This window comes from Shewanella chilikensis, assembly GCF_037953065.1.
GTDB lineage: Bacteria > Pseudomonadota > Gammaproteobacteria > Enterobacterales > Shewanellaceae > Shewanella > Shewanella chilikensis.
The window spans coordinates 2523517-2754202 of the sequence record NZ_CP149966.1; the positions used below are offsets into that span (position 1 = coordinate 2523517).

At 52.3% G+C, this 230686-nt stretch carries 197 protein-coding genes, 10 tRNA genes and 1 pseudogene (2 of these 208 running past the window's edge); 88 read left to right on the forward strand and 120 right to left on the reverse strand.

Features of this window, described 5'->3' with window-relative positions; genetic code table 11:
* From recD to WKR14_RS11535, 3 genes are all read left to right on the forward strand, one after another.
* Nucleotides 1–1521, forward strand: the 3' portion of a protein-coding gene (gene recD / locus WKR14_RS11525; RefSeq protein WP_335921634.1) for an exodeoxyribonuclease V subunit alpha. 483 nt of this gene lie to the left of the window's left edge; only the last 1521 of its 2004 coding nucleotides appear in the window; its start codon lies beyond the left edge, outside the window; the stop codon is at nucleotides 1519–1521.
* A 197-nt stretch (nucleotides 1522–1718) separates the two neighbouring features.
* Nucleotides 1719–2729, forward strand: a complete 1011-nt coding sequence (locus WKR14_RS11530) for a D-alanine--D-alanine ligase (protein ID WP_101096381.1) — start codon at nucleotides 1719–1721, stop codon at nucleotides 2727–2729.
* A gap of 123 nt (nucleotides 2730–2852) precedes the next feature.
* On the forward strand, nucleotides 2853–3245 hold the full coding sequence (locus tag WKR14_RS11535; protein WP_101055125.1) for a VOC family protein: 393 nt from the start codon (nucleotides 2853–2855) through the stop codon (nucleotides 3243–3245).
* 112 nt (nucleotides 3246–3357) lie between these two features.
* On the opposite strand, the gene WKR14_RS11540 is transcribed toward WKR14_RS11535, so the two are convergent.
* From WKR14_RS11540 to WKR14_RS11560, 5 genes are read right to left on the reverse strand one after another with little or no spacing between them, the layout of a single operon-like run.
* Nucleotides 3358–3945, reverse strand: coding sequence for a cytochrome c3 family protein (locus WKR14_RS11540; RefSeq protein ID WP_025009645.1), 588 nt, complete (start codon nucleotides 3943–3945; stop codon nucleotides 3358–3360).
* An 8-nt stretch (nucleotides 3946–3953) separates the two neighbouring features.
* The gene (locus tag WKR14_RS11545) at nucleotides 3954–4430 is read right to left on the reverse strand and encodes a nitrate reductase cytochrome c-type subunit (RefSeq protein WP_025888064.1); all 477 of its coding nucleotides are present in this window, start codon (nucleotides 4428–4430) and stop codon (nucleotides 3954–3956) included.
* A gap of 13 nt (nucleotides 4431–4443) precedes the next feature.
* Entirely contained in the window at nucleotides 4444–6933 is a 2490-nt protein-coding gene (gene napA / locus WKR14_RS11550) for a nitrate reductase catalytic subunit NapA (RefSeq protein WP_339087747.1), read from the reverse strand.
* A 2-nt stretch (nucleotides 6934–6935) separates the two neighbouring features.
* Nucleotides 6936–7193 (reverse strand): chaperone NapD, encoded by a 258-nt coding sequence (locus WKR14_RS11555; RefSeq protein WP_101055127.1) that lies wholly within the window; start codon nucleotides 7191–7193, stop codon nucleotides 6936–6938.
* Nucleotides 7194–7231: 38 nt separating this feature from the next.
* Nucleotides 7232–7393, reverse strand: a complete 162-nt coding sequence (locus tag WKR14_RS11560; protein WP_025009643.1) for a nitrate reductase — start codon at nucleotides 7391–7393, stop codon at nucleotides 7232–7234.
* Between the two features lie 621 nt (nucleotides 7394–8014).
* Here WKR14_RS11560 and WKR14_RS11565 point away from each other — a divergent pair.
* Complete coding sequence (locus tag WKR14_RS11565) at nucleotides 8015–9325, forward strand: ammonia-forming cytochrome c nitrite reductase subunit c552 (RefSeq protein ID WP_339087748.1); 1311 nt, start codon at nucleotides 8015–8017, stop codon at nucleotides 9323–9325.
* 213 nt (nucleotides 9326–9538) lie between these two features.
* Here WKR14_RS11565 and hrpA read toward each other — a convergent pair whose 3' ends face one another.
* The 3 genes from hrpA to WKR14_RS11580 form a co-directional block, all read right to left on the reverse strand.
* The gene (hrpA, locus tag WKR14_RS11570) at nucleotides 9539–13414 is read right to left on the reverse strand and encodes an ATP-dependent RNA helicase HrpA (RefSeq protein WP_339086206.1); all 3876 of its coding nucleotides are present in this window, start codon (nucleotides 13412–13414) and stop codon (nucleotides 9539–9541) included.
* Nucleotides 13415–13523: 109 nt separating this feature from the next.
* On the reverse strand, nucleotides 13524–13940 hold the full coding sequence (locus WKR14_RS11575) for a CBS domain-containing protein (protein ID WP_101055194.1): 417 nt from the start codon (nucleotides 13938–13940) through the stop codon (nucleotides 13524–13526).
* A gap of 95 nt (nucleotides 13941–14035) precedes the next feature.
* A complete protein-coding gene (locus WKR14_RS11580; protein ID WP_165564996.1) occupies nucleotides 14036–15070 on the reverse strand; it encodes an isoaspartyl peptidase/L-asparaginase family protein in 1035 nt (344 codons plus the stop codon).
* Nucleotides 15071–15253: 183 nt separating this feature from the next.
* Here WKR14_RS11580 and WKR14_RS11585 point away from each other — a divergent pair, with 183 nt between their 5' ends.
* Both WKR14_RS11585 and WKR14_RS11590 read left to right on the forward strand, forming a co-directional pair.
* Nucleotides 15254–17053 (forward strand): autotransporter assembly complex protein TamA, encoded by a 1800-nt coding sequence (locus WKR14_RS11585; RefSeq protein ID WP_101055196.1) that lies wholly within the window; start codon nucleotides 15254–15256, stop codon nucleotides 17051–17053.
* On the forward strand, nucleotides 17050–21048 hold the full coding sequence (locus WKR14_RS11590; protein ID WP_339086209.1) for a translocation/assembly module TamB domain-containing protein: 3999 nt from the start codon (nucleotides 17050–17052) through the stop codon (nucleotides 21046–21048). The genes WKR14_RS11585 and WKR14_RS11590 overlap by 4 nt, the downstream gene beginning before the upstream one ends.
* 164 nt (nucleotides 21049–21212) lie before the next feature.
* Here WKR14_RS11590 and rplY read toward each other — a convergent pair whose 3' ends face one another.
* Nucleotides 21213–21500, reverse strand: a complete 288-nt coding sequence (gene rplY / locus WKR14_RS11595; RefSeq protein WP_039033277.1) for a 50S ribosomal protein L25 — start codon at nucleotides 21498–21500, stop codon at nucleotides 21213–21215.
* Nucleotides 21501–21798: 298 nt separating this feature from the next.
* Between rplY and WKR14_RS11600 the strand changes: the two genes are divergently transcribed.
* On the forward strand, nucleotides 21799–22302 hold the full coding sequence (locus WKR14_RS11600; protein WP_165564994.1) for a hypothetical protein: 504 nt from the start codon (nucleotides 21799–21801) through the stop codon (nucleotides 22300–22302).
* On the opposite strand, the gene WKR14_RS11605 is transcribed toward WKR14_RS11600, so the two are convergent.
* Both WKR14_RS11605 and WKR14_RS11610 read right to left on the reverse strand, forming a co-directional pair.
* On the reverse strand, nucleotides 22190–22738 hold the full coding sequence (locus WKR14_RS11605) for a DUF882 domain-containing protein (protein ID WP_101055135.1): 549 nt from the start codon (nucleotides 22736–22738) through the stop codon (nucleotides 22190–22192). The two genes, WKR14_RS11600 and WKR14_RS11605, sit on opposite strands and share 113 nt — an antisense overlap.
* 213 nt (nucleotides 22739–22951) lie before the next feature.
* Nucleotides 22952–24406, reverse strand: coding sequence for a L,D-transpeptidase family protein (locus WKR14_RS11610; protein ID WP_226564036.1), 1455 nt, complete (start codon nucleotides 24404–24406; stop codon nucleotides 22952–22954).
* 215 nt (nucleotides 24407–24621) lie between these two features.
* Between WKR14_RS11610 and WKR14_RS11615 the strand changes: the two genes are divergently transcribed.
* Nucleotides 24622–24900 carry an HU family DNA-binding protein gene (locus WKR14_RS11615; protein ID WP_101055140.1) on the forward strand — a complete coding sequence of 93 codons (279 nt, stop codon included), beginning with the start codon at nucleotides 24622–24624 and terminating at the stop codon, nucleotides 24898–24900.
* Between the two features lie 215 nt (nucleotides 24901–25115).
* Here WKR14_RS11615 and WKR14_RS11620 read toward each other — a convergent pair.
* The 6 genes from WKR14_RS11620 to abiEi all read right to left on the reverse strand — a co-directional run bounded on the left by WKR14_RS11620 (nucleotide 25116) and on the right by abiEi (nucleotide 29392).
* Nucleotides 25116–25189: transfer RNA gene (locus tag WKR14_RS11620), tRNA-Cys, on the reverse strand.
* A 36-nt stretch (nucleotides 25190–25225) separates the two neighbouring features.
* Nucleotides 25226–25301, reverse strand: a tRNA-Gly gene (locus tag WKR14_RS11625).
* Between the two features lie 163 nt (nucleotides 25302–25464).
* Complete coding sequence (pgsA, locus tag WKR14_RS11630; protein WP_039033280.1) at nucleotides 25465–26013, reverse strand: CDP-diacylglycerol--glycerol-3-phosphate 3-phosphatidyltransferase; 549 nt, start codon at nucleotides 26011–26013, stop codon at nucleotides 25465–25467.
* A gap of 47 nt (nucleotides 26014–26060) precedes the next feature.
* Nucleotides 26061–27890: an excinuclease ABC subunit UvrC gene (gene uvrC, locus WKR14_RS11635; RefSeq protein ID WP_234554755.1), complete on the reverse strand. Its 1830-nt coding sequence runs from the start codon at nucleotides 27888–27890 to the stop codon at nucleotides 26061–26063.
* Nucleotides 27891–27981: 91 nt separating this feature from the next.
* The gene (gene uvrY / locus WKR14_RS11640; protein WP_025009635.1) at nucleotides 27982–28626 is read right to left on the reverse strand and encodes a UvrY/SirA/GacA family response regulator transcription factor; all 645 of its coding nucleotides are present in this window, start codon (nucleotides 28624–28626) and stop codon (nucleotides 27982–27984) included.
* A 241-nt stretch (nucleotides 28627–28867) separates the two neighbouring features.
* Nucleotides 28868–29392 (reverse strand): type IV toxin-antitoxin system AbiEi family antitoxin, encoded by a 525-nt coding sequence (gene abiEi / locus WKR14_RS11645; RefSeq protein WP_101055144.1) that lies wholly within the window; start codon nucleotides 29390–29392, stop codon nucleotides 28868–28870.
* Nucleotides 29393–29987: 595 nt separating this feature from the next.
* Between abiEi and WKR14_RS11650 the strand changes: the two genes are divergently transcribed.
* Nucleotides 29988–30374 (forward strand): VOC family protein, encoded by a 387-nt coding sequence (locus tag WKR14_RS11650; RefSeq protein WP_101055146.1) that lies wholly within the window; start codon nucleotides 29988–29990, stop codon nucleotides 30372–30374.
* Nucleotides 30375–30654: 280 nt separating this feature from the next.
* Nucleotides 30655–33954, forward strand: coding sequence for a DUF748 domain-containing protein (locus WKR14_RS11655; RefSeq protein WP_339086216.1), 3300 nt, complete (start codon nucleotides 30655–30657; stop codon nucleotides 33952–33954).
* Nucleotides 33955–34034: 80 nt separating this feature from the next.
* Here WKR14_RS11655 and WKR14_RS11660 read toward each other — a convergent pair whose 3' ends face one another.
* The 11 genes from WKR14_RS11660 to yceD form a co-directional block, all read right to left on the reverse strand.
* Nucleotides 34035–34913 (reverse strand): NAD(P)-dependent oxidoreductase, encoded by an 879-nt coding sequence (locus WKR14_RS11660; RefSeq protein ID WP_101055150.1) that lies wholly within the window; start codon nucleotides 34911–34913, stop codon nucleotides 34035–34037.
* Between the two features lie 254 nt (nucleotides 34914–35167).
* A complete protein-coding gene (locus WKR14_RS11665; RefSeq protein WP_165564990.1) occupies nucleotides 35168–35647 on the reverse strand; it encodes an acyl-CoA thioesterase in 480 nt (159 codons plus the stop codon).
* 70 nt (nucleotides 35648–35717) lie between these two features.
* Nucleotides 35718–36086 carry a hypothetical protein gene (locus WKR14_RS11670; RefSeq protein ID WP_101055154.1) on the reverse strand — a complete coding sequence of 123 codons (369 nt, stop codon included), beginning with the start codon at nucleotides 36084–36086 and terminating at the stop codon, nucleotides 35718–35720.
* A 160-nt stretch (nucleotides 36087–36246) separates the two neighbouring features.
* Entirely contained in the window at nucleotides 36247–37485 is a 1239-nt protein-coding gene (fabF, locus tag WKR14_RS11675) for a beta-ketoacyl-ACP synthase II (RefSeq protein WP_234556466.1), read from the reverse strand.
* A gap of 192 nt (nucleotides 37486–37677) precedes the next feature.
* On the reverse strand, nucleotides 37678–37911 hold the full coding sequence (gene acpP / locus WKR14_RS11680) for an acyl carrier protein (protein ID WP_006081231.1): 234 nt from the start codon (nucleotides 37909–37911) through the stop codon (nucleotides 37678–37680).
* 163 nt (nucleotides 37912–38074) lie between these two features.
* Nucleotides 38075–38821, reverse strand: coding sequence for a 3-oxoacyl-ACP reductase FabG (gene fabG, locus WKR14_RS11685; RefSeq protein ID WP_039033287.1), 747 nt, complete (start codon nucleotides 38819–38821; stop codon nucleotides 38075–38077).
* 10 nt (nucleotides 38822–38831) lie between these two features.
* On the reverse strand, nucleotides 38832–39758 hold the full coding sequence (gene fabD, locus WKR14_RS11690) for an ACP S-malonyltransferase (RefSeq protein ID WP_101055198.1): 927 nt from the start codon (nucleotides 39756–39758) through the stop codon (nucleotides 38832–38834).
* A gap of 129 nt (nucleotides 39759–39887) precedes the next feature.
* Nucleotides 39888–40847, reverse strand: coding sequence for a beta-ketoacyl-ACP synthase III (locus tag WKR14_RS11695; protein ID WP_039033288.1), 960 nt, complete (start codon nucleotides 40845–40847; stop codon nucleotides 39888–39890).
* 9 nt (nucleotides 40848–40856) lie between these two features.
* On the reverse strand, nucleotides 40857–41885 hold the full coding sequence (gene plsX / locus WKR14_RS11700) for a phosphate acyltransferase PlsX (protein ID WP_039033289.1): 1029 nt from the start codon (nucleotides 41883–41885) through the stop codon (nucleotides 40857–40859).
* A 15-nt stretch (nucleotides 41886–41900) separates the two neighbouring features.
* Nucleotides 41901–42071 carry a 50S ribosomal protein L32 gene (gene rpmF / locus WKR14_RS11705; RefSeq protein WP_025009546.1) on the reverse strand — a complete coding sequence of 57 codons (171 nt, stop codon included), beginning with the start codon at nucleotides 42069–42071 and terminating at the stop codon, nucleotides 41901–41903.
* A 16-nt stretch (nucleotides 42072–42087) separates the two neighbouring features.
* Nucleotides 42088–42612 carry a 23S rRNA accumulation protein YceD gene (gene yceD / locus WKR14_RS11710; protein WP_101055158.1) on the reverse strand — a complete coding sequence of 175 codons (525 nt, stop codon included), beginning with the start codon at nucleotides 42610–42612 and terminating at the stop codon, nucleotides 42088–42090.
* Between the two features lie 274 nt (nucleotides 42613–42886).
* Here yceD and WKR14_RS11715 point away from each other — a divergent pair, with 274 nt between their 5' ends.
* Both WKR14_RS11715 and WKR14_RS11720 read left to right on the forward strand, forming a co-directional pair.
* Nucleotides 42887–43534 (forward strand): nucleoside triphosphate pyrophosphatase, encoded by a 648-nt coding sequence (locus WKR14_RS11715; protein WP_339086225.1) that lies wholly within the window; start codon nucleotides 42887–42889, stop codon nucleotides 43532–43534.
* Nucleotides 43535–43749: 215 nt separating this feature from the next.
* A complete protein-coding gene (locus tag WKR14_RS11720; RefSeq protein WP_339086227.1) occupies nucleotides 43750–44718 on the forward strand; it encodes a PAS domain-containing protein in 969 nt (322 codons plus the stop codon).
* A gap of 95 nt (nucleotides 44719–44813) precedes the next feature.
* Here WKR14_RS11720 and WKR14_RS11725 read toward each other — a convergent pair whose 3' ends face one another.
* Both WKR14_RS11725 and rluC read right to left on the reverse strand, forming a co-directional pair.
* A complete protein-coding gene (locus tag WKR14_RS11725) occupies nucleotides 44814–45458 on the reverse strand; it encodes an HAD-IA family hydrolase (protein ID WP_339086229.1) in 645 nt (214 codons plus the stop codon).
* Between the two features lie 21 nt (nucleotides 45459–45479).
* Nucleotides 45480–46445, reverse strand: a complete 966-nt coding sequence (rluC, locus tag WKR14_RS11730; protein ID WP_165565169.1) for a 23S rRNA pseudouridine(955/2504/2580) synthase RluC — start codon at nucleotides 46443–46445, stop codon at nucleotides 45480–45482.
* A gap of 587 nt (nucleotides 46446–47032) precedes the next feature.
* Here rluC and rne point away from each other — a divergent pair.
* Together rne and WKR14_RS11740 are read left to right on the forward strand one after the other, a co-directional pair.
* A complete protein-coding gene (gene rne, locus WKR14_RS11735) occupies nucleotides 47033–50485 on the forward strand; it encodes a ribonuclease E (protein ID WP_339086231.1) in 3453 nt (1150 codons plus the stop codon).
* Nucleotides 50486–50624: 139 nt separating this feature from the next.
* Nucleotides 50625–52184 (forward strand): SulP family inorganic anion transporter, encoded by a 1560-nt coding sequence (locus tag WKR14_RS11740; protein ID WP_039033294.1) that lies wholly within the window; start codon nucleotides 50625–50627, stop codon nucleotides 52182–52184.
* 57 nt (nucleotides 52185–52241) lie between these two features.
* On the opposite strand, the gene WKR14_RS11745 is transcribed toward WKR14_RS11740, so the two are convergent.
* Nucleotides 52242–53159, reverse strand: a complete 918-nt coding sequence (locus WKR14_RS11745) for a bifunctional methionine sulfoxide reductase B/A protein (RefSeq protein ID WP_339086234.1) — start codon at nucleotides 53157–53159, stop codon at nucleotides 52242–52244.
* Between the two features lie 218 nt (nucleotides 53160–53377).
* Here WKR14_RS11745 and WKR14_RS11750 point away from each other — a divergent pair, with 218 nt between their 5' ends.
* Together WKR14_RS11750 and ylqF are read left to right on the forward strand one after the other, a co-directional pair.
* A complete protein-coding gene (locus WKR14_RS11750) occupies nucleotides 53378–54217 on the forward strand; it encodes an isopenicillin N synthase family dioxygenase (RefSeq protein ID WP_039033333.1) in 840 nt (279 codons plus the stop codon).
* A gap of 76 nt (nucleotides 54218–54293) precedes the next feature.
* On the forward strand, nucleotides 54294–55235 hold the full coding sequence (gene ylqF / locus WKR14_RS11755; RefSeq protein ID WP_093983046.1) for a ribosome biogenesis GTPase YlqF: 942 nt from the start codon (nucleotides 54294–54296) through the stop codon (nucleotides 55233–55235).
* A gap of 127 nt (nucleotides 55236–55362) precedes the next feature.
* On the opposite strand, the gene WKR14_RS11760 is transcribed toward ylqF, so the two are convergent.
* Together WKR14_RS11760 and WKR14_RS11765 are read right to left on the reverse strand one after the other, a co-directional pair.
* Entirely contained in the window at nucleotides 55363–55833 is a 471-nt protein-coding gene (locus WKR14_RS11760; RefSeq protein WP_339087749.1) for a low molecular weight protein-tyrosine-phosphatase, read from the reverse strand.
* A gap of 55 nt (nucleotides 55834–55888) precedes the next feature.
* On the reverse strand, nucleotides 55889–56878 hold the full coding sequence (locus WKR14_RS11765) for a DNA ligase (RefSeq protein WP_339086237.1): 990 nt from the start codon (nucleotides 56876–56878) through the stop codon (nucleotides 55889–55891).
* 394 nt (nucleotides 56879–57272) lie between these two features.
* On the opposite strand from WKR14_RS11765, the gene WKR14_RS11770 reads away from it, so the two are divergent.
* Nucleotides 57273–57644 carry a diacylglycerol kinase gene (locus WKR14_RS11770; RefSeq protein WP_101055174.1) on the forward strand — a complete coding sequence of 124 codons (372 nt, stop codon included), beginning with the start codon at nucleotides 57273–57275 and terminating at the stop codon, nucleotides 57642–57644.
* Nucleotides 57645–57740: 96 nt separating this feature from the next.
* Here WKR14_RS11770 and hdfR read toward each other — a convergent pair whose 3' ends face one another.
* The gene (gene hdfR, locus WKR14_RS11775) at nucleotides 57741–58586 is read right to left on the reverse strand and encodes an HTH-type transcriptional regulator HdfR (protein ID WP_101055176.1); all 846 of its coding nucleotides are present in this window, start codon (nucleotides 58584–58586) and stop codon (nucleotides 57741–57743) included.
* A 110-nt stretch (nucleotides 58587–58696) separates the two neighbouring features.
* Here hdfR and WKR14_RS11780 point away from each other — a divergent pair, with 110 nt between their 5' ends.
* From WKR14_RS11780 to WKR14_RS11790, 3 genes are all read left to right on the forward strand, one after another.
* The gene (locus tag WKR14_RS11780) at nucleotides 58697–59131 is read left to right on the forward strand and encodes a DUF413 domain-containing protein (RefSeq protein ID WP_039033298.1); all 435 of its coding nucleotides are present in this window, start codon (nucleotides 58697–58699) and stop codon (nucleotides 59129–59131) included.
* 20 nt (nucleotides 59132–59151) lie between these two features.
* Nucleotides 59152–60099 (forward strand): ATP-grasp domain-containing protein, encoded by a 948-nt coding sequence (locus tag WKR14_RS11785; RefSeq protein WP_101055178.1) that lies wholly within the window; start codon nucleotides 59152–59154, stop codon nucleotides 60097–60099.
* Nucleotides 60100–60426: 327 nt separating this feature from the next.
* Nucleotides 60427–61278 carry a hypothetical protein gene (locus WKR14_RS11790; RefSeq protein WP_339086240.1) on the forward strand — a complete coding sequence of 284 codons (852 nt, stop codon included), beginning with the start codon at nucleotides 60427–60429 and terminating at the stop codon, nucleotides 61276–61278.
* A 54-nt stretch (nucleotides 61279–61332) separates the two neighbouring features.
* Here the strand turns inward: WKR14_RS11790 and WKR14_RS11795 are convergent, their stop codons facing one another.
* A complete protein-coding gene (locus tag WKR14_RS11795; protein ID WP_101055180.1) occupies nucleotides 61333–62922 on the reverse strand; it encodes a M28 family metallopeptidase in 1590 nt (529 codons plus the stop codon).
* Between the two features lie 163 nt (nucleotides 62923–63085).
* Between WKR14_RS11795 and WKR14_RS11800 the strand changes: the two genes are divergently transcribed.
* Entirely contained in the window at nucleotides 63086–64111 is a 1026-nt protein-coding gene (locus WKR14_RS11800; RefSeq protein ID WP_339086242.1) for a diguanylate cyclase domain-containing protein, read from the forward strand.
* Here the strand turns inward: WKR14_RS11800 and WKR14_RS11805 are convergent.
* The 3 genes from WKR14_RS11805 to pdsO are packed head-to-tail and all read right to left on the reverse strand — an operon-like array spanning nucleotide 64103 to nucleotide 67835.
* Nucleotides 64103–64711 carry a class GN sortase gene (locus WKR14_RS11805; protein WP_286996698.1) on the reverse strand — a complete coding sequence of 203 codons (609 nt, stop codon included), beginning with the start codon at nucleotides 64709–64711 and terminating at the stop codon, nucleotides 64103–64105. The genes WKR14_RS11800 and WKR14_RS11805 overlap by 9 nt on opposite strands.
* 32 nt (nucleotides 64712–64743) lie before the next feature.
* Nucleotides 64744–67056, reverse strand: a complete 2313-nt coding sequence (locus tag WKR14_RS11810) for a marine proteobacterial sortase target protein (protein WP_339086244.1) — start codon at nucleotides 67054–67056, stop codon at nucleotides 64744–64746.
* Nucleotides 67057–67070: 14 nt separating this feature from the next.
* Nucleotides 67071–67835: a sortase-associated OmpA-like protein PdsO gene (gene pdsO, locus WKR14_RS11815; RefSeq protein ID WP_189577787.1), complete on the reverse strand. Its 765-nt coding sequence runs from the start codon at nucleotides 67833–67835 to the stop codon at nucleotides 67071–67073.
* A gap of 221 nt (nucleotides 67836–68056) precedes the next feature.
* Here pdsO and pdsR point away from each other — a divergent pair, with 221 nt between their 5' ends.
* From pdsR to WKR14_RS11830, 3 genes are all read left to right on the forward strand, one after another.
* Nucleotides 68057–68749, forward strand: coding sequence for a proteobacterial dedicated sortase system response regulator (gene pdsR / locus WKR14_RS11820; protein ID WP_025009526.1), 693 nt, complete (start codon nucleotides 68057–68059; stop codon nucleotides 68747–68749).
* Nucleotides 68750–68751: 2 nt separating this feature from the next.
* The gene (gene pdsS / locus WKR14_RS11825; RefSeq protein WP_224866613.1) at nucleotides 68752–70917 is read left to right on the forward strand and encodes a proteobacterial dedicated sortase system histidine kinase; all 2166 of its coding nucleotides are present in this window, start codon (nucleotides 68752–68754) and stop codon (nucleotides 70915–70917) included.
* Nucleotides 70918–71030: 113 nt separating this feature from the next.
* On the forward strand, nucleotides 71031–72209 hold the full coding sequence (locus tag WKR14_RS11830) for a cystathionine beta-lyase (RefSeq protein WP_039033343.1): 1179 nt from the start codon (nucleotides 71031–71033) through the stop codon (nucleotides 72207–72209).
* A 32-nt stretch (nucleotides 72210–72241) separates the two neighbouring features.
* On the opposite strand, the gene WKR14_RS11835 is transcribed toward WKR14_RS11830, so the two are convergent.
* Together WKR14_RS11835 and WKR14_RS11840 are read right to left on the reverse strand one after the other, a co-directional pair.
* A complete protein-coding gene (locus tag WKR14_RS11835) occupies nucleotides 72242–73579 on the reverse strand; it encodes an IS4 family transposase (protein ID WP_339086247.1) in 1338 nt (445 codons plus the stop codon).
* 124 nt (nucleotides 73580–73703) lie between these two features.
* Entirely contained in the window at nucleotides 73704–73901 is a 198-nt protein-coding gene (locus tag WKR14_RS11840; RefSeq protein WP_165565177.1) for a PA3496 family putative envelope integrity protein, read from the reverse strand.
* 569 nt (nucleotides 73902–74470) lie between these two features.
* On the opposite strand from WKR14_RS11840, the gene WKR14_RS11845 reads away from it, so the two are divergent.
* The 3 genes from WKR14_RS11845 (at nucleotide 74471) to WKR14_RS11855 (ending at nucleotide 82116) form a co-directional block, all read left to right on the forward strand.
* Nucleotides 74471–77305: a TonB-dependent receptor domain-containing protein gene (locus WKR14_RS11845; RefSeq protein ID WP_248990069.1), complete on the forward strand. Its 2835-nt coding sequence runs from the start codon at nucleotides 74471–74473 to the stop codon at nucleotides 77303–77305.
* Between the two features lie 660 nt (nucleotides 77306–77965).
* Nucleotides 77966–80803: a TonB-dependent receptor domain-containing protein gene (locus WKR14_RS11850; RefSeq protein ID WP_224868156.1), complete on the forward strand. Its 2838-nt coding sequence runs from the start codon at nucleotides 77966–77968 to the stop codon at nucleotides 80801–80803.
* A 227-nt stretch (nucleotides 80804–81030) separates the two neighbouring features.
* Nucleotides 81031–82116: an AI-2E family transporter gene (locus WKR14_RS11855; protein ID WP_101056820.1), complete on the forward strand. Its 1086-nt coding sequence runs from the start codon at nucleotides 81031–81033 to the stop codon at nucleotides 82114–82116.
* 120 nt (nucleotides 82117–82236) lie between these two features.
* Here WKR14_RS11855 and WKR14_RS11860 read toward each other — a convergent pair whose 3' ends face one another.
* On the reverse strand, nucleotides 82237–83544 hold the full coding sequence (locus WKR14_RS11860) for a hypothetical protein (protein ID WP_339086252.1): 1308 nt from the start codon (nucleotides 83542–83544) through the stop codon (nucleotides 82237–82239).
* A gap of 345 nt (nucleotides 83545–83889) precedes the next feature.
* Here WKR14_RS11860 and WKR14_RS11865 point away from each other — a divergent pair, with 345 nt between their 5' ends.
* From WKR14_RS11865 to WKR14_RS11875, 3 genes are all read left to right on the forward strand, one after another.
* Nucleotides 83890–85164 (forward strand): serine dehydratase subunit alpha family protein, encoded by a 1275-nt coding sequence (locus WKR14_RS11865; protein WP_339086253.1) that lies wholly within the window; start codon nucleotides 83890–83892, stop codon nucleotides 85162–85164.
* Between the two features lie 44 nt (nucleotides 85165–85208).
* On the forward strand, nucleotides 85209–85868 hold the full coding sequence (locus WKR14_RS11870) for a helix-turn-helix transcriptional regulator (RefSeq protein ID WP_101056822.1): 660 nt from the start codon (nucleotides 85209–85211) through the stop codon (nucleotides 85866–85868).
* A gap of 66 nt (nucleotides 85869–85934) precedes the next feature.
* On the forward strand, nucleotides 85935–86669 hold the full coding sequence (locus WKR14_RS11875) for a DUF4336 domain-containing protein (protein ID WP_165565182.1): 735 nt from the start codon (nucleotides 85935–85937) through the stop codon (nucleotides 86667–86669).
* Nucleotides 86670–86798: 129 nt separating this feature from the next.
* Here WKR14_RS11875 and WKR14_RS11880 read toward each other — a convergent pair.
* From WKR14_RS11880 to WKR14_RS11890, 3 genes are all read right to left on the reverse strand, one after another.
* Nucleotides 86799–86875 (reverse strand) — tRNA-Pro (locus tag WKR14_RS11880).
* 158 nt (nucleotides 86876–87033) lie between these two features.
* A complete protein-coding gene (locus WKR14_RS11885; protein WP_165565183.1) occupies nucleotides 87034–88815 on the reverse strand; it encodes a DUF3413 domain-containing protein in 1782 nt (593 codons plus the stop codon).
* A 105-nt stretch (nucleotides 88816–88920) separates the two neighbouring features.
* Complete coding sequence (locus WKR14_RS11890) at nucleotides 88921–89133, reverse strand: YejL family protein (RefSeq protein ID WP_025011457.1); 213 nt, start codon at nucleotides 89131–89133, stop codon at nucleotides 88921–88923.
* Between the two features lie 79 nt (nucleotides 89134–89212).
* On the opposite strand from WKR14_RS11890, the gene yejK reads away from it, so the two are divergent.
* On the forward strand, nucleotides 89213–90241 hold the full coding sequence (gene yejK, locus WKR14_RS11895; protein WP_039034005.1) for a nucleoid-associated protein YejK: 1029 nt from the start codon (nucleotides 89213–89215) through the stop codon (nucleotides 90239–90241).
* Nucleotides 90242–90522: 281 nt separating this feature from the next.
* Nucleotides 90523–92691 (forward strand): diguanylate cyclase, encoded by a 2169-nt coding sequence (locus WKR14_RS11900; protein WP_335917612.1) that lies wholly within the window; start codon nucleotides 90523–90525, stop codon nucleotides 92689–92691.
* On the opposite strand, the gene WKR14_RS11905 is transcribed toward WKR14_RS11900, so the two are convergent.
* Nucleotides 92657–94117, reverse strand: coding sequence for an alpha/beta hydrolase (locus WKR14_RS11905; RefSeq protein WP_101056826.1), 1461 nt, complete (start codon nucleotides 94115–94117; stop codon nucleotides 92657–92659). The two genes, WKR14_RS11900 and WKR14_RS11905, sit on opposite strands and share 35 nt — an antisense overlap.
* 90 nt (nucleotides 94118–94207) lie before the next feature.
* Here WKR14_RS11905 and WKR14_RS11910 point away from each other — a divergent pair, with 90 nt between their 5' ends.
* Nucleotides 94208–94687 carry a DUF6942 family protein gene (locus tag WKR14_RS11910; protein ID WP_165565185.1) on the forward strand — a complete coding sequence of 160 codons (480 nt, stop codon included), beginning with the start codon at nucleotides 94208–94210 and terminating at the stop codon, nucleotides 94685–94687.
* 45 nt (nucleotides 94688–94732) lie between these two features.
* On the opposite strand, the gene nadE is transcribed toward WKR14_RS11910, so the two are convergent.
* Complete coding sequence (nadE, locus tag WKR14_RS11915) at nucleotides 94733–95563, reverse strand: ammonia-dependent NAD(+) synthetase (RefSeq protein ID WP_101056846.1); 831 nt, start codon at nucleotides 95561–95563, stop codon at nucleotides 94733–94735.
* A gap of 124 nt (nucleotides 95564–95687) precedes the next feature.
* On the opposite strand from nadE, the gene WKR14_RS11920 reads away from it, so the two are divergent.
* The 5 genes from WKR14_RS11920 to WKR14_RS11940 all read left to right on the forward strand — a co-directional run bounded on the left by WKR14_RS11920 (nucleotide 95688) and on the right by WKR14_RS11940 (nucleotide 100108).
* Nucleotides 95688–96512: an AraC family transcriptional regulator gene (locus tag WKR14_RS11920; RefSeq protein ID WP_101056828.1), complete on the forward strand. Its 825-nt coding sequence runs from the start codon at nucleotides 95688–95690 to the stop codon at nucleotides 96510–96512.
* A 96-nt stretch (nucleotides 96513–96608) separates the two neighbouring features.
* Entirely contained in the window at nucleotides 96609–97361 is a 753-nt protein-coding gene (locus WKR14_RS11925; protein WP_226565457.1) for a LysE family translocator, read from the forward strand.
* 152 nt (nucleotides 97362–97513) lie between these two features.
* On the forward strand, nucleotides 97514–97849 hold the full coding sequence (locus tag WKR14_RS11930) for a hypothetical protein (protein WP_101056830.1): 336 nt from the start codon (nucleotides 97514–97516) through the stop codon (nucleotides 97847–97849).
* Nucleotides 97850–98093: 244 nt separating this feature from the next.
* Nucleotides 98094–98768: a response regulator gene (locus WKR14_RS11935; RefSeq protein ID WP_101056831.1), complete on the forward strand. Its 675-nt coding sequence runs from the start codon at nucleotides 98094–98096 to the stop codon at nucleotides 98766–98768.
* Complete coding sequence (locus WKR14_RS11940; protein WP_101056832.1) at nucleotides 98759–100108, forward strand: sensor histidine kinase; 1350 nt, start codon at nucleotides 98759–98761, stop codon at nucleotides 100106–100108. The genes WKR14_RS11935 and WKR14_RS11940 overlap by 10 nt, the downstream gene beginning before the upstream one ends.
* A gap of 3 nt (nucleotides 100109–100111) precedes the next feature.
* On the opposite strand, the gene WKR14_RS11945 is transcribed toward WKR14_RS11940, so the two are convergent.
* Nucleotides 100112–100810 carry a 2OG-Fe(II) oxygenase gene (locus tag WKR14_RS11945; protein ID WP_165565189.1) on the reverse strand — a complete coding sequence of 233 codons (699 nt, stop codon included), beginning with the start codon at nucleotides 100808–100810 and terminating at the stop codon, nucleotides 100112–100114.
* Between the two features lie 114 nt (nucleotides 100811–100924).
* Between WKR14_RS11945 and WKR14_RS11950 the strand changes: the two genes are divergently transcribed.
* Nucleotides 100925–102184, forward strand: a complete 1260-nt coding sequence (locus tag WKR14_RS11950; RefSeq protein WP_101056834.1) for an HD-GYP domain-containing protein — start codon at nucleotides 100925–100927, stop codon at nucleotides 102182–102184.
* A 137-nt stretch (nucleotides 102185–102321) separates the two neighbouring features.
* Complete coding sequence (locus tag WKR14_RS11955) at nucleotides 102322–102633, forward strand: DUF3135 domain-containing protein (RefSeq protein WP_101056835.1); 312 nt, start codon at nucleotides 102322–102324, stop codon at nucleotides 102631–102633.
* Between the two features lie 27 nt (nucleotides 102634–102660).
* On the opposite strand, the gene corA is transcribed toward WKR14_RS11955, so the two are convergent.
* From corA to WKR14_RS11985, 6 genes are all read right to left on the reverse strand, one after another.
* A complete protein-coding gene (gene corA, locus WKR14_RS11960; RefSeq protein ID WP_339086266.1) occupies nucleotides 102661–103608 on the reverse strand; it encodes a magnesium/cobalt transporter CorA in 948 nt (315 codons plus the stop codon).
* Between the two features lie 99 nt (nucleotides 103609–103707).
* The gene (locus WKR14_RS11965) at nucleotides 103708–104073 is read right to left on the reverse strand and encodes a hypothetical protein (RefSeq protein WP_101056837.1); all 366 of its coding nucleotides are present in this window, start codon (nucleotides 104071–104073) and stop codon (nucleotides 103708–103710) included.
* 518 nt (nucleotides 104074–104591) lie between these two features.
* Entirely contained in the window at nucleotides 104592–105473 is an 882-nt protein-coding gene (locus WKR14_RS11970) for a RimK/LysX family protein (RefSeq protein ID WP_101056838.1), read from the reverse strand.
* 83 nt (nucleotides 105474–105556) lie between these two features.
* Complete coding sequence (locus WKR14_RS11975) at nucleotides 105557–105922, reverse strand: STAS/SEC14 domain-containing protein (RefSeq protein WP_101056839.1); 366 nt, start codon at nucleotides 105920–105922, stop codon at nucleotides 105557–105559.
* A gap of 21 nt (nucleotides 105923–105943) precedes the next feature.
* Nucleotides 105944–106297, reverse strand: coding sequence for a DUF3802 family protein (locus WKR14_RS11980; RefSeq protein WP_101056840.1), 354 nt, complete (start codon nucleotides 106295–106297; stop codon nucleotides 105944–105946).
* Nucleotides 106298–106440: 143 nt separating this feature from the next.
* Entirely contained in the window at nucleotides 106441–107016 is a 576-nt protein-coding gene (locus tag WKR14_RS11985) for a YceI family protein (protein ID WP_101056841.1), read from the reverse strand.
* A 523-nt stretch (nucleotides 107017–107539) separates the two neighbouring features.
* On the opposite strand from WKR14_RS11985, the gene WKR14_RS11990 reads away from it, so the two are divergent.
* Nucleotides 107540–108019 carry a YchJ family protein gene (locus WKR14_RS11990; RefSeq protein WP_339086270.1) on the forward strand — a complete coding sequence of 160 codons (480 nt, stop codon included), beginning with the start codon at nucleotides 107540–107542 and terminating at the stop codon, nucleotides 108017–108019.
* Between the two features lie 63 nt (nucleotides 108020–108082).
* Here the strand turns inward: WKR14_RS11990 and WKR14_RS11995 are convergent, their stop codons facing one another.
* The 3 genes from WKR14_RS11995 to WKR14_RS12005 all read right to left on the reverse strand — a co-directional run bounded on the left by WKR14_RS11995 (nucleotide 108083) and on the right by WKR14_RS12005 (nucleotide 111304).
* Nucleotides 108083–110251: a putative bifunctional diguanylate cyclase/phosphodiesterase gene (locus WKR14_RS11995; RefSeq protein ID WP_101056842.1), complete on the reverse strand. Its 2169-nt coding sequence runs from the start codon at nucleotides 110249–110251 to the stop codon at nucleotides 108083–108085.
* A 204-nt stretch (nucleotides 110252–110455) separates the two neighbouring features.
* On the reverse strand, nucleotides 110456–110746 hold the full coding sequence (locus WKR14_RS12000) for a DUF406 family protein (protein ID WP_339086272.1): 291 nt from the start codon (nucleotides 110744–110746) through the stop codon (nucleotides 110456–110458).
* A gap of 69 nt (nucleotides 110747–110815) precedes the next feature.
* A complete protein-coding gene (locus WKR14_RS12005) occupies nucleotides 110816–111304 on the reverse strand; it encodes a VC2046/SO_2500 family protein (protein WP_101056844.1) in 489 nt (162 codons plus the stop codon).
* Between the two features lie 124 nt (nucleotides 111305–111428).
* Here WKR14_RS12005 and WKR14_RS12010 point away from each other — a divergent pair.
* From WKR14_RS12010 to WKR14_RS12025, 4 genes are all read left to right on the forward strand, one after another.
* Nucleotides 111429–111513, forward strand: a tRNA-Tyr gene (locus WKR14_RS12010).
* Between the two features lie 38 nt (nucleotides 111514–111551).
* A tRNA-Tyr gene (locus WKR14_RS12015) sits at nucleotides 111552–111636 on the forward strand.
* A 32-nt stretch (nucleotides 111637–111668) separates the two neighbouring features.
* Nucleotides 111669–111753 (forward strand) — tRNA-Tyr (locus WKR14_RS12020).
* A gap of 179 nt (nucleotides 111754–111932) precedes the next feature.
* A complete protein-coding gene (locus WKR14_RS12025; RefSeq protein WP_208137087.1) occupies nucleotides 111933–112997 on the forward strand; it encodes a PLP-dependent cysteine synthase family protein in 1065 nt (354 codons plus the stop codon).
* A 62-nt stretch (nucleotides 112998–113059) separates the two neighbouring features.
* Here the strand turns inward: WKR14_RS12025 and queE are convergent, their stop codons facing one another.
* Nucleotides 113060–113728 (reverse strand): 7-carboxy-7-deazaguanine synthase QueE, encoded by a 669-nt coding sequence (gene queE, locus WKR14_RS12030; protein ID WP_208137088.1) that lies wholly within the window; start codon nucleotides 113726–113728, stop codon nucleotides 113060–113062.
* 180 nt (nucleotides 113729–113908) lie between these two features.
* On the opposite strand from queE, the gene queC reads away from it, so the two are divergent.
* Nucleotides 113909–114655 carry a 7-cyano-7-deazaguanine synthase QueC gene (queC, locus tag WKR14_RS12035; protein ID WP_226565466.1) on the forward strand — a complete coding sequence of 249 codons (747 nt, stop codon included), beginning with the start codon at nucleotides 113909–113911 and terminating at the stop codon, nucleotides 114653–114655.
* A gap of 29 nt (nucleotides 114656–114684) precedes the next feature.
* A complete protein-coding gene (gene rrtA / locus WKR14_RS12040; protein WP_226565468.1) occupies nucleotides 114685–115227 on the forward strand; it encodes a rhombosortase in 543 nt (180 codons plus the stop codon).
* A gap of 146 nt (nucleotides 115228–115373) precedes the next feature.
* Here rrtA and uvrB read toward each other — a convergent pair whose 3' ends face one another.
* On the reverse strand, nucleotides 115374–117386 hold the full coding sequence (gene uvrB / locus WKR14_RS12045) for an excinuclease ABC subunit UvrB (protein WP_100143550.1): 2013 nt from the start codon (nucleotides 117384–117386) through the stop codon (nucleotides 115374–115376).
* Nucleotides 117387–118277: 891 nt separating this feature from the next.
* On the opposite strand from uvrB, the gene WKR14_RS12050 reads away from it, so the two are divergent.
* From WKR14_RS12050 to gloA, 13 genes are all read left to right on the forward strand, one after another.
* Nucleotides 118278–118353, forward strand: a tRNA-Asn gene (locus WKR14_RS12050).
* A 52-nt stretch (nucleotides 118354–118405) separates the two neighbouring features.
* A tRNA-Asn gene (locus WKR14_RS12055) sits at nucleotides 118406–118481 on the forward strand.
* Between the two features lie 21 nt (nucleotides 118482–118502).
* Nucleotides 118503–118578, forward strand: a tRNA-Asn gene (locus tag WKR14_RS12060).
* 26 nt (nucleotides 118579–118604) lie between these two features.
* Nucleotides 118605–118680, forward strand: a tRNA-Asn gene (locus WKR14_RS12065).
* A 105-nt stretch (nucleotides 118681–118785) separates the two neighbouring features.
* The gene (locus WKR14_RS12070) at nucleotides 118786–120690 is read left to right on the forward strand and encodes a GGDEF domain-containing protein (protein ID WP_339086277.1); all 1905 of its coding nucleotides are present in this window, start codon (nucleotides 118786–118788) and stop codon (nucleotides 120688–120690) included.
* Between the two features lie 115 nt (nucleotides 120691–120805).
* A complete protein-coding gene (gene rsxA, locus WKR14_RS12075) occupies nucleotides 120806–121384 on the forward strand; it encodes an electron transport complex subunit RsxA (protein WP_165565200.1) in 579 nt (192 codons plus the stop codon).
* A 4-nt stretch (nucleotides 121385–121388) separates the two neighbouring features.
* Nucleotides 121389–121958, forward strand: coding sequence for an electron transport complex subunit RsxB (gene rsxB / locus WKR14_RS12080; RefSeq protein ID WP_165565201.1), 570 nt, complete (start codon nucleotides 121389–121391; stop codon nucleotides 121956–121958).
* A complete protein-coding gene (rsxC, locus tag WKR14_RS12085) occupies nucleotides 121952–124663 on the forward strand; it encodes an electron transport complex subunit RsxC (protein WP_339086280.1) in 2712 nt (903 codons plus the stop codon). The genes rsxB and rsxC overlap by 7 nt, the downstream gene beginning before the upstream one ends.
* Before the next feature lies 1 nt (nucleotide 124664).
* Entirely contained in the window at nucleotides 124665–125717 is a 1053-nt protein-coding gene (gene rsxD / locus WKR14_RS12090) for an electron transport complex subunit RsxD (RefSeq protein WP_101055938.1), read from the forward strand.
* 18 nt (nucleotides 125718–125735) lie between these two features.
* Nucleotides 125736–126371: an electron transport complex subunit RsxG gene (rsxG, locus tag WKR14_RS12095; RefSeq protein WP_189577783.1), complete on the forward strand. Its 636-nt coding sequence runs from the start codon at nucleotides 125736–125738 to the stop codon at nucleotides 126369–126371.
* On the forward strand, nucleotides 126368–127063 hold the full coding sequence (locus WKR14_RS12100) for an electron transport complex subunit E (protein ID WP_101055936.1): 696 nt from the start codon (nucleotides 126368–126370) through the stop codon (nucleotides 127061–127063). Before rsxG ends, WKR14_RS12100 begins: the two co-directional genes overlap by 4 nt.
* Nucleotides 127064–127072: 9 nt before the next feature.
* The gene (gene nth / locus WKR14_RS12105) at nucleotides 127073–127714 is read left to right on the forward strand and encodes an endonuclease III (protein WP_025011616.1); all 642 of its coding nucleotides are present in this window, start codon (nucleotides 127073–127075) and stop codon (nucleotides 127712–127714) included.
* A gap of 364 nt (nucleotides 127715–128078) precedes the next feature.
* Nucleotides 128079–128489 carry a lactoylglutathione lyase gene (gene gloA, locus WKR14_RS12110; RefSeq protein ID WP_039033974.1) on the forward strand — a complete coding sequence of 137 codons (411 nt, stop codon included), beginning with the start codon at nucleotides 128079–128081 and terminating at the stop codon, nucleotides 128487–128489.
* A gap of 122 nt (nucleotides 128490–128611) precedes the next feature.
* On the opposite strand, the gene WKR14_RS12115 is transcribed toward gloA, so the two are convergent.
* The gene (locus tag WKR14_RS12115; RefSeq protein WP_165565203.1) at nucleotides 128612–128947 is read right to left on the reverse strand and encodes a Grx4 family monothiol glutaredoxin; all 336 of its coding nucleotides are present in this window, start codon (nucleotides 128945–128947) and stop codon (nucleotides 128612–128614) included.
* A gap of 221 nt (nucleotides 128948–129168) precedes the next feature.
* Here WKR14_RS12115 and sodB point away from each other — a divergent pair, with 221 nt between their 5' ends.
* The 4 genes from sodB to WKR14_RS12135 all read left to right on the forward strand — a co-directional run bounded on the left by sodB (nucleotide 129169) and on the right by WKR14_RS12135 (nucleotide 134807).
* Complete coding sequence (gene sodB / locus WKR14_RS12120) at nucleotides 129169–129753, forward strand: superoxide dismutase [Fe] (RefSeq protein WP_025011619.1); 585 nt, start codon at nucleotides 129169–129171, stop codon at nucleotides 129751–129753.
* 266 nt (nucleotides 129754–130019) lie between these two features.
* A complete protein-coding gene (locus WKR14_RS12125) occupies nucleotides 130020–131954 on the forward strand; it encodes a PrkA family serine protein kinase (RefSeq protein WP_101055933.1) in 1935 nt (644 codons plus the stop codon).
* A gap of 51 nt (nucleotides 131955–132005) precedes the next feature.
* The gene (locus tag WKR14_RS12130) at nucleotides 132006–133274 is read left to right on the forward strand and encodes a YeaH/YhbH family protein (protein ID WP_101096629.1); all 1269 of its coding nucleotides are present in this window, start codon (nucleotides 132006–132008) and stop codon (nucleotides 133272–133274) included.
* Nucleotides 133275–133286: 12 nt separating this feature from the next.
* The gene (locus WKR14_RS12135; protein ID WP_224867289.1) at nucleotides 133287–134807 is read left to right on the forward strand and encodes a SpoVR family protein; all 1521 of its coding nucleotides are present in this window, start codon (nucleotides 133287–133289) and stop codon (nucleotides 134805–134807) included.
* 103 nt (nucleotides 134808–134910) lie between these two features.
* On the opposite strand, the gene WKR14_RS12140 is transcribed toward WKR14_RS12135, so the two are convergent.
* Genes WKR14_RS12140 through apbC form a run of 9 tightly spaced genes read right to left on the reverse strand, consistent with a single transcriptional unit; the run spans nucleotide 134911 to nucleotide 141883 of the window.
* Nucleotides 134911–135702 (reverse strand): TatD family hydrolase, encoded by a 792-nt coding sequence (locus WKR14_RS12140; RefSeq protein ID WP_101055949.1) that lies wholly within the window; start codon nucleotides 135700–135702, stop codon nucleotides 134911–134913.
* Between the two features lie 44 nt (nucleotides 135703–135746).
* Nucleotides 135747–136073 (reverse strand): PilZ domain-containing protein, encoded by a 327-nt coding sequence (locus WKR14_RS12145; RefSeq protein ID WP_025011164.1) that lies wholly within the window; start codon nucleotides 136071–136073, stop codon nucleotides 135747–135749.
* A 10-nt stretch (nucleotides 136074–136083) separates the two neighbouring features.
* Entirely contained in the window at nucleotides 136084–136995 is a 912-nt protein-coding gene (gene holB / locus WKR14_RS12150; RefSeq protein WP_335923123.1) for a DNA polymerase III subunit delta', read from the reverse strand.
* A 25-nt stretch (nucleotides 136996–137020) separates the two neighbouring features.
* Nucleotides 137021–137653, reverse strand: coding sequence for a dTMP kinase (gene tmk / locus WKR14_RS12155; RefSeq protein ID WP_339086288.1), 633 nt, complete (start codon nucleotides 137651–137653; stop codon nucleotides 137021–137023).
* A complete protein-coding gene (mltG, locus tag WKR14_RS12160; RefSeq protein WP_101055929.1) occupies nucleotides 137653–138660 on the reverse strand; it encodes an endolytic transglycosylase MltG in 1008 nt (335 codons plus the stop codon). The genes tmk and mltG overlap by 1 nt, the downstream gene beginning before the upstream one ends.
* Nucleotides 138657–139490: an aminodeoxychorismate lyase gene (gene pabC, locus WKR14_RS12165; RefSeq protein WP_234556429.1), complete on the reverse strand. Its 834-nt coding sequence runs from the start codon at nucleotides 139488–139490 to the stop codon at nucleotides 138657–138659. Before pabC ends, mltG begins: the two co-directional genes overlap by 4 nt.
* Before the next feature lie 14 nt (nucleotides 139491–139504).
* Nucleotides 139505–140086, reverse strand: coding sequence for a dCTP deaminase (gene dcd, locus WKR14_RS12170; protein ID WP_101055927.1), 582 nt, complete (start codon nucleotides 140084–140086; stop codon nucleotides 139505–139507).
* Nucleotides 140087–140116: 30 nt separating this feature from the next.
* Nucleotides 140117–140755, reverse strand: a complete 639-nt coding sequence (gene udk, locus WKR14_RS12175) for a uridine kinase (RefSeq protein WP_339086293.1) — start codon at nucleotides 140753–140755, stop codon at nucleotides 140117–140119.
* Between the two features lie 12 nt (nucleotides 140756–140767).
* Nucleotides 140768–141883, reverse strand: coding sequence for an iron-sulfur cluster carrier protein ApbC (gene apbC / locus WKR14_RS12180; protein WP_339086295.1), 1116 nt, complete (start codon nucleotides 141881–141883; stop codon nucleotides 140768–140770).
* A 159-nt stretch (nucleotides 141884–142042) separates the two neighbouring features.
* Here apbC and metG point away from each other — a divergent pair, with 159 nt between their 5' ends.
* The 7 genes from metG to WKR14_RS12215 all read left to right on the forward strand — a co-directional run bounded on the left by metG (nucleotide 142043) and on the right by WKR14_RS12215 (nucleotide 152998).
* Nucleotides 142043–144073, forward strand: a complete 2031-nt coding sequence (metG, locus tag WKR14_RS12185; RefSeq protein ID WP_234556430.1) for a methionine--tRNA ligase — start codon at nucleotides 142043–142045, stop codon at nucleotides 144071–144073.
* A 150-nt stretch (nucleotides 144074–144223) separates the two neighbouring features.
* Nucleotides 144224–144649: a DUF7079 family protein gene (locus tag WKR14_RS12190; protein WP_339086298.1), complete on the forward strand. Its 426-nt coding sequence runs from the start codon at nucleotides 144224–144226 to the stop codon at nucleotides 144647–144649.
* 159 nt (nucleotides 144650–144808) lie between these two features.
* Nucleotides 144809–145831, forward strand: coding sequence for a hypothetical protein (locus tag WKR14_RS12195; protein ID WP_339086300.1), 1023 nt, complete (start codon nucleotides 144809–144811; stop codon nucleotides 145829–145831).
* A complete protein-coding gene (locus WKR14_RS12200; RefSeq protein WP_101055922.1) occupies nucleotides 145828–146361 on the forward strand; it encodes a hypothetical protein in 534 nt (177 codons plus the stop codon). Before WKR14_RS12195 ends, WKR14_RS12200 begins: the two co-directional genes overlap by 4 nt.
* An 88-nt stretch (nucleotides 146362–146449) precedes the next feature.
* Entirely contained in the window at nucleotides 146450–146884 is a 435-nt protein-coding gene (locus tag WKR14_RS12205; protein WP_101055921.1) for a hypothetical protein, read from the forward strand.
* Between the two features lie 16 nt (nucleotides 146885–146900).
* Nucleotides 146901–150500 (forward strand): DEAD/DEAH box helicase, encoded by a 3600-nt coding sequence (locus tag WKR14_RS12210; RefSeq protein ID WP_339086303.1) that lies wholly within the window; start codon nucleotides 146901–146903, stop codon nucleotides 150498–150500.
* A 443-nt stretch (nucleotides 150501–150943) separates the two neighbouring features.
* Nucleotides 150944–152998 carry a TonB-dependent receptor gene (locus WKR14_RS12215; RefSeq protein WP_339086305.1) on the forward strand — a complete coding sequence of 685 codons (2055 nt, stop codon included), beginning with the start codon at nucleotides 150944–150946 and terminating at the stop codon, nucleotides 152996–152998.
* A 254-nt stretch (nucleotides 152999–153252) separates the two neighbouring features.
* Here the strand turns inward: WKR14_RS12215 and WKR14_RS12220 are convergent, their stop codons facing one another.
* The 15 genes from WKR14_RS12220 to WKR14_RS12290 form a co-directional block, all read right to left on the reverse strand.
* Nucleotides 153253–153660, reverse strand: coding sequence for a PaaI family thioesterase (locus WKR14_RS12220; protein ID WP_226565354.1), 408 nt, complete (start codon nucleotides 153658–153660; stop codon nucleotides 153253–153255).
* Between the two features lie 98 nt (nucleotides 153661–153758).
* Nucleotides 153759–154100: a hypothetical protein gene (locus WKR14_RS12225; protein WP_101055917.1), complete on the reverse strand. Its 342-nt coding sequence runs from the start codon at nucleotides 154098–154100 to the stop codon at nucleotides 153759–153761.
* Nucleotides 154101–154207: 107 nt separating this feature from the next.
* On the reverse strand, nucleotides 154208–154633 hold the full coding sequence (locus tag WKR14_RS12230) for a DUF6559 family protein (RefSeq protein WP_101055916.1): 426 nt from the start codon (nucleotides 154631–154633) through the stop codon (nucleotides 154208–154210).
* 277 nt (nucleotides 154634–154910) lie between these two features.
* A complete protein-coding gene (locus WKR14_RS12235) occupies nucleotides 154911–155492 on the reverse strand; it encodes a GAD-like domain-containing protein (protein WP_165565212.1) in 582 nt (193 codons plus the stop codon).
* Between the two features lie 396 nt (nucleotides 155493–155888).
* On the reverse strand, nucleotides 155889–156194 hold the full coding sequence (locus tag WKR14_RS12240) for a hypothetical protein (RefSeq protein WP_226565356.1): 306 nt from the start codon (nucleotides 156192–156194) through the stop codon (nucleotides 155889–155891).
* A gap of 44 nt (nucleotides 156195–156238) precedes the next feature.
* Nucleotides 156239–156532, reverse strand: a complete 294-nt coding sequence (locus WKR14_RS12245) for a hypothetical protein (RefSeq protein WP_339086310.1) — start codon at nucleotides 156530–156532, stop codon at nucleotides 156239–156241.
* Nucleotides 156533–156661: 129 nt separating this feature from the next.
* Nucleotides 156662–157330: a Type 1 glutamine amidotransferase-like domain-containing protein gene (locus tag WKR14_RS12250; RefSeq protein WP_165565214.1), complete on the reverse strand. Its 669-nt coding sequence runs from the start codon at nucleotides 157328–157330 to the stop codon at nucleotides 156662–156664.
* Nucleotides 157331–157440: 110 nt separating this feature from the next.
* Entirely contained in the window at nucleotides 157441–157689 is a 249-nt protein-coding gene (locus WKR14_RS12255; protein ID WP_339086314.1) for a hypothetical protein, read from the reverse strand.
* Between the two features lie 147 nt (nucleotides 157690–157836).
* A complete protein-coding gene (locus tag WKR14_RS12260) occupies nucleotides 157837–158118 on the reverse strand; it encodes a DUF6150 family protein (RefSeq protein ID WP_101055910.1) in 282 nt (93 codons plus the stop codon).
* A gap of 326 nt (nucleotides 158119–158444) precedes the next feature.
* On the reverse strand, nucleotides 158445–160406 hold the full coding sequence (locus WKR14_RS12265; RefSeq protein ID WP_101055909.1) for an NERD domain-containing protein kinase family protein: 1962 nt from the start codon (nucleotides 160404–160406) through the stop codon (nucleotides 158445–158447).
* Between the two features lie 100 nt (nucleotides 160407–160506).
* Nucleotides 160507–160908, reverse strand: coding sequence for a ribonuclease E inhibitor RraB (locus WKR14_RS12270; protein WP_287590349.1), 402 nt, complete (start codon nucleotides 160906–160908; stop codon nucleotides 160507–160509).
* Between the two features lie 16 nt (nucleotides 160909–160924).
* Complete coding sequence (locus WKR14_RS12275; protein ID WP_037475159.1) at nucleotides 160925–161146, reverse strand: RNA-binding S4 domain-containing protein; 222 nt, start codon at nucleotides 161144–161146, stop codon at nucleotides 160925–160927.
* A gap of 87 nt (nucleotides 161147–161233) precedes the next feature.
* Nucleotides 161234–161767 carry a GNAT family N-acetyltransferase gene (locus WKR14_RS12280; protein WP_224867314.1) on the reverse strand — a complete coding sequence of 178 codons (534 nt, stop codon included), beginning with the start codon at nucleotides 161765–161767 and terminating at the stop codon, nucleotides 161234–161236.
* A gap of 19 nt (nucleotides 161768–161786) precedes the next feature.
* Nucleotides 161787–162065, reverse strand: coding sequence for a peptidylprolyl isomerase (locus tag WKR14_RS12285; protein ID WP_100145813.1), 279 nt, complete (start codon nucleotides 162063–162065; stop codon nucleotides 161787–161789).
* 195 nt (nucleotides 162066–162260) lie between these two features.
* A complete protein-coding gene (locus WKR14_RS12290) occupies nucleotides 162261–164096 on the reverse strand; it encodes a DUF885 domain-containing protein (protein ID WP_339086319.1) in 1836 nt (611 codons plus the stop codon).
* Nucleotides 164097–164175: 79 nt separating this feature from the next.
* Between WKR14_RS12290 and WKR14_RS12295 the strand changes: the two genes are divergently transcribed.
* Nucleotides 164176–164685 carry a diguanylate cyclase domain-containing protein gene (locus tag WKR14_RS12295; protein WP_165565220.1) on the forward strand — a complete coding sequence of 170 codons (510 nt, stop codon included), beginning with the start codon at nucleotides 164176–164178 and terminating at the stop codon, nucleotides 164683–164685.
* Nucleotides 164686–164778: 93 nt separating this feature from the next.
* On the opposite strand, the gene WKR14_RS12300 is transcribed toward WKR14_RS12295, so the two are convergent.
* The 11 genes from WKR14_RS12300 to WKR14_RS12350 form a co-directional block, all read right to left on the reverse strand.
* Entirely contained in the window at nucleotides 164779–165795 is a 1017-nt protein-coding gene (locus WKR14_RS12300; RefSeq protein WP_101096651.1) for an AraC family transcriptional regulator, read from the reverse strand.
* 123 nt (nucleotides 165796–165918) lie between these two features.
* Entirely contained in the window at nucleotides 165919–166941 is a 1023-nt protein-coding gene (sohB, locus tag WKR14_RS12305) for a protease SohB (RefSeq protein ID WP_101055904.1), read from the reverse strand.
* A 333-nt stretch (nucleotides 166942–167274) separates the two neighbouring features.
* Nucleotides 167275–168996, reverse strand: coding sequence for a phospho-sugar mutase (locus WKR14_RS12310; protein WP_339086323.1), 1722 nt, complete (start codon nucleotides 168994–168996; stop codon nucleotides 167275–167277).
* 234 nt (nucleotides 168997–169230) lie between these two features.
* A complete protein-coding gene (locus WKR14_RS12315) occupies nucleotides 169231–169536 on the reverse strand; it encodes a hypothetical protein (protein WP_025009827.1) in 306 nt (101 codons plus the stop codon).
* A 280-nt stretch (nucleotides 169537–169816) separates the two neighbouring features.
* Complete coding sequence (locus WKR14_RS12320; protein ID WP_339086325.1) at nucleotides 169817–173374, reverse strand: ABC transporter permease/M1 family aminopeptidase; 3558 nt, start codon at nucleotides 173372–173374, stop codon at nucleotides 169817–169819.
* A 10-nt stretch (nucleotides 173375–173384) separates the two neighbouring features.
* Nucleotides 173385–174275, reverse strand: coding sequence for an ABC transporter ATP-binding protein (locus WKR14_RS12325; protein WP_287590364.1), 891 nt, complete (start codon nucleotides 174273–174275; stop codon nucleotides 173385–173387).
* A gap of 568 nt (nucleotides 174276–174843) precedes the next feature.
* Nucleotides 174844–176004: a 2-alkyl-3-oxoalkanoate reductase gene (gene oleD / locus WKR14_RS12330; RefSeq protein WP_339086328.1), complete on the reverse strand. Its 1161-nt coding sequence runs from the start codon at nucleotides 176002–176004 to the stop codon at nucleotides 174844–174846.
* An 18-nt stretch (nucleotides 176005–176022) separates the two neighbouring features.
* Complete coding sequence (locus tag WKR14_RS12335; protein WP_339086330.1) at nucleotides 176023–177888, reverse strand: fatty acid CoA ligase family protein; 1866 nt, start codon at nucleotides 177886–177888, stop codon at nucleotides 176023–176025.
* Nucleotide 177889: 1 nt separating this feature from the next.
* Complete coding sequence (locus WKR14_RS12340) at nucleotides 177890–178876, reverse strand: alpha/beta fold hydrolase (protein ID WP_101055898.1); 987 nt, start codon at nucleotides 178874–178876, stop codon at nucleotides 177890–177892.
* Nucleotides 178877–178977: 101 nt separating this feature from the next.
* Entirely contained in the window at nucleotides 178978–180027 is a 1050-nt protein-coding gene (locus tag WKR14_RS12345; RefSeq protein WP_101055897.1) for a 3-oxoacyl-ACP synthase III, read from the reverse strand.
* A 201-nt stretch (nucleotides 180028–180228) separates the two neighbouring features.
* The gene (locus WKR14_RS12350; RefSeq protein WP_339086333.1) at nucleotides 180229–181476 is read right to left on the reverse strand and encodes an SAM-dependent methyltransferase; all 1248 of its coding nucleotides are present in this window, start codon (nucleotides 181474–181476) and stop codon (nucleotides 180229–180231) included.
* A 570-nt stretch (nucleotides 181477–182046) separates the two neighbouring features.
* Between WKR14_RS12350 and WKR14_RS12355 the strand changes: the two genes are divergently transcribed.
* Nucleotides 182047–182307 (forward strand): DUF1289 domain-containing protein, encoded by a 261-nt coding sequence (locus WKR14_RS12355; protein ID WP_263619455.1) that lies wholly within the window; start codon nucleotides 182047–182049, stop codon nucleotides 182305–182307.
* 89 nt (nucleotides 182308–182396) lie between these two features.
* Here the strand turns inward: WKR14_RS12355 and WKR14_RS12360 are convergent, their stop codons facing one another.
* From WKR14_RS12360 to WKR14_RS12375, 4 genes are all read right to left on the reverse strand, one after another.
* A complete protein-coding gene (locus WKR14_RS12360) occupies nucleotides 182397–183923 on the reverse strand; it encodes a peptide MFS transporter (RefSeq protein WP_101055895.1) in 1527 nt (508 codons plus the stop codon).
* A 348-nt stretch (nucleotides 183924–184271) separates the two neighbouring features.
* Nucleotides 184272–184631: a YajD family HNH nuclease gene (locus WKR14_RS12365; RefSeq protein WP_025009816.1), complete on the reverse strand. Its 360-nt coding sequence runs from the start codon at nucleotides 184629–184631 to the stop codon at nucleotides 184272–184274.
* A 24-nt stretch (nucleotides 184632–184655) separates the two neighbouring features.
* On the reverse strand, nucleotides 184656–186641 hold the full coding sequence (locus tag WKR14_RS12370; RefSeq protein WP_101056430.1) for a BCCT family transporter: 1986 nt from the start codon (nucleotides 186639–186641) through the stop codon (nucleotides 184656–184658).
* Between the two features lie 351 nt (nucleotides 186642–186992).
* The gene (locus WKR14_RS12375; RefSeq protein WP_101056429.1) at nucleotides 186993–187586 is read right to left on the reverse strand and encodes a DUF502 domain-containing protein; all 594 of its coding nucleotides are present in this window, start codon (nucleotides 187584–187586) and stop codon (nucleotides 186993–186995) included.
* Between the two features lie 189 nt (nucleotides 187587–187775).
* Here WKR14_RS12375 and WKR14_RS12380 point away from each other — a divergent pair, with 189 nt between their 5' ends.
* Nucleotides 187776–188159: a VOC family protein gene (locus WKR14_RS12380; RefSeq protein ID WP_101056428.1), complete on the forward strand. Its 384-nt coding sequence runs from the start codon at nucleotides 187776–187778 to the stop codon at nucleotides 188157–188159.
* Between the two features lie 265 nt (nucleotides 188160–188424).
* Here WKR14_RS12380 and phoU read toward each other — a convergent pair whose 3' ends face one another.
* The 4 genes from phoU to WKR14_RS12400 all read right to left on the reverse strand — a co-directional run bounded on the left by phoU (nucleotide 188425) and on the right by WKR14_RS12400 (nucleotide 193987).
* Entirely contained in the window at nucleotides 188425–189129 is a 705-nt protein-coding gene (gene phoU, locus WKR14_RS12385) for a phosphate signaling complex protein PhoU (protein WP_101056427.1), read from the reverse strand.
* A gap of 30 nt (nucleotides 189130–189159) precedes the next feature.
* Complete coding sequence (pstB, locus tag WKR14_RS12390) at nucleotides 189160–189978, reverse strand: phosphate ABC transporter ATP-binding protein PstB (RefSeq protein ID WP_101056426.1); 819 nt, start codon at nucleotides 189976–189978, stop codon at nucleotides 189160–189162.
* A gap of 32 nt (nucleotides 189979–190010) precedes the next feature.
* A complete protein-coding gene (pstA, locus tag WKR14_RS12395; protein WP_101059108.1) occupies nucleotides 190011–191666 on the reverse strand; it encodes a phosphate ABC transporter permease PstA in 1656 nt (551 codons plus the stop codon).
* 62 nt (nucleotides 191667–191728) lie between these two features.
* The gene (locus WKR14_RS12400) at nucleotides 191729–193987 is read right to left on the reverse strand and encodes an ABC transporter permease subunit (RefSeq protein WP_224867332.1); all 2259 of its coding nucleotides are present in this window, start codon (nucleotides 193985–193987) and stop codon (nucleotides 191729–191731) included.
* Between the two features lie 174 nt (nucleotides 193988–194161).
* On the opposite strand from WKR14_RS12400, the gene WKR14_RS12405 reads away from it, so the two are divergent.
* The 3 genes from WKR14_RS12405 to WKR14_RS12415 all read left to right on the forward strand — a co-directional run bounded on the left by WKR14_RS12405 (nucleotide 194162) and on the right by WKR14_RS12415 (nucleotide 196322).
* Nucleotides 194162–194665, forward strand: coding sequence for a glycine cleavage system protein R (locus WKR14_RS12405; RefSeq protein WP_025009810.1), 504 nt, complete (start codon nucleotides 194162–194164; stop codon nucleotides 194663–194665).
* A gap of 130 nt (nucleotides 194666–194795) precedes the next feature.
* Entirely contained in the window at nucleotides 194796–195614 is an 819-nt protein-coding gene (locus tag WKR14_RS12410) for a DUF2797 domain-containing protein (RefSeq protein ID WP_101096668.1), read from the forward strand.
* Nucleotides 195615–195752: 138 nt separating this feature from the next.
* A complete protein-coding gene (locus WKR14_RS12415; RefSeq protein WP_115390582.1) occupies nucleotides 195753–196322 on the forward strand; it encodes a DUF1415 domain-containing protein in 570 nt (189 codons plus the stop codon).
* A 55-nt stretch (nucleotides 196323–196377) separates the two neighbouring features.
* Here WKR14_RS12415 and WKR14_RS12420 read toward each other — a convergent pair whose 3' ends face one another.
* The 6 genes from WKR14_RS12420 to WKR14_RS12445 all read right to left on the reverse strand — a co-directional run bounded on the left by WKR14_RS12420 (nucleotide 196378) and on the right by WKR14_RS12445 (nucleotide 203932).
* A complete protein-coding gene (locus WKR14_RS12420; protein ID WP_101056432.1) occupies nucleotides 196378–197082 on the reverse strand; it encodes a TorF family putative porin in 705 nt (234 codons plus the stop codon).
* 53 nt (nucleotides 197083–197135) lie between these two features.
* Entirely contained in the window at nucleotides 197136–198353 is a 1218-nt protein-coding gene (locus WKR14_RS12425) for a choline transporter (protein ID WP_101056424.1), read from the reverse strand.
* 161 nt (nucleotides 198354–198514) lie between these two features.
* On the reverse strand, nucleotides 198515–200200 hold the full coding sequence (gene betA, locus WKR14_RS12430; RefSeq protein ID WP_101056423.1) for a choline dehydrogenase: 1686 nt from the start codon (nucleotides 200198–200200) through the stop codon (nucleotides 198515–198517).
* Nucleotides 200201–200209: 9 nt separating this feature from the next.
* Complete coding sequence (gene betB, locus WKR14_RS12435) at nucleotides 200210–201670, reverse strand: betaine-aldehyde dehydrogenase (protein WP_224867336.1); 1461 nt, start codon at nucleotides 201668–201670, stop codon at nucleotides 200210–200212.
* Nucleotides 201670–202266, reverse strand: coding sequence for a transcriptional regulator BetI (gene betI / locus WKR14_RS12440; protein ID WP_101056421.1), 597 nt, complete (start codon nucleotides 202264–202266; stop codon nucleotides 201670–201672). Before betI ends, betB begins: the two co-directional genes overlap by 1 nt.
* A gap of 691 nt (nucleotides 202267–202957) precedes the next feature.
* Entirely contained in the window at nucleotides 202958–203932 is a 975-nt protein-coding gene (locus tag WKR14_RS12445) for a nucleoside hydrolase (protein WP_101056420.1), read from the reverse strand.
* Between the two features lie 404 nt (nucleotides 203933–204336).
* Here WKR14_RS12445 and WKR14_RS12450 point away from each other — a divergent pair, with 404 nt between their 5' ends.
* Genes WKR14_RS12450 through WKR14_RS12460 form a run of 3 tightly spaced genes read left to right on the forward strand, consistent with a single transcriptional unit; the run spans nucleotide 204337 to nucleotide 207322 of the window.
* A complete protein-coding gene (locus WKR14_RS12450; RefSeq protein ID WP_335917699.1) occupies nucleotides 204337–206016 on the forward strand; it encodes a carbon starvation protein A in 1680 nt (559 codons plus the stop codon).
* On the forward strand, nucleotides 206016–206288 hold the full coding sequence (locus WKR14_RS12455) for a cory-CC-star protein (protein ID WP_025009799.1): 273 nt from the start codon (nucleotides 206016–206018) through the stop codon (nucleotides 206286–206288). Before WKR14_RS12450 ends, WKR14_RS12455 begins: the two co-directional genes overlap by 1 nt.
* Before the next feature lie 26 nt (nucleotides 206289–206314).
* On the forward strand, nucleotides 206315–207322 hold the full coding sequence (locus WKR14_RS12460; protein WP_101056418.1) for an ArsA family ATPase: 1008 nt from the start codon (nucleotides 206315–206317) through the stop codon (nucleotides 207320–207322).
* Nucleotides 207323–207720: 398 nt separating this feature from the next.
* On the opposite strand, the gene fadJ is transcribed toward WKR14_RS12460, so the two are convergent.
* Nucleotides 207721–209859 (reverse strand): fatty acid oxidation complex subunit alpha FadJ, encoded by a 2139-nt coding sequence (fadJ, locus tag WKR14_RS12465; RefSeq protein WP_165565231.1) that lies wholly within the window; start codon nucleotides 209857–209859, stop codon nucleotides 207721–207723.
* A 6-nt stretch (nucleotides 209860–209865) separates the two neighbouring features.
* A complete protein-coding gene (gene fadI, locus WKR14_RS12470) occupies nucleotides 209866–211176 on the reverse strand; it encodes an acetyl-CoA C-acyltransferase FadI (RefSeq protein ID WP_123116491.1) in 1311 nt (436 codons plus the stop codon).
* A 244-nt stretch (nucleotides 211177–211420) separates the two neighbouring features.
* Between fadI and WKR14_RS12475 the strand changes: the two genes are divergently transcribed.
* The 8 genes from WKR14_RS12475 (at nucleotide 211421) to WKR14_RS12510 (ending at nucleotide 220031) form a co-directional block, all read left to right on the forward strand.
* Nucleotides 211421–212377: an AAA family ATPase gene (locus WKR14_RS12475; RefSeq protein ID WP_100145617.1), complete on the forward strand. Its 957-nt coding sequence runs from the start codon at nucleotides 211421–211423 to the stop codon at nucleotides 212375–212377.
* On the forward strand, nucleotides 212377–213321 hold the full coding sequence (locus WKR14_RS12480; RefSeq protein WP_101056416.1) for a DUF58 domain-containing protein: 945 nt from the start codon (nucleotides 212377–212379) through the stop codon (nucleotides 213319–213321). Before WKR14_RS12475 ends, WKR14_RS12480 begins: the two co-directional genes overlap by 1 nt.
* On the forward strand, nucleotides 213318–213821 hold the full coding sequence (locus tag WKR14_RS12485) for a DUF4381 domain-containing protein (protein ID WP_339086348.1): 504 nt from the start codon (nucleotides 213318–213320) through the stop codon (nucleotides 213819–213821). The genes WKR14_RS12480 and WKR14_RS12485 overlap by 4 nt, the downstream gene beginning before the upstream one ends.
* Complete coding sequence (locus WKR14_RS12490) at nucleotides 213815–214804, forward strand: VWA domain-containing protein (protein WP_339086349.1); 990 nt, start codon at nucleotides 213815–213817, stop codon at nucleotides 214802–214804. Before WKR14_RS12485 ends, WKR14_RS12490 begins: the two co-directional genes overlap by 7 nt.
* Complete coding sequence (locus WKR14_RS12495) at nucleotides 214801–216861, forward strand: vWA domain-containing protein (protein ID WP_339086351.1); 2061 nt, start codon at nucleotides 214801–214803, stop codon at nucleotides 216859–216861. The genes WKR14_RS12490 and WKR14_RS12495 overlap by 4 nt, the downstream gene beginning before the upstream one ends.
* The gene (locus WKR14_RS12500) at nucleotides 216855–218474 is read left to right on the forward strand and encodes a BatD family protein (RefSeq protein WP_226565386.1); all 1620 of its coding nucleotides are present in this window, start codon (nucleotides 216855–216857) and stop codon (nucleotides 218472–218474) included. The genes WKR14_RS12495 and WKR14_RS12500 overlap by 7 nt, the downstream gene beginning before the upstream one ends.
* A gap of 296 nt (nucleotides 218475–218770) precedes the next feature.
* Nucleotides 218771–219334 (forward strand): sigma-70 family RNA polymerase sigma factor, encoded by a 564-nt coding sequence (locus WKR14_RS12505; RefSeq protein ID WP_101056411.1) that lies wholly within the window; start codon nucleotides 218771–218773, stop codon nucleotides 219332–219334.
* Entirely contained in the window at nucleotides 219327–220031 is a 705-nt protein-coding gene (locus WKR14_RS12510) for a DUF3379 domain-containing protein (protein WP_101056410.1), read from the forward strand. The genes WKR14_RS12505 and WKR14_RS12510 overlap by 8 nt, the downstream gene beginning before the upstream one ends.
* Nucleotides 220032–220198: 167 nt before the next feature.
* Here WKR14_RS12510 and WKR14_RS12515 read toward each other — a convergent pair whose 3' ends face one another.
* The 10 genes and pseudogenes from WKR14_RS12515 to ligA form a co-directional block, all read right to left on the reverse strand.
* Nucleotides 220199–220870, reverse strand: coding sequence for an exonuclease domain-containing protein (locus WKR14_RS12515; protein WP_339086355.1), 672 nt, complete (start codon nucleotides 220868–220870; stop codon nucleotides 220199–220201).
* 1 nt (nucleotide 220871) lies between these two features.
* Entirely contained in the window at nucleotides 220872–222719 is a 1848-nt protein-coding gene (locus WKR14_RS12520) for a DUF294 nucleotidyltransferase-like domain-containing protein (RefSeq protein WP_165565238.1), read from the reverse strand.
* A gap of 260 nt (nucleotides 222720–222979) precedes the next feature.
* Nucleotides 222980–224713 (reverse strand): sodium:solute symporter family protein, encoded by a 1734-nt coding sequence (locus WKR14_RS12525; RefSeq protein WP_101056407.1) that lies wholly within the window; start codon nucleotides 224711–224713, stop codon nucleotides 222980–222982.
* 11 nt (nucleotides 224714–224724) lie between these two features.
* Nucleotides 224725–224991, reverse strand: a complete 267-nt coding sequence (locus WKR14_RS12530; RefSeq protein ID WP_039032820.1) for a DUF4212 domain-containing protein — start codon at nucleotides 224989–224991, stop codon at nucleotides 224725–224727.
* Nucleotides 224992–225367: 376 nt separating this feature from the next.
* Complete coding sequence (locus tag WKR14_RS12535; RefSeq protein ID WP_101056406.1) at nucleotides 225368–225988, reverse strand: thiol:disulfide interchange protein DsbA/DsbL; 621 nt, start codon at nucleotides 225986–225988, stop codon at nucleotides 225368–225370.
* Nucleotides 225989–226022: 34 nt separating this feature from the next.
* A complete protein-coding gene (locus WKR14_RS12540) occupies nucleotides 226023–226844 on the reverse strand; it encodes an SDR family oxidoreductase (protein ID WP_339086358.1) in 822 nt (273 codons plus the stop codon).
* A 117-nt stretch (nucleotides 226845–226961) separates the two neighbouring features.
* Complete coding sequence (locus WKR14_RS12545) at nucleotides 226962–228170, reverse strand: HD-GYP domain-containing protein (RefSeq protein ID WP_101056404.1); 1209 nt, start codon at nucleotides 228168–228170, stop codon at nucleotides 226962–226964.
* A 279-nt stretch (nucleotides 228171–228449) separates the two neighbouring features.
* Nucleotides 228450–228935 (reverse strand): DUF2919 domain-containing protein, encoded by a 486-nt coding sequence (locus tag WKR14_RS12550; RefSeq protein WP_234556021.1) that lies wholly within the window; start codon nucleotides 228933–228935, stop codon nucleotides 228450–228452.
* 344 nt (nucleotides 228936–229279) lie between these two features.
* Nucleotides 229280–229567 (reverse strand): annotated as a pseudogene (locus tag WKR14_RS12555) (IS4 family transposase); the annotation flags it as partial.
* Nucleotides 229568–229738: 171 nt separating this feature from the next.
* A protein-coding gene (ligA, locus tag WKR14_RS12560) for an NAD-dependent DNA ligase LigA (RefSeq protein ID WP_101056106.1) crosses the window boundary here: on the reverse strand, nucleotides 229739–230686 show its end. Its footprint extends 1059 nt past the window's final position; the window shows 948 of its 2007 coding nt (coding positions 1060–2007); the start codon falls outside the window, past its right edge; it ends in the stop codon at nucleotides 229739–229741.

Genomic DNA, 230686 nt, shown 5'->3' on the forward strand with positions numbered 1-230686 from the left:
GCCAGCCATACTGGCCAAGCGACTATTGATGCATCTCAAGCCGATAGTGAAGCTCAAACTGATGGTGAAACTCTAACTAATAGAGAAAATTCCGGCAAACGCGATTGGCAAAAAGTCGCCACCGCCACCGCCTATTGTCGCCAGTTGGCGGTGATCACCGGCGGCCCGGGCACAGGCAAGACCACCACAGTCACCAAGCTGCTGATGCTCCTGTGTCTCGGCAGTGAGATGAACATACGTCTGGTGGCCCCCACGGGTAAGGCGGCTGCGCGCCTGACCGAATCGATAAAGGCCTCCAAACAGCGCCTGGCCAAAGAACTTCTTCCCTTTGCCGCCGAGCTTGACCTTGGCGCCATAGACAAGATCCCCGAAGAAGCCGCCACTGTGCATCGTCTGCTGGGGGTGATCCCCGGCTCGCACAAATTCCGTCATCACCAGGACAACCCGCTGCATCTGGATCTGCTGATTGTCGATGAAGCCTCCATGGTGGACTTGCCTATGATGGACCGGCTGCTCGATGCCCTGCCCGCCAATGCCAGGTTGATACTGCTCGGGGATCAGGATCAGCTGGCCTCTGTGGAAGCCGGCGCCGTGCTCGCCGATATCTGCGCCGGTCTGCGCCACCAGCAGGACTGGCGCATGCGTTACAGCGCCGAGTTTGCCGCAACACTGACAAGGCTCACCGGCTTTGACCTCAGCGATTGCGTCAATCTCGCCCCCGGCATAGGCAATAATCTTTGTATGCTGCGTCACAGCCACAGATTCCGCGGCGATGCCGGCATAGGCGTGCTGGCCAAGGCGGTCAACCTCAGTGATGGCACCGCGATAACTGATGCCTGGAATGGCGGCTATCAGGAGCTTGAGTGGCTGGAAATCGGTAAACAGCAGCAGGGGCTGGCTCAGCTTCTCAGCCAAGCCTGTGAGCACTACCGCGACTATCTGGAAGTGGTGCACAGGCCGGACATCAGCGCCGAGGAGATCATCGCCCGTTACAACCGCTTTCGACTGCTGTGCGCCACCCGTGGCGGCGATTTCGGTGTCGAGGGGATCAATCGGCAACTGACACAAGTGTTGAAACAGGCCGGACTGATCGCTCCGCAGCAGGAGTTTTATCCGGGCCGGCCGCTGATCATCCAAAGCAACGATTACAACCTGGGGCTGTTTAACGGCGATATCGGCGTTATTCTGCCCGATCGTGACAGCAACAGGCTGCTGGCACACTTTATTCAGGCCGACGGCAGTGTGCTCAAGGTGTTGCCGGCGCGTCTTCCCGGCCACGAGACCTGTTTTGCCATGACAGTGCACAAGTCCCAGGGCAGTGAATTTGATTCTGTGGCCTTGGTGTTGCCGCCGAGCCCGAGCCCGGCGCAGCTGCAACTGCTCACCAAGGAGCTGATCTACACCGCCATTACCCGCGCCAAACAGCATTTTTGCTGCCTGGGCAACAGCTCAGTGTTTGACGGCGCCTGTCGTCGCCTCACTCGCCGGGCCTCGGGGCTGGCCGATAGGCTGTGGCAGTGATTGTGGCAGAGATTATAGCTGTAGCCGGGACGATAACGAAAACAGCAACCGGGCCAGATGCCATACGGCCCCGTTTCGCTCTGGCGGCAAAATAACCAGATGAGAGCCTGCGTCAGCTGCCGTTATACTCAAGGCCTGTCTAAGCAGGCATAATATCGGCCAAGGTTATTTATCAGGCCGCTCAGTCAGGAGAATTCATGAGCAAAACCCATATCTTGTTACTCTGTGGCGGCGGGGCCGCCGAGCACAGTATCTCTTTGATGTCGGCTGACTATATCGAAAGTTGCCTGGCAAATATTCCCGACATGGAAGTGCTCAGGTTGGAGCTGGACGCCGCCGGCCACTACCACACCAAGCAGGGCCAGGTTTGCGAGCTGACCAATCGCCGTGAAGTGCGCTTCGATGAGGCCGAGCCCAGCTGGCCGGTGGACTATGTGATCCCCTGCATTCACGGCTATCCGGGTGAGACCGGCGATATTCAGTCCTATTTCAATCTGATCAACCTGCCCTATTTCGGCTGCGGCTCCGAACCCAGCAGCAACTGCTTCAACAAGGTCACGGCCAAGATGTGGTTCAGTGCGCTCGGCATCCCCAATACCCCTTATCTGTTTCTCAGTGAAGCCGGTGAAGCGGCCAACAGCCGCTGCCGTGAGGCCTTGAATGAATGGGGCTCACTGTTTATCAAGGCGGCATCCCAAGGGTCATCCGTCGGCTGCTACCGGGTGGACAACGGCGATGATATCCCCTCGGTGCTGGAGCAGGCCTTCAGTTACTCCCCCTACGTGGTAGTGGAAAAGACCATCAAAGCCAGGGAGCTGGAAGTGGCCGTATATGAATACCAGGGTGAAGTGATTGCCACAGTGCCGGGTGAAATCATCTGCGCCAACAACACCTTTTACAGCTTCGATGAGAAGTATGATGCCAAGAGCAAGGCGGTAACCAAGGTCGAGGCCGAACTTAGCCAAGCGCAAATCGATACCATACGCGATTATGCCATTCGCGCCTTTAAGGGCATGAAGCTGTCCCACCTGTCGCGTATCGACTTCTTCCTTACCGATGAAGGCGAGATACTGCTCAACGAGATCAATACCTTCCCGGGCATGACGCCCATCTCCATGTTCCCCAAGATGCTCAGCAACAATGGCCATGATGTCAGCGAGTGGTTGGTGAGTAACATAAGACGCCAGCTGAGCGAACCGCTCAAGTAAAGCCCCCGTCCTGAGCCAAGCACCAACCGGACTGAAACAAACGCAAAACCACACCCGCCACTCGCGCGGGTGTTCTTTATCCTGCTAAGCTGACAATAGTTGTGACGGCATGCAGGAGAGCTTATGTTCAGTGCGATAGATATAGATCATCTGGTGTTGATCTGCAGCAGTCTGGAAACCAGCCAAGCATTCTATACCCAAGTACTGGGGGCTCATCCCGAGCGGCGGCTCGACTCCCCTCGCCTGTTGCAACTGAGATTCGGCAGCGCCCTTATCGATCTGGTGCCAAGAAGCGATCAACCTTTAGGCCTCAATATGGCGCACTTCTGCCTCAATATTGCCGCCAAGGATGAAGCCTCAGTGCTACAACACCTTGAGCAACACGGCGTGCACCATGAAGGATTTTCGGAAAAATATGGCGCCCGGGGTTACAGCCGCTCTATCTATATTTACGATCCTGACGGCAATCAAGTAGAGCTTAAACTCCTGAGTCGGCAACAGCAGAGCGGCCAATAAGGCGTTGCTTAATCATGGTTTTTGACTGGCGATTTAACAGATAAAAAAGCGCGCCGGGAAAGTTCGGCGCGCTTTTTCCATGAAGCAATAGGCTCTGCCCAGAGCTTTGGGCTCAGAAGCCTTCCACTCCCTGCATATCCGGCAGGTGGTGGGCTATCCCCTTGTGGCAGTCGATACAGGTCTTCTCACCGCTTGCCAGCGAGGTGGAGTGCATATTGGCCGCCCGCTGTGACTGACGGGTGAAGTCCATATACTGGAAGTTATGGCAGTTTCGACACTCCAGCGAGTCGTTGGCCTTGAGTCTGGCCCACTCATGCTCGGCCAGTTCACGCCGCTTGGACTCGAACTTCTCCCGGGTATTGATGGTGCCGAACACCTTGCCCCAAACCTCTTTGGAAGCCTGCATCTTACGGGCTATCTTGTCGGTCCAATTATGGGGAACGTGGCAGTCCGGACAGGTCGCCCGCACCCCGCTGCGGTTAGTGAAATGTATGGTGGTCTTCAACTCCTGATAGACGTTGTTCTCCATTTCGTGGCAACCGATACAAAAGGCCTCCTGGTTGGTGGCTTCCAGGGCAGTGTTGAAACCACCCCAGAAGATGATCCCGGCGACAAAGCCTCCCAGGGTCAAAAAACCCAGACTGAAGTGAACACTGGGCCGGTTCAGCACCCGCCATATCTGTTTCAGTTTCTCAAACATAGCGACTCCTAATGGCTGGATGGGTTCTCAGCCCCGGACTTGAGCAAGTGATCCATATCGACAAAGTCATTCTCCACCATCAATCTGGCGTCCAGTTGCGGCACATGGCACTGGGTACAGAAATAACGTCTGGGTGACAGCTCGGCCAGGAAGTTATTGTCTCTGTCCATATAGTGAGTCACGCTCACCATAGGCGCCTGCGATTCACCGGTGCGACTGCGGGCATGACAGGACATGCACTTGTTGACCTTAAGATCCAGCTGGTAGCCGTCTATCTTGTGCGGTATAACCGGCGGCTGCATCGGGTAGTTACGGGTCTGTTTGATATCCGTATTTCTCACCTTCTGCATCACAGGTGGCGTCGGCTGGCTATTGAGCGGCGCCTGGCGCAAAGTCGCCACCTTATCCTCGGGAATGCCGGCAGCATTGACAGACAGCGCGGTCATCAGTGCAGCAAAGGCCAACAGGGTATGATTCGATTTCATCTTCTTATCCTCCTCAGGCCTTCATCACTTTCACGGCACACTTCTTGAAATCTGTCTGCTTGGACAGCGGATCCGTGGCATCCAGAGTCACCTTATTGATCAACTGACTGGCGTCGAACCAGGGGACAAACACCAAACCCACCGGCGGCTTGTTGCGGCCGCGGGTTTCCACTCGGGTCAGTATCTCGCCGCGGCGGGACACTACCTTGACCTCATCCCCTCGGCGCAGGCCGCGTTTTTTGGCATCATCCGGATGCATAAAGCACACGGCATCCGGGAAGGCGCGATACAGCTCGGGTACCCTCTGGGTCATGGAGCCTGAGTGCCAATGTTCCAGCACCCGCCCGGTAGAGAGCCAGAGATCATATTCGGCATCCGGGGATTCTGCCGCCGGCTCGTATGGCAGCGCGAAGATAACCGCCTTGCCGTCTTTTTTGCCGTAAAACTCAAAACCCTTGCCGGGTTTAACGTAGGGATCCGCACCCTCACGGTAGCGCCAGAGGGTTTCTTTGCCGTCAACCACAGGCCAGCGTAAACCATGGGCCTGGTGGTACATTTCAAAGGGAGCCAAGTCGTGACCATGACCACGGCCAAAGGTGGCGTATTCTTCAAAAAGCCCCTTTTGTATATAGAAACCAAAGTGCTTGGCCTCGTCGTTCAGATACTTGTTGTCGCTTTCACTGAGAGGAAACTTATTGACATTGCCGTTCTGGTACAGCACTTCATACAAGGTCTTGCCCTTGTATTCGGGATTGGCCGCCAACACAGCCTCGGACCAGACTTCGTCTGTGGTAAAGCGCTTGGAGAACTCCAGCAACTGCCAGAGATCCGAGCGCGACTGTCCGGGCGCTGACACCAACTGATGCCAGAACTGGGTACGGCGCTCGGCGTTACCATAGGCGCCCTCCTTCTCCACCCACATGGCGGTAGGTAGAATGAGATCCGCGGCCTGGGTGGTAACCGTTGGGTAAGCATCGGACACCACAATAAAGTTTTCCGGATTACGGTATCCTGGCAAGCCCTCTTCGTTGATATTGGGGCCGGCCTGCATATTGTTATTCACCTGCACCCAGTAGCAGTTGAGATCGCCATCTTTCAGGCGCCGGTTCTGCTCTACCGCGTGGTAGCCGGGCTTGGGCGGAATGATCCCGGAAGGGATTTTCCAGATGGTCTCGGCAATCTTGCGGTGCTCTGGATTATTCACCACCAGATCCGCCGGTAAGCGATGGGAGAAGGTGCCCACTTCCCGCGCAGTACCGCAGGCTGAAGGTTGACCTGTGAGTGAAAACGGACTGTTGCCCGGGGTGGCTATTTTGCCGGTCAGCAAATGGATATTGTAGATAAGGTTGTTACACCAAACCCCTCGGGTATGCTGGTTAAAGCCCATGGTCCAGAATGAGGTCACCTTCACCTCGGGATCGGCGTAGAGTTTCGCCAGCTCCAGCAATTTATGCTCGGGTACGCCCGAGAGCTTGCTGACCTTCTCCAAGCTGTAATCGGCGACAAAGGCCTTGAACTGATCAAAGTCCATCGGGGTAGATTCACCGGCGGTGGCCACGTTCTTGGCTTTTTGTTGCAACGGATGTGAGGGCCGCAGGCCATAGCCAATATCGGTTGTGCCTCTGCGGAAGTTCACATGCTTGTTGACGAAGTCCCAATTAACCTTGTCATTACTGATGATGTAGTTGGCGATATAGTTGAGTATGGCCAGGTCGGTTTGCGGCGTGAAGACAATCGGCAAGTCGGCCAAATCAAAGCTTCTGTGCTCGAAGGTGGACATCACAGAGACTTTTACATGGGGCGCGCTAAGGCGTCTGTCTGTGACCCGGCTCCAGAGGATTGGGTGCATCTCGGCCATGTTGGAGCCCCAAAGCACAAAGGCGTCGGCAGCTTCAATATCGTTGTAGCAGCCCATGGGCTCGTCCATGCCAAAGGTACGCATAAAACCGCCCACGGCCGAGGCCATACAGTGACGGGCGTTGGGATCGATATTGTTGGAGCCGAAACCCGCCTTCATCAGCTTGGAAGCGGCATAACCTTCCCAAACCGTCCACTGACCTGAACCAAACATGCCCACCGCCGTCGGCCCTTTGGTCTTGATGGTGTGCTTCCACTTCTCGGCCATAATGTCAAAGGCCTGATCCCAACTGATGGGGGTAAATTCACCGTGCTTGTCGTATTTGCCGTCTGTCATCCGCAGCATGGGAGTCTGCAGCCTGTCATGGCCATACATGATCTTCGACAGGAAGTAGCCTTTAATGCAGTTGAGGCCGCGGTTGACCTCACTGTTGGCATCACCGTGAGTCGCCACGACCCGGCCTTCGCGGGTGGCCACCATCACAGAGCAGCCAGTACCGCAAAAGCGGCACGGCGCCTTGTTCCAATCAAGCTTGGTGTGTTCTGAACTGGTGATCAGGTTGCTGGCTGTGGCAGGTAAAGCCAATCCTGCGACCCCGGCTGCCGCCATGGCGGCATTGGCCTTCATGAATTCGCGTCTGTTCATTTTCATTGCTCTTCCTCTTCGAGCTGTTCACACTGGTGATACACCATAGCGGTGGAGATCACGCCCTTGAGGGCATTGATTCTGTCCATGGTGGCGAGGATCGCCTGTTCGGTCGGGCCTTCCAGCACCACAACCAGCTTACTTTCATCGTTAACCGACAACTCGGCATTGCCGAACGACAGAATTTGTTGACGAACGCCGGCCATCTTGGGTGGCATCACCTGAAGGATCAGGCTGCTGACATGCAATTCCCTACTCATCTGGTTCCCCTGTTTTAAGGACTCTCGTTATATTTGCGTTAACCGGCTCCCGGTGGACCGGTTAAAATTTGGCTAAACCAGATGGCAAAGCCCAAACCGCTGACCAGCAAAACCGACAACAGCGGCGCCAAAAAAACCGTCAGGAAGATAAATATCTTCAGTTCCAGACGTTTTTCATCAGTACTCGGTGTCTCGCTCATGGCTCCTCCTAGGCGCTATGAAGATGGCTTGCTGCTGTGCTATTCCAGGGCAACGGCCGCCAAGCCCGGCAGATTAAAGCCGCCTTTTAAATGCAACTTGTTTTCGGTTTTGATCATAAAGCCAAAGTGTTAACAAACTGTATACCCCCAAGTTGGTAAACACCTGATACTGTTGATCTGGATCATATAAATAGCCGGTAAAAGACGGATATCACTTATTTCAACCGCCTCAATCGATTGTAATTTCGACATTTTCCGCTTTTAGCTATTCAGGCTCACATGAAATACAGCAAAGAAGTGGCTATTTCGCCAATAACTAACGGTTAAAAAACCAACGAAATAAGCAAAATATCCCTTAGGGAGTAGTGTCCAGGCTGGGCGGGCTTTAAAGCGATAAAACGGCTATATAAGGAGAAACTGAATCCTGTTTCAGGTCACAGAATTCAGTAAAAACAATATCTTGCGGTTGCAACTACAGACAGAGCTCCTTAGCATTATCATGCATTTTAGTTGTATCTTTTTTGATTTCAGGGACCAAATTTCAAACGCCTGTTTGTGCGTCGTCCCAACCAAGGAGAGCCTGTCGTGAACCCCTTTACCCACCCTACTACACTGCCCTTAGTGCTCGGTTTGAGTCTGTCATTTTCCGTTGTCGCAGCAGATAAAACATCGAGCCTGCAATATCAGACCTGGGCGCAAACCTCTGAGGAGATGCAACGGGAAGATATGCTTGAGAAAAACCCCGCCAGCGTGATCCTCTGGGCCGGCTCGGCTTATGCCAAGGAGTACCATAGCCCCAGAGGGCACCACTTTGCCGTCGCCGATGTCAGTCACAGTCTACGCAGTGGTGTTAGCCCCAAGGCTGGTGAAACAGGCCTATCGGCCAGCTGTTGGACCTGCAAAACGCCGGATGCGCCCAGGCTGATGAAAGAGCTGGGTGTAGAAGGCTTCTCTGCCAAGAGCTTTGCCGAGCTGGGTCCGGAAATCCAAAATCCTGTGTACTGCTCCGATTGCCATACCCAAGGCTCAGCTGAACTGACACTGCCAAGACCTCATGCCCAGGATGCCATGGCCAAAGTGCACAAACCCTTTGGCAAACAAAATCAGTCTATGCAGCAATCACAGGTTTGCGGCCAGTGCCATGTCACTTACTACTTCCAGCCTGAGCGCCAGGACAAGGTCAATATCCCTTGGATCTTCGGCAACAGCGCCGATGAGATAGAAAAGTACTATGATGCCCGGCAGTTTTTCGAGTGGGTACACCCGATATCGAGAACGCCGCTGGTGAAGGCGCGCCATCCCGAGTTTGAGCACTGGAACCGCAGCGTCCACGCCGAGGCTGGAATCAGTTGTGTCACCTGTCATATGACCCAGGAAACCAGCGCCGACGGCAAATCTTTCACCAACCACAAGATAACCAACCATCTGCCGGACTTTGAAGCGGCCAATTGCAGCAGTTGTCACCAGAGTCAGCAACACATTACCCAACTGATTGCCGACAACAAGGCGCTACTGGAGACCAAGGCGCAACAGTTACAGGAACTGCTTATCAAGGCCCACTATGAAGCCGGTGCCGCCTGGAAGGCCGGTGCCCAATGGCAACAGATAGGAGAGGCCATTATGGGGATACGCCATGCGCAGTGGCGCTGGGACTTTGCCATGTCATCCCACGGTATTCACGCCCACAACGCCAAAGAGGGTGAAGCCCTGCTGAACAAGGGCTTAGAGCAGATCCGCGCTGCCAGAGAGATATTGAGCAAGCTGAATGCCGACCTTGGCGTAACCCGAGTCGATTATCCGGACTACAGCACCAAGGCCAAGGCGCAGGCAGCCATAGGCGTGGAGCTGGAGAAACTGACCGAGGAGAAGCAGGCCTTTATCAAGACTGAAGTGAAAAAACATTGGCCCAAGGCTGCAAACTTCGGCTATTGAGCGGCAAGGTGAACAATAGCCGGAATGAGAGCCAAGCCTTAATCAAAACATGCAAATTTGATTGGGAATAAGCGGCGTTCGACAATAGCCGCGGTGGGAAATATGGCCGTTTACCAGGCGGGCACCAGCAGGCACTGTGTGTGCTCTGGGCCCGCCTGTTTTTTTATCGCGTCCACTTTAGGAGCCAAACGCGGCTGTCAGCTGGATTTTCAGTTAAAACTGCTGCAACTGGTTGAGGATGCGCTTTTCCGATATCGGATAAGCAGTGCCCAGACTCTGGGCAAAACAGCTGACCCTGTACTCTTCCAGCATCCAGCGCACCTCGGCCAGCGCCTCCGGTACCGCCTGGCTACGCGGCACCTTGGCAAGCGCGGCCTTGAACTCTATCTCGGCGTTGTGAATGCTGTGCAGGTGCAAACGGTCACGGTTAGGATCCACCGGCAGTTTGTCCAGGCGCAGCTCAATCGCCTTGAGATAGCGGATCAGATCCCCAAGGCGGCGCCAACCGGAAGCTTCAACAAATCCCTTGAACACCAGAGCATCCAATTGGCTTTGAATATCACTCATGGCAAAGGCGATATCCAGGCTGATTTTGCCCTTGAGACGCTTACGGATCTTCTGGTGCAAGGTCAAAATCTGCTCCACCTTAAGGGCGATGGCCGCTGCGGTTTCATTGAGCTCGGCCCTGACGTTCTCCTTGGCTTTGGCAAAGTCATCGGCACTGCGGACATTCAACTGCTGCTCATCCAAAAGCTGCTGAATTGCCGCGGCAATAATGTCATCTATCAGTATCTGCACCTGGCCGAACGGATTGAAATACATCGCCAGTTTGGCCTTGTTGGGCAAGGCCTGCTGTAGATGTTTCACCGGCGATGGAATATTGATAAGCAGCAGCCTTCTCAGCCCTTGTCTGTGGTTGGAAAGTGCCTGCTGTTCGTCATCAAATAATTTGATAGAAACTGTATCACCGGCATCCACCAAGGCGGGGAACGCCTTCACCTCATAGCTGCCTTTGCGGCTTTGATATTCCTTCGGCAGGTCGCCAAAGCTCCATTCGGTCAGGGCGTTTTGCTCTATGCCCTTGTCGGCAACCTTGCGTATCGCCTGGTTTACCTGCCCCTGCAATGATGCCTTGAGGCTGTCGAGATCCCGGCTCTGGGCCAAGAGCTTGCCTTTGTCGTCTTCCACCTTGAAGTTCATCTTCAGATGGTCGGCAATGGCGTTGAGATCGAAATCCTCCGGATTGACGCGGGTGCCACTCATTCTCAACAGCTGTTTGCACAGGGAGGGCAACAAAGGCTGGGCAAAAGGTTCCATCGCCTGCACACAGGCGCGGGCATAATCCGGCGCAGGCACAAAATTGCGCCGCAGCGGTTTGGGCAAGGACTTGATCATAGCAACACACTTCTCCTCCCTAAGCCCCGGCACCTGCCAGTCAAAATCGGTATCATCCAACTGATTGAGCAGCGCCACCGGAATAAGCACAGAGACGCCGTCATCCTCGGCCGCCGGTTCAAAATGGTAACTCAGCTTGAGGCTGAGATTGCCCTGCTGCCAGCTGTCGGGGAAGTCCAATGCCGATACATGGGTGTCATCCCTTTGCATCAAGAGTTCGCGGCTGAAATTGAGCAGCTCAGGGGTCTCTTTCCTGGCCTGTTTCCACCAGGTGTTGAATTTGGGCTGGTTGTATATCCCTTGTGGAATGCGCTCATCGTAGAAGGCGAACAAGGCATCTGTATCCACCAGAATGTCGCGCCGCCGCGACTTATGTTCGAGATCTTCCACCTCTTCGAGCAACGCCTGGTTGGCCTTGAAGAAGGCTTCATTGCAGCGTAGCTCACCCTCGGCCAGAGCCGAGCGAATAAAGATTTCCCGAGCCTTAACCGGCTCCAGCGGGCCAAACTGTACCCGGCGGCGGTTGACTATGGTGAGGCCATAGAGCACCTGATTTTCCAGGGCGATCACACTGCCCTGTTTGGCTTCGAAATGGGGCTCGTTGTGCTGCTTCTTGACCAGATGCGCCGCCAGAGACTCGAGCCATACAGGATCGATACGGGCGCAGGTACGGGCGAACAGGCGTGATGTTTCGGTAAGCTCGGCCGCCATAATCCACTTGGGGCCCTTCTTGGCCAGCGGCGAGCCGGGAAACACAAAGAAGCGCCGGTTGCGGGCCCCCAGATACTCGTTGTCTTTATCCTTGAAGCCGATATGGCTCAGCAGCCCCGAGAGCAGCGCCTGGTGCAGTGGCTCATATTCGGCGGCCTGACTGTTGAGGCGCCACTTGAGGTCGTGCACACTCTGACGCAGCTGGGCATAGAGATCCTGCCATTCGCGAATACGCAAATAGGCCAAATACTCGGCCTTCACCTGCTTGCGGAACTGGCTGGATGACAGGCTCTTCTGCTGCTCTTTGAGGTACTGCCACAGATTGAGCCAGGCAACAAAGTCGGAGTCTTTGTCGGCAAAACGGCGATGGGCCTCATCGGCGGCCTGTTTCTTCTCATGTGGCCGCTCACGGGGATCCTGAATCGATAACCCGGCGACAATCACCATCACCTCATGCAGACAGCCAAGCTTATTGGCCTCAAGCACCATGCGGGCCAGGCGGGGATCGACCGGGATCTTCGCCAGATCGCGCCCGAGCGGGGTCAGTTTCAGCGCCCCTTTGTGCTTGCTCACCGCCTGCAACTCTTCGAGCAGCAAGAAACCGTCGCGTATGTGGCGCGGATCCGGAGGCTGAATAAAAGGGAAACCCTCAATGTCACCCAGGCCTATGGCCAGCATCTGCAGGATCACGGACGCCAGGTTGGTACGCAGAATTTCAGGATCGGTAAACTCTGGCCGATTGATAAAGTCCTGTTCGTCATAAAGGCGAATACAGATCCCCGGCCCAACCCGACCGCAACGTCCCTGGCGTTGATTGGCACTGGCCTGGGAGATGGGCTCAATCGGCAAACGCTGCACCTTGGTGCGATAGCTGTAGCGGCTTATCCTGGCAGTACCAGGGTCAATAACATAGCGGATCCCTGGCACAGTCAGCGAGGTTTCGGCCACGTTGGTGGCCAATACAATACGCCGTCCTGGATGCGGCTTGAATACCTTGGACTGCTCGCCGTATGACAAACGGGCATAAAGCGGCAAGATCTCGGTATCGCGCAGGTTACGCTTTTTCAGCTGCTCGGCGGTATCGCGGATTTCGCGCTCGCCGTTCATGAAAATCAGAATGTCCCCCGGGCCTTCGCGACAGAGTTCATCGACGGCGGCAAAGATGCCGTCCATCAGATCCAAGTCGGCGTCGTCATCCTGCAACAGGGGGCGATAGCGGGTTTCCACCGGATAGGTGCGGCCGGACACTTCCACCACGGGCGCATTGTCAAAATGCCTGGAAAAACGCTCCACATCTATGGTGGCCGAGGTGATGATCAACTTGAGATCCGGGCGCTTTTGCAAAATTTGCTTCAGATAACCCAGAATAAAGTCGATGTTGAGACTGCGCTCATGGGCCTCGTCTATGATGAGGCAATCATACTGACTGAGCCATTTATCCGATGCCAGTTCTGCCAGCAGGATACCGTCTGTCATCAGCTTGATATAGGAGTCCTGGGAAACCGCATCGGCGAAACGAACCTTAAAACCCACTGCCTGACCCAGCTCTGTCTTGAGTTCATCGGCAACCCGGCTGGCCACGCTGCGGGCCGCCAGCCGCCTTGGCTGAGTGTGACCAATCAGACCACGACTGCCAAGCCCCAAGTCGAGACAGATTTTGGGCAGCTGAGTGGTCTTGCCCGAACCTGTCTCACCGGCCACTATCACCACCTGATGATTGATGATGGCCGAGGCGATTTCATCGCGCTTTTGTGACACCGGCAGCTCATCCGGATACTCGATGACAGGCCTGTCTGCCAGCCTTTGCTGCGCCCTTTCATAAGCCTGCACCGCGGCTTCACTGAGCTCGGCGAGTTTTTGCTGTTTGGCTTCTGTATCGGGGCTTTTTTTCAAGCGGAATAAGCTGCGGCGAATGCGCGCCGCATCGGCTTGAAAGCAGAGATCCAGATATTCGCGGGAGAGTGGGTGCAGCTTAGCGTTCAAAACCTGTGTCCATTGGGGATCAAAAACGGCGATCCTAACAAGGATACGCCGTCTTGGGTATGCTTACTGACTGATAATGCCCAAATTTCAGTCAAATCAAGCGCAGTTGTCAGGCCGGGGTCAAATAACACTGCTGCATATAGCTGTTCATGGCCTTGAGCACATTGGTACGGTTGATGGTGCCCACCACCCGGCCATCTTCCACCACTGGGTATATTTTCGGCTTCTGCCCCAGCATCTGCTCGGCCAGCTGCAACATGCTGTCATCCGGTCTGACCCAAAGGACATCGGCGCGCATGCAGTCGCGCACCACGGCGGTCAAATCGCAGTGATAGCTGCTCTTGAGCATGGCAGCCATACAGTCTTGCTGTGACAAAAAACCCACCAGGCTTCCTGCTGCATCCACCACGGGCGCCCCGCCCTTGTTGGCCTCAAGCAGTTTTTCCACCGCGGTGGCTATCGACATATCCGCCTTCAGCAGCACGGGCTGACGGTCCATATGATCACGTATTTTTATCGAATCCATAGTTTTCCCCAAGTTCAAAACGGCTTCATTGTTCAGTGTAGCCAATATTTTGCCCTTGGGGTTCAAGCCAACAGCGATTGCCTCAATCCAAAATTTTAGTTATCCCGCCAGATCATCACTTCCGCCGCTTGATTGCTCTTGCGCCAGGCACGGTACATCCCTTCCGTGTTGAACGGCGTTGCCACATTGCCCCTTTGGTCAATGGCGATCACTCCGCCACTGCCGCCGGCAGAGATCAGCCGCTGGTTGATCACTTCATCGGCAGCCTGCAAAATCGACTTTTGCTGATACTTGGCCCTGGCGCAGATATCGCCGGCCACATGGAAACGGATGAAGTACTCACCGTGGCCGGTCGCCGAAACGGCGCAGACACCGTTCTCGGCATAAGTGCCGGCACCTATCACAGGTGAATCACCGATTCGGCCATAACGTTTGGCTGTCATGCCGCCGGTCGAGGTCCCGGCCGCCAGGTTGCCCTGCTTATCCAATGCCACTGCGCCAACTGTGCCGAACTTGTAATCGAGATCCAAAGGACTCAGACGCGCCTGAAAGTCTTTATTGGCTTCGGCGGCGTTGATTTTGGCCCTGGCATCGAGAAGCTGCTGATAGCGCGCTTCGCTGTCAAAGCGATTGCCAGGCACCAGCTCCATTCCCAACGTCAGGGCGAACTCCTCGGCGCCCGCCCCCGAGAGCATCACATGTTCTGACTTGTCCATCACGGCTCTGGCGAGATCGATTGGATGACGTATATGTTTAACCCCGGCAACGGCACCGGCATTCATACTCTTGCCATCCATGATGGAGGCGTCCAGTTCATGACTGCCATCAAAGGTATACACGGCACCGATACCGGCATTGAATAATGGACTGTCTTCCAGCACTCTGATGGCGGCCTGTACCGCTTCCATACTGGCGCCGCCCTTATCCAGTACCTTATAACCGGCATTGACGGCTTCGGTCAGCTTGTCACGATAGGCTTTTTGCTGCTCTTCAGTCAAAGCCGCCTTGGATATGGTGCCGGCGCCGCCGTGAATGGCAATCGCAAAGGGCGCCTCTGCAGCCTGGACCGACATCATACCTCCCAGCAGAAGTCCCAGGCTCAGACTTAAATTTTTTATATTTGTTTTCATTGTATTGCTTCCACATTAACGACTGCTGCCTTTGTAACCATTTTAGGTCCGGATGGCAATCTGTTACTTGCCTGAGCCGAGATCAGAGGCGACAATGCAACAATGTTACATTAAACAAAAGTTCTGATTTCCTTGACCAAAAACAGTCGCTTTACCGCGTATATCCTGAGTTTTGCGTCGATCATGCTGGCCAGCCCCCGAGCAAATAGCGCCGATGATCCTCTGCTTAATCTCCGCATCGAAGGGGTATCGGGTGAGCTTGAAAAAAATATCCGCGCACACTTGGGCAACTTTCCTGAATCCGAGGTGCAACGCCGTGCCTATCTGTTTAATGTCAGCGACAGTGTCGAGGCCGCGCTGGAATCCATGGGCTATTACCATGGCGAACTGGAACAGGAACTCAAGGAAAACGAACAAGGGCCGTGGGAGCTCAAGCTTACAATTACCCCAGGGGAAGTCACCCGTTTGCAATGGATCGATATCCGCCTCGAAGGCGAAGTGCTAAACGATCCCTGGATCAATCGCTGGCTCAGCCAAATCAAGATCAAACCAGGCGATCCTCTCAACCACGGTGATTATGAGCGGATAAAATCGCAGCTAATCTCGCTGGCGCTGGCTCGAGGCTATTTTGACGGCCATTATCAGAAATCGGAGATCCGCGTGAATCGCGATCTCAACCTGGCACAACTCAACCTGTATTTTGACTCGGGCAAGCGCTACAAGTTTGGCGATGTGAGCTTTGAGGGCCACAGCCTACAACCGCAATTGCTCGAAGATTTACTGCCATTCCAACCCGGCGCCCCCTACAGTACCCGCAAAGTCACACAGCTTAATCAAGAGTTGTTGGATACCGGCTATTTTTCCAATATCAAGGTGTTACCTCAAATTGACAAGTTGACGGAAGACAGCATACCTGTGCGGGTCGAACTGAGCCCAAGACCGGATCATTCTATAGAGCTGGGTCTGGGGGCTGATATCGGCTCCAGTACAGACAGTAATCTGGATCCCAGAGTCAGAGTGACTTGGCGTACTCCGCAGCTCAACAGTTACGGCCACTCTCAGGAAACCAGCATAGAATGGTCGAGAGACAGACCTAAATTCCTCTCGACTTATACCATACCCCTGACTCACCCTTTGGATGATCAGCTCAAGATCCGTGTCGGCCTGCTAAGGGACAAATACGGTGTTACTCAAGACTATGTGCCAGAGGATAGGGACTTTAGCAATACAGGTCAGTTGGAATCGACCAAGAAGCTTTTCGGGGTTGGCCGCAGCAAGCGGCTCAATAACGGTTGGCTTCTCAATTACTCGCTGGAGGCAATTCAGGAAAGCTATACCCAGTCAGGCGTTGATTATGACCCACAATTCCTGCTGTTTGGCACCACCCTCTCCAAGACCAGCCGCGGCGATAACAGTCTGGATCCCAAGTCGGGTTTCAGGCAACTTTATAGCGTTGAATATGCCGACCCTTCACTGGGTTCAGATGTTCGCCTGACCCGGATGCAGGCCAAGTTCAAATGGATTGAGACTTTCTTTGACAAGCACAGATTTGTCTCCCGTCTCGATCTCGGGATCAATCTGGCGGCCGAAGGCGATCTGGCGATCATTCCTCCCTCACTGCGTTATTTTGCCGGCGGTGATCAGAGTATTCGCGGTTACAGCTATCAAGAACTAGGCCCCCACCTGGATTACACCAATGACAAGGGCGGCCTGTCTCGGGAAGTTGTCGGTGGCCGCTATCTGGCTGTCGGTAGCCTGGAGTATCAATATTACCTGACCCCAAGCTGGCGTGTGGGTACCTTTGTCGATGCCGGTAACGCCTTTGATGTCAATCAATTTGATCCTGTGGTTTCCGTAGGCGGTGGTATTCACTGGATATCCCCCATAGGTCCCATCAAACTGGATGTGGGCTTTGGCCTGCACGAATCCGATGCCGAAGACAGGCCCTGGCGTATTCACCTGACCATGGGGACAGAATTATGAGCCAAACCCCAATGCAGCAGGAACCCAACTCAAGCAACAAACAAAGGGCAAAGAAACCGTCTCCCCGCTGGCTCAAGCGGCTGAAGTGGTCTACCCGTACCCTCTTGTACATTCCGCTCGGCTTGTTGGTACTGTTGGCACTCTTGCTGGGCACGGCGCCCGGTAGCCATCTGGCGGTATTTATTGCCAGTGCTTTAGTACCGGATCTGGAGCTGGAATATGCTTCCGGCACCCTGAACCGGGAGCTGCAACTCAAACAGCTTCATTGGCAGATGGACGGTATCAGTGTCGATGTAGATGCCGTTACCCTTGCCTGGCAACCTGCGTGCCTTTTGCAAAAACAGGTATGTGTCGACACCCTGGAATTAACAACAACCCAGGTCGACATAGACACTCAGGCCTTCGCCTCAGATTCAACTGCAGAGGAAGATACGCCCAACTCGGAAGAACTGGTATTACCCTTTGGCATCAGCCTGAAACAAGCAAGCCTCACGGATATTCAAGTGCGGGTCGATGAGATGCACTTTGATGCTGCGGCATTGAATACCGCAGCCAATTGGCAGGAAAGTGGGTTACAAGTCATCCAGCTTGAGAGCCGCGGGCTCAGCGTGCTGCTCCCCGAGGCTAATGCGGCAGAAGCGCAAGCGGCAGACAAAGACAAATCAGCCGCCGCGGCTAAGCAACAAAAAGCGGCGCAAAAAACCGAGACTGAACAATGGGTGCTGGCAAACATGCCAAAGGTTGCCATGCCCTTCCCCATCTATTTAAAACATGCCGAATTGCAGAACTCGCGTCTGCAGATTTTGGGCAGGGATGACAGCTTCCAGGAACTGCGTCTCAGTGCCAGCTACATAGGCACCGAGCTGCGGGTCAACGAGTTTTATGCCAAACACACAGATGCCAGTCTGTCACTGGAAGGTGAACTGACTCTGGATAAGCACTGGCCCATGGCACTGACGGCGCAACTGGAGTTACAGCGTTTATCTGAACTGCCGGGGCTCGAGCAGCAACAACTGGATCTCGCCCTCAAAGGCGATTTCAGCGACTTGCAGCTCAAGGCCAAACTCAGTGGCAAGCAGAGCCTGGCACTCAATGCCAGCATCAACCTTGCCAAGCCGGAACTGCCCTATTCGCTGAATGTCTCGGAAGGAGAGCTTTACTGGCCCTTTGACCAGGCTCAGTACAGTGTCAACGGACTAGAACTTGAAAGCAGCGGCGATCTCAAGCAACAAACCGCCAATCTGGTTGCACAATTAAGTACCCCCTTCTACCCCGAACTACTCCTCAATACCCGCCTGGCACATCAGGACCAAAAGCTCAAGATTGAAGAGTTCAGCAGTGACAGCAGCGCCGGTAAAGTAATGCTTCAGGGGACGCTGGATTATGCCCAAGCCATAGCCTGGGATGCAAAGCTTGAACTATCTCATTTCAACAGCGGCGCGATCAATCTGCCGCCTGCGGAGCAAACTGCCAAAGAAAAAGAAGCAAATAGCCAAGTAGCCAAAAATAAAAGCACCAGCGACGTCGAGGCTGGCAGCGCACAAAGCCAAGCTAACGGGAGCAAATCCGATGAAAGCCAGGTTGAAGATAAGCCAGTGATCCCATCCAGCGATATTAGCGGCCAGCTTGCCACTCGTGGCAGCTGGCAGGAAGGCAAATGGCGAGTAAGTCTCAAGCAAGCCCAACTTCAAGGCTTACTGGACCGCCTGCCATTTGCACTGACAGGCGATTTGGAAATAGATGATTCGCTGCAGCTCAGCAGCCAAGGATTATCGCTGCGGGCACTCAATACCCGCCTGGACCTTTCCGGCAGCGCCAAAGAGCAATGGGATCTCAGCGCCACGTTGGACGTGCCCGACTTCAATCTCTGGCATCCCGAGGCGTTTGGTGCTTTAACTGCCGATATCCAAGTAGTGGGCGATGCCAAACACCCGCAGGTACAGCTCAATGCCGAGACCCAGAGTATCAAATTTGGCGATTTTAATCTCAGCGGCAGTCGCCTCAAGGCGCTCTATGCACCACTGGATCTGCATGAGTTTGCCTTATCGCTGAAAACAGGTGAGTTTGACGGTGCAGGTATTCATCTTGATAGTATCACTCTCAGAGCCAAGGGCAATGAACAGCAGCAGAAGTTGGGGCTGGAAACCGAGGGCGATCTGCAACTGGATACTGCCATCCACAGTAAACTGGATCTCGCCAAACAAAAGGCCAAGGTAGAACTTAGCAGATTCAACGTGGGATCCATTCTGGGACTATGGCAGCTTGAACAAACTGCGTCACTGGACTGGGATCTAAAGCAAAACCGAGGCGAGCTCAGCGCCTTTTGTTTAAGTCATCCATCCAGCCAACTCTGCTTAACCGATAATGTCATCCTCACCGACAAAGGTGAAGCCAAGTTGCACTATCAGGGGCAACCCGGGCAACTGCTGGCCAAGCTGTTACCCGAGCGATTCACTTGGCAGGGTGAAGCCTCAATGGATGCCGCCGTCGCCTGGCAACCCGGCGCGCGTCCACAGGGCAATCTCAGCTTCCAGTTGGCCCCCGGAACGGTAAGCCTTAAACGCAAACAGCAAGCCAGCGCCAGCATCGACTATCAGGCACTGACACTCAAGGCCACCTTGGACGATGATGCGTTAAGAAGCCATATTCTGTTCAATTCTGATGCTCTGGCCCGCTGGGAAAGCCAGTTGGATATCAAGGTAACCCCGGATCGCAGCCTCAGTGGTTACGTCAATATTGACAAGGTCAACCTGCAACTGCTTGGTCAGTTTATGCCGCAGCTCGAAACCGTTGAGGGTCTACTTGCAGCCAACTTGAAGTTGGCTGGTAGCCTCAATAACCCGGAGCTCAGTGGTCAACTCAGCCTACGAGATGGTGAACTGGCCAGTACAGCCAACCCGACTAAACTGGAGCAAATCTCCCTGGATCTGGCTTTTGCCGGCCAAATGGCCGAGCTCCGGGGCCAATGGATGATGGGCAGCGGCCAAGCCAATCTCAGCGGTCAACTGCGCTGGCCACAGGGTCAATTCAGTGGCGATATCCAGCTCAAGGGGCAAGAACTCGGTGTTATTCAACCGCCGCTGGCAATTGTCAATATCAGTCCGGATATTCAACTGCATTTCAGCCCGGACGCACTCGATATTTCGGGCGAGATCAAGGTGCCTTCCGGCAACATCAAGGTGGTGCAACTGCCGGCCGGCGGAGTGAGTGTATCATCCGATGTGGTGTTCAGTGACTCCATTTCCGAGCAGGAAGTCAAAGCATCGCCCATGGCCCTGAGTGCCAATCTGAACATAGATGTCGGTGATAAACTGGCTATCGATGGTATGGGCCTCAAAGGGATGTTGGTGGGTACCTTGCGGATGCAACAAGCGCCCCAGAAACCGCCGCAACTCTTTGGTGATATCAAGGTGGTTAACGGCAGCTATAAATTCATGGGTCAGACGCTGAAAATTGCCACAGGTGCGGTACAGTTTGTAGGGCCTATGCAGATCCCCAACCTCAATATCGAAGCCGTTCGGGAGATCCGCGATGAAGATATTACCGCTGGGGTACGTATTACAGGCACTCCCAAAAAACCGATAGTGACGTTATTCTCCAACCCGGCCAAGGAGCAGGCAGAGATCATTTCCTATATCGTTCAGGGGAAAGGTTTTGGCGCAGGTAACGAGCAAAATAACTCATTGATGATGGGCGCCGCGTTATCGCTGAGCTCTCAGGTTGATGGTGGCGCCATTTCTACCTTGGGTGACACAGCCGCTGGGCTGGTGGAGATGTTTGGTTTCTCCAATGTGCAGTTGGATACCAATGATGATGGTAAAGTCGCCATCAGTGGCTATATTGGCAAAGACTTGATGATCAAATACGGTGTCGGTGTATTCAATCCGGGTTATGAAATGACGGTACGCTACTATCTGTTATCGCAGCTCTACCTGGAAAGTGTATCCGGTACTCTGGGCCAATCATTGGATATCTACTACAGCTTTGATCTTTAAGCTGTAAACTCTCATGGTAGCGGATGCCCGCCTTGCGGGTATCCGCTGCTTATCCCTGCTGGCCGGGATATAAAATGCGACTTAAACTGTCCCTGCAGCTCAAAATCCCAAATACAGACATAAAAAAAGCGCCCTGAGGGCGCTTTTCAACATCCAATTATAAATTAAGCGTAAACGAAGTCTACGTGCTCAATCATTGGCTTAAATACGTGACGCTGCATAGCCTGGGCACGTACTTTAACTTCTTTACCGTCCAGAACTATGGTCAGATCGCTGGTATAAAAGTCTTCGTTGGTTTGGATGTTAATGATATCTTTGTGTTCAAACACGATGGCAACGGCTTCTTTGCCGGCGCCATAGATAACACCTGGAACTTTCCCGTCACGACGCAGGCGGCGGCTCGAACCTTTCCCAATCTCAGTGCGGGTTTGTGCTGGAATAGTGTAAGACATAATAATACTCTTTAGATAGTCAATAACTGGCAACTATTTTCGACCAATAGCTGCCTTCATATAAAGCGGGCGAATACTAGCACAAAGGCAGCAAACCAAACAAGTTGATTTGGCCTTTAAAGGTAAAAGAAAAGCCTACTTTTCCCCCTATCATGCTGTTGCTCATCTGTAACATCTGTAATCATTAAGAAAAGCCATTGCTTAGCAGAGGTTTTACCCTGATCGAGATCACAATTTTTCCATCGAGCTGCTGCTACCCTGCTTTCAGTAATCTGGTTTTATTACATGAAGCAGGCCGATGAACGCCAATCTGCAGCAACTGATACGGGATGATAGCCTGTGCTATAAACTAGCAGCGGAACTCCATTACCTGATCGAACATGCTCCCTTTCAACAGGAGAAGCTCGACCTGATTTTATTGGAGTTTCTTGCCTGTAATCAGCAGAAAAGCGGCCATCTGTTACACCTGATGCGTGCCTGCAGCTGCCCGGATCTTATCGAGCAATTGAGCTCAGATGCCCTCTTTTATGACAGACTCAACACCTTGGTCGCCGACTGGCAGCAAACCCGTGAGCTGTTACGTCTCAGATTCCAGTTCAGCGAGTTGATGGTACTGCTGGAAGACAGAAAACCCCGCGAACAGAGCTTTATCCGCAGGGCAGAAACCAACTTTTCTGTGGTAGAAAAACCTACCAACTGCGCACCGGTCCGCAGTCAATGTGGACAAATCCCGACTTCGGATAATAACCGACTCCCCCTAGTTTTAATGACAGGGCAGCCTCACGCAAAGTCTGAAGGTTAACACCGGGGATCGCGATATCCATCGCCATACCCCGCATATGGTAACTCTTCTTGGCGACACCGTTACTCTTACCGGCCAACATGGCATTGGTTTTAGGCGAACGATAACCTGAAATCACGTGGATCTCTTCAGAAATCGACAACGTCTGCTGCAGATTGAACAGGAGATCAAACAAACGTTTATCCATGGGAGCTGCGAGGTTCTGCCGATGATCCCTAAGCAGATGGCTAAACTGAGACAGAGTGCTACTCTGATAATGACCGTCTTTCCAATAAGTCCCATCGCCACGCTCCCCTGTATGGCGATTATAAAAACTCAGGTATCGACTACCTTTGGTAGACCGACTCGCCATCGCTTTTGAAGGAAGCATAGAAACCATTGCCGCGCCACCAAGACCCATCAACAACTGCCTACGGGCAGGACATACTACTGACACTTATTCACCTTGCACAAAAAACAACCACAAGGCGGCAAATTATACGGGATTAACGCCAAGGTCAAGCGCCGATTTGGACCCAGCGCAGGTAAACTTTTCCCGGAGAATAGGTGAAAAATGGGATAATCCCTTGTGCCATATTAAGTTAGTGCAACAGGCTTAACGCTCCGTCAAAACGGCAAAAAAATCCGTTGAAGATAATGTCGGTAAACCTCAAGGGCCTAACAAATGCGCTTCCCCGCCCGACCGCGGCTCAGGCTTGTTAGCCCATTCAGTATCCAATCTCATCTGTGCCTGAGTAGCCACCTTAACCCCGGGACTCAACTGATAGATGTCGCTGCGAAATTGCGTTCTTTCCCACTCATCTATCCAGGCTGTCCAATAAACCAGATGAACTGGCAGGCGCTGTTCGAAGGCAAACCATTGAGTGGTTTGATAATCACTCTGCATCCGCTGCCAGCTTCTCTTATCCCGCACCAGATTATTGGCCATCCAAGACGCCAACTCTTCCACCTTGTCGACTCGAATACAACCGGATGACAAGGCGCGATTAGCCTTGGCAAACAGATGCTTGTCCGGTGTGTCATGCAGATAAACATTAAAGCCATTGCTGAAGTGAAATTTGTAACGCCCCAGGGCATTATCGGCACCCGGTTGCTGCACCAACCGATAGGGGAAACGGCCACTCGCCTCTTTTTGCCAGGCTTCGGCACTCTCTTCAACTTTATTGCCCTGATAATCATAGACATTGAAATGCCGCTGCTGCAGATATTCACCGTCTTTACGGATCTGCGGCAGTAAGTCGCGCCTCAATATGCCCCTTGGCACAGTCCAGGTTGGATTCAAAACTATGTTGGTTATCTCACTGCTGAGCAGTGGGGTTTGCCGATAGGGTTTACCGACTATGACCCGGGAGCGCAACTGCACCTGGTTGTCATCCACCAGAGTCAACTCAAACGCCGGGATATTAACCAACAAGTAACGCTTCCCCAGTTGCTGTTTGTAAACGGTGCGAGCGACAAAGTTGCCGGCCAGCATGCGGGCACGTTGCAATGGTTCAGTATTGAGCCAACGCAGTGTATCTGGACCAATGATGGCATCGGTTTTAAGCCCGTGGCGGGACTGAAACGCTTCTACCGCCGAAACCAACTGCGGTGAATAAAGCTTGTCATTTCCCGGAGTCTCTCCAAGATCACCAAGCCAATATAAACGCCTGGCAATCGTCGGGATCAGCAGATGGCTGTCACCTGGGCGCAGCCAACCACCTGGGTCCAACCTGGGCCATTGATGCCGCTCAGCGAGCCAGATCAAATAGCGTATCCGGCTGCTGGTGGCCAGATAGTCATCCCCCTGAGGTTCCAGCGCCAGCGCTCGGCTGAGCGAATCCGCATCAGGAGGTAGCGTGTTGAAGGTCAAAGGAACGCCGTGGCGCTTCCAGAAATAGGCAATATCCTGCTCTATCCCCTCACGCAATTCCAGCTGTAAATTGAGATCTCCACGGCTCATAGAACGTAAATCTTCGGCAAACTCCTGCCCTTCAGGCAGCAGCGCCAGCAACTGCAACTGATTATTCAGGATCCTGAGCGCGGCATCATCGGCTTTCACTGTAAAGACCGCGCTGCAGAGGAGCAGAATGATCAGTAAAGGCATTAACACGCACTTTGTCATATCGGCCTCCCGGGACATAAATTCAATTATGGCAAATATGCGCTGTGATTCGATGATATTTTGCAGACAACTGGCTGAATAGCCGTAGATTAATATAGGACTTTAACTGACAACTTATCATTAGCGATTGATAATTAACCAGTTATCAGCGTAAGACTGTGATTATAGAGATTATTTTGATATAAAATCCTGCCAAAGTAGCAACAGGCAATATAATGAACAGAAAAATGCTCATTCGGCAGATGGCCGAAAGACAACAGATCTCAATGTCTCAGGCCAAAGTACAACTGCAATATATTCTCGCCAGCCTTACCCAGGCTCTCAGAGAAGGCGAAAAGGTTTATCTGCCACAATTCGGCACTTTCGAGCTCAGATACCACCTTCCCCGCAACGGTCGTAACCCACAAACAGGCGAACCCTTGGAGATTGCCGGCGGCAATCAGCCAAGCTTTAAGGCTTCCCCATCACTGAAACAAGCGCTGCTGCAAGATTAATCCGTTCTCGGGGCAGGCTCTCTGCCCCTTCACAAAGGCGATGTTTATTTTCAACGATACTGACGCTTGTATCTGACTTTGGGGCTGGGATTGGATCTGATATAAATCAGCCGCTATTACGGACATAAACTGGTACAGACGTATGCTTGGCATGAGAACAGAGGCTAAGTTTGCTTGGAGTGACTTTAAGGGAATTCAATGAGGAGAATTAAATTTGGAGGCGCGACCCGGAGTCGAACCGAGATCGACGGATTTGCAATCCGCAGCATAGCCATTCTGCCATCGCGCCTTTTTGAGGTCACAGCATCTGAGTGCCGTGTAAGATTGGAGCGACATATCGGGTTCGAACCGATGACCTGTACCTTGGCAAGGTACCGCTCTACCAACTGAGCTAATGTCGCGTCACTTTTCTTGCTTCGTATTCAGAGCCTGCCCTGACTACGGATTGGCATTCTACGCTTTTAACCCTGACTGTCAACGAAGAATTAGTGCTTAACTGTTTGCTTGGACACTAAATAATCTTATCGAAACATTATTGTGCAACCAGGTACAAATTAGCTCCTTTTAACCGGCTATCAGATCCTTCCAGGCCGCTTTGATATAGCTGATCATCGACCAGAAGGTTAAGAAAGCTGCCACATAGAGTAAGGCGTAAGCGGCATATATCATCCAATCACCTTGCTTCCAGATAAGGCCGATAATTGCCACCATCTGGGCAGCAGTCTTGTATTTACCGATCCAGGATACCGCCACAGCACCGCGTTTACCTATCTCTGCCATCCACTCACGCAGTGCTGATATTACCAACTCACGTCCTATCATGAACATCGCCGGCAAGGTCAGCCAGATAGTGTTGTAATCTTCGACCAACAGCACTAAAGCCGTGGTCACCATCAACTTATCGGCTACTGGGTCAAGGAAGGCACCGAAACGAGTGGACTGCTCCAATTTACGGGCCGCATACCCATCCAAGGCGTCGGTAATAGCTGCAAGCCAGAAAACAAATGCAGCAACAAACGGCGCCCAAGTGTACGGAAAGTAAAATACCAGAACAAAAACAGGCAGTAAGAACAACCTAAACCAGGTAAGGGCGATGGGTATATTAAACGGCATGATAAAACCAAATAATCAAAAGCAGCGCCAATCTTGCCTGATTTTTACTACCCCCGCAATGCATCGTGTATCGTTTGAGCCATTTCTGGACTGATCCCTGGCACTTTTGCCAATTCTGCCACACTTGCCCCCTTCACTTGTTGTAATCCGCCCAGATATTGCAGCAAAGCCTTGCGTCTTTTGGGACCAATCCCCGGGATAGACTCCAAGCTTGAGGTGTTGCGGGTCTTTTGACGTTTATTTCTATGACCGGTAATCGCAAACCTGTGGGATTCATCACGAATATGTTGAATAAGATGCAGCGCCGGCGAATCATCCGGCAGTGAAAAGCTCTCTTCGGTATCACCGAAGATAAGGGTTTCCAAGCCGGGTTTGCGGCTTTCGCCTTTGGCGACCCCAATAAGCGTAGGTACGGCCTCTATGCCGACAAACTTCTCGTTAACCACTTCCTGAGCCATTCTGAGTTGCCCAAGGCCGCCATCGATAAAAACGATATCCGGGATCTTGCCTTGGGCACTGACCTTATCAAACCTGCGAGTTAAGGCCTGCTTCATCGCCGCATAATCATCTCCGGGGGTAATACCCTTGATGTTGTAACGCCGATACTCGCTCTTGTCCGGCCCTTCGCGATTGAACACCACGCAGGAAGCCACAGTGCTCTCCCCCATGGTATGACTGATATCGAAGCACTCCATACGTTTAATCGGGGTGCTTTGTTCAAGCGCCTCTTCAAGCAGCAGAAATCTTTGCTCCACCGTATTGCGGTGGGCCAGCTTGGTATTGACCGCATTGGTAGCATTGGTCTTGGCCAGGCGCAAATAACCGGCTCTGTCACCCCTGACTCGGGTGCGGATGGCCACTTTCTTGTTCAGCGCTTCCATCAGCACCTGTTCCAACTCTTCCAACTCCTCGTAGCCGTCACTCAGGAGAATTTCCCGCGGGATAGTACGCTGAATATCAACATTGAGATAAAACTGCAGCATAAAGGCTCTGAGTACTTCAGCCATTTCGGTCTGCGCCGGCACGCTGGGGTAATAACTGCGACTGCCAAAAATCTTACCCTCGCGAATGAACAACAGATGGAAACAGGCCACCCCTGAGGCGTAGTGCACCCCAATCACGTCAAGATCACCATGGCTGGATGACACTTCCTGCTGCTCAGCCACCCGCCTGAGCGCCATGATCTGATCCCGATAGCGTGCCGCCTGTTCATAAGCCATGGACTCGGCCGCCTGTTCCATTTTCTTGACCAAGGCGCTGAGCACCTGCTGATCCTTGCCCTTGAGAAACAGAGTTGCCAGCTTGACCTGCTCCTGATATTCCTCGTCTGAGACCTTGCCGACACAAGGAGCGCTACAACGCTTGAGCTGGTATTGCAAACAGGGACGCGAGCGCGCCTTGTAGTAGAGATCGTCACATTGACGAATAGGAAACAGCTTCTGCATCAAATGCAGGCTTTCACGCACCGCACCACCATTGGGATAAGGCCCAAAATACTGCCCCTTCTCCCGCTGCGGTCCCCTGTGGTAGGCGAGCCTGGGGTGCCTGTGCTGGCTCAGCAAAATAAAGGGGTAAGACTTATCATCCCTGAGCAGCACATTGTATTTCGGCAAGTACTGCTTGATGTAATCATTTTCCAGGATCAGCGCTTCGGTTTCACTGTGAGTCAGTGTTACATCGATATTGGCGATATGAGACACCAGCGCCTGAGTCTTCACATTAGGAAGATTCTTGCGAAAATAAGACGATAGCCGTTTCTTGAGATCTTTGGCCTTGCCCACATAAATCACACTACCGGCACTGTCGTACATACGATAGACGCCCGGTGCCGAGGTCAGATTTTTAAGAAAAAACTTGGGATTGAATTCCTGCGGCATGAACCCACTCTATGAATAACGGCTGAGGAGATAAAGATTTCAGGGACAGAAAACAACAAAAGAAAGAGGGAGCCATGGCTCCCTGTGTAAATCAGAACTGCCCGGTATCGAGCATTTTATAACGAATCGCCAACCGGGTCAGCTCCACATCACCGCTGATCCCCAGTTTAGCAAACAAGCGATAGCGGTAGCTGTTAACTGTCTTGGGACTGAGGTTCAGCTGCTCGGAGATATCATTGACCTTCTCACCATTGGTGATCATCATCATGATCTGCAGTTCCCGCTCAGACAGAGATTTGAAAGGGTTTTCATCCGTCTGATCAAACTGGCTCAAGGCCATCTGCTGGGCAATTTCCGGTGACAGATATCGCTGACCGTGAGCTACCTGTCGAATAGCTTGGATCACCTCCGGCGGCTTGGCTCCCTTGGTCAAATAACCGGAAGCTCCGGCCTGCATCACCTTGGTCGGGAAGGGATCCTCTGAGTGGATTGTCAATACTATGATTCTGGCATGAGGCTGATAACGCAGAATTTTCCGGGTTGCTTCAAGCCCCCCTATTCCGGGCATATTCATATCCATCAAAATCACATCGGCTTCATTCTGCCGGCTCCACTGCACAGCAGCTTCACCATCACCAGCTTCTCCTACAACTTTAATGCCTTTTTCATCTTCAAGGATCCGGCGGATCCCGGTTCTGACCAACTCATGGTCATCCACCAAATATACGGATATCAACTTCAACCCACCTTAATTATTGTCGGCCTTTTTGTGTAGCCCTGTTTCTTCGAAGCCTTTGGGATAATTTAGCCCATCTGCCAACAATAGAAAAGCGCAAGTTAACTTTATGATTATAAAAGAAACTCATTCGTATATCGGTACCATTTGTCATCAGTGTGCAACAATCTTGTTTTTTGTTGCCGAGGAATTTGCTTGCAAATGCAATGAAATACCATCCAAAACAGCGTCATAGCCAGCTTCAATCCTCTTCTATCAACATATGTAAGTTTCGACCAACCCGCTTCAGGTCTCTCAAGGCAGCCGCTTCTGTAGCAATACGCAGCGGTCTTTGCGGAATTTTGATGGTATTGTGCAAAATATCCATGTCATCGCGCTTGGTATGGGTAAATTCGATAGTGCCATAGGGAGTCTTGAATACCCCCTTTCGACCTGTGGTCATCACAGTAAGGTAGCTGATAGGGATCTGCGAAATCGCACCATATTCAGACAGGGCCGATTCCAGCGAAACATAGTTATACTCACCACGCCGCAGCGCACAGGCGATATGCTCCACCGCAAAACAATCTCGTCGGCTCAGCGCAAACAGGTATACACCGCGGCAGGGTCTTTCCAGGATCCCCTGCTTTATCAACCTAGGCAGGCTTTGTTTAAATGCTTCCTGGGTATCATCGAAAAACACCCGCCTAAGATTCCCTTTGGTGTAAACATAGATACCTTGACGGTCAAAACGATGTAGCCGTTGCAAAGCAGTACTGATATCCATAACGCCATCAAGTCAACTTAAAAGTTAATGATAGAATACCTAACCGTCCACTTAAGATCTATTGGTAGCTGACCTTGCCTGACTAAACAGCCCTCTTTATAACGCTGAACGCTGCAATCCTTTGCCCGGAGCAGTCTAAATCAGCCTTTGAATAATGGTGCAGGAATCCCCCAGCGTATACGCGCAGCAAAAACGATAGATATCCCAGCCGACACCCGAAAACAAACAGCTATTTGCTGATCAAGGCTCAGTTGATGATCCTCAAAGCAAGAAAAGGCCAAGGGCTGCACTTGATCAATTCCAAAGATACTGGCTCAGTCATTGGTCCACAGATGTTTTGATGCCAAGTCTCAAATATCGTCCCAGGCAGGAAAACCAACACGTTCAAATCTGCTTTCAGGACTCATATCACGACCACTATTACACGCCTTAAAGACACTGATGCCTTGTACATTTACGACTTCAATTCGAAGAAAACCGCAAAACACGGTTGATTCGGCTAAACTCAAAACTGAACTCACCACGGGTTTGATAAACCAGACCAAATCGCTAAAAAAGCGCGATTTCAACCTCCCTGCTTCAGGAGAACCTATCTATGAACTCCCCTTTTACCACCCATGGAGCCTTGAGCTGGCATGAACTAACCGCCAGTGACTCCGAACGGGCAATGCGGTTTTACGGTGAGATTTTTGGATGGAGTTTCAAAAAAATGCAGTTACCACAAGGCCCCTACCACATTATAGAAAATGACGGCATCAGCATAGGCGGTATTACTGACAGTCCGGCGCCAGCCATGCCTAGCAACTGGACCGGCTATATTACCGTGAAGGATATCGACGCCGTCGCTATCAAGGCCAAAGAGTTAGGAGGCGATATTCTTTTTGGTCCGGAAGATATTCCCCAAGTAGGCCGATTTTGCTGGATAAAGGATCCCTGCGGAGCCATTATCGCTGCCATCACTTACAGCAGCCCCAAAGCATAAGTAACGAACAGCAGCTATGGTTTGGGTTTGCTATGTTGACCCGGAACATACCGGACTTTTCCGGCCTGGGGTATCGCCCTCTTACAGATGAAATGTTCAGCAAAAAATTGTTAATTATTGCAACTTGAATTAGCAATATTTTCTTTTTTGTATGACACATGTATCAGGGGCGGATAACAAAGATTATAGGTTCAGAAGTGACTTACAAAGCATGCCGAATACGCGTTAGAATAACGCCAAATTTTTGCTGCAAACCTGCTTCAAGGGATCTCACACCGCTATGCCCAATGTGCTGACTCAGCTCTTTTCCCGCTTTCGCCAGGCGCCGCTCGCCATCAAGACAAGCATCTATCTTCTCCTCGGGTATAGCCTCTACGCCCTGCTGCTTGGTGGGCTTGCTCCATGGGTGATAAAGTCGCAAACCCCCAAGCAACTGCAACAACTGCTCGGCCGTCAGGCCAGCCTGAAGGATATCAGCATCAACCCCTTCCTTCTCAGAGTCCGCCTGGATAATTTCGTCCTGCAGGAGAGCAACCCACAGCAAGTCTTTATGTCTTTCACACAGCTTGAGTTGGAACTGGCATTTTGGCGCTCACTGACCCAAGGGGCCATCGCCATAGATCATATTTATCTCGTTGAACCACAAGTGAATGTGCAAAGGCTTGCGTCAGAGGATGACCAAGCTCAATTCAACTTCAGCGATATGCTTGCCCACCTTGAAGTCAATCAAGCACCGCAAGCCGAGGCAACAGAAGACGCCACCGAACCGCCCAGAGTTATTGCCCGGGACATCCGGGTAACAGAGGGTAAGTTCGCTTATATGGATAAGGTCGCCAATACAGAGCTTAGTTACGACGAGCTTAATTTCAGCCTGCAAGCTTTGGATACCAAGGCTTATAGCCTCAGTTTGCCGGAAGACGAGAACAAACCTGTACTGGCGAAAGATGCCAACCGCTATGCCCTATCCTTGACCGGCAGCGACAACGGACAATTGCAGACTCAGGGACAATTTCAACTGCAGCCACTTGAAATCACCGGCGAGCTGCAACTGGCCAAAATTTCCCTGCTACCCTTCTGGCCGTTTGCCGATGGGCTTATCGCTGCCAAACTCAGTGACGGCGAACTCAGCTTCCAAAGTCAGTACCAGTTGAAACAGCAACAAGAGCAACTGCATTACAGTACCCACAAGGGTCGGTTTATTCTGGAAAATCTGCTGTTCTCCGACCAACAGCAAGCCAGAGTCAAGTTACCGCTGTTGGCGCTGGATAACATTCGGGTGGACGGCGACAACCAAAGTGTCGATATCGACGAACTGGCGCTGCAAGGCCTATGGGCCGATGCCCGCCTGGATAAGCAAGGGCTGGATCTACAGCAGCTCTTTATGCCAGCCACAAATGCCAAGCCAGATAACACCGCGGCCAAGGCTCAAGTGGAACCAGCGGTAGCCCAACCAAAGGCGGCAACTGAAACCGAGGCGCAAAATAAGGCCACAGCGAAAGAAAAAGTCACAGCGAAAGAAAAAGTCACAGCGAAAGAAAAAGCCACAGTAGAAGATAATGCTACAGCGCGAGAGAAAGCCACAGCGCATAAAGCCTCAGAGACAAACAAAGCCCTGGAGCAAGACAAGCAATGGCTGCTGACTATTGGCAAAATCAGTCTCAAAGATACAGATCTCAATCTGTTTGAGCAGCAGCAAAGCAATGGTGTCCACTGGCGTGTCTATCCATTGGATATCACCACAGGTCCAGTGCGTTCCAATTTCGAAGGAAACATAAACTACCAGTTGCAGCTGGCGCTGAGTTCTGATGCCCAAAACCCACCGGAAACCAGCCAAGGCCAGTTCAGCTCCACAGGCGCGATAGATGCCAAGGCATTCACTGTCAATGGCGAGCTGGCGCTGACTGAGTTGGAGCTGCAGCAGTTCCAACCCTATCTGGCACCCTATCTCAATATGCAGCTTGAAAGCGGCAAGTTGAGCACTCAGGGCAAGTTCATTGCCAACGCTGAGGGTAAGGCCCATTTTCAGGGACAAGCCGCAATTGGCAAACTGCTTATCAAGGATGGATTGGCATTTGAGCCTCTGCTGAAATGGCAGAATATGGCCATAGATGAGATGAGCTTTGATTCCGAAGCAAACAGCCTCAAAATCAGTAATATATTGCTGGATAAGCCATATGCCAAGGTGATGATCACCGAAGATAAGCGCACTAATATCGGCGAGCTGATCCGCGCCGAACCTCTTGGTGAAAACTCAGTGGCTCAGTCGCAGACAAAGCAAAGCCAAACAATCGAAGCGCCGCAGCAAACGGCCGCCAAGACAAAAACCAACGCCAAAGCCTCGGCTGATAAGGCATTTAAACTGGATATCGGCAGCATTGCCATCAACAACGGCTCGGCCTATTTCGCCGATAACTCCCTCACTCCTAACTTTGCTTCAGGTATCGAGGCGCTGGAAGGCAAGATAAGCCAACTGTCCTCTACCCCGGGAACCAAGGCCAGTGTCGATATCAAGGGCAAGATAGACAAGTATGCTCCAGTCACCTTAAGGGGGGAAGTGAACCCGCTGCTGGAAAAACCTTATCTGGATCTGGATTTGGTATTCAAGAGTGTCGAATTGACCTCGGTGAATCCCTATTCGGGCACCTATGCCGGTTACTATATAGACAAGGGGCAGCTGTCTTTGGCACTCAACTATCAACTGGAAGACAACCAGCTGAAGGGAGACAATCATCTGGTGATAGATCAACTTAAGCTGGGTAAACCCAGTGATTCCGATCTGGCCACCAGTTTGCCGATTACCTTGGCTATCGCCCTTTTGCAGGACAGACATGGGGTGATAGATCTTGGCTTACAGGTTTCAGGCGATCTCGACAGTCCAAGTTTCAGCTTCGGCAGTATAGTGATGACCGCCATCACCAATGTCATCACCAAGGCGGTCACCGCCCCCTTCTCTTTATTGGCCGGTCTGGTTGGCAGTGATGAAGAGCTGAACCTGGTCGCTTTCCAACCCGGTATAGCCACGCTGGACGCTGACGCCGAAGATAAGCTGAGCAAGCTGGCCAAGGCGCTGGATGACAGGCCCAAGCTGCAATTGAGCATTGAAGGCAGCGTGGCGCTGCGGGAAGACAGTGAGGCGCTGGCAGAGCAAAAACTGCAGCTGCAACTGCTCAAGACCAGCAAGCTTACAGCCCTGCCGGATGAACTGAGCGCCAGTCGATTCCCTACCCAGGGTAAGCTGGCAGATGCTCTGGTGGAATTGTTCGAGCAACAGCTCAAACTGGATGCCGATGCGGAAAAAGACAAAGTGAAGCAAAGACTTGCCGAAAAGGCCAACGGTGAAAGAGTCGATGAAGATACCCTGCTCACCGTCTGGCATATGGGCCTTTACAACCAACTGCTCAGCGCTCAGGAGATCAGCAATAACGAGCTGGCTAATCTGGCTCAGGCCAGGGCCCAGGCCATTAAAGCCTTCCTGGTGGACAGCGCAGCCGTCGCCCCGGAAAGAGTCTTCCTGCTGGACAGTAAAACAGAGATGAAACAGGATGCTTCTCAGGCAATTTTGTCGCTGAATGCCGAGTAATCAATATCGATATCCCCGGAACCAGGCGCGCATGCGCGCCTTTTTATCCAGATCTGAGATCAGACTTTCTTATCAGGGGATTACTTGTTGCGACACTTTTCCTGACGCGCCATCAAACTGGAAGTATCCCAGCGATTGCCGCCCATTGCCTGCACTTCTGCGTAAAACTGATCAACCATGGCAGTCAGCGGCAGATGCGAACCATTACGTCTGGCTTCATTGAGGGCTATACCTAAATCTTTGCGCATCCAGTCCACCGCAAATCCAAAATCATACTCCCCCTTCAGCATGGTCTTGTGACGATTTTCCATCTGCCAGCTCTGGGCCGCGCCTTTGCTGATCACCTCAACCACCTTTTCGCCATCGAGCCCGGCGCTCTTGGCAAAATGCATGGCTTCGGCCAAACCTTGTACCACCCCAGCGATACAGATTTGATTGACCATCTTGGTCAACTGCCCGGCGCCAACATCTCCCAATAGTTCGGCGCAGCGGGCATAAGCAGCCATCACAGGTTTTACCCGCGCAAATACCGCTTCAGAGCCGCCGGCCATAATGGTCAATACCCCATTCTCGGCACCGGCCTGACCGCCGGAGACAGGTGCGTCCATAAAAGCAATTTCCTTCTCGGCCAGCAAAGCGGCCAACTCCCGCGCCACATCGCATGAGGCTGTAGTGTGATCGACAAAGATACTGCCCGGAGCCATACCATGCACAGCGCCCTCTTCTCCCAGCACAACCTGGCGTAAGTCATCATCATTGCCGACGCAGGCAAAAACAATGTCCTGCCCCTCGGCAGCTTGGGCCGGAGTTGCGCAGCAGCGCCCACCAAACTCTACCGCCCAGGCCTCAGCCTTGGAGAAAGTACGGTTGTAAACAGTGACCTGGTGTCCCTGTTTTTGCAGATGCCCAGCCATGGGATACCCCATAACACCTAGACCGAGAAATGCGACATTCGCCATGATATTTCCTTGATTGTTTTAAGTGCGGGAACAGGCTGGCCCGATTGCCGGCCATGCTTCAAAACCTTTGGCGTAAAGCCAAGGTTTTGGTTTAAAGCAAAATTCTTAGTTTAAACCAAAGCCGAGAGTGACAATTCGAGCCGATGTTTAAGCCGCATTTTGCCATGGGGCAGCGTAAAGGAGAAGTTGATACAGGCAAACTCAGCATCCCGCATACAGAAAAGAGCCACGAATGTGGCTCTTGAAATCAAAACTTAAGGATGAACGTGTGCTTCCATTTCCGCACCGATTTTCTTACGCATCTCCATCAACTTGATTGCCGAATCCCTAAGCTCTATGTCTCTTGCCGATATCGGCTGCCATTCAGGCACAGGCGTTGGTTTACCTTCATCGTCTACCGCCACCATGATGACGATACAGTGAGTGGTTAACTGGCGCTCTGAATCCTTGGGATCGCCGGCTTTGACATCTAAACCTATATGCATGGAGGTACTGCCGGTATAGATCACCTTGGCACTCACCTCCACTATATTGCCCACATGAATAGGTTTGACAAACCTGATCCCACCGGCGTAAACCGTGATGCAGTATTTACCGCTCCAACCGGCCGCACAGGCATAGGCTGCTAAGTCAATCCACTTCATTACTGCGCCGCCGTGTACCTTGCCACCAAAGTTGACGTCTGCGGGCTCGGCCAAAAACCTCAGGGTTATCTGTCTCTCTGTTCCTGCCATAGGATCCTCTCATCAGGCTTGGCGGTCTGCTGACCGCACTTGGCTGAGAGTGTACGCGAAAATTTCGCGATCACCCAAACTTAGATACCAGGAAACTTCCGCCAATCACCAGAAGTAAGGCCAGCCGATAGATCCACAGCTGCACTTTGCTATTGATAAAACGGGACAGATGAAACAGTGAGTAAATTCCCATCGCCAGCAGGAAGATACCCAGCACCTCTACCCCGGCCATCACATCGGCATCACCACCGGCATAAACCGCCGCTGTCAGTAAGGCAAACCAGAGCACTGTATAGGCGGCGATGGCCAAACTGAAAGTGCGAACACCAATCTCCATCGCCGGTTGCCAGCGGCTGTTTTCTCCCCGTACCAACTCAGTCAAATTGGCAGCAATCGCCCCGAGCATAGCCATAACAGGAAACATTGCAGGATTGAGCATAGTGAAAACTCCAGAATCATTTGGCGGGATTCTGGCGCTATATTCAAAGAATGCCAATAGAGATGAACAAAGGTTAATTCTGGGTTTACCTTGAGCATATGACTAACTGATTTTAAAGCTAAAAAAAGCGCCATCAGGCGCTTTTTCAAGACGTTGAATCTTAAACTCGCTTCAGCAACAAGGAACCATTGGTGCCACCAAACCCGAAAGAGTTACATAGCACATGCTCTACCTTGGTCTGACGTGCGGTATAGGCAACAAAGTCCAGATCGCAACCTTCATCCGGATTGTCCAGGTTGATGGTAGGCGGAACTACCTGATCTTTAAGGGCCAATACAGAAAAAATGGTTTCCACTGCCCCGGCAGCACCGAGCAAATGACCCGTCATCGACTTGGTGGAGCTCACCATCAGCTTGTAGGCATGATCGCCAAAGATGGACTTCACTGCCGCCGCTTCGGCCTTATCGCCCGCCGGCGTAGAAGTACCGTGAGCGTTAATATAATCTATGCTTTCGGGTGCCAGGCTTGCATCTCTCAGCGCATTTTTCATGGCTGCCGCAGCGCCGGCGCCATCGGCTGGAGGTGAGGTCATATGGAAGGCATCGCCGCTCATACCGAAACCAACCAGCTCGGCATAAATCTTGGCACCGCGAGCCTTGGCGCGCTCATACTCTTCCAGTACCAGTACCCCGGCGCCGTCGCCGATAACAAAACCGTCTCTGTCTTTATCCCATGGGCGGCTGGCCGCTTGAGGGTCATCATTACGGGTAGACAAAGCCTTGGCTGCAGCAAAGCCCCCAACGCCCAGTGGACAGGTGACATCTTCTGCGCCACCGGCCACCATCACATCGGCATCGCCATAAGCTATGGTTCGGGCTGCAAAACCTATGTTGTGAACCCCTGTGGTACAGGCGGTTGTCACCGCAAAGTTAGGGCCTGTCATGCCGTACATAATCGACAGATGACCAGCAATCATATTGATAATGGTGCTGGGCACAAAGAAGGGGGAAATTTTACGTGGGCCACCGGCCATTAAGGCGCTGTGGTTTTGCTCAATCAACCACATGCCGCCCATACCGGCGCCGATAGCGGTTCCGACTCGACTGGGATCTTCTTTATCCATCTCCAATCCGGAGTCGCGCATGGCCTGAATGCCGGCAGCCATACCATACTGAATAAAGAGATCCATCTTGCGGGCGTCTTTACGGGACAGATACTGCTCTACGTCAAAATCTTTGACTGAGCCTGAAAAACGGGTGCTGAATTCGCTGGCATCAAACTTGGTGATAGGTGCGATACCGCTCTGACCTGCCAGCAAGGCTTGCCAGGTGCTGTCCACTGTGTTGCCGACCGGGGTCACCAGACCCAGGCCAGTGATAACAACTCGACGTTTAGTCACTGTGTCCACCTTTGATTAACGGGTGAATTACCATGATAGGCCAAACTGTTGCAGCCTACCATTGCCTCCGGCCAGCAGCCGAATGGTCACAAGACACGATAATGCATCGGCTGATACTGGTACAACCAGAAACTGACGGGGCGAAAACAAAAACAGGCGGCAATTATGCCGCCTGTTTTCTGGAATTCTGGATTACTGATTCTTGGAAACGTAATCGATCGCTGCCTGAACGGTAGTGATTTTCTCAGCTTCCTCATCAGGGATCTCGGTATCAAACTCTTCTTCCAGAGCCATAACCAACTCAACAGTGTCCAGAGAATCTGCACCCAGATCGTCTACGAAAGAAGCTGCTGGCTTAACGTCTTCTTCTTTAACGCCCAGTTGCTCTACGATGATTTTCTTTACACGTTCTTCGATGTTGCTCATTAGTTTTCTTTCCTATTCAAATTACGCACTTGCGTAAGATTGCGAGTAGTTTATTAGATTTGACCAACATTGCAAGCCTAGAATTTGTGGTCTAACCACGATTTTAAGCCCTCAATTGCTGCAGATCACCACCCAATTGCGACAGTATCCCTGCCATTCGCCCTTAAACCATATACATCCCGCCATTTACATGCAAGGTTTCCCCAGTGATGTAAGCAGCAGCATCCGAGGCCAAAAAGAGCACGGCGTTGGCAATTTCCTGTGCCTGACCCAAGCGCTCCATTGGAACCTGGGACATGATGGCCTGTTGCTGATCTTCTGTCAGCTCATCCGTCATATCTGTCTGGATAAAACCAGGAGCAATAGCATTAACTGTAATTTGACGAGATGCAACCTCTCTGGCGAGAGATTTTGTAAATCCGATCAAACCCGCTTTGGCCGCAGAGTAATTTACTTGGCCTGCATTGCCCATGGTACCTACCACAGAACCAATATTGATGATACGGCCATGACGTTTCTTCATCATTGAGCGCATCACTGGCTTGGATAACCTGAAAAGAGACGTCAGGTTGGTGTCCAGGATATCCTGCCACTCATCCTCTTTCATCCGCATCAATAAATTGTCACGGGTGATGCCAGCGTTGTTCACCAGAATATCAACATCGCCGGCTTTTTCTTTGATCGAGGCAAATAAATTTTCAACAGATTGTGGATCTGTGACATTCAGCACCAAACCCTGGCCCTTATCGCCCAAATAAGCCGAGATGGCTTCGGCGCCGCGCTCACTGGTTGCAGTACCGAATACTGTAGCACCGGCTTCGGCCAGAGTCGTTGCAATCGACTTGCCAATACCACGGCTGGCGCCGGTAACCAGGGCAATCTTGCCGGTTAAGTCTAATGTTACGCTCATGAAAAGCTCCTTATTCGATCAATGCAGCCAAAGAAGCGGCATCGTTGACTGCCTTGGCAGTAAGGGATTTGTTAATGCGTTTGCAAAGCCCGGTCAAGACTTTACCCGGCCCCACCTCATAGAGCTCGGTGACGCCCATGGCAGCCATGGCTTCCACGGTTTCGGTCCAGCGCACAGGGCTGTATAGCTGACGAACCAAGGCATCACGGATATCAGCAGCATCTTGAGGCTGGGCGACATCCGCATTGTTGATCACTGGGATTTGCGGCAGACTAAATTCGATATCACCCAGAGCAGTGGCCAATTTATCGGCAGCGGGCTTCATTAAAGCGCAATGGGAAGGCACGCTCACAGGCAAGGCAACCGCCATTTTGGCGCCTGCAGCCTTGCAGGCTGCGGCGGCGCGCTCAACTGCGTTTTTTTCACCGGCAATCACCACCTGGCCTGGGCTATTGTAGTTAACCGGGCTAACCACAGCGCCTTCAGCACTGTCTTCACAGGCCTTGGCAATAGCGTCGTTATCCAGGCCTATGATGGCAAACATGGCGCCGGTTCCGGCAGGAACGGCTTGTTGCATCAACTGACCACGCAGCTCAACCAACTTAACGGCATCGGTAAACTTGAGCACCCCGGCACATACCAGCGCCGAGTATTCACCTAGGCTATGACCCGCCATCACGCAGGGCGCGGCTTTGCCGGCTGCTTGCCAGGCGCGATACAGAGCGACACTGGCACTCAGCAAGGCAGGCTGGGTCTTGTCAGTCTCGTTAAGAGTTTCGGCCGGACCTTGCTGGACAAGCTGCCACAAGTCGTAACCCAGCACTTCACTGGCTTCACGAAAAGTCTCGGTCACGACCGGATAGCCTTCGGCAAGATCAGCAAGCATGCCTACAGCCTGAGAACCTTGTCCCGGGAACACGAAAGCGAAATTTTCCATATTCATTTACCTATGATTGCAGGCAGCAAAGCTGATGCCGCTGCCCGAGTCTACTGATCTGCCCGGCAGATCAACTAGTATGCATTGAGACGTCCTACTCACTTGTGCGAAGCAAGTAGGCACTGAGTATCAGAAGCGAACCAAAGCGCTACCCCAGGCAAAACCGGCACCAAAGGCCTCAAGCAGCAGGAGTTGCCCGCGCTTGATGCGGCCATCGCGCACCGCTTCATCCAGTGCAATAGGTACAGAGGCAGCTGAAGTATTGCCATGTTTGGCCAGCGTCAGCACCACTTTATCAAGACTCATGTCCAATTTCTTGGCTGTAGCATTAATAATGCGGAAATTGGCCTGATGTGGCACCAACCAATCTATTTCTGACTTGTCGACGTTATTCAATCTCAGGGTTTCTGTCACCACATGGGACAACTGAGTGACGGCGACCTTGAAGACATCGTTGCCCTTCATGGTCATAAAGCCCACGGCTTCAGAGGTTTCTCCGGCTCTGGGCGGAAAGGCGCATTTGAGCAGTTCACCATGACGACCATCAGCATAGATGTGGGTAGAGATGATCCCCGGTTCTTCACTGGCGCCCACCACGGCGGCACCGGCACCATCACCAAAGAGAATAATGGTGGTTCTATCTTCCGGCTCACAGAGCCTGGAAAGCACATCGGCGCCTATTACCAGCACTTTCTTGGCCGCACCGGTTTTCACGAACTGATCGGCAACCGACAGCGCATAGACAAAGCCGGAACAAGCGGCCGCGACATCAAATGCGGGGATGGTATGAACCCCCAACATGGCCTGCACTTCACAGGCAGCAGCCGGAAAAGCGTTTGCCGCACTTGTGGTGCCGCAGATAATCATATCGAGTTCGCCGGCTTCGATGCCTGCCATTTCAATGGCCTTCAACGCCGCCTGATAACCCATAGTGGCAACCGTTTCACTGGCATCAGCGATCCGACGCTCAGAAATACCCGTGCGCTCAACAATCCACTGGTCACTGGTTTCCACCATTTTTTCCAGATCCTGATTGCTACGCACCTGCGCCGGCAGATAACTGCCAGTTCCAAGAATTTTTGTATGCATAAGGAGAAATCAGCTGTTTATATCTAAAAGTATCGACTCGAGACGCTGCTTGATCATCTCTGGGAGTCGACGTCTTGCTTCAGTGACTGCCAAGCTAATCGCTTGTAAATAGGCAGTTTCATCCGCATTCCCATGGCTCTTGACGACTATTCCGCGCAATCCTATCAGACTTGCTCCGTTATAGTGGTCGGGGTTCATCTGTTTCAGCACGCTTTGAATACTGGGAGCCAATAATTTGGCCAACATGCGTACAAAAAAGCCTCGGGTCAGCCCTTCCTTAAGCTGATGGATCAACAGTCTGGCAATGCCTTCTGAAGTTTTCAGGGTAATATTACCGACAAAACCGTCGCAGACAATCACATCGACTTTGCCGCGGTAAATCTCATCCCCTTCGATAAAACCTTGATAATTGATTTGAGGAGTATGTTGCAACAACTGGGCAGCCTGCTGCACCTGGTCGTTGCCTTTGATCTCTTCGCTGCCGACATTGAGCAGCGCGACCTTGGGTCTGGGTTGTTTGGTCACGGCTTCGCAGAGTACTGAACCCATGACGGAAAACTGGAACAAAGTATCTGAATCACAAGACACATTGGCCCCGAGATCCAGCAGATAGACTGGCTTATGGTTGATGGTGGGAAGACAACTGACCAACGCGGGTCTGTCTATGCCCGGCAGCGTCTTTAGCACCACCTTGGCCATGGCCATCAAGGCACCGGTATTACCCGCGCTGACACACGCCTGAGCCTCACCTTTATGCACAGCATCCAGCGCCCGACGCATGGAGCTGTCACGCCGACAACGCAAAGCATGCACTGGCCTGTCAGACATACTGACCACTTCAGTGGTATGTCTAAGTTCAATTCTATCGGTAATGTCTTGCCCGCATTGGGCCAGGTATGGTTGTATCTGGTCTTGATCACCAACCAGAATAAACCTGAGATCCGGATATAATTTAAGTGCCTGCAGGGCTGCAGGCACAGTCACGTGGGGGCCATGGTCGCCACCCATCGCATCTAACGCAAGCGTCAGACTCGTCATAAGACAATCAACAACTTACTTGTTGATTACCTTTTTGCCACGGTAGAAACCGTCAGCAGTCACATTGTGACGACGATGCAGTTCACCGCTGGTAGCGTCTACAGACAGCTGAGCAGTGCTCAGTGCATCGTGTGAACGGCGCATACCGCGCTTTGAACGAGATTTTTTATTCTGTTGTACAGCCATTGATCTGTCTCCTGGATTACTTGCTCTTCAGTTTTTCTAACACTGCAAACGGATTTGGACGCTCCTCTTGAGCGGCTTCAATCTCGCCTATGGCCACATCCTTGGAACCTGTATGACATTCATCTTCGTCATGGGTCGGTATCAAGGGCATAGCCAGTATCAATTCATCTTCAATCAATTGATGCAGACGAACTTCGCCAATTTCATTGCACTCAATAGGGTCATACGCATCCGGGAGCTCATCGATTTCAGCTTCATTCCGGCAAGGACTGAAACTAAACTCGACCGTAACCTCTGTGGTAAATAGTGTCATGCAGCGTTGACATAGCAGAGTGAGCTCCGTCACAGCCTTCCCTTTCAGGTAGACTATCCCCTGTAAATCCACACCACACTCAATTGACACTGTCACATCGGAACAGTCGCCGGCACATAATTCATTCAATCGCTTCAGTTGCGTACCAGGAACAACACCTTGATAGCTAAGGCGACTGGTCGCAGCACGAATGGGATCAATTGAAACCGGTATCTTTACTGTTTGCATAAGGCGCGCATATTATAGTTTGAAACCGCCGGAGTCAAAGGAAAAATGATGATGTGGCTCGCAAAGGAAATAAAACCTGTGCAGTCCTCGCCATCATAGGCCTGTTCCAACGGGTTCGAAATTGACGGACGCCGAATTCTACCCAAGCACAGGACTCTTCACAAGCCGTTGCCGCGCAAAATAAAGCCAGTCATCTCATCTCAAAGCCACTCTTGCCAGGCATTGGCAAATTTGGCGACAATATCCGCCCTCACATCGCTTTGGAACCCAAGATATGACCCACCAAGATGACAGCACCAAGGCCGCGGTTTCCCCCACAGAACCTCAGTTGATTTTAGCCTCAACCTCCAGCTATCGAAAGGCACTATTGGCAAAATTGGATTTGGCGTTTGAGTGTGTGGCTCCTGAAGTGGATGAAACGCCCCTGCCTGGAGAAGCCGCCTTTGATTTGGTCAAGCGTCTGGCAGCAGCCAAAGCGCAGGCCGGGGCAAAGCAGCTAAGCAACGCACTGGTGATAGGTTCAGATCAGGTTGCCGTGATTGATGGTCAAATCGTCGGCAAGCCACTGACTGAAGAGAAAGCCTGCCAGCAATTGCAGGCCGCCTCGGGGAAAAGTATTACCTTTTATACCGGGCTGGCACTCTATGACAGCCGCAGCGACCGAACTCAAGTGGAAGTCGAACCTTTCACTGTGCATTTCAGAAACCTGAGCCAAGATGAAATCGTCGATTATGTTCGCCGCGAGCAACCACTCTGGTGTGCCGGCAGCTTTAAGTGTGAAGGCTTGGGCATCGCCCTGTTCCGAGCCCTCGAAGGACGGGATCCCAATACACTAATAGGTTTACCCTTAATCCTGCTTATCGAAATGCTCTCCCGTCAGGGGATTAAAGTATTGGGAGATACTGCATCGTCCGGAAGCTAAAGCATTCAAACACTGAATTGCACTCTTGCTTCTCTTTGCTTGTAGCTCGCTCGCCAAGATACATGCGCCATATTGAAACAATATGATATAGATGTCGGATGGGTCTGAATCTTATCTCAACAAGGTAAATTTACGTGCGACCACTAGGCTTTCACTCTACTATAATAACAATTAATCAACATATTTCTTTTGATGACCCCCTGTAGAGTGAAAAGATGACAGATACCGAAGAAGCCTTGGCTCTACTGGCTGCTCCCTGTACAGATAAGCGTTTTTTTCAACGGGCACTGCGCGCACTCGCCTTGGTGACCCAATGTCGCTGGGCAGGTTTTGGCCGACTTAAAAACGCCGCACTAGGTGAGGTCATTGCCTTTTGTGACAACAAACAGTCCCTGCCTGCTTTTGATTTTGAATTGGCCGGCTCTCCCTGTGAGTCCCTCTATCAACAACAGGAAACCAGCACCCACATACTCCACGCCCGTGATCTGCAAAAACGTTTTCCCCACTTTAGCCTGTTCCGCGAGATAGGCGCCCAGAGTTATCAGGCCGAGCTGATCCTCGGCATCGATGGCAAACCGGTTGGCCATATTTTTGTGCTAGATACCCTGCCCCAGGCCGAAAGCGCCAAATCAAAAGAGTTTTTCCGGATCTTGGCCCAACGTATCGGGCTCGAATATCACAGAATGTTAGTCAATCGCGAGCTCGCCATGCACAAGCAGATGATAGCCACCACAGATCATCTGCTGGCATTTATCGGTACCGACTATTGCTACCGTATGGTCTCCAAAGGGTATGAGCAGCTTTTCAACCGCGCCAAAGAGGAGATAATAGGTAAGCATATAGCTGAGCTGCACGGTGGAAAGACATTTGAGAAGAAGATCCGGCCGCTACTTGAACGGGCCTTTAACGGCGAAACACCTGAAGCCAATCATTGGTTACATCCACCGCATCTGGCAGCGCCGTTGCTGATGAGTGTAAGACACTCCCCCTGCATCAATGATGCCGGCGAAATTTGCGGCGTCATAGTCTCGTCCCACGACATCACCCGCCTGTCGGCGCTGGCATTATCCAGCCTGGGCACTGAAGCATTGAACCTTAACACCGGGAGCCTTGGTACAAAGAACCTGAGCGCAGAAAACCTGAGTCCAGAATTGGGTCCGGAGTTAAAAACCGCCAACTCCTGAAATTGCACACCACTTTTTTTAGCGAAATAGGTAAGCAAAAGGCCTGCAAATGCAGGCCTTTAAAGGATGTGCTTAGGTAAAGGTTCCAATGAAGATCACAGATGGTGCAACAACCCCAATGGACTATCGATAATGGCCTTTGGCGCCGCTTCATGTAAGCGTTCGCGGCTATGGGCGCCATAACTGACCCCAATGGCATCCATACCGGCACCGGTAGCCATATTGAGATCGTGTACCGAATCACCCACCATCAAGGCCCTTTCAGGCGCTATCTTTAATTCAACCAATAACTGTTGCAGCATGTCCGGGTGGGGTTTACTTCTCGCCTCATCGGCGCTGCGACTGGCGTGAAAGAAGTCTCCAAGCCCGGTTTCCCGCAGTACACGTTCAAGACCTGTCCTTGCCTTACCTGTCGCCACCGCCAGCAGATACTTCTCACTGCGAAGCTGTGACAGCAGTGCCGGAGTTTCACTGAAAAGTGGGCTAGGCGTGGTATCAAGCAGCAGAAACTGCTGTTTATATTCCTCTCTGAGCGCCTGATATTCGTCAACACTTCCTGCTGGGTAGAGGCATTGCAGAGCCTCTGTCATCGATAGGCCAATAATGTCACGTACGGCCTGCTCCGAGGGGATAGGCAATGCCATAGCCCTTGCCGTATTTTCCATACAGCGGACAATCTTGCCTATCGAATCCATCAGGGTGCCGTCCCAATCGAATATCAGTAGCTCATATGCCTTCATGGCCTGTTTCCTTATTTCTTTCTATACCCGAGTGAGTTTGTCCAACAACTCAAGCAGTACAGGATCCAGGGGGGCCTGCACTGTCATTTCAGTCTCTGTGTCAGGATGAGTGAACTTAAGTTGCGCCGCATGCAGAAACAGGCGATTCAACCCAAGTGCCCGCATACTGTCATCAAACTTTTGCTCACTGTACTTTTCGTCACAGGCGATGGGGTGACCGGCATACTGGCAGTGCACCCGGATCTGATGAGTACGGCCGGTTACCGGACTCGCCTGCACCAGCGTGGCACCGTCATAACGCTGCAAAATTTTGAAACGGGTTTCCGAGGCCTTGCCTTCGGTATTCACCCGTACAATGCGTTCACCCGACTTAAGTGTCAACTTCAGCAATGGTGCCTTAACCACCTTGTCGTGCTTTTGCCACTCACCGCGAACCAGCGCCTGATAGTCTTTTTGCATCTGCTTATGTCTGAGTTGGTCATGCAGGTGCTTTAACGCGCTGCGCTTCTTGGCAACCAAAAGCACTCCTGAGGTGTCTTTATCCAAACGGTGCACCAACTCGAGAAACTTTTGCTGCGGTCGCAGGGACCTCAGCGCTTCAATCACGCCGTAATCCACACCACTGCCACCGTGTACGGCGATGCCGGCAGGTTTGTTCAGTACCAGAATATGCTTGTCTTCAAAAAGAATTCTGTCTTCTAGGCGCGATACCCGCTCAAGATTCGCGGATGGCGCAGTGCGATAGTTTTCTTCACTGACCCGAACCGGCGGAATACGTACCAGGTCCCCTTCGGCCAACTTGTATTCAGGCTTTATCCGTTTCTTGTTGACCCTGACTTCGCCCTTACGCACTATGCGATAGATCATGCTCTTGGGTACACCCTTGAGCTTGCTGAGCAGAAAATTGTCAATGCGCTGGCCAACATTGTCTTCGTCAATGGTCACCAGGCGAACTTGCAGATTGGGTGATGGCGTCTCGGTTTTCATAACACTTATGTTGCGGTTCGGGGCGCGCTATTGTACAACATGTTGAGGCTTTTGATTGCCGATTTTTTTGAATTCAGCTATATTTCAGCGGCGAACCCTGCGTATTGATGAGCCTTTGCTCAATCTATGAACGGTTCGAACAGTGGAAAGCGCTTGAGCGATGTCTGACCTCCGAGGTCGCAAATAATTGATTTGCAAACTGTATATAAAAGAACACTACTGAAAAAATTGTTTTTACGGTTAAACCTGGACGGAAACACGAAATTCAGACCACTTTCAAGCCGCCACTATGCTGTTTTCGAAAGTTAATGTTAACTCGTCATCAAACGACAAGGCTCGACTTCGGCATTACCGGATTATTATTGAAGAATTTATGGGGTTGGTTGATGTTTTACAACGAATTCCTTGTTTTTGTAATCATTGAAAAATAAGCCATAAATAGGATGCGACACGCAGCGAATGCGTCTAACAGCAATGCGCACCTCCCAGCCTGGAGGAACGCCGAGAGGCGTGCCCGAATGAGACCAGGCCCGTAATGCAGCGACCTGTACGTTTGATGACCTCTTATTAAGAAGAATGACGTCATCATGAAACGGATGTTAATCAATGCGACTCAATCCGAGGAGTTGCGCGTTGCCCTGGTTGATGGGCAACAGCTTTATGATCTGGATATCGAAAGCCCAGGCCATGAGCAGAAAAAAGCCAATATTTATAAAGGTAAAATCACCCGCGTAGAACCCTCTCTGGAAGCGGCATTTGTTGACTATGGCGCCGAGCGTCATGGCTTTCTGCCACTGAAAGAGATCGCTCGCGAATACTTCCCCAAAGGATACTCCTTCCAGGGTCGTCCCAGCATCAAAGAAGTGGTCAGTGAAGGCCAGGAAGTCATAGTTCAGATAGATAAAGAAGAACGTGGCAACAAGGGCGCCGCCCTGACCACCTTTATTAGTCTGGCTGGCTCTTACCTGGTACTCATGCCCAACAACCCTCGCGCCGGTGGTATCTCCCGTCGGATTGAAGGTGATGAGCGCACTGAGCTGAAAGCGGCCATGGAGCACCTGGAAGTGCCCAACGGCATGGGGCTGATTGTTCGCACCGCGGGTGTTGGCAAGGCTGCCGCCGATCTGCAGTGGGACTTGAAGGTATTGCTGCACCATTGGACAGCGATTCAGGAAGCGGCCGAGAGTCGCCCTGCTCCTTTCCTGATTCATCAGGAAAGCAATGTTATCGTCCGCGCCATCCGCGATTACCTGCGCCGTGATGTAGGCGAAATTCTAATCGATCACCCACAAATTTATGCTGATGCCAAACAGCATATCGCCTTGGTACGCCCTGATTTTGTCGACAGAGTCAAACCTTACTCTTCTGAAGTGCCACTTTTTACCCACTATCAGATTGAGTCACAGATAGAATCCGCATTCCAGCGCGAAGTTAGACTGCCTTCCGGCGGCTCCATCGTTATCGATCCCACAGAAGCGCTGACCTCTATCGATATCAACTCCGCCAGAGCCACCAAGGGCGGCGATATCGAAGAAACCGCACTGAACACCAACCTCGAAGCCGCCGACGAGATTGCCCGTCAGTTGCGTCTGCGCGACTTGGGCGGCCTGGTGGTTATCGACTTCATCGATATGACTCCGGTCAGACACCAACGCGAAGTGGAAAACCGTCTGCGTGATGCAGTTCACCATGACCGTGCCCGTGTGCAATTGGGCCGTATTTCCCGCTTCGGTCTGATGGAAATGTCCCGTCAGCGTCTGCGTCCGTCTCTGGAAGAGTCCGCCGCTCACATCTGCCCACGCTGTAACGGCCAGGGCACCATTCGTGGTACCGAGTCACTGGCACTGTCGATTCTGCGCCTGATGGAAGAAGAAGCCATCAAGGAAAACACCTCTCAGATTGAGGCCATAGTGCCCGTGGATGTTGCGGCTTACCTGCTGAACGAAAAGCGCAAGGCCATACGCATCACTGAGCAGCGCCATGATGTTGAAGTCTATGTGATCCCTGATCCACACATGATGACCCCGAACTACCGTGTGGTGCGTCATCGCAAGGACGACCAGATCTCTGAAGTCAGCTACCAGCGTGTGGAAGATCCGGAAAACAAACTGTATGAACCACGTAAACTGGAACGTGCAGCCGCACCTAAGCCAGCACTGAGTGGTTTCGCTACACCTCTCAAGCAGGAAACTGCCGAAGCACCGCAGACAGCCAAACCGGCGGCCAAAGCCGCAACGACTGAAGCGGCCAAGCCCGGAATAATTTCCCGTTTATTCGCCGCCCTGGGTGCCATCTTCTCCTCTTCCGAGCCACAAGCCGACAAGAAGCAGGAAAAGAGCACTAAAGACAATCAAGAAGGCAGCGGCCAGAACAACCGCCGTAACCGTCGCAATGACCGCAACGACAGACGTCGCAAGAGTGGTGATGACAAAGACGGTAACCGCGATTCACGCAGCCGCAACCGTAAATCGTCCGCCAATGAGCGCCCTGCCCGTGATAAAGACGAGCAAAGCAACAAGCGTCAGGCAAACGACACCGGCAAGCCAACCCGTGGTGACCGTAACGACAAGGCTCCCAAGTCTGAAGCTGTGGATGAACGCAAGAGCCGCAGCAAGGCCCGTGACGAAAGCGAGCAGGAACCAAAACAGGAAGCCGCCCGTGAGCGTCGCCAACGTCGCAACCTGCGCCGTAAGGTGCGCATTGAGGCCAGCGATGCACAGGAAGCCGTTGACAATACAGCAGAGACAGCCAGCGCCGAAGTGAAAGCCAGCGCCCAGGCCAAATCTGAAGTAAAGGTTGAGGCAAAAACCGAGGCCAAGCCAGCTCGCGCCAAAGAGAGCGATGCCAAGGATAACGCCGAGCAAGCTGACAAGCCGCGTCGCAGCCGTCGTAAGCCTGCCGCAGCTCAGGCTGAGTCCAAGGAAATGGAAGTTCAGACCGAAGTTGAAGCCAAGTCAGAAGCCAAGAGCGAAACGGCTACCGAGCAGAAGGGTGAAGAGTCAACTCAGGTTGCCACTAAAGCCCAAGGTGCAGAGATGTCACCAGACATTCAGGCAAGCGCCGAAGCCAGCCCTGTTGCCAATGCCGAGCAAATCGCTGAAACCAGTGTTCAAGCTAGTGGTGTTCAAAGTGATGCCGAAGCCATTGAGGGTGCTGAAGAAGACGATAAGCCCAAGCGCGAAGGCCAACGCCGTAGCCGCCGCAGCCCTCGTCATCTGCGCGCAGCCGGTCAGCGTCGCCGCCGTACTGAACAGGAAGGCGAAGAGTCTGAAAGTACTGAAAAAGCAAGCACTGAAGTAGCAAATAACGCTAAAGAAGCAGTTGTCGCCGAGGCATCAGCGTCAGCCGCTGCCGTTGAAGTCGCCGCTGAGCAAGCAAAGCCTGCCGACAAAGCTCAAGAGCAAGCGCAAGCTGAACCTCAAGTTGTTGCCAAGCCGGCTCCTCAGGTTGAAGCCAAAGCGGAAACCAAAGCCGAAGCTCAGGTTGAGACAAAGCCTCAAGCCGAGGTCGCTGCCAAGGTAGAAGCCGTTGCCGATGCAAAAGCCGCCGAAGTAGAGGTAAAGGCTGAGCCCAAAACAGCAGAAGCCGAACCAGCGCCTGAAGCCAAAGCTGAAAAAGCTGAAGTTGCAAAAGCTGAGCCCGTCGAAGCTGCGCCATCAAAGGCGGTAGAGAAAGCGAGCGAAGCACCCAAGGCTAAAACTGTTGAAGTCGCAGCAGCCAAGCCCAAGGCAGAAACTGCATCGGCAAGCGTCGCCGCCTCAGCCCCTATGGCCAAGCCGGCTGCTATCAGCCGCCCTGCGCGTCAGTCAAGCAATGAAGCCAAGGAAAGCTCGGCAGCAACACCTGCAACAACCCAGGCAAGCGCCGCAGCAAGAGTCAGTCGCTTCAGCACTATGGTTGGCTCAGATACAACCAAGCCACAGGTGGATCAACGTGCTCAAGTTGAAGTGCCCAAAGGCCGTGAGTATCAGGCCAATGGCGAAACCGCGCCACGCAAGAGCCATGGTAACAGCGCCGAGTCAGATATGGCCCGTCCCTGAACCTAAGTGTTGCTGAGAAAAAACCATGCCCTCGGGCATGGTTTTTTTATTTTGATCTGCTTCACACTTCTGTCACAACAGAAATTTTGCTAGTATGCGCAACTTTGTTTTTAACCCTCAAGATGGGATCCCAAGCTGAATGTTTGAACTGATACGCCATAAAACCAGCAGTCACAAGGCGGATATACTCTCCGGCCTAACGGTTGCTATGGCGCTGGTGCCCGAAGCGGTAGCCTTTGCCTTCGTTGCTAAAGTAGAACCTATGGTGGGCCTTTATGCCGCCTTTATTATGGGACTGATCACGGCCCTCATCGGCGGCCGTCCCGGCATGATCTCAGGCGCCACCGGCGCGATGGCCGTGGTCATGACCAGCCTGGTGGTGTCTCACGGCGTCAGCTATCTGTTTGCTGCCGTGGTGCTGGCCGGGGTAATTCAAATTACCGCCGGAGCACTGCGTCTTGGCAAGTTCATCCGCATAGTGCCTTATCCTGTGATGATAGGCTTCGTCAACGGCCTAGCCATAGTGATATTCCTGGCGCAACTGGGGCAATTTCAAGTCAAAGTCGGCGAAGAGGAGATGGCCTGGTTGCCCGGTGCAGATATCTGGCTGATGCTGGCGCTGATAGCCATGACGATGGCCATCATACATTTTCTGCCTAAACTGACCACAGCCGTGCCTTCATCCCTGGTGGCCATACTGGCAGTAACCGCTCTGGTGGTAGGCCTGGATTTGGATACCCGCAACGTGCTCGATTATTTGCGCAATATGAGCGGTAATCCTGAGGCAACTATCGCCGGCACACTGCCAAGCTTTGCCATTCCGGCCGTGCCCTTCAACCTGGAAACCCTTTATATCATAGCGCCCTATGCCGTTATCCTGGCTGCTGTTGGCCTGATTGAGTCTCTGCTGACTCTGACTGTGGTCGATGAGATGACCCAGACCCGCGGCCGTGGCAACAAGGAATGTGTCGGCCAAGGCGTGGGTAACGTCACCAGTGGCTTTTTCGGTGCCATGGGTGGCTGCGCCATGATTGGTCAGTCGATGATTAACATCAACTCAGGGGGCCGCGGTCGTCTTTCCGGGATCACCGCCGCTCTCACCTTGCTGTGCTTTATTCTGTTTGCCGCCGCCTTTATCGAGATGATCCCGCTGGCCGCCTTGGTCGGGGTCATGTTTATGGTGGTGCTGGGAACCTTTGAGTGGGCCAGCTTTAAAGTGATGCGTAAGGTGCCCAAGCACGATGCCTTTGTTATTGTGCTGGTGACTGTGGTGACGGTATTTACCGATCTGGCGATTGCGGTATTTGTCGGGGTGATAGTATCTGCGCTGGTATTTGCCTGGGAGCATGCCAAACAAATCAGTGCTCAAAAGAGCATAGATGCCAACGGTTGGGCGGTTTACCGTCTCAATGGCCCACTGTTTTTCGGCTCGGCGGCTTCGTTCCTTGAGTTGTTCGATGCCAACAATGACCCCAAGGATGTCGTGGTCGACTTCCAGTCATCCCGGGTCTGTGACCACTCGGCTCTGGATGCCATAGACACCTTGGCCGAGCGCTATGTGAATCAAGGCAAACGCCTGCATCTTCGTCATCTTTCCAACGACTGCAAACAGTTGCTGCACAAGGCCGGCGATCTGGTGGAAGTCAATCTGATTGAAGATCCCAGATACAAGATTGCCGACGACAAGTTGGACTCGTAAATTAACACTGTCCAGACCATATAAAAACGGCAAGCTGAGGCTTGCCGTTTTTATATTCTACTTCAGCTTGGCACTGAAACGCCGTCGCACCTTATCCAGCTTGGGTTTGATCACCAAGGCACAATAGGGCTGCTCACCATGGAGCGCAAAATAGTCGTTATGATAGTCCTCCGCCGGATAGAAACCATCAAAGGCGGTCAACTCTGTCACTATCGGTGCGCCGAATAAGCCTTCCTCATCCAGCGCCTTAATCATGGAGGACGCCACCTCAAGCTGCTTATCCGAGTGCGCGAAAATCACCGAACGATACTGAGGCCCCACGTCGTTACCCTGGCGATTCAAGGTGGTGGGATCATGGCTGGCAAAGAACACCTCCAACAGCTCGGCATAGCTGATGACAGTGGGGTCAAAAACTATCTGCACCACTTCGGCATGGCCGGTTGCGCCGCTGCATACCGCCTTGTAGTTGGCATCTTTTGCCGCGCCGCCGGCATAGCCGGAAGTCACTTGCGTAACCCCGGCCAAGCTTAAAAATACCGCTTCTGAACACCAAAAACAGCCGCCGCCCAGGGTGGCCGTCTCCAAACACTTTTCAGTTGCCGGCTGCTGAGCCTCGGCATCATCTATGGCCTCAAATACCATGGAGACAGAATTGACGCAATGTCGCAAGTTCTTGGGCGTTAACCCCTCTCCTTCAAACACATGTCCCAAATGACCACCACATTGACTGCAGACGATTTCGGTTCTGCGACCATCGGCGTCGGGTATCCGGTTGACGGCACCAAAGATTTCATCGTCAAAGGCGGGCCAGCCACAATGGGCGTTGAATTTATGCTCGGACAAATACAAGGGGGCACCGCATTTACGGCACAGATATCGCCCCTTGGCATTGTGTTGATACAGCTCTCCACTGAAAGGGCGCTCTGTGCCTTTTTCCTCTATGACATAACGCTCAAACTCGTTCAGGGGTTTCATTTAACGCTCCTCGATTGCTCTGCGTAACCCATAAAACCCGAACTGCAACAGTTACCGTTCACTCAAGTTACTCAGTGCCATAAAAGTGACTTGGATCACTTTACGTTGCCCCTATAAAGACATCAAGGTAGACTTGCGCCCGGGTCACCCGACTGCCAACAAAATGTCCATAGAGACACAAGTATCGGGTCAATAAAAAATAACCAAGAAAGATGATGATGAAACTGGAAACCATAGACTATCGCGCCGCAGATGCTGCCGAGCGCTTTGTAGAATCCCTGCGCAGCACAGGCTTTGGCGTGTTGAGCAACCACCCTATTTCACAACACTTGGTGCAGGATATCTACCGCGACTGGCAGGAGTTCTTCAACAGTGAAGAGAAGCAGGCCTTCATGTTCAAGCCGGAAACCCAGGATGGTTTCTTTCCGGCGAGCATTTCAGAAACCGCCAAAGGCCATACGGTCAAAGACATCAAAGAGTACTTTCACGTCTACCCCTGGGGCCGCATTCCTGAGCAATTGCAGGACAATATCCTCACCTACTACCAAGAAGCCAATGCGCTGGCCGCCGAGCTTCTGGACTGGGTCGAGGTGCACTCGCCTGCCGAGGTGGCAGCCAACTACCGCACAGCGCTGTCGCAAATGATAGCCAATAGCCACAAGACGCTGCTGCGGGTACTGCATTATCCGCCGATGACTGGCGATGAGACCCCAGGCGCCATTCGTGCCGCTGCCCATGAGGATATCAACCTGCTCACCGTATTGCCCGCCGCCAACGAGCCCGGGCTGCAGGTGAAGAGCCTCGACGGAGAATGGTTGGATGTTCCCAGCGATTTTGGCAACCTTATCATAAACATAGGCGATATGCTCCAGGAGGCTTCCGCCGGTTACTTCCCATCGACCACTCATAGGGTGATCAACCCGGAAGGCGCCGATATGAGCAAGTCGCGGATCTCACTGCCGCTGTTCCTGCATCCTCGTCCCGACGTTGTGCTGTCAGAGCGCTATACCGCCGACAGCTACCTGATGGAGCGCCTGCGCGAACTTGGGGTTATCTAGCGCCTGCGGGCGCTTTTTTCAGTTCGGAATGCTACAATAGCGCTCTTTTTTCAGTTTTCAGCAGGATAAGCAATAGATGGCGATTCAATGGTATCCGGGACACATGCACAAGGCCCGCAAAGAGATAGAAGAGGTGATGCCTCAGATAGATCTGGTGATCGAAGTGCTGGACGCCCGAATACCTTACAGCAGTGAAAACCCCATGGTGGCCAAGCTGCGCCAGGACAAGCCTTGTATCAAGTTGCTGAACAAGTCTGATCTGGCCGATCCCGAGATAACCAATCGTTGGATTGAGTACCTGGAGCAGGAACAAGGAGTACGGGCACAAGCCATCACTACCCTGCAACCTGCCATGGTCAGAAAGATCCCCGAGCTATGCCGCAAACTGGTCCCCGTGAGCGAAGGTGCGCTCAAGGATATTCGCACCATGATCATGGGCATCCCCAATGTGGGCAAGTCCACCATCATCAACACCCTGGCCGGCCGGGTGATTGCCAAAACAGGTAATGAACCTGCGGTGACCAAGGCGCAGCAAAGGATCAACCTCAAAAACGGCATAGTGCTGTCCGACACGCCGGGGATCCTTTGGCCCAAGGTGGACAATGAAGCCTCGGGTTATCGTCTTGCGGTCACAGGTGCCATCAAGGACACCGCCATGGAATATGAGGATGTGGCCCTGTTTGCTGCAGCTTATTTCCTGCATGCTTACCCGGAGGCGATGATGGAGCGTTATAAGCTCACCTCCCTGCCCGCCACCGATATCGAATTACTCGAAGAGATAGGCCGCAGGCGCGGCGCCCTCAGAAGCGGCGGTCATATCGATCTGCACAAGGCCTCGGAACTGCTGCTGCATGAATTCCGCTCTGGGAAAATCGGCCAGCTGTCACTGGAAACGCCGGAAATGGCCCAGGCAGAAGAGGCGGAAGTGGCCAAGCTGCTGGCAGAGAAAGAAGCCCTGAAGCAGGCAAAGAAAGAAGCCGACAGGCTGAAGCGCTCCGGCAAACGCCATCAGGGTTAAGCTTCCCTCAAGAAGCAAGCTTAGCGAAAACAGGCCGCCATTGTGGTCTGTTTTTGTATGTCACTTATCCGACCAATTATCCAACTAAATTCCGCATAAGCTTAATGTTAGTCCTTTGCAGAACCGCTCACCGCGTGGGCGGGATAATCTTCTGTCTGGCGGCCTGGATCCGGGCAAACAGTCCGGCAATGCTCAACTCCAACAGATCCAAAACCTGCTCAAATCCGCTGTCGCCACCATAGTAAGGATCCGGGACTTCCCTGATGGGGGTATCGGCAAAGTCCAGCATCAAGGCCAGCTTGTGTTTGTAAATCTGCGGACAAGCCTCATATAGGGCCTGAAGGTTCTCACGATCGGCCGCCAGAATAAGATCGAAATGAGCAAAGTCCTGTGCGCACACCTGCCTGGCTTTGAGCCCTGAAAAGTCCAGTCCACGCCGCTCTCCGGCGGCGCGGGCGCGCCTGTCCGGCGACTCCCCTGAGTGGTAACCTATGGTGCCGGCAGAATCCAACTCCAGTGCCAGTCCCATGGCCTGAGCCTTGGCCCGGGCCACAGCTTCAGCACTTGGTGAGCGGCAGATATTGCCCATACAAACCATCAAGATACGGTTAATTTCGCCCTCGCTGACACTTGGCACACTTTGAAATTCCACCTTAAGGTTCCTTATTGGCTGACTCGGCAGGATTGCGTTCCGCAGCCGGGTCGGCGACAGAGACTTTTGCCTCAATAACCTCTGCCGGGAAACTGAGTTGATAGTCGGATCTTACCCTAAGGAAGCGGGCAAACCTAGGCTTGCCGCCCGAGGTCCGCCCGGAGAAAGCAAAGGTTACCCAGGTTCCGGGAAGCGGCGGTGAAGCCCTCTCGGCATCGGTGAAACCTGTCCCCAGGCGAAAGCTTACCCCAGCCTCGGTTTCCACCAGCAAGGCGCCCATCATGCCTTGATACTTGCCTTTTCCCGGAAGTATCGCCAGCACTCGCGCCTCGGCATCTTCCACAGGTTTGAGTTTTAACAAGGCATCACTGCGCCCCGCCAGATACATGGCATCGATGCGGTGCGCCATCAGGCCTTCGCCCCCTTTGGCCACCACCTGTTGTAACCACAGATGTAACTCTTGCGTGCTGCTCAGACGCCGCTGCTCGATGACATAGAGATAAGGGGTCAGTTGGTGATACTGCTTGAACGCCTGATAACGTTCGGCAAAAGCCATTTTAAGCCCGGGGGCATCGAACAGATAAAAACCCAGCTGGCGCCAGGAGTCTGCTTCGCCTAAACCTCTGGCCAGCAGCGATGCAGTATCAAAGCTGTGATAGCCACCCCAAAGCTCTCCTTCGAGTGCCACGTCAGGAAAGTCCTTCACAAACCAAATTGGTGCAGGAATGACTCTGCCCGAGCGGCTCAACAAACGCCTGCCGTCCCATCTGGCGCGGACACCATCAAGTTTTTCACTGACAAGGAAATCCTTGATATCTACCTTATGTTGTTGCCAACGTCCGGCCAGCTCAGGGGCCGGTAATTCTCTATCGCCGGCAGCCGGAAACGAGAGCAAAAAAGACAAAGCCAGCAGAAAAGTTTGCAGCAGTAACAATATGGCAGGAAAACATTTAAGGTATGCTGTTGTCGTTAAAGATTGCGGATATTGCATAAGCCCTCCCTGGCTGTCGGCCAATTGCCTGCTACATCCTATAGCAGAGACCAAAACTATAAAGAGTATAGAAAGTCGTGGCGATTATGGTGACAACAAGTGTAACGATTATCGAAACGGCCCTCCCCCCTTTGCCAAACCTTCCACCATGGCATAATAACGGCCAAACACCCTTGGTGGGTGAAGTAACAGCTATATCAGCGGCAAGATGAGCTGCTATAATACCGCCGCACCTTCCCTAAGCGTCACCAATACTCAATGAGTGGCTCGTGACCAACGCAAGGTCAATAAAGGCAGCGACCTGTTTCAACCCCATTAACCCAGGAACCTTTCACGGTTCAGCGGGTCTTTATACAGCAACCCGCCATAGCCACAGATCAAGAATTGAGAAAATATGAAACCCGCCAACAATCACGGACTGAAACGCATTTTTCGCGCCACCGGCTTTTCCATGAAAGGACTGAACTCAGCCTGGAAACATGAAGCCGCCTTTCGTCAGGAAGCCGTACTGGCATTGTTAATGATCCCGCTGGCGTTATATCTGGATGTGGCCAAGACAGAAAAATTACTGCTGATAACGACAGTATTTATCGTCATTATTACCGAACTATTGAATTCAGCCATTGAAGCCGTGGTCGACAGAGTGGGCGATGAAATTCATCCCTTGAGCGGCCAGGCCAAAGATATTGCCTCGGCGGCAGTCTTTATCAGCCTGTGTTTATGCGGCCTGACCTGGGCCGTGGTTATCTGGCCTTTGGTGTTCTAAAGCGCTTTGGTATGTTGAATGCATGCTTTGGAATATTGAATGCATAAGTAAGGAAACCGGGGCTTCAAGCCAAAGCGCTCAATGCCCCGGAGAGGCTTAGAACTGACTTCTGAGATAGTTGACCGCTTGCAGTATCTGCTCCAGGCGGTCGTTGCCCGGCAAGTAGGCTACATAGACATTGCGCCTGAGCGGTGTTTTATCATCAATCACAAACAGCTCACCTTTCGCCAGATAAGGTTCAATCATGTTTTGCGGCAAAAATGCACTGCCGCCATTATTGAGCAGAAAGTCCAGCGCAATGCGGGCAGAGCCGGTGTGCAGTACAGGAATGGGCAACTCGGCATAGTCTCTGGCATGTTGAATATTAAACGCCGTGCCCCAATCGACCTTGATATAATGCCTGTCCGTCAGTTCATCGACTGAGGTAGCCGCCTCTGTGCTCACCAGATGCAGAGACACCTCTCCTATCTGCAATAGCTCAAACTCTTCCAACTTAGGGGGATCGAAGGCAATGGCCAGATCCAGCGTTCGGTCCATCAACTGTTTGGTCATCGCCGCCGGCGCCAGAATTTCGGTGCGTAGCGCCACTCCGGCAAGCCCCTGATGTAAGCCCTGCATATATCCCTGCAGATAAGCGTCCCAGATATTGGGCGCCGCACCGATAACCAATTGTACCGACTGGTGCTCACTCAAGGAGATATCCTGTTTGGCCCGCTCCCAGGCGGTCAGTACCGCTTCGGCATGCGCCAGCATCCGCACCCCGGCCGGGGTCGGTTGTATGTTGTTTCGCTGCCGCTCAAACAACTCGACGCCGAGAATACTCTCCAGCTGCTTCACCCTGAAAGATACTGCGCTGCGGGTCAGATAGAGGTTCTCGGCGGCCTTCCCAAAATGGCGGGTATGGGAAACTTCCAGAAATGTCTTGAGTAAATCCGTGTCCATAAAAAATTCTTTATCGTCATAGACAAATTTTTTTGATTTATAAATCAATCATACTAGCCAATACTCTGCTTGCAAATCTCCTCAAGAACCATTTTGTAAGGAATATCGCCATGTTGACCACGACTCCTTCACCATCGGCACTGCAAAGTGCATCTATGCAACAAGCCGCCAATGAGAGTTTTGTCAGCGAACGCCGTTTCTATGACGACAAAAACTTCCCCAAGGGCTTTCGCCGCAGCGGGGATTTTACATACAACGAAGCAGAATTACTCGAAAAACATGGCGTTGCCATGCAGGCTCTGGCGGAAGGACGCCAAGCCCCCCGAAATCCGGAGGAGAGTCATTTTGTTGAAGTTGTCCGCGGAAATTCCGCTCCCGGTAGCTTGTTGGAAAAGATCTGGGTAAAGTATGTCAAGTTGGCTTCTGGGAAGCCTTTCTACGCAGTTGTCGGCACCAATTTGGTGAAAAAGGCCGATGCTGAGTATCTTGACGATATGATAGATGACGATGTTCAGGATGAGCCTGAACTAGAGGATGACCAATGAAAATTAGGGTTTGCGACTAAATGCGTGGTTGGATTTTATATAAAGAGACCGCGACTCAGCTAAAACCTGAATTGTATGAAATTAACCGATTGTTGGAGGCTGCCAAGGCCGACAATATCGAACTTGAGGTCTATGCTCCCGATGAGTTTGACCTCACTGTGACCCGAGAGGACAACAAGAGTATTTTACTGAACGGGCAACCAGTAGAGTTGCCCGATTTTATTATTCCCCGTATGGGCTCGGGTACCACCTATTTTGCCTTGGCGATTATCCGCCACCTGGAGCGTCTTGGCGTTTATTGCCTTAACTCTTCCAAGGCGATAGAAACCGTTAAGGACAAGCTATTTTCCCAGCAACTGTTGGCTGAAAAGAATCTGCCAACGCCCAAGACCATGCTGGTGAAATTCCCGGTTGATGTTGACTTGGTTGAACGTCATTTGGGTTTCCCTGTGGTGATCAAGACACTGTCCGGCTCGCAAGGCAGCGGCGTGTTTCTGTCACACAAGGCGCGGGAGTTCGATGATCTGATGCAGCTTATCGAAGCCACCAATAAAAATGCCAACATCATTTTGCAGGAGTTTATCTCCAACAGCCATGGCCGGGACTTACGAGTCTTTACCATAGGTGGCCGGGTAGCGGGTTGCTACGAAAGACGCGGTCAAGAGGACAGTTTCAAAGCCAATGTCAGCGCCGGTGGCTCAGCCAGCCCCTTTACGGTCACACCTGAAATCGAGTGGCTGGCAACCCAGACCGCCAATATTTTGGATCTGGATGTCGCCGGAATCGATCTGCTGTTCGATAATGGTCACTACAAGATTTGCGAGGCCAACTCCTCGCCGGGCTTTGAAGGACTGGAGTCCTGCCTCAATCTAGATATTGCAGCACAAATACTGCACTTTATCCGTATCCGTTTGGGCATGTTCAACAAGGACTCCAAGAAAAGCGATAGCAGCAAGTCCGAGGGCTGATCCGAACACGATCTTTAATATAAGACTGAAGCGCTCCATTACGGAGTGCTTTTTTGTTATGGATCATAAAAAACCATAACTTTCCAAACATTTTATTCACACAACACACTATTCTGGTTTAGACTCTCTGCAACCGCGCGGATTTTCAGCATCCGAAAATACAAGAAGTGTCGCCCCAAGAGCGAACCCAAAAGCACTCAAACCGCACATGTGCCGAATTACCCCGGAAAAGGAATCTCTGAGAAGGCACTTGGATTATCTGAGTAATAAAAAGAGATCACCCCATTGTTGACAACACATTTAATTAACATTCCGGGTTCGAAACTGGTGTTGACACTACTCCTGTTGTGCTGCGCGGCCAACTCTGTTCAGGCCGACGAGTGGAGTCTGAATATAGGTGGTTTCTATTCCCAGTCCGACACCAATATGCAAGTCACAGATCCCTTGTTAGGCAACGATTTCGAATTGGATTTCGAATCGGATCTGCAGTTGGCGGAAAATGAGTTTCTGCCATTGGTTGAAGTAGGATATCGCTTCAACGACAGACACCATATCTATATCGATTGGAAACAACTGCATCGCAGCGCCGAAACTCAAGCAGTCAGCAGGCCATTTCAAATCCAGATTGATGATACTGTTTATGACGTCAAGGCCGGAGGCCAGTTAGGCACAAGCCTTAATATTGATATCGTTCGTATTGGCTATGGCTATGATCTGTTTCAAGGCAACGGTTATAACATAGGGGTCAGTGTAGGGCTGCACACTATGTTGATTGACAGCAGCTTTGAGGGTTCCATTGGCGCCTGTGCCACTTCAGAACTCAGCGGCAATATCTGCAGTGCTCAACCTATTCCCAGAGTGGTAGATGAGAGTGTGACTGCACCTTTGCCGAATGTTGGCCTCTTTGGTGACTATGAGCTGGCACCCGGTTGGCAACTTAATCTACATGCCCAATATTTTTCCGTGCGTCTGGATGACCTCAAAGGCTCATTGGTCGATATCAGAGCAGGCATGAAAACGGCGCTGAGTGACAACTGGGACATTAGTGTGGCGTACAACTATTACAAGGTAGATGTGGATGTGCGTCAGAGTACGTCCAATGCCGAAGTAAAAGTAGCCGACTACAATATTTACTATAGTTTTATCGGCCCCATGTTATCTGTCAGCTATCGCTTCTGAGGCCAATATAAAAACCGGGGACAGATCCCCGGTTTGCGCTTAAAAGTGTCCTTCTCAGCGCAGATCCTGCGCCCGACGTTTCTTAAAGTCCGAGTCTTCAAGCCATTTGGGCCAATCATTGTTATTGGCCAACCGCGCCAGAATATCGCTTATCAAGGCCAAGTCCTGCTGAACCCCATCCAGACTCCAGCTTGGGTCATAATCATCGGCTGCCTTATGATATTTATGGGCGATATAATCCGGGTCTGTATCCCCCAAACTCATAAACAGCAAGCCGGGTACCCCTTCCTTGGCCAGAGCGAAATGATCCGAGCGGAACATCAAGCCATTTTGCGGCCGGGGATCGGCCTTGACGCTGCGTCCCTGTCCTTTGGCGGCATCATTCAAATACTGCTCCAGCTCTGACACACCCTCACCATAACGCAGGATGTAATCCACGCCTTTGCCCATATTCATGCCGTCTATATTAAGAAATGCCACCAGCTGCTTGGTGGGAACCGGGGGATTTTCGGCAAAGTACTGGGCACCAATGAGTCCGGTTTCCTCGGCAGTAAAGGCGCTGAACAGAATCGAGCGTTTCGGGGCATCAATGCCCTTTTGCTGTTTGAAATGCTTTGCCAATGCCAGAACACCGGCCACACCGGAGGCGTTGTCCACAGCGCCGTTGAGCACCACTTCCTTGCCATCTTCAATGGTCTTTCCCAGGTGATCCCAGTGAGCGTGCATCACCAAGTATTCATTTTTGTGTTCACTTCCAGGCAACAAGGCCGCCACATTGTGGGATTGCGCCAGTTCTATCTTGTTGTTCAAAGTTAGATTGGCCTTGAGTTTTAACGGCACCGCCTTGAAGCCTTTATTGACCGCCTGTTGCTTCAAGGTATCAAAATCCAGACCCGCCTGGCTGAACAGCTTCTTGGCGCTATCATGCTGGATCCACCCCATCACGCCCACCGATGATGCGTTGTTGTCTTTATCCACCAGGGTGTACTTGGTATTGGTGTTACTGTTACGCACCACCCCCCAACCGTAAGCGGCGGGCGCAGTTTCATGCACAATAAACACGGCTTCGGCGCCCTGACGGGCCGCTTCTTCATATTTATAGGTCCAGCGACCATAATAGGTCATGGCATTGCCCTTGAATACCTGGGGATCCTGAGTGGCAAAGCCGGGATCATTGACCAGCACAATCAGCGTCTTACCACGAACATCCAGGCCTTCAAAGTCATTCCAGCCGTATTCCGGGGCATTGATACCGTAGCCGACAAATACCACCTCGCTGTCTTGCAGCTCCACCTTGGGTGTCACTCTTTGAGTGCGGGCGGTAAACTCCTCGCCGTTACTGAAACTCATTGAGCCCAACTTAAGCTGCATATTCTGATCTGCGCTGATCCTGGCCATGGGCACGGCTTGCAGATAACTGTTGCCAAACCCGGGCTCAAGCCCCATCTCCTTGAAGGCTTTGGTAAGGTAATCCAAGGTCAGCTGTTCACCGGCCGACAGAGGCGCACGGCCTCCAAAAGCATCGCTGGCAAGGGTTTTCACATCCTGGCGATAGCTGGATTCATCCAGTTCAAAGGGGGCGGCCAACGCCAGAGCAGGCGTTAACAATGTGGCCAACAGGCCACACACAGAGGTAAATTTCACGACTTCATTCCTTACTATTATCTATTTTGTTCAGCCATTGTAACAGCGGGGCAGCATTCGGCAATCGGCGCAACAAGGTGACATTCCGTGAGCCTATGGATCCACAAGCGGCTTAATTTATGTCAAGCTGAATAGGTTTTTTACATCGACAATGAGCTCCCCTATGGCCATGACTCTGCTTCAGCAAGCCGCTCAATACCTGAAAAAAGCCTTACCCCTGATGTTGAAATATCGGATACCGACAACGCCGGTCAACTATGCGCTCTGGTATGCCTATGTCAGCGAGCGCAACCCGGTACTCAATGCCGGCCTGGATCAAGCAATCAGCCAGTTCAACACCTGCCCCCCCTCCACGGCAGAACTTCTGTACCGCCACCATCTGGCTCCGGAAGAGGAACTGGATGTCAGAGATATGCGCCAGAGTATGGAGGCGATAGCGACCGAGCTGTCTCAGTCACTCAAGGATACCAGCTGTGATGCCGACAGTTTTCGCGCCAAAATAGAGCGTAACTTTGGCCGTATCAGCCGCTTGGATCAGGACGCCATGGATCTTGAGCAGGTGATGGGCATGGTCCGAGCCCTGGTGAAAGACTCGGATGATATTCGCAACAGCACGGATTATTTGAGCTCGCAACTGAGCAAAGCCCAACAAGAGATAGACAATCTGCGACTACAGCTGCAAAACACCGAAAAAGACATATTGTTTGATGCCCTCACCGGCTGCCTTAATCGCCGTGCCTTCGATGCCGACTTCGAGAGCTTGTTGAGTCAGTCACCCAAGGGCTGCTGCCTTATTCTGGTGGATGTGGATCACTTCAAGCGTTTCAACGATGAATATGGGCATCTTTTGGGGGACCAGGTGCTCAAGGCGGTGGCCAAGCGTCTGCAGGATAGTTGCCGTGACGGCACCAAGTTGTATCGTTTCGGTGGTGAAGAGTTCGCTATTCTGGTGCCGACCAGTCAGCTGAGAGTGGCCCGCCAACTGGCCGAAGCCATGAGGCGGGCACTGGAGAAAGTCAGCGTCAGAGACAGGCGCAAGAGCCAGCTCATCAGCAATATCAGCGCCTCCTTCGGGGTTGCCGAATGGCAGCAAATGGATACCCGTCAATCCCTTACCGAACGCGCCGACACCTTGCTCTATGAAGCCAAGCGTTTGGGCCGCAATCGGGTGATGCCGATATCAGGCTGAAACCGCCAGCGTCTGCAAGGCTTCTGCCTGCACCACGAATCTGAGCTCGGCGCCGCCGCTCAGGCTGTCGAAGGGATAACAGGTAATCAGCGTCAATAGCCGCTCATCACTGCCCATCAACCAACGTGTCTCAGATTCATGCACTACTGCGGTAGCCCGTATTCGATAAAAATGGATCTGACCATCCATGCCCTGCAAGCGGATCTCCTGCCCGGCCCTGGCCCCGGCCAGAATCGCGAAATGGGTATCCCTGTGACCGGCAATCACTGTATTACCTGTCTCTCCGGCGCCGGCTCCCGAGAGCATCTGCGCCGGTCCAAAGGCCAGGTTACGGCCACTGGCCCCGGCCAGCACATAGAGTGGCTCATGCTTGCCTATCCACAATTTGGCCGTAGGGTGAGTATCGGCCCAGGACCAGGGTTTGTGTGCCTGGCCATCAGTCAGACTCTTGGCCCAGGCCTTTTCAATCAAAAACTGGGCGAACATGGCTTTGGCTTGCATATATCCTCCTTTAAACAGCATGGCCGAACCCGCCACGACCAGAACAACTATCACTATTGAGCCGATATCGCCAAAGCGCCCCCTATTGACCGAGGACATAGTGCCTGCTGTCAGGGCCTGGGGTGCCTGGCTCATTGCCCCGCCTCCTCACAAGCACGGCGGCCAAAGGCCCTGGGGAAAGCCGCCAGCATCAACGCCGCCAGCAAACTTGCCAACCCCAGCAGCAACATCAGCCGGCTGTCGGTGGCAGTTTGCGGCAACTGCCCCTGCCAGCCCTTGGGCGCATGACTGGCCACTTGCCCTTCCCGGGTCGCCGCGGCGTCCGGATTGACCGGGGTGACATCCACTGCCACCAGGCTGGTGTACGGACTGACCAAGTGGTACTTAAGCGACAGCGCTGTGACCTGGCGTTCAATGCGTTCACTGTTGGCAGCATCTTTGGCCAGCTCCAGCGCGGCTATCTGTTTTCCGGCCCAGATGAGATCCAGCCCTTTGGGCTCAGCCTTGGCATTGAGCGCCAGCTCCTGCTGCCAGAATTGGCCATCGATAAAACCGGATACGATAACTGCCTTGTGGGCATTGCTACGCTGTTTGATGCTCACCAATACCGGCTCACCTTGATAGAGATCCGGAATTTGTGCCGGCCAGTAATCCGGCACTGTGCCGTCAGGGTAGCGCAGCGACACATCTGTGATCCTGGGAGCGGAGATTTTTTCCAGCAAGGCAACCACCTTTTGCTCCACCTCCTGCATCTTGCCAATATAGGTAAAGCTGCCACGCCCCAGCTCGGCGGCACGCTGCATAAAGTGGGAGTTGGGCGCACTGCCTATGCCTACGGTAAACAGTCGGTTGTCGCCGAGCCTGTCTTTAATCAGTTCAAACAGCGCCTGTTCATTGCCTACGGCGCCATCTGTCATGAAAATCACTTGCCTGAGCGCCTTAATCTCACCTTGCGTGCCGACTTTATTTTGAGCGGCAAAATCATTGTTCAATGCCAGCTCCAGCGCCTTGGCCATCTCGGTACCACCGTTGGCTTCCAGGGCGCGAATAAACTGCTGCGCCCGACCTATATTGTGGGCCGTCGCCGGCAAAGAGTTGGCTGCCATGGTTTGCACTGCAGAGTTGAATTCAACGACATTAAAACTGTCCTCCGGTTTGAGACTGCTCAATGCATACAGCAGTGCCTGTTTGGCCTGAACTATTGCATCTCCCCCCATGGAGCCGGAAGTATCTATCACCAGAATAAGCTCCCTGGGCAAGGGCTTGGCCACCTCTTTGCTCTGTGGAGGCATCAACATCAATAGACTGTATTCATCCCTGGCAGCTTGGCCTTCGGCCTGCGCTAAAGAAGGTGCTGGGGTATGGGTCTGGCCTTGCTGGCTGAACAGCGCCGCTGCGGGCTTGGCGCCCGGATCCGCTTGCCATTGCAACACAAAGTCGCTGTCGGCCTTGGTATTGTCTTGTTGCAGCTGCACCCGGATACGGCCATCACTCAGGGTTTGTTGGGAAATAGCATGATAAGGGGACTCCAGCGACAGCAAGGGAAAACCAGCATCCAGGATAATATCCAAACTGAGGCGATTATCCTGGCCACTGCTTGACGTATGGGGCCCTATAGACTCAGAGCTTTCGCTATCAGCGCCGGTGAACATCTTTTCAAGGCCCGCGGCTTCAATCACAGGGCTCAGCAACCGCGCCGCCTCTTCCACGCCCTTGAAGCTTTGCAGCATGCTTTGAGGCAGATAACGGGGCGTGTGGGTCATGGGAAAGCGCAGGCTGAACTGACCATCGCGGTAATCCAATGCCTGCTGGTAGCTGAAGCTGACTTTAAGAGTTTCCCCCGGAGCCAGATTGGCCACCTGAGTGGTGAACAGGTTGGGCCGCTCCTGACTCAATAGACTGGCGCGCTTTCCCTGAGCCTTGGCCTGCTCAAAAGTGCGCTTGGCCTCTTCCTTTGGTTGAATGACCCCCTCGATGATCCGCTCACCTATTCTCAACTGCATGCTGTCCACTGCCGCCTCATTGGGCAGCGGGAACAGGTAACGGCCGTGTATCCACTCCTGGGTATCATTGGTGAATGACTGGGTGACGCTGACTCTGTTACTCCAGCCACTGATGCTCATACTGACTTCGGTTGCCAGTGCCGGGGCCTGAGTGTCGCCAAAAGCAAGCACCCCGGCCCCGGGCCACTGCGGATTATCAATCAGTTGAACTGTACCTTCCTGAGCCTGGGTACTTGCAGGCTCTTCGGCAAATTGGGGGCTATTCTCGGCCCAAGCTTCAACCGAGCTAACCAGGTTGAACACCAGCAGGGCCAACAGGGCAAAGCCTGAAAATTGCAGGGCGTTGACGGCCCTGCGTAAATAAGTATCCGAATCGCTGTGACTGGCGGCGGGCATGCTCTGAAACTGCTCGTTTTCCTGCCGAGGGATATCCATATTCATTTCGTCGCTCCCTCTCAATTAGCGCTTTGTTGATTGGCTGCCAGGGCAGCGCCCTGAGTCTGTAATTTCAGCGTGACCCGACGGTCAAAGAAATCGCTCTCGCGGCTCTGTTTGGCACTGAGGGGAGAGCTGGCACCAAAAGCCTGGGTTTGCAAGCGCTCTTGGGCAACGCCTTGACTAACCAAATAACTTTTCACCGCCTCGACCCGCTGCTCGGAAAGCGCCTGATTGTAATCAGAATTACCGCGGCGATCGGCATAACCCGTCAGATCCAACATCAGCTCAGGCGACAGGCTCATGGCAAAAGCCAAATCGTCCAGCTGGCGGGCAAAGTGGGGTTCGATTTCGGCGGTGCCGGTACGAAACTGCACATTCATACCCACGATTAACTCTTCAAGCTGAGCAGCCCGGTCGCGGGAAAGCGCATTGAGGCGGCTCTGGGCATCGGCGTATTGCAACGATAACTCCTTCAGCGCTCGCTGCTTCTCACTGAGACTCGCCAGTTGTTCGGTTTGCTCGGCCAACTGTTGCTGCTGACTCTTGAGCTGCTCGTCATCGCCCACTGACTTACCCACTATGCCGCCGGTGAAGGCACCGATAACGGCCCCCACAGGTCCCCCAACCACGGCGCCCAGCAGTGCGCCTGTGCCAAAGCCGACCAATTCTTCGTTGTGATCTCTCTCCTGAGTCGGTAAGTTTGGCTGGCTGTCGGCGTGCGCCAGAGAAGAAGTCAGCAACAGTGATGCCATGATCAGGGAGGCTATGGGGGTCGTTTTCATCATCTCGATTCCTTTTGTCTTGTAGAACTTGCTGCCAAGTTGGCAGCGTTCCTCGTCGTTGAGATGATTAAACCCCATTGAAATGGCAAGTCTGGGGAGCAAAAATGGCACTTTGGCTATCAATTGTGGCAACAAAATGGCAATCGGAAGCAACCGCTTTTTTCACGGCTAAAATCCTGTATAGTCACGGCTATTCACGGCTCGGCAGGAACAAGAGGCAGATGAAACGCATTGCCATAGTGGAAGATGAAGCTGCAATAAGAGAAAACTACAAAGATGTGCTGCAATCACAGGGTTACTCTGTGCAAACTTACGCCAACCGCCCCGAGGCCATGCAGGCCTTCAACACCCGCTTACCGGATCTGGCCATTATTGACATAGGTCTGGAGCATGAAATCGATGGTGGCTTTACCTTGTGCCAGTCGCTGCGGGCGATGTCGGGCACCCTGCCGATTATTTTTCTCACCGCCAGAGACAGCGACTTCGATACGGTTTGTGGCCTGCGTCTGGGTGCCGATGACTACCTGAGCAAAGATGTCAGTTTTCCCCATTTACTGGCGCGGTTGGCGGCGCTGTTTCGCCGCTGCGAACTCGCCGGCAGCAGTGCTCCGGCCGACACCCTGATGGAGCGCGGCGCCCTCACCATAGATGCCAACCGAATTCAGGTATATTGGCAACAGCAGCCGATTGAATTGACAGTGACCGAATTCTGGATGGTGTACGCCCTGGCCAAACATCCCGGCCATGTGCGCAGCCGCACCGAATTGATGCAGGAAGCCAAGATTTATGTCGATGACAGCACCATTACTTCCCATGTAAAACGGATCCGGCGTAAGTTTATCGCTGCCGATCCGGCCTTTGACTGCATAGATACCGTCTACGGCATGGGTTATCGCTGGGATCCCGAATCTTGAAATTGCCCTCCTATCACCCGCCAATAGGCCTCAGAACCAAGACCCTGGTACTGTCGCTGTTTTTGCTGTGCCTGCCCTGGCTTGGTTATCAGTATGTGTGGGAGATGGAGAAATATCTGCGGCACGGCCAGGAGAAAACCCTGGAAGGAACCACTCAGGCCCTGGCTACGGCGCTGCATGAAAGACCCAGGCTGTTCGACAGCCAGGCCAGTTTCCTCAATCAAGTGGAAAAGGGCCGCGATCTCTACGCCTACCCGCTCAACGGCCCCATTCAGCTGGATGGCCGCCTCAATGATTGGGAAGCTTACCGCCATCGCGCCATGACCTATGGCGAAGAACACACCCTGATGCGCTTGAGTGACAGCCAGTCAACGCTGAGCTTTACCCATATGGTCGGTAAATATGGCGGCTACCTTTACGGCTTTTTCGAGGTAACGGATCCAAAGGTGATTTACCGCGGCCGCAACAGCCTGAGTGTGGATCGCAACGACTATCTGGCCATCGCCACCCTGGCCCCGGATGACCGTTTTCGCCGTTATACCATAGCCAACAAGCGCGATGGCTGGCTCAGCGCCTTCGAGTTGCCTGAAAATCCGGCGTTCAGCGCCCCGGTGACACCAGAGGTCCGCATTCAGGGCCAGTGGTTGAAAACCGATAAGGGTTACAATATTGAGCTCAGAATGCCGCTGGAGATGGTGGGCAGTAAACTCAGTTTTGCCATTCATGATGTCAACGACAAGAAGGGCCGCAGGCTGGAAGCCATAGTCGGTACCTCGGCCACAGACCGCGCCGACAAGCTGGGGACGGTTCTTGTACCATCACCGGAAATTGAAAGTATTATCAAAGGTATGGGGCATAACAGCTCGCGGATCTGGGTGGTGGATGTCCATGGCCGGGTGCTGGCCAAGTCGGGCGATATTCGCGCCGATTCCAGTGTCTGGACCCGCTCGGTCGAGGAGGAGCGGCAACCGGAAAGCTTCTTCGGCAAACTGGAACACGACTATCTACACCCCATCTACTACACAGTGCTGACCAAGCCGCCTATGGATTTTATCGACTCACTGCAGGATTCGACCGAACTCGGCGGCAGCCATATTCGCCGGGCGCTGAATGGCCAGATGGCCTCCACCTGGCGCCTGACACCGGATAACAAGGCGGTGGTGTTGGCAGCGGCCAGCCCCATCTGGATTGACGATAAGGTGATGGGCGCCGTGGTTGCCGAGGAAACCACCCATGGTATCCGTACCCTGCGTAACCGGGCACTGGAGAAGTTGTTCAATGTGATCCTGACCGTGATGGCCATGGGTACCCTGGCACTGTTTGTGTTTGCCTCCGGGATCTCCAGCCGCATTCGCAAACTCAGGGATCAGGCCGAGCGCGCCATCGACAGCCAGGGGCGGGTTCGCGACACCATTCCACCTTCAAAAGTGCGCGATGAAATTGGCGATCTGTCGCGCAGTTTTGCCAATATCGTCAGCCGGCTGGGTCAATATACCCACTATCTGGAAAACATGTCCTCGCGGCTATCCCACGAATTGAGAACCCCGGTGGCCGTGGTGCGCAGCTCATTGGAGCACTTGAGTCTGCAGCAACTGGACAAGGACACGGCCAAGTATGTCGACCGCGCCCAGGAAGGGGTCAACCGCTTGTGGCTGATCCTCGCCAACATGAGCGAAGCCACCCGGCTCGAGGAGTCCCTGTCCCAGGCCGAGATAGATGAATTCCCGCTGACCAAGGTTGTGGCAGGCTGCGTCGCCGGGTATCAGATGACTTACAAGGAACAAGGTTTCGTGCTGGTGTTGCCGGATGAACCTTTGACCATGCGCGGCGTGCCTGAATATATCGCCCAGCTGATGGATAAGCTGGTCAGCAACGCCATTGAGTTCAGCAAAGCCGATACCGATATCCGCATCAGCCTCAAGGTGCAGGGCAAACAGGCCCTGCTCAGGGTGGAAAACCAAGGGCCACTGTTGCCGGAAAACATGACCGAGCAGATCTTCGAGTCCATGGTCTCAGTGCGGCCACAAACGATGCAGTCCAAACCTCATCTGGGACTGGGACTTTATATCGCCAGGCTTATCACCGCCTTCCATGGCGGCCATATCAGTGCCAGCAACCTGAGCGACGGCTCAGGTGTCGAAATTCGGGTCAGCCTGCCGCTGCTTTAAGCCGCAGGCAACTTGAACAAGTCTCAAGCCCGCCGCACTGGCAATGATAAGATTCAATGTTAATATGCCTCAAAGGGGCGCTCGCCCCGCCATCACAGACAAGAGTTGCATCCATGAAGAAAGCCACCAAGCTGGTCTCACTCGGCCGGGACAAAAAGTGGAGCAAGGGAGTGATCAATCCTCCCGTGTTTCGAGCATCAACCGTTGTATTTGACAGCATGGAACAGATGCGCCACGCCACGGCCAATCGTGCCAAAGGGGAGATGTTCTATGGCCGCCGCGGCACCCCGACTCACTTTGCCTTTCAGGCTGCTATTGCCGAACTCGAAGGTGGTGTTGGCACAGCACTCTACCCTTCAGGCTCTGCGGCCATCAGTGGCGCCCTGCTGTCTTTTCTGAAGGCCGGTGATCACTTGCTGATGGTAGACAGTGTCTACGAGCCTACCCGGGATCTGTGCGACAAGCTGCTCAAGGGGCTGGGGATTGAAACCAGTTACTATGACCCCTTGATTGGCGCCGGTATCCGCGAGCTTATCCGCCCCAATACCAAAGTGCTGTTTCTGGAGTCTCCCGGCTCCATCACCATGGAAGTCCAGGATGTGCCGACCCTGTGCCGTATCGCCCATGAGCATCAATTGGTCACCATGCTGGACAACACCTGGGCCTCCCCCATCAATTGTCGCCCGTTTGAGATGGGCGTCGATATCTCGATTCAGGCCGCCACCAAGTACATAGTGGGTCACTCGGATGTGATGCTGGGTACGGCGACCGCCAATGAAGCGCACTGGGATACCCTGAGGGAGAACAGCTATCTCATGGGCCAGTGCACCTCTGCAGACGATATCTTTCTGGCGGCAAGGGGGCTGAGAACCCTGGGGGTGAGAATGGCGCAACATGAAAAAAATGCCCTCAAAGTGGCCAATTTCCTGGCCCAGCGCCCGGAAGTGGATCACCTGCGCCACCCGGCGTTTGCCAGTTGCCCGGGTCACGAGTTTTTCCAGCGTGACTTCAGCGCCGCCAACGGCTTATTTTCCTTCGTGCTCAAAGAGGGTAACCGCCAGGCGATGACCGCCTTCGTCGAAGGGATGGAGCACTTCAAGATGGGATTTTCATGGGGTGGCTTCGAGAGCCTTATTCTGGCGATATCCGGCATAGAGAAATTGCGCACGGCAACCCAATGGGACAGCAGCAAGCCCCTGGTGAGACTGCATATAGGTTTGGAAGATCCAGACGACTTGATTGCCGACCTCGAACGAGCCTTCGAGCGTTATCACGCCGCGATGCAGGCTTGAAGCAAAAAGCCCGCTTGAATGCGCAACGTAGTTCACTTAAGCGGAGCTGCCTTGTGATTAACAGGGTATCGGGTCTTTGATATTTTTACCGCCCTAGGCCGATTTGGCTTAGGGCGTTTGTCTATAAAGAGGATGGACAAGTCTCCTCGTAGACTGTTTAGACGCTTCGGCGTATTACCTGGTGACACCGCTTTGCTCATGACTTTGAGCTGACTTGCGATGAACTGACAAGCGTACTTAAAGCTGATTTCATTGGGCATTCGACCATGCTCTACTGCCGCTTGGCTCGCTTCTCGTCTCACCAAGTTATAACCAAGCAGCAGCCCCCATAACTCTTGATAGACAAGTTCGACTGTCTTACTCCTCAGCACTAACGCATTGTGTTGCATCGAACTTTTTATGTCTCGATACCCTAATTCAATTTCCCATCGCTCGTGGTAAAGCGCCGCGACTGCTCCCGCATCGTACTGCTCTCTGGGAAGAGACGTAAATACGGTTTTTGGCTTACCTTGTACATGATAAGTCACGGCTCTCACTTGCCATGTTTCAGGTAGGTTAGGATTTTTCTTGCGTGCTTGTGGAGAGACTTTCATTTCGACTCGCATGTCGTCACTCTCTTCATCGTCCAGAAGGGTGTATTTCACCCCTTTCTTCGCAGGTAACAACCAATGTCTGTTAGCACCACTATTTTGGAGAGAAAGAAGTAAGCCTGCTCCATAAAAACCCTTATCCAATAAAGTCACAGAGTTATCCGGTAAGGAGTCAATAAAGGGCATAGCAAGAGGAATTTCGCCTCGACGATAAGGGCTTATAGCGGCATCGAAAATGACATGAGAGCGAACATTCATCATGGTCACCACCCTTAATACTGGATGAGGCGTCTGTCTGTCGCTGGATGTATTACCCGACCCAAAATGGTCTCTTAACTCCGGTGTGTCAACGGTTCGAAAAAGCGCGCCATCCACAGCAAAGACTTGCAAACCTTGCCATGTATCCTCAGGGTAACGCTCTAACCCCCACCTATGGCTGCATTGCCTAAACAACCATTCTGGGGCTGCTTTGCCGAGGCGTTGCCTTGCTTGCGTTAAAGCACTTTTTGCTAACAGCTCCTCATTAGCCAACCCCTCGGCACAGACATTCATTCGCCGTGCGACTTCGGCAATCGGTTCGTTGCGGAAAAACGCCATTCCAACAATAAGCCAAAGAACCATATCACTCGGTAAGCGACGTCGACGAATCGTCGCTTTATCGGAAAGTGTTACCGCTTTAGCAATCCACTCGTCAGGAATATGCTCGGAGAAGGTGGTTAGCTGAGCGACATCAACAGGACTCTCTTCAAGAAAGTCGGCAAAGCAGTTTTGAATAGACATAAAAAATCGGAAACCTACAAACAGGTTTCCGATTGTCTCTCATCAGAAGGATCGGTCAACCGATCCTTATCTGATCTACATTGCGCTTGAATGCGGGCTTTCCAAATATTTATTCACCTGGCTGTCAGTCAAAGTCCAGCTCATCTGCCGACACTCCCACTCCCAGTTCACGGGACAGGGCCATCTGCTCTCGAATATCCTCTATTCGCCTGCGAGCGGCGCTTATCCGCATATCTTTTTTACTGACCCGGTTATTGGATGTCAGAGTTCCCTCTTGGGCCGCTTCGCTCTTGCCTCTACTCAAAGATTGATTAAATGACATGGTCTTCCCTTAACCTCACGCCGGTTCTTTACCGCCTCCTCAAGAGCACTTCCCGCACACTTGGAGCAGAGCCGGTAATCCGGAATTTAAACGATACATCCGGTGTTAAATATACCGGAGCCCCTCACATCATGCCTTATTAAAGAGCCTGTTCCTATCGGAAAGTTCCCATATTTTAATTCCGTTAAGCAAAAACTCAGGCGTATAGAAAATAAACAAAATGCAAACTCTCAATTAATTAACGCACGACACACCTTACTAAAGGCATAGAAACATTTGCTTACTATTATCATTGATGCAAATTTGTTTAAATTGAAACATATATTCAACAAAATATTTTATAGATCAATAACATTTAAAATAACTAATTGATTTTAATCAATTAACCATTCACCCTCACCTTGTTCCGTAAGTGTTAAAAATAAATTAATCTTAAATTAATAAATATAGCAGAGTGTTGCCAAATTTAGGTTTAAATTGAATTATATCTTTGTCAATGAAACATTTGACAAACAAAATAAAAACATAGCCAAGCATGGCAGTTTACAATAATAATCAAGGAGAGAGATATGACATCCATATCTACAACAGCCAAAGCCGTTCGCTTCGGCCTTATGGCTGCTGCAACCAGTATCGCTTGTACAGGTTTCAGTTATGCTGAAGATAAACCTGAAACATTTGAGCGTATTGAAGTCACAGGTTCAAAAATCAAGCGTATCGGAGAGATAGCACCAACACCGGTCACAGTGATCACAGGCGATGGCCTTATTGAAGCAGGTGTTACCAACGTAGCAGATCTGCTGCACAAGATGCCTAATACCCTGGTTGGTCTGTCACCGGAAACCACCAACAACACTGTTTTTGCCAGTGGTCTGAATAACACTGACCTGAGAGGACTGGGTTCCAACCGCACTCTGGTGCTGGTTAACGGCCGCCGCTTTGTAGCCGGTTCGCCAGGCTCAGGCGCCGTGGATTTAAACAACATCCCTACCGCCATGGTTGAGCGCATCGAAATCACTACAGGTGGCGCGTCTGCTGTTTATGGCTCTGACGCCATTGCCGGGGTGGTCAACATAGTGACCAAAACCAGTTTTGATGGCTTGGCTATCGATGCTTCTACCACCCGCCCCACCGAAGATGGGGGTGAAGAAGAATATGCCTCGCTGACTTTTGGCTCTGACTTGGGTAAAGCCAACTTTGTGACCAACATCAGTTGGTCACGTCAGGGGCAGATTTCATACATGGACAGAGAATTCCTGCGTGAAGCGCCGATTGTGGTGCGAAATCCCAATGCCAATGGCCCGAATGATCCGCAAGCAATAATGTGGGGCCATGGTCAACAGGTACTGGCTTCATACAGCAAGACAGGCACTTTTGAATCCAATGGCACCCGCTATACCTTCAGCGATGACGGTCAAATTCGGCCAATGGATCTGGGTCAGCCACTGCCGCCGCTAACCAGCGGCCGGGTGGACTATCTCGGTGGTGAAGGCTACAACTTTGCCGAGAACTCTTTCATCAAGACGCCACTGGACAGGATCAATTTCTTTACTGTGATGAACTATGACATCAATGATGATCATAAATTTACCATGGAGGCCAGCTACACCAAGTCCGAAGCCTATGGTGAAAGCTCTCCTGCCTTCCTCAGTTTCAAGCTCTATGATGATAACGCCCTACTCTCTCCTGAAGCGGCGGCTTTGGTGACGGCCGGTGAAGAAAAACCAGGTGAAGGGGTAAACTTAGGCTATCTGGCATCTGATTTCGGCAACCGTAAATACAGTCAGGACAGAACTACAGCAAGATTGGCACTAGGTGTTGACGGTGCACTGTCCGATACCTGGTCCTATGATGTTTACGCCACTGTAGGCCATGTTCAAGCCGACACCGAATGGTACGGTGAAATATTCGAGCAGCGCTTCTATGACTCTGTCGATGTGATCAAAGATGCCGACGGTAATCTGGTATGTCGTGACGAATACGCCAGAGCCAATGGCTGTAAGCCACTGAACGTATTTGGCCGCGGCCAATATGATGAAGCTGCCTATAACTGGGTCAGCACAGATGCGATTCGTCGCTCATCAATCGATCAATACGTTGCCGGCGCCTCTGTCAGCGGCGATCTATTTGAACTGCCTGCCGGCTTTATCGCTGCTGCATTCAGCGTTGAATATCGTAAGGAAACGGCTGAAACTCTGCCGGATCCGGCAATGCGCGACGGTTTATTATTTGGAAACCAGTCTCAACCACTTTATGGTGAGTTCGATGTGACCGAGGCATCAGCCGAATTGTCCGTCCCGCTGCTGCAAGATGTGATCTTGGTTCAGGATCTGACACTGGAAACCGCGTTCCGTTATATGGACTACTCCTCCTCCGGCTCTGATACTGCCTGGAAAGTCGGCATCAACTGGGCGCTGAATGACGATCTGCGCATCCGGGCCAACCGCTCCAAATCTGTACGGGCACCTAACATTGCCGAACTGTACAACCCATCCAGCCAAACCTTCCGCACCATCAACGATTATTGTGCTACCAGCTTCAGGAACAGGATCAACCCGGACTATCTGGACAATGTGTTGGCCAACTGTGCCGCTCAAGGGATCCCGACTGACTTTGAACCTTCCCAGGACTGGTACGGTTCAACTCGTCCAGGCTTTATTGTAGGTAATCCGGACCTGCAGAACGAAGTTGCAGATGACATCACTCTGGGCTTTGTATACACCCCATCTTACCTGGAAAACTTCAGCCTGACAGTGGATTACTGGAAGTTTGACATGGAGAACGTGATCAACAGCTTCAGCGGTGCCGAAGTAGTTAAGTACTGCTATCAGTCAAGCAGCACAGATAACGACTTCTGTCCTTTGCTGGAACGTGATCCCGATACCCATGAGATAGTGAACTACTACGAGAAACCTGTTAACTCGGCATCCAGTGTTACTTCAGGTTTCGATATTGAAGCCAACTATCGCCTTGAAACCGGTTTCGGTGACTGGGGCTTCCGCCTATTCAGTACTTATCTGGAAGAGCGTTCATTCAACCCGACCGGATTCGCCGATGATGAAGTTAAATCGGCAGGTGAGCAGTCCCGTCCACGCTGGCGTCATCGATTGACCACAGACTACACCTACAATGACTTCTCGGCCGTGTTGACAGCCAACTATCGCAGCGACACAGTGCGGGATAACGAATGGTCACCCAATCAAAACAACTATAACGACATCCCGTCTTATACCACTTTTGATTTGACCAGCCGTTACAACATCACAGATGCCTTGCAGGTTCGCGCCGGGATACTCAACATGTTTGACCGCACCCCACCTCGCCAGCCAGGCGTGTATAACCAAGGTGCTTACTACGACATGCTGGGTCAACGATTCACTGTGGGGGTAAACTACAAGTTCTAATTCTCTTGCTACCGAAAAGCCACTTGCATAACAGCAAGTGGCTTTAAGTAATCGGCACTTCCCTAATTAACTAAAACCCTATTAGATAAATATGGATTGGATATCAGGGTTTCCTCTTGAGCCACTTCGCTTTTGTCTATATGCAAAGTTTGATTAATGCCGGTTATTCCTGTTTACACAAGAGCGCTTTCTATCAAATTGAATCAAAATCGGTACCCTAAAGTTAACAATGAAACATCCGGTAAACCCTCTCCAATATCACATCCTATTAAAGAGCCCTATCCTACCAAGAAATTCTCTCATTTCTTCTCAAGCTATAAAAACAATGTTAAAACCATCAACAAAAATAACGAACAACACACTGTAAAATAAGTAAAAATATTTTCTTACAATTTAGCCAAGCAATAAAAACCATCAATAACACAACGAAATCATAACGCATGAAAAACCATTTAATAAAAATACAAACAAAACTTAAGTAGTTGCGAATTTTCTAATCCAAACACATATGTTGCCATTTAGTTAAAACCAAAAACCTTTAAAACCAACGAAGATTAACCCATTGCTAACATACGTATTAACTTGAATCATTAGTTGGTCATTTCCACATCTGACAAACAAGAAGAAATATGAAAGCTATAATTTCTCAAGGAGATAGTCATGACCTCTGTATCTACAACCGCAAAAGCAATTCGCTTCTGTCTTTTGGCTACTGCCGGCTGTGCTGTTTATTCTGGAACCAGCTACGCTAAAGATAAAGATGAAACCATAGAACGTATCGAAGTCACAGGTTCAAAAATTAAACGCATAGGAGAGTTGGCCCCAACCCCTGTTACCGTAATCACTGGCGATGGTCTTATTGATGCCGGTGTTACCAACGTCGCAGATCTATTGCATAAGATGCCTAATACCCTGGTTGGTCTGTCTCCGGAAACCACCAACAACACTGTTTTCGCCAGCGGTTTGAATAACACCGACCTGAGAGGATTGGGTTCCAATCGAACTCTGATATTAGTGAATGGCCGACGCTTTGTGGCCGGCTCACCAGGCTCAGGTGCCGTCGATTTGAATAATATCCCCACAGCCATGGTTGAGCGCATCGAAATCACCACTGGCGGCGCATCGGCAGTATATGGTTCTGATGCCATTGCCGGTGTAGTTAACATAGTGACCAAGACCAGTTTTGATGGGTTGGCGCTGGATGCCTCTACCACCAGGCCAACACAATCTGGAGGTGAAGAGGAATACGCCTCACTGACCTTCGGCTCCGATATTGGCAAAGCCAATTTCGTGACCAACTTAAGTTGGTCACGTCAGGGGCAGATTGCACATATGGACAGGGACTTTTTGCGCGAAGCGCCGATTGTGGTGCGAAATCCCAATGCCAGCGGCCCGAATGACCCCCAAGCAATAATGTGGGGACATGGTCAACAGGTACTGGCCGCCTACACCAAGACCGGAGCGTTCACCACCCGAGCCGGAGAAAAGTACACTTTCAGTGATGACGGTAAAATTCGCCCAATGAAGCTGGGACAACCTCTGCCCAAACTCACCAATGGCCGAATAGATTATCTTGGAGGCGAAGGCTACAACTTTGCCGAAAACGCTTTTATCAAGACTCCGCTGGATAGGATTAACTTCTTTACTTTCATGAACTATGACATTAATGATGATCATAAATTTACCATGGAAGCCAGCTATGCCAAATCTGAAGCCTATGGTGAAAGCTCTCCGGCATTCCTCTCCATACCGCTTCATGTAGATAATGCTTTTCTTTCACCCGAAGCTGCAAATTTGGTCAGAGCTTCCGAAAGGCGGCCAGGTGACGGCGCCAGAGTTGGTTACTTGGCGTCCGACTTTGGTAACCGAAAATACAGTCAAGAAAGAACCACAGCCCGCTTAGCTTTGGGGCTTGAAGGCGCACTCTCCGACACCTGGTCTTACGATTTTTATGCCTCAGTAGGTCATGTCCAAGCCGATACCGAATGGTACGGTGAGATGTTCAAGCAGCGCTTTCAGGATGCTGTTGATGTTATCCGGGATAGAAGTGGTGCCTTGGTATGTCGTAGTGAACATGCCAGAGCCAATGGCTGTAAGCCGCTGAATGTGTTTGGTCGCGGCCTCTATGATAAAGCCGCTTACGATTGGGTCAGCACTGATGCGATTCGCCGCTCATCAATAGCCCAGTACACTACCGGCGCATCTGTCAACGGTGATCTGTTTGAGCTGCCTGCGGGTTTCATTGCTGCCGCCTTCAGTTTGGAGTATCGAAAAGAGACTGCCGACACCCTGCCGGATCCGGCAATGCGAGAAGGTCTTCTGTTTAACAACAGATCTCAACCTCTCTCCGGTGAATTTGATGTGACTGAAGCATCGGCTGAATTGTCCGTTCCATTGCTAAAAGATGTTATGTTAGTTCAGGATCTAACTCTTGAAACTGCATTTCGTTACATGGACTACTCCACCTCCGGCTCAGATAACGCCTGGAAAGTAGGGTTCAACTGGGCACTGAATGACGATTTGCGCATCCGGGCCAACCGCTCCAAGTCAGTGCGAGCCCCCAACATAGCCGAATTATTTAACCCAGCCAGCCAAACATTCAGAGGGATCAGTGACTATTGCGCGGCCAGTTATCGCAATAGAATTAACCCTACATATCTAAGTAATGTGCTGGCTAACTGTGCAGCCCAAGGGATCCCAACCACCTTTGAACCATCCCAGGAATGGTATGGTTCAACCCGTCCAGGCTTTATCGTCGGGAACCCTGAGTTAAAAAACGAAGTGGCGAATGATTTCACTCTGGGCTTTATATACACGCCTTCTTATCTGGAAAACTTCAGCTTGACTGTGGACTACTGGAAGTTCGATATGGAGAATGTGATCAATAATTTCAGCGGTGCCGCAGTCGTTAAGTACTGTTACCAATCCAGTTCAACCAATAATCAATTCTGCCCTTTACTCAGGCGAGATCCCACCACTCATGAAATCGTCAATTATTTCGAGAAACCCTTTAACTCGGCATCCAGTGTCACTTCGGGTGTTGATTTTGAGGTCAACTATCGTCTTGAAACCGGTTTCGGTGACTGGGGCTTCCGCCTATTCAGTACTTATCTGGAAGAGCGTTCATTCAACCCTACCGGATTTGCTGATGACAACGTTAAATCGGCAGGTGAGCAGGCTCGTCCACGCTGGCGTCACCGACTGACCACAGACTACACCTACAATGACTTCTCTGCCGTGCTGACCGCCAATCATCGCAGTAGCACAGTGTTGGATAACGAATGGTCACCCAATCAAAACAACTATAACGACATCCCGTCTTATACCACTTTTGATTTGACCAGCCGTTACAACATCACAGATGCCTTGCAGGTTCGCGCCGGGATACTCAACATGTTTGACCGCACCCCACCTCGCCAGCCAGGCGTGTATAACCAAGGTGCTTACTACGACATGCTGGGTCAACGATTCACTGTGGGGGTAAACTACAAGTTCTAATGCTATTGCTACTGAAAAAGCCACCTGTATCACAACAGGTGGCTTTCAAGAGTGACATACCACTGACGCTTGGCGATTAAGCGAGTATATGGTCCAAGCAGTTCTTCTCTTGCGCTGCCGCTCCGTGGTTTAATAACTGCCGTCATCTCGAGCCCGGGTCCAAACATGTAGCCCCAGCCACACAGATGGCAAACTCAACATACTTTTTGAATTAACAAGGAATTCCCGTGTCCGTACGTTTTCGGGTCGAACCCCGCCATTGGTTAATCCTCGCCGCTTTGGCCATTGCGGCTTATGCCTGTTATCTATTGGTCGCTCCCTATCTGGGCGCTATTCTGCTGGGATTTATCGTTTCCTTACTGTTTTTACCCGTGCACAAGCGCATCGAAGCGAAACTCCCCAATCACCCCAATCTGAGCGCGCTGCTTTCCTGTGTTTTGTTGACGGTAATCATACTTATCCCGCTACTGTTTATGCTGATTTCCGTGATTGAGCAGGGGATCAGCTCCGCCACCCAGGCTTATCAATGGCTGACCCATGGTGGCGCCAAAGAGTTGCTTGAGCATCCCTGGGTACAATCGTCGCTGGAGCTGACCAATAAATGGTTGCCGTTCGATAGCATAGATCCGCAGGAAATATTGCAAAAAGCCACCGCAACCCTGACAGAGCTCAGTACTCGTCTGGTCGGCCTGAGCACGGCATTACTTGGCAATATCACCGGCTTCTTTGTCAATTTCTCCCTGATGCTGTTCGTGCTGTTTTTCTTCCTCAGAGATAACGAACAGATAATTACCAGCCTCAGACATGTGATCCCCTTGTCCCGCAGCCAGGAGGATAAAATTCTCGATGAAGTGGAAAAAGTGGCTAAATCGGCAGTACTAGGTTCCTTCCTCACCGCCCTGGCCCAAGGCCTTGCCGGTGGTATCGCCATGGCCATAGTCGGCCTGCCCGGATTATTCCTCGGCTGCATGATGGCGTTCGCCTCTTTTATCCCTGTGGTGGGTACTGCACTTATCTGGGTACCGGCCGCGCTTTATCTGGCCTTGACCGGCGATTGGGGCTGGGGCCTGTTCCTCTGTGCCTGGGGGATATTGGTGGTTGGTTCTATCGATAACTTCCTGAGGCCGATTCTGATGCAAGGCTCCGCCGGCATGAGTACCTTACTGATCTTCTTCTCTTTGCTGGGAGGACTGCAGCTCTTCGGGCTTATCGGCCTGATCTACGGCCCTATCATTTTTGCCGTTACCCTAGTGCTGTTTCATCTCTATGAAGAAGAGTTTCACGACTTTCTGCAGCAGCAGGACAAGGCCTGAGCTCTTCACATAAGTTTTTGGCCCAACCCCTTGGCGTAAATTTGCTACCGCGCCATTGACAACGCCCCGCAATCCGGGGCGTTCTTCACTCGACTCTTTCAAATCCAAACTTCAAGTCAATCAACTGAATGCCAGGAAGGGCGAGATACACAGTAAGATCCCAGTGGCGATAATCACGTACAGGCCAACGCCCTTGTATTTGTGCAGCGCCGGCACCCGATAAACCAGATAGGCCGGGATCAAACAGCCGACCAAGCCGAATATTGGGCTACAGATAGAGGTGAAACTCAGCACTGGGGCGTTCAACACAATGGCACTCCAGGATAGCAATATGGTAAATACCATAATGCCGTAACCCACCAGCTTGGTGTTGATCTTCTCCTTGGGCATAACGCGCTGCAATAGGTTCATGATGATCCCCTGACACGCTTCCCGAAACCCCAAATAGACCCCAAAATAGGCCGTCATCACCGCAAAAATATTCAGTGTCAGGCTCAAGAGCTTCAGCGTTTGACCTGGCATGCCTTGCGCCACTATCGCCAGGGCGGAAATATTTTCCTGCTCGGCTTTTACCGCCTGCTCATGCCCCAGCGCCAGCGTAAAGGACACAGCATAAAAGAACACTGTAACAAACAGGATCCCGAAAGCTATGTTCATCGCCCGCATCGCTTTAAAGCGCGCCACCTCGATGGATTTCTCTCTGGCACGGTATGAGATCACCATGGGACTGAGGCTTTGAATAAACAGGATCGAAGTCAAGGTAAAGGGCAGCATCACCACCGCATCGCGGAGCCAATCGGTGCTATTGGGCACTGCGCCGATATTATTGATATCCCACTTGTCGACCATCATCAGCCCAAGCAGTGCGACCACCCCAAGCTTGGTGAGCACCATGAGGGTCGAAATCTTGAACAGCAGGCTTTCGCCGCGGGAAGCCAGTGCAACCAGAAGACAAATAAGCCCCAGACCATAGAAGGGGTTTTCAGACAACAGGCTCTTGGTGGCTCCAAAGCTTTGCAGGAAAGAGGCGCTGTCATTGGTGATCGCCGTCGAGTAGACAAACACCCAAATCACCAACATGACAAAATAGAGGGCACCAAGAAATATGCCCCAGTTTTTCCCAAGATAATCACCAATCACACTGGGGTAATCCCGACACTCACGGGACTCGGCCAAGGTATTGATAAACAACCTTTGAAACATATACATGGCCGGATAACCGACAAGGGCAGACAAGAGAAACACCCACAGCCCCATTAAACCCACCTGCACAGGTAAGAAGACGATACCTGCACCTATGGCCATGCCGATGGACATGATGATCCAACCCCAATCAGTACTGTCAAACCGGGTCGCCTCCTTCCATGCCTGCGTATCATTACGAGTAATGACCGCGCCCCACTCTGGTACCAAAGTGTCAGTTTTCATATAACGACCCTAAATATTATTGGATACTGCTTGTTATTTTTTGCAAAAAAAGTTGCACCACCTTAACTGGCTAGCCATTCTTTTTTGCAATTTTGTTGATATCAAAGGATTAAATGAAAAATGCCGTCAATTACAAGATGTGGGTCACACTAGCAACAATTACCGTCTCTTTAACGGCAAAATAAATTTGCACAACAGCCTTGGTATGCAAATAATTGCATCGTTAAGCCGAAACGCATTCAAAAATAGTTGCAAGTTGTCTCAAGGGATTATGGGCAATATTGGTACAGTGACCGCAAGCCAAGCCCTTGCCTATCCCCCACTCAGACGCGCCGGAACCCAGTAATGAAACCACAGTGGCAACAATATATAGCTATCCTCAATCAAGTTGTGCGCCCTGCACTGGGCTGCACCGAGCCCATTGCCGCAGCCTATGCCGCCGCTGTTGCCACTGAAACGCTGGGCGCCAAGCCTTTAAACCTGGAGGTTCAGGTTTCGGATAACCTCTACAAAAACGCCATGGGCGTATTTGTCCCCGGTACAGGCAAGATAGGCCTGGCCATTGCCGCAGCAGCAGGAGCCCTTGGCGGTGATGCCGGTGCCGGTCTTGAAGTGCTGGCGAATATCAACTCGGCGCAAGTGGCCGAGGCCCAGGCGCTTATTGATGCCGGCATGGTCAAGATATCCCGTATTCAAGCAGACGAGTTCATTTATTGTTCGGTAACCGCTACCAACGACAAACACCAGGTTAAAATCGTTATCAGTGGCAGCCATACCCGGATTACCGAGAAATGGTTCGATGGCCAGTTGCTGTATCAGGCCGAAGCGTCAACCCAAGGCAGTACTGCTTCGGTATGCAACGGCGTCGATATCAGCATCGCCGCAATCTATGAGTTTGCCACCGGGGTAGATGTTAACCGAATAAGATTTATTCTGGCGGCGTCCGATCTTAACTCCCGCTTGTCCGACGAAGGCATGAATTCGGCCTATGGTCTGGAAGTGGGCCGAACGCTGAAGAAAAATATCGATATCGGCTTGCTGAGTGACGATCTACTCAACTCGATAGTCATGTACACGGCGGCCGCCTCGGATGCGCGCATGGGTGGCGCTACCCTACCGGCCATGAGCAATTTTGGCAGTGGCAATCAGGGCATAGCCGCGACTGTACCCGTAGTGGTCACCGCCAAGAAGTTCAGCTGCAGTGAAGAACAACTGACCCGGGCACTTATCATGAGCCACCTGGGTGCCATTTATATCAAGTCCCACTACCCGCCACTGTCGGCTTTTTGCGGCAACACAGTGACCAGTGCCGCGGCGGCCATGGCCATGGTGTATCTTGCCGGGGGCAGCTTTGAACAAAGCTGTTACGCCATTCAGAATGTCATCAGTGACAGCACTGGCATGGTCTGTGACGGCGCCAAAGCTTCCTGTGCTATGAAGGTCAGCACCTCGTCCAGCGCGGCTGTACGGGCATTTTTGATGGCACTCAACCAACATGCCGTATCGACGCAGGGCATAGTCGCCGCCGATGTCGAACAAACAATCAAGAATCTGGGACAGATGATCTGTGATGGCATGGTGTCGACCGACAATACCATTATCAGTATCATGTCTGCCTAAGCTCCAGTGCCCGCCAATAACCGGGCTTTCACACAAGGATAGCGGTGAAACTTCACAAGTTAACTCCCAAAGATATGGAGATACTCAACGCCATCAAAAATGTGGTCGACGGTATCGCCACCATGTATGGGTCACACACAGAAGTGGTTTTACACAGCCTGGATAGAGAGAACCCCTCGGTCATCAAAATAGCCAACGGCCATATTACCGGCCGCAGTGTCGGCGCACCTATTACCAACCTGGCATTGGAAAAACTCAAGCGCGGCCAGGATATCTCCGAGACTTATCTGAGCCAAAGCGGTAATGGCAAGACTCTGAAATCCATCACTACGGTTATTCGCAACGAAAAGCAGATGGCCATAGGCCTTTTGTGTATCAACACAGATATGGATGCGCCTTTGATGTCTGTGTTGCACTCCATGCTGCCGCAACAATCCCCGCTCACAGAACACAGCGGTACGTCAGAAGTATTCGCCGTCAATATTGAGGAAACGCTGCACAGCACCATAGACAAGGTCAATCAAGCAGTACGCCACTGTGAACAGATCCCGCCATCGAAAAAAAACCGTGAAATCGTGACGCGTCTGTTCGATGCCGGCATTTTTGAACTCAAGGATAGCGCCCAGGTGGCCGCCAAGCGCCTGGATATTTCGGTGCACACCATTTACCGCTACTTGAGGGAGTTAAAAGCCCCGCAGGAGTGACATTGACAACTAGCGGGATCATCGGCGTTAGATGACAATGCCAATAAGTGATACCAAGGAGCCGCAATGCCCAATCACAGACTCAAACCCTTCGGTGATAACATATGGATAGTGACAGGCAAGACAGTGCCTTTCTTTGGTCTGCCATACACTACCCGGATGACAGTGGTCAGGCTTGATGATGGCACGCTTTGGTTGCACTCCCCCATAGCACTCAGCCGCGAGCTGCTCGAGGAGGTCAAGGCCCTCGGTGAAGTCAGGTATCTGCTGGCGCCCAACTCATTGCACCATCTGTTTGTCAAAGACTGGCAGCAAGCCTTTCCCAATGCCCTAAGCTACGCGACCGAAGAACTGGCAAAAAAACGCAGCGATCTGCATTTCGACCAACTGCTGCTCAGCGAATTGGCAGACTCGCAACACAATGCCAAAGACCCTTGGCTTGACGAGCTGGACTTCTGCCTGTTTCAGGGCAGCCCTGTGATGCAGGAGGCAGTATTCTTTCATCGCCACAGCCGCACGCTGATCCTGACCGATTTGATTGAAAACTTTCAGCCCGAGTGCTTCAAAGCCTGGCAAAGACCGCTGGCGCACATCAGTGGCATACTGGCCCCCAACGGCAAGACACCGCTGGATTGGCGCCTGAGCTTCTGCTTTGGCAAGCCTCAGGCCCGAAAGGCCCTGGCCACTATACTTGGCTGGCAAGCGGAGAAACTCATCATAGCCCACGGCGAATGTCAGTCCCGGGATGCCGACCGCTTTATCCGCCATTCATTCTCCTGGCTTGGGACTCTTGACCACTAACAGGCACAGCAACATAAACCAGCAAGACTACTGACTTCGCGGCTTACCAAACATAGATAAAAAGACTGATACAAAAAAGACAGGCACAAAAAAGCCCAATCAACAGATTGGGCTTTTTTGTTTTTAATGTGGTCGGTATGAGAGGATTCGAACCTCCGACCCCTGACACCCCATGACAGTGCGCTACCAGGCTGCGCTACATACCGATATTTGTCTTGAGCGGCTGGCGCAGTGTGCCGTCTCAACGAGGCAGAACTTTACCAACAGTCGTGAAGCTGTGCAAGCTCCATCTGTGGTTTTTTAGTTTAACTGCCTAGTTTGTGGTCTGTTTTTCCTTTGTCGTTCAGTCTTTAATCCGCGGCGCTTAATGGTTGTACAAACGCCGCCCTTCGCGCATCACTTCGATAAGCTCCGGGGCACTCATCTTTTTATCCAAATGCTTCTGATAAGCCTTGTCATAGATACGATATTGGCCATGACGGTCAATCACAGTGATCTCCGATTGCTGATAGATAGCAAACACCCGAGCATCACCGACATACACCCAGGTGAGGCTGTCGGGCTGCAGCAGGTGGCGGCCGGCACTGTAATCTGTGGCCGGATTGCTGCAACCCAACACCTGGCTCATCAAGGTGGGCACCAAACCATAGTGGCTGGTGCGGTATTTGGCCTGGGCGTGGCCGCCGACGGGCCAATGGATCACCAAAGGCACGCTCACATTGGCCGGTGACAAATCTCGTCTGGCCTCATCGGCGTTACTGGTGAACACCTTGCCATTGACGCCGGTAATGATCACCAGGGTGTTTTCCGGCATAGCAGACAAGAGTTGCTCCAGCTGTTTGTCGATAAAGTTCAGCGATTGCCGATATTGATTGAACAACACCTTCTGCGCCGGTTTGAGAGCGCTGTCGGGTTTGACCGTCTGCACGCCGAGGAAACCCACTGGCGTATCATAGTCTTCCGGCGATTTGAGGTTCAAAAGCGCAAACCAAGGGGCTTGTTGCTGGGCCCGCCACTGCTGGAAACTATCGATATTCTGAATATCGGCCATGGCACTGCCACCCTCATCTTCGGCAATATGAGCGTCAAAATCACGGAATATCGCCTGGGGACGCGCATCGGAATAATTGCTTCTGCTGATAAATAAACCAAGATTGTAGCCCTGCTGCTTGAGGCTCTGCCCCAGCAAGGGACTGGTGTAATTCAGCTCCACCGCATCTGTATAGCTGCCCTGAAGGCCGTAAAGCAGGGAAAACATGCCGCTGCGGTAGGTGTTGCCACCGCTTAAGTGATTCATAAACGCATGGTTTTGTTTGCTGTAACCACTGAAAAACGGCATGGTCTGTTCATCGGTCATATCGGCCCTGAGGCTATCGATGGCAATAAGCAGTACATTGGGATGTTCTTCGGCGCTGCAGGTCAGCGGTACTCTTGGGTATTTAAAACTGGTTTCGGTATCCACCTGCAAGCTGCTGGAGCCGTCGATACCATGATTTTCCATGAAAGTGCGCGCCGTCGCCGGATAGGATAACGGATAGGCATCATCAAAACGGGTAATTTCGGTAACATCGGCAGCATCGGCCCAGATATGAATGAGATGGCTACTGACAAAGCATACCCCAATAAAGGCCACCACCTTGTTGCCGTAATTACGCTTTTGAATTTTCTCGATCCGCTTCCAGATAAAGTTGGCGGCGGTCAACTCCAGCGCCAAGATCCCAAGGGGAGTGACGATATAAGAGGTGCCATGCAGCAAACTGTTGAGGTCGGCCCAGGCCAGATCAACAGCGAATGGACTCAAATGCATACCATAGTCGTCATAGACTATGGTGTCATACAGCATGATACACAGGCCAAGGGTGGCCACCACAGCCGCGTATCCCCGAAGGATACGCGAGTAAGGCAACAGCAGAGTGACGGGAAACAGCAACACCAGATAGACAATAAACGCCAGAAAGCTGAAATGACCTATGGTACTGACACCAAGGTAACCCCAACCAATCCAGGTTTCCGGGTAGCCGACACTTTCCAGATATCGACTGCCGATTATCATGGCCAAAAAGCCATTGAAGAAGGCAAACCAATGCCCCCAATTGATAAGGCGTGAAACCCTGTCCTTGCCCAACTGCTTTGTTCGCTCGACCATATGGATCCGCTTTTTTGTAAGTTGCCTGTGTATCTTACATTGTTTGCTATTATCTGCTTTTTGACTTACAACGCCACTATGTTAGCGCATTTCAATCGTTACAAGTCAACGCAGTGATTGTGTCAATGCCTTGGCAAATTGCTCCGCCACTTGCTGACGAGCTTCCTTGGGCACCTTGGTCGATAGCAGATGCGAAGCCGCATTTCCCAACGCCATCAGGCCAAGATCGGTTGGAGCCTGGTGTTTTTCCAGCACAGCCAGCAATTCGGCGATCAGGGATTCAACTTGAGCATTGGTATATTTTGATTGGATAGCCATAAATAAAAAATGATTCACTCAGATAAGGATTAGCGGCATATAATAGCGGATTTACAACAGAGTATCACTATCGGGGCTTATGAGTATTCACGTCGAACAAGCGATTATTCACGCAATCACCCAAAATGGCGAAGGCCAGCTCAGCTGCCGTCTGCGCCCTCAACCACTGCTGAACAGCCAAGCCGTAGAGACCATGCTTGATGAGCTGCACCAGAGCTATTCCAGTAAAGCGGGAAAAGGCTTTGGCTATTTTGGTGTCCCCGGTGATGATGGCGAAGCCAACCCCGCCTTCAAGGAGGCGCTCAAGTCCTATCGCGACGGGCAACAAGGCTTTGTAGAGTTCTCAGCTACCGCGGGCAAACTGCTGCAGGAAGAACTCTCCAAGTATGACTTCAGCCAGGGCGGCTTTTTGTTGCTTGCCTGCTACACCTTTATGGCCAGCGACTATCTGTTTGTGGCACTGCTGAACGCCAAGTCGTCAATGACAGTGTTGGATGATATGGAGCTGTCGCAAAACGACCATCTGGATCTGAATAACATCCAACTGGCGGCCCGAATCGATCTCACCGAGTGGCAAGCCGACAGTGAGTCACGCAAATATATCTCCTTTATCCGCGGCAGAGCGGGACGCAAGGTGGCCGACTTCTTCCTCGACTTTATGGGCTGCGTCGAAGGGGTTAACCCCAAGCAGCAGAGCAAGACCTTGATGCAGGCGGTGGAAGACTTTGTCGGTGGCGGTGAACTGACCAAAGAAGAGCGTCAAACCTGCCGCGACCGGGTGTTTGAATACTGTACGTCCCAGGTCGACAGCGGCAGTGAAGTCATGCTCAAGGACTTGGCCGATGAACTGGCCGAATCCGGCATGGATTCCTTCTATGACTTTGCCGTTGGCGGTGATTACGGTTTGGAAGAGGAGTTTCCGGCCGATAAATCTACCCTGAGGCAGTTGAAGAAATTCTCCGGCACCGGCGGCGGCCTGACCCTGAGCTTTGACAGCTCACATCTGGGCGAGCGGGTCATTTACGATCCGGTATCGGATACCATTTTGATCAAAGGCGTGCCCGCCAACTTAAAAGATCAACTGGACCGACGCCTCAAGGGCGAATAAGGCTGACAACCACATCAAGGCGCTTTCATTGATATCAGGGGCGCCTTGATGCTTTTTCCTTTATCTCACCAGACTCTTTCCTAACTATTTGCCCGGGTTAACCACTAAGCCCCCGTTTTTGTGCAAAAGCACCACTGCCTTCAACCATGACGGGTATGAATTCGAAACAGGCATTGGATGCCACTCAAGACAAATATTCAAAAATTATTGTTAAATAAACCATTTAGCTCTAGCATTTATCATTAACTATTCATAAACTCCAGACAGGAGTTGGAACTGATTTGACCCACTTGCCCTGGTATCGACAACCACTGTTGCTGAGTCTGATGGCCGGCCTGATAGGCTTTGCCTGCAACAGTTTCCCCATCCCTTTGTTTGCCAATGTGCAGCTGGTGTTGGGTAATACCTTCTATGTGCTCGTCGCCATCTTACTGGGGCCTTGGTATGCGCTGCTCGCAGCTGCCACCAGCGTAACCTCGCTGATGCTGCAATGGGACAGTCCCCATGTTTATCTCCTCTTCTGCCTCGAGGCGCTGGCGCTGGGATTTGCCAGACAAAGACGCTGGCCGGCATTTTACGCCGGGGTCTGCTTCTGGTTGTTGCTGGGCATGCCACTTATTTATGTATACCTCTTATTTTTCAGTGACTTACCTTCAGAATATATTCCCTTTGTCGTCATCAAGCAGTCAGTCAATGCCATGGTCTATATCACCCTGGCCTGCTTGATTGTGTTGGTAACCCCTGCGCTCAAACGCCTGACCGGTCGTCAGCTACCTGCCAAGCGTAGCGGCTTTGGCGAGCAGCTCTTTTACAGCTTTTTGCTGCTGCTCAACTTGAGCCTGATGCTCTCTACCCTGGTATTTAATTATTACTGGGTCAACAAGCAGCAACAGATCCTGGGTAAACACTTACATGAAACCGGCAAAAATATCGGCCTTGCGGTAGAGCATTACCTGGAGCGGCATCAGTCGGTTATTGCGACCGCCGCCGAACTTATTAAGCATAGCGCCCCCAGTCCTGATGAGTTGCAGCGAATGCTGTCGCGGCTGCACAAACTCAACCCCGGTTTTTTAACCATGCTGATTGCCAACGGCGAAGGCAACATAGTGCAGGCAAGCCCTGTCAGTGGGCTAAAAGCGCTTAAAGGGGGCGATAAGAGGATCAATGACAGAGACTATTTTCAGCAGGCATTTTTCAATGAACGCCTGTTTATTTCCCCTGTATTTCTCGGCCGGGGCTTCGGCTCAGATGCCATAGTCGCCATCAGCAGCCCGCTGTATCTCGCCACAGGCCCACAAGTTATCGGCGTATTGGAAGGCTCACTCAACCTCAATCGTTTCAGCGAATTGGATAATGACTTTCTGGAACAAACCAATCAGTCGATGTTTATTGTCGATGAAAATATGCGTCTTATTTACGCTTCCAAGACGTTGGCCTTACCCAAACTCGAGCGGCTCAACTATCGCCAAAGTGGCAAGCACTATAGCTCTTTATTGCCCATGCTTAATCTAAAAGCATTGGATAACGACAGTCCGGAATATGTTTACAGCCAGTATCGCCTGCCAAACAACTGGCAAATTTTTGTGCTCGATCCCTACGCCCCATTGCTGCATGAAGTGGAGCGCCAGTTTATTTTCACCTTCGCATTATTGTTGCTGTTCCTGTTACTGTCGCTATTGGTTGCAAGGGTTGTTGGGCAGCGCCTGACCAAACCGCTGGAGTTGATTTCAGAGCAACTCAACAAGGGGAAACGCCTTACTGAGGATAAGTTACTCAATGACCATAATGCGCCCGTAGAAGTGACTCACCTCTACACTGAACTCAAGGAAAACCAACGCCAACTGATGGCCCACCAGCTGGATCTGGAAGAAAAAGTCATCATTCGAACTCTGGAGCTCGAGCAAGCCAACCGCAAACTCAAACAGTTGGCCCAGACAGATCCCCTCACTGGACTTGCCAACAGGCGCCATGCCGAAGCGAGTTTCACCACTTTGCAGGGCCTTTGTCAGCGCAATCACGAAGCCATGGCTGTGGTATTAATGGATCTGGACTTCTTCAAGCGGATCAATGATGAATTTGGTCATCTGGGCGGTGATGAAACCTTGAAACGAGTCGCCGATTTGCTTAAGACAAAGTTCAAGCGCGACGCGGATCTTATCAGCCGCTACGGCGGTGAAGAGCTATTGTTGCTGCTGCCCATGTGCAACCCGTTCAAGATAGAGCCGTATCTGAATGAAATACGTCAGGCCATTGCCGAACTAGAGATCATCAACCCCGAAGATCAACGCCGGATCAGTGTCACTGCGAGTATCGGCGCCCTAATTGCCAATGCCTCCTACAGTCCGTCTCTGGAGGTTTGGTTGAAAAAAGCCGATGCTAACCTGTACCAAGCCAAAAGCGAGGGACGCAACCGGGTCATCTGTACTCTGTCGGCTCAGGATCTAGGTTGAAAAAGGCCTCGATCCGCTGCATCTGATAATCAAAGAAAGGGTTCCAGCGCTGGCGCAGCATATCGGCAGCGGGAATGCTGATGACACCGCGCTCCCCTCGGGACGCTGCGGCGCCAATTTGAATGCGATCCATGCTGGTCGGCATCTGATTGCCATACAGACTATCGTTGGCAGAAAACGGCAAGGCTACATGAGACAGGGAATAAACTGACACGGGCCATTTGAAGTCGAGTTTCTCCACCCCGGAATGAGTACCAAACTCCCGAGCCTGCACCAGATGACTGAAGCCCACCTGGTTTTCAATCAAAGTTCCCCGGAAAGCCAGATTGGTTCGTGCCAGTATGCGGCTGATCTCCGCCAAAGGATCCACAGGTGTCATACTGAGATTCACCTGATTACGGTTGATATCATAAATCACCAGCTCGTTGTATCCTTTGGGCAGTCGCAAGAACAGGTTCTCCAGTACAGCCTTAGTTGATACCGAATCATCCACCAGTGACTGGAACGCCAAAATCGGCGGCAGCAGATGTTTCTTTTCTTCAGGCAAAGCCAACAAACGCTGACTATTGTGCTGCGCCAGACGATATACCACATCACCGGCATTAACGGCAAAAGAGCTGTATTTAAAGGGATCATACTCGGGTGAGATAGTATTCCAGCTGAGTTTCTCCAGCCCCAAAATATAACCCAGCTGCGACTGCCACTGCGCGCCGACCGCCATGGGGGCCAAACCTATGGCCGGCGACAGCATCACCACCTTCTCATAGTCAGCAGGCCGGCCCTGGTGAAGGTTTTCCAACTCATGGTTGAGCGCCAGACTGGCGCCAGTGGAATAACCTATCACATAGAGAGGTTTACCATTGAGCACCTGGGTCAGATGGCGACTAGCCAGCTTAACGGCCGCGGCAAGATCCTGCCATTCCAAGCGCACCAGGCCGGATGGCAAAGTGCCGTGTCCCGGTAGCCTCAGCGCCAACACATGAGCGCGCCCCTTGAACTGCTGGGCAAATTGATGCATGGCGTAGGGTGAATCTGACATACCATGAAGCAGCAAGAGCCCGAACTGCGCATCGGCATTGGCCCACTCGAAACTTTGATTCCAGGGAAAATCCCAGCGCTTGGGATCTGCTATGCTGCCGCTGTGATAACGATTGATAGGTGAACTTATGGCGGGAGAAAATTTACCAAGCTCCTGATCAAGCTCGGCAAACAGTTGCTGCTCCAACTTGAGATAATCGTTAAAGTCGTCCACTCCCTTGTGACGATCAAACTCATGACTCAGAAAGTGAGTATGCCAGGGACTCAAATCAACACGATCATTGAGTAACCAGATCCCGGTTACAGTCAGCGCCAGCCCTATACCGAAACAAGCATAAAAAAGCGCAATAGTAAGCTGTTTCCCCGAGCTGATAAGCAGAGTTTTCATTGACCTTTACCTCGAACTGCCCCAAAGTGGCGGCGCTGAAACGGCATTTCACTGACATCTATTGGCATAAAAGTCTAACAGAGAGAAACTGTGCACGCACACTCAACACCTTCATTTCCTTTGCGTATTGGTAACGATCTGGCCAAAGCGCGGGTTTACTTACCCAACCCGCCAACACTGCCGCTTGACTGGCACTGGCAACAGAGCGGCGCCGCCGCAGCCTTGATAGCCGCCAACTCAAACCACTGGCGCAAAATCCTGGTGATCTGCGCCAAGATATTTACCCCCGATGATGACTGGCGTAGCTTTCTGCAGCGCGGGCTCTTTTCCCAGGTTGCACTTGAGATAGGCGCGACCGAGCTAGTAACCGATAGCGGCATAGCACTTATCGCCGGCAATGAAGCCGCCGGCAAACTCAATATCGCCAGTGATGCCGGGCAGAGACTTAACGGTGCGCCCGGAATACAGCGGCTGGATCAGTGGCGCTGGAAAGTCCCTTACCTGGATTACCGCCAGTTTCCCAACGCCAGTATTTTGCTGCTGCGCCAGGCACTACACTGCTACCCATAAAAAACGCCGCGATTAACGCGGCGTTTTACGATTCAATTTGAGCAGTTAATCGTAAATGGTCGGTATTGGCCTGCGCTTATGCTGCGTCGCCTTGTAAATGGCTATGATCCTGCTTTCCACCTCAGCGGAAACCGGCTTGCCCTCAAGGAAGTCGTCAATCTGATCGTAACTCAACCCCAAGGCAGCCTCGTCTTCAAGACCCGGGTTGTCACACTCAAGATCCGCCGTTGGCGCTTTGTATACCAAGGTTTCCGAGGCGCCGAGGAAGGCGGCCAATTGCCGTACCTGACGCTTATTCAAGCCGAAAAGTGGCGCCAAGTCGCAGGCTCCATCGCCCCACTTGGTATAGAAACCTGTGACATTTTCGGCGCTGTGATCTGTTCCAACCACCAGGCCACCGAGTAAACCCGCCACTTCGTATTGGGCCGCCATCCGCATTCTGGCCTTGACATTGCCTTTCACAAAATCAACCTTTTTGGCATCCGGTAGCGCCAGTTCGGCACGGTCAAAGCCACTGAGTACATGCTGATGAATGCCACTCACCCCCTCATGAATATTCACAGTCACCAGTTTGCTGGGGCGGATAAATGCCAGCGCCTGCTGCGCCTCGTGTTCATCACGCTGCTCAAGATAAGGTAGACGCATGGCCACAAAACGGTACTCAGCCTCGGCTTTACCTTGATTGAGTGAATCTACCGCCAACTGACATAAGCGCCCGGCCAGGGAGGAATCGACCCCGCCACTGATCCCCAGTACCAGAGTCTTGCTGCGAGCTTCCTGCAATTTGGCCTTAAGAAATGCGACCCGCCTTTCCACCTCATATTCAGGTTCAATAGCACTCAGCACTTTCATTTCTCTTAAGATCTGTCCTTTCACAGTGGGCTCCAATCTGTTATCGGTGTTTATAAGTCTGACTTTGATACCGGCCGTGCAATAATTTACTAGGCGGCCTGGATCACCGACCGCTAAGATAACATAAATTCTTACCCAGGATAGCAAGATGCACGAGGAGAAAATCCATTACTGGCGCGCCCCATCCCATCCCGAACTGGAGATCAGTCGGGCCAGTTTTCAACATTTTCACTTCGAGCCCCATGTTCATCTGGACTTTCATATCGGTGTGGTCAGTCACGGCGGCCAGGACTTTCATTACCGTGGCCAAACCTGGCACCTGAGACCCCATTGGCTGTCGACCCTGGATCCCGACAGCAGCCATGATGGCCAGAGCAGCGAACAACAGGGCTATTGTGCCCTGGTAATGTCCCTGCCCCATGACTGGTTGCAACAACTGGCGCGGGATCTCGGCCTGGGATATTTCAGTTTTGCCGCGCCTATGTTGCACCATCCGGCGCTGTATCGGGAATTTTGCCAGCTGCACCATTTGCTGACCCAACCCATAGCGGCCAATGATCTCCTGGTTCCTGAAGCCGCGGTTATCGCCTTTTTGGAAAAGTTGCTGCGCCTGCATGGCCGCCAGCTCAATACCGAGAGACAGCCCCACACCTTGAGTCAGAGTCAGCTCGATAGGTTAAGAGAAGCCTTTCATGCCGATCCTGGTGCGCCATTTAGATTGCCGCAGCTTGCCAAGGAGCTGGATCTCAGCCAATACCAACTGCTTAGGCAGTTTCGCCAGAGAACCGGCATGACGCCACATGCCTATTTAAAGCGGATCCGCCTGGAATATGCCAAGAAAGCCCTGCTCAGGGGAGACAGTGTGATTTCGGTGGCGCAGCAAGTCGGCTTCTTCGATCAGAGCCATCTGAACAAGGCTTTCAAACGTGCCTTCCTGCTTTCTCCGCAGGCGTTTCAGCGGCGCATGCTGTGAACGCCACACGCCCCCTCTGGTGGCTGAGCATCTTTCCCCCTATACCCAAACACTTTCAGCCTCGGCTTAGTGAGGCACTACAGGATAGAGTTGACTATGACAGATCTGCATCTTTTGCTGACCCTGGGCACCATTCACCTGCTGGCATTGGCAAGCCCGGGGCCGGATTTTGCATTGATCCTGAAAATCGCCAGCCGCGAGCAACGCAGCACCGCATTGGCGGCCGCTGTCGGCATCTCTCTGGCGATATTGGTGCACACTGTCCTGAGCCTCACGGGTGTCAGCCTGGCCATTCAAAGCTCGCATACCCTTTTTGTGCTGGTGCAGCTCTTTGGCGCCCTTTATCTGGGCTGGATGGGACTGGGAGCTTTTGGTGTTCAGGCCTGGTTTAAACGCGCCTTGGCGACAAGGCCACTCGTTGAAGCTCAAGCCAATGAATTGCCAACCAGCCAGTCAGCAATCAATGATACAAATGCTAAGCAGTACGAGGAGTTAAACAACAGGCTAGACAATGACCTTGGTAAAAGTGCGAGCGATAACACAATGTCGGCTACTGCCGGGTTGCTGCTTGGATTATCGACCAACCTGTTCAACCCCAAGGCGTTGGTGTTTTTTTTAACGCTGTTTTCCAGCCTCATCACTCCGGCTGTCAGCAATCAAACCAAGCTGTTGGCCGCCATATTATTGCCGTTGCTCTCGGTTATCTGGTTTGCCATGTTGGCCATGCTGCTGTCTCATGCCCAAGTGCAACAACGTCTACTAAGATTTGGCCGCTATATAGATTACCTTTGCGGCGCTATTTTCCTGACTGTCTCGGTTGCCATACTGCTGCGATTATTAACGGCTTAACCCCAGGAAATTAAACAATAAGCGGCATATCAAACCTTAAGCCAGACGGGCTAAAACCTTTTAAGCACTGGGACAAATTGTGAAGCAGTAAATAGAATGCATCTTAAATTCAGACTAGAATAACCCAAATTCAATCGATTCAAGGTGTCTCTATGTGGTGGCGTGTTGTTTTACTCTGTCTTGCTTATTGGCTGCTGGGCGCCCACTTTCTCAGATACTCACACACAGTCGCCGCCGCTATCTGCCTGCTGGCACCGGCATTGCTGTTTGTTAAAAGCGCCGTTGGCGTTCGGGTTCTGCAAATCGGTCTATTGGTCGGCGCCGTGCTGGTATGGGCCAAGAGTGGCTTTGAATATGTCGCCATGCGCCAGGCCATGGATGCCCCTTGGCTAAGGCTGGCATTTATAATGGGCGGCGTCACCCTGTTTACTCTGCTGAGCGCCTGGAGCGGTAATAAACTGGCGAGCAATCGTAACCGAGGCTCATAGTCGTCACACTCGCCAACATTTCCATCTTGGGCCAATGACTCGACAATCCACATCAAAGGTCAGCATAGGTTAAGTAATAGGGCTATACACTCGAGCCAGTATGTAGCCCTATTTTTTAACGAGTTGGGTCTTAGGTTTAGATCTCTGGTCTAGCGTATGACTGATACCCTTGCTTTAGCCTCGGCTTGAGCTGCTCCTGGGAACTGCGTACACTGTTCTGATTTCAGTTAAAGGCGTAAAGAATATGAGAATTTTGGTTGTTGAAGATGATCCCTTACTCTCCCATCACCTCAAGGTACAACTGGGAGAACTGGGGAATCAGGTTCAGGTGGCGGGAACCGCCAAAGAGGGTTTTTTTCAGGCAACCAACTACCCCATTGACGTCGCCATTGTGGACTTGGGCTTGCCGGATCAAGACGGTATTGCACTTATCCAACAGTTACGGGATGAAGACGTCAAAGCCCCGATTCTGATCCTAACCGCCCGAGTTAACTGGCAAGATAAAGTTGAAGGGCTCAACGCCGGTGCCGACGACTACCTGGTCAAACCTTTTCAAAAAGAGGAACTTGTGGCCCGCCTCGATGCCTTGGTACGCCGCAGTGCCGGCTTCGTCAAGCCGGTGATCAACAGCGGCGACCTGTCGTTGGATCTCGCCGCCAAGCAGGTCACCATGAATGGTGAACCGATGGAAATCACCGCCTTCGAATATCAAATTCTCGAATACCTGATGCGCCACAATCATGAAGTGGTCGCCAAGCAACGCCTGCTGGACGTTATTTATGGCGACAAGGAAGGCGATCCCAACACCATTGAGGTGATGGTGAGCCGACTGCGAAAGAAGTTGACCCGTGACGGCATCGAAAATCCAATAGTGACCATCAGAGGCCAAGGGTACAAATTCAACCTGCCATGCAATTGAAAATAAAACCCAAGAAACGCCTACTGACGCGGATGTTTCTCACTTCGTTGTCTATCATAGCCGTGGTCGGTTTTGGCTTGGCCTGGATGGTCAACATATTGCATGCGCAAAACAGCTATAACGAAGAGACGGCGCAGCTAATCGCCGAAATCCCTCAGGTGGCAGCCGAGCTCAGGGAGCATGACCTGATCCCGGACACCAGCTCCTGGCTTGAGGAGAACAACAAACAGGAGCGCTATGTTATCGCCTCCTGTGACGAGAAATTCAAGCAGGTGTGGACCTCGTCGCTAGCAGTGGACAGAGGTCTGTTTGATACCTGTGAACGTTTCAATGAAATCCGCAACGAAGCGCCCCCCTACTACCTGAACATGGCCGACAATCGTGCCTATTTTGCCTATCTGCTGTCGGTCGATATCGCCGGTATTCACTACAACCTGTTGGTACTCAAGGATGCGGCCAAACTGGAGCAGGAATACAGCCAATTTGCCAAACGCACCTATATTCGCCTGGCGCTGGTGTTGGCACTGGCACTGGTACTGCTGATCAGCGCCGCTTATTGGGGCATGCGGCCATTGGTACAGATGCGAAATGAGTTGAGATCCATCATCAACGGCAAATCCAAGTCGCTCTCCGGCGGTTATCCGGTGGAGCTGGAAGGTGTCACCCAGGCGCTCAACCAATTGCTGCAGCAATCCAGCGCCCAGCAACAGCGCTATCAAAATGCCATGAATGATCTGGCCCACAGCCTTAAGACCCGTCTTGCCGCCGTACATGCCATCACGGATGATGCCAGCCTGGACAAACAGGCCAGCAGCGAAAAAATCATGGAACAGGTGAGCCAGATGGACCAGTTGGTGAAATATCAGCTCAAGCGCGCCATGCTGGGACGCAAGGGCCTCAAGCAGGAACAAACTCCGATTGCTCCTCTGGTGGATCAATTGGCACAGATGCTGTTTAAGGTATACCGTGACAAACAAGTGAAGTTCAGCGCCGAAATAGAGGAAGAGCTGCAGTTTCCCGGCAATCAGGGCGACTTGATGGAGCTGTTCGGCAACCTGATGGAAAATGCATTCCGCCTGTGTATCTCAACCGTTCGCGTCACGGCCGGTTATCAGGGCAACATACTGCAGATACTGGTGGAAGATGACGGCCCAGGTGTTGATGAAAGCCTTAAACAGAAGATTATCCAGCGCGGTGTGCGCGCCGATACCCAGTCACCAGGACAGGGAATTGGTCTGGCGGTATGTAATGAAATCGTCAGCAGTTACGGCGGCACCCTCAGCATTGAGGATTCAGCTCTGGAAGGCGCCTGCTTCCGCATTCAAATTCCCATGCAGTGAGCCTCAGCGCCGGGTTGGCCCATAAAGCTGCTCGGCGCGATTAAACATGATCCAAGAAGTGGCAATATACTTGTCATCACTCTTGGGACGATTGCCCCTGTGACTATGGGTAAATCCCGCGGGCGCTATCACCATGGTGCCCTTCTTCGGCGCAATTTTACGCTGCTGATAGAAGAATTCCGTCTCCCCGCCTTCGGCCACATCATTGAGATAGAACATATAAAGCACCACTCTGTGCAAGGCGTCGTTGTGACCGGCCTGGGGAAACTGCTCTGAATGCCAATGGGGATATCCCCCTATATCGCGCTGATACCTTTGCAGATTGATGGTACCACTACGATAAAGGTATTGTACCAGCGCCTCCGCTCTGGGCGCTCCCAAACGAGCATAGTTATCCGGTGTCAGGGTTACTGCATGGCCGGACTCATCTGCCACTTGCACGGCAACGGCTCCCATCAACGCCATTGCGTACTTATCAAAGTATCGTCCGGCATGCTTTAGTGTGTGGCCGAGCAGCTCATTCCGCAGTGGCTGCAACTCTGGGTACTGATCCAAGGTAAGATCGCGGCTAATTTTCTTTTCCTTGTCGACACCATGGCCTGTACGGCCCTCGGTAACACCAGGATGAGCTTCAAAGGCGGCAATCAGACGATCGCATAACTCATCAGGGATGGCATTGGGATATACTTCGATAAAGTCCATAAAAATCTCGATTTACTTATATTTTTATCCGAACATGCTTACATGTGAGCTAACTAATTGTAAAGCGTACTCTTTGCGATAAAATGATTCGATTGCTTAAAAAAGATGATTTGAATGAACAAGAGCTGTAGAGTCAGTGTCCAACAACTGCAAGTGGGTAACTTCGTCCGTCTTCCTCTGGCATGGAAAGATCATCCTTTTCTTTTCAGTAGCTTCCGTATCAAACAACAGGCGCAAATTGAGCTAATCCGTAAGCTGGGCATTGACAGTGTGTTTGTCGTGCCGGACCGCAGTGACACTCCGCCGCTTCCTGCCGATCAACAACCTGACCCGGTAGAAAATCCACAGGAAGTCGACTCTCTGCAACAACAGATGGAAAGCGACAAACAACAACGGATCGAAATTCTCAAGAAAATGCGCCGCGAGCTGCATAAGACAGAGGAGCATTTCGACCGTTCACTGGCAAGGATGCGCAACCTGGTTAACAAACTACGCAGCCGCCCTCTCAATGCTGTTACCGAAGCGCAGGACTTGGTCCGTGACATAGCCGAGCAACTGTTGTCCTCCGACAACCTTATTCTGCATCTGATGGCCGATTCGGATAAAGACGAAGGCATCTATTTTCACTCGCTCAACGTAGCCATTCTTGCCATGTTGGTAGCCAAAGAGCTGCAATGGCCCAGAGAAGATATTGAGGCCGTGGGCCTGGGTTCGCTATTCCACGACATAGGTAAACTCAAACTGCCAAGCCAGATACTGCGCAAGCAGGCTCCCTTGACTAAACCCGAGCAAAACCTGCTGAACCAACACCCGTTAATGGGCGCTGAGTTCATCAAGCTGGCCGCCGACTTTCCGGAAAATGCCAGGGACGTTATCACCCATCACCATGAACTGCTCGATGGCAGTGGTTTCCCCAAAGGCTTGAAAGCCGATGAACTGAGTCAAGCTTCCCAGTTGGTGGCTGTGGTGAACCAATATGACTCTCTTTGCCACCCTGGAGTGCAATCCAAGGCCAAGACGCCTTATGCTGCTCTGGGCTATCTATATAAATACTCCAAGGGAAAGCTGAATCAGGAATATGTCGGCAAAATGATTAAGATGCTCGGGGTCTATCCTCCCGGCAGCGTGGTTGAGCTTTCTTCCGGCCAATATGGGCTGGTAATGTCGGTCAACCTGGATAAGCTGCTGCTGCCGCGAATTCTGGTATATGACGCTCTGGTGCCCAAAGATCAAGCGCCGATTATCGATCTGGAAGCCGAAGGACTTTCTATCGTGCGCTGCCTGCCACCGGCGGCTCTGCCGGAGAAAATCTTCAAGTACCTCAACCCCAGAGAACGGGTCAGCTACTACTTTGGCAGCGAAAGCAAAGGCTGAACCCTTTAGCCTACCCCTTTGGCCTATATAACCAAAGTCATTATCGCCATCATAGTTAGACTGAACTAATCTTGTTGTTGCAACCTGGATTTGGGTAGCCTGAAACCAGGCTCACCCCTCACAGGCGGAGGCCGGCAATGACAGAACTACCGGATTTTGACACCTTGATGTGGCTGGCTCAAAACCAGCCGGAAGAATTGGACAAGCTACAGGAGCGTTTGAGTGACGAGTTAATCAACAGTTCCGATTCCAACCAGGACCAGCTCAGAACCATTAAACACCACCTGCAGCAGAGTCTGGCACGCTGCAATAACCCCTATCACAGATGCCTGGTCAGCATCCGCATTATGCGCCACAAGTTCGCCGCGTTAGCGAGCGTGTTGGAAGCCCCGGACCAGTACAGAGATCACAAGGCTCAGGTGATACCATTAAGGCGCAAGCCCCTGTAACCAAGGTGCTAAAGCCCTTAACCGGATTTACAGCCAACCTTTGCGGCGGAAAAACAGGTAAGTGCCTGCCGCACTGGCTAACATCATCACCACCGCCATAGGGTAGCCGAAGTACCACTCAAGCTCAGGCATCTCTCTGAAGTTCATCCCGTAACTACTGGCGATCAGGGTTGGCGGCAGAAAGACCACGGCCGCAACCGAGAAAATCTTAATGATCTTGTTTTGCTGCAAGCCACTGAAACCCATGGCCGCATCCAGCAAGAAGTTGAGTTTATCGAAGATAAACTGACTGTGAGGCATCAGGGATTCAATGTCCGACAACATCTCGCGAATTTCCTTGAGCTCATCTTCGGCCAATTCTTTACGGTAATACTTCTGTATGTAACGCAGAGACCTCTGGGTATCGAGCAGACTCAAACGTATCTTACCGTTGGAATCTTCCTGCAAGGTGATCAGCTTAAACACATCATCGAGTTCATTACTCTCAAACACCTGCTCACCAACGTTTTCCAGCACAGTGTAAACATCTTCAATCAAGTCAGAGAGGTACTCTACCTTGAGGTTAAAGAGCTCGATAAACAGTGCCTGAGGCGTGGCCACCATGATGCGCCCAAGACGCAAATAGTTGCGCAGCAAACGAATAAGGCCAACATCCTCTTCACGTATGGTGACCAAAAACCGGCTACGCAGGTTGAATGAAACGTTAACCCCACGAACATCCTGACCAACCCGCTGCGGAAACAGAGAGTTGATATGCAGGCCGTCTTTGTTTTGATAGAAACGTGCCGAAGCCTCAATCTCATTGATATCTTCTTCGTCGGGTACATCTTCCACCGAATAATGGCTCAACCAATCCCGCTCATCGTCATCCGGCTTGTAGAGATCCAGCCACAGAGTTTGTTCCGGAAGACTGTCTTCTATGGTCAGCTCAATAATTTTAAGCTGCTGATCCTGATAGGTGTATGCAGTAATCATGGGTCCTCCTGAAGATAACAATGCCGTAGAAAGAAATGCCCGGCAAAAAAATGTGCCTAGTTTACCTGATAAGCCATCAATGAAAAGCGCTCAGTGGCGTCAGGGGACACTTTTCTCGGCTATCATCAAACGCTCCTCGGTGGAGAGACGGATCCTGAGTCCATCCACGGTAACCAGTTCATTGGCCGAGATATCTTTCTTACGCACCTGATAGACTTCCCGTCGTTCTTCCTTGGGTGAAACCAAGGTCACGGAAACCACCTGATAACCGTCAAACCATTGCCAGGCAAAAAAGCCACAGGCCAGTATCAAGGTAACGCCCACGGCTCCAGGAACCAAAAAGCGTTTGAATAAAGGCAAAGGTTCGGCGACCTCTTGCTTTCTTACCTCAGGACTTGACCTTCGTTTGAGCATGGCCCATGCCAGTGCCAACACCAGGGCTGTCAGCAGGATTTTGGTCAGCAAGCTCAACTCCTCATTCTTAACCAAGAATCTATCAAAGCATCAAATTGTTAATTATAAAGGAAAAGCACATCCTTGACAGTTAGCTGTATCATAAAGCTGCCTGCCAAACCCTAAAGTATTTGAATTAATACTTTATGACGTACCTTACATATCGTCTCGACGCCATTCACCATCAGCTTCAGCTGCCTTTACAGTACTAATACCTGACGCCAGCACATGCAAAGCAATGCTGGGTATATTGTAAACGGCTCTTGGTAACTCGAGGAAAGGCACACTTTTGATAGGTTCGAGAGCAATCTCTGTTCAAAAACGGGGCTAAGATGTACTAGCTAAGACGGCAAGAAGACGCTCCCGCCGACCGCCCTTTCTGTAGCTGTGCCCCATTGATGACCTGAATCAGTAATCAACGGCTTTTTAGGCAAGCACTACAGATACAACTGCCGTTACGATCTCTCGGTATCTGTCTTATGCATCGACATTAAATAACATCAAATAATGCTAAAGGTTGAAAACGCATATCAGTCGTTTTCTTTGAGGCTGACATCTACCAGGTAGTGACCTTGCAGCCAGTTTCGACCAATCAACAGTTTGTGGGTCATCTTGCTTCTGTCTTTAAGGTTAACCTTGACCGGATACTCCCTTCCCGGCTCACCAATATTGAGTTCCACCATATACCGGATTTCACTGCCCTGAGCATTACGAATCAACGAGGTATTAGTGATCATCGCGTGCAGCCGCTGTTTTTCACCCTTTTCATTTTCCGTCGTAAAACTCAGCTGCTTGCCGATATTATTTTCCATATCCTCGTCACCATTCTCCACTTTCAGATCCGTGGCATGCAACGAGTTTTCTACCGCGCCGGTATCAATACGGGTTTGGAAAATCAGCCCGGATTCCCGCACACTGATAGCAGCGACTGGCCCTATGATACGTTTCTCTGCCACATCGACCAGAAAGTCATCAGCCAGCCAGTTACGGCCGATAAGCAGTTTATAATCCATATGGCTGCGGTCTCTGAGATTGACCTTGACTTTACGCTTGTGTTTGCCAAACGCGACATTCAACTCCACCATGTAGCGCGTCTCCCGCCCTTGAGAGTTGCTGACGGTAGATGTCTTGACAATTTTTGCCTTGAGCTGTTTTTTCTCGCCACGTTCGTTCTCTGTGGTAAAACTGAGCATTTTACCCACATTATCCTGCATCTTTTTGGCACTGCCGCCTATGACCTTGAGATCGACCGCATGCATAGAAGTATTGGCAGCCCCGGTATCGATTCGGGCCTCAAAACTGAGGCCGGCTTCGGCGACCGTCATAATTTCAGTCTGACCTATAACCATTTTTTCCTGGGCAAACACGGATGTCGAAAGCAACATAAAACAAAGACCAAGTTTTTTAAGCATGGGACTATTCCATTCATTTCAACTAACAAGATGAAAATCCGGCAGAAATACCGGAACTTACAGATAAGACAGATGTTAACGCTTCAGGTTCCCGAGAGCCAGGCTCGAGCCTGGGGCAATTCCGCCTTGGAAAACACCACTACCGGGCAAGGGATCATCAACGCCAAGGTCTGCGCCATCCCTTCGATAACAGAGCTGTCAGTAATAACAGCTATACGGGAAAAGTCTTGCAAATGAAACAGCCCAAAACAGGCATCATCCCACACGGCCTGCAAAGAGATACCCTCGAAGTCAGCGCCGTATTCATACCAGAGTTTAATGAGCACATGTTCTCTGAGTTTGGACTCTAGCGCCGGCAGCAAGACAGCATCATAATCTTCACTGCTGACAACACCACTGGCACGAACCGCTACTGTATTGCCTTCAAACCCGGAAAGCAGTGTCAGCATCCTAAGCCTCCAGTTTGTGCATTATTGAGACTGGAGTTTGGCAATTTCCTGATCGAACAGATTCTTGATCAAACCGGCAAACTCACTAATAAATAAGGTTTGTTTTGCCGTAGCCTTATGGTTGGCCACCTTGGCCAAGATCTCTTCCAGATCATACACTATGGCATCGATTTCACGGATAACTGTGTTGCGTTGGACGAAAGACAGTTGTGGGTTTTGGCCACAGACCATAATAATCTGTGCCGACAGCTGCTCTTCGAACTCCTCCATAACGCTGCTGTCGCTCAAAGATCCCCCTTCTGGGGTCTCAAACAATCCAAGGTGTTCAGTCAGGAATTGAATGAGGTGCATATAGCCGTCTTTGTCTGTAACCATCTTTCTTCCCGCGTGCAACGTCTCAGGCCAACCCATATAAGGGGCACACTCTCCGGTCTAATTGCCTATCAAGCCGCGACCGGAAAGTCACATTATGAAACAAATTCCACCTTGAGTCTTGCCTCAAATCAAGCTGTCGTTCGTTACTTGTTTAATCTTAGAACAAAAGAAACAGGAACAGCCTTACTGATGCTGGATAGACCGGCAATTTCACGTAATTTTTCAACCCCATCGGTCAAACCAAACTCTTCGGCGTTCACTATGACGGCTTTCTGTGAAGTGACCAAAAGGCTCGACGGCCCAAGCCTGGCCACAACCACATCAAAACGTTTGTTCTGGGTCTTACCATGCAGTGACAATACGCCATCTATCTCAGTACTCAACAACTCACCCGGCTTGAGCTTTTCCACCAACTCAGCGGGTACTTGAGCAGTCAGCGTAAGGGTCGGGAAATTAGCCACTTCAAACAACATGGTTTGCATCCGTTTATCCCGTATTTCTATGCCGGTATTAACCCCGTTTAACGGAATTTCCAGCTTGAATTCGCCATTATCGGCAAGCATGCCACTTAGCTGGTTAAACTCATGTACCTCGGCAATGTCACCTTTTTTAACCGATATAAAACTAACCTTGGAATCGGCATTATCCAACTGCCAGTCAGCCGCCAGTGCCAGGTTACTGAAGGCGCCAAGCGCCAATAAAGGGATCCATTTCTGCATATTCTTTTCCTTGTAGGGCATAAAGTGAACTGAGCCTGGATTTAAGATGGTTAAAAACAGACCCTTTGCCAGGGGAAGGTGCAAACAAGTTCCATGTGTGCTCAGCGTTGACTTACAAACCTGTACGCTACGCCCTTCGGGGCTTTCACAGCAATAGTGCCACGAGAACTTACTCGCACCTTCCCTAGATTAATCATTACTAAAGCATATTGTTCAATTCAATAAAACAGGTTCGCTATTTTTTAACCCAAATGACTGTCGTTTTATCCTGAAGTAGCCTGTACGTTCATTCACCCAGGCGCACTTCTGCAAGCCATTCGAGCCCCAAATATCGATATATGGCCCCCGTTTACCCTATCCTTCAAATAAAGTTGCTGCGCTCCTGTCGGCACTTGCGGAAAACTGCGAAATTCACCCGAATAAATTGATTGTTTCAATGCAAGCCAGGCCTCAAAGCGCTATGATCTCCGACAATGCAAACCCAGGCCGTTTAACCGGCCCTCAATTGAAGCTAAAAACCTCGATGACAACGAACCTCCTTTGCCCCTGCAACTCCAAGCTCCCTTATAGTGAATGTTGTCAGCTGCTTCACACCAAGCAGCACAGCGCCGCCACACCAGAGCAATTGATGCGCTCCCGCTATGCCGCCTTTGTTAAAGCAGAGTTTGATTATCTTATCGACACCCATCACCGGGATTATCGCCAGGGACTGAGCGCACAAACCCTGGCCCAGATGCCAAAGACCCAATGGTTGGGCCTACAAATTGTCGAGCGGGAACCTTTGACAGCTGGGCAAAACCAGGCCAGAGTCACTTTCAAGGCCTGGTATCTGGCGGATGGCCAGTTAGACACCATATTTGAACAATCTGAGTTTATATTTGAGGACGGCTGCTGGTTTTACACCGAGGGTAAGCAGTTTGCGGTCAGCTATCCCAAACGCAATGACCCTTGCATTTGCAATAGCGGCAACAAGTTCAAACACTGCTGCCTGAAACGGATTTAACTTAGGCCGGATTTAACTTGGGCCGAAATCAAGTGTGGAACCAAGAGAGCTTAAACTGGTTAATCAATGCAGCAATGCAGGTTGACTCTGTTGCAAAAAAGCACTGAATTCGGCCTCTCTGAGCGCCGGGCTGTACAGGAATCCCTGGGCCTGATGACACATGCATGAAGTAAGGAAGCGTTCCTGCTCGGCGGTTTCAACCCCTTCTGCTGTCAGGGAGATATTCAGCGCCTTGGCCATGGCAATAATTGCGCTGACGATTTCGCGGCTCTCGCGGCTAATACTGAGATCCGAGATAAAAGACCTGTCTATCTTGAGCTTGCTGATGGGAAACTGTTTCAAATAGCGCATTGAACTGTAACCCGTACCGAAATCATCAATAGCAAGCCCTACCCCCAAGTCAGCCAGTTCCTGGCATAAATTGGTGGCATAGCGTATATCTTCCATCAACTCGGTTTCGGTGATCTCCAAAATAAGCGTGCCGGGTTTCAAGCGGTAACGATTGAGCAACTGCCAAACCTGTTCATAAAGATTACTGCCGAAAAACTGCCGCGCCGACACGTTCACATGCATAGCGATATTGATATTGTGATGCTGCCACAAATTCAGCTGGCGACAGGCGGCCTCCAGTACCCAGGTACCTATGGCATTGATAAGCCCAGACTGTTCGGCAATATCGATAAAGGCGCCTGGATACAGCACTCCCCGCTTGGGATGGTGCCAGCGGATCAGCGCTTCTGCACCTATGTAACTGCAGCTTTGCAAATCTTTAAGCGGCTGATAATAAAGTTCAAACTGTCTGCCCCGAATGGCGGCATGCAGATCTCTTTCTATCTGGGCATCATCCTTGAACGCCTTGAGCAACGCGCTGTTGAAAAACTGGATTGCCGTACCCTGCTTCTTCTTGGCGTATTGCAGCGCAATATCGGCGCAAGTCAGCGGCGCTACCAACTCGGCGACTTCGGCAATGTCCACCGCCGCCAGTGCCGGCTTGGGATCCACTTGCTCACGGCCAATATTGATAGGGTTACGCAGTTGTTGATAGAGGCGATGACAACAAACATCGATATCGCCGCTATCATCAAGCAACAATGCAAATTCATCGCTGCCCACCCTGGCAATACTGCAGTCGGCATAAAGAGAAGCAAAATGTTTCAGACGGCGGGCAACTTCAATCAGCAGGGCATCACCCTGTTCATGTCCATAGGTATCATTGAAGCGTTTAAAACCAATCAAATCGACCAGCAGCAACTGCCCGCTATAGGTTCTATCGAGCAAACGATTGAAATGGGTACGGTTGTATAGTCCGGTCAGGCTGCAACGCCAGGCCAAGCGTTCAAGTTCGGCCTGATAATTATGCTGCTCGGTACAATCTTCACTGGAGACCAAGACATAATGGTTACCGCGCTGGGTAATAAATTGACTGGCATGGTATCTGAGCCAATATTCCTGGCCAGACTCCCGATTGAGCATCACTTCACCCGTCGCTGCTTCGCCACGCAACACCTTGGCCAGGGTCATTTCAGCCTGTTTGGGTTGCTGTTTAAAAAAAGACAACTGCTTTAGACTGGCGCCCAGCATTTTCTCTTTTGGGATACCTGTGATCTGTTCATGGGCGCTGTTGATATATTCAATCGCTTCTGTGTGCAGATTGATCAGCATACTGACTTGGGCCGATTGTTCTGCGGCCGACTGAAACAGAGTCAGCAACTCGTCTTTGCGGTAGGCGTCGTGGGTCGCCAAAGTCAGCGCAAGTTGGTCAGCCACTTGCGAGGCCAAATGGATCTCCAAATCACTCCAGTGATGCCCGGCAGAGGTTCGCTCCAAGCTCAAAACACCTTCAATATGTCCATTGATCCTGATAGCGATATCCAGGGCACTGGCAATACCGTTGACGCTAAAATAAACCTCGGCAAGCTCGCTCATACGCCAATCAGCCACCGCATCATTGGCGTCAATATGGCGTTTTTGCTTAAGTTGGTCGATATAAGATGGAATTTGATTGAGGTGTAGTGGACGCGGCGTTTTAAGAGGCTTTCCCGAGCCAAAGCGGGCAACTTCAAACTGCACATGCTGATCCCTGGACCAGGACCAGACACTGGCGTGTTGCACATCGAGATATTGACACAGAAGTTCTGTAGCCAGTTCAGCCGTCTTGGCGAAATCGCCCTGCTGCTTGGCAACCGAGTTGGTCAACAACTCCAGCAATCGCTGATACCTACGTCGCTTCACACATATCCTCAGGTTCCCTTTCGGGCTCAAAGAAACCCGCGCCGAATGCGCGGGCCTGCCATCATATCTCTGCGCGAGATTACACTTTTACATAATACCCAGCAAGATAACTCATACTTTCTTACATTTACCTTGTTGTGTCTTGCTTTGCAGCTTTGGTTTAACAACCAGAACTCTACTGACCATTTGGCTAAATGGTGCAGCTTATGCCAAAGCGTTTTCCAACTGAAAAATCATTTTCTCGGCACTGCAGGAAAAAGTCAGCGCCAAGGTCACTGTCTGCTCTGAACTACTGAGTTCTGCCTTGACATCAGCGAAGCGGCCTTGGGCCAATTGCTTGAGCGCCTCGGCATCAACCATTGCCGACTTACCTTGAAAAGTCAACGAAAGCAAGGTGTCTCCTTCTTCGACGACTGTCCCTATATCCACATAGCTGCCACATTCGGCACAAGTGTCCTGCACATTGGCGGCCTGAGCCTGTTCAATACTCTTCATCTCTTGTCTCCGATACTGAGAGTCACCCATCAGTATAAGCCATGGACGACACCTGGACTGAGGCAAGACTCACGCCGTTTGATATAAACCGGCCAGTTTGCGTTGTTCCGACAGTTGATCAACAAACTCCATCAATACCGCCTTGGGCTGGTTTAAGGTGCCATCAGTACGTAGTCTTGTGTGCCAATCACAATTATTCAGTGCTTCCTGCATCCCGCTGTCTCTCTTCCCCCGAATAACCAAAGGTTCGGGCACCAGGGCCTGGGCCAACTGAAAGCTACGTTCACCGTCACTGAGAAAATGATAACTGTTGTCTACCGGGGAAGGTTCCTGACTCAAGTCCCCAAGCAAAGGTTGAGGCTCAGGCAAGTCAAATTGCTGCCGCAGGACAGCATCCTGTGCAATATCGTCGTGCAGGTGAAACTGAGGCCAATCGCGCACATCCTGAGACAGCAACGCCAAAAGCAGGGCAAACTCACCCCGGCGATGGGACTCAACAGCCAGATTAAGCCGTTCGCCCAATTGCAGTTCATTGATTAAGGAAACATCAGTACGCATAAAAAAACATCAACAAACAACTCGTTGTTAGTTAATCGACCAAATGATCAGGAACTTTAGCCCTTTTTTTAAAATCGGGCTTTACATGAAAAAGGTTTCTGACTACTATGGCGGCCGCAATTGAGGAGGGGTTCCCGAGTGGCCAAAGGGATCAGACTGTAAATCTGACGGCTCCGCCTTCGAAGGTTCGAATCCTTCTCCCTCCACCATTTGCCTACAATTTAAAAAGACACGAAAGTGAAATCGTGGAGGGGTTCCCGAGTGGCCAAAGGGATCAGACTGTAAATCTGACGGCTCCGCCTTCGAAGGTTCGAATCCTTCTCCCTCCACCATCTTTCACTCCAATGTCTGGCTCCAAATATGTGGAGGGGTTCCCGAGTGGCCAAAGGGATCAGACTGTAAATCTGACGGCTCCGCCTTCGAAGGTTCGAATCCTTCTCCCTCCACCATTTCTTTTTATTCTTTAGTAAAACCTCAAAGCGTTTTATCTACGCCTATACTAATCAACTCCACAGTAATCAATAACCTAACCTGTATCTGTGCCTAAATGCGCCTGAGTTTTCGCTATCCATTGTCATTACCTTTGGTTATGATTAAGACCATCCTGTTATAAGAAAGAACAACAACAATGGCCGATCTCTGGGTAAACGAAGCAATTGCCAAAATCGAAGCCGATTTTCAGCGCAGTGCCGACACGCATTTGATTAAACTGGAACTGCCGGCGGTCGCCGGAGTGGATATCTATCTTAAAGATGAAAGCACCCATCCTACCGGAAGCCTCAAGCACCGTTTGGCAAGATCACTGTTTCTGTACGCCTTGTGTAACGGCTGGATCAAACAGGATACTCCTGTCATAGAGTCCTCATCCGGCAGCACAGCTGTCTCCGAGGCCTACTTTGCCCGCCTATTGGGGCTACCCTTTATTGCCGTTATGCCAGCGTCCACCGCCCGCAAGAAGATACAGCAGATAGAGTTTTACGGCGGCCGTTGTCACTTTGTCAATCACTCCAGCGAAATCTACGCCGAGTCTGAACGGCTGGCGCGGGAGCTGAATGGCCATTATATGGATCAGTTCACCTATGCCGAGCGGGCCACCGACTGGCGCGGCAACAATAATATTGCCAATGCCATTTTCGATCAGATGCAGCGCGAGCCCTTCCCTATTCCCGAGTGGATTGTGATGAGCCCGGGTACCGGCGGCACTTCGGCCACCATTGGCCGCTATATCCGCTATCAACGGCTTTGCACCAAGCTGTGTGTGGTCGACCCGGATAACTCAGTGTTCTATGACTATTTTCAACAAAGAGATGCGGCCATCACCTGTGAGCAAGGCAGTAAGATTGAAGGTATAGGCCGCCCCAGAGTTGAGCCCTCCTTTATCCCGGGGGTTGTCGACTCCATGTTGAAGATCCCCGATGCTGCCTCTGTGGCGACAATCCATTGGCTGGAACAGATCATCGGCCGCAAGACCGGGGCCTCAACCGGCACCAACCTCTATGGTGCCCTGATACTGGCGGCCGAAATGAAACGCGACAACCGCCAGGGCTCAATAGTGACCCTGATCTGCGATCCCGGTGAGCGCTATCTGGACACTTATTACAACCCCGAGTGGATAGCCGCCAACATAGGGGATATCAGCCAGTATCAAAACAAACTGAAACTGTTTGAAACCACGGGTGAGCTCTGCTGCTAACAACGCGCTTCAGATAACAAAAAGCCGCATCAATGCGGCTTTTTGTCGATTACCACTACGGATTAATCGATATCCAGATACTTGTGAGTCTGGATAGACAAACGCCAGTTGCGTTCGATACAGACTTTCATCGCCAGCGCCGTCGCCCGGCTCTTCTGGCTGATGGGCTGCAGGCAGATAGTCTTGTCTTTGAGATCCAATCCCTGCAGCAGTTGATCCAGCTCCTCAATATGAGCCTCGGTCGCCACCGGATGCTTAATCTCATTTGCCCGCTCCAGCGCCTGACGCAGTACCGGCATCCCACCCTTCATACCGACCTTGGGCGAGACTGTGACCCAGGTATCTGCGCTGCAATTCACCTCAAAGGTGCCACTGGTTTCAATTTGAGTGCGAAAGCCTGCGGCATTAAATGCTTCTGTCATTTCAGTGAGTGAATAGAGACAAGGCTCACCCCCTGTGATCACTATATGCCTGGCATTGAATCCCTGCTGTTTGAACGCCTCCAGTAACGACTTGGCATCATGCTCTGCCCAGCGACCGATACTGCCATCGGTGCGGATCACATCGGCAGGTTTCACCTGATTATGCTCAAGCTTGTCCCAGGTCTGGCGAGTATCACACCAGGGACACCCCACAGGGCAACCCTGCAAACGCACAAAAATAGCCGGAACGCCGGTAAACACACCTTCCCCCTGCAGGGTTTCAAAGACTTCGTTGACGGGGTAGTACATCGGGGTTCCTCATATTTGCCGGGGCGGCATTTATAGAGGAATTTAGCCCCAAGCGCAAGGATGAGCGAATTTTCCGTTTTTTACCAAGCCAGCGCTGACAGCCGGCCAAATTAGGGTAAACTGTGACGATTGAGTCATCCCTTTGAATAGACGCTTATGTCTTCATCCAATCAATCACTTATGTCATCAGAATCAAACCCATCGCAAACCACAGAGCCAACCCAAAGCACTAAGCCAACGATTTCCAAGGCGATAGTCGTTTTCAGCGGCGGTCAGGACTCCACCACCTGCCTTATTCAGGCCTTAGCCCAGTATGATGAAGTACATGCCATCACCTTCGACTATGGCCAGCGCCACAGCCAGGAGATTGAAGTTGCCAAACAACTGGCGCAAAAACTCGGCGCCGCCAGTCACAAGGTGCTGGATGTTACTCTACTCAATGAGTTAGCCATCTCGGCCCTGACCCGCGACAATATTCCGGTATCAAACGACTTGATGGACAATGGTCTGCCCAATACTTTTGTTCCCGGACGCAATATTCTGTTTCTGACCCTGGCGGGGATCTACGCCTATCAGATAGGCGCCGATGCCGTGATCACAGGTGTCTGCGAGACCGACTTCTCCGGCTACCCAGACTGCCGTAATGACTTTATCAAGGCGATGGAGTCTGCGCTGGTACAAGGCATGGACAGACAGCTGCGTTTGGTTACGCCACTCATGTGGCTCAACAAGGCCGAAACCTGGGCACTGGCAGATAAATACCAGCAACTGCCACTGGTAAGGGATGAAACCCTTACCTGCTATAACGGCATTCTTGGCAAAGGCTGTGGCACCTGCCCCGCCTGTTTATTGCGTCAAAAAGGATTGGATGAGTATCTGGCGAGCCCGGATAGCATCCAGGCAATACTGGCGGCCAAGACAGCGTGAAGCCGAGCTCCGCTTATTTTTCAGGTGTTGTGTTAACAGCCCTGGCGCTGCTGCTGTATTCTCTGCCGCTCACTGAGCTGTTGGCATTTCGCCGCAGCGCTATAGAACAAGGTGAGCTGTGGCGGCTTGTCAGCGGCAATCTGCTGCACACCAACTTCTGGCATCTGCTGATGAACCTCGCCGGGTTTTGGGTGATCCTTTATCTGCACAAGGAACACTATAACGCCCTGGGCGTATTGATATTGACCCTGGCCCTGTGTCTGCTTGAAGGTGTAGGGCTTTATCTTTGCTACCCGCAGCTTATGGGTTATGTGGGGCTAAGTGGCATACTGCACGGCTTGTTCGCCTTCGGCGCCCTGGCCGATATTCGCAGTGGTCGAAACTCAGGTTACCTGCTGCTTGCTGGCGTTATCGCCAAGGTCGCCTGGGAGCAATGGCAAGGGGCGGCCGCTGAAGTCAGCGCCCTGATTGGCGCCAGAGTCGCGGTTGAAGCGCATCTTGTTGGCCTGATTGGCGGTATCGCACTGTTTGGCTTGTGGCGACTGAGTGCTTATAAAGCGCCGAAACTTTGATACCAAGCCTAAGCATTTAAATAGGTTTTTTTAAATTAGGCTTTTAAATCAAGCTCTTTAAAGTCGTTGACAGATGAACAGCATAAAGAACCCGGCTTTTGCCGGGTTCTTTGTCAATGGGTCAATTTTAGGGAAGGTGCGAACATTTAGGCCTTGATAAGCTCCTCTCTGAGCCTTGCCACTTCATCACGCAGTGCAGCAGCCTGCTCAAACTCCAGATCCCTGGCATGCTGGTGCATCTGTTTTTCCAGCCTGTCGATTTCATGCGCCAAATTGGCGGCGTCCACCTGATAAGCCGACTTGCGCTCCGCCACCTTGCGGGCACCCGGCTGCGGCGCTGCCGATGAGGGGGAATCTCCCACATCCATGACATCTGTTATCTTCTTCACTAAGCCCTTGGGCACTATGCCATTGGCCAGGTTGAAAGCGTGCTGCTTCTCGCGGCGACGATTGGTTTCATCCATGGCCTTGGCCATTGAAGGGGTCACCTTATCGGCGTAAAGGATCACCTTGCCGTTAATGTTACGAGCTGCGCGGCCTATGGTCTGGATAAGCGAGCGCTCGGAGCGCAGGAAACCCTCTTTATCGGCGTCGAGTATGCACACCAGAGACACTTCCGGCATGTCCAGCCCTTCCCTGAGCAAGTTGATGCCGACCAGCACGTCGAAGACACCCTTACGTAAATCGCGAATGATCTCTACCCGCTCCACGGTATCCACGTCCGAGTGCAAGTAACGCACCTTAACGCCGTGTTCATCGAGATATTCGGTGAGATCTTCCGCCATCCGCTTGGTCAGCGTAGTCACCAACACACGTTCATTGACGGCAATGCGCTTGTTGGCCTCAGAGAGCAGATCATCCACCTGAATCGCCACCGGCCGCACTTCCAGCTCGGGATCCAACAAACCCGTGGGCCTGACCACTTGCTCGGCCACATCGCCGCCGCTGCGTTCAAGTTCATAACTGCCCGGTGTGGCCGACACATAAATCGTCTGCGGCATCAAGGACTCGAACTCTTCAAACTTGAGCGGTCTGTTATCCAGTGCCGATGGCAGGCGGAAACCGTACTCCACCAGGGTGGTTTTCCTCGAACGGTCACCCTTGTACATGGCACCTATCTGCGGCACTGTTACATGGGACTCGTCGATGATCAGCAGACCATCCGGCGGCAGATAATCCAGCAAAGTCGGCGGCCCTTCTCCCGGTGCACGCCCGGAGAGATAACGGGAGTAGTTTTCGATACCGGAGCAATAACCCAACTCTGTCATCATCTCCACATCGTACTGCACCCGCTCGCTGATCCTTTGTGCCTCAATCAGCTTATTGGCATCCAGCAACTGCTGACGGCGCTCCCTGAGCTCGGCCTTTATCTGCTCTGTGGCCGCCAATATTTTTTCTCTCGGGGTCACGTAGTGAGTCTTGGGGTAAACCGTGGCCCGGGCAATGCGTTTACGTACCTGGCCGGTCAATGGATCAAACAGCGACAGCTGCTCTATCTCATCATCGAATAGCTCGACCCGAATGGCATCTCGGTCCGATTCGGCCGGGAAGATATCTATTACCTCACCGCGCACCCTGAAGGTACCGCGCTGCAGTTCAATATCGTTGCGGCTGTATTGCAACTCACTGAGCCGCTGCAGTATATCCCGCTGGCCAATGATGTCGCCCTGGCGCAGGTGCAGCAGCATCTTCATGTAAGAGTCGGGATCGCCAAGACCATAGATGGCTGAGACCGAGGCCACCAACACCACATCACGCCGCTCCAGCAAGGCCTTGGTGGCAGAGAGTCGCATCTGCTCAATATGAGCGTTGACCGAAGCGTCCTTCTCAATAAAGGTGTTGGTCGAAGGGACATAGGCTTCCGGTTGGTAGTAGTCATAGTAGGAAACAAAGTATTCCACCGCATTATGGGGGAAAAACTCTTTCATCTCGCCGTAGAGTTGCGCCGCCAACGTCTTGTTGGGCGCCATAATGATAGTTGGCCGCCCCTGATTGGCAATCACATTGGCAATAGTGAAAGTTTTTCCTGAACCGGTTACCCCCAGCAAAGTCTGATTAGCGAGCCCGGATTCCAGTCCATCAATCAATTTGGCAATGGCGGTGGGCTGATCTCCTGCTGGGGAATACTGAGACTCCAAGCGAAACGGCGTAGCTGACACTTTAATGCTCCTTCGGTTAAGCCGTTTATTTTACCCATTGAGCCAGATAAGGCCAAGCCAAAAGCCACAAGACTCCTGCCAACATGATGTCAGTAGCAGCTTGTGCTGAAACTCAGCAACAAGACGACAGATGTGGCGGTCGAAGGCGGGAATTCCACCCAAATAAGTCAAACAGGTAGATTTAATGCACAAGGATCGGCAGATACTTCCTTACAGCTTTGTTACAAAAAACACCAAGCAAACCAAAGCGGCTTGACTTTCACATCCAATTGTTTTTATTGAATTTATTTTTTAACCATTCAAACTGACCAATTTAAGTTCAATGCAGATGCCACAAGGGTTTGCAGCCCATAAAGTCGGGAAGCTCACAGGTTTATCCACAGATTTAGTGGATAAGTCAGTCTAACCCTGTAACCATGGGGGATTGCGGCAAGCAGTGCAAGCCAACGCATCTTGATGGGTGTTTTGTAATAAAAGAACATATGAAAGTGTGGCACTCACCTTACAAGCTAAGATGCACCCAAATGAACTCAAAGCAGCTGAATCGCACCTTTTTTACGCGCCTCTCATGACGAGTTAGACGCCGGGTAACTTGAGCAAAAACATCTCCCTTGTAAGATTTCAGCCCAGTGGACAGACAAAAGCCGCCGAAATACACGCACTTTGGCCTTCCAATGAAATCAGCTTTGATTGAAATGACACGAAATATCAGTGTTTAGCCGTTATTTTTTAAGCAAAAAATTCCCACAAAGCAGTTTTATCCACCACTGTGAGCATTAGATAAGCAATTAACAGCTTAATGACACTTTTTTTGGGGCTGCGAGTTGACTCCACCCACAGAGCGATTTACTATGCGCTCCGTTCTCAGCGAGACAAGCAAGAAATTACGATTCCCCTGTAGTTCAGTCGGTAGAACGGCGGACTGTTAATCCGTATGTCACTGGTTCGAATCCAGTCAGGGGAGCCAATTTACGCAAGTCACCTGAAAACAATAGGTTAATCCTAGCTAAATACATAATTCCCCTGTAGTTCAGTCGGTAGAACGGCGGACTGTTAATCCGTATGTCACTGGTTCGAATCCAGTCAGGGGAGCCAATTTAGTTAGTTGAAATCTGTTCCCCTGTAGTTCAGTCGGTAGAACGGCGGACTGTTAATCCGTATGTCACTGGTTCGAATCCAGTCGGGGGAGCCACTTCAAGATTAACCAGCGAAATCTGTTCCCCTGTAGTTCAGTCGGTAGAACGGCGGACTGTTAATCCGTATGTCACTGGTTCGAATCCAGTCAGGGGAGCCATCTTATCTTATCTTATCTTATCTTATCTCTTCCTGCGTTTTGTATTTATAACAAATACGTATACAATTCTGACATCCCTTTAACCTAGTCTGAATTCTGGAAAAGATGGGCATTTCGCGCTTTTTTCAACTGTTACTGTTATTGAGCTTTCTGGCGACCGGCTTGGTCTTGTTGCAACAGGAGCGGCAGGTTTTGCAGCAACAAGCCGATGTCCTGTTACAGCGATTACAACAAGCGCAAGTCCAGGCCCAGGGCGCAGATGATGCCGCTATCTTTCACCGGCAACTACAAGACAGAGTGTCATTGCAGTTTTTCCAATATACAGATGACGCCGATGGTCAGAATAACCTCACTCGAGGACATTTCCTGCCGGAGATGAACTGGCAGTATTATCTACTGCCATTGCAACTAGAATCCCAATACCGCTTCGCTTCCGGGCGCGTGTTACTTAAGCCGGACCTCAGCCCTCTTCGAGAGCAAAGGATCCATACCCTCTGGCTTGAGGGATTACGCTTATTGCCCCTTTATTTGGTATTGGCGTTAATCTTTGCCTTGATGATGAAGCGCCACAAAAGCGCCCTTACCTATGCCGCCGAGTATCTGACAAAAATGTCCCAAGGTGAGTTCGATGCCCTGGCGCAGAGCCGCTTTCGGGGTGAGCTCAGGCCCTTGGGGCAAGCATTGGAACAAAGTCGGCAGCTGATAAAGCAGCGGTTTGAGAAACTTGAGTCAGAAAACCTATCGCTGAAAAAACTCGCCTACGAAGATCCGATAACCGGCTTAGGCACCCGCCAACACTTCACCGAAAAACTGCAGCAACTGTCTCTTTCCGGCAAATCACAAATTGGAGTGTTAATCCTGGTAAAAGCCACCGAGCTTGGCCATATCAATCAACTGCGCGGCCGTCAGGGCGGCGATGACTATCTTGCCCGTGTCGCAGTTTGTATTCGCCGGGCACTCCAAGGTTACAAAAACAGCGAAAGCTTTCGCATTGCCAGTACTGACTTTGCCATCTTTATCCCCTCAATAGTGCTGAAAGACGCGCAAACCTTTGCCACCCAGCTGAAACGTGAACTGGAAGAGTATCAAGCAGAGCTGCAAACCGACTCCATCGCCCATAGCGGCATAGTGACCTACAGCAGCGACAAAGATCCCATGAGCACTCTTGCCATGGCCGATACCGCCGCCAACGTGGCGCAGACCTTGGGCCCGAATGCAGTGCAATTCCAGGATAAAAATTTGCTGAATGAAACACTCGGCGATAACCGCTGGAAACTGGCCATTGAAGACTTGCTGAAGCGCCGGGCACTCAAGTTTTACCAACAGCCCATTCAGCCCTGTCGCAGCGAGGTAGATGGTTATCGAGAGCTGCTGGCACGCTTTTACAACAGTGAAGGCAAGTTTCTACCGACAGCCACGGTGATCGCCATGGCCGAACGTCACGGCATGAGTCAGGAACTGGATAAACTGGTGCTACTCAGCGCCTTGAAACTACTGCAGAGCCTGCCAAACCTCAGCGGTAATATCGGCGTCAATCTGAGCCCGGGCTCAGCCTCCAAAGAAAGATTTATTGCCTGGGCCAAAGATCTACTGTCCAAACATCCGAGATTAGCCTCAAGACTGGTGTTCGAAATCAACGAAGCAGGCATGCAAGGTAACCTGGCCGCCAGTCACAAGTTTGTTCGCGCCATGCATAGCGTCGGTTGCCGGGTATCGGTAGAACGCTTCGGCATGAGTTTTACCTCATTCAAATTCTTCCGTGAGGTGCGCCCCGACTATATCAAACTGGATCCCAGCTATACCCAGGCAATAGATGAAGATACCAATAACCAGTTCTTTGTCCGCATGCTGGTCGATGTAGCCCGCCGCAGTGGTGTCAAGGTGATAGCCTGCGGCATAGAGCGCCAGGAAGAGAAAATGGTCGTCGAAAAACTGTTGGTTGATGGTATGCAAGGCTTCTACATTGCCAGGCCCCAACAGCTGGACCTCGCCGAAATGAACAGAAATTAATGCCGTTTATGACCCAATAAGGGCGCAAAGAAGGTAAACCCTGCTTTCTATATGTTGTTTATGACCACTGAAACACTGATAATAACCGCCAAGAAGTCACAACACCTGTAATGAGATGAGTGAGTATCTCCTGTTGTTGATTGGCACTGTGCTGGTCAACAATTTTGTATTAGTGAAATTCCTTGGGCTTTGCCCATTTATGGGGGTATCCAGCAAGCTGGAATCAGCCATAGGCATGTCCATGGCAACTACCTTTGTCATGACATTGGCCGCCATTCTCAGCTACCTGGTTAACCAGTATCTGCTGCTGCCCTTCGAGCTCGGCTACCTGCGCACCATGAGCTTTATTCTGGTTATCGCGGTAGTGGTACAGTTCACCGAAATGGTGGTGCAGAAAACCAGTGCGACTCTGCATAGGGCGCTGGGTATCTATCTGCCACTTATCACCACCAACTGTGCCGTGTTGGGCGTAGCCCTGCTGAATATCAATGAAAACCACGATTTTATGCAGAGTGCTGTCTATGGATTCGGCGCTGCCGCCGGCTTTTCATTGGTGCTTATCCTGTTTTCGGCAATGCGCGAACGTTTGGCGGCGGCTGATGTGCCCGCACCTTTCAAAGGCAGCGCCATCGCCATGATCACCGCCGGCCTGATGTCGCTGGCCTTCATGGGCTTTACCGGTTTAGTCAAATAGAGTTATGTCTTCCATGCTAATTGCAGTCATTTTATTGTCTCTGCTGGCGCTGGTATTCGGCGTTTTACTCGGCTTCGCCGCCGAGAAGTTTAAAGTTCAGGGCAATCCGATAGTGGACCAGGTCGAAGCCCTGTTGCCACAAACCCAGTGTGGTCAATGCGGCTACCCTGGTTGCCGCCCCTATGCCGAGGCGATAGCCAACGGCGAAAAGATCAACCGCTGTCCGCCGGGTGGTACCGCCACTATGGAGAAACTGGCCGATCTTATGGGGGTCGAACCCGAGCCTCTCGATGCCAGTGTCGAAACCCAGATTAAAAAGGTCGCCTATATTCGCGAAGAGGAGTGTATCGGCTGTACCAAGTGCATTCAGGCCTGTCCGGTAGACGCCATCATAGGCACCGGCAAGCTGATGCACACTGTCCTGACCAGCAACTGCACCGGCTGCGATCTATGTGTTGAACCCTGCCCTGTGGATTGTATCGATATGATCCCGGTGAAACAGGATCTGAAAACTTGGGACTGGCAGCTTAACGCAATTCCAGTGAAGTTGGTGGAAGAGGACAAGCCGTGCTGACATTACTCGAACAGTTAGATAAAGGAACTCAGTGGCGCCTGACCGGTGGAATTCATCCGCCGCAGATGAAACACCTCTCCAACAGCAGCCCTATTGGGCGTCTGCCGCTTGCCAGCGAATTCTTATTGCCCGTACCTCAGGTTGGTGACAGCGCCGTGCTCGAAGTCAAAGTCGGCGACAGAGTGCTCAAGGGCCAGGCGCTGACCCGCGGACTGAGCGCCATGTATCTGGCGGTGCATGCCCCCACCTCAGGCATCATTCGCGCCATAGAGCAAAGACCCAGCAACCACCCTTCTGCCCTGCCGGTATTGACCTGTGTGCTGGAAGCCGATGGCCAGGATCAAGCCATAGATTTTGATCAGCAAGATATCGCAGCATTGAGCCGCGAGCAGATCCTAGGCCGCATTCGGCAGGCCGGGATAGCCGGATTGGGCGGCGCCATGTTTCCGGCTCACATCAAACTCAACCCCGCCAGTGAAATTGAACTGCTGTTGATCAACGGCGTGGAATGCGAGCCTTATATCAGCGCCGATGACAGATTGATGCGCGAACACGCCAGGGAAATTCTGGATGGCATTGAAATTGTTCACGGACTGCTAAATCCCAAACGGGTAATTATCGCCATCGAGGATAACAAGCCCGAAGCCATACAGGCGATGCAGCAGGCACTGGATAGCTGCCACCTGCCGAAGGGAAGTATCAGGATCACTGTGATCCCGACCAAATACCCTTCCGGCGGCGAAAAGCAACTGATCCAGATCATTACCGGACAAGAAGTGCCTTCCGGCGCCATTCCGGCGCAACTTGGAATAGTAGTGCACAACGTAGGCACCGCCTTTGCCATTCGCGAAGCCGTTTGCCTGGGTAAGCCTCTCATAGAGCGGGTCGTCACAGTGACCGGCGGCAATATTCCAAAGCCGGGTAATTACTGGGTGCCACTGGGCACGCCCATAGCCCATATACTGGAGCAAAGCGGTTTTACCGCCAGCGGTCAGGATACCGTCATTATAGGCGGCCCCATGATGGGCTACACCCTGCCCCTTATCAAAGTGCCCCTACTCAAGGGCAGTAACTGTGTCTTGGTGCCATCGGCCAGTGAAATCAGCCCTCCGGCCGAAGAAAAGGCCTGCATTCGTTGCGGTGAATGCGCTCAGGTGTGCCCGGCTTCTCTATTGCCTCAGCAACTCTACTGGCACAGTAAGGCAGAAGAGTATGACAAGGCCAGCGCCTACAACCTCAGAGACTGCATCGAATGTGGCTGCTGCAGCTATGTTTGCCCATCGGATATTCCTCTGGTGGAGTATTACCGCATTGCCAAGGCGGCCATCAAACACAGTCACGAGGAAAAACAGCTGGCCGAGCAGGCCAAGCAGAGATTCGATGCCAGGCTCAAGCGGCTAGAGGCAGAAAAACTGGCCCGGGAAGCCAAAGCCAAGGCAGCAGCCGACAAGCGCCGCGCCGCCATGGGCAGTGGTGAGAAAGATGCCGTTGCCGAGGCTATGGCCAGGATCAAGGCGAAAAAAGCTGCTGAAGCTTCTGTGGCGGCCACCACAAGCCCAATAGAAAAAGCGGCCGACACCGCCGACTCGGCAGTTATCCAGCCAAAGGCAGACAAAAGAAAGAGCGATGTCGCCGCAGCGATTGCCCGTGCCAAGGCCAAAAAAGCCGCTGCACAAGGCACAGTTCCTACTAAAGAAGTTGTTGATGCGACTACAGATAATGCAGCTGAAGGCACAACATCCGGCTCGGACAAGAAAGCTCAGATTGCAGCCGCTATCGCCCGTGCCAAGGCAAAAAAAGCTGCCGCAGCCTCAGGGCAGACTGAGACTGACACTGGCAAAACTCAAGATGCACAGGCCATAGCCACTCAAGCGACAGCCGATGATAATGGTGGGGAACAAACGCAAGCCAACGAAGCAAGCCAAGCCGTAAGCAACGACAGCAAACAGGCCCGTATCGCAGCCGCGGTTGCCAAAGCCAAGGCCAAGAAAGCCGCGGCGGCATCTGAGTCAACTCCAGCAGCAGATGTCGACGGAGGATCAGCACAAGGTGCCGAAAACCAAGTCGCAAGCCAAGGAGAAAAACAAGCCACAAGTGATGACAGCAAGCAGGCCCGTATCGCAGCCGCGGTTGCCAGAGCCAAGGCCAAGAAAGCTGCGGCGGCTGAACCAGTGGAATCACCTGCGACCTATGATAATGGCGTGGGATCAGCGCAAACCGCCGAAGTAAACCAAAGTTCAAGCCAAGCAACAAAACAAGCCGCAGGCGATGACAGCAAACAGGCTCGTATTGCGGCGGCAGTTGCCAAAGCCAAGGCCAAGAAAGCCGCTGCGTCTAAGTCAGCTCCAGCAACGGATGTCGAAGGGGGAGCAGCGCAAGGTGCCGAAGTAAACCAAGTCGCAAGCCAAGCAGCAAAACAAGCCGCAGGCGATGACAGCAAGCAGGCCCGTATCGCGGCGGCGGTTGCCAAAGCCAAGGCCAAGAAGGCCGCGGCGGCAAGTGAACAACCGCAGGACAACGGCGCAGCAAATACGCCTGTTTCGGCTGAAAGTCGGCCTCCAAGCAAGTCGACAACCGCTACCGAGCCCACGTCCGCTGAGAGTACCCCGCCTAATGACAGTAAACAGGCGCGTATTGCCAGGGCAGTAGCCAAAGCCAAACAAAAGGCCAAAGAGAAGGCGCTCAGCGCACAGGAGAAAGATTGATATGGCGTTTAAAATAGCCTCCTCCCCCCATGTCAGCCGGCCGCTGCAAACCAGCACTGTGATGCAAAGGGTGCTGCTCTGCGCCCTGCCCGGCCTGGTAGCCCAGTGTGTATTTTTTGGTTGGGGCAGCCTTATTCAGGTACTGCTGGCCGTGATGGTCGCTTTGATTTCAGAGGCCGCCATCCTCAAATTGCGCAAACGCAAGGTACTTTCGACTTTGTCGGATAACAGCGCGGCTCTGACAGCGGTTCTTATCGGTATTGCCATACCGCCGCTCGCCCCTTGGTGGATGGTGGTGATAGGTACAAGTTTTGCCATCATCATGGTCAAACAGCTTTACGGCGGTTTGGGGAATAACCTGTTCAACCCGGCCATGGCAGCCTATGTGCTGCTATTGGTGGCCTTCCCGGTACAGATGACCAGTTGGGTCGCACCGGCGACTGTTGCCCAGCATTCCCCTGATTTTCTCACCAGTTTGCAAGTGATTTTCGGCGCCAGCCAAGGCAGCGTTGCCGAGTACTTCCAGCTCGGTGTCGATGGCGTCACCATGGCGACACCGCTCGATACGCTGAAGACGGATCTCTCTATGGGAATGACCACCACCGAGAGCCTGCAAAAACCGATTTTTGCCGGCACTATCAACAGTGGCTGGTTTTGGGTCAACCTGGCCTACCTGTGCGGCGGCCTGGCGCTATTGAAGATGAAACTTATCCGCTGGCATATCAGTGTTGGCGTGTTGGCGTCACTGTTTATCTGCAGCGGCTTTGCCTATGCGCTTGGGCCAGATACCCATGTCAGCCCACTTATTCATCTGTTCAGTGGCGCTACCATGCTGGCAGCTTTCTTTATTGCCACGGATCCTGTAACCGCGCCCGCCAGTAACCGAGGCAGATTGATCTTCGGCGCCCTTATCGGCCTGGTGGTTTACCTTATCAGAAGCTTTGGGGGTTACCCTGACGCCTTCGCTTTTGCGGTGCTACTGGCCAACCTGTGCGCCCCTTTGATCGACTACTATGTCAAACCCCGAGCCTATGGCCATCGCGCCGGACATTGATAGCAAGAGAGATAGACAGTGCAAAAATCCATGTTGAAAAATGGCCTGCTTTTAGGCCTGTTTGCCCTGATATGCACAGCTGTGGTGGCGGTTGTCAATGACAGTACCCGGGATGCGATCCTGGCGCAGCAAAAGTTGGAGCTTAAACGCACCCTGGAGCAGATCATTCCCAATGAACTGCACGACAACCCGCTCGAGGAAAGCTGTGTTCTATTGCAGGACAAAGATGCTCTGGGTACGACTCAGCCCATGCCGGCTTATATCGCCACCCAAAATGCCGAGCCGGTCGCCATTGCCATCGAAACCATAGCGCCGGATGGCTACAATGGTGAAATACGCTTGATCATAGGTATCAAGACTGACGGCACAGTGCTTGGGGTTCGCACTCTGTCGCATCAGGAAACCCCTGGGCTAGGTGACAAGATTGAACGCAAGAAATCTGATTGGGTGGACAGCTTTATCGGCAAAAAGCTTCAAGGCCGTGATGACAAGGCCTGGTATGTGAAAAAAGACGGCGGTGAAATCGACCAGTTTACCGGGGCGACCATTACCCCCAGAGCCTACGTCAAGTCGATAAGAAACACCCTGGCCTTCTTTGAAGCCAATAAGCAGACCCTCTTTTCGCAATCACAGACATGTGAGGCAAGCCAATGAGTTTATATCGCGATATCGCCTGGCAAGGCTTGTGGAAAAATAACCCCGGACTGGTGCAGATGTTGGGGCTCTGTCCCCTGTTGGCGGTGACCTCTACTTTTACCAACGCCCTGGGGCTTGGGCTCGCTACCGCAGTAGTGTTAATTGGTTCCAACACTACAGTATCCCTGGTGCGCAACTTTGTACCCAAAGAGATCCGCATCCCCGTGTTTGTGATGATCATTGCCGCACTGGTAACCGCAGTGCAGTTGCTGGTCAACGCCTACGCCTACGGCCTCTATCTGTCTCTCGGTATTTTCCTGCCGCTGATCGTAACAAACTGCGTCATCATTGGTCGCGCCGAAGCCTTTGCCTCGCGTAATTCACCTATGGATGCCGCCTTTGACGGCTTGATGATGGGTATTGGCTTTACCTTGGTATTGATGGTGCTCGGTGGCGGCAGGGAAATACTGGGGCAAGGCACCCTATTTGACGGCGCCGATCTGCTTCTCGGGCCTTGGGCTGCGAGCTTGCGTATTGAAGTTTGGCAAGTCGATACCCCGTTCCTGCTGGCGATGTTGCCGCCCGGAGCCTTTTTGGGTATGGGGCTGCTGATTGCCCTGAAAAACGCCATCGACAAGAAACTCGCTGAGCGCCAACCTAAAATGCAAACCGCGCCAGTGGAGCGCGCCAGGATCACCAAAGTCAACTGAGGTCATTGAGTGAACAAAGACAAGAGACGGGCGATACTCGAACGCCTGCGGGACAACAATCCTCATCCCCAGACAGAGCTGAATTATTCCAGCCCTTTTGAATTACTGGTTGCGGTGACGCTTTCGGCGCAAGCAACCGATGTCAGTGTCAACAAGGCCACTGATAAGCTGTTTCCTGTGGCCAATACCCCCCAGGCTATCGCAGACCTCGGGGTTGAAGGGCTGAAGGAGTATATCAAGACCATAGGGCTTTATAACAATAAGGCCATCAATGTGGTGGCGCTGTCCAAGATCCTTGTAGAGAAGTACAACGGTGAAGTCCCTGAAAACCGCGAGGCGCTGGAGTCACTGCCCGGGGTTGGTCGCAAGACGGCCAATGTGGTGCTCAACACCGCCTTTGGTTGGCCAACCATAGCCGTAGATACTCATATTTTCCGGGTCAGCAACCGCACCCGTTTTGCGCCGGGGAAAAATGTTCAGGAAGTAGAAGATAAACTGCTCAAAGTGGTGCCGGCCGAGTTCAAGGTTGACGTCCACCACTGGCTTATTCTTCACGGGCGCTATACCTGCATTGCCAGAAAGCCCCGCTGCGGCAGTTGTCTGATTGAAGATCTGTGTGAATTCAAAGAAAAAATCTACCCGGAAGACTGAGCCGGAAACGACAATGCCGCCCCGAAGGCGGCATTGTCTTACGTATTCTTGCTCAACGCCAATCAGAACATCTGTACAATCATAGCGGCGAAAACGATTGCAATTACCAAGGTAGATCCAATAGCCATTTTCAATTCTGTAGTCATGCTTGTCTCCTGCATCCAGCTAAGATAGGGTTGACACCATTATTAATGAAGCAGACACAAATACCATGTTTATTTCATGGATTTGTGAACTGGCTATCAAGTTCGCAGCGGTCGGAGCCAATCCATTTGGGAGAGATTCTCAGTTCGCTGAATATAGCTTGATTATCCACGCTACGGAAACTCATTCAGTTTCCGCTATAGAACCAAAAGAGGTAGTAATGTCACAAGTTCTGCATACCATGCTTAGAGTGGGAAACCTTGAACGCAGCATCCATTTCTATACTGAAATCATGGGGATGAAGCTGCTGCGTCAGTCTGAAAACCCTGAATATAAATACACTCTGGCCTTCGTCGGTTATGGCGAAGAGTCAAGTGGTCAGGCTGTCATCGAACTGACCTACAACTGGGGCACAGAGCAATACGATATGGGTAATGCCTTTGGTCATATCGCCATAGGTGAAGAAGATATCTATGCTCGCTGTGAAGCCATCAGCGCCGCCGGTGGCAAGGTTATCCGTGCCCCAGGCCCTGTTGCCGGCGGCAGCACTGAAATTGCCTTTGTGGAAGATCCTGACGGTTACAAAATCGAGCTTATTCAAATGAGTTCGGCTGAAAACGGCTTGGGCTAACAACACAAATGCAAAGAAGCCATCGGCAAGGCAGGTGGCAGGTGAATTCAATGTAACAAAGAAAAGGCCGGAACATCTCCGGCCTCTTGCATTAATGCACTTATAAAGCGCTGAGATTAATCTCAGGCTTCATCCTGCTTGTACTTGGCTGCAGTGTCCTTGATCAAGGTCTGTAGCTCCCCTTTTTGGTACATCTCGGTCAGGATATCGCAACCGCCGATCAGCTCACCTTCAACCCACAACTGAGGGAAAGTTGGCCAATTGGCATACTTGGGCAGTTCAGCACGGATATCAGGATGCTGCAGAATATCAACAAACGCGAACTGCTCGCCGATATTGATCATGATCTGCGCCACCTGAGAGGAAAAACCGCAGCTAGGTAATTTGGGCGAACCTTTCATGTAAAGGATGATGGGGTTTTCAGCGATTTGCTGCTTAATTTTTTCAACAGTTTCCATTTACGTTCCTGAGTACGACACTATATTTGATTCGCTATTGTACGCGAGAGAAACGCAGAACAAAATCACACTATTTGTAAGGTTATTTAGTTATTTGATTTTCCAATGATGTCAATCTGCTCAATCACTCAAACAATGATTCACTTCACAAATTTTATCGGTACAATAGGTGGCAGTGAGCAAGTCTGAAAATGATAAACCAAGTCCATGGAGAGATACTAATGGCTTTCGAATTACCCGCATTACCATATGCCAAGAACGCACTGGAACCCCACATTTCTCAGGAAACCATCGAATACCACTACGGTAAGCACCACAACACTTATGTGGTTAAGCTGAACGGTCTGATCGAAGGCACTGAATTCGCCGGCAAGACCCTGGAAGAAATTGTAAAAACCTCCAGCGGCGGTATTTTCAACAACGCAGCTCAGGTTTGGAACCACACTTTTTACTGGAATTGTCTGGCGCCTAACGGCGGCGGTGAAGCCACTGGCGCTGTAGCAGAAGCCATCAATGCTGCTTTCGGTTCTTTTGAAGCCTTCAAGACTCAGTTCACTGAGTCCGCAGTCAACAACTTTGGTAGCGGCTGGACCTGGCTGGTTAAAAAAGCTGATGGCACTGTCGCTATCGTTAACACCAGCAACGCGGCCACTCCACTGACAGATGCTTCAGTGACCCCACTGCTGACCGTTGACGTTTGGGAACACGCTTACTACATCGACTACCGTAACGTTCGCCCTGACTACATGGCGCACTTCTGGCAGTTGCTGAACTGGGATTTTGTTAACCAAAACTTCGCCGGTTAATTCTCATCAAAACTGAGTTACTGAAAAGGAGCCTGATGGCTCCTTTTTTATAGTTCACAGACACTTCCTCACCGGCAAATCCAACCGCCGTCAGCTCATAACTCCCCTTCACGCCACAAGTGCAACTATTGCTTTTGCAACTATTTGCCTTTGTTTTTATTTATGTTTTTTGACATGAAGCATGAATTAGTGTCTAAGATTAATGGTAGGCAACTGCTAAAGACAGTTCCCTTCCCAGACATATTTGGCGTTTCAGGGGGTTTAAAATGGGCATATTTGAGCACTACCAACAGCGCTATGAGAAGAAACTCGATGAAGAATACACATTACAGGAGTTTCTCGATATCTGTAAGCAAGATCGCAGCGCCTACGCTTCGGCTGCAGAAAGACTGCTTATCGCCATCGGCGAGCCGGAAGTGGTCGACACTTCCAAGAATCAGGTTCTGAGCCGGATATTTTCCAACCGCTTAATCTCTCGCTATCCCGCGTTTAAAGACTTCTACGGCATGGAAGATGCCATAGAGCAGATAGTCTCTTACCTTAAACATTCGGCCCAGGGGCTGGAAGAATCCAAGCAGATCCTCTATCTGCTGGGACCTGTCGGTGGCGGTAAATCGTCGCTGGCCGAAAAACTCAAAGCCTTAATGCAGCAAGTACCCATCTATATTCTCAGCGCCGATGGGGTCAGAAGTCCGGTCAACGACCACCCTTTCTGCCTGTTTGATGCCGAGGAAGATGGCAAGTTACTGCAGGAAGAGTACCAGATCCCGACCCGTTACCTGCGCAGTATCATGTCGCCCTGGGCGGTCAAGCGCTTGCATGATTTTGGCGGCGATATCTCCCGCTTCCGGGTCGTTAAGGTATTCCCTTCAGTGCTGGATCAAATTGCCATCGCCAAGACTGAACCCGGAGATGACAACAATCAGGACATCTCTTCTCTAGTGGGCAAAGTCGACATTCGTCAGCTGGAGCACTTTGCCCAGAATGATGCCGATGCCTACTCCTATTCAGGAGCACTGTGCCGTGCCAACCAGGGTTTAATGGAGTTTGTGGAGATGTTCAAGGCGCCGATCAAGGTGCTGCACCCACTGCTGACCGCCACTCAGGAAGGCAACTATAACGGCACCGAAGGTTTATCGGCCCTGCCCTTTAACGGCATTATTCTGGCTCACTCCAACGAGTCTGAATGGAGCAGCTTTAAAAATAATAAAAACAATGAAGCCTTTCTCGACCGTGTTTATATCGTTAAGGTGCCCTACTGCCTGCGCGTGTCGGAAGAGATGCAGATTTACCGCAAGCTTATCGCCAATTCAGAACTGACCAAGGCCCCCTGTGCCCCAGGCACACTGGAGACCTTGGCTCAATTCAGCGTGCTCTCAAGGATCAAGACCCCGGAGAACTCCTCCGTCTACTCCAAGATGCGGGTCTATGACGGTGAAAGCCTCAAGGATACCGATCCCAAAGCCAAGTCTTACCAGGAATATCGTGACTATGCCGGGGTCGATGAGGGGATGCATGGACTATCAACTCGCTTCGCGTTCAAGATCCTCTCCAAGGTCTTTAACTTCGATCATTCCGAAATTGCCGCCAACCCAGTGCACCTCTTCTATGTGCTGGAGCGGCAGATAGAGCAAGAGCAGTTCCCTTCCGATACCGCAGAAAGGTATATGGAGTTTCTGAAGGGCTATCTGATCCCTAAATATGTTGAGTTTATCGGCAAAGAGATCCAAACCGCTTATCTGGAATCTTACTCGGAATATGGTCAGAACATTTTCGACCGCTATGTCACCTATGCCGATTTCTGGATCCAGGATCAGGAATACAGAGATCCGGAAACCGGCCAACTGTTTGACCGAGCCGCACTCAACGCCGAATTGGAGAAAATTGAAAAGCCGGCCGGGATAAGTAATCCCAAAGACTTTCGCAATGAGATAGTCAACTTTGTGCTCAGGGCCAGAGCCAATAACGATGGCAACAACCCGCAATGGACCAGCTATGAGAAACTCAGAACCGTGATAGAGAAGAAGATGTTCTCAAATACGGAAGATCTCCTGCCGGTCATATCTTTCAACGCCAAGACCTCCACAGACGATCAGCGCAAACATGATGATTTCGTCAACCGTATGATGGAGAAAGGCTACACCAAGAAACAGGTGCGCCTGTTGTCCGAGTGGTACTTACGGGTACGTAAGTCCTCATAGCTGTGCCCTTTCGGGGCTTTCGGGCCCCGGTATTTGCTTTGGGAGGTGCGTATGGCGAACTTTATCGACAGGCGGTTGAATGCCAAAGGAAAGAGCACGGTTAACCGTCAGCGGTTTATTAACCGCTATAAACAACAAATTAAAAAAGCGGTCAGTGATGCTGTCACTCACCGTAGCGTCACAGATGTCGACAAGGGAGAAAAAATCAGTATCCCCACCAAGGACATCAGCGAACCCGTATTCCATCAAGGCCCTGGCGGCGTCCGTGAGCGGGTACATCCGGGCAACGACCAGTTTACCCGCGGCGACAAAATAGACAGGCCTCAGGGCGGCGGTGGTGGTGGCAGCGGCAAGGGCGATGCCTCGGACTCAGGCGAGGGTCAGGATGACTTTGTATTTCAAATCTCCAAAGATGAGTACCTCGAGCTCTTGTTTGAAGATCTTGAGTTGCCCAACTTGCAGAAAAACCGCCTGAACAAACTGGTGGAATACCAAACTTACCGAGCCGGTTATACCAATGATGGAGTGCCCTCCAATATCAATATCGTCCGCTCTTTGAGATCCTCTCTGGCGCGGCGCACCGCTATGTCCGCGGACAAGAAGCGGCGACTGCTGGAGCTGGAAAACGAACTGGCAGAGCTGGAGAACACCCCGGGTGCCAGTGCCGAGCGGATATTGCAACTCAAAGAGGAGATTGAAGAGCTTAAACAGCGCATCGCCAAGGTGCCCTTTATCGATACCTTCGATCTGCGCTACAACAACTTTGCCAAACGGGAAGTGCCCACCAGTCAAGCGGTGATGTTCTGTCTTATGGATGTCTCCGGCTCCATGGATCAGGCCACCAAGGATATGGCCAAACGCTTCTATATATTGCTGTACTTGTTTCTGACCCGCACTTACAAAAATCTTGAGGTCGTTTATATCCGTCATCATACCCAGGCCAAAGAAGTGGATGAACATGAGTTTTTCTACTCTCAGGAGACGGGCGGTACCATAGTCTCCAGTGCACTGAAACTGATGCACGAAATTCAACAGGAACGCTATCCGGCCAATGAATGGAATATTTATGCCGCCCAGGCATCCGATGGCGACAACTGGGCAGATGACTCGCCCACCTGTTATCAGATCCTCGAAACACAACTGCTACCCGTAGTACGCTATTTCAGTTACATAGAAATCACCAACAGGGCGCACCAGACGCTCTGGCGTGAATATGAAACCCTGCAAAAACAATTCGACAATATGGCGGTACAACATATTCGCCAGGCAGAGGATATCTATCCCGTCTTCCGCGAGTTGTTCAAGAAGCAGGCGGTTTAAGGGGAAGCGATTATGAGCAAAAAGAAAACACGCCAGCCGCTAAGCGATGGTCCTGAATGGACTTTTGAGCTGCTGGAAACCTATGAAAAGGAAATCGCCCGGGTCGCGGAGCATTATCGTCTGGGGACCTATCCCAATCAGATAGAGGTGATCACCGCCGAGCAGATGATGGATGCCTACGCCAGCATAGGCATGCCTATAGGTTATACTCACTGGTCCTTCGGTAAGCGTTTTATCGAAACCGAGCAGGGTTATAAGCGCGGCCAGATGGGGCTGGCCTATGAGATAGTCATCAACTCCAACCCCTGTATCGCCTATCTGATGGAGGAAAACACCCTCACCATGCAAGCCTTGGTGATTGCTCACGCCTGCTTTGGCCACAACAGTTTCTTCAAAAACAACTACCTGTTCCGCACCTGGACAGATGCCGGTTCCATCATTGATTACCTGGTCTTTGCCAAGCAATACATCAGTGAATGCGAGCGTAAATATGGCATAGATGAGGTGGAAAACCTGCTGGATTCCTGCCACGCCTTAATGAATTATGGCGTCGACCGCTACAAGCGGCCAACAGAAATATCGTTTCGTGAAGAGCAGGCACGCCAGAAAGAGCGCGAGGCCTATCTGCAAACCCAGGTCAACGATCTCTGGCGCACCATCCCCTCGCACCAAACCAAAGAAGAAGCCAAACAGCAAAAACGTTTTCCGTCAGAGCCACAGGAAAACATTCTCTACTTTATCGAGAAGCATGCTCCATTGCTGGAGCCCTGGCAACGGGAGCTGGTGCGTATCGTACGCAAGATGGGGCAGTATTTTTATCCGCAACGCCAGACCCAGGTAATGAACGAGGGCTGGGCCACCTTCTGGCATTACACCCTGCTCAACCACCTTTATGACGAAGGCTTGGTCACCGACAGATTTATGTTGGAGTTTTTACAAAGTCACACCAATGTGGTGGCTCAGCCTGCCTACAACAGCCCTTATTACAACGGCATAAATCCCTATGCCCTGGGGTTCAATATGTTTTGCGACATTCGCCGCATCTGCGAACAGCCAACTGAAGAAGATAGATATTGGTTCCCGGATATCGCCGGCAGCGATTGGCTGAAAACAGTGCATTTCGCCATGGAAAACTTCAAGGATGAGAGCTTCATCAGCCAGTATTTATCCCCCACCATGATCCGCAAATTCAAGCTGTTTGGCGTACTCGATGATGAAAGCAAAAACTATCTGTCGGTATCGGCTATTCATGATGAACAGGGATACCGCGATATCAGACAAATTTTATCTTCGCAATACAACCTGTCCAATAATGAACCCAATATTCAGGTGCATAATGTCATGGTCAATGGCGATCGCTCGCTGACACTGAGGTATATCCCCAGTAACGGCATCCCTCTGGCAGACAGCTGCCGGGAAGTACTCAAACACCTACATAGATTGTGGGGCTTTGACGTCACCCTGGAGCAGAAAGCGGAAGATGGCGAGATACGAATACTGGCCTCGTGTCCTGACAAAGGCGAATATATCTAACCATCATGTGGGCTGCTTGTACTCCTGCCCTCACCGGCCATTGACTCACAGCGCAAAACAGATAGGCTCGAGCTATAAGCAAAAGCCTCTCTGTTTCGTTGAGCTAGCTTCTGCCTGCCAGTTTAGCGGCATCCTTGAACAGGGTAAAAAAGTTGTCTGTGGTGTACTGGGCCAACTCTTCAAAGGACTCACCTCTGAGCTCGGCAACAAACTCGGCGACATCACGAACAAAGGCCGGCTGATTCTCTTTTCCCCGATGAGGCACGGGTGCCAGATAAGGCGAATCGGTTTCGACCAGCAGCCTGTCTTTGGGGATTTTACGGATAACACTTCTTAGCTCAGCGGCATTTTTAAAGCTGACGATACCGGAAACCGAAATATAAAAGCCCAGATCCATAGCCGCCTTGGCCATTTCCCAGTTCTCGGTAAAGCAGTGCAGTACCCCGCCGCACTGTTCGGCGCCGCCGTTCTTCAGTATGGCTATGGTGTCTTCTCTGGCATCCCGGGTGTGAACAATCAAAGGCTTGGCCACTTCTCTGGCCAGCGCCACTTGCTGCTCAAAGCATTGTTGCTGCAAGGCCTTGGTATCATCGGCATAGAAATAATCCAGCCCTGTCTCGCCAATGGCCACGACTTTCGGGTCGGCGGCATAACGCTTGAGTTCATTGAGATCCAATCCCTCTTTCACATCCAAAGGATGCACCCCGGAAGACAGGAACACCTGCTCAAACCCGGCGACTTTGGCCTTCATCTCTGCAAAACCTTTTTGCCGGACATTGACACAAAGAAAATAGTCTACCCCACGAGCCTTGGCGGCATCGAGCAACTGACTGAGGCTTTCGGGATCCGGCGCGGCTTTGAGGCGATCGAGATGGCAATGGGAATCAACTAACACTTGGAAATCCACCCACAATTGAAAAGGACGGCAAGGATAGCGCCCTACATAGTGCAGGTCAAATCACCCGAGGCCAGCTCTCTGGAAAGGAGTTTTTCAATATGATGCTTGTGGGACTCGGGATCCGAGAGAATTTTAACCCCGATACCGGCCGGGCGTCCTCCGGAAGCGCCGAGCGGGTTGATCCACACCACGACCCCCTGAAACTCATTGACATGAGTCGAGCCCGGCAAACGATAACCTATCTGGATCTCCTGACCGAGGAAATGTCCCTCGGTAGTTGCCACAAACAGGCCCGCCGGCTGAATAAAAGGCATGTAAGCACGATACAACTGGTGCAGGGTGTCAAAATTCACTGTCAGATCGACCATAGGATACTTTTTAAGTTTTCAGTCTCTTATATTCTAAGACATAATTCTGGCAAAGCGCCAAGTAGTTGACACTCGGCATCTGGCTCAGACGATTGCAGGTATCCATCACCTTGGCAGCCAGGGTCGCTATTTGCGCCCGCAGCAAGGGGTCCTCCCCTTCGATGGTTAACAGCTCTCTATGCAACACCAAGTATAAAACTCTAAGTACATCAGAGATTTGTTCCTCACCTACTGTTAACAAACTAGCACACAGATGGCCCGTTAACAAACTGGCGCGCCAATCGCGGCGATAATCCAATAAGGTCTGGTATCTGTCAGACTGCAAAACCTCTGCCAACTTTAGCGGTCCGCCGACGACGGGCAAACACCAGGTAACATCGGCCGGCAGCGGTAACTGCTGCGCCAGCCAGGACTGAATGGCACTCTTGTCCGGCAGTTTTACCTGCACTCTCTGACAACGACTGGATATGGTCGGCAGCAGCCCGGCGGTGCTGTCGGTCTGTAGAATAATCAGCGTCCCCTGCCCCGGCTCTTCCAGGGTTTTCAGCAGGGCATTGGCCGCAGCTTGATTGAGGCGCTCACTTTGGGCGATAAGCGCCACCCGCCGCCCACCTTGCTGGGCCGTGGAGGTCAGCTCCTGACAAAGCGCCCGCACCTGATCCACTTTTATCTGTTTACCATCGGCTTCAAGAAGATGAAAATCGGGATGGTTACCGGCGAGCACCAGCTGGCAGCTCTTGCAATGACCGCACTCTCCCCGAGCTGTGGGTTCGCTGCACAGGGCCGCCGCGGCTATCTCTTCGGCTAGCTTCATGCCGCCATAGCCCTGGGGAAGCCCCAGCAGCAACGCATGAGGCATCTGAGCCGAGTGCAGTTGCTGCATAAAACGGGCTTTAGCGTCACTCAACCAGGGCATGTCCATCTTCATCACTCCTTATGCCGCTTGCTTACCAATCTTTGGTTTGCAACACAGCCAGAATATCTTTATGCACTTCGGCCATGATCTGACTGGCGTCGATAACCGCTATGCTGTCGTCCTGTTGTGCCAGGCTCAGGTAGGTGGCACGGGTACGTTCAAAGAAGGCCAGTTCCTGCTGCTCGATTCGATCCAGCTCACCACGGTTGGCGGCGCGGGTTAGCCCAAGGCTTGGCTCTATGTCGAGATACAGGGTCAAGTCTGGTTTAAAGTCCCCAAGGGTGGCGGCGCTGACCGCGCTGACCAAGGGCATCAACCCCCGACCACCGCCCTGATAAGCCAGGGACGACAGGTTGTGTCTGTCGCCGAGCACCCAACTGCCCTCGGCAAGCGCCGGCTTGATCACTCGGGCCACCAGCTGCGCCCTGGCGGCATACAGCAGCAGGCATTCAGATTCGTCACACAGAGGGTCGCTTGCATCGGCCACCTTCACCAAGTCGCGGATCTTCTCCGCCAACGGGGTGCCACCCGGCTCTCGGGTACAGACAGGTGCCTTGCCGGTATGTTTTTCGATAAAGTCTCGCACCAATGCGATGGCGCTGGACTTACCGGCGCCTTCCAGGCCCTCGATAACGATAAATTTTGCAGTGGCTGTTTGTGGCATTATCTCTTTCTCTGATACTGGTTCACGGCGCGGTTATGTTCGGCCAGTGTACGGGAAAATACATGACTGCCGTCATTGCGGGAAACGAAGTAGAGGTACTCCACCGCTTCCGGGTGTGCGGCCGCCAACAAGGCTTCCCGCCCGGGCGCGGCAATAGGTGTCGGCGGCAGTCCAAAAATACGGTAGGTGTTAAATGGCGTTTCTTCGCGCAGATCTTTACGGGTGATATTGCCATCAAAACGCTCCCCCATGCCGTAAATGACAGTGGGATCTGTCTGCAAGCGCATGCGTTTTTTCAAGCGATTGACAAATACCGCCGCTATCTTACCGCGCTCCTCTGCCAGGCCGGTTTCCTTTTCTATGATGGAGGCCAGGATCAAGAGTTCATAGGGACTCTTGAGCGGAATGCTTTGATCCCGCTGCTGCCAGATGCTCTCCAGTTGTTGCTGCATCTTGATAAAGCTTTGGGTCAACAGAGTATTGAGCTCAGTGCCGGCACGATACTGATAGGTATCCGGGAAAAACTTGCCTTCCGGCAAGCCGCTGTTATCCCCTTGAGCTTCGAGCACATCGATAAATGGCTTGTCGCTGACCTTGAGATACGCCAAGGTCTGCAGATACGCTTGCCACTCGCGAATAGTCTTGCCCTCTACCAGCGTCAGGGTAAAAGTCTTCTCGTCACCGGCCACCAACCGCTCCAGCAAAGAAACCGGAGTGTCGCCGGGTTCAATCTGGTAAAGACCGCTGCGAATAGCAGTCATCTGCGGGTAAAGCTTACCCCAGAGCTTCCAGTGCCAGTCAAACTCCAACAACTGCTGATTTTGCAGCTCTTGCCCCAACTGGTAAAAGGAGGTGCCACGTTTCAGCAGCAGCTCTCTGGGTTCGTCCAGTTTCAGCTCTGTGGCCGCAAAGCGGTTGAGTTCGTTGTAACCCCAAAAACCAACGCCCAGCGCCAGAGTCATCAGGGTAAACACAAAGGCCAGGGCCGCAACTAAGCATTTTTTCATAATTGGATAGCAAGCGCCTTGCGAAGAGGTGTGCTGCCGGGCCAGAGTTCAAAGTTTTGCTGATCCACAGCAATAACATCGACCAAACCCAACAGGCTGTTACTGATAAAGAGGTGCTGCGCCCGTTGCAGCATCTCTGTGTTAAGAGGGCACAGCTGCACGTCAATGCCCTGGTCGAGCAAGGCCACAATCAACTGCTGTCGCATCACTCCGGAGACACCAGAGTAATTCATGGCCGGTGAATACGCCGTCAGTTTACCTTGTTCATTAGGTAGTAGCAGGAACAGATTGGCCATTGAGGATTCGAGCAGTAAATCGTCGCAATCCAGTACCAGCCAATCATCAAAGCCTTCAGGCAATGGCTGCGCCTTGATAAGCACCTGTTCCAGGCGATTGAGGTGTTTAATGCCGGCAAGCCTTGGCTGTTTGCCAAGCCTGATGGGTGAGGTCTTGAGGGCAATCCCTTTTTGCTGCCAATCAGGATAATGCGCCGGCAATGGCGCCAGGCTGATGACTTCGGTGACCAAAGCGTCTGCCGGCGGCGTATAACCACGGCCGCCCTCTCCCCGGGTGAGCTGCAACTTAACGCAGCTGTGGGGATTGGCGACGGCAATGCGCTTGAGGCTTGAGCGCAAGGCATCCGATGCCTGCCAGACAAAACCCAAGCGCAGCGCCCCTTGAGTCAAGCGGGCAAGATGTTCACCCAGAAAGGCTATTTGCCCCTTACCATCCACCGCCATGGTTGCAAACAGGCCATCACCATAGGTAAAGCCCCGATCGCGAACGCAGACGCTATCCTGCTCTTTTCCCTGAACCCAGACACCACTCATGCGCAATCCAGGGCTCAGTCCTGGCTGATCCGACTGGCGACCGCATCTTGCTGATCGCGATACTTGGCGTTCTTGCGGGTGTTGTAGGGTCTGGCCACAGGACGAGACAAGCGCTCAAAGTTCAGTGCCCCTATGGTCATCATGGGACGCAATGCCAGCGGTAGTTTACCGCTGTTGTAAAACTCGAGCACGATTCGCCCCTGCCAACCCGGGTCGATACGGTGCGCCGTCACGTGCACCATCAAGCCCAGACGCGCCAGAGAAGAGCGGCCATCGAGCCAGCCGACTATGTCGGAAGGCAGGTGAACACTCTCATAGGTCACTGCCAGCGCCAGCTCGCCCGGATGCAGAAAGAAGGCTTCGCCATCGGCAATATCTATCTGCTCGCTCATCACTCTATCCAGCGCAGCCTGCACTTCGGCCTTGGGGCCACTGAGATCTATATAAGGCGCCGTGTGATCCTTGAACACCCGAAACTGGTGACCCAGACGCACATCAACACTCACGCCACTGATGGCCTCTATGCCGGGACGGGGATCTATGACTATGCTGCCCTCGTCCAGACATTGTTCAATTTCGATATCAGTTAATCGCATCTCGCCTTCTAGCTCCCTGGATATTTGTAGTTACTTCGCCAGCAAATGCTGGATTCTGGCCTTGAGAATATCGGTGGCAATCCGGTTCTTGCCGCCCCTTGGCACTATGATGTCGGCATACTGCTTTGAGGGTTCAATAAACTGCAGAAACATGGGTCTTACCGTTTTCTGGTACTGGCTGATAACAGACTCCATGGTGCGGCCACGCTCGGCCACATCACGGGTCAGGCGCCGCAGTAAACAGATATCCAGTGGTGTATCCATAAACACGCTGGCATCCATCAGTTCACGCAGTTTAGGGTCAGTCAGCAGCAGAATACCTTCGAGAATGATGACCTTTTTAGGGGTCATCTTTAAGGTATCGCTGGTGCGGGTATGCTCGGCATAGCTATAGCAGGGAATATCCACCGCCTGCCCCTGTTTAAGCGCTACCAGGTGAGTGCTGAGCAGTTCATGATCCAACGCCTTGGGATGGTCATAGTTGGTCTTGACCCTCTCGTCCATGGACATATGGTTCTGATCCCGATAGTAGGCATCTTCATTGATAACCCCAATCTGATCTGTCCCTAAGTCTCGGCATAACTCTTCAAATATGGTCTTGGCGATCAAACTTTTACCTGACGCCGAAGCCCCTGCTATACCGATAACGACACACTGTGGCGAATTCATGCTGCGAAAACCTTACTCATCATCTGCTATTGCGATTGAAATACTGCTGTGATTCTTTTGTTTTGCCAGTTGGGCACCCACACGGCGGGCGATATCCCGGTAAATGGCGGCGACTTCACCCTCAGGCGCAGCCACCACAGTCGGCGCCCCGTTATCCATATCCTCACGGATATTGATATGCAGAGGTAAGGCACCCAGTAAAGGTACTTGATAACGCTCGGCTATCTTGCTGCCACCGTGAGTACCGAAAGGATGCTCTTTATGGCCACAGGCAGGACAGAGATGGAAACTCATATTTTCCACAATACCGACGACTGGGATGTTCACCTTCTGGAACATAGTGATGCCTTTCTTGGCATCGGCCAGCGCTATATCCTGAGGCGTAGTGACTATCACGGCGCCGCTGACCGGCACTTTTTGTGACAGCGTCAGTTGGATATCCCCTGTGCCCGGAGGCATATCAATCATCAGGTAATCGAGCTCAGGCCACTGGGTTTCGTTGAGCAGTTGCACCAGGGCGCCTGCAGCCATGGGGCCACGCCATACTGCGGCCTGATCGTCGGTCAGCATGAAACCTATGCTCTGGGCGCTGATGCCATGGGCTGCAGCGGCTGTCATATGCACGCCATCGGGGGAAACGGGTCTGAATGTCGGGATCCCCAGCATCAATGGAATGGAGGGGCCATAGATATCGGCATCCAGAATACCCACCCTGGCACCTTCGGCCGCCAGGGCCAAAGCCAGGTTAACCGCAGTAGTAGACTTGCCCACACCGCCCTTACCGGAAGCAACGGCAATCACCTGCTTCACGTTGGGAATAGGGGCAATATTGCCTAGGGCCGAGTAGCTGAAAGGCTCAAAGCCAATCTCACATTCCACCTCGTCGATGGCATCGAGCTTGGACAATTCATTGGTCAGCGCAATCACAGTATCGCGATATTGAGTCTGACAAGGATATGGATACAAGATGGTCAGCAGTAGCCTTTTACCATCCAAATCCAATTTACGAATACAACCGGCATCGACTAAACCCTGGGCCAGGTATGGATCCTGAAACGCATTGAGAATGGCAAGAACCGGACCGAGCAGATCGTCACTGAGACGATAGTCCTGAGAAGCAGAAGACAAAACGCAATCCCCTTTTGATAAATTTCGCCAAGTGTACCAGATAATGACGCGAATATTAGAGTAGAATTAACCCACTCATGTCAGGTTTTGATGAAAAAGCCGGATTAATCGGTTAGTATCTATGCCATTCTTTCAGGGCCTAGATTTAACAGAGAAAAGATGGCAACTACACAACGTAAAATCCTTGTTACCAGCGCGCTTCCATATGCCAACGGTCCCATTCACTTGGGCCACATGCTCGAGTACATTCAAACAGATATCTGGTCCCGCTTCCAAAAACTCCGTGGCCATGAGTGTCATTATATCTGTGCCGATGATGCCCACGGTACACCTATCATGCTCAAGGCTCAGCAGATGGGGATCCAACCCGAAGAGATGATCGCCAAGGTCAATCAAGAGCATCAGCAGGATTTTGCCGAGTTCAATATTGCCTTTGACAACTATCACAGCACTCACAGCGAAGAGAACCGTCAGCTGGCCAGCGAGATCTACCTCAAACTGCGCGACAACGGCTATATCAAGAGCAAGACTATTTCCCAACTGTTCGATCCGGAAAAGTCCATGTTCCTGCCGGACAGATTCGTCAAGGGCACCTGCCCCAAGTGTAAGTCTGAAGACCAATACGGCGACAACTGTGACGCCTGTGGCGCCACCTACAGCCCAACCGAGCTGATCAATCCGCGCTCGGCGGTATCCGGTGCCACACCTGTCATGAAAGAGACAGAGCACTTCTTCTTCGATCTGCCCGCCTTTGAAACCATGCTCAAGGAGTGGACCCATTCAGGTTCACTGCAGAGTGAAATGGCCAACAAGCTGGATGAATGGTTCGAGCAAGGTCTGCAGCAGTGGGATATCACCCGTGATGCGCCCTACTTTGGTTTTGAGATCCCCGATGCGCCGGGCAAATACTTCTACGTTTGGCTCGATGCGCCTGTGGGCTACATGGGCTCATTCAAGAACCTCTGCGACAAGCGCCCGGAGCTGAACTTTGACGAGTTCTGGAATGCCGACTCAAAGGCCGAGGTGTATCACTTCATCGGCAAAGACATTGTCTATTTCCACAGTCTATTTTGGCCGGCCATGCTCAAAGGTGCCGGCTACCGTCAACCAAGCAGTGTCTATGCCCACGGCTATGTCACGGTCAACGGCGCCAAAATGTCCAAGTCCAAGGGCACCTTTATCAAGGCCCGCACTTACCTGGATCATCTGGATCCTGAGTATCTGCGCTACTACTACGCAGCCAAGCTCTCCAGCCGCATTGACGATCTGGACTTGAACCTGGAGGACTTTGCCGCCAGAGTCAACTCGGACCTGGTCGGTAAACTGGTTAACCTGGCGAGCCGCACCGCCGGCTTTATCGTCAAGCGTTTTGACGCCAAGCTGGCCAAAGTGGAAGACAACAGCCTGGCCGAGTCCTTCCTGGCCAAACAGGAACTGATCGCCGAGCTGTATGAAGGCCGCGAATACGGCAAGGCGATGCGTGAAATCATGGCGCTGGCCGATGTCGCCAACGCTTACGTTGCCGATGAAGCTCCTTGGCAGTTGGTGAAAAACGAAGAAACCCTGGCCCGCGCCCATCAGGTATGCTCAGTGGCGCTGAATTTATTCCGTATTCTGGTGACTTATCTCAAGCCGGTTCTGCCACGCTTGGCCACCGATGTTGAAGCCTTCCTCAAGCTGGAACTCACTTGGAGTGGCTTGGCACTGGATATGGCCGGTCACGAAATCAACCCGTTCAAGCCCATGATGCAACGCATCGAGCTCGATAAGGTGAGCGCCATGGTGGAAGCCTCCAAGGAAAGCCTCAAGGCAACCGAGGATACGCCCAAGGCCTGCGGCCCATTGGCAGATGACCCTATCAGCCCAACCATAGAGTTTGACGACTTTGCCAAGCTGGATCTGCGGATTGCATTGATCAAGAAGGCCGAGCATGTGCCTGAAGCCAACAAGCTACTGAAATTACAGCTGGATCTCGGCGGCGAAACCCGTCAGGTATTTGCCGGTATCAAGTCGGCTTATGCCCCGGAAGATCTCGAAGGCAAACTGACAGTAATGGTAGCCAACCTTGCTCCTCGCAAGATGCGCTTTGGTCTGTCTGAAGGCATGGTGCTGGCCGCGGGCCCTGGTGGCAAGGAGCTGTGGATCCTTGAGCCCCATGAAGGTGCTCAGCCAGGCATGAGAGTCAAATAAACTCACATCCATAAATCACCCAAGGCCACATCTGTGGCCTTTTTATTGGATCTGCCTGGCTAAATTAGCAATGAGAGTTTGATAACTTGATGTCTCTGATGTCTTTGGTTACCCTCTCTGCACAAATAACAGCCTTAAAGGAAGGATCCTATGGCTGAATCCCCCTCCCATATAATGCTGGAAGAAACAGTAAAATTCCCCATCCGCCAAGCGGTATGGAGCGCACTGTCAGACTTGTTTCTTGATACCGATGTCACTCTGCACTACCCCGGCATTATCCGGGTATGTGCTCTTTCCCCTTATTCTCTAAAAGAACTGGAGCATATTCTCTATCGGGAAGTTGCGCCCATTTGTGGCCCCAATTTATTCGACGTCTGTGGTGAGTGGGCGGGCTTCGATGAACAGTGGCTCAAGGAGCAAATCTTACTGCAACTCAACAATTCTCCCAATCTTTGGCAAAGAATGAAGCAGCACTTGGCAGAACGAATGTTCAATGATTATTTAGCACCTCACTGGCAACTGCTATCGGCGCAGATCCATAGTAGGCGCAATAACACACTCGCTGACAAGCTTTGAAATCATATTGAATCAATTTTATGCAAGCTGTTGCATATATTAATATTTTTTTCAAAAAAACACTCAATATCTGGTTTTTTATTTCAACTTTCGTGTTAAGGTTTGCGCCGTCTCTCATGACATAAACCTCCAGCTCAAACAGATAAGTAAGATCCAACAGTGGCCCATACAAATAGCCTTCCAGCCCCTTTGAATATTCTTCTGCCCATGCGTCGTTATCGGTTGAGCTTTCGTCATCAGCAGTTGGAGATCCTGGGTAAGGTCTCACGTTTTTTACTGCAATCTTTTACCTTATACGGTGTAACCCAGGAACAGATCCAGCAAGTTACCGCACTGACAAGCTCACAACTGACGCCATTGCTCGAACGTTTATGTGCACTCGGCTGGCTGGAAGATGATCTGCGCCAATTGACCCCACAAGGGAGTCAAATGGCACTGGCTTGTGAGCTGACCGAGCTGAAATTTGTGCTGTGGCTTGATGTGATGGATCCGCAACTCAATCCCGTTTGGTGCCACGATGAACAACTATTATTGAAAAATAACCCCTCCGAACCCTGGATGACCTTGAGAGAGTACGAAACAGACTGGAATATTCAGCAGGTGCTGCAACATCAAAGACTGAACCGCCGATTGGCCTCCAGCCTGGAAAATCAAGGGGAGCTAACCGAGCTGATGCAACAGCTTTGTCCGACCAAGTATCACAGGATGCTGCAGGAGCAGCGTACTGCCTGGCAGCCACAGCTTGAGATTATCGGCGATGAAACAGAGCTTAGTTATGCCTGGGTCGAGCTTGATAGCGAAACATCATTAACTTCGGAAAAACGCGGCACACTGCTATTAAAAGCCCCGACACTCGAATATCAGGCTAATTACACTGTGCCGCCCCTGCTCGATTCAACACTGGCAAGTCCCCCACCCAGTCGACTCCACTTGTGCCAGTTGAGCGGCGCCATTATTAACACCAGCGAGCGAGTCGAAGGCAACGCTAGTTGGCCCAAGAGCGCTGAAAAGCCCATAAGCGAACTGTTGCAGGTCATCGGCGCGAAAGAGGAGTCCCTTGATACCGGCATTAGTCGTCACATTACTCTGAACCAGAGCCTGCGCCCACTGCGACTCGACAAGCCGCAGCTGATGGCGGCACTCAAGGCACAATTTGAAACCTCGTTGGAGCCAAACCAATGAAAACTGTTTCACTGTTTGCCAGTAAAACCCTGGAAATTGGCAGTGCCCGGCAGGCGAGGCTCTACCAGGCTGGCCGAATAGGTTACCAACTGATGCGCGGCGCCAAAGGGGTTAACCCTGTATTGGTGTGGGTCGATGCCGCCATTTCGGTACTTGACTGCCTCAACTCCTATTTTAAGCTGCAGCGTGCCAAAGAAGTCACCGAGCAGTTGCAAGCACAAAAACGTACGTTGCAGCATCAACTCAAAAACCTCAGCAAACAGATGGCACTGGAGCAAACGCTCTGGCAAATGGAGGCCGAGGAGCGCATGACACTGCTGCAACACAGATTACAGCACGACAATCACCTGACGACTCAACTTGTCGCAGAACTACAGAGCCGCCGCCAGAGTCTGGAGCTATTTCTTGGACAGTTGCAGCATCTGAGAAGTACCGCTCGCCGTGAGTGTCCAGAGCTCAGACGACTCAGCAGACTGACCGATGAGTTAATGAAGGCACAACTCTTGTGCTTGGTCGGCGCTTTTGAGTAACACCAAGCTTAGTTAACGATTTGCGATTCATTATCGTCAACCCTAGTCACCTAAATCAAGGCTATTGAAGTTCAGAGGGCACACACAAATGAAAACTCCCAGCCGAATTAACACCAAGTCCCCGGCCAAACCACAAAGTAAAACCCCGGAGCTAAGCGGCGCAGAAGTCGTTGCGCTAGCCAAAGAGGCGGTCAGTGCTTATCAGAGTTACAACCAACTGGAAACTGCCAGAGCGGAAACTGAAAGAGTAAAAGCCGAAGCGTTAAAAGAGATAGAGCTGTCCGACAACGAATTACGTCAGGCGCAACTCAAACACCAGGAGCGCAGTCAGGAAATCGCCCTCGACAGGCTCAAGGCCGACAATGAACATCAACTCAATGAACAGGCCCATCAACGCTGGCAACAGGATCATCAAAGTCGCGAGCAGACGATTGAGATTTTGCGCCATAAGGTGAGTTTGGGTGAAGCCAGCGATGAAGAATATCAGCTGCTGCAACTGTTGCATAAATTGCCAAACCTTTAATCCAGGAGTTCATTGAGTGCTGCCAGCCATCATCATAGGCATAGGGGTTACTGTCACAGCAACTGCGACCGCTTGGTTGTTCGATAGAGCCACAGCTAAAGAACATCAGCGCCACGACGAGTTGCGCGGAGACATAGACGCTCTCAATCGGCGTTATAGCAGTATGGCGGCAGAGCACGACAGGCAGCAAGCTCTACAGTTGAGTCAATCGTTGCAGCAACTCTGCTCCAAAATGGAAGCTCAATATTATGAGCTGCTGAATAAAGTCAGCCTGATAGACGCCGAACTCCAACTGCTACCCGAGCAAATAGCCACAGAGCTCAATGATGAGGGGCTCAGCCCCTATCGGCGCCGGGCGCTGCAGCAAAGTTATTGTCAGGTAGAAGATGCCCGCTGCCGCCTGGTTGCCTACAAAGACTATCTCGACTGGTATCTGGCACAAATCAAAGCCGTGCGGGATACGCTCGACACCGAGCCTTCGGTATCTGAACTCAAAAAACACCTGGATGAGCTTACGCCACCGAGCCCGACCTTACCCGCAGAATGGCTCTATGTCGGGAAAGTGGTGCTGGTAGAGCAAGATGAACTGGATAAAGACCTGCCCTTCAACAGCAGGCTGCATCTTGGCAATAACCTGGGCTTGCAGGGCTGGAGCAACGACCTGCAGCGCAAGCTGTTTTTCAGCTATGACGATCCACAAGCCATTCCGCTGCAAATAACTCGCCAACGCAGCGGCAAAAATGGCACCCGGTTATTCTATGCCTGTGTCGCCAGAGGTGTCGCCTGGGTAGAGGCGATAATGTCTGCCAGGCCAATGGCATTCGAAATTGAACGCCGGGTAGCCAAAGGTTATCTGGCCCATACTCAAGGCAAGGCCATATCCGCCTTTCTGCCAAGGCAGATGACCCCCAACCCCATGTTGGAACTGCTACCGGGCCAACAGATACAAGCCTGGCCAGAGCTTTACAACCTGACGCTGGATGCAAGTCCCGGCCAGCAGCAATCCCGGGGAAGAATTCAACTCAATATGCTGGACACGGCCGAACTCGGCGGCACAGATGAAGGCTCACTCTATCTTTACCTGCCTTCAGAGCTATTTTCTGAGCAGGAGCTCATGGCGCTGCGGGCGGATGATCCAACGCCCTGGCGCTTGCTCCATTCCGATATGGAACAGGACAGTGGTGACTTACGACTGGCCCGCCACACTCTGGCGCTGAACTGCCAAATTGATACCAAGCAAGCCTGTTTGCGGGTCAGCGATGTCGAAGACTTTGAAGACAGAGGTCAGGGGTATGAGCTGCCCTTTATGTTGATCCCGGCAGACAGTGCTCTTGAGTCCAGTGTGCTGGCCAATCCGGATGGTATCAGTGCCCTTGTCGCCTTTATCAACCACTTGAGCAGCAGTGAAGCCGACAGCCAGACGCGGATGGCGCAACTGAAGATGCTGGGTCAGTGGCAAAGCGTACTCGATTATCAGCAGGCGCAGTTGGATATCACCTTGGTGGGACAAGCCGACAAGCTGCAGGAGCAAGAGCAGGACTTACTGCTGCACTTTATCGTCGATGACAGTCAGCACCAGCTGCTGGCGGATTTCAAAGCCGGGTTCAAAGCGCAGCAAAGCAGTGGTTTCTCGCCTCGTTGCACCCTCGAATACTGGGGCGAAACCGCCGCAGGCGAATTTGTCTGGCTCAATCCCCTTCCCGCCCGGCAACAAAACCGCCTCGAAGTGACTATCGATTCCGATAGTATGCAGCTGAGGCTACCGCAAAAATGGGCCCAAGAGCTGCAATCCACTCAGGTCGGTGCAACAAAAACATGCCTGCGGCTCAGTCTCAAGCTGTTTGACGACGCGCTTCAGCGACAACAAGCGGCTTTGGATGCATTTCGTAACGATGCCTTGGTCGAGCCCAGGCTAAAGCAGATACTTCTGGCACCGGGCAGCTATACACCGCAACAGGATCCATTCTGGCAACACAGATTGCGCGAAGATCTTTGCTGGCAAAATACCCAACTGACCGAACGCCAGAAGCAGGTTATCCGCACAGCACTCAGTGAGCAGTATCTTGCTCTGATCCAGGGGCCACCCGGTACCGCCAAGACCACTTGCATAGTGGAGATGCTGCACCAGATTTTCCACCATAGTCCAGAGACCCGGGTATTATTGGTATCGCAGCAACATGCGGCGGTAGACAACGCCCTGGCACGCTTTATTGATTTACACCAAGCCTTGCTGGAGCAGCAAGATGTACGGCTATTGAGAATTGGGGCCGATGACAAGGTCAGTGGCAAACTCAGCGACTACACCATTAAACAAAAACTGAATGACTTTGAACAGCGAAGTCGCCGCAGTGCCCTGGCCTGTACAACCGAAGCCGAACCTTTGCCTGAGCTGGCTCACCGTTGGCTTTACGGCGTTTTGGGCACAGAGCAGGAACAACAAAGGCTTGATAAAGAGCTCAACTGGATGTTACTGGCAGATCATAATCTGGTTGGCGCGACTTGCGTTGGACTGGCCTCCAGACGTCAAAGCATAGATCAGCTCAGGTTCGACCTCGTGATCATTGATGAAGCCGGTCGCTCCACGGTACCCGAACTCATGATCCCTCTGCTCAGAGCCCGCAAGGTGATACTGATTGGCGATCATTTCCAACTGCCTCCCAGCGTTGCGCCGCTACTGCAAACAGATGAAGCCAATGACGAATTACCCTTTTTGAACGAATGTTTCCTGGAAACCAGTTTCTTTGAAGGCCTATATGAACAACTGCCGCCCACAAGCAAAAGCTTTTTGGCTGAACAGTTCAGAATGCCGGAAAAGATAGGCGATCTGGTCGCCGAGCTCTTTTACAGCCCGGACGGTGAGCGACAACTGTTCAACGGCCGACAACTGAATGAACAAGACTTCGTCCTGCCGCACACCTTGATTTGGAAAGATGTCGCCGGTCAACAGCAACAAGAAGGCACCAGTAAGTACAATCGCGAAGAAGCCGAGGCGATAGTCACCTTTATCAAGAATCTGGCAGACAAAAATAATCTCCCGGAAAACACCACTGAGAGCCGGGTGACTCATCAGCCTGCCACGCCTCTGGGCATAGCCGTCATCACCCCTTATGGCGCCCAAAAACGACTGATCCGTGCCCTGATGAGCGAGTTATCATCGCCCGCGGCAAGTGGGGAATATCGCCTGGGTCAGTTCAATATCCGCATTAATACAGTGGACAGCTTTCAAGGCAGCGAAGATGAGATAGTCTGTTATTCCACAGTGCGAACCCGGGGCAACCTGCGCTTTATTCTCGACTGGAAACGACTCAATGTGGCCTGCTCCCGCGCCAAGCAAAGCCTGCTCTTCTTCGGCGATCTCGAGTTTCTGAGTCGCCCTGGCGCCGCCGGGAAACACAGAAACCTGTTTGCCGAAGTGATAGCCAGAATTCCCAAACATTGCCGATTACGAAGAAAACCGGATGCCGACGGCAAAAGCCCAAGACAAGCTACAGGCAAAAAAGCGACACATTCACCCAATAGACCAATGGGAAAACCGTCAAAGAATCGGCCTCCCAATGATAAACAATCAAGGCATAAACGGCACAAACGCGCGCCCAAGACCGAGCAGACGGTTTAATAGCTGTCTGTTCTCCTTGGGCCTGGCCCGAAATGGAGTTCGGGCGCCAAACGACTATACCCCCCTCAGGTAAGCCATGCTCACTTATCCGGAGTGTGGCCTTCAAGTAGCCGTAAACCTCAACTGCGCCCGGTTAATTGTAAAGGCCGGATTATCAAAGCGGCGGCAAGCCTTTTGTTCATATCTTCCCTCAAAGAGCAAACTTAACCCTGGCAACTCACCTTGTGAGCGCTCAGATACTTGCCCCATCTATTCCAACGTCTGCGGCCACTCATTTCGTGTATCCATTTTGTCCCGGTTAGATAAAAGTATCCCTGCATTCGATCACACTTTATTAAATGATAATAATTATCACTTGCGATCGTAATTTCATATCTATAAATTTGCCCCCACTTAACGCTTATTTTCTCAATCACTTCATTTGTTAATCAGGACAGATACTCATGCCTAGTAGCTACACGTTTAAGCTCAACGCCCTGCTGCTCGCTATGCTGGCATCACCGGCCTTTGCCGACGATGCTGTCGAGCGCGGAAATCAATCAATCGAAAAAATTGTCGTTTTGGGGGAAAAGACAGAGAAATCATTGAAAGACGTGAGTTCATCTGTATCTGTCATCACGGAAGAGCAGCTTAAGACACTGCAATACCTGTCGGTGCACGACGCCATCTCTGAAATCCCCAACCTGGTAGTGCTGTCCGGACAGATGCCCAACATCCGCGGGGTTTCCGGTAACGGCGCCGCCACCGGCTTTAGTGGGGTTTCCGGCGGCGCCAAGACCCGGGTATCTACCATAACCGATGGAGTGGCAGAACCTTTTATGGCGGATTTGACCGGCGATACCGGCATGTGGGACATAGAGCAGATTGAAGTATTTCGTGGTCCCCAGTCCACCAGCAATGGCCGCAACAGCATAGGCGGCGCCATGTTTATCAAGACCAAGGATCCGACTTTTGACTGGCAGGGTGCCGCTCGTGTGGGTTATCGCAGCGAGAGCCAATATATAGACTCGGCCGCCGCTATCTCCGGCCCTTTGATTGAAGATGAGCTGGCCTTTCGCCTGTCGGCGCAGCATACCGATGGCGAAACTTACGCCAACCCGGTTATCCATGAAGCTAATCCGCCTGGCTTTGATCTGAATAAGCTCAACACAGACAGAATAAGAGCCAAACTCCTGTGGGAGCCCGCAGCCATTGACGGCCTCAAGGCCATGCTCAGTTATGCCAAAAACCATGAGCGCGGCAACACGGGACGGCAATACTTCAGTGGTGACGATCCCTGGAAGTATCAGCCCATCAACCCCAGAAACATGGACACTGAATCAGATACCGGCAGCATTAAGCTGGACTACAGGATCAGTGACAATTTCTCGGTCGACTTCTTGCTGGCCAGAATGAACTACAACTGGGTGATGGATACTTATGACAAGGATCCTGCTACCGAGCAAGTGGTGAGTATGGAGGAGTCCAACACCACGGCTGAAACCAAGCTGCATTTTGGCCTTAACAGCGAACTCTACAGCGGCTTTATCGGCCTCTACTATTTCAAGCGCGATCAAGACTTCAACAGTATCGGTGGTTCAGTTTATCGCGGCGACGACAATAGTGACTCCAAAGCGGTTTTCGGCGAATTTACCTATAACGTCACCGACGACTTCAGGATCACCGCCGGAGGCCGGGTCGAACGGGAATCGCAGCTGCGTAACTTCTGGATGAAGCAGCCGCAAACGCCCATAGAAGATACCCTGGACAACAGCAAGACCATCAAGTTGCCCAAGCTGGTGCTGCAATACGATATCAATGCCGAGACCACAGTCTCCTTAAGCGGTCGCCGTGGCTACAACGCCGCCGGTGCGGCGATAGGCTTTCCGGAGAATGAGTTCTACTTCTACGATGAAGAGTACGTTAACGCTTATGAACTTGGGCTGAGAACCAGCCTGGATGGCGGTAATATCAACCTGAGCGCCAACCTGTTCTACAACGACTACGATGGATATCAGGCCACAGGTTCTGCCAGACGGGTTATCAACATGGACAAGGTGATTACCTATGGTGCCGAGTTTGAAGCCTCAGCCATGCTGACCCGGGATCTGCGCCTGCACGGCGGCCTTGGGCTGTTGAGTTCGGAAATCAAGGAACCTGGAGAAGGTTATGCCTCTGCCAAGGGCAATGAACTGGATTCGGCCCCCTCAATGACCGCCAATCTCGGTGCCCAGTATTGGCTGACAGATCAGCTTACCTTCAGTGTCTCCGCCAACTATGTCGGTGAGTACTATGGTGACTTTGAGAACACAGAGGAACGAGTTGCCGGTGACTATGTGCTGGCACGTATGTCGCTCAATTATGAGACAGATAACTGGATCTTCAACGCCTTCGTCAACAACGCCTTTGATGAGAAAGCCGTGTTGAGTCGCTCTCCGGCAGCCCGTAACTACCCGGATGGCTATGCGGCGATAGTCGATCCCCGTAACTTTGGGGTCTCTGTCACCTACCAGTTTTAGCCTTAGATAAGCCAAAAGGCTCCAAAAGGAGCCTTTTTAATTTTATTGAAGCCGTTTCATGACTGAGTCGCAAACTAGATGAAGTAGGCAAGCACCTATCCAGAAAATACTTGGTCAGGTTGCAGATACTCCCTGGATGCCGAAGGCCCAAAAAACAATACATCACAGTTATCGAGTTCGGCATTGAACAGGACCAAAGCCCGAGGAAGGATAGAGTCACAAGGGCTGCAACAATTTTTGAATGGAGTTAGCGGCTAGTTCGTCGGCGGAATGGAATAAGTGCCCACGGCATGAGCCACAACTTCGCTGTGTCCATCTGAAAACACAGACACTTCGGCAATCGCCAGGGATTTACCCAGTTTCAGCAGCCTACAATCGGCAACTATGTCACACTCGGCGCTGGGTTTACGCAGGAAGTTGATATTCAGGTTAGTGGTTACCGCCAGAGGCACTATGCCTATTTCCGCCAACAAGGCGATATAGATGGCAATATCGGCCAACTCCATCATGGTCGGCCCAGAGACAGTACCACCGGGGCGCAAGTGCGCCTGAGTTATCGGCTTACGCACTCTGGCCGACTTATCTCCCAGATGTTCAATCACAATACCGCTCTGTGGCAGCTCGCGTTCGATAAAAGCTTGCAGCTCGGCGATAGTCACCATCTAAACCTCCTTGATTGTTAGGCCACTCTTGCGGGTATCGATGGGCTATGGGTATCACTTGGGCATTAACAGCCTCTGGTTTAGCCATATTTGCCCTTCTACTCCTGTTTGGTCGTGGGCTTTGATACCGCTTTTAATTGTTGCCGCCGTTTAAGCTCCCGCCCCTGAAGGGTAAATATCAACCAAACCAACAGCAAAGGCAGCATTGGGACTATCCCCCAAAGCAAATCCACAGAGCTTGCCACCAAGGTGTATTTAAGCTGATATACCGGCACCAACACCCAAAGGGGATAGCTGTAAAACAACCCTCGCACCAGACGCATAGACAAACTGCGATGCAGCTCGGCGCCGGGAAGCGAGGCAAACATCAAGGCAAACCAGCCCAAAACGCCCGTCAGCAGCGCAAAACCCAGCACAAGCTGGATCAATAGTTCCGGCATTGCCCTCTCCCTGCGTATAAGCTTCTCATTCTTTGACCCGGTTTACGGCATTCGCCGAACGAACCGTCAACCAAGAGAAGTTATCACTGAAGCAAAGGCCAACTAGCTTAATCACCGCCAGAATCATACCCCGGATCCGCAGCGGCGGTTTCCGCTGCACTATGGCCTGTACAGGCATCATGCAGGCAAGCGACAGAAAAATCCTGTGGCCGACCAAAGATAACCTCCGCAGCTTCCCTTCTCAGTTGACCATAGTCCGGCTCACTGGGACCTTGAGTTATGGATGGTTGCATCGAAATACGGGAAAACTCGGCCGGTGAGCAGTACATGGCATAGGCATAATATTCGTTGGTCGAAATCCTGCCATTGCTATCATAGGCTTTAGGAGGACGCCCGAGCTTTTGTCTGATTAAGGCCCTTTCCAGCTGATTTCTGGAATAATATCTCTTCTTGCCATAATGCTTTAGCAAATCCCTGGATAGCTTACGGGCATATTGCCTTATTTTTCGTTTTCGAAACAAATGGGCAAACATAAGAACTCTCTGCTTGGCTCACTTTTCCACTATATCGATTTATCTATCCGGCGTTTTGTCCCACTTGCTGCTCGGCACCACAGAACAGATATGGTGCGGCAAATCAGTTGATGATTATGCAACAACCCAGCGCGAGCGTAACAACGCCAAGCATGGAGGGGGAATCGATAAACATGGCCCAGTGCGCCGACAAAACCAGCTTGCCGAGCGTATACAAACAGACCCGGCAGTAAACTATGACCGCTACCCGGTTCAATTTCTCATCCTGCTCTCGCGGTTAGGCTTCCAGTGCCAACTGCAGCAAGAAGTCCAGTTGCACTCTGGCATCGCCTCTTTGAGTCTTATCAGCGGCAGGCTCTCCCCCGAGACGCAGTGCCGGGGTGTAAAAGTAGATCTGGTTCGGCTGCAGCTTGCCTTGCTGATCGCTGACTTGTTGAAGTTCCTTCTTCCTGAAGAAGCTGGTTTGCACTTCATCGTCACAACACCAGTCATTGAAGAAGTCTTCCATGCTCCAGGTGAGCACATCTGTCTGCGAAGTGTGGGGATCGATAAAGGCGATATCTTCATCCCCTTCATCGCTAAGGAGCCGATAATAAAAAATGTCGCCAAAACAGCTGATAGCGAACGGGATGCGACTCATGTCTTCATCCAACATCAGCCAGCCCCAGAGATTGTCCAGGTATTCATCCGGATCAATAAGTTGGATTAAACCATCACCATAGTGGCCAAAGCCATGTTGTTGCCACAGTTCCAATAAGCACTCGGGCAAATGGTCCCGATATTTGGCAAGAGTTGGCGCCGATACTGATTTGATATCTGCGCCGGGTGGCAGATGCTCTATAAAAGATTGCAGAAGCATTGAGGTAAAATTCCTTTTCCTATCAGAATAACTGTCACAAAACCTTGGGTTTTCCGTGACCTTGTTTTGAAAGCCTTTAGGTATCGGCATGAAGCCTGGGCAAGGCCGTATTCGATTATGCGGCCTTTGATAGCATGATTGCAATCCCGAGAGACACACCAGCTATTCGCTGAGCCCCAAAAATCGCTGCGACAGTATCAGTATTTTTCCGGAAATATCTTCCGATAACAAAGCCCACCACCATAAGTCAGGCTGTCACTGCCGAATTCGTTCATCACAGCAAGCTACTGCCCGCTACTTCAATAACGGCCTCGAGGTAATCGCCCTCGGTTTGCTTAAATACTGCTTGCACGGTTTTCCTTATAAAATTCTTTTTTGAGGCAGTTTCTCAGTGGGTCACTGTTCAGCCTCTTTGGCCGCCAGCCATTCACATTCGGCAGTGGTAACCAATTCCCCCAGTTGACGGTGCTGATCCCGCCCCTGGAAACTGGAGCGAGCCCCCTTGGGGATAGGTACTACATATTGAATATTCCGGGCCAGTTGCTCGAGAAATAGATTGCCGGAGCGGCGATACTCTGCAACTTCCCGCTCATTGAGCTGGATCATAAAGCGGTTGCTATGTCGGCAAAGCACGTCCAGATATAGCTGCCCTTCATGCTCCAACAGGTACCATTGCCCTTGAGCCATCGTCAGTACTTTCATACCCAGCTCCCGACTATGCCGCTTTTACCGAAAGAGGCACAAAATTACAGCAGCGTAAGCCACTCTGAGGTATCTGCCAGAATAAACTCATAACGCTTGCCATCATTGAGAATGACCCGCAGCGCATCTGCCGATATGGGGAAAATACCGCCGCCAGTAGCCAGACACTTTTCTACCGCGCAGATATCATCACGCTTGAGTGTATAGGGCCCCAGCCCCAGTTGCTGATTGAAAGGCACAAACTTGAGTTCATTGCCGGTCAAGGAGATTTTGCCATCGGCTTTGGCCACTCCATTCTGCACTGTAGTCATTGACGATTTGATCAGTTCTACTGCCATCCTTGCTTCCTCTTGGGTGATGCCTTGCTTCCTTAAGGCCTTGTTGGCATAAGCCATCAATAATGTTCAAACTACCCCAATAAATGGGATTTGTCATCCCGATGAACGGGCACTGCTGCACTGCAGGGCTCAGGCGATAGCCTCTGGCAGGATGATCTCCGGCGCGCCAAAACAGTGAAGATAGCCATCAATAATGGCCAGCGCGTCTTCATCCGAGCAGAGATAAACGGGCAAACCATGCCGCTTAGCCAATTGCTTTGCACGCTGTTTTTGGCTGAGGCCATGGGATTGATCTCGGCTCTGCGAATGAACCACATGGGGCACAAATAAAAGGTCGGCCAAGCCCAGCGCCTTCAGGTTTTCAAGGCCCACTGTATTGCTGTCACCACAAAGCGCCGCGGTTTCTATGTTGGCGGTCAGCAGCATGGCACCGGCACTGACACCAACCAAGAGATGTCCGGATGCAGCATAACTCTTGAGTTTCTGCTGTTGATTGCGGCTATACAATCCATGTAAAAAACGGTAAGTATCCCCGCCAGAGAGATGCACTAAAGGCTTATCCAGCAACGTCTGCATCGCAGTGTCATTAAAGCCCTGTTCAAAATCCAGGTAGGTATTGAGACCTATGCCAAGGCCTTGATAAAACGCCTGTGTTGGCCGGTAGAAATCTTCCTCGGGGTCAGGCTCTGAACCTATGTAACCACCGACTTGTCCTTTAAGCCCCAAAGCCTCAATAACAAACGCTAGCGCCTTATGGCCGATTGCGCTTTGGTGATTACTGAGCAGCAGTAGATTCATATTTTTTCGCTCCTTGAAAGTCGGCAGTTTCTTACAACACCCAGAGTTTCCCGCTCACAGCCTCAACAGCCATTCGCGCCGTGATTGATAAAGTTCTTCAGCCCAAGACATCAGCGCAGGGAGTCAAAAGCAGCCAGCAGTGCTTCATCTTCTCTTTCTAACAGGCATTCGCCAATCTCATCTATGGGTAACGTAGCGCTGAGGGACAACAGCTTAAGGGCTTCAATATGCTCAAGAGTCAGTTCATGCTCGGTAAGCAAGAACGACCAATCGAAACTGTCGACAAGCGCCTGCTCGACACCATCGGCATACAGCTGGTTAAACCTTTTTGGGTTGTGACCGAAGATCAACGCCGCCAAGCAAGCATATTCGCCGAATTAACTGTCATCATCAAAGCAGTAATCCAACGCTATGCCCCGACTTAGCAACGCAGCCAACGCTGTTTTCCAATATCCATTCTTTCACCTTCCCGACGTCCTTTTTACCTGGATTTAGACGCAGCTCGGTTACAAACGGCCTTTGAGCGGGTGCTGGGTTTGCCAACCGCTGGCTCCGCGGCTGCTGACAAAATACACCAGCAGATCAGCTGCGCTGCGATGGCTGACCCAATGAATGAGTGATGTGGCCGTTGAGCGGCTCGCCACCTGACACCAGAGGCTATCCTGATTGTGCGTAGCGCCGCGGCTGTCGACTCGATAAACCAATAGATCGGCGGCCGCGCGGGAGCTGACTTCATGTACCAACACCTTGGCCGCTCCCCGAACCTGAACCTCATAAATAAGTGCCATAAAACCTCCCAGTTGTAGTTTGGCTGTTTCTAATGTGGATGTTAATTTCCGAAGTGATCAGCAAACTCAAGATCCAATTACAATATTTTTCGGTATTACATTGACGACAGGTATAAACATCCTTCCTCTCAGACTCAAAGCCAGAGACTGGATTAGGAGCTCAACACTATGACCTGCAGTTTCGTTGGATAACTTAATCACCTTGATTGCACAGGCGTCACATTTCTTGTTTCTTATCATCCATGTCCAAAATAATCATTTACCCAAAATCGAGTTAAATTGTGCATGATGCATTCATATTCAGTTGTCACTCGTAGTTGTGCTGCTTATGAGTTAAAACCAAATAGCGGCATATAGTCATCATTGTCTGTCAGGTTGACCTCAAAGCGCAGCACCTTGTAACACATGGCAAACAAAGACTCTCCCAACCAACGGGGATCAAAAGCATCGAGGGCCCTGAGCATACCCGCAGGGCCGGCATCGCCCTTGAGCTCTATAGGGGTCAACACATCAATAAAACTGGCCACCAAACCATAGAGATCCCGTTCGGCATCCCCTTCAAGGGCCCAGAGATCCGGGTCGGCATATTGAGCAGCATAGTGTCTGGCCGCTATATCCTGACCCAAGCCAAAGTTCAAAAGCACGGCGCTGTCGCCATTACAGATAATATTCTTCGGGCAGATGGCACTATGGAAGATATCCAATCTATGGAGATACTGCAGCGCCGTCAGCAACTGCCGAAACCAGCCTATCACCTGTTGCGGCGATTGGATCTCGGCGCAATCCAAAGCAACTCCCCGCTCCCAGGCCCTGGCAATGAAGACCCGGTCGCTGCCGCCAAGTTCGCCAAAGGCCAATACCCGCTCAACATTAGGGTGATAGATGCGGCTCAGGCTGCGGTATTGATGATTCAGACCGGGCCAGTCCTGCTGCAAAAAGCGATAAACAGACAGCCCGACATCGAACTGTCCCTGAAGGTGAGTGGCGCGCCAGAGTTCACTGTGAGCGGCCTGATAGATGACTTCTTCAAGCCGGAAGTGATGGTCGATAATGCTGCCCTCGGCTATCTCTGTATCGCTATCCAGGCTGTCACAGACTCCGGTTTCAATCAGCGCGCTGAGATCGGCTCTAAGCTCATCAAGATCCGCGCCCCGCCCTGCCGCAACCCGCTGGAACCAGAGGTAGATACGTGGCTGATGAGTGGCCAGCGCCAGAGGTAAAAATCGCTCGGCATAGCGCCTAAGATCCTCATCGATACTGATGTCATCACGGATATCGATAAATTCGACTTCGCCATCATCACCGATAAACAGGCAGTGCTCATCCCAGCCGCCGACACAGATATTACGCCGATGAATTTGCGACAGACTGGTGGCCCCACGGCGCAATATTTCCAGCAGTTGATAAATGCTGAGCCGCTCGATTTCCAGCAGATGAATAGGCACACCTCTTGGCATGCGAATAGGCAACACCAACTGCTCGCCATCCTGAATAAGGGGCGCAGAGTAAGGCACGCCGCTGCAACCGGACAGTTTCTGTAACCGCTGAAACTCACCCCGCAGCCGCTCTTCATGCTGTCTTGCTTCAGAAAGCTGCTCGAAATGGGTAGGGATCAGAATTTTCAGCAGCCAGGGCGCGGTCCAGCCGCCGGGATTATACTCGGCCTGCCAGACTTCGAGGCCACTTTGCAGGAACAGGCATTTGAGCTTGATAAAATCCTGTATTTTATTGTTGCGTTGTTCCACCAGGGCCACCTGCCCCAGAGTGTCCAACACCGCCTCTTTCTGACGCTGATTGATCTGGTGCTTATGGGGAGCCGTCAGGCCCCACTCTTTGGTAAGCGCAGCGATGATCTGCCTTGGGGTATAAATGCTCAGGGCACAGTCCTGCTTCTCCAGCTCTATGGCTTCGCCCTTGTGACCTGTTACAAATACCATGCCTTGGCACCAGGGAGCATAGACACCGACCGGGATCTTGTTCTTCAGCTTACCGGCCAGCACTCTGGCAACATAATTGGCCTTGGACAGGCTGTTGTCCACCTCGCGGCCATCCAGCGACCAGGCGTGCAGACCGGCATTAAGCCGGCCGATATAGCCTTTGACATCGATGACATACACGCCCCACTCGCCGACCACCAGAGCATCCACCTCCATCGCTTGCCCGGACTGAGTCGGGATCTCAATATTGGTCAGCAGCAGATAATCTTTGGGTAACTCATCACCCAGCAGTTCAAAGGCCCAGCGCTCGGCGTCGTTGACCGGGGTTCCAAAACTGATGTGTTTGGCCATATCACTCTCCCTGAGATTGGCAATCAGTGGGGGCAGAATAAAAAGCTAGAGAATAAAAAGCCACCCAAATTTGGGTGGCTCAGGAAAAATTCACTTATCTTCAGTGGTGGCAGTGCTCATCACACTCGTGGTCATCACACTCGTGGTCATCATCGGCAAACTCGTCATCGCCGTCCTGATGCTGCATCACGCCCCAGCCATCTGTCATGCCGTCAAACTCTGCGGCAAAGCTGTTCAACTCGGTTTCGCGCGCCACCAATGCCTGATACTCGGGCACCATATTGATGCAGACAATCAGCTCCCACTTTTCAATCTCTTCGTTGAACTGCAGCTCAACTTCGCCTGCCTGCTCGGATTGACTCAGGTCTTCCAATGCCGATTCAGCGTCGCGCTGATCATCAAACACCAGGAAAAAGTCCACATCCAAAGGCTTGCTCAAGTCGATACCCGACTCCTGCATTGCCTGCAGCATCTTGCCGTTGTCATCATCTGGAAATTGCATTTTGTTCCCCTTGCGCTTATTGCGCCGCCACTATTTTAACCGTTTCGCCGTTGAAACTGACCAGATCGCCCGGCAGCAGTTTCTTGCGCTTGCGGGTTTCAACCTCGTTATTGACCAGCACCAGCCCTTCGGCAATCACATGCTTGGCCTCGGCGCCGGCACTGGTCATGCCTTCTGCCTTCAGCACCTTATAAAGCTCAATATACTCATCGCCGCTATTGAGGGTGAATTCGCTCATTTTCTGTGTCACTGTGACCTTGCCTTACTGGAATTGACTCGATTTGGGGCGGATTATAGCAGCAAGCATCCGCTTGGGGGAGAGAAGTCAACGACGCTCATCGCTGAGCAGGCCATAGGCCCTGTCATCCACCCAAAGATCGCCGATACGGAAGTTGTGCCGCAATATTCCCTCAAGCTCGAAGCCGCACTTTTCCATGACCTTGGCCGAAGCCAGATTGTCATTGGCGCAGTGACCGATGAATTTATGGATATTGAAGCTCAAACAGCCCCAATCTATGACCCCGCGTAGCGACTCTGTGGCATAGCCCTTCCCCTGCATATCCGGATGCAACAGGTAACCTACCTCGGCCTGCGCCAGCTCAGGATCGACACAGTAAAAGCCGGTCAAGCCGACAAAGCAGTCGCTACCCAGTTCTTCAATCACCAGCGTCAGCCAATCCCCGGACTCGTAACGCCAAGGCTGGCTTCGCTGCTCAAACTTGGCTTTGAGCAGTGGAACGGGTTCGGGATCTCTGACAAAGCGGCCCACTTCAGGATCGCAATGCAGTGCCAGAAACGCCGGCCAATCTTGCGCCGTCAGAGTCCTGAGCCTGAGTCTATCGGTGTAGATTTCTATCACTTGCTTAAACTCTTACAGCTTAACCGCGACTGGTGACTTCAAGCAGGTGAAAACCAAAAGCGGTTTTCACCGGCCCCTGTACTTCATTGAGCGGCGCGCTGAACACCACTTCATCAAACTCACGCACCATCATACCCGGACCGAATGAGCCCAGCTCGCCGCCTTGAGCTCCAGAAGGACAAGCGGAATGTTTACGGGCCAGCTCGGCAAAATCGGCGCCATCGATAATCTGTTGTTTCAAGCTGGCGCATTCCTCTTCGGTCTTTACCAGTAGATGTCTTGCTGTTGCCTGCACCATAATTTGCTCCTCAGTAATCTTGGCCAAGTGGCCTTTTTTCGGTGGTTCACCAAACAAACTCGGCCAGTATAATATCATTCTGTGTCAGAAGTTAACTGACACAGCAATAATGGCAGGCCTTGAATTAAATATAAAAACGCCGTCAGAGGACGGCGTTTTGAGTTTGTTTATCAAAGACCCAACTTAAGTTTGGTCTCAGGCTGATGCTTTCTGCTTCAACTGTTTTTCTATCCAGAGATCTATCTTGGCTTCCATCACCGCCATGGGTAAGGAGCCAGTGGTGATAATTTGATCGTGGAAGGCCTTGAGATCGAAGTCGTTCCCCAGGGCTTTCTCGGCCCGGGCTCTGAGCTCCAGGATCTTCAACTGACCAACTTTATAAGACAGTGCCTGACCAGGAATTGCCATATAGCGCTCCACCTCGGCGATAATGTCGCTTTCTGCCAGCGGAGAGTTGTCTTTCATATACTGAATCGCCTGTTCGCGGCTCCAGCCCTTGGCATGCAGGCCTGTATCCACCACCAGACGCATCGCTCGCAGCATTTCATCCGAGAGCTTGCCGAAATACTGGTACGGGTCTTCAAACAGCCCCATCTCTATTCCAAGATATTCGGCATAGAGGGCCCAGCCCTCTTCAAAGGCGGTGTAACCGCTGAAACGCTGGAACTCAGGCACGCCCTGCAGCTCTTGCTTGATGGCTATTTGGAAGTGGTGACCCGGCGCCGCTTCATGCAATGACAAAGTGGTCATGCCCCACTTGGGCTGAGCTTTCAGGTTATAGGTGTTGATGTAAAACACCCCTGGACGACTGCCATCGACGGCCGGTGCTTCATAGGAGGCTCCGGCGGCTGATTTTTCACGGAAGCTTTCAACCGGCTTCACTACATAATCGGCCTTGGGCATCACATTGAAGTAATCGGGCAGTACGGCATTGATCTTGTCCTTGAGCACCATATAGCCGTCAATTAAGCCCTGCTTGTCACTGAAGAAGTACGTGGGCTCGGATGACAGTGAAGCAAAGAAGGCCTTGAGATCACCTTCAAAACCCACTTGCTGGCGCACCTTGTCCATTTCATCGAGGATCCGTGCCACTTCCTTGAGGCCGATTTGATGAATATCGTCCACCGCCATAGTGGTTGTGGTATGGGCATTGGCCAGATGTTGATACCAGACTTTACCGTTAGGCAGCGCCCACCAACCGTCAGTGGCCCGCGAGGCCGGCAGATAGGTTTGTTCAAAATATTGCTTGAGAGAAGCGATAGCCGGCAGTAATTCTTGGCTGATCATCTGTTGATATTCCTGCTCAATCAAGGCGCGCTCGGCGGCATTGAAGCTCTCGGGCATCTTGGTCACAGGGGCGTAGAAGATACTGTCTTGAGGCTTATCCACCAACTGTGCCTGCAACTGAGGTATAAGCCGCTCGACCAATACCCGTGGCAGCACAACCTTGCTGGCAATGCCCTCATCCATACGCTGTTTCGCCAGTTCGGTCCAATTGATAAAACCTTTCACCCTCTGCTGCCAGTTGGCGTAATCCTGCGGGGTATTGAAAGGCTGAGCACTCTCACCGCTGCCAAGCTGCACCATGGTAATCACTGTACTGTAGAACTGGCTTATCGGCATAAAACGGCTGGGGAAGGTTTCATCCACCAAAGCCATGTCCCTGTCATAGACAAACATGTCGTAACTGAGTTGCAACTGTTCTGGCAAGGCTTGTTTATCTATGGTCTTGGCCTGGGCGGCGTAGCGGCTGTTGAGTTCATGGCGCTGTTTGAGGTAAGCCTCAGAGAGGTCGCCACCGAAAGTATTGTTATAGTCATTGACCCCGACAAAGGTGGCGTAGATGGGCTCAAGCTTGAGGTAGTCCTTAAAAAATTGATCCACCATGGCAAGATAAGCCTGCTCTGCCGTTTGTACCATTGCCGCAGCGGGCTGTTGCTCCAGCTGTGGTTGAGTCACCAAACTGCTCTCCTCTTTGGAGCAAGCGCTCAACGCCAAAATAATAGAGCACAGCAAAAACCCTTTTTTCATTGTCGTTATTCTCCTGTCACAACTCAGTAGATGGATTGGTTAACTATACTTGTAGCAGTCACTAGCTCGGAGCCAACCCATGATTTATTCCTTCAGTAACTCAGGTTTCAGGGATCCGGAAACCGGGGTCTATAACCGAACCTATTTTATGGAAGTCTTTCACCGTGAATGGTTTCGCCATCTGCGAGATCACCAGAGTCTGGCGCTATTGTATCTTTGCCCTCACATACATGAAACAGTTAACCAACCTCACTTGCTGGAATTCTTTGCCAAACAGGTGCAGGAAGCCTTGCTGCGCAATACTGATCTATTGGGACGCATGAACCACCAGCTGTTCGCCCTCGGTCTATTCAACGTCGATAAGATGGGAGCCAAGAAGGTAATTGAACGGATTAATGAGAAAATCAACAAGTTCAGCGAAGAATATAACAAATTTCATCACCTGCAGCTGGACTACCGCCTGGCGGCCTGTATTTGCCAACCCAGCAGAGAACTGAAACCCGAAACCCTGTTTATTGATGTTGAAACCCTGACCCATCAGTTGGAACAGCAAGACAACACACTTTCCAGTGTCAGAGAGATCCACTGAATCATTGCAAAAGGTTTATCGCAGAATCGCAAAGGTCTCAACAGCAGATTATTGATGACTAAACTGGCCAGGATAAAATGAACCTGGCCTTGGTTAGTTTTGCTGCCCCAAACGGCTGAAATAACCGGGTGGATACCCGAGCCAATGCTTGAAACTTTGACGAAAGTGACAACTATCGCTATACCCCAAACGCTCGGCAATCTCGCTCACCGACAATTGGCCTTCGAGGATCCAGCTTACCGCTCGCTGACACCTTTGCTGATCCACCAGGCGTTGATAACTGCTGCCCAGGGCTGCCAACTTGCGCCTCAAACTACGACTGCTCATGTGTAGCCTGAGTGCCATGGTTTCCAGCGTTGGCACAAAGGGGAAATCGCCATCAAGTTCGTCAATAATTTTTTCAATCAGCGAACTCTGCTGCTCAAAGTTTTGACTGCGAGCCGAGAACTGAGTCAGATCCACAGCAAGCGCCAACCAAGATTTGTCGAGGCGCCATTCATTGAAATCACTCTGAAACTCCACCCGCTTGGCCAGTTTTGCCAAGCCTGCAGACGGCCTCAAGGTGCCGGTAATACTGATAGCGTTAAAAACGATCTCTTGGCCGGTCAACTCCCGCGCTAAACTCAGCAGTGCGCCTATGCTGTGAAGAAATTCGCCACGATAGATTAACGGCTCGGCCCGGCCGGTATTGAGCCAGCGCAGGCTGATTTGATGCTCATCCTCCAGCAGTAAAAGATCAGCAAAACTTCCCACCCACTTGGGATGATTTAGCACAAACTCCAGGCACTCACCAAGGCTCCGACATTCTCCAAGCAAAGGCAACAGAAAGCCCAAGTCAGTTACCCGAGTGTAGAGACCGGCCAGCAGGCTAACATCCTCACGTCGGCTGCGCTGCATTAAAAACGCTATCGTGGCGCTGAGTTGCCAAACCCTTACCCATTGGCACTCCTTGAGCTCATTGATACCCGTGCCTATGTGCTGGCATAGCTCTTCGGTAGCCTCGGTTCCCAATTGTGACTGAATAAAACGAATAAGGTTGGCCAGTTCAAAAGCCGGGTACGCCTGATCCCCAACCATCATATTGGCTCGGTATTTGATCTGCATTGCCATTGTTATCTTTTTGTTAATCACCCAAAACTGTTTTAGCGTATCCAGCAAGAGAATTAAAGACGTACCGCATAAAAAACCCCGGGAAGCCGGGGTCTGATTATCGAGTTAGCGAGATATCAAGGGTTAGATTGGTCGATTTTTCTCAGCCAACTTGTTATAGCAGGCATTAAGCATCAAAGAAGCGCTGTGAGCCAACTTGTCAGCCAGTTTCTTACGCAGCTGATATTTTACCTTGATCACAGTCCGATCCGAGGCCAGCTTCAGCAAGAGATCGTCACTGGTGCCCACTTCATCTATGAGTCCCAGCTCTATAGCTTGCTGACCATACCAATGCTCACCTGTTGCCACCTTGTCCAGCTCCAGTTGCGGCCGATAGCGACCGACAAAGTCCTTGAACAGCAAATGGGTTTCTTCCAGTTCCTGTTGAAACTTGGCTCTGCCTTCATCAGTATTCTCACCAAAGAGTGTCAGGGTACGCTTAAAGTCGCCGGCGGTATGCTGTTCATAATCAATGTCATGCTTCTTCAGCAGCTTGTTAAAGTTAGGTAATTGGGCAACAACACCTATGGAGCCTATGATAGCGAACGGTGCAGCAATAATGCGGTCGGCTACGCAGGCCATCATATAACCGCCACTGGCAGCCACTTTATCCACGCATATGGTCAACGGCAATCCAGCACTGCGGATCCTGTCCAGTTGGCTGGCAGCCAGGCCATACCCATGAACCATGCCACCACCACTCTCAACACTGGCTACAACTTCATCACCTTCCTCGGCAATCGCCAAAATAGCGCTGATCTCTTCCCGCAGCGATGCGACTTCGGCGGCTTCTATGCCGCCTTTGAACTCAACGACATATACCTTGGGATCTTTGACGTCCCCGGCATCCAGTGCCTTGTCATGGGCTTTTTGCTCCGCTTTGAGTTGTTTCTCATAGGCCTTGAATGCCTTTTTGCCCAAGAGTTCAGCCTTGAGATGATGCTTGAGCGATTTGAGTTCATCACTGAGATGAGTCAGTTTCAACTCGCCCCTGTCACTCTTTTGTTTTACTGCCGAAGCCACCACAATCACCACTATGGCGCCGATAGCAACCACCAGGGTAATCGCCTTGGCAAGAAATAGTCCGTACTCGTATAAAAATTCCACTAAGGGGTTCCTTTCACTGCGAGAAAGCACACAAAATTGCGCTATTCTAGCAGTCCTTTTACGGATAAAAAAACCCGATGCAAATCAGTTAAGCGAACATCAATAAACTTGAGGGCTTCAGAAGGAGTTTGAAAGTCCCTCTAAAGCCCTCGTTGTCTCTATCGTTTGCCTATTAAAACGCCGTTTTATTTTTTCGGCCAAGTTGTGAGTCGAACATGCCTGATTATCTAAAGAAGTGGCAAACTAATCCGCATTTGGCGCTTGTATTCGTTAGCCTTTCTTTCACTCTCAAAATGAATCAATTCCTATGTAAAATATCGCCGGTGCGAGTATCTACTTGGGTAACGATGCCTGATGGCCACTGACGAAGGCATCCAATGCTGTTCTGGCGCGGCTTTCAGCATCAGCCAGGCTGTCGCTTGCCTTCATAGGCTCAACCACTTCGTAATAGCACTTGATCTTGGGTTCGGTTCCCGAAGGCCTTACTATCACTCGGGCACCGCCCTCAAGATGGAAAGTCAGCACATCACTGGCCGGTAATTCGATGATCTCCCGCCGACCATCGGCGTAACGCCGCTCGGCCGATTTGAGATCCTCGGTCACCAATACCGCCATACCGGCGATGGACTCGGGAGGATTGGCCCGCAGATGGGCTCCGATATCCGGCGTTCCCGGCTTGAGCGCTATGCTCACCTGAGTATTGAGGTGCAAGCCATAGTCGCGATAGAGTTGTTCCAGTCTGTCCCAGATGGTTTTGTCCTGTGCCGCCAGCTCGGCAGTCAGCTGGGCAAAAGCCACCAGCGCCGACAGGCCGTCCTTATCCCACACCATGCTGCCCACTGTGTAGCCCAGCGCCTCTTCATAGGCAAACAGGAATTTATTGCTGTCGCTCTGTCGCTGCATGCCAACATTGGTGAGCCATTTGAAACCTGTGAGCGTGGTATAAAACTCACCGCCCTTGGCCTTGGCGATTTTGGAGAGCAAGGTTGAAGATACTATGGTGGTTCCCAGTAGACGCTGATTGGCCGGCGCCTTGGACAATAAATAGTGGCCCAGCAAGGCTCCCACCTGATCGCCGGTAAGCATTTGATATTCGCCGTCATCACGGCGCACGGCCACCGCCAGCCTATCGGCATCCGGATCGTTGGCACAGGCCAGCATCGCCTGATGCTGCTTGGCCTCGGCAATCACCAGATCCATGGCGCCCTTCTCTTCCGGGTTGGGGAACTTAACCGTTGGGAAGTCACCGTCCGGTTTTTCTTGGGCGGCGACAGAATAAACCTGGGTAAAACCGGCATCCTTGAGCACTGTCTTGGCCATTTCTGCACCAACACCATGCATGGCGGTATAGGCCAGGCTCACCCTTTCGGGCGCCGTTTTGTGCTGCAACACATCGGCATGGAACACACCGCGGCGATAGTCCTGATAGAAATCATCCTGCAGCCAGATGAGTTTACCCTGCTTGGTGGCTTCACTCTGCTCCAGCCAAGGCAGCTCTTCGTTGGCAGCCTTATCTATGCAGGCTGCAATACCTGAGTCGTGTGGCGGAATGATCTGCGCGCCATTCCCCCAATAAACCTTGTAGCCGTTGTATTGCGGCGGGTTATGGCTGGCGGTCACTACGATGCCGGCGGCAGCTTCAAAGTGTTTCACCCCAAAGGCTACCAGCGGCGTGGCGGCCACTTTGGCGGTGAGTCGCACCTTAATCCCCATGGCGGTCAACACGCTGGCGGCATCATGGGCGAAGGTACGTGAATCATGGCGGCCATCGAAACCTATCACCACACCGCAGCTGGCGGCATCTTTAACCTGGGCGAGCAGATACTGCCCCAGGCCCGCTGTGGTTTGGCGGATAACCAAACGGTTCATTCGCATTGGACCGGCGCCGACCACGCCCCTGAGACCGGCGGTGCCGAAGGCCAAACGGCCGGCAAAGCGGGCGGCCAATTCAGTTTCATTGCCTTCGGCTTTAAGACTCAATAGCTCATCCCGGGTTTTAGGGTCGGGATCTATCTCCAGCCAATGTTTCAGTTGCAGCTCCAGATGAGTATTCATAGGGTGGCCTCTTTGATAATCAGTTTCATTCCAAAGTAAGAAAATCTCAGGTCCGCGACAAGTGAATTTGCATTAATTTTATGATTTTGCTCAGGCTTTAGAGCCCCTCTTCCGGTTTAAGTTAGCTGTTTGTCGTCAGTTTGGGGTGTCTACAGCGGCAATTAAGGACTAAGGAAGGTTGAGCTCTCGGCTTTCATAACACCTGTGACTTACAAACAGATAGGTGCAACTATTTCAGCGGGACATATTAATGGAGATGACATTGTTGAAGATCTCCTTGTCAAATTGCTGCTCCAGTTGCTGCCGCCAGGGCATGGGACAGACGCGCACCAGAAAGAACTGCTCACGAGAAGTGTCTGTCACAAACGCCATACCGTGCTGCATCAATTCGTAGTGGATATCATGGACAAACACCATGGAGAAATTCTGCCGCCCGGTTAGCTGGTTGATATCCTCACGGCTCATGCTTACCCCATGCTCTACCTGCTCGAAGCGCTTGTAAAGCCAGTCGGCAAACTCTTTGGCACTGACCATAGACATAATCCCATTCCTTATAGAAGTTTGAGCCACTCAAAGCTTTGTCAGCCGTTTGAAACCCAGCCAAATTGGCGATGGCATAGAGTGCCTATGGCGAGCCAAGTTAGTTAGTCATCGGCTGGCTATATTCATAAACTATAGTCGAGCACAGCAAACTAAGGAGTTGAATAGCCTTCAAACCGAATTGCACAGCTGAATTGATGGGGAATACATGAGGCGAAAATGCCTCGTAAACTTGATTGCGAGGCATTTAGCAAAACGTCAGAAATTATTATAAGGTTTTCTAAAACTTGAAAATATTATCCCCTGAATCCCGGTCCACCAGCTTGATGAAGGGGTCGACCCCGACATAGGCAGGCTTTTCGCTCAGCACCAGTTCGAGATGGTTCTCTCCGCTCTTGAGCCGATATTTCTGCAGCGACAACACCTGATCATCCTGCTTGAGCTTGTCCGGGTTGACCTTGAAGGCGCCTATATCAATCCATTCATCCAGCGGTACTTCCTGCTCGGCGCCCTTCTCTGAAGCGACCCGGCGCTGGGCATAGATATCCAGACTGACTTTAAACTGGCCTTCCGGCGTTTCGGTTACCTTGGCCTCGGTCAGACGCAGGTCATAGAGACTGATCTCAGAGAAGGAGTTCTCAATGAAACGCGCCTCGGCACCGTCCGTATTCCGTTTCAGATAGCTGAGCAGTTCCAGAGTGGTCGGGAAAGGATCGCCGCGGAACTTGTAACGCTCAAGGAATGCCTTCAAATTGGCATTGAGCCGTTCTTCACCCAGGCGGTCACGGATCCCCATCATGATCACCGAGCCCTTCTGGTAATGGATATAGCCCTGCCCTTCACTGCGCAGCAACGGCTGTTCGCCCTTGCTTTCCGATGAGCGACCTCGCAGGTAGCGGTCAAGCTCATACTTGAGGAAGCGGCGCAGCATCTGCGGGCCATACTTGTGCTCCATCACCATCAGCGCCGAGTATTGCGACAGGCTCTCGGAGATAACCGCACTGCCCTGTACATCGGCAGCGCCAACCTGATGCCCCCACCACTGGTGTGCCACTTCGTGGGCCGTCACATAATAGACGGGGTCAATATTGTCCGAGTTGCGCAGGTCGGCGATAAAGCCGATACGCTCAGAGTAAGGCACAGTGTTGGCAAAACTCTGGGCAAAGGAGCGATAACCGGGAAACTCTACTATACGCAGTTGCTTGTGTTGATAGGGACCAAAAGCCTGGGTGTAATAGTCGATAGAGTCTTTCACCGACTCTATCATTCGCTCCACGTTCCAATAGTGGGCCGAATGATAGTACACCTCGATCACTATGCCCTTGTACTTCTGCCGGTCCACTTCGAAACGTCCGGAGAGGATCGAATAGAAGTTAACCATGGGGCTATCCATCTTGTAATGGAAGAAGTTGCGACCATTTTCACGCCATTGCCGCTGCAGGTATCCGGGCACCAGTGCCATCTGCTGGCCTGAGGTGGAAACCGTGGCTTCAAAATCGATAAAGTCGCCGTCTACGCCAAAGAAGTTCTGCCGATAAAAGCGCGTGTCTTCCAGCTTATTGGCTCTTGGTTTGTCTTCAAGACCACGTTTCTCACGCTCGTGGCGATCGCTGAGTTCATAGCCTTCCTGATACCCAAACTGAGGCAGCAGCTCGATATTATTGATAAAGGTGCCGTTTTCGACCATGGACAGATCGAAGTTGGACTCTTCAACCCCTTGGGTTTCCCGAATCAAATGAATGCGGCCGCTGATTTTCTCCCCCGGCGGCAACGGCTTGTCAAACACCAGCCAACTGACATTGAATTTATCGTCAAACTCGCCCAGAGTCGCCCCCGGCAAGGTGATGCTGAGATCTTCCGCGCGGGTGTGGGACGGTAGACTGACCAGCAATTTGCTTATCGGCTTGTCCTGTTTGTTGACCCAATCAAGCTTGATATCTGCCTCGATTCGCCGTGACTCAGGATAGATATCAATATCGGCCTTGACCGCAGTGGTGATCAGCACAGGCAAAGACGCATACTGCTTGAATTTCTTCTCATAGTCGGCGCGCAGGTCGGTTTCCTCATCATTGGTATAGTAATGATTGACCACCTTGGTCTGGTAGAAGAGATAGCTGCCGCTGGCAACAAACAGCAACACCCCAAAGGCCGCCAGCAAGCGTCCCTTGGCTCCCAGTTGACCACCCAGCAGGGCAAACCTGTGTTTCAGAGGCTGTTTCGGTCCCCTGTGATAGAGACCATAACCCAGCACAAACAGCAGCAGAGAGAAACCGCCCCAATAGAGCATATACAGGCTGTGGCTCAAGAGTCCCCAGCCGTAACCGTTCATATCCGAATAGACCAGGTAAGGGGAAGCGCCAAAGTTATACAGTGAATGGCCGAATCCCCAACTGGCCATCACAAAGGTCGTCAGGTAGTAGGCGACAAACAGCCCCATACCGGCATATTTGTTCGGGCTGAGCACCTGAAAGAAGAACGCCAGAACCGCCGACATCAGCAGTGGCAACAGATAGTAAAATCCCAGCCTGATGGCGTATTGAGCCAGTTCGAGATTGTACTGCCCCTTTAACAGTTGGAAAGTAATTGTGGTCAGGGTCGCCAACAGGTACAGCAGCGCCATCACCAACACCACAGCCACCAGTTTGGAGGCCCAGAACACCAGATTTGGCACCGGCAGACTGTCGACTATGTCCCCCATTCCGGAGTTGCGCTCACGCCAGACAATCTCGGCGCTGTAGTAGATGAGTACTATTACCATCAGCAGGCCGGTGGCCCCGGCAATATTATCGACCATGTCCTGGGTCAGCGGCCAGTTGGAGGTGCCATACCAACCAAAATCACCGAACATGGGCCCGACCAGGTTAAAAACGGTGAGCAGCCCCAAAATCACAAACGGTGCTGTGTAAAGCACCTGGCGGATTTCAAAACCGACTCGGGCCTTGAACTGCGCCGAAGTCGATGGCGAGCTTGCACGGCTCAGTTGCTGCAAGGGCTGCAATGCCGGGGTTGCAGACAGCTTGCCGGAGCCTTTGTCCTTCTTGCGAGTAAGTGTTGGTTGGCGCCAGACCTTGGCTACAAGCAGCAAGATGACCGCCAGAGAAAGCCACATGGCGCGGTTGCTGAGCATAACACCGGTCAGCTCCACCAACTGGGTGTTTTTCTCCGCTATGGTCCAGTAACGGGTAAGGTCGGCAAAGGTGCGCAGTGCAAAGGGATCCAACATGGCCGCCAGCGTGCGAAACTGCGGCTGGCTGGCCAGTTCGCCGGTGAGGTTATAGATAATAAGCAGTGCTACGGCGGTCAGATACAAACCCATCATGGAGCGAAAACGGCTGGCCATGGCATAAAACAGCGCCGATATCAGCAGCAGACTCGGCGCGGCCAACAGCAGCAAGGGCAGCAGATAATAGCTAAGCCGATTTTCACCGAAACGGCTGGCATCGACCCAAGGCATAAAAGAGCCGAGCCACATCGCCAGCGGCACCATGGAAAACACCGCCATGACCACCAGATAACTGCCGAAAAAACGCCCCAACTGATAGGCCAGCGGTGTCAGCGGTTTGGAATAGATCAGTTCCTCCATCCCGTGCTGCTGGTTGCGCACCGCTGTACTACCGACAAAGTTGACCACGGCAAACATGGAGATAAAGCTCATGATCAACAGGGTCTGGGCAATGCTGAAGGGGCTGTTCTTCAGCACCTCACCGCCGCCACCTATCTGCACATTGTTGGATACAACGGATAGAAAGCTGATTAAAAACAACAGCAAAGAAACAACATAAAAAGATGGCTGCCGCAGATAGTAGCGCCATTCAAAGCGTAACATGGAAACAAACATGGGCAGTTCCTCAGGCAGCCTGAACCGGCGTGCTGTTGCGGTGGCTATGCAGGGTGCTGAAATAAAGATCTTCCAACCCCGGCGTTGCCTGAGTAAAACCTTCCGGCGCCGAATCGGCCCAGACATGCAGCACAGTGCGGCCGGCAAACAGGCGTTTGGCAATCACATTGAGCTGTTGTTCAAGCTCGCTGGCCTCGGCCTGGCTAACGGTGCGAGTCCAAATTTTTTGCTCCAAAGAGGCCACCAACTCCATGGGATTGCCCTGCAGCAGGATCTGACCAGCGGCGAGCACCGCCATATTGGCGCAAAGCTCCGAGACATCTTCCACTATATGGGTCGAGAGGATAATCACCTTCTCTTCCCCCAGGCTCACCAACAAGTTGTGGAAACGGTTGCGCTCCTCAGGATCCAGGCCGGCGGTGGGTTCGTCGACAATCAACAGCTTGGGGTCGCCAAGCAGCGCCTGCGCAATCCCGAAACGTTGACGCATACCGCCGGAAAAACCGCTGACCGCCTTGTTCTTATGTTGATAAAGGTTGGTGTGTGCCAGTAAGCCATCCACCATCTCACGCCGCTCACCCTTGTTGTTGATCCCTTTGAGAATAGCCAGGTGATCGAGCAAGTCCCAGGCGCTAATCCTGGGGTAAACATTAAAATCCTGCGGCAGATACCCCAGGGTCTGACGCAATTTTTGCGGCTGTTTGAGAATGTCTATGCCGTCGAAACTAATGCTGCCGCTATCGGCACTTTGCAATGCGGCTATGGTGCGCATCAAAGAGGATTTGCCTGCACCGTTGGGGCCGAGCAGACCAAACATCCCTTTGTCTACCTGTAGATTTACATTATCCAGTGCCTTAACACCGTTGTCATAGGTCTTGCTTAGGGCTTCGATACTGAGCATAGTTTCCTCATGCCGGAGAGATAAATGATCACCAAGCTAGCATGATTTAAACCTTGCGATCCGCAAAAATTGTAACAAACAATCAACCATTTAACATACTTTGTTCGCTAACACCGATAACTTTTTGCTGAATAGTTTCTCTTGTGCCGGTTGCCAACGGCTCGCGGCGTCATCAAGAAGAATTAGCAGATACATGGATTATCCTGATCGGGCGCCCCTGGTTCGCGCTCCAAAGGATGTCGCCGGTGATGGATTACGCTATGTGCGGTACTTTGGCTGGACTATTTCAGTTATTGCAGCGCCACCTCAGGAAGGGGCTCAAGGCTGACTTGCCCCAGACTATGACGACTGTCGGCAAGGGTGAGCCTGATACGTTTGGCGTTGAACTCGATATAAATAAGTGCCGGACAACAGCTGCAACATATCATTTGCTTATGATTTTCTTGAGCTTAGGGAAGCCGACTTCGACTTGCCCCGGCATGCCTTCAGTCAGATGCCTTGAACGCCAATTGCTGTGTAAGCCACTCTCTACAAAAGTGAAGGCCACGAGGACTTATTCGCACCTTCCTTAGCTCGAGTGACCAAGAGAGCGCCTTAGCTTATTCATCCCCTGCTCCATACTGACGATAACCCTGTAATCCAAGTCGCGCTTGGCGGCTGAGATATCGTAGTAGTGGCTGCAGGAAAGCTGTTTGGCGACAAAGCGGGTCATCAACGGCTCCTGCTTGATAGCCAGCAGTCGGTATATTCCTTCGAGCATGGCACCAATGGCGTAGGCCAGAGAGGCCGGTACCCGCTTTTCCACCGCGGGTAAATTGTCACAGGCAAGAATGCTGTCGAGCATGGCCGCCATAGTCAGGGGCTGATCGTTACTGACAAAATAGGCCTTGCCATTGCAGCGGCTAGGTTCGGCCAGCAGGCTTCTGGCCGCACTCAGGTGGGCAAAGGCGGCATTGTCGATATAGATGGTGTCCACCAATTTATCGTCACGGCCCACCAACTTGAGCCGGCCCTTGCGACCTCGCTCCAGCACGCGGGGCACCAAATGAGGATCGCCAGGCCCCCAAATCAGGTGCGGCCGAATGGCCACTGTCTTCAAGCCGTTTTGGGCAGCGGCCAGCACCAACTCTTCCGCTTCCGACTTGGAGGCGCCGTAATGGTTGAGATAACGCCTGGCGTAGGGAACCGACTCATCGATACCTGCCTCATCCTTGCCATCGAAGGTGACACTCGGCGTGCTGGTATAGACCAGATAACCAATCCCCAATTCACGGGCGCAGGCGATGATGTTTTCTGTCCCCAACACATTGGGGCGAAAATAGCTTGCTCTGCTGCCCCAGACTCCGGCCTTGGAGGCAACGTGAAAGATAAGCTCACAGCCATCGAGGGCTTGTTTCAGTGCCTGCTTGTCGCAAATATCGGCGCGCACCATGGTGGCTCCCATGGCCTCGAGCGCCGGATAATGGCCCCTGGCCACCCCCACTACCTGAATACCGGCGGCCAGCAGCGGCCGACATATGGCCGCTCCCAAAAAGCCTCCGGCGCCTGTCACCAACACCCGCTTGACTCGGGTCGCGAGTTCCCGGGCCAGCGCCAACAGCTCGGGATGAAGTTCATCATGCCCGGTTTCTTGTGACAAAACCGCTGTCTCTTGTGACAAAGCCGCGGGCAAATCCTGCGACGAGGCTATTGACTCAGGTGATTGAGATTGTGGTGCAGATGTGGCCATAGTGGGTTTCTGTCTCTGTTATCTATTTTGGCTTCCAGCCAACTGTTTTTGCGCCCAAACGGCAAGTTGCTCGCGAAATATCTTGGCATTGTGGCGTACATCCATGGGAAACCCCGGATGCAACATAAAATGCCTGATGCCCCGGGTCAGTGGCTGCTTGTCGGCAAGTGCCTGCAACTCGGTAAACAGCTGTTGCTGCTCGGCTGGCGACAGGGATTGCTCAAGCTCGATGCAGATAAGCGGCGCTTTTTCGGGCGCAGTGCTATCAAGGGAAGTGCTATCGAGGGAAGTGCTATCAAGGAAAGTGCTATCAGGGCCAGCAGTAAAAGAGAAAGCGCTCTCTTGGACTGTCCCCCCGCCGCCAGGCTTATTCTGCGTCAGCTCAACGCCAACCAGTGCCGACCGTTTAACCTGAGGATGGGTATTGAAAATCCGCTCACAGGGAATGGACAGATAGCGCTTTTGTAGCTCACCGTCCTTAATGACATCCACTCTGTGGGCCTTGCGGCCACACATCCATAAACGGCCCTCGGCATCAAGATAACCGAGATCGCCCATCCGATGCAGTTGCCTGCCTTCATAGGCAATCTTGGCCTGCTTGTTGGCGCCTTCACGGCGATAGTAGCTCTGGTTAACCACAGCGCCGTCAACGACGATTTCGCCTATCTCCCCCGTCGCCAACTCGAGAGTCGGCGACCAGCTGTCGATAGCCTCTTCACTGATCCCTATGATACTGACCCTTATTCCAGATACCGGCTTACCGACACAGATGCCGCCGCCCTTGTCGGTGATGGCGGCGGTAGCGCCAAGCGCCTTGCTGCCAATCATGGAGACAGGCAGGGATTCTGTGGCGCCATAGGAGTTGAGCACTTCGACATCCTCGGCCAACATGGCGGAGAAACGCGCTATCGCCTTGGGATCGGCCGGTGCGCCGGCGGATATCACCCGCTTCAAGCTGTGCAGCCGGCGCCCGTTTCCGCCGCGTCCCAAACGGTCGAGCAAGGCGGGGTTCACGAACATATTGCTGCAGGCATAGTGCTCTATGGCGGCAAACAGGTTTTCCGGTCTGGCGGTTATCGGTTTGCTGGCATCCATTTCAGGCACTATCGATGCCATCCCCAGCGCCGGTCCAAAGAGAGCAAATAGCGGGAAGGTAGACAGATCCCGCTCGCCGGGACGAATGCCATAGTCATTTCGCAGCGCGGTTATCTGCGCCTCAAACATGCCGTGGCTGTAAACCACGCCTTTTGGGGTGCCGGTGCTGCCACTGGTAAACAAAATGGCCGCCATCTGCTGCGCGCCGAGCTGCGCCATGGGAAACGTGACTGACTCAGGTGCCCTGGCCAACAAACGGCTGACACTGCTGCCCCCCCAAGGAGGGTTACGCCCAAGAAAGCCTTCACCTGCCGTCAGCAACAAGCGGATACTGGGTTTGCCCCAACCGAACAGCAATCTGGCCACATGGGCCTTGGGGATCCCGATAAAGGCGTCGGGCTCGGCTTCGGCCAGACACTGCTTGAGCTTGGCGATCCCCATGCCGGGATCTACCATCACAGGGATGATCCCCGCCTTGAACAGGGCAAAGGTAAGCACAAAAAACTCTATCCCCGGAGTCACCATAAGCACGGCTTTCATCCCGGGCTTAAAGCCATAGTCGAGCAAGGCGCTGGCAAGCCGGTCGCTGTCGCTGTCCAGGGTCTTGAAATCAAGCTCCTGATAACTGAACTTACCAGCGCGGCGACGCTGCACGGCAACCGCCAGGTCTTCGCTCTGGTTAATGGCCGCCTGCTTCAGGTGGCGACACAAGTTGTGCCCCTTGGCGGAGTTTGCCTCTGGGGCCGGTTCATTTGCGGCCACTTGCGAGTCTTCGGCGGGTGGGAACATCTCAGTCAGCGCTCCCGGCAGAGGTTGTTTCCGCCGATGCCTTTTCTTCAGGGTTAGATGTTTGTTCGTCGGCGCTTTTTGCCACTGCCGTTTCATCAATAAAGCGGCGAATATGGGCTATCACCTCATCACTGGCGTCTTCAAGAATATAATGGCCGCAGTCGGCAAAGGCGTGCAGCTCGGCTTTGGGCAAGCGCTGCTGCCAACCTTCAAGGAAGTGCCGGTCGAAGACAAAGTCCTTGAGACCCCAAAGAATAATGGTCGGCACCTGGGTAAACTGCTGCAAACTGGCATCAATCGACTGCACCAAGTCCCAGTTTCTGTCGCCGGGCTTGAGCGGAATATCCTGTACAAACCTCAAAGTCGAGATTCGATTTTGCCAGGAGTTGAATGGTGCCACATAGGCACGGCGCACATCCGCGGCCATGGGCGCACGTTTGACCCCCACATAGGAAGCAGCGGACGAGAAGGCATTGAAACCCCGTACCAGCAGGGTGCCAAGCGCGGTATCGCGGCAGATTTTCAACGCCAGCGGCAAGGGCTTGCTCTTTGGCAAACCGAAGGCGGCGGTATTGAGCAGCACCAGGCGTTTAATCCGCTCGGGATAGCGGGCGGCATAGCCCATGCCTATCATGCCGCCCCAGTCATGCAGCACCAGCGTGATATTGCTGCGAATATCCAGACTATCCAGCAGTGCTTCCAGATCGTCGATACGCTGCGCCAGCGTGTAGTCATAGGCATCATCGCCCGGTTTGTCGGACAAGCCGCAACCTATATGATCCGGCACCACACATTCATATTGGTCGCTTAACGCCTGCACCAGGTTTCGGTAGTAAAAAGACCAGCTGGGGTTACCGTGCACCATCACCACGGCATCGGGGCGTTGGCCGTTAATCCCGGCAGGTTTTTCATGCACATAATGCAGTTTGTGGCCGCCGAGCGTGATGAAATGACGCTTGAACGGGAAGAGTGTATCTAGGGTGGCCATTGGCTATCCTGTTATTAATTTTGGTTATTTAGGCACTATTCTAATGGGCTCTGTCGAATGGGCATTGTCAAATGGCATTGTCTAAAGCCTGTATCAAGGGCTTACCAGCGCAGCCCCAGCATCATGCAGTTGAGTCCCGAGCCTATGCCAAGAAAGCTCACCCGGTCGCCTGCCTGCAAAAAGCCTTCACCGTGGGCCAGCGCCGCCGACACAGGCAAAGAGACAGTGCCCATATTGCCAAGGCGGGCAAAGGTGGGAAACTCTTTGTGCTCGGCAATGCCCAGGGCGCCCAGTACTTGTTTTCGGTTGGCAGCCCCCACCTGATGACAGATAACCTTATCCACTTGTCCGGCAAGCCACTGGCGCTGCTGCAAAAACTGCTCCCAGGTCTGGCGCGCCAGCTCCACCCCCTCCTTCAGAAGGGCAACGGCATCTGTGCGCATCACCTCGCGGTAGAGGCGGTTACCGACCTCGACAAAGCCCCACTGACACATCTGATGATGCTCAGGCGCCGCCAACTGACTGGCACCAAGCAACTGATGCTTGCGGGAGGTGGTAAGCGGCAAGCTGCCATCCGTGAGGATAACGGCCACGGCACCTGAGCCGCCGGTTAGAGTGGCCAGAGACGCCGCAAAGTTCGCCATGCTGGGATCGGCCAGCATCTGCTCTATGGACGCCTCGACTATCTCCCGGGATGATTCACAGGACACCACCATACCGGCGCGGATCTGCCCCAGTTCTATACGGTTGGCCACATCCAGAATACCGGACAGGACTCCCAGGCAGGCGTTGCTGATATCAAAAACGGCGCAGTCGCGCCCGATACCTATTTCAGAAGCCACAGCACAGGCCGTGGCCGGCTCATGCTGATCACGACACACGCCTGTGTATACCAAGGCGCCAAGCGCTTTGGGATCCAGCCCAGTCTCGGCCAGCGCCTTTTGGGCGGCGCACACTGCGCCTTGGGAGACCTTGAAGCCCTTGGGCCACCAACGACGCTCCTCAATGCCCGTCAGAGCAGCGAGTTGCCCAATAGGGATACGGAATTTTTGATAAAGCGGCGCAAGCCGGGATTCCAACTCGCGGCTGGACACCATTTCCGGCGCCAACTCATACGCCAGACTATTGATATACACACGGGAATAATTCATGAAAAGCCAATCACTCTCTCGGGCGCTCTGTGCCCTTGTTATCTTTTGGGGTCGTGATAATTAAGTCTTATGCCCCAGGCTGGCGTCATTTGACCAAGAAACGCCGGGGTATTCAATAAAAAACGCATTAAGCCGGTACTTGGCGCCGACTAATTCCCCGCTTGAGAGGCATCTCTGTCCAAGCGGGCCTTGTTGTTTCATTTAGCGGCTACCAGGCAACCATGCATGGATTAAGGCGTTGCGCGGCGTGGTGGCCTGCTCGCAAAAGGCGCCGAGCTGCACCCGGTAACCGGCCTCCAACAGGAAACATACCCTATCGAGCAGCAGATACCGTTCAATAACCGGCCGAAACAGATGTGCCGCCAAGTCAATACGAGCGGTTAATCTGCGCCTTTGCTCCCCCAAGCGTTGATAGGCGGCAAAATCCACCGCCTCAGGCAATAGCACTCCCTTTTGCGCCGCGGCCCAAAGACAGAAGTCCTTGAAGCTGCCGGAAAGCTGACTCTGCCGCACCGCAGGCAGTGGCAGATAAGTGTCCTGAGCGCGCAGCTCACGCTGCAGACTATCGAATCCGAGCCGCCAACTGACCTCTTTGATCCTGTCGGCGCGCGCCTTTTGATTGGCAATAACACTGTGATTAAGCGGCAGTTGCAGCGCCGTCTTATCCAGTCGCAGCGCCTGCTCTTGGGCGCCTTGACTCAAGGGAGTGATATCGCCGGAGGGCAAGAGATGATAACAACACGGGGAAACCGAGACCACGGCAGTACCACTTGCAACCGCGCGGCGCAGCAGCGTCAGGTGCAGCTCGCCGCAGGCATGCAGCGCAATAGCATGCTGCTTGGGCTTGAGATAACAAGGCTCGGCGACAAAGGCATCGGCACAGACAAATTGCTGCGGCAAGTTACGTTTCTTTGCCGCTAGCTCGCCGGCTTCGCACAAAGATGCTTGCCACTCCAGGCTCAATACCGCCTTGCCGCTCAAGGCGCTGAGCAGGCGCCCGAGATGCCCTTTTCCGGCGCACCACTCCAATAAAGGAAAGGGGTTGTTATGGGTGGCTATGGTATTGGCAAAGCGGCTTATCTGCTGCCATTTTCGGCCCTTGATACCGGCACTGAGCCGGGCCTCGGTTGACGCGCAAAGCTTAGGTTGGCCATTATCCAGCTCAGGTGCCGGATAATCAAAGAGATGCCAGGCAAAGTGTCTCTTGTCCCACAGGGCCAATTCCTGCTCGCTCAAATCTGCAGCCAAGGCCGGCCAGAGCCTTGCCAACAACAATGACTGACTGGCATCCACAGTCTCGAGCGCATCGTCATCAATAGCCCAAAGCGCCGCGGCCAGCTTGGCAAAGCGCTGCTGCCAGGGAAGTTTGCGGTGCTCGAAACTCCTGACACTCCAAAGCGCGCGGCTTGAGAGCAACAACTGACTGAGCTGTCGAAGCTCTGCTTTCACCTCGGGCAAGCTGCAATCAACTGCCGTCAGCTGGGTTTCACCCCTGCCGGCCACTGGCTCGGCTTGCCGTGGGGAATTCTGTTGGCAGTCACACATTTTACTGGCCCGATTAACTTAAAAGGGTCGCATTATAGCCCCTGGTTGCCTTTGAGGAAAATAGCGCCACCCAAGCAGGAAACAGGGGGCAAAGCCTGCGAAAAAACTGGGGTTGAGTCTCCCTCTTGCTGGTAGCTTTACAGCCAAGGGAAAAACCAGCAGTAAAGACAAATTCACATAACAAATTGATTAAAAGTGGATTATTGCTTCAATAAACTATGTCTAAAGCCCGATTATCATCTTTCCTGGCGGCCTGGCAATGAAAGCTGCCGCCGCTGTTTTCAGGTATAAATTTGCTCAAAGCTGTTACCTTTGCACCTGCCGCAATAGACTGGTGCATTCAAGCTGACAAAACAATCGAACGAACTCAATCTAATGAAATGGTCGAGTGAGATTGGTCGAGCGAAATCAATCGCGCCAATTCACGGCGCTACACTCCGCCGCTGAACAGAATATTGATAAGAAGGATGTTGAATGATCCAATCTCCCTGCGTGGCGCGCTGCGGCCTCAATGAAGACGACTTTTGTATGGGTTGCCTGCGCCATATAGATGAAATCGTCAATTGGAGCCGTTGCCCGGATAAAGATAAACGCGCCATTATTGCCAAACTCCCGGAGCGAAAACGCGCCTTTTCGGGCATGGAAAACAGCGGCATTATCAGCAGAGCCAAATACCTTGAGGCAGAGGCCAGGCTTGGGCATAGCGACAAGAGCAAAACAAGCAAAAAAGAGTGATATAGCTTAAGCGTTCAAGGCAACCCAGCCTTCAATAAAGAAAAAGACCGCGATTGCGGTCTTTTGGGGATTTATAGGTCACTCAGACATTACTGCGCTGAGTCGGCAGAACCATTTCCGTTATGGGAATGATGAGTTTCAGTCAAACGACGCATCAGCGGCAATACCGCCAACGCGATAAAGGTACAAACCAGCGCCGCTATTCCCAACTTGTTGAACAAGCTGGTGTAGATAGGCAGAGTCTCAAGCGGATCTGTGATGTTCTTAGGCACACTGGCGAAGTTGGCCACCACACCACCCAGATACTGAGAGATGCCCGAGGCGACGAAGTAAGCCCCCATCATAAAGCCACCCATGCGCTCAGGTACGTAACGGGCAATCATAGCCAAGCCCAAACCACTTACCAGCAGCTCACCGAGTGAGTATGCACCATAACCCCAGATCATCACCCAGGAAGAGGTCTTGCCATCAACGGCGAACATACCGGCGAAGCTGTAGATGAAGAAACCCAGAGCCACTACGGCAAAGCCCAGTGCGAACTTGGCGGCGATGGAAATATCCTTGTTGTTACGTCCGGCAGAGGCATAAACCCAGGCCAGCACAGGGCTAAGCAACATGATCCAGATAGGGTTCAAGGCCTGGAACTGCGCCGGTGACCAAGTCCACAGATCGACACCAAAGGCCTGGAAGTTCCAATCGACGTTACGCAGGGCAAACAGCGCCAGCGAGGTAGACATCTGCTGGTAGAACACAAAGAAGAATACTGTTTGTACCGTCAGTACCAAGGCGGCTATCAAACCGGCCCGCTCACTGGTTTCACTGTTTTTAATCAGGTAGATAAAGATACCGAGTACGGCAGCACCTGCGGTGTAAACAAAGGCGCGGGCCACATCTTCATATTCAAGGATAAAGGCTGAAGCCACTACAGACAGGGCCGCCAGGCCGAGTACCGCAAACAGCTTATTCATTTCCACCGGACGGGTATCCGGCTCTGAGCCATAGTTGGCCAGAGTTTTACGCATCATGGCGTAGTTACCCAGTCCCACCAGCAGACCCACGCAGCAGACGGCAAAGGCCGCATGCCAACCGAACTCGTTGCCATAGTTGGCATTGACGTAATCTTTAATCCAGGGAGTCAACAACATGGAGAAGGTGGAACCTACGTTCACCGCCATGTAGTAAATGGTAAAGGCGCTGTCTATCTTGGAGTCGTCCCCTTCATAGATTTTACGCACCAGGTTACCGGCATTGGGCTTGAACAAACCGTTACCGACAACAATTACCCCCAGAGCCGAAAACAGGAACCAGGTGTTTTCGGTCGGCACTGTCATCAAGGCATAACCCAGAGACAGGATACCGGCACCGAGCAACATGGTGCGCTTGGTACCGAGAATTTTATCCCCGACCCAGCCACCAATCGCCGGCGACACATAAATCAATGCGGCACAGGCACTCCATACCAGGTTGGCGCGACTGTCCTCAAACCCTAGACGCTGTACCATGAAGTACACGATAAGCGCCTGCATACCGTAATAACCGAAACGTTCCCATAGCTCGATAAGTGACACAGTCATAAAAGAATGTGTCTTGCTTACCTTAGGAGACCCTAATGTCATTTTGCTTGCTTCCATCTTGATTTGAAATAATTGTCAGACGAGTATAAAACTGCAGGCCGCACAATCCAACGCAAACTCTGGGGCAAAACACACTTTGTCGCAATTCTCCTACTCAGCTCAAATCCCATTGATTACTTTTTAAACAAAACAGGATTATTCTAAAGAGTAAAGCGGAGCAAACCCAGCTGTCATAAGGCTTGCCATTAGTTAATGCGAATTCTTATCAGTATCAAAATCATCGATCAGCCAAGATTAGAATCGCTTTTATCGGCGCCTTTGATATAAAAAAACCGCCCTTTGATGGACGGTTTTTACATCGAATAGCTTAAGCTTTGACAAGAATGGCGGTCAGTCTTTGGCCGCCATTCTCGCCTTGAGATCAGCAAAAGGATTAAAGGTCGCCGGCGCCTGTTTGGCTTCACTGGTATCGCCGTACTGCACCAGTTCTTCAAACCTGGAGTGCTCGTTGTCATGGCAGTAGAGACACAACAGCTCCCAGTTGGAACCATCTGAAGGGTTGTTGTCGTGATTGTGATCTCTGTGATGGACTGTCAACTCACGCAAATTCTTGTGAGTAAACTCCCTGGCACAGCGGCCACAGACCCAGGGATAAAGCTTGAGCGCCTGCTCCCGATAGCCCTTTTCACGACTCGCCTGATACTCACGGGCCTGTGCCAGCACCCGATCCAATTTACTCTGTTCTGCCATCTTTCTTTTCCGGTGAACGGGCCCTTAAGGGCCCTCTACATATTCTGCGCTGGACAGATGCAGATAGTGCAGGTGTTTCTCATATTGAGTCACCACATCTGCCTGGATCTGCTCTTCCGTATAACCCATCACATCATAATACTGTCCGCCGTGTTCGAGGAAGACTTCAACCCGGAAGTAGTTATTTTGTGATTCATCATCACCCTCTTCCTGAGTTTGATGGGTCACAGGCAGAGTAAAGGCGCGGATCCGCAAACCATAGACAAAGGTCTGCACCTCTTCGTTTTCAATAACCAGTCTCACCCTGTCTTCATCGTACTGGAGATCGGCATTGATACCGCGGGACAAGAAGCCCTGAGAAACCTTGGACAGCGCTGGCGTTGCCACGTTGTCGACAAAGTGGCGTGCCTGCTCATAGGAGGGATGCGACACCAGCACATCTATCCTGTCTTCCCAGGACACGCTGGTTCTGGCGTACTGCACGCTGGTGGTATGCAGCTGCACGCTGTTGATTTTGAGCCAGTCATCCTGCAACGCCTTGAACAGGCCAAAGCAAATAAGCAGCATCACCAACAAGAACGGCATGGCACTGGCAATCGCTGCCGTTTGCAACGCCTGTAAGCCACCGGCGAGCAGCAGTACAGAAGCAACCACACCTTGCATCAGGGCCCAGAAAATCCGCTGCCATACAGGTGCACCGGCATCGCCGCCTGAAGTCAGGTTATCAATCACCAAAGAGCCTGAGTCCGACGAAGTCACAAAGAAAGTCACCACCAGACACACGGCGATAATGGACAGCAGATTAGAGAGCGGCAAATGCTCAAAGAAAGTAAACAGGGCGACCGACACATCGGTGGAAACCGCCGTTGCCAGATATTCGGCGCCATGATTCATGATGGCATCAATCGCCGAGTTACCGAAAACAGTCATCCACAGGAAGGTGAAACCACTGGGAACAAATAAAATCCCCACCAGAAACTCACGAATGGTACGGCCACGTGAGACCCGGGCGATAAAGGTACCGACAAAAGGTGACCAGGAGATCCACCAGCCCCAGTAAAGCAGAGTCCAACCACCGAGCCAGTCATTCTTCTGCTCATAGGCATAGAGATTAAAGGTCTTGCTCACCAGTTCACTCAAATAACTGCCTGTGTTTTGCACGAAAGACTGCAGCAGTGCGACCGTAGGCCCGAACAGCAGCACTATCATCATCAGCACAAAAGCCAACCCGAGGTTAAGCTCACTTAAGCGCTTTACGCCCTTATCCAGGCCGGAAAACACAGAGCCTGTGGCGATCAACGTGATACCTATGATCAGTGCTACCTGCACCCCGGTATTGATAGGGAATATATCACCCAACAGATAATTGAGCCCTGAGTTGACCTGCAATACCCCGAAACCCAAGGAGGTAGCGACACCAAACATAGTGCCAAGCACGGCAAAGGTGTCGACACAATGGCCTATAGGGCCATAAATACGTTCGCCAATCAAAGGGTAAAGTGCGCTTCGTGGCAGCAGTGGCAACTTATGCCGATAGCTGAAATAGGCCAGACTCAAGGCCACTACCGCATAGATGGCCCAAGCGTGAATGCCCCAGTGAAAGAAGGTGATCTTCATCGCCTCTTTGGCGGCTTCAACTGTATGGGGATCCGCATCCGGTGGCGCCAGATAATGCATCACAGGCTCACCGACCCCGAAGAACATCAAGCCTATGCCCATACCGGCAGAGAACAGCATGGCAATCCAGCTCTTGTAGCTGTAATCCGGCTCGGCATGATCCGGCCCAAGCTTGATATCACCGAAGCGACTCACCATCACAAAGATGATGAATACCAAAAAAATAGCCACCCCCATGATGTAGAGCCAACCCGCCTTCAGCTCCAGCCAAGATTGAGCTGACTTAAATAGCTCCTGCGCTTCATTCGGCCAGACGGCGCCGACAAACACCAGAATAGCGATACAGATCAGTGACGAAAAAAACACCGGAGGATTAATACTCGACTTAATCAAATTTTGCGCTCCTTTTTACGGATAATTAGCGCCGCCTGCGAGCAAGTTCCTAAATTATAGCGGAACTCAGCCAGGGACAACGCTTATCCAAAGCCACACCAAAAGCTTATAGAGTGTTTATGTGCAATATGTGACACCCTTCCGCGGACAAGCTCTCGGCTTGATTTAAATGGAAGAGATAGGGCCCGCCGGGATCAAAGTGTTGGCAGGACAGACAAGATTACCGTGGCATAGTGAATGGCAATCGACTCAGACACAAACTGCTACTTTTGGCAACAATCGGCGCCGATTATACACAAAAATGAATAAAATGGGGAGTTCATGGCAACTCCCGCTCAAAAAATCACCACCTTAGTCCTTGACGACCTTGGGTGTTTGCGAAATGCCCGCAGTCAGATTAAAGCGCATCGCCTCCTCGAATGACCAATCCACCATAATCAAATCCTCTCGCTTGACCAGGCTGGTGACTCCGGCCATCTGGTAAGAGAGTTGAAACAACACAGGCACCCAGTCCCCATCGGGCAAGGCATCGAGCAGCGGCTGAGGCGGCTTGTCTGTCATAATAAAGCCGACCACGAAACCACCGTTTGCCTGGCGCACCAATACCGTCTGCTGCGACTTGGGCTTGCTGCCATCACGGTTCATCAAAGAAGCGATATCACGAATGCTGCCATAGACGGACTTGAACAGGGGAAAGCGCATCAACTGCCGCTCAATCCAGCTCCAGAGCCAGACGATGGGGCTAACAGAAAACAGTAACCCGGCAATAAATACCAAGGCTGTGACCAGAATAAAACCGGCTCCGATGAACACAGTGTCCATGCCCAGCAGAGAGAAGAGTAACTTGCCCAGACTGTCGAGAGATTCAAACAGGGACCAGAACAGCCAGAGACTAAGCGCCATGGGCAGCAGATTAAGCAAGCCGCGGATCAGGGTTTGTTTCATTGAATTCCTCTTGATATTTAAGACTGTATAGGGCGCAGGACAGAGGCTCAAAGGAAGGTTTCTCGGTAGCCCCTTCCCCAACAGGCGCTCAACTCTGTATCCTGACAGAGACGCAAATCGATAGCAAAATGTTGTGCATTACCCCGAAAGGCCGCAGGGTCTCTCGGGCGCGATAAGGAGAATAACAGCATGCGCGTAACCCGACTGGACCACCTGGTGTTGACCGTCCGCAACATAGAGCAGAGTGTCGCCTTCTACCAAAAATTGGGCATGAAACGCCAAACCTTTGCCGATAACAGAACGGCGCTGCAATTTGGCGATCAGAAAATCAACCTGCACCAGCTTGGCCGCGAATACTACCCCAATGCCGCCAAAGCCCAAAGCGGTTCGGCGGACTTGTGTTTTATCACCTGTGGTTCACTCAAGGATACTATGGCACATCTCAGTGCCGTGGGTATCGACATCGAAGAGGGCCCCGTCGCCCGTACCGGCGCCACAGGCCCGATAGACTCAGTCTATATTCGCGATCCTGACGGCAACCTGATCGAGCTGGCAGAATATCGTGTTGACTAGGCTGGGCTTTGACGAGACTGCTTTGACTAAGTGCTCTGTTGACTAAGTGCTCTGTTGACTAAGTGCTCTGTTAACTAAGTGCTCTGTTGACTAAGTGCTCTATTGACCAAGTCCCCAGTTGACTAAGTCTCTGTTGACCAAGTATTCCGTTGACCAAGAGCTCCGTTGACCGGTCGGTGCAGCTAACCGAGCTGCACCGACCCAAACAGCGACAAAAAAGCCGCTTGAATGCAAGCGGCTTTCTCTAAGGCTCGCGGATAAGAGCTTACAGCTCTTTTTCCATCTCCTCGTAGGAGACATGGCGTACGTCTTTGCCTTTTACGTAGTAAATCACGTACTCACAGATATTCTTGCAGCGGTCCCCTACCCGCTCAACCGCGCGGGCAGCCCAGAGCACATCCAGCACACCGGGAATAGAGCGTGGATCTTCCATCATGTAAGTCATCAACTGGCGAATAATGCCTTCATATTCCTTGTCCAGCTTGGCGTCTTCCTTGTGCAGCTCCAGCGCCGAGTCGGCGTCCATCCGCGCCAACGCATCCAGGGTAGAATTCAACATGCGGGTGGCATGACGCCCCATGGACTCAATACTGACCAGCAGCGGCTGCTGATTATTGCTGCGCTTCTCCTGTGCCGCCTTGGCGATACGCACACAGGCATCGCCGATGCGTTCGAGATCGGCAATAGACTTGGAGATGGCTATCACCAGACGCAAGTCACTGGCCGCCGGCTGCCGCTTGGCAATGATGCGGGTGCATTCTTCATCTATCATCACCTCCATGCCGTTGACCTTGTGATCGCCTTCTATCACTTTCTGTGCCAATTCAGCATCCAGGCTGCCCAGAGCATCCAGCGCCTGTTCCAGCTGGCGCTCTACCATACCGCCCATGGCCAGTACCCGGTTGCGGATATCTTCCAGTTCGGCGCTGAACTGGCCTGAGATATGTTTATTCAGGTTCTTGTTTTCCATTTGCTTCCCCTTGCTCGGACGCAGCGTTTATCAACCGTAGCGGCCGGTAATATAATCTTCGGTCTTACTCTGTTTTGGCGTAGTAAAAATAGTGTTGGTATCCGAGTACTCGATCAGCTCGCCCATATACATAAAGGCGGTTTGGTCCGACACCCTGGCAGCCTGTTGCATGTTGTGGGTCACTATCACCACAGTGTACTTGGACTTGAGCTCAGAGATCAGCTCTTCGATGGTCAAGGTAGAGATAGGATCCAGTGCCGAAGTCGGCTCATCAAGCAGCAAGACTTCCGGCTCGATGGCAATCGCCCGGGCAATTACCAGACGCTGCTGCTGACCACCGGATAGTCCGAAGGCGTTGTCATGCAGTCTGTCTTTCACCTCATCCCAGATGGCGGCGCCGCGCAGTGAACGTTCACAGGCTTCATCCAGCTCACGGCGATTGTTCACGCCCTGCAGGCGCAGACCATAGACCACATTTTCATAAATGGACTTGGGGAAAGGATTGGGGCGCTGGAACACCATGCCCACATTGCGTCTCAGCGCCGCGACATCCACTTTCTTGTCGTAGATGTTTTGGCCATGGAGCAAGATCTCCCCGTCGATATAACAGTTATCCACCAAATCATTCATCCGGTTGATGCAGCGCAGCAAGGTGGACTTACCGCAACCACTGGGGCCGATGAAGGCGGTGACCTTCTTCTTGGGGATTTTCATGGAAACATCAAACAGCGCCTGCTTGTCACCATAGCGCAGATCCAGGTTACGGATCTCCAGCGCCGTCTCTTCGGCAGGCAGGTTCGCCAGATCCAGCGTCTCAGTATTCATTACCGATGAGTCTATCGAAATCATATTCTGTCCTATCACTTCAGGATAATCGTCAATTAGTGTTCAAGCGAGCGGTACTTTTCACGCAGATGATTGCGCACGCTGATAGCCGTCAGGTTGAGTGCCACGATCACAGATACCAGCAGGAACGAGGTGGCATAGACCAAAGGCCTGGCCGCTTCTACGTTGGGGCTCTGGAAACCGACATCATAAATATGGAACCCGAGGTGCATAAACTTACGCTCAAGATGCACGAAGGGGAAATTCATATCCACAGGCAAGGTAGGCGCCAACTTGACCACCCCCACCAGCATCAAGGGTGCCACTTCGCCGGCGGCGCGGGCAACAGCCAGAATAAGCCCTGTCATAATCGCCGGGCTGGCCATGGGGATAATAATCCGCCACAGGGTTTCGGCCTTGGTGGCCCCCAGTGCCAGGCTGCCCTGACGCACTGAGCTTGGAATACGTGACAAGCCTTCTTCGGTGGAAACTATCACCACAGGCAGGGTCAGAATCGCCAAAGTCAGTGCCGACCAGATAACCCCGGGAGAGCCAAAGGTGGGCGACGGCAACGCCTCTGGATAGAACAGCTGATCCAGCGAGCCCCCCAACATATAGACAAAGAAGCCCAGACCAAACACCCCGTACACAATCGAAGGCACACCGGCGAGGTTGATCACCGCGATACGTATCATCTTGGTGATCGGCCCTTTCTTGGCGTATTCGTGCAGATAGATGGCGGCCACCACACCGAATGGTGTCACTATCACGGCCATCAACAACACCATGAATACTGTGCCGAAAATCGCCGGAAACACCCCGCCCTCTGTGTTGGCTTCGCGGGGATCGTCACTGATAAAGCGTCCCAGACCAACAAACCAATGGCCAACCTTGTCGATAAAGCCCATGCGGTTGACATAGCTGACATCCAGCACCGAATCCAGGCTGAGGGTCACTTCTTCGCCGCGCATGTCGCGTACTATCACAGAGTCGCGCCCGGCTTGCTCACGCAGAGAAAACAGCTGCTTTTCCAACCCTTGATAATGCTGATCCAGTTGTTGACGCTTGGACTCAAGCTCGGCCTTGCGCTCAGGCGTCAGGGCATCGTCAAGCTCATAGCCACGCTCTTTAAGGCGCAGACGTTCGAGCTCATAGTTAACCGCGCCTATGTCCTGCTTCTGCAGTGTCATCGCCTGATCGGCCAGGTCCACTGCGCGCTCGATATGCTCCTCGAGTGAGTGCTGCACATCGCCGCCTAGCTCCAGCCGCTGGCCCTTCTCAATCACGGCCACAGGATAGCCGTAGAAGTTACCGTTCTTGGTACGCTCTATCATGGCCAAGCCTTCCGGGGTGGAGCGCGACAAAATATCTGTCTCCAGAATCCAGCGGAAATCCAGGCCGACAAACTCACGGTTACCCGTCTTGACCAGATAGCGGGTCACAAACTCACCCGGCTCTGAGTTGAAGTGGTAACCGGCGGATTTCAACCGCTCGGTCGGCACTTCTTCTCTGTCGTACAGCTCACCTATCAGGGTGTAGCGCTGGCCTTTGTCATCCTGCATCTCCCACTGATAGATATCCGCGGGCCAGAAATAGCTCAGGCCACGCCAGGCGATGAGTAACAATAGCCCCAACACCGCAATCAAACTCAGGCTAACGGCGCCCCCTGTCATCCAGATCCAGGGAGAGCCTGATTTAAACCACTTACCCATTGCACAAACCCCTTAAGGTGATTGGCGAAACATCTAGTGTTCTATTCATAATTTATCTCCCGTTACAGTGAGCTGTAGCGGTCACGCAGACGCTGACGCACCACTTCGGCCACAGTGTTGAACAGGAAGGTAAAGATAAAGAGCACAAAGGCTGCGAGGAACAATACCCGGTAATGGGAGCTGCCGATGGCCGACTCCGGCATTTCCACCGCGATATTGGCCGCCAGGGTCCGCATCCCTTCAAACACGCTCCACTCCATGATGGCGGTGTTCCCCGTGGCCATGAGTACAATCATGGTTTCACCCACGGCGCGGCCAAGGCCCATCATGACTGCCGAGAATATCCCCGGGCTTGCGGTCAGCAGCACTACCCGGGTCAGGGTCTGCCAGGGGGTCGCTCCCAAAGCCAGGCTGCCGTTCGACAGATGACGCGGCACAGAGAAGATGGCGTCTTCAGCAATGGAGAATATGGTTGGAATGACGGCAAAGCCCATGGCAATCCCCACCACCAGCGCATTACGCTGATCGAAGGTGATCCCCAATTCATTGGTGATGAACTGGCGGGTGTCGCCGTGGAAGAAGGCCACTTCGATTGCCGGGCTGATGGCAAAAGAGAACCAACCGACAAAACAGATAACCGGGATCAGCATCAGTTCCTGATAGGTTTCAGGCAGTATCGCCTTAATGCGACCCGGCAGCTTGGACCAGGCATAGGCACTGGTCACTATGCTTATCGGCAACAACAGCAGCAAGGCCAGAATGCCGGGCAGATGCTCTTCAATCAGCGGCGCCAGCCAGAGACCGGCCAGGAAACCGAGGATCACTGTCGGCAGGGCTTCCATGATTTCAATGGTGGGTTTGACTATGCTGCGCACCTTGGGCGACATGAAATAGGCGGTATAGATGGCGCCGGCAATCGCCAGAGGAACGGCAAACAGCATGGCATAGAACGCCGCCTTGAGCGTACCGAATGCCAGCGGCATCAGGCTGAGCTTGGCTTCAAAATCATCCGAGCCGGAAGTCGACTGCCAGACAAACTGCGGCTCAGGGTAACCTTCATACCATACCTTGTTCCACAGGGCGCTCCAGGAAACTTCCGGGTGGTCGTTGTCAACCGCGTACAGATGCAGCTTGCTGCCATCCTCAATGATCAAGGCATTGGAGCGGGGACTGAAACCCATAACACCCGGCGCCTTGAAGTCGAACTTCTTGTCGAACAGCTCGCGCTCACTCGTGGTGTAAAGCAAAGACAGTTCACCCTCTGGGCTCACAGTGGCAAAGCTCTTGCGGTAGAACTCAGAGGCTATGGTGTCCACCTTACCCAAACCGCTAAACTCGCGGATCTCCTGATAGACACGGCCGCGGTCGCTGGCCACCTGAAAATACTGGGCCACCACACCGCTGTCGTAGCCTACCAGCAGTGAACTGGCGCCCGCCAGCAGGCTCAAACTGGTGACCTTGGCCTTGGCTTTCTCAACATCTATCACCTGTTGCAGCGATATTTCATCCGCATACTGAATCTTGTAGACAAAAATCTTGTTGCCGGACTGCAGCAGCAGTTGGCGCTGATCCGGGGTCATGAGTTGATGTTCAGTACGGGAAGGCGCATCCGGCAGTGGCATGGTTTGTGTGTTCCACTCCACTTCCTCGGTCATCATGTTCTCTTCGCCGACCATCTTGGTCAGTTGCCAGCGATTCTGGCTGTCTTGGTAGGCAAAGCTCATGCTCTCCGAGCTATAGCCGAAGGCGAGGTTCTTGAGTGGCGAGCCATCCTCGGCAACCGTCAGTGCCGACTCCCCCAGTGGATACTTAACCTTGGGAGTGATTAGGCGCTGGTTATTGGGATAGCTAACACCAAACTCGACCCCGGCCAACAAGAGTTGACCGTTATCCAGCCCGAGGGCAAACAACTGTTGGCTCGGCGCGCTGACAGCGCTGCTGACCACTTTGCTCGAATCTGGCACTGGCAGTTTCACCTGCTGGTGCTGTTGATTGCCTTTGACCCTGAAGAAATCCACCACGCCTTGGTCACCGACCCGATAGAGCAGTTCATTTTGCTCGTCACTGCCCACCATCAGCGTCTTGTCTGAACTGGCCGGCAGGCTCACCTCAGTAACAGGTTTAACACTGGCGCTATCAAACACCGGCTTAATCACGTAAAGCAGATAGAAAAAGATCAACAAAAGAGCGACGAACACCATGGTTCCGCCCACTGTTACCCCTATCTGCGCGGCCTTATCCTTGAAGGCTCTGCGGCCGGAGCCTTTGCTCACCAACAAATCTTTCGACGCAGAAGCAGGTTGAATGACCTGACTTTCCATTAAGAACCTCTATTATTAATAGCTGTTAGGCTTTTTACCGAATTAACCGTACGTTATTGCGTTTCGGCCAACCCGGGTAAGACCATCCCTTATCGAGTGGCTGGGATTATATGACGCAAAAATGACAATAGTGTTACATAGCTTTTTTTAACATTATTCAGGAGTCTGTCTACCATGCTTCGTTACCTTATCACACTGCAAGTCCCTGACAGAAAAGGATTGGTTGAGCAGATTGCCCATGCGGTCAGCCGCCACGGCGGCAATTGGCTCGACTCGGAATTACGTCATATAGACGGGATTTTTGCCGCTATTTTGCTGCTTGAGGTTCCCAGCGAACACTGGGATGACCTGCTCGATGCCCTGGAGTGCATAGATGGTATGGCGCTCACCAGTGCCAGGGCCGGCCAGCAGCAGAAATATATCAAACGCCTGAGTTTCAACCTGGTGGCCTACGACAGGCCCGGGCTGGTGCTGGACATTTCCAACAGGATCAATGCCCTGGGCATCAATATCGAGCAATTCAGCAGCAAGTTTGAAACCGCGGGCCATACCGGCATCGCCCTGTTTCGGGCCACCATCAGCCTGGGATTGACCGACCCTATGCAGGAGGAGCGCCTGACCGAATCCCTCTACAGCATAGGTGATGATCTGGTACTGGATAAGCTGAATCTGACCTGAGCCCGATACCGCAGCTACCCGACCTCTGACTCTTGAGTGCCTGCAAAAGCAGCAACCGATGTGCAATCGATAATTCCTGTTAGGAAAACTGATACACTGGCGAAAATCACAAGAACAGAGTTTTGTCGTTATGCTTGGAACACTGGATAAGATGGCCGTCGCCCTGGACGAGAACCATCTGGCACAATACACCCTCAGAGTGGCTGAACAGCGCCTGGCGTTGAACCCTTTGATAGGCAAGAGTTTAACCCTGAGTCACACGGGTAACATCTTCTGCTGCAACTGCGGTAAGAAGACCAAGAAGAGTTACTCCCAGGGCCACTGTTATGTCTGTATGCAGAAACTCGCCAGCTGCGATCTCTGCGTGATGAAACCGGAAACCTGCCACTATGATCAGGGAACCTGCCGCGAACCCGAATGGGGTGACACCCATTGCATGGTGCCCCACTATGTTTACCTGTCCAATACCTCGGGAATAAAGGTCGGCATTACCCGCCACACCCAGTTGCCCACCCGCTGGCTGGATCAGGGAGCCACCCAGGGGCTGCCGATATTCAAGGTCAGCAGCAGGCAGCTTTCCGGCCTTATCGAAGTCGAACTGGCCAAACTGATTGCCGACAAGACCAACTGGCAGGCGATGCTCAAGGGCAACAACAACGAGATAGATCTCAAGGCCAAGGCCGAAACGCTATTGCCGAGTATCGAAACCCGCTTGCACGAGCTGGCAATGAGCCGCGGTGATTACAAGATAGAGAGATTGACCGAGACAGAGACGCAAATTCACTACCCGGTCAGTGAGTTTCCCAAGAAGATCAAGTCCCATAACTTTGATAAAGAAGCCGTTGTCAGCGGCACTCTGATGGGCATCAAGGGGCAGTACCTGCTTTTCGATACCGGAGTAATCAATATCCGCAAATTTACCTCTTATGAAGTGGAAGTCAGCTACTGATTTTTTAATTTGAGCAAACAAACGGCGCCGCTGGAATGGGCGCCGTTTGATTGCTCAGTACCTTTGGTGCTTGCCAGTACCCCAGAGGCTGCCTATGATGGCCGCCAATAACGCCCTTACACAGATACAGAGCAGAATATGGCCACAGACTCCATGATGGGATCCCAGACTATCGCCGCCCAGACCCAGGCTTGGGTCAAGGAGGTGATCATGAAGTACAACATCTGCCCCTTCGCCAGGCGGGAAGTCGAGCGCGACTCGATTCGTTACACAGTTTGCGAAGAAAGCCGCATGGATACTGCCTTGCAGGCGTTGCTGGACGAGTGCCAATATCTGGATGAGCACCCACAAGCGGAAACCAGCCTGTTCATTCTGCCGAGGGGCTTTGAAGGTTTTCACCTCTATCTGGATCTGTTGGCCTTTGCCGAGCAGCTGTTATTCGAAGAAGGTTATGAAGGGGTTTACCAGTTGGCCAGCTTTCACCCCGACTATTGTTTCGAAGGGGAGGCCCAGGATGATGCCGCCAACTATACCAACAGAGCGCCCTATCCAACTCTGCACATCATACGTGAAGCCAGTATGGAACAGGCCCTGGCCGAATATGATGATCCTGAGTCGATTCCCGAGCGCAACATCGCCTTTGCCCGCCGCAAGGGCAGCGAATTCTTCGCCAAACTGCTGCAAAACTGCCTGAGCCGAAAATTATAAAAAAGCAAAAAGTGATTGAGAGATAGAAGAATATTGTTGCAATCGAGGCTTGTAGTTAGAAAATAAACCTATGCGACAGGCTAAACACCAACCTGGCATCGGCGTTATCCGAGTCCAGGCTGGTATCTTCACCTGCCAGCTCAATATCTATGCCGTGATATTGAGTCTGATAGGCGATGCGATAATGTTGATAGCCTCTGCTTCCCTGCCACTGCCACTTGTCTGTATCATCCGATGTGGAACGGTCAAAACTCAACCTCAGCCGGTGACCAGGCGCCAATTCAAAACTGTGGGCCAGCATCACTATGCTGTGGCCGGCACAGGTACCAAAGTAATCCCAGCTGTACCAGAGATTCAGCTCCGACTGACCGAATGGCGACTGATAACCCCACTTGGCATAAGCTTCTGGATAGTTGTAGTCATCGGAAAAGGATTCGCCGTGATAGCTGTAATAAGCTAGCCCAGCATCCAGGCTCAGGTTTTCATTGAACCGGTAGAAATAACCTGCGTAACCGTCAAGTTCCAACCAGGTATCATCAGCGCCACCGAAATCGACATTGGAAGCAAAACTGCCAAGATACCAACCATTTTCACTACTGTAATCCAAGCTGGCCTGTAACGCCGGGCCTTCATCTGTCTGACTGACCCCGTTGAAACTGTAATCCGATACCAGGGTCACGGTCGATGACCATTCGGCTTGGGCTGCAAATGTCAGTGTCAGCAGCGCAGCTAAACCGCTGCACTTGAGACAGTTTGCCATGGTGTTTAAACCCATCTGTGTTCCTCTTTTAGTTTTATAGATTGAAGTTTGCATCAGTCGGCTAGCTTTATTTTATTAAAATCTATGGTGTTTTCTTTGGGAGAGCCTTGGATCCGGCTCAAGGTTTTCAGCTTGGTCAACAGCATGTAACCGGCGCAGGTTAAGATAAGCCCGATGGCCAGAGCCCCTACCCATTGGATCTCCAGAAAATCCAGTTGGAACAGCAAAGTCAGCAGCACCATCACGGCGATATTACCAAGCAGATAGTTGCGTTTACCCAGCCTGGCAACCGTCAGTCCCAGATTATCTGTGTAGAGACGGATCAATGAGTCCAAAGAATTAATCACAAAGGTAATGCCCACCATGACCATGGCCAAGTTATAAAAGCCGGATGTTGAGATAGCCCGGGTGTCATAGAAATAGAGGACACTGAACCAAATAGCGACCGGAATGGAGGGGAAAACCATCATGGCCAACAGCAGTTGCCAGGTCTTGATCCCACCGACAAAACGCGAGGTAAACTGGCCTATCATTATGCTCCAGGCAAACCACCAGAACAGGTAAAAGGCGTGATAGTCATTGAGGGGCAATACAAAATGTTTGATATCGACAAAGTAATCACCCAATAACGAAAAGGTGGTAATAAAGTCGCCGACAGTGCCGTTCTCTCCTAAAAATGCACCGCTCCACATCAGGGCTATCAGCGCCACAAACAGCCAGGTACTGGCCAGGCTCAGCACCTTGACGTATTTAATGCTGGTACTGGAATAAACCGCGATGGCTATAACGGCAAACACTATCAGATAGAAGGCGCCTATGATGGACTCTCCATCGCCCATCTCCGGCAGATACCAGGGCAAGTTGCTGAGCAGCAGATAAGCGGTGAAGGCACAGGTGCCGATAATCACCATGTTGTTGATGAATTTTACCGGCTTGAGTTCAAAGAACTTCACTCTGGGCTCAATGACGCAAAAATAGAAACAGGTGACAAAGTAAAAACCCCAGATGAGAAAGGCCCAAAATCCAAACTCTATTGCCAATGGATTGGAAAAGGCGTATTCGGGGCTGCTGTTGGTATCTGTGTAAGTGCCGAATTCAGTCAGTGGGAACATGATCAAGCCAACATCCAGGCCTGAGGTAAACAAAATAGCGATAAAGGTGTTGATTCGCACCGGGGTGACACCTACGCAGGGGATGTTGCCCCACCGATACAGGATCACCCCTATCATAGCAAAGGTAAATAAGATCCCTGCTGAAAGCCAAAGCTCCATAATTTTTCCCTTTAATTTTGATTTAAATTATATTTTTCCAATTCCAGCCCCTGACTAATGGCGAATTTCGGCCAGCAAAAAGCCCTCGGCTTGGCTGCGCCGATTTCAGCATTGACAGGGGGTAAGGGGCCGACTGCAGACTGGCCCCTTGGATTTTAAGATCAGCTAGGCCGCTCGGGTGCGTGGCAGCGCTGCTGTGCTCGCCACTTGTCAGCCAGAACAACTGTGGCATCAGAGGCCGGTAACGCTTCACGGCCGCGGATAATATCGGCGGCCTTCTCTGCCAACATTATGGTAGGTGCATTGAGGTTGCCATTGGGAATGGTGGGGAATACGGAAGAGTCCACGACTCTCAGTCCTTCAATGCCATGCACCCGGTTTTGCGGGTCTACCACGGCCATGGGATCTGTACCCATCTTGCAGGAACAGGATGGATGATAAGCACTCTCTACCGAGCGACGAACAAAGGCATCTATCTGCTCATCGGTTTCCACTTCGGCACCAGGCTGGATCTCTTCTCCGCGATAACCATCGAACGCCGGCTGATGAATAATTTCCCGGGTCAGGCGCACACAGGCGCGAAAGCCTTCGATATCATCCTGGTGTTGCAAATAGTTAAAACGTATCTGCGGATGCCGGTGCGGATCGCTGCTCTGTACCCTGACCCATCCCCGGCTCTTGGGCTTATTGTGGCCGATATGCACCTGAAAACCATCGCCATCAAAGGCTTCCCGGCCGTCATAACGCATGGCGGCGGGCAGGAAGTGATACTGGAGATCCGGAGCGGCCAGGCCCGCCTTGGAGCGGATAAAACCGCAGGATTCAAAATGGTTGGTGGCACCGAGTCCTGTCTTGGTAAAGAACCAACGGCTGCCGATCAGGAACTTGTTCCACCAATCCAGTTTGCGGTTGAGGGAAACTGGCTGGGTGCAACGGAACTGAAAATAGAACTCCAGATGATCCTGAAGATTCTCCCCCACCCCGGGCAAGGCATGCTCCAGCTCAATACCGGCTTCTTTAAGGACTTCGGGCGCACCTATACCGGAAAGCTGCAGCAGATGGGGGGAGCCCACAGGACCTGCTGAAAGGATCACTTCACCGCCCATGCCAACCATGGCCTGCTGCAACTTGCCGCCGCATTCATAGCGCACCCCGGTTGCCACCTTGTCCTGCAGCAATACCTTGTGCACCAAGGCGCCGGTCACCACTTTCAAATTATCCCGTGTCATAGCCGGACGCAGATAGGCATTGGCCGTAGACCAGCGCACACCATTTTTCACCGTCATATGCATGGCGCCAAAGCCTTCCTGCTGGGCACCGTTGTAATCAGCTGTGGCCAGGTACCCGGCTTGCACACCGGCATCAACAAAGGCCTTATACAGGGGGTTAGCCATGCGGTTGCCGTTATTGACCCCCAAGGGCCCACTATCGCCTCGATACTTGTCACCGCCAAAGGCCCAGGTCTCGGCCTTTTTGAAATAGGGCAAGCAATCGGCGTAACTCCAGCCCTCGGCGCCACTGGCCTGCCACTCATCAAAGTCATGGGCGTGACCGCGAACGTAGACCATGCCGTTGATGGATGACGAACCGCCGAGCACCTTGCCCCTAGGACAATGCATGCGCCGGTTGTCCAGACCCGGTTCAGGCTCGGTTTCGAACTGCCAGGCATACTTTTGGGTATTCATGGGAATGGACAACGCCGTCGGCATCTGAATAAAGATGCTGCGATCGCTGCCGCCGGTTTCCAGCAACAAGACCCGTTTGTTTTTATCTTCGCTCAGGCGGTTGGCCAGCACGCACCCTGCGCTACCGGCACCGACAATGATGTAATCAAAATTCTGGTTCATAACGGCTCCTTAAAATGGACTTTCCAGGGGCTGCATGCCGACATAAACCGATTTGGTCTGGGTATAAGCCTTGAGGGTTTCACTGCCGTTCTCCCGGCCGACTCCCGAAAGCTTGTAGCCACCGACGGGCATCTCCGAGGGTGAGGCGCCATAGGCATTGATCCAGCAGATCCCGGCCTGAAGCCTATGAATCACCCTGTGGGCGCGGCGAATATCACGACTAAATACCGCAGCAGCCAGACCAAGGGCCGTATCGTTGGCGCGGCGGATCACTTCCTCTTCATCGTCGAAAATCAGTACAGACATCACGGGGCCGAAGATCTCTTCCCGGCAAATACGCATCTTGTCATCACAGTCGACAAATACGGTCGGCTCAACAAAGAAACCTTCGGGGGCCGAGTCCGGCGTTAAAGGCTTGCCACCGCAAAGAAGCCTCGCCCCCTCGGCCTGTCCAAGGGCGATATACTCGAGCACCTTGTCTCTGTGCGCGCTGGATATCAGGGCGCCGAAATTGGTGTCCGGCGCCATGGGGTCGCCGGCCTTGATATTAGCCATCCTTTGCTGCAAACGTTCGATAAAGGCCGGGTAAAGACTGCGGGCGACATAGACCCGGGTACCATTGGTACAAACCTCCCCTTGGGTATAAAAGTTGCCCAGCATGGCGGCGCTGACGGCATCTTCCAGCTCGGCGTCTTCAAAGATGATCAGCGGGGACTTGCCCCCCAGTTCCATGGTGACATCCTTGAGACTGGAGGCCGCTGCCGCCATCACCTTCTTGCCTGTGCCCACTTCGCCGGTAAATGACACCTTGGCGATATCCTCGCTGTGAGTCAGCCATTGACCTACTTCGGCCGCGCCCTGCACCACATTAAACACCCCGGCGGGCACACCCGCTTCGATAAAGATTTCCGCCAGCTTCAGAGCGCCGAGCGGGGTCTCCTCAGACGGCTTGAAGATCATCGCGTTACCGGCGGCCAACGCCGGCGCCGACTTCCAACAGGCTATCTGCAAAGGATAATTCCAGGCGCCGATACCGGCGCAAATCCCCAGAGGTTCACGGCGGGTATAGAAGAAATCATCACCAACACTTTGCTGACAGCCTTCCAGGCCCACCACGATACCGGCGAAGTATTCTATGGCATCGGCCCCTGTGACCACGTCCACCACAGACGCCTCTTGCCAGGGTTTCCCCGTATCCAGCACTTCAATTTTGGCCAGATCATCGTTGCGTTGGCGCAGCAGGGCCACAGCCTTCAACAGCACCCGGCTACGCGCCATGGCGCTCATGGCTGACCATGCGGCAAATCCGCGTTTGGCACTGGCAATGGCCGCCTGTTTGATGGCCTCATCGGCCACTTCAACGTGGTATTGCACCTGGCCGGTGCCAGGGTTAATCACCTCAAAGGATTCACCCGAGGCGTTGGCCATATAATGACCGTCAATAAAATTCTGATAAACAGGCTGTGTCATCAATGTACTCCGTGATAAGCCAGACTTTGGTCAATGAAATCGATACACCAGGATTCTGCGGCAGCGAACGACAACTCAGGCTCAGGACTGAGAGCACTGCGCAGCCAAAAACCGTCAATCATGGCAGCCACCTGCTCGGCACTCTTGAGCGCCTGGTCCCTGGGCAATAACTGTTTGAAAGAGAAGGCCAGGTTGCTCTTCAATCTGGCACTGTTGACCTGCTGTAACCTGGCAAGCCCGGGCTCGTGCATGGACTGAGCCCAGAAATTAAGCCAGGTACGGGTAGCCGCCCCCGAACGTTGAAACTCGGTGAAGTTGGCCGCCACTATGGCGTGCAGCCGTGCCTTGGGGGAAAGCTGCCGCTCTGCCGTTTGGGTCAGCAAAGCCAGCTTCAGTTGCTCAAGCAAATGCCGCAATGTCGCTTCAATCAGCTCCTGCTTGCCACCGAAATAATGGCTGATGATCCCCGACGACAACCCAGCCAAGCGGCTGATACTGTTGATGGTGGTATTGTGCAAACCATTGGCGGCCACCGAAGCCATAGTGGCATCTATCAGCTGCTGGCGGCGCACAGGTTTCATTCCAATCTTAGGCATATTTTTGTTAATTGACCGTTCAATTAAAAACAAGCCTAATGATTTGAACTGTAATTATCAACCTGACCAAAACCGAATTTTTAGATCACACAAGTCACAAAAGAGTGATTTACCTCACAGCAACAAACGCTTACGTTGCTTGAAATTTATCTGAAAAAGTTTCTATTCACCGACAAAACTTCGCTATTTCTGAAGTGTTAACCGAAAAATCACCGCAGAACCATCTAAGCGCTCACCGCCCAAAATAGTTACAACAGATATCATTAGAGCTAAAACCTTATGCCTAACTATTTAACCAGATAGCGCAGATAAATACGCCTGTCACTCCGGACCGAACCTGCTTGCTTGGAAGCCGGACTCTGAGATTGAGACTGTGGATAAGGGGAGGACTACCGAGGGAAGCAGAGAATAAGGTGACAATGAGAAAAAGTGATTAGTATGAGGAGTTATGACTAAAAAAAGAGAAATACTGAACCTGGAAACCGACTAACGCTTAACCATGTTGAAACAGGTAACAGATAAATAAAATGAAAAGGCGGATAAACCGCAAGACAAGAGCCCCTGCAAGGGGTTAGAGAGCCCCTGCAAGGGGTTAGAGAGCCCCTGCAAGGGGTTAGAGAGCCCGGCCAAATACCGGGCTCTTGCAACAGATGAAGTCGACTGAGCAGAAAAATAACTGCCGCAGCAAAACCTATGACTGACGACCGAAATCTATCAGGGTGTTGCGATACAGCTCAAGCAGCGCCTCATCGCGTACCCCTACCCCAACACTTTGCGCCGGCATATCGCTCCAGTCATCATGGGGATGGCGCCGCTCATAGGTTTTCTGCATTGTGTGTCCTATAGCCGGCCCGGAACAGACCACCCGTACAGGTCCCTTTCTCAGGGTAAATAGGCTGGGGTCTATCACGTAGGCAATGGCCGAGGGGTCATGCACGTGGCAGCCGGAAATACCCAGACTACGCTGGTAAAAGTCAAGATAGAAACGGCTTATCTGATGAATAAAGCGTCCCGGCTCACCGGCTTCATCGCGTAGCTTATCCAGATACTCGGGCGTAAAGAAACTCTCATGGGTCACATCCAGACCGATAATCACCACGGGCCAGTCGGCGGTAAATACGATATCGGCCGCCTCAGGATCGTCATGGATATTGGCTTCGGCAAACGGGCTGACATTGCCCTGATGACCGTTGACCCCGAAGGCTCCGCCCATAACCACCACTTCCTTTACCAATTTGGTGATCCCGGGTTCATGCTGCAGCGCCAGCGCCAGATTAGTTAGAGGCCCGACAGCCACCAAAGTGATCTCCCCCGGTTGCGCTTTGAGCTGCTCGACAATATATTGCCAAGCCGGACGGGGGTCGGCGCTCAGCTTGACATCGGCGGCGTTGACTTGCAGCTCACCAAAACCGGTTTCACCATGAACTGTGGTGGTAGGGCCGACGGGAGGGCGCAACAGCGGCTTATCCGCCCCCATGGACACGTCTGCCTTCATGCCATATTTCTGTTTCAGATACAGTGCATTACAAGTGCTGTTTTCAATGGTGGCGTTGCCAAATATTGTGGTGATACCGATAAGATCCACAGCTGCATGACCTTCGGCAAACAAAATTGCCATAGCATCATCAATACCGGGATCTGTATCCAGGATAATTTTCTTCGTCACAATCCAGCTTCCTTTGCGATGTTATTGATATTATCTGTGCCACAACCAACCGGTAGCACCGAGCCATTCTAGCGCCAAATCGCGCGCTATGAGCTCCATAATGCCACGCTAAATAGCGAAAACGGTAGCAAAAGAACAATATCTGTTCACTTGTTCACTTAAGATAATCACTACCCTATTTGGCTTTCATCCGGATAAGCTTGAAAGTCCTTATAAGCGGTGAAACACGCAAAAAAGACACAAGAAATACGGCGATATTACGGCCAATTATTGCTTTGTTGACAACCGCCTACAGTAAAAATGCTGTTCTTGATAGCTGCGACCGAATAGGACTTTAGTCTGATATCAGCCACAACCACCTTCCATTAACATCAACACATCAAAACAACAACAAGAGGTGTCCCATGAATGCTGTGCTGTTGATGTTAATGGGCCTGGGCGCGATGACGGCCGGCTATTTTGTCTATTCAAAATTCATCTGCGAAAAAATCTTCAAAGTCGATCCCAACTTCGTGACTCCCGCGCACGAAATGCAGGATGGTATCGACTATGTGCCCACCAATAAATATGTACTCTGGGGCCACCACTTTACCTCAGTGGCCGGAGCTGCACCTATTATCGGCCCGGCTATTGCGGTTATCTGGGGCTGGGTGCCGGCCTTTCTCTGGGTAGTGTTCGGCACCATCTTCTTTGCCGGGGTGCACGATGCAGGCGCCATCTGGGCCAGTAACCGCAACAAGGCCAAATCCATAGGTGCGGTCACGGGGGATGTTATTGGTGAACGGGCCCGCAGCATCTTTATGGTAGTGATATTTTTGGTGCTGCTCATGGTTAACGCCGTGTTTGCCGTTGTCATTGCCAAGCAGTTGATCAACTTCCCCAGCGCCACCCTGCCGGTTTGGGGCGCCATTGTGGTAGCACTCATCATAGGCCAGCTCATCTACCGTCGTCTTATCAACCTCTTGATGGTATCCATTATAGGCGTGGCGGCACTGTACGCGCTGATTTATATCGGCCCATCCATGCCGCTGGCATTGCCGGAAACCCTGGGGCCGCTGTCGGATAACCAAAGCTGGATCATCCTGCTGTTTGTCTATGCCGCCATCGCCTCGCTGCTGCCGGTCTGGATGTTGCTGCAACCGCGGGACTATATCAATGGTATTCAGCTGTTTATCGGCTTAGGCTTGCTCTACGGCGCCGTGCTTCTGGGCGCGCCTGATATAGTGGCGCCGGCCTTTAATACCGATGTGCCCGAAGGCACTCCATCCTTGGTACCGCTGCTGTTCGTCACCATTGCCTGCGGCGCGATTTCCGGCTTCCACGGCCTGGTTTCCAGCGGAACCACCTCGAAACAACTGGATAAAGAGCCGGATGTACGTTTTGTCGGCTACTTTGGCGCCATAGGCGAAGGCTCTCTGGCACTGGCGGCCATCATAGCCGCCACAGCGGGTTTTGCGACCCTGGCCGACTGGCAGGCCATCTATCACGCCTTTGGTCAAGGGGGCGTCAGCGCCTTTATCAAGGGCGGCGCCAATATCCTCGAATCCGGGATAGGCATGGATGAAACCATGGCACAAACCCTGCTGACGGTAATGGTGGTGCTGTTTGCCGGTACCACCATGGACACAGGCTTGCGGCTGCAGCGTTACATCTTCCAGGAATGGGGCAGCATCTATAACCTCAACTGGATGCAAAATGGCGCCGTCGCCACTCTGCTGGCCGTGGGCACCTGCTTGCTGCTGGCCTTCGGCGCCGGCGGTGACGGCTCGGGTGGCATGCTGATCTGGCCGCTGTTTGGCACCACTAACCAGTTACTGGCTGGCCTGACATTGTTGGTGATCACAGTGATGCTGGTGAAACTGGGTCGCCCCATGTGGTATACCCTGGCTCCGCTTATCTTCCTGCTGGTGATGACCACCATGGGCCTGCTTATTCAACTCAAAGGCTTCTACGACAAGCAGGATTGGTTCCTGTTTACTCTGGACTTGGTGGTACTCATCGCCGCCATAGTGATTTCACTGGAGTGCAGTGCCACGCTGAGCCGTTCGCTCAAGGCGCGTAAAACTGCGGCGGAGAACGACTGATGAAACTGGCGAAGATCAAGGCATTGGTCAAAGACCTTAGCCACCTGGCGGAAGAGGCGTATAACGCCCCCTTCCGCTCGGCAGTCGCCCGCGCCCGCAGGGAGCAGGACGATCTTTTTATGCTACTGATCTTCTCCGAAATGATGGGGGTACCCAACCCGGCCAGTTACTACACTCTGGAGCTACAGCCCTTGATGCTGGAAAAGTTCCATGACTGGCACCTGCGTATGGGTATGCCCCACTCGCCGCTGGATCAGTTCAGATGCTGTTGAAACAAGATGTTAATTAAGGACGGGCTATGGCGCAGCTGACAGACAAACGTATTCTGTGGGTGGGTGGCAAAGGCGGTGTCGGCAAGACCACTGTCTCCTCCTCACTGGCCCTATTGGCGGCCGGACGCGGCAAGAAAGTCCTGCTGGTATCCACAGACCCAGCCCACAGCCTGAGCGATGCCTTTGCCAAACAGATAGGCGATCACTACACCCGGCTGGCACCCAATCTGGATGCGCTGGAAATCGACCCGGATGAGGAAGTGCGCCAACATCTCGACCGTGTCAGCCAACAGTTGAAGAGTTTTACCCGCCCGGAGATGTTCGCTGAAATTGAGCGGCAGATGCGCCTCACCCGTCAGTCTCCCGGTGCCCAGGAAGCGGCCTTGCTGGAGCGAATTGCCAAGACCCTGGAAAGCGGCCTCGGTGAATACGATCTGATTATTTTCGATACCGCGCCCACCGGCCATACCCTTAGGCTGCTCAGCCTGCCTGAGGCGATGGCCGCCTGGACCCAAGGTATGCTGAGCGCGAATCAGAAATCAGAAAAGCTCGGCGCCATGCTGTCGCACCTGACACCCAGGCGGGGCCGTGATGTCGATAACCCCTTCGACGATCCGGCCGAGCACGCTACCGCCGGAATGGAGCCGCGCAACAAGGCCATAGCCGAAACCTTGCTGGCGCGACAACGGCTGCTGCAGCGCACCCGTGAGCTGATTAAAGATCCGCAGCAAACAGGGCTGCTGTTTGTCCTGACCGCAGAAAAGCTGCCTATTCTGGAAACCCGCCGCGCTGTGGCCAGTTTGCAGGCAGAGCAGTTACCGCTTGCCGGTTTGGTAATCAATCGGTTGCTGCCACCCGAGGCCGACGGCAGTTTTCTTGCCAAACGCCGCCAGCAGGAAGCCGTGCACCTCGAAGAGATAGACGCAAACTTTAGCAGGCTGCCCCGCTTTCGACTGCCCCTCAAGGAAACCGATATCCAGGGTCTGAGCGGCCTTGAACAGATGGCGACCGAACTGGCCAAGGCCGGGCTGTAAAGCTGCCTGTTTGTTTTTCCCGATAAAACTTAGCCTACACCCTGGCTATATTGCCGCCGGAAATAACGATAATTTCCGATGCAACTCCATAATGTCCGTGTTGGTATCAGAGTGCTTACCTTCAATATGACATTATCTGTACGTATCAAGTTCTGCCGCGAACCAACGGTTCCCTATGTTGCCCATGTCTACTCTGTGCCGATCTCATTTTCGGCTCACTCCAAGCTGCGAAAAATTTAAAAAAACGCCCCGGTGATTTACTGCCTTACCGGGGCGTTTGGTTGGAGGGTTGCGGCCTGAGACCGCTTTTACAGTAAAGCAGCGCTGTTATTCGAAGCACTGTTATTCAAAGTGCTGTTACTCAAAGGCGATTCGAAGAACAGCCATTCCAATCACTGTCAGTCGAAGAAGCGTCGCCCTTCGGCGGCCATGGTCTTGAGCAATTCGCTCGGGGCGAATCTGTCGCCGAAGCGGCTCTGCAAGCGTTCCAGCTTGGCCAGCAACTGATCGGCGCCCATGGTGTCTATATAGTGGAAAGGCCCACCGAGGAAAGGCGGGAAACCAATGCCGAAGATGGCGCCAATATCCCCGTCGCGGGCAGAGGCTATGATGCCCTCTTCCAGACACCGCACCGCTTCATTGAGCATCTGCACCACACAGCGCTCTGCCAGGTTGGCATTTTCGGCGCCAACACCCGGCGCTATCCCCAGCACCTGATAAACGCTCTTGTCCACTTCCTTCTTCTTGCCGGCTTTGGGACCATAGAGATAGAAGCCCTTGGCGTTCTTGCGCCCCTTGCGGTCATCGGCGAGCAGCTTATCGAAGGCAGAGGGGGCAGCAAAACGCTCACCCAACTCTTTTTCGAGTATCGGCGAAATCTTGGCGCCCACATCAATACCCACTTCATCGAGCAGAGTGATAGGGCCGACCGGGAAGCCAAACTTCACCAGCGCCTTATCCAGGCTCTCGACACTGTTGCCCTCGAGCAGCAGCTGCGCCGCTTCATTCATATAGAGCGCCAGAATACGATTCACATAGAAACCGGCGCCGTCTTTCACCACTATCGGCGTCTTGCCCTGTTTGCGGGCAAAGGCCACTGTGGTGGCTATCGTCTGGGGGGAGGTCTTGTCGTGAGCAATCACTTCCACCAGCGGCATCTTCTCTACCGGCGAGAAGTAATGCAGGCCGATGACGTTTTCCGGCCTGGCGGCGGCTTCAGCAATCTGACCTATGGGCAGAGACGAGGTGTTGGAAGCAAAAATAGTGTGTTCACCGCATTCGCGCTCGATATCCCGCACCATTTGATGCTTGAGATTGAGATCCTCAAATACCGCCTCGACCACTATGTCGGCATCCTTGACCCCAACATAGTCTGTAGTGGTCGTCATCAAGGCCATCTGCTTATCGCGCACCGCCGGGGTCATATGCCGACGCTTGACGCCCTTATCCAGTAACTTATAGGCATAGCCCAGCGCATTGCTGAGTCCCTGCTCACTGATATCCTTGACCCGCACCGGAATTTTGGCCTTGGTGGTGGTCACTGAGGCGATACCGCCGCCCATCAGGCCACCGCCGAGCACTACGGCCTTGTGAACCGGACGAGGCTCAGCACCTTCGGCGCCGGTTTCCTTTTTCATTTCTGTGGTGGCAAAGAAGATGGAGCGCAGCGCCGCCGACTCGGGCGTCACCACCAGCTCGCCGAAATGGCGCGCCTCGGTGGCCAAACCTGCCTCTAGCCCCTGGCTCATCCCCACTCGCACACAGTCGATGATCTTGTCCGGCGCCGGATAGTTACCCTGGGTTTTTCTGGCAACCTGTTTACGGGCCTGATCAAAGATGATTTTCTGCCCAAAGCCGTTGCTTTCGAGCAGCTTGTTCATCATAGGTTTATTATTTTTGCCTTTACCGCGCTTGGCTTTGCCGGCCAATGCCAGTTCAACTGCCGCCTCCAGCAGAATCGACTTGGGCACCACATCGTCCACCAGCCCCATCTTCAGCGCTTGCTTGGGGCGAACCTGCTTACCGGTAAGCATCATATCCAGCGCTGTGGTGATCCCCACCAGGCGTGGCAGACGCTGGGTACCACCACCGCCCGGCAGCAGACCGAGCTGAACCTCCGGCACTCCCAACATGGTTTTCTTGTCGTCACTGCACACCCGCAGATGACAAGCCAGTGCCAGCTCGAGGCCGCCACCGAGACAGGCGCCGTGAATGGCTGCAACCACGGGGATCTTCAGCCCTTCCAGTTCGGCAAACACCTTATGCCCCGAGCTCGACAGCTCGCGGGCATCGGCGGCGCTTTGACAGGCATCGAGCATGGAGATATCGGCGCCGGCCACGAAGGAGTCTGGCTTGCCTGAAATGATCACCAAGCCCTTGATACTGCTGTCCGCTTTGATTTCGCTCAGCAAGGCGCTGATCTCAGGGCCGAATTCGGCCTTGAGGGTATTCATGCTTTCGCCGGGTACATCCATGGAAAGAATGGCAATGCCGTCGTCGCGGCGGCTGAGGCTAAAACTCTTGTTGCTGTTTTCCATCTGCAATTACTCCACTTCCACTATCATTGCCACACCCAGACCACCGGCCGCACAGGCGGTTGTCAGCCCCGTACCGCCACCGCGGCGTTTCAGTTCATTACACACTTGGGTGATCAAGCGAGTACCCGTGGCCGCAAACGGATGGCCATAGGCCAGCGAGCCGCCGAGCACGTTGAACTTGCTCATATCGATTTCACCAATGGCGCGGCTCTGACCGAGTTTTTCCTCGGCAAACTTCTTCGAGGCAAACATCTTCATATTGGCCAAAGTCTGGGCGGCAAAGGCTTCGTGCATCTCTATCAGGGTCAGATCTTCGAGCTGCATACCGGCGCGTTTCAGCGCCAGTGGCGTGGCGTAGGATGGCCCCATCAGCATGTCTTGCCAAACATCTATGGCGCTGAAGGCATAGCTCTTGATATAGCCAATGGGGGTGTAACCCAGGGCCTTGGCTTTGCCTTCACTCATCAGGATCACCGCCGAGGCGCCATCGGTCAGCGGGGTACTGTTGGCGGCGGTGACACTGCCGTGCTTGCGGTCGAATACGGGTCTGAGTTTGGCGTAAGACTCAAGGGACGAGTTGTCGCGGATATTGTTGTCACGCTCGATAAAACTCTTGTAGGGCGGCACATGAGCCACCATGACTTCATCCTTGAGCTTGCCTTCATTCCAGCTCTGGCTCGCCAGGGTATGAGAGCGGTGGGCCAGCGCGTCCTGATCGGCACGGCTGATGCCGTGGCTCTTGGCCATCTGCTCGGCGGTTTGCCCCATGGACAGGCCGGTGGAGTATTCGGCCACAGCTGGCGGCACAGGCAAGAGATCTTTAAACCCCAGACGGCGAACTATGTTCCACTTCTGTCCCAGGGTGCGGGCCTTGTTGAGATCGACCAAGGCATGGGCCAACTTGCGGGACACCCCGATAGGCAGCACAGAGGAGGAGTCCGAGCCCCCGGCTATGCCTATTTCGATATTGCCCGTCATAATCGACTCGGCAATATTGACAGTGGACTGAAAACTGGTGGCGCAGGCACGGGTAACACTGTAGGCATCTGTGTGCAAATTCATGCCGGTACCCAGAACAATTTCACGGGCAATATTGGGCGCGGCCGGCATCTGTACGACCTGACCGTAGACAAGCTGCTCAATCAGCTTGGGGTCCAATTCACTGCGACTGAGCAGCTCATTGACCACCATCTTGCCCATATCCAGCGCCGACACGCCGTGAAACGCCGTCGCCTGTTTGGCGAACGGGGTACGCAGACCGGCCACTATGGCAATTCGCTCGCCCCTGGCATTGGTTACCTGTTGTCTGTCACTCATTTGTCACCCTCTTATTAAGCAGCGCACGCCGAAAACTGGCCCTGACACTGCGCTTTATTGTTTTTCCATAAGAGACCCGTACTGCCCTAAACAGGTCTGACCATTAAAAGTGTGATCTGATTCTAACTTCTTGTTGGCCGGTTTTAAACACTTGTTTGTTTTTTTAACACTAGCCAAGGGCGCAGGGAATTCTTTACCATAACCGCTGTCTATAGTTGGGCCTTAAAATAAAACGAGTAGCATCATGCCTTTGAGTCGATTTCATGCACTGCGGACCTATCTGGATCAAGTGATCATAGGTCAGCCAATTTTGACCGAAAACCTGCTTATCGCTCTGATAGCCGATGGCCACCTGTTAGTGGAAGGACCACCGGGGCTGGCCAAGACCCGGGCCGTTAAAGCGCTGTGTGATGGCATTGAAGGCGACTTTCATCGCATTCAGTTTACCCCGGACCTGCTGCCGGCCGATTTGACCGGCACCGACATCTATCGCGCCCAAACCGCGACCTTTGAATTTGAGGCCGGGCCGATATTTCACAACCTTATTCTGGCGGATGAAATCAACCGCGCCCCGGCCAAGGTGCAATCGGCCCTTTTGGAAGCCATGGCCGAAGGCCAGGTGACGGTGGGCAAGCACTCCTACAAGTTACCACCGCTGTTTTTAGTGATGGCGACCCAAAACCCGCTGGAAAACGAGGGCACCTACCCGTTGCCGGAAGCCCAGCTTGATCGCTTCCTGATGCACCTGAACCTGGATTATCCGGAGGCAGACACTGAGCTTGAGATCCTGCGTTTGTCCCGCAGCGAAGCCAAGACCCACGGCATGGAGAAAGTCACTCCCATAGGCCAGCAGGAAGTATTCCTCGCCCGGGAGCAAGCGCTGGAACTGTATCTGGCCGAGCCGCTGGAGCGTTATATTGTCGACTTGGTGATGGCTACCCGCCAGCCTCAGCGCTACAGCGACCAGTTGGCCAAGTGGCTGGAATACGGCGTCAGCCCGCGGGCGACCCAATCCATCGAGCGCTGCGCCCGCGCCCGTGCCTGGTTGTATCAGCGTGACTTTGTCTCCCCTGAAGATATTCAAGCCGTGGTGCCCAATGTACTGCGCCACCGTTTACTGCTGAGTTATCAGGCGCAGGCCGAAGGGGTCAGCCGCGATCAGGTGATTGACCATGTGCTCAATCAGGTGGCCGTTCCCTGATGAAAGCCGCAGCAACAGACTCTTCACTGCCACTGTTTGCCGACGGCCTCCACTTGTGTGAGGCCGAGCTGCTTGCCTGCCAGAATATCGCCCGCGCTCTGGGTGACAGGCAGGGAAAAGCCCGCGCGGCCATGGCCGGTCACAGAGCCAGCCTGGTCAAGGGCCGCGGCATGGAATTTGCCGAAGTGCGCCATTATCAACAGGGCGATGATGTTCGCACCATAGATTGGCGGGTCACCGCCCGCACCGGCAAGGCGCATACCAAGCTGTTTGTCGAGGAGCGCGAGCGCCCTATTCTGCTGTTGGTGGATATGAAGCACAGCCTCTATTTCGGCTCCCAGTTGCTATTACAGTCGGTACAGGCGGCGCATCTGGCGGCGACCTTGGGCTGGAATGCCATCATGCAGGGCGACCGTCTCGGCGCGCTGGTGGTGGGCGATAGCGCCCACAGAGAGCTGAAGCCAAGAGCACGCAATCAGGGGATCCTGGCACTGATATCGGCGCTGGTGGCGGTACACAAGTCGCAGCTCGAAGCGCTGGACAGCCCCCATGAAGATGGTCAGGCGTTAATGCTCCAGGCCTGTCAGCGCCTGGCAAGACTGGCCAAACCCGGCTCCCTTATCTGGATAATCACAGACGGCAACGGTTTTGGCAGCGAATGTCAGCAGGCGCTGTCGGAACTCAAACGCCACTGCGAGCTGGCGGCCTTTGTGGTAACAGATCCCATGCGTGAGGGCACACTCGAGCTGCCGCGGCAGTTTGCCCTGCCGGTACGGGAGTCAGGCCGCAGCCTGATCCTGGATCGCAGCGGTTATGATGCCTGGCTCGGTCGTCAGCGCGCCAACCTGGCGCAGTTTGATACCCTGATGCAACAACTCAAGGTCCCGGTTCGCACTCTGGATGCCGGCCGGCGCCTCAATCAACAATTGACACTGTTAAGATGAATCCCAATCAAGCCAATCCTGCGCTGAGTGCGCTCAAGGATATTCAACTGCCGGCCGAGGTGCCCTTTTGGCCTCCGGCTCCCGGTATTTGGCTGCTGATGCTGCTGGCCTTGTTACTGCTTGGCGCCGCGGTATTCTTTGGCTATCGGCGCCTGCAGGCAGCCAAGGCTCACAAGGCGGTGGCTCAAGCCGCCATGACTGAACTGACACAGCTGCAGGACCAGGACCCGGAGCTGCTATCCAAGATGAGTGCATTGTTGAAACGCACCGCCATCAGCTATGGTGAGCGCGCCCAGGTGGCCGGACTCAGCGGTAAATCCTGGGCCGAGTACCTGGATAACGCACTGCCAGCCGAGCAGCGCGGGCGCTTCGCCTCTTTGCTCGAAAATCAATACAGTGGTCAACCGAGCGCTGCCCCTGCCGAGTTGCGGGCGCTTTGTGTTTGCTGGCTCAAGTGCGCGCCGAAACACTTTGCCAAGGGAGGCAAGCCAAGATGCTGACTCTCCATTGGCCCTGGTTACTGCTGCTTCTTCCCTTGCCGCTGCTGCTAGCCTATCGCCCCGCCGTCAACAGCGGCGGGCAACTGCAACTGCCCGGCGTCGATGCCCATGCCCGCGAGCAGCAACAAAGCAAACGCAGAGCGCCCTTGAGTCTCTGGCTGGCGTGGTGCCTGTTGCTTTTGGCCATCGCCCGGCCACAGTGGCTCGGCGATCCCATAGAGCTGCCCACCGAAGGGCGGGATCTGATGCTGGCGGTGGATCTCTCCGGCAGTATGCAGATTGAAGACATGGTGCTCGATGGCAAGGCGGTAGACAGATTCACCCTGATCCAGAAAGTGGTCAGCGACTTTATCGAGCGCCGCGCCGGCGATCGTATCGGCCTGATATTGTTTGCCGATGCCGCCTATCTGCAGGCGCCACTGACTCAGGACAGACGCTCTGTGGCTCAGTATCTCAAGGAAGCCCAAATCGGCCTGGTGGGCAAACAGACCGCCATCGGCGATGCCATTGCCCTGGCGGTAAAACGCTTCGATAAAGTGAAAGACAGCAACCGGGTGTTGGTGCTCTTGACCGACGGCTCCAACAATGCCGGCAGCATAGTGCCGGATCAGGCCGCCGCCATTGCCGCCAAGCGCGGCATCACCATCTACACCATAGGTGTGGGCGCCGATGTGATGGAGCGTCGCACCCTGTTTGGCCGTGAGCGGGTCAACCCCTCGATGGATCTGGATGAAGCTCAGCTGCAACGAATAAGCGATGCCACCAAGGGGCGCTATTTCCGTGCCCGGAATACCGAAGAACTGGAGCAGATCTATCAGGAAATCGACAAGCTGGAGCCCGTCAGCCGTGACGCCCTCAGTTACCGGCCGCAATCCGAGCTGTTTTACTGGCCGCTGGGGCTGGCGCTGGCGCTGAGCGTACTGCTGCAGCTGCAAAGCCTGTTGCTCAGCGTCTGGCCAGGGCGTTGGGGGAGGAAATCATGAGTTTGCACTTTATCCGTCCCGAATGGCTGTGGGCCTTAGTGCCACTGGCATTGCTGTTAGTGCTGCAAAGTCGCCGTCAAGCGGGCCAATCTGACTGGGATCGTTATATTGCGCCGCATCTAGCGCCACTGCTGTTGACCCAAGGCAACAAAAGCCGCCGAAACCGCCTGCCCTGGCTTGGTCTGGGCTGGTTGGTGGCAGTATTGGCCTTAAGCGGCCCGGCGCTTTACAAGAAACCCCTGCCGGTATTTGCCAGCAGCACAGGACGGGTGCTGGTGATGGATATGTCTTTGTCCATGTATGCCACAGACGCCGCCCCCAACCGTTTGACCCAGGCCAGATTCCGCGCCACGGATCTGCTGGAGCAACTCAATGAAGGGGAAACCGCCCTGCTGGCCTACGCGGGTGACGCCTTTGTCATCAGCCCCTTGACCCGGGATCGCAACACCCTGCTCAATCTGTTGCCAACCCTGAGCCCGGCCATCATGCCAGTGCGCGGCTCCAATTTGGTCGCGGCACTGGAGAAAGCCAAGGAACTGCTCAGCCAGGGCGGCCACCTGCAGGGCGATATCATCTTGATGACAGATGGCGTCGGCAGCCGTCAGCTCAATGCCGCCAAACAGGCGATTGAGGGCAGTCACTACCGCTTGGGCATTCTGGCGATAGGTTCATCCCAGGGTGCACCGATAACGCTGCCGGATGGGCAACTGCTCAAGGACAGCCGAAATGAAGTGGTAGTACCGGCCACCGATTTTGGTCTGCTCAGCGAGCTGGCAAGTGCCGGGAACGGCATTTTGGTGCCCTACAGCAACGACGGCAAGGATCTGCAAACGCTGCAGCAGTGGCTCGCCACCAGCTCGGATGCCACAGAAACAGATCTTGCCGGCGATACCTGGGTCGACCTTGGCCCCTATCTGGCGCTCTTGCTGTTGTTGCCGCTGCTCTTGAGCTTTCGCAGCGGCCTACCGGTGCTATTGCTGCCCTTGAGTCTTGGCCTGCTTGTCAGCCCACCAAGCCAGGCAAGCGGCTTCGATGACCTTTGGCAAACCCGGGATCAGCAGGGAATGCAGGCATTCAAGCAAGAGGATTTTGCCACTGCCGCCGACAAGTTTGTTGACCCCGCCTGGCAAGGCAGCGCCCGCTACCGCGGCGGCGATTATCAAGGCGCACTGCAAGCCTTCGAGCAAGATGACAGTGCCACAGGCTTATACAACCAAGGCAACGCCCTGATGCAGCTTGGCCAATATGAAGAAGCCATCAAGCGTTACAGTGACGCCCTGACAATAGTGCCCGATATGCAGGATGCCATTGACAATAAGGCGTTGGCGGAATCCTTGCTAAAGCAGCGAAAACAGCAACAAGATCAACAGAGCCAGGATAAGCAAGAGGATCAAAGCCAGCAGGATCAACAACAGAATTCTCAGTCCGGCAAGGATCAGAGTCAGGGCAGTCAGGACAGCGCCCAGGGTGACAACAGCCAGGGCCAAAACCAGGACAAAGAGCAAGGCCAAGACAGCCAAGCCGACCAAGGCTCAAGCAAGGACTCGCACCAGGGCTCAGATAAAGACGCTAACAAAGAAAATAGCGAGCCTTCCACTACCGACTCGCAGCAAAATGATGCTGACAATGCCACTGAGAAGGACGCCGAGAAGGACGCCAAAGGCGATCAGAACCCGCAAAATGCCGAGGATAACACTGGCGCAAGCTCTGAGCCTGAGATGCAGGCTGCTTTGCCGCAAGAGCAAGAGCCGCAAAATGAGTCAAGCACAGCTGCAGGTCAAAACGGTGCTGGTCAGCAGGATGGCTCAGAGACTGATGCAGACAAGGCCAACTCGGCGAGCCTTGCCGAGCAACAAGAAGGGCCAAACGATGAACAGATTAAGGCACAAGTTGCCGCCTCGTCACTCGAGGACACCGAGCCCCTGCCCCCCGAAATGGAGCGGGCGCTGAAGGCATTGGTGGATGACCCGGCCACTTTGCTGCGCAACAAGATGCAACTCGAGTATCAAAAACGCCGCCAGCGCGGCGAGACACCCAAGGACAATGAACAGTGGTAACTAGACTTATTCCTCTATTGCTTCTGTGCCTGCTGCCGCTCAAGGCACTGGCACTGACTCAGCTTCAGGCCTCGGTCGATCGCAATCCCGTGACCGAGAGCGAGTACTTTATGCTGTCCGTGGTGGCAGATGATGAACTCGAAGCCCAGGCACTGGACACCTCGGCACTGTTGAAAGACTTTATCGTCGGCCGCACCAGCGTCAGTCGCAGTACCCAGATCATCAATTTTGATGCCCGCAAGGAAACCCGCTGGCAAGTGATGCTGGCCCCCAAAACCACCGGCCAGGTTACAATTCCGGCCCTGAGTATCGATGGCGTCAGCAGCGATGCCATCGAATTGAAGGTGATGCCGGCCGGTAGTCGCCCCGAGGCGCAAAAAAACCTGTTTCTGCGTACCAGCATCTCGGCCAAGGAAGCCTATGTCGGCCAACTGCTCACCTACAAGGTAAAACTCTTTTTGGCCGTTGAGCTGCAGCGAGGGGTGTTGTCGGCGCCTTCCATCAGCGGCGCCCAGATAAAACAGCTCGGCGAGGATAAAGAAAGCAGTGAAATCGTCAACGGCCGCCGTTTTCGGGTGATAGAGCGCAGCTACGGCATCATAGCCGATGAGCCGGGCGAGCTGGCGATTTCCGGTGCCAACTTCTCTGGCGATGTGCTGGTCGATACCCCAAGGCGGGGCATGTTCGCCTTTCAGGAAAGTCGCCCCATGCAGGCCCAAAGCGACAGCATGCTGGTCAGCATCAAGCCCATTCCGGCCGAATATCACGGCGACTGGCTGGTATCGGATCTGGTGATGCTCAAAGAGGAATGGGACGACAAGCAGACTTTTGAAGTGGGTCGCCCTATTACCCGCAACCTGACACTGCTGGCATCCAATGCCGATGAAACCAGCCTACCAGAGCTGAAACTGAGCTTGCCGGACAATCTCAAGAGCTATCCGGAAAAGGCGCAGCGCAAGACCTTCGTTCGCGACAACCAACTGGTATCTCAGCTGACCCAGACCATTGCCATAGTTCCCTCCAAACCGGGAAGCTATACCCTGCCGGAGATCAAGGTGCCTTGGTGGAATCCGCATTTGAAACAGCAGGAGTTCGCCCTGCTGCCGGCGCGTACTATTCAAGTGGCTCCCGCTGCCGATATGCCGCAGCCCGTCATCAACCCGCCGCAGGAAGAATCAAACCTCAGCGCCGGCTTCTGGCCTTGGTTGACCGCCCTGTTTGCATCACTGTGGCTGGCCACCTGTGTGCTGTGGCTAAAGGCGCGCAAACAACAAGCTATAGCGGCACCTTCAACAGTGTTGCAAGCTAAAGCAAGCGAAACCCAGCCGGGATTGGCTCAGGCTTGTCAGCAAGGGGACTTGAGCCAGGTGTTCAAGGCGCTGAAGCAGGAGCTCAGTGATATCACGGGCCATAGTGTCACACTCGATGAACTGCCTAAACTGGCCCCTGAGTTGGCCGCCGTAATCGCCAAGATTCAAGCCAGCCGCTATGGCAAACAAGGTGGCGATCCCGCTCAGTATTTCCCGGCGCTGCTGCAAGCCTTTGAGCGCTTCAAGAGCCAATACTCCGAGGCGGCTGATTCTGCCTCGGTGCTGGCGCCGCTGAATCCTTAATCTGCAGCTTCAGCCATAGCGTCTAATCGCTATGGCTGAGCGCTTGTCCGGGCAAAGTCCACAGTTCCCCCCTTTTTCAAGACCTTTAACAGCTGACTCTTTAAACAAACGGTTGTCCCTTCTTTTTCAACAGTGTGTTTACCCAGTTCCCAATATTGGAGCCACCACTTTTACCGCTTATAGTACTTAAATCCAGGCTAAATCGGGCTTGTAACCAAATTTACGTTCATGATATTTGCCAGAATGCCCTCAAGGCCATTAAGCTTAGCGGCAACAAAAATAAAACAAGCATGAAAATGTTCGATAGCTGGCGAAAGAAAAAGTCTGATGATGCGGTCATTTCTGACATGCTGAATAAACAAAGACGTTACGATAGCCTGGTCAGGGCGCTGCATGCCGATATCTACCGCTACGCCTTTTGGCTTTGCGGCGATCGTCATGTGGCTGAAGATATCACCCAGGAAACGTTTCTCCGGGCTTGGCGCTCGCTGGATTCATTGAAAGATGACAAGGCGGCCAAGGCTTGGTTAATCACCATTTTACGGCGGGAAAATGCCCGCCGCTTTGAGCGTAAACAGTTTGATTATGCCGATATCGGCGAAGAACATTGGCAAGATCCCGGTTCCCAAAGCCAGGAAGAACATGCCGAGCACTACCTGCTCAGGCGTCAAATAGCCCAATTGGAACCCGAGTATCGGGAGCCTTTGTTATTACAGCTGATAGCCGGATTCAGTGGCGATGAAATTGCCCAATTGCTGGATCTAAACCGAAATACTGTCATGACCCGCTTGTTTCGGGCCAGGAATCAGTTAAAAGAAGCACTGGAACACTCCAAGGTCAGAGGTCAATCCAATGGATGAGCTGAAGTTTCGCCGCCAGGCCTATGGCGACCCCAATAATCAGGATCCCGAGTTTCTCGAGGCTCTAAGTCAAAACGAGGACAGTCAGGCGTTTGTCGCCGAACTCAAGGCACTCGATGGCAAGATAAGTCAGGCACTCAGAATTCCTGTGGCCGAAGATCTGAGCGAAAAACTGCTGCTGAAACAACAGTTGGCCGTACACTATCATCGACGCAAACGTACAGGCTGGATGCTAGCAATGGCCGCATCCGTCGCCTTTGTTGCCGGAGTCAGTTTCAGTCTCTGGCGCCAGGGGCCGGTGGATTTAGGACAACACGCCCTTGCCCATGTGCGCCATGAAACCATGGCCATGACCAGTAATGCCGATATCTCTTATCAAGCAATCAATGCCGAACTGGCATCGCTTAAGGGGTTGGGCAGTGCCAGATTCAATAGCCAACCTGGACGGGTGTTTTACAGCACCTTCTGCGATTTTCAGGGAATTGAAAGTATTCATCTGGTATTGGCCGGTGAACAAGGCAAGGTAACAGTGTTTATTGTGCCCGCTGAGCACAGGGTGATGCTCGCCGAAGCCTTTGCCGATAGCGAATACCGGGGAGAGGCGATAAAAACCGACTCAGCTTACCTGGTGTTGGTAGCCGAGTATCCTCAAGACCTGGACGCTATTAAAGAAGAAATAAAACAGAGCTTTATTTAAAGGTTCAGGCTTTGCAATACCAAGTGTGAGACAGTGTTGCCTAGTAGCTGACTCATAGGTAAGCATGAAAAGCCTTGGGAAAGGTTGACCTTGAAAAGTTCACCGAACTAAACCAACTTAATCCTCGGCCGTAAATGCTGTTTTTAATATAACTTTTCAGTCTCTTGTCATATCCAGGAGAGGAAATCGGCCACCGGCTCTTTGGCGGCATCACTACTTTGAGCCAGAAACAGCTCGCCACAAGCCAGCGCATCAGTCAAAGCGTTATGGGCCGAGTACGGCGGCAGATTATAGCGGCTGCGGCAGGCACCGAGGCGCAGACTCCCGCTTGGCAGCACCTCTTGTTGCCGCTGCAGGCGGGTCTTTTCCAGCAGCAGGGTATCTATCACGGGAAGGTGCAGCTTAGTACCATATGCCTGCTGACAAAGCCTGCTGAGAAAAGCGCAGTCCAAAGGAGCATGATGCATCAGTAAAATGTGCCCCTGACTTTGCCGTAACAGCCAAGGCAAAAGCTGCTCGGGCGCCAACGCCCCCTGGTCAAGATGGCGATCCATAATGCCGTGAATCGTGGCGCTCTGGCCGACACTGCCGGCGATACTCACCAATTTGTGGCGGGCGCCGCTGAGCTCCAATCGTCCTTTGTTGATAGGCACCACACCTATGGAGAGGATCTGATCGCACCCCGGCTTAAGGCCGGTCATTTCCAAGTCCAGCGCCATTAAAGGCGCCTCTACCACAGGCTTGGATAACACTGGACTCAAGGCCTGGTAAAAAGACTTGAGAGGCTCTCTTGCCTGCCAGCAATGCCAGGCCAGGCGGGTTCTATGCAGCAAAGGCATTCTAGAAACTCCGGGTAAACTTGAGTCTCAGCGCCGCCTGGGCATCATGCACCACTTTGAAGGCATCCCTGAGTTGGTGGCGCATCAGCGAAGAGAGTGCCTGCGGCATCAGAAAATTACTTATCCCTTGGCCCTGGTCAAACTGACGCCCCTGATTGGCGAGCCGCATATGGGCAATAAATTCATGGGCATCGGCAAGATTGAGAGCATCTTTACGGCTTAAAAGCTTACTTTCCATCAAGGCGCGGATCCGTTTGGCGGTATTGACCTCTTTAATGCCGGCTGCCAAAGCATAAACCCGGGCGATATCATTGATAAGGGCGCTGCCCCTGTGTTTAAGGTCCATTCCCTTGACCTCACTGCCATCCCTGTCGAGTACAAACTTACGGAAGAACCCCAACGGCGGCGACTCACTTAAGGCGTTGCCGGTCAAGGCCGCCAGAAAGATATCGTTGTCTTTGGTCTGCGCCAGCACCTTATCCTGCAGTGCACCAAACAGGCTGTCCGGACCGTATACGGAGCGCATATCGAAAAAGATACTGGCATGCATCAAGGCCTTGGGCTCAGGGATGTTGACCCAGGAGGCAAACTTTTGCTGCCAGCTTGCCAGCGATAAACACCAATTGGGGTTTTGCGCCATGATATCGCCGGGACAATATACGTAACCACACTCATTGAGCCCGGCGCATACGCCCTTGGCCAAGGCCTGAAAGTAACCTCTGGCATGCTCATCCGGCTCTTCGGCCAACAATAATCCATTATCCTGATCCGAGCAGGCGGCCTGATCCTGCCGCCCCTGGGACCCAAATGCCAACCAGCAAAACGCCATCGGCGCCTCCCCAAGCAGCGCCTGATTGAGCTGAATAAGCCTGCGGGTAAGCGCATCGGTAACCGAAGTCAGTACCCGGCCAATCTCCTCGGCACGAGCATCGGCGCTGATAAGGTTTTGCAGCAAAAGCGGAATTTGCCGACTAACACTGATGAGACTCGGCAGATCTTTTTGCCGCTCTATCTCGCCAATCAACAACAAAGGTTGGGATGCCTGGCTACGCAGTATGTCAGTGCTGGTGATCATCCCCACCGGCTGACCTTGCTCCATGACCGGCAGATGGTGAATGTTATGTTCACTCATCAGCAGCATGGCTTCAAATACCAGAGCCTGAGCCTCTATGTGCACAGGCTGGCGGGTCATGGCCTGAAATACGGCTTCATTGCCGCTAAGCCCCTCGGCCAGCACCCGATTACGCAGATCCCTGTCGGTAAGGATCCCAACCAATTTGTGATTATCCAGTACCAGTACAGACGACACCCTGTGCTTGCGCATCAACTTGGCCGCATCGGTAATGGAAAAGCGCTGTTCGACGCCAATGGGCTCATGGGTCATCAGAGTGCTGATCCGGCTGGTAGTGGTCAGATCCCTGGCCCGAAAACGCCCTTGATGGCGCAGCCGTTTGGCATAGGCTCGGTTGAAGAAACGATCGAAGTTGCGACACTCCAGACGCAGAGTGTCAAACAGCGCCGGCGGCACATGATAGACCAAGCCATCTTCAAGGATCAGTACCTTGTTACAGCTCTCTTCGCCCGACAGCAGAGAGGGAAAGCCGAAATAATCGCCCTCTCCCAAGCGGTCAAGCAGTTCGCCCTCTGCATCACGTACTTCAAAGGCGCCACTGCGAACGATATAGAGCATGGGATTAGCTGAGTCCAGCGGCACGGCTTTCATCGACTTGCTGTAATAGCCTATGCTGATGGCACGGCAACATTGCTCCAGTAAAGGGCGCGGCAGTTCATCGAAAGGAATTGTCTGTTGCAGAAAGTGGCGAATGGGCAGTAGTTCACTCTCATCCATGGGCGGCCTTTAAAGTTGGATTGACTCATCACAGTATTGCCCACTCTGAAGAGTACTGACTATCTGGCTTTAGTCGAATACCACCAGCCCTGAAACAGAAAGCCCACACCCCAAAGATGAGTATCCAACCCAAGCAAGATAGATAAAAAATCCCCCGACTAAGCGGGGGATCCTCTGTTTAGTAAGCACTTAAGTAAGGTGTTCATAACTCCTTGCAGCACTCTGGCTTACACAAGAACTGGCGTTCAGGGCACTGACTATCAATGTTCCTGCGCCGTGCCTGCACCTTTAGGGAAGCGAATAGATTCAACCATTTCCTGCACATGTTCAGGAACAGCAGCTGTCATCTTGGCAACGATAATCGCTACAACAAAGTTGATTATCATGCCAACCATGCCGATACCTTCCGGCGAAATACCAAATAACCAGTTCTCGGCATTATTGCCAGCCGGATTGATAAACTTGAAGTAGATGATATAGCCCGCAGTAAAACCAAGCCCCATCACCATACCGGCAATGGCCCCTTCCTTGTTCATCGACTTGGAGAAAATGCCCATCACGATTGCCGGGAACAGTGAAGATGCCGCCAACCCGAATGCCAAAGCCACCACTGCCGCCACAAAACCAGGTGGATTGATACCGAAGTAGCCTGCGATAACTACACCTACAGCCGCCGCGGTTCGGGCATAGAACAGTTCCTTCTTGTCTGAAATGTCCGGCATTAAGTTTTTCTTCAGTAAGTCATGGGATACCGAAGTTGAGATCACCAGCAACAAGCCCGCAGAAGTCGACAGCGCTGCCGCCAGACCACCGGCCGCCACCAAGGCAATCACCCAAGCTGGCAGATCGGCGATTTCAGGGGTCGCCAACACCATGATATCGCGATCGATATCCATTTCATTGTTGCTGTCATCGGTGAGGTTACCCTTGGCATAGTACATCTTGCCATCACCGTTCTTATCGTTCCACTTGATAAGCCCGGTGCTTTCCCAGTTTTTGATCCACTGGGGCGCCGACTCATAGGCAACACCGGTAGATTCAGGGCCATTGATGGTTTCTATCATGTTTACCCGGGAGAATGCGGACAAAGCCGGCACTGTGGTATACATGATGGCAATAAATACCAATGCCCAACCGGCGCTAATACGGGCATCTTTTACCTTGGGTACGGTAAAAAAGCGCACAATCACATGGGGCAGACCGGCAGTCCCCACCATGAGCGCTGCCGTGATAGCGAATACATCTATGGTACTCTTAGCGCCTTCGGTATATTCAGAGAACCCCAGCTGGGTTTGCAGGCCGTCGAGCTTTTGCAGCAGATACACCCCGGTATCGTTCCCGGCGGCATCTATCAGCTCAGCGCCAAAACCAATTTGCGGAATAATGTGGCCCGTCATCATCACAGAGATAAAGATGGCCGGAACCATAAAGGCGAATATCAGCACGCAGTATTGCGCCACCTGAGTGTAAGTGATCCCCTTCATGCCTCCGAGTACGGCGTAAAAGAACACCACTGCCATACCTATATACACCCCGGTGTCGACATCCACTTCCAGGAAGCGGGAGAACACCACACCAACACCACGCATCTGCCCGGCAATATAGGTAAAGCAGATGAAAATAGCGCACACCACAGCCACTACACGAGCCGCCTGAGAGTAATAACGCTCACCAATAAAGTCAGGCACAGTGAATTTGCCGAACTTACGAAGGTAAGGTGCCATACATAAAGCCAGCAACACGTAACCGCCAGTCCAGCCCATCAGGTACACACTGCCGTCAAACCCCACGAAGGAGACGATCCCCGCCAGCGAGATGAAAGAGGCTGCCGACATCCAGTCTGCCGCCGTCGCCATCCCATTCATCACTGGGTGAACCCCACCACCGGCAACATAAAAATCTTTGGTAGAGCCGGCTCTTGACCAGATGGCAATCCCGATATAGAGAGTAAACGAGAGCCCCACAATTAAAAAAGTTAATGTTTGAACATCCATCGGCCCGCTCCTTAGTCTTCGTGTACGTTATATTTTTTATCTAAGGCATTCGCTTTGGCCGCATAAACGAAAATCAGCACTACGAACACATACATGGAACCTTGCTGGGCGAACCAGAAGCCAAGCTTGAATCCCATAAAATGAATTTCATTGAGAACGTCCACCAGTAAAATCCCACAACCGTAGGAAACAGCAAACCAGATGGCCAGCAGTCCCAGTACCAAGCGCAAATTTTCGCGCCAGTACCCCTTTGCCTTGTCATTGTTTTCAAAACCCATAGCGACTCCCCTGTGGTAATAATTATTAAGTCACAGTTAATCTAGCAACCGCCGGGAGCGCTACAATCAAGACCTTAGTCTAAGCCAAAATTTACACACCATTAACAACCAAAGTAAAGCAAACATAATCAAAAGGTTAAGGCCAAAATCGCCAATTAAACGCTCGTTTATTTGCTACGAATCATTAGACCAATGTCGAAGTGATTTTCAAGATAATTTCCGTGAGGCGCTCACTATTCACCGACAAGATAAGCCATTAGCGACAATTACTACTGCATTAAATCCATCTAAAACTGCGGCGAAATGGGCTCACGATTAACTATGTAAAAAAAAGAGGCCTTTTGGCCTCTTGATTGTATTTAAAACAGTGTTGTAACTAGGGTGCTTCCTGGTTCAGGTAGAGGATAAGCGCCGCCAGCTCCTTGGGGTCTGAACTTTTCGAGGTGATCAAATATTTGCCATTGACCAACAGCGAAGGCACTCCCCGGATCCCGGAGAGCTGAGTTTGGGTATCATAATTAGCCAGTGCCAGCTTGCTGTCGGCCGAGCCCAAGGTTTGGTTGAGTTCTTGTTCATTCACCCCCTGCGCCAAAAAGAAGTCCTTTAACTGCTGAGGTCTTTCAAAAGCCTGATGCTTCTCATGGATCCGATTAAAAATATTACCGTGCACCTGATCGGTAATCCTGAATTTCTGCGCCAGATAATAGGCTTCCTGACTGAGGATCCAGGAGGGGCGCCCGGCGCCGACGGGAGTGCGTTCAAAATCCAACTTACCCTTGAGCAGTTCAGCTGTCTGCTGCATCAAGGGATCCTTGTAGTAGCAATGGGGACAGTTATAGGAGAAAAACTCTCTGACTATGCCACTCTTGGCTTCAGGGATCCCAGGCACCTTGATATAGTCGCGCCCTTCCTGAAAATCGGCCGCACTGACACTTAAACTACTGAGGGCCAGGAATATCAGCGGTAAGACTCTCACCATTTTGGATAACAAAGACATAGGCTTTCCTCTTGTTATTTTTTAGTCACGCTTTTTATTGGCAAGCAGCAATAAGGCTATCTGCCTCGGAGTACCTGTATTCAAACTCAAGCTCGCGGCAGATGAGAGAACCATCCACCCACTTACCCGTTCCATTATCTGTGGCAAATTCGGGCATCGCCAAACCGAGCGCTTTGGCAGCTGCCGGATAAAATTCTTGCCTGGTTGGATGACAAGGTGCACAAAGGTTATAGATGGCCCCGGGGTTAGCTGCGGTCAATAACTGCAGGCAAGCATTTATACAGTCATCGAGATGCACCAGATTCACCACGGCGTTTGCGCCGGGCAGCCCTGTCTTCCCGGCAAGGAAGCGCCCGGGGTGGCGCCCTGGACCGACCAAACCGGCAAAGCGAATGACAGTGACTTCAAGGCCTTCATTGGCAAGCGCCAGTATCTTCTGCTCAGCTGTTGCCAAGGTGGTGCAATAACTGTCCAACGAGACATCAACAGCTGTCGCCTCAGTGACTACACCTTGGGATTGGGGATAAACCCCTGAACTACTAATAAACAATAGACGTTTGATACGGCTTGCAGCAATCACAGGCAATAGACGCTCGAGAGAAGCTAGATAATCATTATCGCCGCGCCTGAGACCGGGGGGAATATTGAGTACCAGGGCATCACAGTCATCCGGCAACGAAGGTAAAAGAGCCGGTTCTGCAAGATTGAGGATCACGGCTTCCAGCCCCTCTTTTCTCAACAGCTCCGCGCCCTCCTCGGTACGCTTACTGCCGCAAACCTTAACCCCTCTGGTGACCAGTTCCCTTGCCAATGGCAAACCGAACCAACCACAGCCCCAAACCGCAATATGTTTCATCGCCCTACTCCGCTGTATACCGAGCTCAAGCATAAGACATATGAGAATAAAAACCAGAGGTGGATCTATGAATGACCAAAGTTTGGCCGCTCACGGCAAGAGAACGCGAGTTGCAAGCTACTCCAAGGCACTGAAATAGAAACTGATGCCAGCCCCGGTTTGCAGAGTTCTTGCGGCCCCCTCAGTCAGCTCTTCAGACTTGAGTACGGCTTCCACGCTAACCTCTTCGTCCATCAAAAAACGTAATTTAGGCTCGCTACCATCGTTTTTACAAGCCCAAACCTGAGGTTGCCGCACCTCTGATGTGGTCATCATCACCTTGCCGACGCTGTTATCAGACAAGCTCACCAAAGTGCCTGGCGGGTAAATCCCCAATACCTTCACCAACGCCGAAATCAGCTGCTCTTGATGCTTGCCAACCCGATTCTTAAACAGATATCCCAAAGCAATTTGCGGCGAGACTATCTCTTGACGAGCCAATTGGCTGTCATAGTCATTAGCCAGCGCGACTATCTGAGTGGTCAATGGCAGCTTGGCCAGCTTAAGCCTATCGGGATAACCTGAGCCATCGATAAACTCATGGTGATGCTTCACAATATGCAACACCTCATTACCAAACAAGCCACTACGTTTGAGCATGTCATAACCAAAATTGGGATGCATGGAGAGAAAGTTGCTTTCATGCTGACTCAAGGGGCTGCGCTTACGTCTGATGGCATCGGGCACCTTGAGTTTGCCTATATCGTGCAGAAGTGCCCCCAGAGCAATATCCCTCAGCTTGTCCTTGGACAACTCAAGCGAATGGCCAATCATCAAGGCCAGTACCGCAACTGATATCCCGTGCTGAGTCACGCTGGGAGTCCCTTCACCACTGGACACCAAGGCCAACTTGGGATTGCCAGACTCCAATAGATGGTTCAGCATTTGCTCGACTAAAGCTGAAGCTTCGCGAATGGCACCTTCAGGATCAGACACTAACTTACTGACTACAGTACGACAGTCATTAATGGCATTCAAAAAGCGTCCCTGGCTCTTACGTATCGCCTTGCGGGCAGAGGCTTTGGGATCCGGTTGGTTGTCCTTTGCTCGTTCTGTTGCTTGCTGTGCCTCGTTTTCCTCTTCAATTACATCATTAAGTAGGTCTTCGTCAGAGATTAAAATGACATAGGGCACACCGAGATTGCGGATCATCTCTATCTGACTGGCATCTTTGATTTCAATGCGATTGAACAAAAAGGGATGATCTGTCCAGGACAGCGGCAGTTTGACTGTGATGCCAGTTTGCAGGCGTGACAGAGGGAGATGGATCCTTTCAGCTTTGGCCACTCAAAGTTTCTCCAGAGAACAACTTGATAAAACAAGGTTTTAAAAAATGAAATCCAAGAATCTTAACTATAGACCATTGGAAACCAAACGTAAGAATGAAATGACAAATTTATGACAAAAATCGCTTGTTTGACAGTGTTTTAGTCGTTAATCCACCATGCATACAATTTCCTGTTCAGATTTCATCCGCCAAAGTCGCTAGTGATAACTGTCTAAGCCGAACGCTGCCAATGGGTCTCTGTTTTATATAGCAAATAACTGCCGAATCTGCCTTTTAAATCACTCCAATTTCTCCTGTTTTTGCCAGTCGTTGAGATAATGGCGTAAATGCGCCGACTTGGCGAGATAGAGCAAGGACCAGAACAGGAATAAGGCATCCAACGCTAGATTCCAACTAAACAACCAATCGTTGTGACCAAGACGCTGAATAAGCAGCACGCCATCTATTCCCAGCAACAGCGCCAACCACCAGCGAATTTGTCGAAACAGTAGGATCAATGCCTCAAATACCCGTTTACGCTCGGCCAGGATCAAACCATAGATCAGCAAGGCGCCAGCGCCTGCAGCCAGAGACAATAGAAAGTCACTCTTTTCCGGATAAAACAACCGTACCAAAGCGGCCCTGTCGCTGGCTTGGGTCAGAGATGCAACAAACACACACCAGCCGCGGGCCAAAAACAGCACTATGATGTAAAGCAGTAACGGCGGCTTGATATGACCATCATTGTCAAGCCAGCGTACATGTTCAAATTTAAGCAAGGACATAATCCCATCATTGTGACTCACCCAGACAAGGCCTGGCACAGCCATGGTAAAAATAACCGAAAGCGTTCACACTTGTGACTGACTCTGTTTTTAAGCAGCGGGATACGCCTCTCCCATAAGCTGTCTCAATGAGGCGATCTGTGAGCGCGTCTCGACCAGCCATCTTACGAAATAATGAGGTGGGTCCTGTGGCAACACAATTCAAGTATGTGGCGCAATAAATAGAAGCCAGAAGCAAGCTGTTTGGCTATTTTGACTCTAAAACCTTAAGAGTCCCATATCCCCCCGGATTGGTTGCCACTGAGTGAAGGTAAAAAAAGCCCCGCTGCTTGGCGCAACGTAGTTCACTTAAGCGGAGCTGCCTTGTGATTAACAGGATATCGGGTCTTTGATATTTTTACCGCCCTAGGCCGATTTGGCTTAGGGCGTTTGTCTATAAAAAGGATGGACAAGTCTCCTCGCAGACTGTTTAGACGCTTCGGCGTATTACCTGGTGACACCGCTTTGCTCATGACTTTGAGCTGACTTGCGATGAACTGACAAGCGTACTTAAAGCTGATTTCATTGGGCATTCGACCATGCTCTACTGCCGCTTGGCTCGCTTCTCGTCTCACCAAGTTATAACCAAGAAAGTCGGCAAAGCAGTTTTGAATAGACATAAAAAAACGGAAACCTACAAACAGGTTTCCGATTGTCTCTCATCAGAAGGATCGGTCAACCGATCCTTATCTGATCTACGTTGCGCGGCTTGGCGGTGCTTAAGCAGAAGGATTAAGCTCAGGATTGCTGCAGAGAAATTCGGCTCAGGGCTGTAGCAGCGCCAGCAAACCTGCTTCATCCAACACCTTAACCCCAAGCTCATTGGCCTTGGTCAATTTGGAGCCAGCGGCCTCGCCGGCCACCACGCAGTCTGTCTTCTTGGAGACACTGCCGGACACTTTTGCGCCGAGCGCCTCAAGCTGCGCCTTGGCGTCAGTGCGGCTCATCTGACTCAGGGTGCCGGTCAATACCCAAGTCTGGCCCTTGAGCGGTTGTTCATCTTCAGACGGCGCTTCGATTGCCGGCCAGGTCACCCCGGCGGCCAGCAGTTTATCTATCACCTCAAGGTTGTGGGGCTGAGCAAAGAAGTGCGCTACATGCTGAGCCACTATGGCACCGACATCTTCCACTTCGATAAGCTGTTCGACACTCGCTTGCCTCAGGGCATCCAGCTCTTTGAAGTGCCGCGCCAGGTTGGCGGCGGTAGACTCACCTACCTCACGGATCCCCAAGGCGTAGAGAAACTTGGCCAGGGTTGTTTGCTTGGCCGCTTCTATGGCCTGCACCAGATTGGTGGCCGACTTGAGTCCCATCCGCTCCAGCATGGTCAGTGCCGAAGCCGTGAGAGAGAACAGATCCGCCGGGCTCTCCACCAGCTCCTTATCGATCAGCTGCTCGACTATCTTGTCGCCCATGCCATCTATATCCAGCGCCTTGCGAGAAGCAAAGTGCTTGATGGCTTCCTTGCGCTGCGCTTCGCAGAACAGGCCACCGGTGCAGCGGGCCACGGCTTCTCCCTCGAGGCGTTCCACCTGAGAGCCACAAACCGGGCATTGCGCCGGGAAACGGATCTCGTTGGCATCCTCAGGTCTTTTTTCCGGCACCACAGCAACCACTTGCGGGATAACATCACCGGCACGGCGAATGATCACTGTATCGCCAATTTTAACCCCGAGGCGGGCGATTTCGTCGGCGTTGTGCAAAGTGGCGTT

Coding starts and splice junctions, on each gene's coding strand:
- WKR14_RS11530 (WP_101096381.1), top strand. CDS start 1,719: ATGAGCAAAACCCATATCTTGTTACTCTGTGGCGGCGGGGCCGCCGAG.
- WKR14_RS11535 (WP_101055125.1), top strand. CDS start 2,853: ATGTTCAGTGCGATAGATATAGATCATCTGGTGTTGATCTGCAGCAGT.
- WKR14_RS11540 (WP_025009645.1), bottom strand. CDS start 3,945: ATGTTTGAGAAACTGAAACAGATATGGCGGGTGCTGAACCGGCCCAGT.
- WKR14_RS11545 (WP_025888064.1), bottom strand. CDS start 4,430: ATGAAATCGAATCATACCCTGTTGGCCTTTGCTGCACTGATGACCGCG.
- napA (WP_339087747.1), bottom strand. CDS start 6,933: ATGAACAGACGCGAATTCATGAAGGCCAATGCCGCCATGGCGGCAGCC.
- WKR14_RS11555 (WP_101055127.1), bottom strand. CDS start 7,193: ATGAGTAGGGAATTGCATGTCAGCAGCCTGATCCTTCAGGTGATGCCA.
- WKR14_RS11560 (WP_025009643.1), bottom strand. CDS start 7,393: ATGAGCGAGACACCGAGTACTGATGAAAAACGTCTGGAACTGAAGATA.
- WKR14_RS11575 (WP_101055194.1), bottom strand. CDS start 13,940: ATGGATTCGATAAAAATACGTGATCATATGGACCGTCAGCCCGTGCTG.
- WKR14_RS11580 (WP_165564996.1), bottom strand. CDS start 15,070: ATGAAAACAAATATAAAAAATTTAAGTCTGAGCCTGGGACTTCTGCTG.
- WKR14_RS11585 (WP_101055196.1), top strand. CDS start 15,254: ATGCTGGCCAGCCCCCGAGCAAATAGCGCCGATGATCCTCTGCTTAAT.
- WKR14_RS11590 (WP_339086209.1), top strand. CDS start 17,050: ATGAGCCAAACCCCAATGCAGCAGGAACCCAACTCAAGCAACAAACAA.
- rplY (WP_039033277.1), bottom strand. CDS start 21,500: ATGTCTTACACTATTCCAGCACAAACCCGCACTGAGATTGGGAAAGGT.
- WKR14_RS11600 (WP_165564994.1), top strand. CDS start 21,799: ATGAACGCCAATCTGCAGCAACTGATACGGGATGATAGCCTGTGCTAT.
- WKR14_RS11610 (WP_226564036.1), bottom strand. CDS start 24,406: ATGACAAAGTGCGTGTTAATGCCTTTACTGATCATTCTGCTCCTCTGC.
- WKR14_RS11615 (WP_101055140.1), top strand. CDS start 24,622: ATGAACAGAAAAATGCTCATTCGGCAGATGGCCGAAAGACAACAGATC.
- pgsA (WP_039033280.1), bottom strand. CDS start 26,013: ATGCCGTTTAATATACCCATCGCCCTTACCTGGTTTAGGTTGTTCTTA.
- uvrC (WP_234554755.1), bottom strand. CDS start 27,890: ATGCCGCAGGAATTCAATCCCAAGTTTTTTCTTAAAAATCTGACCTCG.
- abiEi (WP_101055144.1), bottom strand. CDS start 29,392: ATGGATATCAGTACTGCTTTGCAACGGCTACATCGTTTTGACCGTCAA.
- WKR14_RS11650 (WP_101055146.1), top strand. CDS start 29,988: ATGAACTCCCCTTTTACCACCCATGGAGCCTTGAGCTGGCATGAACTA.
- WKR14_RS11655 (WP_339086216.1), top strand. CDS start 30,655: ATGCCCAATGTGCTGACTCAGCTCTTTTCCCGCTTTCGCCAGGCGCCG.
- WKR14_RS11660 (WP_101055150.1), bottom strand. CDS start 34,913: ATGGCGAATGTCGCATTTCTCGGTCTAGGTGTTATGGGGTATCCCATG.
- WKR14_RS11665 (WP_165564990.1), bottom strand. CDS start 35,647: ATGGCAGGAACAGAGAGACAGATAACCCTGAGGTTTTTGGCCGAGCCC.
- WKR14_RS11670 (WP_101055154.1), bottom strand. CDS start 36,086: ATGCTCAATCCTGCAATGTTTCCTGTTATGGCTATGCTCGGGGCGATT.
- acpP (WP_006081231.1), bottom strand. CDS start 37,911: ATGAGCAACATCGAAGAACGTGTAAAGAAAATCATCGTAGAGCAACTG.
- fabG (WP_039033287.1), bottom strand. CDS start 38,821: ATGAGCGTAACATTAGACTTAACCGGCAAGATTGCCCTGGTTACCGGC.
- fabD (WP_101055198.1), bottom strand. CDS start 39,758: ATGGAAAATTTCGCTTTCGTGTTCCCGGGACAAGGTTCTCAGGCTGTA.
- WKR14_RS11695 (WP_039033288.1), bottom strand. CDS start 40,847: ATGCATACAAAAATTCTTGGAACTGGCAGTTATCTGCCGGCGCAGGTG.
- plsX (WP_039033289.1), bottom strand. CDS start 41,885: ATGACGAGTCTGACGCTTGCGTTAGATGCGATGGGTGGCGACCATGGC.
- rpmF (WP_025009546.1), bottom strand. CDS start 42,071: ATGGCTGTACAACAGAATAAAAAATCTCGTTCAAAGCGCGGTATGCGC.
- yceD (WP_101055158.1), bottom strand. CDS start 42,612: ATGCAAACAGTAAAGATACCGGTTTCAATTGATCCCATTCGTGCTGCG.
- WKR14_RS11715 (WP_339086225.1), top strand. CDS start 42,887: ATGACCCACCAAGATGACAGCACCAAGGCCGCGGTTTCCCCCACAGAA.
- WKR14_RS11720 (WP_339086227.1), top strand. CDS start 43,750: ATGACAGATACCGAAGAAGCCTTGGCTCTACTGGCTGCTCCCTGTACA.
- WKR14_RS11725 (WP_339086229.1), bottom strand. CDS start 45,458: ATGAAGGCATATGAGCTACTGATATTCGATTGGGACGGCACCCTGATG.
- rluC (WP_165565169.1), bottom strand. CDS start 46,445: ATGAAAACCGAGACGCCATCACCCAATCTGCAAGTTCGCCTGGTGACC.
- rne (WP_339086231.1), top strand. CDS start 47,033: ATGAAACGGATGTTAATCAATGCGACTCAATCCGAGGAGTTGCGCGTT.
- WKR14_RS11740 (WP_039033294.1), top strand. CDS start 50,625: ATGTTTGAACTGATACGCCATAAAACCAGCAGTCACAAGGCGGATATA.
- WKR14_RS11745 (WP_339086234.1), bottom strand. CDS start 53,159: ATGAAACCCCTGAACGAGTTTGAGCGTTATGTCATAGAGGAAAAAGGC.
- WKR14_RS11750 (WP_039033333.1), top strand. CDS start 53,378: ATGAAACTGGAAACCATAGACTATCGCGCCGCAGATGCTGCCGAGCGC.
- ylqF (WP_093983046.1), top strand. CDS start 54,294: ATGGCGATTCAATGGTATCCGGGACACATGCACAAGGCCCGCAAAGAG.
- WKR14_RS11760 (WP_339087749.1), bottom strand. CDS start 55,833: ATGGTTTGTATGGGCAATATCTGCCGCTCACCAAGTGCTGAAGCTGTG.
- WKR14_RS11765 (WP_339086237.1), bottom strand. CDS start 56,878: ATGCAATATCCGCAATCTTTAACGACAACAGCATACCTTAAATGTTTT.
- WKR14_RS11770 (WP_101055174.1), top strand. CDS start 57,273: ATGAAACCCGCCAACAATCACGGACTGAAACGCATTTTTCGCGCCACC.
- hdfR (WP_101055176.1), bottom strand. CDS start 58,586: ATGGACACGGATTTACTCAAGACATTTCTGGAAGTTTCCCATACCCGC.
- WKR14_RS11780 (WP_039033298.1), top strand. CDS start 58,697: ATGTTGACCACGACTCCTTCACCATCGGCACTGCAAAGTGCATCTATG.
- WKR14_RS11785 (WP_101055178.1), top strand. CDS start 59,152: ATGCGTGGTTGGATTTTATATAAAGAGACCGCGACTCAGCTAAAACCT.
- WKR14_RS11800 (WP_339086242.1), top strand. CDS start 63,086: ATGGCCATGACTCTGCTTCAGCAAGCCGCTCAATACCTGAAAAAAGCC.
- WKR14_RS11805 (WP_286996698.1), bottom strand. CDS start 64,711: ATGTCCTCGGTCAATAGGGGGCGCTTTGGCGATATCGGCTCAATAGTG.
- WKR14_RS11810 (WP_339086244.1), bottom strand. CDS start 67,056: ATGAATATGGATATCCCTCGGCAGGAAAACGAGCAGTTTCAGAGCATG.
- pdsO (WP_189577787.1), bottom strand. CDS start 67,835: ATGAAAACGACCCCCATAGCCTCCCTGATCATGGCATCACTGTTGCTG.
- pdsR (WP_025009526.1), top strand. CDS start 68,057: ATGAAACGCATTGCCATAGTGGAAGATGAAGCTGCAATAAGAGAAAAC.
- WKR14_RS11830 (WP_039033343.1), top strand. CDS start 71,031: ATGAAGAAAGCCACCAAGCTGGTCTCACTCGGCCGGGACAAAAAGTGG.
- WKR14_RS11835 (WP_339086247.1), bottom strand. CDS start 73,579: ATGTCTATTCAAAACTGCTTTGCCGACTTTCTTGAAGAGAGTCCTGTT.
- WKR14_RS11840 (WP_165565177.1), bottom strand. CDS start 73,901: ATGTCATTTAATCAATCTTTGAGTAGAGGCAAGAGCGAAGCGGCCCAA.
- WKR14_RS11845 (WP_248990069.1), top strand. CDS start 74,471: ATGACATCCATATCTACAACAGCCAAAGCCGTTCGCTTCGGCCTTATG.
- WKR14_RS11850 (WP_224868156.1), top strand. CDS start 77,966: ATGACCTCTGTATCTACAACCGCAAAAGCAATTCGCTTCTGTCTTTTG.
- WKR14_RS11860 (WP_339086252.1), bottom strand. CDS start 83,544: ATGAAAACTGACACTTTGGTACCAGAGTGGGGCGCGGTCATTACTCGT.
- WKR14_RS11865 (WP_339086253.1), top strand. CDS start 83,890: ATGAAACCACAGTGGCAACAATATATAGCTATCCTCAATCAAGTTGTG.
- WKR14_RS11875 (WP_165565182.1), top strand. CDS start 85,935: ATGCCCAATCACAGACTCAAACCCTTCGGTGATAACATATGGATAGTG.
- WKR14_RS11885 (WP_165565183.1), bottom strand. CDS start 88,815: ATGGTCGAGCGAACAAAGCAGTTGGGCAAGGACAGGGTTTCACGCCTT.
- WKR14_RS11890 (WP_025011457.1), bottom strand. CDS start 89,133: ATGGCTATCCAATCAAAATATACCAATGCTCAAGTTGAATCCCTGATC.
- yejK (WP_039034005.1), top strand. CDS start 89,213: ATGAGTATTCACGTCGAACAAGCGATTATTCACGCAATCACCCAAAAT.
- WKR14_RS11905 (WP_101056826.1), bottom strand. CDS start 94,117: ATGAAAACTCTGCTTATCAGCTCGGGGAAACAGCTTACTATTGCGCTT.
- WKR14_RS11920 (WP_101056828.1), top strand. CDS start 95,688: ATGCACGAGGAGAAAATCCATTACTGGCGCGCCCCATCCCATCCCGAA.
- WKR14_RS11925 (WP_226565457.1), top strand. CDS start 96,609: ATGACAGATCTGCATCTTTTGCTGACCCTGGGCACCATTCACCTGCTG.
- WKR14_RS11930 (WP_101056830.1), top strand. CDS start 97,514: ATGTGGTGGCGTGTTGTTTTACTCTGTCTTGCTTATTGGCTGCTGGGC.
- WKR14_RS11935 (WP_101056831.1), top strand. CDS start 98,094: ATGAGAATTTTGGTTGTTGAAGATGATCCCTTACTCTCCCATCACCTC.
- WKR14_RS11940 (WP_101056832.1), top strand. CDS start 98,759: ATGCAATTGAAAATAAAACCCAAGAAACGCCTACTGACGCGGATGTTT.
- WKR14_RS11945 (WP_165565189.1), bottom strand. CDS start 100,810: ATGGACTTTATCGAAGTATATCCCAATGCCATCCCTGATGAGTTATGC.
- WKR14_RS11950 (WP_101056834.1), top strand. CDS start 100,925: ATGAACAAGAGCTGTAGAGTCAGTGTCCAACAACTGCAAGTGGGTAAC.
- WKR14_RS11955 (WP_101056835.1), top strand. CDS start 102,322: ATGACAGAACTACCGGATTTTGACACCTTGATGTGGCTGGCTCAAAAC.
- corA (WP_339086266.1), bottom strand. CDS start 103,608: ATGATTACTGCATACACCTATCAGGATCAGCAGCTTAAAATTATTGAG.
- WKR14_RS11970 (WP_101056838.1), bottom strand. CDS start 105,473: ATGCTTAAAAAACTTGGTCTTTGTTTTATGTTGCTTTCGACATCCGTG.
- WKR14_RS11975 (WP_101056839.1), bottom strand. CDS start 105,922: ATGCTGACACTGCTTTCCGGGTTTGAAGGCAATACAGTAGCGGTTCGT.
- WKR14_RS11980 (WP_101056840.1), bottom strand. CDS start 106,297: ATGGTTACAGACAAAGACGGCTATATGCACCTCATTCAATTCCTGACT.
- WKR14_RS11985 (WP_101056841.1), bottom strand. CDS start 107,016: ATGCAGAAATGGATCCCTTTATTGGCGCTTGGCGCCTTCAGTAACCTG.
- WKR14_RS11990 (WP_339086270.1), top strand. CDS start 107,540: ATGACAACGAACCTCCTTTGCCCCTGCAACTCCAAGCTCCCTTATAGT.
- WKR14_RS12000 (WP_339086272.1), bottom strand. CDS start 110,746: ATGAAGAGTATTGAACAGGCTCAGGCCGCCAATGTGCAGGACACTTGT.
- WKR14_RS12005 (WP_101056844.1), bottom strand. CDS start 111,304: ATGCGTACTGATGTTTCCTTAATCAATGAACTGCAATTGGGCGAACGG.
- WKR14_RS12025 (WP_208137087.1), top strand. CDS start 111,933: ATGGCCGATCTCTGGGTAAACGAAGCAATTGCCAAAATCGAAGCCGAT.
- queE (WP_208137088.1), bottom strand. CDS start 113,728: ATGTACTACCCCGTCAACGAAGTCTTTGAAACCCTGCAGGGGGAAGGT.
- queC (WP_226565466.1), top strand. CDS start 113,909: ATGTCATCAGAATCAAACCCATCGCAAACCACAGAGCCAACCCAAAGC.
- WKR14_RS12070 (WP_339086277.1), top strand. CDS start 118,786: ATGGGCATTTCGCGCTTTTTTCAACTGTTACTGTTATTGAGCTTTCTG.
- rsxA (WP_165565200.1), top strand. CDS start 120,806: ATGAGTGAGTATCTCCTGTTGTTGATTGGCACTGTGCTGGTCAACAAT.
- rsxB (WP_165565201.1), top strand. CDS start 121,389: ATGTCTTCCATGCTAATTGCAGTCATTTTATTGTCTCTGCTGGCGCTG.
- rsxD (WP_101055938.1), top strand. CDS start 124,665: ATGGCGTTTAAAATAGCCTCCTCCCCCCATGTCAGCCGGCCGCTGCAA.
- WKR14_RS12100 (WP_101055936.1), top strand. CDS start 126,368: ATGAGTTTATATCGCGATATCGCCTGGCAAGGCTTGTGGAAAAATAAC.
- gloA (WP_039033974.1), top strand. CDS start 128,079: ATGTCACAAGTTCTGCATACCATGCTTAGAGTGGGAAACCTTGAACGC.
- WKR14_RS12115 (WP_165565203.1), bottom strand. CDS start 128,947: ATGGAAACTGTTGAAAAAATTAAGCAGCAAATCGCTGAAAACCCCATC.
- sodB (WP_025011619.1), top strand. CDS start 129,169: ATGGCTTTCGAATTACCCGCATTACCATATGCCAAGAACGCACTGGAA.
- WKR14_RS12125 (WP_101055933.1), top strand. CDS start 130,020: ATGGGCATATTTGAGCACTACCAACAGCGCTATGAGAAGAAACTCGAT.
- WKR14_RS12130 (WP_101096629.1), top strand. CDS start 132,006: ATGGCGAACTTTATCGACAGGCGGTTGAATGCCAAAGGAAAGAGCACG.
- WKR14_RS12135 (WP_224867289.1), top strand. CDS start 133,287: ATGAGCAAAAAGAAAACACGCCAGCCGCTAAGCGATGGTCCTGAATGG.
- WKR14_RS12145 (WP_025011164.1), bottom strand. CDS start 136,073: ATGGTCGATCTGACAGTGAATTTTGACACCCTGCACCAGTTGTATCGT.
- holB (WP_335923123.1), bottom strand. CDS start 136,995: ATGGACATGCCCTGGTTGAGTGACGCTAAAGCCCGTTTTATGCAGCAA.
- tmk (WP_339086288.1), bottom strand. CDS start 137,653: ATGCCACAAACAGCCACTGCAAAATTTATCGTTATCGAGGGCCTGGAA.
- mltG (WP_101055929.1), bottom strand. CDS start 138,660: ATGAAAAAATGCTTAGTTGCGGCCCTGGCCTTTGTGTTTACCCTGATG.
- pabC (WP_234556429.1), bottom strand. CDS start 139,490: ATGAGTGGTGTCTGGGTTCAGGGAAAAGAGCAGGATAGCGTCTGCGTT.
- dcd (WP_101055927.1), bottom strand. CDS start 140,086: ATGCGATTAACTGATATCGAAATTGAACAATGTCTGGACGAGGGCAGC.
- udk (WP_339086293.1), bottom strand. CDS start 140,755: ATGAATTCGCCACAGTGTGTCGTTATCGGTATAGCAGGGGCTTCGGCG.
- metG (WP_234556430.1), top strand. CDS start 142,043: ATGGCAACTACACAACGTAAAATCCTTGTTACCAGCGCGCTTCCATAT.
- WKR14_RS12190 (WP_339086298.1), top strand. CDS start 144,224: ATGGCTGAATCCCCCTCCCATATAATGCTGGAAGAAACAGTAAAATTC.
- WKR14_RS12200 (WP_101055922.1), top strand. CDS start 145,828: ATGAAAACTGTTTCACTGTTTGCCAGTAAAACCCTGGAAATTGGCAGT.
- WKR14_RS12205 (WP_101055921.1), top strand. CDS start 146,450: ATGAAAACTCCCAGCCGAATTAACACCAAGTCCCCGGCCAAACCACAA.
- WKR14_RS12215 (WP_339086305.1), top strand. CDS start 150,944: ATGCCTAGTAGCTACACGTTTAAGCTCAACGCCCTGCTGCTCGCTATG.
- WKR14_RS12220 (WP_226565354.1), bottom strand. CDS start 153,660: ATGGTGACTATCGCCGAGCTGCAAGCTTTTATCGAACGCGAGCTGCCA.
- WKR14_RS12225 (WP_101055917.1), bottom strand. CDS start 154,100: ATGCCGGAACTATTGATCCAGCTTGTGCTGGGTTTTGCGCTGCTGACG.
- WKR14_RS12230 (WP_101055916.1), bottom strand. CDS start 154,633: ATGTTTGCCCATTTGTTTCGAAAACGAAAAATAAGGCAATATGCCCGT.
- WKR14_RS12235 (WP_165565212.1), bottom strand. CDS start 155,492: ATGCTTCTGCAATCTTTTATAGAGCATCTGCCACCCGGCGCAGATATC.
- WKR14_RS12240 (WP_226565356.1), bottom strand. CDS start 156,194: ATGAAAGTACTGACGATGGCTCAAGGGCAATGGTACCTGTTGGAGCAT.
- WKR14_RS12245 (WP_339086310.1), bottom strand. CDS start 156,532: ATGGCAGTAGAACTGATCAAATCGTCAATGACTACAGTGCAGAATGGA.
- WKR14_RS12250 (WP_165565214.1), bottom strand. CDS start 157,330: ATGAATCTACTGCTGCTCAGTAATCACCAAAGCGCAATCGGCCATAAG.
- WKR14_RS12260 (WP_101055910.1), bottom strand. CDS start 158,118: ATGGCACTTATTTATGAGGTTCAGGTTCGGGGAGCGGCCAAGGTGTTG.
- WKR14_RS12265 (WP_101055909.1), bottom strand. CDS start 160,406: ATGGCCAAACACATCAGTTTTGGAACCCCGGTCAACGACGCCGAGCGC.
- WKR14_RS12270 (WP_287590349.1), bottom strand. CDS start 160,908: ATGCAATTTCCAGATGATGACAACGGCAAGATGCTGCAGGCAATGCAG.
- WKR14_RS12275 (WP_037475159.1), bottom strand. CDS start 161,146: ATGAGCGAATTCACCCTCAATAGCGGCGATGAGTATATTGAGCTTTAT.
- WKR14_RS12285 (WP_100145813.1), bottom strand. CDS start 162,065: ATGGTGCAGGCAACAGCAAGACATCTACTGGTAAAGACCGAAGAGGAA.
- WKR14_RS12290 (WP_339086319.1), bottom strand. CDS start 164,096: ATGAAAAAAGGGTTTTTGCTGTGCTCTATTATTTTGGCGTTGAGCGCT.
- WKR14_RS12295 (WP_165565220.1), top strand. CDS start 164,176: ATGATTTATTCCTTCAGTAACTCAGGTTTCAGGGATCCGGAAACCGGG.
- WKR14_RS12300 (WP_101096651.1), bottom strand. CDS start 165,795: ATGGCAATGCAGATCAAATACCGAGCCAATATGATGGTTGGGGATCAG.
- WKR14_RS12310 (WP_339086323.1), bottom strand. CDS start 168,996: ATGAATACTCATCTGGAGCTGCAACTGAAACATTGGCTGGAGATAGAT.
- WKR14_RS12315 (WP_025009827.1), bottom strand. CDS start 169,536: ATGTCTATGGTCAGTGCCAAAGAGTTTGCCGACTGGCTTTACAAGCGC.
- WKR14_RS12320 (WP_339086325.1), bottom strand. CDS start 173,374: ATGTTTGTTTCCATGTTACGCTTTGAATGGCGCTACTATCTGCGGCAG.
- WKR14_RS12325 (WP_287590364.1), bottom strand. CDS start 174,275: ATGCTCAGTATCGAAGCCCTAAGCAAGACCTATGACAACGGTGTTAAG.
- oleD (WP_339086328.1), bottom strand. CDS start 176,004: ATGGCCACATCTGCACCACAATCTCAATCACCTGAGTCAATAGCCTCG.
- WKR14_RS12335 (WP_339086330.1), bottom strand. CDS start 177,888: ATGTTCCCACCCGCCGAAGACTCGCAAGTGGCCGCAAATGAACCGGCC.
- WKR14_RS12340 (WP_101055898.1), bottom strand. CDS start 178,876: ATGGCCACCCTAGATACACTCTTCCCGTTCAAGCGTCATTTCATCACG.
- WKR14_RS12345 (WP_101055897.1), bottom strand. CDS start 180,027: ATGAATTATTCCCGTGTGTATATCAATAGTCTGGCGTATGAGTTGGCG.
- WKR14_RS12355 (WP_263619455.1), top strand. CDS start 182,047: ATGATCCAATCTCCCTGCGTGGCGCGCTGCGGCCTCAATGAAGACGAC.
- WKR14_RS12360 (WP_101055895.1), bottom strand. CDS start 183,923: ATGACATTAGGGTCTCCTAAGGTAAGCAAGACACATTCTTTTATGACT.
- WKR14_RS12365 (WP_025009816.1), bottom strand. CDS start 184,631: ATGGCAGAACAGAGTAAATTGGATCGGGTGCTGGCACAGGCCCGTGAG.
- WKR14_RS12375 (WP_101056429.1), bottom strand. CDS start 187,586: ATGAAACAAACCCTGATCCGCGGCTTGCTTAATCTGCTGCCCATGGCG.
- WKR14_RS12380 (WP_101056428.1), top strand. CDS start 187,776: ATGCGCGTAACCCGACTGGACCACCTGGTGTTGACCGTCCGCAACATA.
- phoU (WP_101056427.1), bottom strand. CDS start 189,129: ATGGAAAACAAGAACCTGAATAAACATATCTCAGGCCAGTTCAGCGCC.
- pstB (WP_101056426.1), bottom strand. CDS start 189,978: ATGATTTCGATAGACTCATCGGTAATGAATACTGAGACGCTGGATCTG.
- pstA (WP_101059108.1), bottom strand. CDS start 191,666: ATGGGTAAGTGGTTTAAATCAGGCTCTCCCTGGATCTGGATGACAGGG.
- WKR14_RS12400 (WP_224867332.1), bottom strand. CDS start 193,987: ATGGAAAGTCAGGTCATTCAACCTGCTTCTGCGTCGAAAGATTTGTTG.
- WKR14_RS12405 (WP_025009810.1), top strand. CDS start 194,162: ATGCTTCGTTACCTTATCACACTGCAAGTCCCTGACAGAAAAGGATTG.
- WKR14_RS12410 (WP_101096668.1), top strand. CDS start 194,796: ATGCTTGGAACACTGGATAAGATGGCCGTCGCCCTGGACGAGAACCAT.
- WKR14_RS12415 (WP_115390582.1), top strand. CDS start 195,753: ATGGCCACAGACTCCATGATGGGATCCCAGACTATCGCCGCCCAGACC.
- WKR14_RS12420 (WP_101056432.1), bottom strand. CDS start 197,082: ATGGCAAACTGTCTCAAGTGCAGCGGTTTAGCTGCGCTGCTGACACTG.
- WKR14_RS12425 (WP_101056424.1), bottom strand. CDS start 198,353: ATGGAGCTTTGGCTTTCAGCAGGGATCTTATTTACCTTTGCTATGATA.
- betA (WP_101056423.1), bottom strand. CDS start 200,200: ATGAACCAGAATTTTGATTACATCATTGTCGGTGCCGGTAGCGCAGGG.
- betB (WP_224867336.1), bottom strand. CDS start 201,670: ATGACACAGCCTGTTTATCAGAATTTTATTGACGGTCATTATATGGCC.
- betI (WP_101056421.1), bottom strand. CDS start 202,266: ATGCCTAAGATTGGAATGAAACCTGTGCGCCGCCAGCAGCTGATAGAT.
- WKR14_RS12450 (WP_335917699.1), top strand. CDS start 204,337: ATGAATGCTGTGCTGTTGATGTTAATGGGCCTGGGCGCGATGACGGCC.
- WKR14_RS12455 (WP_025009799.1), top strand. CDS start 206,016: ATGAAACTGGCGAAGATCAAGGCATTGGTCAAAGACCTTAGCCACCTG.
- WKR14_RS12460 (WP_101056418.1), top strand. CDS start 206,315: ATGGCGCAGCTGACAGACAAACGTATTCTGTGGGTGGGTGGCAAAGGC.
- fadJ (WP_165565231.1), bottom strand. CDS start 209,859: ATGGAAAACAGCAACAAGAGTTTTAGCCTCAGCCGCCGCGACGACGGC.
- fadI (WP_123116491.1), bottom strand. CDS start 211,176: ATGAGTGACAGACAACAGGTAACCAATGCCAGGGGCGAGCGAATTGCC.
- WKR14_RS12475 (WP_100145617.1), top strand. CDS start 211,421: ATGCCTTTGAGTCGATTTCATGCACTGCGGACCTATCTGGATCAAGTG.
- WKR14_RS12480 (WP_101056416.1), top strand. CDS start 212,377: ATGAAAGCCGCAGCAACAGACTCTTCACTGCCACTGTTTGCCGACGGC.
- WKR14_RS12485 (WP_339086348.1), top strand. CDS start 213,318: ATGAATCCCAATCAAGCCAATCCTGCGCTGAGTGCGCTCAAGGATATT.
- WKR14_RS12490 (WP_339086349.1), top strand. CDS start 213,815: ATGCTGACTCTCCATTGGCCCTGGTTACTGCTGCTTCTTCCCTTGCCG.
- WKR14_RS12495 (WP_339086351.1), top strand. CDS start 214,801: ATGAGTTTGCACTTTATCCGTCCCGAATGGCTGTGGGCCTTAGTGCCA.
- WKR14_RS12505 (WP_101056411.1), top strand. CDS start 218,771: ATGTTCGATAGCTGGCGAAAGAAAAAGTCTGATGATGCGGTCATTTCT.
- WKR14_RS12510 (WP_101056410.1), top strand. CDS start 219,327: ATGGATGAGCTGAAGTTTCGCCGCCAGGCCTATGGCGACCCCAATAAT.
- WKR14_RS12515 (WP_339086355.1), bottom strand. CDS start 220,870: ATGCCTTTGCTGCATAGAACCCGCCTGGCCTGGCATTGCTGGCAGGCA.
- WKR14_RS12520 (WP_165565238.1), bottom strand. CDS start 222,719: ATGGATGAGAGTGAACTACTGCCCATTCGCCACTTTCTGCAACAGACA.
- WKR14_RS12525 (WP_101056407.1), bottom strand. CDS start 224,713: ATGGATGTTCAAACATTAACTTTTTTAATTGTGGGGCTCTCGTTTACT.
- WKR14_RS12530 (WP_039032820.1), bottom strand. CDS start 224,991: ATGGGTTTTGAAAACAATGACAAGGCAAAGGGGTACTGGCGCGAAAAT.
- WKR14_RS12535 (WP_101056406.1), bottom strand. CDS start 225,988: ATGTCTTTGTTATCCAAAATGGTGAGAGTCTTACCGCTGATATTCCTG.
- WKR14_RS12540 (WP_339086358.1), bottom strand. CDS start 226,844: ATGAAACATATTGCGGTTTGGGGCTGTGGTTGGTTCGGTTTGCCATTG.
- WKR14_RS12550 (WP_234556021.1), bottom strand. CDS start 228,935: ATGTCCTTGCTTAAATTTGAACATGTACGCTGGCTTGACAATGATGGT.